Below are 224624 nucleotides of genomic sequence, written 5' to 3'. Positions count from 1 at the left end.
TGGCATCACGCCCGCCGCCGAGGTCGACCACCACGGTGGCGCCGGGCTCCGCGGTGCCGCGCACCGTGACCGTCGTCGTGGCGTCCTCGTCGGCGACCCGCACCTCGTCCCCGTCCGCGGGGGCGGTGATGACGACCGGCGCTGCCGCGACGACCTCGAAGGGACGCTCGACCGGCGTGGTCGAGGTCGAGCCGGCGACGGTCTGCGTCGCCGACACGACGTGCTCACCGACCGCGACGTCGTCGACGTCGACGCTCCACGTGCCGTCGTCGCCCACCGTCACGTCGACCGGGTCTCGGTCGTCGACGGTCACCGTCACGGTGGCGCCGGGCTCGGCGTCACCGGCGACCGTGACGGTCGTCGTGGCGGCGACGTCCGCGACGGTGACGGTGCCCTCCGGCTGCCGGACGACGAGCTCCGCCGCGGCGACGACCGAGACCGGTCGCGTGACGGGGGCGCTCGTGGTGCCGTTCACCGACTGCGTGACCGCCGCCGTCCAGGACCCCACCGGGACGTCCTCGACGGTGGTCGCCCAGGTGCCGTCGTCGCCGACGACCGTCTCGGCGGTGCCGCCGTCACCGAGGTCGACGGTGACCGTCGCCCCCGGCGCGCCGGTGCCGGCGAAGTCCACGTCGGTGGTGGCGTCGTCGTCCGCGACCGTGACGGCCGTGGCTCCGGCCGGCGTGGTGACGGTCAGCGGCGCCCCGGCCCGCACCGACACTCCGGCGCTGACGGGCGCCGAGGTGATCCCGCCGACGACCTGCGTCGCCCGGACGGTGTGGTCACCCGTCGGCACGTCGGTGAACGTGTGGGTCCACCGTCCGTCGTCGTCCGCCTCGACGATCGCCTGTTCCCCGGTGGAGAGCGTGACGGTCACCGGAGCGCCCGGCTCGGCCGTACCGGCCGCCACGACGTCGGCCGTACCGGTCGGGTCGGCGACCGTGATGACGTCACCGTCGTCGGGGCTGGTGAGCGCGAGCGGTCGGCCTGCGCGCACCGTGAGCGTCTGCTCCGCACTGGAGGCGGTGGTGCCGCCGACCGTCTGCGTCGCCGTGACCGTCTGCTCGCCCACGCCGACGCCGCCGACGGTGACCGTCCAGTCGCCGTCGTCGTCCGCGGTCGTGGAGGCCTCGGCGTCGCCGACACGGACCGTCACCGGTGCGTTCGGCTCTGCCGTGCCGGACACCGTCACGTCGCGTGTGGTGTCCTCGTCCGGGACGAGCAGGACCGCGCCGTCCTCGGGCGACGTGATGAGCACGTCGTCCGCGGCGACGAGCGTGACGTCGCGGGTCACGGGGTCGGACGTCGCCGGGCTGGAGACCCCGCCGGGCAGCGTCTGCGTGACCGACACCGGGTGCGTCCCGACGCCGACGTCCTCGAAGGTGACGGACCAGCTCCCGTCGGCGGCGACCGTGGTCGTCGCTCCGGGCTCCTCGCCGTCGATCGTCGCGACGATCGTCGCGCCGGGCTGCCCGGTGCCGGTGACCGTCACGTCACGGGTCACGTCGTCGCCGGCGACCGTCATCGTCGACGTGCCTGGAGCCGTGATGGTGAGGGGCGCCGCAGCGTCGACCAGGAAGCCCACGGGCAGGGCGTCCGTGCTCGCGCCGTTCAGCGACTGTGCCGCGTCGATCGTGTAGTCACCGGGGGCGAGCCCGGCTGCGTCGACCGACCAGGTGCCGTCGTCGTCGGCTGCGGTGGTCGAGAGCTCGAGGTCACCGACCGTCACCGTCACGGCTGCGCCGGGTTCGGCGACACCGCTGATCGTCACCGTGGCGGTGGCGTCCCCGTCGACCACGACGAAGCGCGAGCCGGCGGCCGGGCTGTCGATGGTGACGGCGGTGCCCGGGACGACGGTGAAGTCCCGCGTCTCGGTGGGACCGGTCGTGCCGTTCACGGTCTGCACGGCCTCGACGGTGTGCTGGCCGGTCCCGAGCTGCACCGGGTCGAGGACCCAGTTGCCCGCGGGGCCGGTCACGACGGCGACGGGTGCTGCCCCGTCGATGCTGACGGAGACGGTCGCACCCGGCTCCGCGGTCCCGCGGACCACGACCGACGCGTCGCCGGTGCTCGTGGCGGGGATCTCCTGCCCCTCGGTGGGAGCGGTGATCTCGAGGTCGTCGCCGACCTCGATCGAGATGTCCCGCTCGATCGCCGGCGAGGTCTGTCCACCGACGGTCTGGGTGACCGTCACGGTGTGACCGCCGGTCCCGACGTCCGGCAGGGCCACCGACCAGGTGCCGTCGTCGTCCACCGTGGTCGTGACGGGTGCTCGCTCGTCGAGCACGACGTCGATCTCGGCACCGGGCTGCGCCGTCCCGGTCACGTCGACGTCGACCGTGTCGTCGTCGTTCGCGACCACGGTCGTCGCGCCCTGCACCGGTGCGGTCACCTGCAGCGCTGCCGCGGGGACGACCGAGACGATCCGCTGCTGGGCCGGCGACGTCGTGCCGTTCACGGTCTGCGTCGCGGTCAGGGTGTACCGACCGACGGGCACGTCCTCGACCGTCGTCCTCCAGTCACCGTCTCCGTCGGCCGTCGTCGTGGCCGTGAGGCCGCCGCCGAGCGACACCGACACCCGGGCCCGGGGCTCGGCGGTCCCGGTGACGTCGAGGTCGGCGGTCGAGTCGGCGTCGAGGACGGGCACGGTGGCGCCGTCCGCAGGGGTCGCGATCGTCAGCGGGGCACCGACGGCGATCTCGAAGGCCGAGGTGACGGGCGCCGAGGTGGTGCCGGCGACCGTCTGCGTCGCGGTGATCGTGCGCTCACCGACCGGGACCCCCGGGAAGGTGGCGGTCCAGTCGCCGTCGTCGTCCGCCTCGGTGATCGCCGTGAAGGAGCCGCCGAGGTCGACCGCGACGGACGCGTTCGGCGCAGCGGTGCCGGTCACCGTGACCGGGGTGGTCGACGTGGCGTCGGCGACCGTCAGGACGGCTCCGTCGGTCGGCTCCTCGATGGTGATGCCGGGAACGGCGGTGACCGAGAAGTCACGGGTCACCGGAGCGCTCGTCGTGCCGTCGACGGTCTGGGTCGCCGTGGCCGTGTAGTCGCCCGCGGGGACGTCCTCGACCGTGGCGGTCCAGGTGCCGTTCGTGTTCGCCGTGGTGGTGGCGGTCAGACCGTCGCCGAGCGTCACGTCGACGCGGGCACCGCCCTCGGCAGCACCGGTGAGCACGACGGCGCGGGTGTCCCCGACGAGCGGCAGGACCGCATCGGGGGCCGGAGTGTCGATGGTCAGCGTCCGAGCGGCGACGACCTCGAAGTCCCGCGTCACCGCGGCCGAGGTGGTGTCGCCGACGGTCTGCGTCACGCTGGCCGTCTGCAGCCCGACCGGGACCGCGTCGACGGGGACGCTCCAGACGCCGTTGCCGTCCGCCGTGCCGCTCGCCGTGACGTCGTCGCCGATCGTCACGTCGATCCGCGCGTTCGCGGTGGACGTGCCGGTGAGGGTCACCGGGGTCGTGGTCCCGGTCGTGGTGAACTGCTGCCCGGCAGTGGGCGTGTCGATGACCAGCGGACGCTGCGCGACGACCGAGAAGGCCTGCGTCGCGGTGCCCGCGGCGGCGCCGCCGACCGTCTGCGTCGCGGTGACGGTCCGGTCCCCGACCGGGACGTCCGCGAGTGTGGCGGTCCAGGTGCCGTCGGGGGCGACCGTCGCGGGGGCGGTCAGGCCACCGCCCGCGGCGAGCGCGATGCCGGCACCGGGTTCACCGGTCCCGCGCACCGTCACCGAGCGGGTGGAGGTGTCGGTCGGGACGCTGAACTGCTGCCCTGCCGTGGGTGCGGTGATCGTCGGGGCCAGGAACGCCGTGGCGCGCACCGTGGAGGTGGCGAGGTCGACCGTCGCGGCGTTCAGTCCCGGCAGCACCGTGAGGCGCAGGGCGGTCACGCTCTGCGCCCCTGGGTCGTACCCGCGAGGGTCGCGGAAGCGGGGGTCGTCCTGCGCGTTCACCGTCAGGTCGACCACCTGACGGAGGAGGAGCACGACGGGCGAGAGCGCCGTCGCGACCGCGGTCGTGGTGGTGGTGAGCGTGGTGCTGAGCTGGGTGAGGGCGGCGGAGTTCGCCAGCGGCCGCACCGCGGTCTGGAGGGCCGGGACGACGGTGCCGCTGACGAGCGTCCCGAGCACGGGGGCGACGTTGATCCCGAGGATCGTTCCCGTCGACACGGAGACCTGCGGCGTGGCCGCGCCCGACACGGCGAGCGCACCGATGGTCGAGTCGACGGTCACGTTGATCGGCAGGTTGACCGCCCCGGCCGCGCTGAGCGTGGCACTGACCTGGACGCGCACCCGTGCGGCGTCGACCGCGTTCGTGACGGCGGTGCTCAGGGTGGCAGGGAGCCGTGTCCCGAGGATGTTCGTGATGCTGCTGTTGATCGCGGCGACCGCCGCATCGGTGAGCACGGGGGTGTTCGCCGGCTGGTCGTTGAGCCGCGTCAACGTGTCGAGGTCGACGGTGATCGAACCGGTCGACGGGGTGATGGTCACCGCACCGTCCGTGATCGGCTGCGCGAGGACCCCGTCGATGGTCGGCCCGAGATCGAGGTTCGCGGTCGTCTGGACGCTCGTGTTCCGAACGGACACCAGCGGCGAGAGCAGCGATCCCAACGCCCCCGTGACCGCGTCGGTCGTCACCGCTCCGCTCAGCGCGGTGTTCACCGAGGCGGACAGCGGCGCGACGTTCGCCCGCAGGGTCGTCGCGAGTCGGGACACCGCGGGGCTGGTGAGCTGCAGGTTCGCGCCGGCGATGCGGTAGTCGCTCGCGGTGCTCACCGTCGCACCACGTGTGGCGCTGATCGTCGAGGCGAGCGCGCCCACCTGCAGCTGCGCGTTCGACAGCACGGTCGAGTCCGCGCGGACCCGGGTCAGCAGCGGGTTCAGGTTCAGCGTCGACGCACCGGCCCCGGTGCCGCTCCCGACGCCGATCGCCCCGTCGTTGCCGACGAGGCCGGAGGAACCGCGGGCGCCCGTCTGCGAGGTCGTCGCGAACTGCCCGTCGACACCGAGCGTCAGGATGCCGTTCGCGCCGAGCAGGTCGACGTTGTTCGACAGTCGGACGCCCAAGCTGTTCAGCGCGGTGAGGTCGAGCGGCTGGTTCGTCGTCCCGCCGACCGTGCTCGCGCTGCTCGCGGAGTAGGCACCGCGGAGCTGGGCGAGCGCGTCGACGTCGACGATGCCGGAACCGCTGAGCAGGAAGCCCTCGGCCTCGGCGACGTCCGTCTGCGCCGCTGCAGCCGGTTGGATCGCCACGGTGGCGGCGAGCAATGCCGTCACCGTGGCGACGACACCGCCGCGCAGGAGGAGGCTCCGGTCACCGGGAGCTCGTCGTCGAGCCCGGTTCCCGTCGCCGGTGATCCATCGTGTCCAGTTGACCGCTCCTGCGGGCACAGGGGTACCCCGGAGCGACACGTGCCTGCGCATGCGTGTCCCGTTTCCTGGCAGGCTCGCCTGCCACCTGATCCTCGGACTCCCCCGCTGGTGAGACGGGAGAGGGTCGGAACCCTGGTTGGGGGTTCCTGGGGGTGATCTTTACACATGAACAGGAACCGCGCACGAGGTTGCACGAGATTTCGTCGGCGAGTCCGCTCGGCGTACCGGAACCATCGCGGTTCTGCCGGAGAACGGCGAAGACTTCCCGTGCACAGGACGACACAGCCCCGGAACGAAGAAGACTCCGCACGCACAGGACGACACAGCCCCGGTCGCTCCGGCTGCGTCCTCGCCCCGGAACGAAGAAGACTCCTCACGCACAGGACGACACAGCCCCGGTCGCTCCGGCTGCGTCCTCGCCCCGGAACGAAGAAGACTCCTCACGCACCCGCCAGAGCCCGGTTACCCTTGCTGCGTTTCCGCCCTGGGGGAGTTGGCCTGGATGGCGTCACGTGAGGAGCCTCCGGAAGTCTACCGGATGCTCCGGGCAGTATCGGACACATGAAGATCGCCATCGCCGGAGGACACGGCCAGATCGCACTGCTCCTCGCCCGCCTGATCACCGACGCGGGCCACGACGCCGTCGCGATCATCCGCAACCCTGCCCATGTGACCGACGTCGAGCAGCAGGGCGCGACGGCCCTGGTCGTCGACCTGGAGCAGGTGGACGACGACGAGCTGGCGCTGCGCCTCCGTGGCGTCGACGCCGTGGTCTTCGCCGCGGGTGCCGGGCCGAACAGCGGCGCCGACCGCAAGGAGTCCGTCGACCGCGACGCGGCGATCGCCCTGGCGGACGCGGCGGAGCGGATCGGGATCCAGCGGTACGTGATGGTGTCGGCGATGGGTGCCGACGCCTACGACCGCGAGCGTGCCGTGGTCCCTGCCCGGACGGAGGCGGACGTCTTCCAGGTGTACCTCCGGGCGAAGTCGGAGGCCGATGCGAACATCCGGATGCGGAACCTGGCCTGGACGATCATCCGGCCGGGAGCACTGCTCGACACCCCGCCGCAGGGCACGGTGCACGTCGGCCGGACGGTCCCCCGCGGGTCGATCCCCCGTGCGGACGTCGCCGCCCTCGTCCTGCACGCACTGCTCGACGACACCGCCGTCGGGGTGCAGTTCGAGGTGACGAGCGGCAACACCCCGATCCCGGCCGCCCTCCACGCCCTGAGCTGACGCGGGCGGGACGCTGGCGTCAGCTCGAGACGCCGGCGTCAGCGCGAGACGCCGTCCACCGAGCGAGACGCCGTCGGAAGTGGCGGCGTCTCGACGAAGTGGCGGCGTCTCGAGTGGCTGGCGGCGCCTCGACGACGGCGCAGCACCAGGCGCAGGCCCAGGCACCGCGGCACGCCGCACCAGGCGCCCCGCCGCGCCACCAGCCCGACGGCCCTACAGCGCGACCGCCGCCGACTGCCGGGCGATCTCGAGCTCCTCGTTCGTCGGCACGACGAGCACCGCGACCCGCGACGCATCGGTCGAGATCAGCCGGGCCTCCTTCGAGTGCAGCTCGTTCCGGTCGGCGTCGACCTCGATGCCCAGGTGCTCGAGCCCGGCGAGCACGCGCCGCCGCAGCAGCGCGTTGTTCTCCCCCACCCCGGCGGTGAACACGACGGCGTCCAGCCCGCCGAGCTGCGCCGTGTAGGCCCCGACGTAGCGGCGGATCCGGTGCCGGTACACGGCGAGCGCCGCCTCGGCCTCGTCGTCGCCACCGAGCGCCGCGTCCTGCACGTCGCGCATGTCGCCGTTGCCGGTGAGGCCGAGCAGACCGGACTGCTTGTTGAGCATCGTGTCGAGGTCGTCGAAGGACATGCCGGCCTCGCGGTGCAGGTGGATGAGCACCGCCGGGTCGAGGTCGCCGGAGCGCGTGCCCATCACGAGGCCCTCGAGCGGCGTGAGCCCCATCGACGTCTCGATCGACCGCCCGCCGTCGATCGCCGCGACCGACGCCCCGTTGCCGAGGTGCAGCACGATCGTCTTCAGCGCGGCCAGCGGGCGGCCGAGGAACTCCGCGGTCTGCTCGGACACGTACTTGTGGCTCGTCCCGTGCATGCCGTACCGGCGGATCCGGTACCGCTCGGCGAGGTCGGCCGGGATCGCGTACGTGTAGGCGTGCGGCGGCATGGTCTGGTGGAACGCGGTGTCGAAGACGGCGACGTGCGGCACGTCCGAGAACACCTGCTTCGCCGCGCGGATGCCCTCGAGGTTCGCGGGGTTGTGCAGCGGCGCGAGGCTGTTCAGGTCCTCGATCTGCTGCTCGACCTCGTCGGTGACGACGGTGGCCGCGTCGAAGGTGGTCCCCCCGTGCACGACGCGGTGTCCGACGACCGCCGGCGGGTGCTCGTCGAACGACGGCCCGACCTTGGCGAAGGCGTCGATCATCGCCTGGAAGCCGGCCGCGTGGTCGGGCACGGACGCCGCGTCGTTCGACGACGACTCCCCCGTCAGCGCGTTGGTGTGCTTCCACGCCCCCGACGACTCCCCGATGCGCTCGACGAGCCCGGAGGCGAGCGTGCGCTCGCCCTCGAGCTCGATGAGCTGGTACTTGAACGAACTCGATCCGGAGTTGACGACGAGGGCTGCGGTCACGGTGGGGTGCCTTTCTCGGGACGGTCTGGAGGCGCGGTGCGGGCGGGTGGGCTGGTCGCGGTCGGCGATGGTCGGTCAGGCCGCGTCGGTCGCGGTGCCGGCCTGGATGGCCGTGATGGCGACCGTGTTCACGATGTCGCTGACGAGCGCACCGCGGGACAGGTCGTTGATCGGCTTGCGCAGGCCCTGGAGGACGGGTCCGATCGCGACCGCACCCGCCGAGCGCTGCACGGCCTTGTACGTGTTGTTGCCGGTGTTGAGGTCGGGGAAGATGAACACCGTCGCCCGGCCCGCCACGGGCGAGTCCGGCATCTTCGTGCGGGCGACCGTCGGATCGGCGGCGGCGTCGTACTGGATGGGTCCCTCGACGAGCAGGTCCGGGCGGCGCTCCCGGACGAAGGCCGTCCCGGCACGCACCTTGTCGACGTCCGCACCGGTGCCGCTGTCGCCGGTCGAGTAGCTCAGCATCGCGACGCGCGGGTCGATGCCGAACTGCGTGGCCGTCTCCGCCGACGAGATCGCGATGTCGGCGAGCTGCTCGCTGCTCGGGTCGGGGATGACCGCGCAGTCACCGTAGACGAGCACGCGGTCGGCGAGCGCCATGAGGAACACGCTCGAGACGATCGAGGTGTCCGGCCGGGTCTTGATGATCTCGAAGGACGGTCGGATGGTGTGCGCGGTGGTGTGCTTCGCCCCGGACACCATGCCGTCGGCGAGTCCGAGCTGCACCATGAGCGTGCCGAAGTAGGACACGTCGGTGACGGTGTCGCGCGCGAGCTCCATCGACATGCCCTTGTGCGCTCGGAGCCGCGTGTACTCCTCGGCGAAGCGCTCGCGCAGCTCGGGGTCGAACGGGCTGACGAGCTGCGCACCGTCGAGGTCGAGGCCGAGCTCGGTGGCGCGTGCCCGGATCGACGTCGGCTCGCCGAGGATCGTGAGCTCGCACACCTGTCGCGCGAGCAGCGTCGACGCCGCGTGCAGGATGCGGTCGTCGTCGCCCTCGGGCAGCACGATCCGCTTGCCGTACCCACGCGCGCGGTCGAGCAGCCCGTGCTCGAACATGAGCGGCGTGACGACCCCGGACGGGGTGAGCTGCAGGCGGTCGCGCAGTGCGTCGGCGTCGACGTGCTGCTCGAAGAGCGCCAGTGCCAGGTCGGCCTTGCGGGGTGAGTCCGCGGCGAGGCGCCCCCGGGTGTGGGTGATGCGGAGCGCGGTGTCGTACGTGCCGAGGTCGTTCCGGGCGATCGGCAGCGAGCTCGACAGGCCCTCGAGCAGCCGGGTGATCTGCGGCGAGGTCTCGAACCCGCCGTTGAGGATCACGCCCGCCAGGCTCGGGAAGGTCTCGGACTGGTTCGCGAGCACCGTCGCGAGGAGCACGTCGCTGCGGTCCCCCGGCACGACGACGATCCCGCCCTCGATGAGCCGCGGCAGCACGTTCTCCATGCTCATGCCGGCGACCACCGTGCCGAGGGCCTCCCGGTCGAGCAGCGCCTCGTCACCGCGGACGAGCGTGGCGCCCGTCGCCTCGAGCAGGGCGCGCACCGTCGGCGCCACGAGCACCCGGTCCTCCGGGATGGCCCACACGGGGGTGTCCGGGTGGTCGTCGCGCACGGCGTGCTCCACGCTCTGGACGATCGCGGCCAGGGCGTCCGGGTCCGCACGGTTCACGACGACGCCGAGCAGCTGGGCGTGCGCCGCCCGGAGTTCGCTCGTGGTGACGTCCGCGACCTGCGCCATCGCCTCGGGCGTGCGGACGCCACGCTCCGAGGAGTCCCGACCGCCGAGCACGAGCAGCACGGGCGCGCCGAGGTTCGCCGCGACCTTGGCGTTGAACGACAGCTCGGTCGGGCTGCCGACGTCGGTGTAGTCGGACCCGAGCACCACGACGGCGTCGCACTGCCGCTCGACCTGGGCGAACCGGTTCAGGATCGTGCCGAGGGCGGCGTCCGGGTCGGCGTGCACGTCGTCGTACGTCACGCCGACGGCCTCGTCGTAGGAGAGCCCCACCGCGCTGTGCTGCAGCAGGAGCTCGAGCACGTAGTCCGGCTCGGCCACCGACCGTGCGACCGGTCGGAACACGCCGACGCGTCCGACGGAGCGTGCGAGGGTCTCGAGGACACCGAGCGCGACGGTGCTCTTGCCCGTGTGTCCTTCTGCTGACGTGATGTAGATGCGGGTCGACACCCCTCCAGGCTAGTCGCGGGCACACCGTGCGCTCTGGGAGCCGACGGGGCCGTGGACGGACGTGGTCGTGACCACCCCCGCGAACCTGTACCATGGGGTGTCGTCACCGCGAGGTGGCACGAGGAGAATTCGCCTAGTGGCCTATGGCGCACGCTTGGAAAGCGTGTTGGGTGCAAGCCCTCGGGGGTTCGAATCCCCCATTCTCCGCCAGCAGTACCGAAGGGCGCGTCCAGCAGGACGCGCCCTTCGTCGTTCCCGGGTGGCGCACGTCCCCGTCGGCACGGCTCCCGACCGGCGCGGCCCCGGCTGCGGCCCCGGCTGCGGCCCGTGGAGTCCCCCACTCGCGGGACACGCTCGCACCCCGCTCGGCCCGTCCTGGCCGGGAAACGCCCAACGGGGGTGGAACGGGCTGTCCTCCGCCCCCGCTTCGCCCTATCCTGTGCAGACGGACGACCCCGGGACGGGTCGGACACGGTGCAGCGGGCGGCAGGGGCGTCGCCCGCGGGGTGGCAGATCGGTCTGCCCGTGCGCCCGAGGGGTGAGGAGACCCAGGTGGGGGAAGCGACGGTGTCAGCTGCCGGGCGTCTGCGGACGCCGGTCCACGACGTGGTCCTCCGCCCGCGGCGCTCCCTCGTCCGGTCGACCGTCCTCAGCGTGGTCTGCTCCGCCGTCCCCCTCGCCGTCGCGCTCGTCTGGGCCTCGCTGCCGGAGCGCTGGTGGGTCCTCGTCGCCGGGCTCGTCGTCGCCGTTGCCGTGCTGGTCGGGGTCCTCTTCGTCCGACTCGGTCAGGCCTTCCTCGGCATCGACGCCGACGTCGTCGCCCTGAACGCGGTCCTCACCCCGAACCGTCGCATCGCCCGCGAGCGGATCGACCGGCTGGTCGTCACCCCGACGTACGGCGCGTCGCCCGACCGCACCACGCGTGAGCTCCTCGCGTTCGACGCCGACGGCACGCACCTCTTCCGGCTGCGCGGCGACGTCTGGGGCGACGACGCCCTCGACCGCGTGGTCGAGGTGCTGGGCGTGCCGGTCGAGCACGAGCGCCGACCGGTCCACGTCCGCGAGGCCACCCGCCGCTGGCCCACGAGCCGCACCTGGTACGAGCGCCGCGGGGGCGTGCTCGCGGTGGGCGCGGCGACCGCGTGCATCGTCGCCGGCCTGCTCGCCGTCGAGACCGTCGGCCTCCTGACCCGCTGAGACCGGCCGGGGCGACGCGCGGCACCGCGCCGGCAGCAGCTCAGCGGCGGCGGCGGAGCGTCGAGAAGATGCCCCGGACGACCTCCTTCGCGATGGTCTGCCCGAGGCCGTTCCCGAGCAGTCCGCCGAGCGGGTCGTCCGCAGTGCGCCCGGCCGAGCGCGACGTCCGTGTCGACGTCGATCGCGACCGGCGACCCGCCGCTGCCCGCTCCGCGCGTTCGAACTCGCGCTGCGTCCGCTCGTACTCCGCCTGTGCGGCCTTCCGCTCGCGCTCGTCCCGCGCAGCCTGCGCGGCCGCCTCCTTCGCCGCCGCCGTGGCGGCGCGCGCAGCCTCCTGCTCGGCGTCCGCCTGCGCCTGCGCTGCGGCGGCGTCCGCGGCGGCGGACTCCATGCGGGCGGCCAGGAGCTCACGCGCCGACTCGGGGTCGACGGTGGTGCCGTACCGGGCGAGGAGCGGGGACGAGGCGACCAGCGCCTCCAGGACGTCCGACGGCAGCGCGTCCATCGATCCCTGCGGCGCGCGCAGACGGGTCCACGCCACCGGCGTGGGTGCGCCGTCCTCGTTCATCACCGTCACGACCGCCTCGCCGGTCGCCAGCGAGGTCAGGACCTCCCCCAGGTCGTAGTCACTCGTCGGGTACGTCGACACGGTCGCCCGCAGTGCCTTCGCGTCGTCCGGCGTGTGGGCACGGAGCTGGTGCTGCACCCGCGAGCCGAGCTGTGCGAGCACGTCGTCGGGCAGGTCCTTCGGCGTCTGCGTGACGAACACGATGCCGACACCCTTCGAACGGATGAGCCGCACGGTGCGGACGACCTGCTCGCGGAAGTCCTTCGACGACCCCGAGAAGAGCAGGTGCGCCTCGTCGAAGAAGAACACGAGCGCCGGCCGGTCGGTGTCGCCGACCTCGGGGAGTTCGTTGAACAGGTCGGCGAGCAGCCACATCAGGAACGTCGAGAACACCTCGGGCCGGTCCTGCACGCCCGGCACCTCGAGCAGGCTCACGATCCCGCGGCCGTCCGGGGCGGTGCGCAGGAACGCACGGGTGTCGATCTCGGGTGCCCCGAAGAAGCGGTCCGCACCCTGGTCGGCGAAGGTCACCAGCTCGCGCAGGATCACACCGGCGGTCTGCTTCGACAACCCGCCGAGCTCCGCGAGCTCCGCCTTGCCCTGGTCGCTCACCAGGTGGGTCAGCACGGCGCGCAGGTCCGACAGGTCGACGAGCGGCAGTCCGGCGCGTTCGGCGTGGTGGAACACCAACCCCAGCGAGGACTCCTGCGTCGCGTTGAGGCCGAGCACCTTGGCCAGCAGGAGCGGGCCGAACCCGGAGACGGTCGCCCGGATCGGCACACCGGTGCCCTGCCCGCCGAGGGAGTAGAACTCCACCGCACTCGCGACGCCCCGCCAGTCCTGGCCGATCGCCTCGGTGCGAGCGAGGAGCTTCTCGTCCGGCTGCCCGGCCACGGCGAGCCCGGACAGGTCGCCCTTGACGTCGGCCGCGAACACGGGGACGCCGTTCGCGGCGACCTGCTCCGCGAGCAACTGGAGCGTGCGGGTCTTGCCCGTGCCGGTGGCACCGGCCACGAGGCCGTGCCGGTTGAGCATGCCGAGCGGGATCCGGACCTGGACGTCGGGCAGCGGGCGACCGTTGACGAGGGCACCGAGCTCCAGGGCGGTGCCCTCGACGGCGTACCCGGTGCGGATCGCGTCGACGGCCTCCGGCCCGAGGGGGCCGGACTGCGGTGCGCTCGGCGGTGTGGTCGGCGCGGTCGTCGCCTCCGGCGTGGTGGTCGCGTCGAGCGGCGCGCGGCCCGGAGGCTCGGTGGCTGTCCCCGGTGTCGTCCCGCCTGCGGCCGTGCTCGCGTCGGGCTCCCCGGTCGCCTCCGGTACCGCGCTCGCGTCGGCCGCGCGGCTGAGCGCCGCCGCGAGCTCCTCGGCCCGACGAGCCGCCTCGTCCGCCAGCCGCCGTGCCTCCTCGGCCGCCGCCTGCGCCGCTGCTGCCGCTGCCCGTGCCTGCTCCACCGCGTCGGTCATGTCCGCAGCCTACGGACGCGTCGACCCTCCGGTCCGCTCGTCGTGACGACGTCCGGCTGTGCGACGTGTCAGTGCGAGAGCGCCGGCACGGTCCGCGGCCGGACGACCACCCAGAGCACCACGACGGCGACCGCCGCCGTGCATGCCATGACGCTCGCCATGGGTGTCGCCGCGGTGATGCCGAGCCACCCGACGATCGGCGAGACGAGCCCGGCGACCCCGAAGTTCAGTGCGCCGAGGAGCGACGCGGCGGTGCCGGCCTCCTTCCCGTGCGCGGCGAGACCGATCACCTGGACGAGCGGGAACGTGAACCCGCAGGCCGCGATGAAGAACCACAGCGGTACGAGGACCCCGACCAGGCCCGCACCGAGCTGGTCGAGCACGACGATCGCGACGGCGGACACGAACAGCGTCGCCGTCGAGCAGGCGAGGATCCACTGCGGGCCGACCCGCTGCGCCAGGCGCGAGGACACCTGCACGCCGACGACGACGCCGATCGAGTTCACGGCGAAGAGCAGGCCGTACTGCTGCGCGTCGAGGCCGTAGACCGTCTGGAACAGGAACGGCGACGCCGACAGGTACGAGAAGAGCCCGCTGAAGACCATCGCCCCGATGAGCGCGACGCCGACGAAGATCCGGTCGGAGAGCAGGGCCTTGTAGCGCTGCCCGATCGTCGAGTGGCCGGCCTCCTTCCGCCGGGCCGGCGGCAGGGTCTCGACGATGAGCAGGGACGACGCGATGACGACTGCTGCGCCGTAGCACGCGAGGAACACGAAGACGCCGCGCCAGCTGACGAACTGCAGCATCTGCGAGCCGATCAGCGGCGCGAGGATCGGCGCGAGGCCGTTCACCATCGCCAGGCGCGAGAGCATCCGGACGAGGGGCTTGCCGCCGAACAGGTCGCGCACGGTGGCCATCGCGACGACACCGCCGGCCGCGGCCCCCATGCCCTGCAGGACGCGGAAGAGCGCGAGCACCTCGACGTTCGGTGCGAGCGCTGCGCCGACCGACGCCGCGACGTGCACCGAGGTGGCGATGATGAGCGGCAGACGCCGGCCGACCTTGTCGCTCCAGGGCCCGACGAGCAGCTGCCCGACCGCGAACCCGAGCGTGGTCGCGGTGAGCGTGAGCTGCACCGCACCCTCGCTGATCCCGAACTCGCGCTCGAGCGACGGGAACGCCGGCAGGTACAGGTCGATGGTGAACGGCCCGAGCGCGGTGAGCGCGCCGAGCACGAAGACGTAGACGAGGCGCTGCCGCCGGGTGAGCGAGTCACCGGGGTGCAGCACGACGCGGAGCGAGCCGGTGGTGGCGGGCGCGGTCACGAGCGGTCCTTCACAGGGGGTCGGGTGCAGGAGAGACGGGATCGGGGCCGGTCGCCGTCGACGTGGTGGACGTCAGGACCGACCGAGCAGGACCGGGGCGGATCGACTCGAATCGATTCGGCCCCGGAACCATCCTACGGGCTGCGTGAGCGCTCTCGCGACGCCCCGACCGCAACGCGTCCGTCACTCTGCGCTCCTCGTCCAGTCCGCGCGGTCGCCGTGCGGTAACGTCGGACTGCTCGACAGCCGCCTCGTGCGGACGGAACGAAGAGGGGGTGGTGTCGTGGTCGACGCCCGGATCGTGCACACCACGGCAGCACTGCGCGAGGCGGTCCTCCGGCTCGCAGCCGACCGCCCGGTCTCCGCCATCACGGTCGCCGACGTCACGCGCGCAGCCGGCATCAACCGCGCCACGTTCTACTCGCACGCCGTCTCGCCCGGATCGCTCCTGGCCGACGTGCTGACGCCCGAGCTCGACCGCATCCGCGAGGAGGACGTCGAGGCCCGCCGGACCGCCTCCGCCCGCGGGGCCGGCGAGGACGAGCTCGCCGCCATCACGCGCCGGGGCATCGACGCCGTCGTCGAGCACGTCGTGGCCCACCGCGACATCTACGCCCGCGGGTTGCCGGACACCGAGGACGCATCCCTCCACCGCCTGCTCGTCCAGCACTTCACGGTGTCGAGCGCGCAGCACATCCGCGAACTCGACCCCGCGTCACGCCCGCCCCTGCTCGACGACGTCGCAGCCGGGTTCGTGGCGCAGGGCTTCGTCGGTGCGATCGAGGCGTGGCTGGCCGGACCCCGACGCTCCCGGAGGTCCCTGGTCGAGACGATCACCCTGTCGTTCCCGGCCTGGTGGCACTGAGCCGAGCCGGCACACGGCCCCGATCCAGGCCCCGACCCCGACCCCGACGCCGAGCCGGGTCGCACTGATCGCGACGGTCCGGGTCCCGACGTCAGTCCCCGGCGCCGCTGCGCCCGCGGCGGTCCCCCGTGTCCGGCTGCTCGCCGCGCTGCAGCGACCGGACGACCTCGACCGCCGCCCGGGCGGTCGTCCCGGCATCCGCTGCCGCCGGCACGCGGTGGTCGGCGGAGACACCGTCACCGCCGGTCCCGCTCGCCGGGACCGACGCACCGACCGACACCACGACCACACCGGCGTCGTGCGCCGACTGCACCGCCTCCGCGAGCGCGTCGGCGTCGACGGCGTGCACGAGCAGCGCCTTCGCTCCCGCGCGGACGAGCGTGTCGACGGCACGGGCCTGCTCGGCCGCGGCGCCGGAGGACGGCACCACCCGGACGTCCGGGGAGAACCCGGCACGGTCGAGCCCGCGCTCGAGGTCCGCGGCGAGCGTGTCGTCCCCGGGCGCGAGCACCGCGCCGACCACGGCGTCGTCGGCGAACCCGCCGTCGGAGCTGGTGAGGTCGGTGCTGCGGACCGGGGTCGGCGCAGCGGTCGTCGGCCGCTGGCACCCGGTCAGGGCGAGGGACGCCGCCACGAGGACGGCGACGACGACGGTGCGCACCCGGTGACCTCCGCTCGATCCGGTGCCCCACGCTACCGCGGGGCGGGTCACTCGGCGCCGGGGGTCGGCGGTGCGGGCACGGGACCGAGGCGCCGGACCGCGACGATCCCGACGAGTGCGATCGCGGTCATCGCGACGAAGACGAGCGGGAACGACCAGTCGCCGTCGGCTCCCCCGCTGCCGACGAAGAGCAGGCCCGTGACGGCGAGGCCGACCACGCTGCCCGAGGCGTCGGCGATCGTCAGGGCCGAGCTCGCGAACCCGTCGTCGCCCTCGCCCGAGAAGCGGAGCGTCAGCATCGACAGCCGCGGGTACATCGCGCCCATGCCCGCGCCGCCGACGAACCACCCGGCCACGAGCAGCCACCACGGCAACCCCCACACCGCGACGGCGAGCGCGGCGAGCAGGCTGACGAGGACGAGCGTGAGTCCGGCGCCGAAGGTCCGCGCCGCGGTGAGCCGCTGCTCCCCGAGCCGACCGTGCAGCCAGCTCGCCCCGGCCCAGCTCAGGGCGGCCACGGTCAGCGCGAGCCCCGCCGCCGAGGCGCTGAGGCCGTGCCGTGCCTGCAGCAGGAAGGGTACGTAGGCCTCGCTGCCGAAGAACGCCGCCGCGACCAGGCCGCGCAACAGCACCACGGACGGCAGGCCCGCGGCCGCCCGGAAGGTCCCGGCCGGCAGGAGGGGCCGCAGCGCCGCCCAGGCGCCGACGACCCCGATGACGACGGCCACGACCCGTGCCCACGGACCGAGGTCCGGCGCGACGTTGAGCAGCAGGATCGCGAGCGCCGCCGCGACCGACCACGCGATGCGCCCCGCCTGCCACGGGGGTCGCCGCTCGACCGGCGGCGCGTGCAGGCGTGCCAGCGTCGGGACGAGGAGGGCGAACGCGACGACCGCGATGACGAGGGCGCCGGCGAAGACCCAGTGCCACCCCCACACCTCCGTCACGACCCCGGCGAGCGCCGGGCCGACGAGTGCCGGGACGACCCAGGCCGCGGCGAACCCGGCGAAGACCGGACCGTGCAGCTCGGCGGGGAAGATGCGGGCGACGAGCACGTAGAGCACGACGTCGATCGCACCGGCACCGAAGCCCTCGACCAGGCGACCGGCCAGGAAGACCTCCATCGTCGGCGCGGTCATCACGACGGCCGTCCCGACGGCGAAGAAGACCGCCGACACCCAGGCGACGACGCGGCCGCCCGAGCGGTCCGTCCAGGTCCCCGCGAGCACCATCCCGGGCACGCCGGCGGCGAGCGGGGCCGCGAACGCGAGCGCGTAGAGCGTCTGCCCGTCGAGGTCGCGGCTGATCTCCGGCATCACCGTCGTCATCGCGAGGTTCTGGAACGCTGCCACCCCGACGATGGCGACCATCCCCAGGGTCGCGAGCGCGTAGCGCCCGCTGAGGATCCCCGACCTCGTCGCCACACTGCTCACCGGGCCAGCCTAGGGGCGCGCACCGACGATCCGTCAGGTCCTGATGACGGACGGGAGGCTCCCCACCGGTCCGGTGGGGAGCCTCCCGTCCGTCACGTCTGCGTCAGCAGGCCGCGGTCACCGGGACAGTGCCTGCAGCACGTCCGCGACCAGGTCGCCCTGGTCCTCGATGCCGACCGACAGGCGGACGACGTTCTCCGGGACGGCGAGCTCGGTGCCCTTGACCGACGCGTGCGTCATCTCGCTCGGGTACCCGATGAGCGACTCGACGCCGCCCAGGGACTCCGCGAGCGTGAAGACCTCGGTGGACTCGACGAAGCGCTTCGCCGCCTCGGATCCGCCGGACAGGGCGACGGAGAGCATGCCGCCGAAGCCGCGCATCTGCTTCGCGGCGATCTCGTGTCCGGGGTGGTCGGCGAGACCGGGGTAGTACACCCGCTCGACGCCGGGCGCCGAGACGAGCGCCTCCGCCACGGCCTGCGCGTTCGACGAGTGCCGCTCCATCCGGACCGGCAGCGTCTTGATCCCCCGGGTCGTCAGGAAGGCGTCGAACGGCGACGCGATCGCGCCCGCGCCGAACTGCAGGAAACCGACCTGGTCCGCGAACCCGCGGTCCCGCAGGACGACCGCGCCGCCGACGACGTCGGAGTGCCCGCCGAGGTACTTCGTGGTCGAGTACGACACGGCGTCGGCGCCGAGCGACAGCGGCTGCTGCAGGTACGGCGACGCGAACGTGTTGTCGACGACGACCAGGGCGCCTGCGGCGTGACCGACCTCGGAGAGGAGCGCGATGTCCGCGATCTTCATGAGCGGGTTCGTCGGGGTCTCCACCCACAGCACCGTCTTCGCCGGGGCGCCCTCGAGCGCTGCACGGACCCGGTCGACGTCGCTCATGTCGACGACCACGAGGTCCACGCCCCACGGCACGTGCAGGCGGTTCACCAGACGGTGCGTCCCGCCGTACACGTCGTTGCCCATCACGACGCGGGCGCCGGGCTCGAGGTACGCGCGGAGCAGGGCGTCCTCGGCCGCCAGGCCCGATGCGAACGAGTACGCCGCGACGCCGCCGTCGAGGTCGGCGAGCAGGGTCTGCAGCGCGTCGCGCGTGGGGTTGCCGCCGCGGGAGTACTCGTAGCCGTTCCGCATGTTCCCGACGCCGTCCTGCACGTAGGTGCTCGTGACGTGGATGGGCGGGATGACGGCACCGGTCGTGGCGTCGGGGTCCTGGCCGGCGTGGACGGCGCGGGTGGCGAACTCGGTCATGCGCTGGGGTTCCTCGTGGGGTCGGGGTGGGGTCGGGGTGGGGTCGGTGCGGGCGGGCGCTCGGTGTCGGTGCGGGCGGGCGCTCGGTGTCGGTGCGGGCGGGCGCTCGGTGTGGGCGAGCGCTCGGTGTCACTCGGAGAGCGACGTGAGCAGGTCGTGCCGGGTCAGGACGGTGACGGGCTTGCCGTCGTCGACGACGAGCAGCGCGTCGACCGTCTCGAGCGCCCGGCGGGCTGCGGACAGCGATTCACCGATGCCGATGAGGGGCAGTGGGTCACCGACGAAGCCGCTCACCGCGTCGGTCATCGCGGCGGTGCCCGTGAAGACCTGCTCGAGCAGGTCCTTCTCGGCGACCGCACCGACGACCTCGCCGATCACGACGGGCGGTTCGGCGCTCAGCACGGGCATCTGCGAGACGCCGTACGTGGACATGATCTCCACCACGTCGCGCACGGTGTCGGACGGGTGTGCGTGCACGAGGTCGGGCAGTCGGCCGTCCTTGCCGGCGACGACGGAGCCGACCGTGCGGGCGTCGTCGGTCTCGGCGAAGCCGTAGGAGCGCATCCACCGGTCGTTGAAGATCTTGCCGAGGTAGCCACGGCCGCCGTCGGGCAGCAGCACCACGACCACGTCGTCCTCGGTCAGGTCGCGTGCGGCCCGCAGCGCCGCGACGACGGCCATGCCGCTCGACCCGCCGACGAGCAGCCCTTCCTCGCGCGCCAGCCGTCGGGTCATCGCGAAGGACTCGGCGTCGGTGACGGCGAGGATCTCGTCGGGGACGCCGGCGTCGTACGCGCCGGGCCAGAAGTCCTCGCCGACGCCCTCGACCAGGTACGGCCGACCGGTGCCGCCCGAGTAGACGGAGCCCTCGGGGTCGGCGCCGACGATCCGGACGCGTCCGTCGGAGGCCTCCTTCAGGAAGCGGCCGGTGCCCGAGATGGTGCCACCGGTGCCGACGCCGGCGACGAAGTGCGTGAGCCGACCGTCGGTGTCGCGCCAGATCTCCGGACCGGTCGTCTCGTAGTGGCTCCGGGGACCGTTCGGGTTCGCGTACTGGTTCGGCTTGTAGGCGCCGGGGATCTCCCGCACCAGGCGGTCGGACACCGAGTAGTAGGACTCGGGGTGCTCCGGCGGGACCGCCGTCGGCGTCACGACGATCTCGGCGCCGTAGGCCGTGAGCACGTTGCGCTTGTCCTCGCCGACCTTGTCCGGCAGCACGAAGACGCAGCGGTACCCGCGCTGCTGGGCGACGAGCGCGAGGCCGACACCGGTGTTGCCGGAGGTCGGCTCGACGATGGTGCCGCCGGGTCGCAGCTCGCCGGAGGCCTCGGCCGCGTCGATGATCCGCGTGGCGATGCGGTCCTTCGACGAGCCGCCCGGGTTGAGGTACTCCACCTTCACCAGGACGGTCGCCCGGATCCCCTCGGTGACACGGTTCAGTCGGACGAGCGGGGTGTCACCGACCAGGTCGACGACGGAGTTCGCGTAACGCACGCGGCCGAGTCTAGGTGGCCGGCTCGGCCGTCGGCTGGGTTGCGACGAACGATGTCGACGTCTGGTCCTGCTGGTGGAACAGCGAGGCGTAGACACCGCCGCGCGCGAGCAGTTCGTCGTGGTCGCCCCGCTCGACGATCCGCCCGTGGTCGAGCACGAAGATGACGTCGGCCTCGCGGATCGTGGACAACCGGTGCGCGATGGCGATGGTGGTGCGCCCGGCTGCCGCGGTGTCGAGCGCGGTCTGCACGACGTGCTCGGAGATCGAGTCGAGCGCGCTCGTGGCCTCGTCGAGCACCAGGACGGGTGGGTCCTTCAGCAGCACGCGGGCGATGGCGATGCGCTGCTTCTCGCCGCCGGACAGTCGGTAGCCCCGCTCCCCCACGACGGTGTCGTACCCGTCCGGGAACGAGGCGATGGTCTCGTGGATGTTCGCCGCGCGTGCGGCGCGCTCGAGCTCCTCGTCGGTCGCGTCCGGCTTCGCGTACCGCAGGTTGTCGCCGATGGAGGCGTGGAACAGGTACGTCTCCTGGCTCACGATGCCGACGTGGCGCATCAGGTCCTCGTGCTCCAGGTCGCGCACGTCGGCTCCGGCGAAGCGCACGGTGCCCGAGGACGCCTCGTACAGTCGTGGCACCAGGTACGAGATGGTCGTCTTCCCCGCACCCGACGGCCCGACGAACGCGGCGAACTGCCCGGGCTCGAGCTCGAACGAGACCCCGCGGAGCGTCGGCTTGTCCGGTTCGCCGTCCGGGTAGGTGAAGGAGACGTCCTCGAACGCGACGTGCCCCACGCGCGACGCGTCGACACGCTGCGCGTCGGGGGCGTCGGTGATCGCCGGGCGCAGGTCGAAGTACTCGAAGATCCGCGCGAACAGCGCGCCGGACGTCTGCAGGTCGAGCACGACGCGGAGCAGTCCGACGGTCGGGAAGAGCAGGCGCGACTGCACCGTGGTGAACGCGACGATCGTGCCGGCCGTGATCGGGACGTCGCCGACGATCAGGAGGGCCGCGACCACGTAGATGACCGCGGGGATGATCGACAGGAAGACCTGGACGATGGCGAAGAACCACTGCCCGGACATCTGCTGCCGGACCTGCAGCTGGATCTGGTTGCGGTTCTCGTCCCCGTAGCGCCGGGTCTCGCTGCGCTGCTGGGTGAAGCTCTTGGCGAGCAGGATGCCGGAGACGCTCAGGGCCTCCTGGGTGATCGCGGTCATGTCCGACAGCGACTCCTGCGTCTGCGCGGCGATCCGGGCGCGGACCTGGCCGACCCGGCGCTGGGCGATGACGAGCAGCGGCAGGAGCACGACCGCCACCAGGGTCATCTGCCAGCTGAGCAGCAGCATCGCCACGACCGCCGCGATGACCGTGACGGTGTTGCCGAGCACCGACGAGATCGTGTTGTTGAGGACGCTCGCGACGCCGCCGACGTCGTTCTGCAGGCGCGACTGGATCACGCCCGTCTTCGTCCTCGTGAAGAACGCGAGCTCCATCCGCTGCAGGTGCTCGAACAACCGCATGCGCATGGCGCCCATGACCTCGTTGCCCACCGTCGCCGTCAGGTACGTCTGCCAGATCCCGACGCCGGCGCTCGCGATCCAGAGCGCGATCATCGCGCCGACGAGCTCGAGGAGCACGGGCAGGTCCGGGCGACCCGAGGGCGGGAAGAGCCCCCGGTCGAACGCCTGCTGGGTGAGGAGCGGCGGGATCACCGAGAGTGCCGCACCGACGAGCACGAGCACGACGGTCACCACGATCGCGCGGCGGTGCGGCACGAACAGCCCCGCGATGCGCCGGAGCAGGTGCGGGATCCGTGGCGCCTCGGCGTTGGCGGCCCGCTGCGCGGCGGCGTCGCCGCTCGAGATCCGCCCGCCACCGCGGGGCCCACCCCCGCGCATCCCGTGGCCCATGCTCATGGCACCAACGTATCCCCGGCGGCGGACACGGGCGGCGGGCTCCGCCGTGGGCGTATTTGACCCCGTTCAGGGGCCGTGCGACCATCGTCCGTCCCCTTCCCCGCGCCGATCACGAGGTCCCATGACGTCCGCGCCCTCCCGCCCCACGTCCCTCCGTCACCAGCTCGCTCGCCGGAAGCCGATCGAGCAGCTGCAGGCCGAGGCCGCGGCGGGCGTCGACGGCGAGCCGCTCCGCCGCTCGCTCGGCGTCTGGCACCTGACGATGATCAGCGTCGGGGCGACGCTCGGCACCGGCATCCTCGTCGTGCTCGGGACGGCCGTGCCGCTCGCCGGTCCGGCCGTCTGGATCTCGTTCGTGCTCGCGGGCGTGGCCGCACTGCTCTCCGCGCTGTCGTACGCCGAGATGGCCGGCGCCGTGCCGACCTCGGGGTCGAGCTACTCGTACACCTACGCCACGATGGGCGAGGGCATCGCCTGGGTCTGCGGCTGGTGCCTCGTGCTCGAGTACGCGGTCTCGGTCGCCGCGGTCGCGGTCGGCGCCAGCGAGTACGTCGACGAGACCCTGCGCGTCTTCGGGCTGCACCTGCCGGCCGCGATCGCCGCTCCCCCCGGCGACGGTGGTGTGGTGAACCTGCCGGCGGCGGTGCTCGTCCTCCTCGCGATGGCCGTGCTGCTGCCCGGTGCCCGCGAGAGCGCCTGGGTGAACACGCTCATGGTCGTGGTGAAGATCGCCCTGCTCGTGTTCTTCGTGGTCGTCGCGTTCACGGCCTTCTCGTCCCAGAACTTCGCGCCCCTCGCGCCGATGGGGGCCGCCGGTGTGACCGCCGCCGCGTCGCGGTTGTTCTTCTCGTACATCGGCTTCGACGCCGCATCGACCGCCGGCGAGGAGGCGAAGGACCCCCGCCGCGACCTGCCCCGCGCGATCATCGGGTCCATCGTGATCGTCACGACGCTGTACATCCTGGTCGCGATCGCCGCGATCGGTGCCCGCCCGTGGACGTCGTTCTCGTCCGACGAGGCCTCGCTCGTCCGCATCGTGGTCGACGTCACCGGGCAGCCGGTCGTCGCGCTCGTCTTCTCGATCGGTGCGGTGATCGCCATCGCGAGCGTGGTGCTCACGGTGCTCTACGGCCAGACCCGCATCCTGCTGACCATGGCGCGCGACGGCATGGTGCCGCCGGTGTTCGGTCGGGTCTCGCCCCGGACGGGCACCCCCGTGCCGAACACGCTCATCGTGGGTGTCGTCGTCGCCGTCGGCGCAGCGCTCGTCCCCCTCGGCGAGCTGGCCGACGCGACGAGCATCGGCACCCTGGTGGCCTTCGCCCTCGTCAACGTCTCCGTGATCGTGCTCCGACGCACCCGCCCGGAGCTCGAGCGGTCGTACCGGGTTCCGCTGTTCCCGGTCGTCCCGGTCCTCGGCACGCTCTGCTGCGTGCTCCTCGCGGTCTTCCTCGGCGCCGGCACCTGGATCGCGTTCGGCCTGTGGATGCTCGCCGGCGCGGTGCTCTACCTGGCCTACGGCCGCCGCCGCAGCACCCTGCGCTGACGCGCCCGCGCCCGCGCCCGCCCCGCCCCGAGACTCGGCCCCGCGGACACTTTCGCACCCGATCACCCACGAACGTGTCCGCAGGAGCGAGTCTCACGCTCCATCCACACGTCCCCACGAACGCAGCAGGACCCACAGATCGCCTCCCGCGCCGCTTGTTCCGCAGTGGGAGCCCGACAGTGGAGGTGTGCGACACCACCGAGAACGACCCACCCTGCTGCGCGCCGACGGTGACGACTCACGCGCGCGGACCCTCCGCCGGCAGCACCGCGCTGGCCTCCTCGTCCGGCTCCGCGCCGGCACGTACCTGCCTCGCACGTCCTGGGTCGAGCTCGATGAAGCCGACCGGCACCTCGTCCGCATCTGGGCGGTCGCGCCGGCCGTAGCCACCGGAGCTGCGTTCTCGCACGTGTCCGCCGCACTCGTGCACGGCTGGCCCCTGGTCGGCCCGGCACCCGAGCGCGTCCACGTGACGGTACCGGGGGCCGAGCGCACCGTCCACCGGGCCGGCCTCGTCCTCCACGCGTCCGGTGGCACGCAGGTGCGCCTGGCCCCGGCTCGCCTCGACGGCGTCCCGGTCACGGACCTGGTGACCACGGCATCGACGGTCGCGACCTCGCTGCCCGTGCACGTGGCTGCCGTGGCGATCGACGGGGCGGTGCGCGCCGGTACGCTGAGGCCGTCCGAGCTCGCCACGGCGCTCCCGCCCGGCCCTGCGCGTGGATCTCGACGAGCGCAGACCGTGCTGCGGGCGCTCGACGCTCGGCACGAGACCGCCGGTGAGTCCTACACGGCCGTCCGGCTGGTCGAGAGCGGCATCGACCGGGTGGTACCGCAGCACGAGTTCCGCCACGACCACGTCGTCGACCGCGTCGACTTCTGGCTCCCGGACAGCGGGACGGTCATCGAGTTCGACGGGAAGGTCAAGTACACCGACCCGACGATGCTCGCGGGCCGAGACCCGGGTGAGGTCGCCTGGGCGGAGAAGCGCCGGGAGGACCGACTCCGGCAGCGGAGCGAGGTGCGGACCGTCATCCGCGTGACGTGGTGGCACCTGGAACGACTGGATCGTTTCCAGGGCCTCCTCCGGGCGCACGGGCTGGTGCTGTGAGACGAGACTCAGCCCCGCGGACAACTTCGCGGCAGGTGAACCACGAATGCGTCCGCGAGGCCGAGTCTCGCGAAGCGGACCGCCCGCCGGACCGCCCGCCCGACCGCCGGCAGCGCGCCCCGCGCACGACGAAGGCCGCCGCCCCGAGGGGCAGCGGCCTTCGCGAAGAGCAGTACGCAGTACTTACGCGAGCTCGATCGTGGCGCCGGCGGCCTCGAGGGCCTCCTTCGCCTTGTCGGCCGTCTCCTTGTTGACACCCTCGAGGATCTTGGCGTCGGCGGTCTCGACGAGCGCCTTGGCCTCGCCCAGGCCGAGCGACGTGAGGCCACGGACCTCCTTGATGACCTGGATCTTCTTGTCACCGGCCGACTTGAGCACGACGTCGAACTCGGTCTTCTCCTCGACCTCCTCGGCGGGGGCAGCAGCGCCACCGGCCGCGGCGACCGCGACGGGGGCAGCAGCGGTGACCTCGAAGACCTCCTCGAACTTCTTCACGAAGTCCGAGAGCTCGATGAGCGTGAGCTCCTTGAAGGCCTCGATGAGCTCGTCCTGCGAAAGCTTCGCCATGATTTTCTCCTACTACTAGCTAGTACGTGTGGTTGATGAACGCGTGCCTGGTCAGGCCGCGGACTCCTGCTTCTCGCGAAGGGCGTCCACGGTGCGGACGGCCTGCGAGAGGGGTGCCTGGAACAGGTACGCAGCACCGAACAGCGAGGCCTTGAAGGCGCCGGCGAGCTTGCCGAGCAGCACTTCGCGGGACTCGAGGTCAGCGAGCTTGTCCACCTCGGTCGCGGTGAGCGGGTTACCGTCGAAGTAACCGCCCTTGACCACGAGCTGAGGGTTCGCCTTGGCGAATGCACGCAGCGACTTCGCGACGGCGACGGTGTCACCGTGGACGAAGGCGAGAGCGGACGGACCGGCGAGCTCGTCGTCGAACGAGGTGATGCCGGAGTTGTTCGCCGCGATCTTGGTCAGCGTGTTCTTCACCACGGCGTACGTGGCGTGCTCACGGATCGAGTTGCGGAGCTCCTTGAGCTGCGCCACCGTGAGACCGCGGTACTCGGTGAGCAGAACGGCGTTCGAGCTCTGGAATGCTTCCGTGAGCTCGGCGACCGCAGCTTCCTTGTTCGCCATGGTTCTCCTTGGGGTTCTTGCCGGCTAGCCCCTGGTCACCACACGAAAAAAGCTCCGGCGCAGAGGCTCGGAGCTGCTCCCCCGCGAACGGGAGGAGTGGATCTGAACACCTGCGCTGGCTGCCCCACGAGTGAGGACCTTCGGTCTGTGCGCGAGCGCACAGACGACCGGCGGTCTTTGGCTTCGACGAAGGTACCACAGGATCCGACGGTGACCAAGCGCCGGACGGGAGGCGCGGGGCGGCGCCGCCACGTTCCTCCAGACCGTCAGGCGGTCGGCGTCACCGTGCCGGACGCGACCGCCGGCCGCGTGGCCGGCAGGTGCACCGTGAACACCGTGTCGCCGGGTCGGCTCGTGACCGCCACGCTGCCGCCGTGCGCCTGCACGACCGCGTCGACGATGGCCAGGCCGAGGCCCGTCGACCCGGCGCTCCGCGACCGTGAGCTGTCGGCCCGGGCGAACCGTTCGAAGAGCTTCGGCAGGAACTCCGGGTCGATGCCCTGCCCGTCGTCGCGCACGGTCAGGTCGACGCCGTCGGCGCCGGGTGCGATACCGACCGTGATGCGGGTGCCCTCCGGGGTGTGCGTCCGGGCGTTCGTGACGAGGTTCACGACCACCTGGTGGAGTCGGGCGGCGTCACCGGGCACGACCACGGGTTCGTCCGGCACGTCCACCGCGATGACGTGGTCCGGCGACGCGGCGTGGGCGTCGTTGACCGCGTCGAGCACCAGACCGGTCAGGTCGACGTCGGCGAACTGGACCTCGCGGCCCTCGTCGAGGCGGGCGAGCAGGAGCAGGTCCTCGACCATGCTCGTCATGCGCTCCGACTCCGACTCGATCCGGCTCATGGCGTACACGACGTCCGGCGGCAGGTCGGCGCCCATCCGTCGGGTCAGCTCGGCGTACCCGCGGACCGACGCGAGTGGGGTGCGGAGCTCGTGCGAGGCGTCGGCGACGAACTGCCGGACCTTCTGCTCCGAGCGCTCCCGGGCCTGCATGGCGCCCGCGATGTGTCCGAGCATGCGGTTGAAGGCGGTCCCGACCCGGCCGACCTCCGTCCGTGGGTCGGTGTCGGGGACGCGGACGCCGTCGAGTGCGTCGCTCCGTTCGAGCGGCATCCGGGCGACGGACGACGCGGTCTCGGCCACGCGCTCGAGCGGGCGGAGCGAGCGGCGCACCACGACCGCGGCGACCCCGGTCGCTGCGAGCAGGGCGAGGGCGGTGACCACGAGCACCACGCCGAAGAGCTTCCAGACGCTCTCGTACACGGGCGCCATCGGCAGGCCGACGACGAGGACCGCGGACCCGAGCGACACCGCGGTGACCCGGTAGCGGCCGAGGTCGGTGCCCAGGTCGACGGTCTGGGCCGAGCCGTCGACGGTGACGTCCCCGAGCGGCCGCACGGCGGAGGACGCCAGCCGGTCGACGTCGCCGGCGTTGTCGAGCACGCTGCCGACGACGGCGTTGCCGTTCAGGAAGTAGGCCGTCAACGTGCCGGCCGACTGCCCGCTCGGTCGACCGATCTCGAGCCCGGGGCCGCCCGGTCCCTGCTGCTCGACCGACCGCTGGGCGCGCGTCGTCGCGAACGAGAGCTGCTCGTCGATCGCCGCCCGCTGGATCGAGAACAGCGCGATGATGCTGCCCGCCCCGATCACCGTGCTGAGCGCGACGACGATCGCGACGATGCTCAGGACGAGTCGTCGTCGGAGCGTCACGAGGTCGGCTTGATGACGTACCCGACGCCGCGCACCGTGTGGATCATCGGGGTCTCGCCGGCGTCGATCTTCTTGCGCAGGTAGGAGATGTAGATCTCCACGACCGAGCTCTTGCCGCCGAAGTCGTACGACCACACCCGGTCCAGGATCTGCGCCTTGGAGAGCACCCGCCGAGGGTTGCGCATGAGGAAGCGGAGCAGCTCGAACTCGGTCGCCGTGAGCTCGATGGACCGACCGGCGCGGGACACCTCGTACGACTCCTCGTCGAGCACCAGGTCGCCGACGACGATGCGGGAGTCACCGGCCTCGGACACCGAGATCTGCGAGCGACGGATGAGCCCACGGAGGCGCGCCACGACCTCCTCGAGGGAGAACGGCTTGGTCACGTAGTCGTCGCCGCCGGCGGTCAACCCGGTGACCCGGTCCTCGACGGAGTCCTTCGCGGTGAGGAACAGCACCGGGGTGTCGTCGTTGTTCTGCCGGAGCCGACCGAGCACCTGCAACCCGTCGAGGTCGGGCATCATCACGTCGAGCACCATCGCGTCGGGCTGCCACTCACGGGCCGTGGCGAGGGCCTGCTGACCGCCGTTCGCGCTCCTGACGTCCCAGCCCTCGTAGCGCAGCGCCATCGACAGCAGGTCGGTGAGGCTGGCCTCGTCGTCCACGACGAGGATGCGCAACGGCGTGCCGTCGGCGCGGGTGAGGCGGGGGGCTGCTGCGGGCTGGGAGATCGTCACGTCAACGAGGATCGGTGTGGTTCCTATGAGCCGTCTGTGGGGCAGCCCTCCTCGTCCTGTGGATCGTCCGACCGGTCCCGGGGCTCGTCGACGCTTCCCGAGCAGCCGCCCGGGGAGTCGCCCGTAGCGTCGGCACCATGCTGCGATCCCCGGCCTGGCCTCCGTCCGTGACGGACGTCGACACCGCGGACGTCGAGGCGGCGGCCGGGAGGACCGGCTCGTCCCCGCAGGACCGGCTCGCCTTCGCACGGTGGCTGGCCGACACCGCTCCGCCCCTGTCCGCAGGATCCGCCGGCGGCGCGTTCGCGGCCCTCGCCGCGGTCGCCGCCGCCGACGTCGCGCTCGCCCGCACCGTCGAACCGCACCTCGACGCGCTCGGCATCCTCGCCCAGGCCGGTTCGGCCGCCCCGGAGGGCTCGACCTGGGGCGTCTTCGCGGCCGAGGCGCCGGGGACGACGCTCACCGCGACCCCTGACCCCGCCGACGGTCCCGACGCCGTCCGGCTCGACGGGACGAAGCCCTGGTGCTCGCTCGCGTCGACGCTCTCGCACGCGCTCGTCACCGCGCACGTCGGTGACGACCGGCAGCTGTTCGCGGTCGACCTGCGACAGGACGGTGTCACGGCGCACGACGATGCCTGGGTCGCGCGCGGGATGCCCGACGTCCCGAGCGGCCCGGTCGACTGCACCGGCGTCCGGGCGACCGCGGTCGGCGCACCCGGCTGGTACCTCACCCGCCCGGGCTTCGCGTGGGGCGGCATCGGCGTCGCGGCCTGCTGGTGGGGCGGAGCCGTCGGGCTCGCCCGGCTGCTGCGGTCCGCGGCGGCGGCCCGACCCGACGCCGAACTGCTCCGGGCAGCGCTCGGCGCGACGGTCCTCGACCTCGCCGACGCCGAGGACGCCCTGGCGACCGCCGCCGCCCGGACCGACGCGGCCGGGTCGGACGACGACACCGACTGGTCGCTCGTGGCGCAGGTCACGCGGTCGCGGGTCCGTCGCGCGGTCGACGCCGTGTCGCAGCGCGTCGTCGCGACGCTCGGCCCCGCCCCGCTGACGAGCGACCCCGCGGTCGCCGCACGGGTCGCCGACCTCGGGCTCTACGTGCTGCAGGACCACGGGGAGCGCGACCTCGCCCGGGTCGGACGCATCGTCACCGAACGCGGCGGTGTCGCGTGGTGAGCTTCGACCACCGCGAACCCGGGACCGATCCCGCGGCGTGGACGGCGTTCCTCCACTCGGTGCCCGCGGTGCCGGTCGACCTGCACGGTGTCGGCTCGGTGGTCGTCGTCGCGCCGCACCCCGACGACGAGACCCTCGGCGCCGGTGGCCTGATCGCGACGGCCGCGGACGCCGGCATCCCCGTCCACGTGCTGCTCGTCACCCGCGGCGAGCGCTCGCACCCGGACTCCCCCACGGTGACACCCGCCGAGCTCGCGCCCCGTCGCGCCGCCGAGTTCCGGGCCGCGCTGCGCGTGCTGCACCCGACGGCCGGCGCGACCGAGCTCGACGTGCCCGACGGCGCGGTGCGGGAACACGTCGACGTGCTGCGCGCCGCACTCGAGCACCGTCTCGCCGGGGCGCCGCGTCCGACGCTCGTCGTCGCGCCCTGGCGCGGGGACGGACACCGCGACCACCGGATCGCCGGCGAGGTCGCGGAGCAGGTGGTCGACGCGACGCCGGGCACCGACCTGCTCGCGTACCCGGTGTGGGCCTGGCACTGGGACGACCCGGCTGCTCCGACCGCACCGTGGGACCGGGCCCGCACGCTCACCCTCGACGCGGACGTCCGTGACCGGAAGGCCCGGGCGCTGGCCGCCTACCCGTCGCAGACGCTGCCGTTGTCGGCAGCACCCGGGGACGAGGCGATCGTCGACGACCGTCACGCGGCGCACCACCTGCGGGTCGAGGAGTGGCTGTTCGCGCCGGTGCGGTCGCGCTCCGGGGACTCCTTCGACGCGCACTACGCGCGGAAGCCCGAGGGGTGGGACTTCGACGGCTCCTGGTACGAGCAACGGAAGCGCGCCGTCACCCTGGCCGCACTCCCCCGCCCCCGCTTCCGGTCGGCGCTCGAGCTCGGCTGCGCGACCGGCGTGCTCACCGCGGCCCTCACCGAGCGCGCGGACGCGGTCCTCGGCACGGACGTCGCTGCCGCCGCGATCGAGCGGGCGGAGCGACGCGCACCGGGCGCCCGGTTCGAGACCGCCGCGTTCCCCGCCGAGTGGCCGGACGGCCGGTGGGACCTGGTGGTGCTCTCCGAGGTCGGCTACTACCTGTCACCGGACGACCTCGACCGCACCGTCGACCGGGTGCTCGAGACGCTCGACGACGACGGCGTGCTCGTCGCCTGCCACTGGCGCCACCCGGACGACGACGCGGTGACCGACGGCGACACGGTGGACGCGCGGCTGGCCGCCCGCTGGCCGCGGCCCGCACTCGTCCGGCACGTCGAGGAGGACTTCGTGCTCAGCGTGCTGCCGGGACCCGCCGTCACCTCGGTCGCCCGGGCCGAGGGGCTCGTCCGGTGAGCGCCACCCGCATCGACGTCGTCGTCCCGGTGCACGACGAGGAGACCTCCGTCCGCGCCGCCCTCGACGCACTGGCGACCGCCGTCACGTCACTCCGCGACGCGCACCCGTCGACCCGGGCCGCCGTGACGCTCGTCCTCGACGGCTGCACGGACGGTACGGCCGGCATCGTCGAGACGGCGCGGCAGGCGGACCCCGTGTGGCGGACGGGTCGCCTGCACGTCAGGACCTCGTCGCGCGTCGGCGTGGGTCGCGCGCGGGCACTCGGCACCGCGCACGCGAGGACCCTCGCCCGGGCGACCCCGCCCGGCCGGCACTGGTTCGCGCACACCGACGCCGACTCGCGCGTCCACCCGGACTGGCTCGTGCAGCAGGTGGACGCCCTGCTCGCCGGAGCGCACCTGCTCGTCGGCGCGGTCGTCCCCGACCCGGACGACCTCGACCCCGCGGTGCTCGACCGCTGGCGGGCGGCACACCCGCCCGGGGCGACCCTCGGGCACGTGCACGGCGCGAACCTCGGCGTGCGGGCGGACGCCGACACCGCGTTGGGCGGCTTCGACCCCGTGCCCGAGCACGAGGACGTCCGGCTGGTGGACCGGGCACGGGCACTCGGGCTCGACGTCCGGGCGACGACCGAGCTCCCGGTGGTCACGAGCGGACGCTTCGCCGGCCGGACCCCCGGTGGGTACGCGGAGCACCTCCGTCGCACCTACGGCGACGCCGGCTGACCCGCCCCTCCGGCCCCCGCCCGCCCCTTCCGCGGAACGCAACGTCGGCGGCTGCCCGCACGGCGACACCGCTGCGAGCAGTCGCCGACGTTGCGTCGTGCGGTGAGGGTCTGCGCGGACACTCCCGCGGAGCGGCCCGACGCGCTCAGGTGACGGGGTAGTCGCAGTACGCGAACCAGCGCGAGTCGGGCGACCACGGCGGGACGTTGACGGTCCCCTGGCCGCCGTCGAGCGCGACGAGGGTCTCGGGCACGACGGCGATCCGCGCGCCCCGAGCCAGGACCCCGGGCAGCAGCCGCAGCTCGACCCGGTGGTCGGCGGGGTGCCCCTGCACGCCGGGGCCGTACGACAGGTAGAGCAGGTGCGCGCCGTCCGGGGACAGGTGCGGGAACCAGTTCACGCGGTCGTCGGCGGTGATCTGCACGGGACCGCCCGCACCGCCGTCGCCCACACCGCCGTCGCCCGCAGCGCCGTCGCCCGCTGCGCCGTCGCGGGCCCCGAGCCGGAGCGACGCGAGCTGCGTGGTGCCCGGTGTGAAGCGCTCGGTGTTGAACAGGACGGTGGCGCCGTCCGGCGTGATCGCGCACCCGTCGTCCGGGTGGGGGTCCCGCGTGAGGAAGGTCGTGTCGCCGGACGCTGCGTCGACGAGGGCGACGTCGGTCGTCCAGACCCCCTCCGGCGTGCGCTCCCCCACGATCGCCGCGAGGGTCGAACCGTCGGGCGCGATGCCGTGCAGGTAGTACTTCCGGACCACCGGCAGCACCGCGGCGGTGTCGGTGATGCGGACCGCCGACCCGCCCTCGGGCAACGGGACCCGGTACAGCTCGCCGTCGCGGGCGCTCACCACCACGGAGTCGCCGCCGGGGTCGAGCACGTGGTCGTTGTTGATCTCGTCGACGCCCGGCATCGGCACGCGGACGAGAGCGGTCTCGTCGAGCACCGTGTCGCTGCCCGTCGCCGGCGGGGTCAGGAGCCAGAGGTCCCCGTCCCCGTTCAGCACGAGCGTGCCGTCGTCGCGCACGTTCGGCGCCTCGACGAGCACCCGGTCCGACGAGAACACGAGCCTCGACGTCCGGGTCTCGACGTCGTACACGTGCACCCGGCTGCTCTGCCCCGGCAGCAGCTGCCGTCCTCGCGTCCCCGTCATCTGTCCATCCTGTCGCATCGGACCACGCACCGACGAGACTCGGCCCGGCGGACAGTTCCACGGGCGAAGTCCCGCGAAACTGTCCGCCGAGCCGAGGCTCGGGTAGGCCGGCCGGGCCCGCCAGCCGAGCCCGGCCGGGCCGGCCGGGAGCGCCTACTTCACCGCACCCGCGGTCAGACCGGCCACGAACTGGCGCTGCACGATGAGGAACGCCACCACGACCGGGATCGAGACGACGAGCGACGCCGCCATGATCTGGTTCCAGTACACGTTCGTCTGCGTGGAGTACTGCTGCAGACCGTTCGCGAGCAGCTGCCCGTCGCCGTTCGTCATCACCGAGGCGAAGAGGACCTCGCCCCACGCGGTCATGAACGAGTAGATGCCGACGGCGACGAGACCGGGTCGCGCCGAGGGCAGGATGACCCGGAACAGCGCGCCCATCGGGCCGGAGCCGTCGACCATCGCGGCCTCGTCGAGCTCCCGCGGGATCGTCTCGAAGTACCCGGACAGCATCCAGATCGAGAACGGCAGCGTGAACGTCAGGTAGGTGATGATCAGGCCGAGCCACGACCCGACGAGCTGGATGCCGAGCGCGTTGCCGAGGTTCGTGAAGATGAGGAACAGCGGCAGCAGGAACAGCACGCCCGGGAACATCTGGGTGGAGAGCACCGCCGTGGTGAAGGTGCTCTTGCCCTTGAAGTTCCAGCGCGAGACACCGTACGCGGCGAACGTGGCGATGATCAGCGAGAACAGCGTCGCGATCGTGCAGACCACGAGCGAGTTCACGAAGTACTTCGCCAGCGGCACCGTCGACCACATGTCGATGAACGGCTGGAGGGTGATGTTGGTCGGGATCCACGTGAAGTTGTCCTGCACGTCGCCGAGCGGCTTCATCGCCGTGGTGATCATCACGTAGAGCGGGACGACCGTGAACAACGTCAACAGGACGATCGTGACGACCTTGAAGGACTTGGCGCCCATTGTTTCACGCACGGACGGACCTCCGGTTGGTCACGGCCAGGTAGATGCCCGTGACGATGAGCAGGAAGATGAGGAGCAGCACGCTCATCGCGGCGCCGGAACCGAAGTTCCAGGTGATGAACGACGCGTTGTAGATGTGGAAGCTGAGCAGGTCGGCGGCCGGCGGTTGCGCGGTCGAGCCGAACAGCACGTACGGCGTGTTGAAGTCGTTGAACGTCCAGAGGAACATCACGAGCACGAGCGTCACGTTGACCGGACGGACCATCGGCAGCGTGATGGAGCGCCACTGGCGGAAGGGCTTCGCACCGTCCACCGACGCGGCCTCGTACACGTCGTTCGGCACCGACTGCAGGCCCGCCATGAGCATGAGGAACGCGAACGGCCAGGTCTTCCAGATCGCGACGACGACGACCGAGACGAACGCGTTCGAGCCGATCAGCCAGAACGGTCCCTGCCCACCGAAGAGTCCGAGCTGGTCGACGAGGACGTGGTTCACGGCACCCGAGTCCCGCTGGAACATGAACTTCCAGGTGATGATGCCGGCGTACATCGGCAGCGCGTACGGCACGAGGAAGAGCGTGCGGAAGAGCCCGCGGCCCTTGAAGGGCTTCTGCAGCGCGACCGCCGCAGCCATGCCGAAGGTCCACGCCAGCGCGACGACGATGACCGTGTAGCCGCAGGTGATGAGGAACGAGTTGAGGACGCCCTTGCCGATGGCCTGGTCGAAGTCGATGGCGACCGAGTAGTTCCGCAGCCCGGCGAAGGGCGCGGCTCCCCAGTTCGCGATGAAGTACTTGGTGAGCTGCACGAACGAGATCCAGATGCCGGTGAGCATCGGCACGATGTGGATGAGCAGCTCGAAGAGGACCGCCGGCGCGACGAGCGCGTACGGCAGCCAGTGGCGCTTCGGCTTCCGACCCGGCTGCGGCCCCGACAGGGTCGGTGCCTTCGTGTGGGTCAGGTCGATGCGCTCGGAGTCGGGCAGGACCGAGGTGGTCATGGGTGGGGGCCTTCCGGCAGGAGGGGGATCGGTGCTTCGCGCGGGTCCGTGGCAGCGGACGGGAGGCGCGGCGTGCGTGAGCCGATGCGCTCACCCCCGGCACGGAGCCGGGTGTGGAGGGGCGAGGCCCGGGGCGCGTCCTGCGGACGCACCCCGGGCCTCCCGGCCGACTAGCCGACCGACTGCGAGACCTGGTCCTGCGCGGTCTGCAGGGCCGTCTTGATGTCGCTGTCGGACACCGTGCCGCCGGTCGCGATCTTGGCGAACATGTCGTTCATCGCCTTGCCGACCGTCGACTCGAACTGGTCCTCGGCGGGCACCAGCGGGAGCGGCTTCGCCTTGTTGTTGTAGATGTCGAGGAACGTCTTCGTCTGCTCGTCGGAGACCGAGTCGGCAGCCGAGGCGAGCACCGGCAGGGCCGAGTACGGCTTGTCGAGCGTCGTCTGGGTGTCCTCGCTCGTCATGTACTTGACGAACTTCAGCGCACCGTCCTTGTTCTTCGTGTTCTTGAAGATCGACAGGTTGATGCCGGCGGGGAAGGAGGCGATGTCCTTCGCGCCCTCGGGTGCCGGGAAGGGCACCACGCCGAAGTCGTCGGCGGACATGCCGTTCGACGTGATCGTGGCGTTGGCGTTGTTCTGCGTCAGCATCATCGCGGCCTTCTTGTTCGCGAAGTCCGACACCGCCTGCGTGCCGTTGTCGTACTGCGCGTTCGAGGTGTTGACCGCCTTGTCGGACTGCATCAGGTCGAGGTAGCGCTTGATGCCGTCGACGTTCGCCTTCTGGGTGAAGGTCGGGTTGCCGTCCTCGTCGAACCACTCGCCGCCGTTCTGCGCCGAGTTGATGAAGGCGAAGTGCGCGTTCTCGGTGTACGAGCCACCGGCGATGGTGAAGCCGTACTTGCCGTCGGTGGTGAGCTTCTTCGCGTCGGCGGTCAGCTCCTCCCACGTGGTGGGTGCCTCGAGGCCGGCGTCCTTGAACATCTGCTTGTTGTAGTACAGGCCGTAGGCGAGGCCGTAGAGCGGGACGCTCGTGACGGTCTTGCCCGGAGCACCACCGGTGGACAGCGCGACCTTGCCGAACTTGTCGGCACCGCCGATCGCTTCCATCTCCGAGTCACCGAACTCCTGGAAGGCGCCGGTGGCCTGGAGCGACGTCGCCCAGGTGTTGCCGATGTTGACCACGTCCGGGCCCTGGCCCGAGGTGACGGCGGTGGTGATCTTCGTCTGCAGGTCGTTCCAGCCGATGACCTGGAGGTCCACCTTGATCCCGGTCTCCTTGGTGAACTTCTCGAGGACGGGGGTGAGCACCTCCTTGTCGTTCTGCAGGGACGTGCCCTGGTTGGACGCCCAGTACGTGAGCGTCTTCGAGTCGCCGGAGGAACCGGACGACCCGGAGGAGCAGGCCGCCAGGCCGGTCACGGTGAGTGCCGCGGCCGCGGTGATGGCCAGTGCGCGGATGGCAGTGCGCATGACTCTCTACTTTCTCGTCGTTGAGATGGTGCGAAGGGGTGTACGTGTCGGGTGCTGCTGTGTGCGTGCCGGTCGACGTCGCCGTCACCGGCGTGCGGGGTCGTCCCGATGCCCTGCCCGGGTGTGCCGTCGTCCGCGGACGGACGCCGGCGCGTCCGGTCAGGACAGGGTCGACTCCGCCGGGTCCCAGCCCTCGGGGAGGGTCGGGGAGGGTGCGACGGTGCTCTCCACGAGCACCGTCTCACCACGTTCTGCCGCCTCGGCGATGGAGACCATCACGTCGAGGACGTGGAAGGCGAGGTCGCCGGGGACCCGGTTCTCCTCACCCGCACGGAGGGAGCGGGCCAGGTCGACCACGCCCGTCCCCCGCGAGTAGGTGGACCCGACGGCGGGGATCGTCTCGGGCTCGTCGGCGCCGAGCACGTACAGCTCGGTGTCGCCGTCGAAGTCGTTCGGGTCCGGGAACACGACGGTCCCCGTCTCCCCCGCGATCTCGACGAAGCCGGTGCGGCCACGGTCGGACTCGAACGAGAACACGCTCTGCGCGCTCCCGCCGTCCTCGAACTGGATCAGCGCCGAGTGGTTCGTCGGCACGTCGACGGGGAACTCCGTCCCGGCCTTCGGACCCGAGCCGATCGTGCGGGTGGCACGGGACTTCGAGGCGGTGGCGGTGACCTTCGCGACGGGTCCGAACGCCTGCACCAGGGTGGTGATGTAGTACGGGCCGATGTCGAACAGCGGGCCGGCGCCGTCCGCGAACAGGAACTCGGGGCTCGGGTGCCACGACTCCGGGCCGGGGCTCTGGAAGAGCGTCAGACCGTTCAGCGGCGTGCCGATCCGACCGTCGCGGATCGTCCGGAGGGCGGTCTGCAGTCCGGCGCCGAGGAACGTGTCCGGCGCGACGCTGACGGTCCTGCCGGCGGCGCGCGCCGCGTCCCGGAGCTCGGCCGCGCTGGAACGGTCGAGCGCGTAGGGCTTCTCGCCCCAGACGTGCTTGCCCGCGGCGAGGGCGCGGAGGGCGACCTCGACGTGCGCGGCCGGGATGGTCAGGTTCACGACGATCTCGACGTCGTCGTCGGCGAGGAGCTCCTCCACCGATCCCGATCCGGCGACGCCCCACTTCTCGGCCTGGGCGGCGGCACGTGCCTCGTCGATGTCGGCGATGAACCGGACCTCGACGTCGGGGAAGACCGTGAGGTTCGACAGGTACTGGTCGGAGATGACCCCGGCCCCGATGACGCCGACCCCGACCGGGCCGGTGCGGCGCGCGGCGTCGTCGGACTGCTGCGCGCCCGCCGCGGTCGTCGTGTCGGTCATGCGCGGACCCCCTGCAGGAACGTGTACGAGTCGGCGACGGCCTGGAACACGTCGCCCTCGTGGCCGTCGAGCTCGACGACGTGCTGGGCGTCCGGCGCCGCGGCGACGATGTCGCGGATCGGCATGACGCCGTTGCCCACCGCGACCTGCTTCTCGTCGTCGTGCGAGCCGTCGCCGTCCTTGACGTGCAGGAACTGCACCTTGTCGCCGTACTTGCCGAGGATCGCGACCGGGTCGTCGCCACCGACCGTCACCCAGTAGGTGTCGAGCTCGAGGACGACGTCGTCGGACAGCGCGTCGGCGAAGACCTCGTAGGCGCTCACGCCGTCGATGCGGTTCGAGAACTCGAACGCGTGGTTGTGGTAGCCGAGCACGAGTCCGTGGTCGGCGGCGCGGGGAGCCAGTGCGCTGAGTTCGCGGGCGACGGCCTCGACGTCCTCGCGGGTCGTCCAGCGGGCCTCGTCGATGTGCGGGTCGATGAGCGTCCCCAGCCCGACGGTGACGCTGGCGTGGAGGATGCGCTCGAGGTCCTGCTCCCCGGCGTCCAGCAGACGGGCGTGGCCGCTCGGTGCCTGCAGGCCAGCGGCCGCCAGGGCGTCGCGCAGTTCCTCGGCGCGGTCGACGAAGCCGAAGGCCTCGACGTTCGTGTAGCCGATGGACGCGATGCGCTGGAGCGTGCCCGGCAGGTCCGCCGAGAGGGCGTCCCGCACCGTGTAGAGCTGGACCGACAGGGGTTGTGTCACCAGGGGTTCTCCTCGTCGAGATGGTGGATCGTCAGTGATCGAGCGTCACACTATGGCCGCTTCTGTCGGCGGTCAAGCAGAAGTTGCGAAGTCCTCGACAGTCTTCGTTGCGTGGCGCGTTCGATGTGTGCTTCACTCCCGACATGATCGACTTCACCCGGACGGCAGCGTCGCCGCCGGTCGGAGCGAGCGAACTCTTCCAGATCCTCCGCGACGGTGTGCCGCGGACCCGGGCGGAGCTCGCCGCCCTGACGGGACTCGCGCGCTCGACGATCGCCGTGCGCCTGGACGCCCTCGTCGACGTGGGGCTCGTGGGCCCCGTGGAGACCGCCGCGTCGACCGGCGGCCGTCCCCCCGCCCAGGTCGCCCTCGTCCCGCGCGCACGCCTCGTCGTGGCCGCCGACCTCGGTGCCTCGCACGGGCGGGTCGCCGTGACCGACCTCGTCGGGGCCCCGCTGGCGACGCGGGAGGCCGCGATCGACATCGCCGCCGGCCCGGTCCCCACCCTCACGTGGCTGGTCGAGACCGTCGACGAACTGCTCGACGAGGTCGGTCGGCGGCGCGACGACGTCGTCGCTATCGGCATCGGCGTCCCCGGCCCGGTCGAGTTCTCCACCGGGCGCCCGGCGAACCCGCCGATCATGCCGGGCTGGGACGGCTTCGACGTCCCCGGCTGGTTGCGCGGCCACGTCGCCGCGCACGTGCTGGTCGACAACGACGTGAACATCGCCGCGCTCGGCGAACGGGCGTACGGCTGGCCGGACCTGGACCACCTGTTGTTCGTGAAGGTCGCGACCGGCATCGGCTCGGGCATCGTCTCCGACGGGCAGCTCCGCCGGGGCGCGCAGGGCACGGCGGGCGACATCGGTCACGTGCGCGTGTCCCGCGCGGGCGACGTGCCGTGCCACTGCGGCAACACCGGCTGCCTCGAGGCCGTCGCCTCCGGCCCGGCCATCGCCCGCGCCCTGCGGGCGAAGGGCCACGACGTGCACACCAGCGGCGACGTCATCGACCTGGTGAACCGGTCGGAACTCGACGCGATCGGGGCCGTCCGACAGGCCGGCCGGGACATCGGCGAGGTCCTCGCGACCTGTGTCTCGCTCGTCAACCCGTCCGTGATCACGCTCGGCGGCTCCATCACCCGTGCCGGGGAGCACCTGCTCGCCGGTGTCCGCGAGGTCGTCTACGCCCGCTCGATGCCCCTCGCCACCGAGCACCTCGTGATCGCGCAGTCCCGTGCGGGCTCCGTCGCCGCACTGCAGGGCGCAGCCGTGCTCGCCCTCGACTACGCGCTCTCCCCCGCCGGCGTCGACGAGCTCGTCGCCCCCGCCGAGGGCCGTCAGCTCGTCTCCTGAGGGCGGACGCCGCGCGCGTCGGTTCGCGCCGTGTCGGCCCGCGGGGTGACAATCGTCCGGTGACGATCGTGCAGCCCACCCTGTGGGGCGACCTGGACCCCGGTCTGGAGGCCCTCCCCGCCTCCGCCGCGCCGGCCACGTCCGCCGTGCGGTCGGCTGCACGCGACGCTGCTCCCGTCGGTCGTCCTGCCGCGGGCCCGCGATCCGCGCCCGGTGGCCACGACGCGTTCACCGCGCTCCGCGGGCACACCGAGCGGATCGTCGCGCACTCGTCCGACCGGGTGGCGTGGCTCCGCGCCCGCGCGATGGGCATCACCGCGACCGACGTCGCACGGCTCGCGTCGCTGCGCGCGGTCGAGACCGTCGTCGCCGAGAAGCGGTACGGCTCCCGGTTCTCGGGCAACGCCTGGACCGAGCACGGCAAGGACCGCGAGCCCGTGATCGCCGCCTGGGTCGCGGCCACGCACGGCATCGAGCCGTCGGCCCACCTCTTCCACGCGAGCACGAACCGTGCGCACCTGGCGACCCCCGACGGCGTCGGCCACGACGCGTCGGACCGACTCGTGCTCGCCGAGATCAAGACAACGGGCAAGGGCTGGCGGAGCATCCCCCGGCACTACCTGCGCCAGGTCTGGTGGCAGCAGTACGTCCTGGGAGCCGACCGCACCCTGTTCGTGTGGGAGCGCCACGACGACTTCGTGCCCGTCGCCGACGAACCCGAGTGCCGGTGGGTGGACCGCGACGACGACCAGATCCGCGGGCTCGTCCAGCTCGCGGACCTCGTGCTCGACAAGCTCCGGACCTTCCGGGTCTAGACCCGCAGCAGACGCAGCCGGCTCATCCCCACCACGAGGATCCCCATGAGCCCGATGAACACCGCGACGCCGAGGCAGTACAGCGCCACGACGCCGTAACCCTGCGCAGGGTCCAGGAACGGGTACGGGACCCACCCGTCGGTCGCGCCACGGACGAGCACCACGACGAGCCAGACCGCCGGGTAGACCAGGAACCACCAGACGTGCCGGAGGAGCAGCCGCGCCCGGTCGGAGAACACCAGCCAGTCGAGCACGGCGTACAGCGGGACCACCTTGTGCAGCACGTCGTTCGACCACGGCACCGTGTTCGACACCGAGGCCCCGACGAGCAGCGTGTTGTAGACGACGCCCGTCGTGGCGATGTACACCGTCGCCGCACCCCGGAACCCGGTGAGCAGCAGGTTGCTGCGCTGCCGTCGCGCTGCTGCCACGAGGGTCAGTGCGAAGGCCACCGCGACGATGAGGTTCGACTGGATCGTGAAGTAGCCGAAGAAGTTCCAGAACAGGTAGTCCGGCGTCCGGGAGGTCACGAGCCACTGCGCGAGGACCGCGGCGACGACCGCGATCACGGCGACGAGCCGGAGGGAGTTCACGAGGGTCCGCACGAGGCCACGGTATCCGGTCGGACCCCCGGGAACGCAGGAGGACCCGCACCGATCGGTGCGGGTCCTCCTGAGCTGATCAGTCGATCAGATGGCGTTGACGTCGAGCGGGATGCCCGGTCCGAACGTCGTCGAGACGGCGCCCTTCATGATGTAGCGGCCCTTCGACGCGGACGGCTTGAGGCGGACGATCTCCTCGAGCGCGGCCGAGATGTTCTCGTCGAGCTGCTCCGGCGTGAACGAGGCCTTGCCGACGACGAAGTGCACGTTGGCGTGCTTGTCGACGCGGAACTCGATCTTGCCGCCCTTGATGTCGTTGACGGCCTGCGCCACGTTCGGGGTCACGGTGCCGGTCTTCGGGTTGGGCATGAGGCCACGCGGGCCGAGCACCTTGCCGAGACGACCGACCTTGCCCATGAGCTCCGGCGTCGCGACGGCGGAGTCGAACGCGGTGTAGCCCTCGGCCACCTTCGCGATGAGCTCGTCGCCACCGACCTCGTCGGCACCGGCGGCGATGGCGGCCTCGGCCGCAGCGCCCACGGCGAAGACGATGACGCGGGCGGTCTTGCCCGTGCCGTGCGGCAGGATGACCGTGCCGCGGACCATCTGGTCGGCCTTGCGCGGGTCGACGCCGAGCTTCAGCGCGACCTCGACCGTGGAGTCGGTCTTCGCCGAGCCGGTCTCCTTCGCGAGGGCGACTGCCTCGGTCGGGGTGTAGAACTTGTCGGCCTCGATCTTCGCGGCCGCGGCCTGGTAGGCCTTGGACTTCTTCGCCATGGTGTTCTCCTCAGGAGCTACGTGGTTGACGAGCCGGCGAGGCTCTCCCACGGAAAGGGGTCGGGGTGTGTGGGGCGCTGAGGCTTACGCCTCGACCGTGATGCCCATCGAACGAGCGGTGCCGGCGATGATCTTCGCGGCCTGCTCGATGTCGTTGGCGTTCAGGTCGGCCTGCTTGGTCTCGGCGATCTGACGGACCTGGTCCATCGAGATCTTCGCGACCTTGACCGTGTGCGGGGTCGAGGACCCCTTCTGCACACCCGCGGCCTTCTTGATCAGCTCTGCGGCCGGCGGGGTCTTGAGGACGAACGTGAACGAACGGTCCTCGTAGACGGTGATCTCGACCGGCACGACGTTCCCGCGCTGCGACTCGGTCGCGGCGTTGTACGCCTTGCAGAACTCCATGATGTTCACGCCGTGCTGACCGAGCGCAGGACCGATCGGCGGGGCCGGGTTGGCGGCGCCCGCGTTGATCTGCAGCTTGATGAGGCCCGTGACCTTCTTCTTCGGTGCCATGTTGTGCTTCCTCCTGGAATCGAACGCACGGGGATCCGTGCACTCTCCCGCTGGCCCGGCGGATCCGGACCGCGGTGAAGCCCCGCATGCCACAGCACGCGGGGCCAAACCTCAGTAGCTTACTACAGCTTGGTGACCTGGTCGAAGCTGAGCTCGACCGGGGTCTCGCGCTCGAACAGCGAGACGAGGACGGTGAGCTTGCCGCTCTCCGGCTTGATCTCGGAGATCGAACCCGGCAGGCCCGCGAACGAGCCTTCCTTGATGGTGATCGTCTCGCCGATCTCGAAGTCGACCTCGGCCTGCGGCTGCGCCTGTGCGGCACCGCCGGACTTCGCGCCACCCTTGGTCGGTGCGGCCTCGGCGACCTGCACGAGCGACTTCAGCATGCCGAACGCCTCGTCGAAGCGGAGCGGCGTCGGGTTGTGGGCGTTGCCGACGAAGCCGGTGACACCGGGGGTGTGCCGGACGACCGACCACGAGTCCTCGTTGAGGTCCATGCGGACGAGCACGTACGAGGGGATCCGGACGCGGGTGACCAGCTTGCGCTGCCCGTTCTTGATCTCGACGACGTCCTCCATCGGGACCTCGACCTGGTAGATCGAGTCCTCCATCGACATCGAGATCATGCGGTTCTCGATGTTCGACTTCACGCGGCGCTCGAAGCCCGCGTAGGAGTGGATGACGTACCACTTGCCCGGCTTCATCCGGAGTTCGGCCTTGAAGGCGTCGTACGGGTCGACCTCGGCGGGCTCGTCGTCGACCTCGTCGGCGTCGAGGGCCTCGTCCGCGGCGAGCGTCTCGTTCGCCTCGGCTGCGGAGGCGTCCTCGAGCTCGGTCTCCTCCTCGTCCTCGACCGCCTCGACGGCGGCCTCGGCCTCGTCGGCGGAGTCGATGTCGAGCGCGTCGTCGACGACGGCGTCCGCCTCGGGGTCGCGGGACTCGGCCAGCGCCGTGAGCGCCTCGTCGATGGAGGTGTCCACCGTGCCGTCGTCCGGCTCGTCGCTCGTCCCGAGGGACTCGGCGTCCTCGTCCTCGACGGAGATCGCACGCTCCTCGGCGGACTCGACCGAACGGCCCTCGGCGGTCTCGACGTCGCCTTCCTGGTTCTCCTCGACCTCGGAGGACTGCTCGGCAGCCGTGGCGAGGTCGATGTCGTCGCGGGAGTAGTCAGACACTGCGGTTCTTTCCGTTCGGTGGTGCGGATCGGGTGAGTGGCCGGAGCGGTTCGCGTCCGTCGCCGTCTCGGGCGACCGTACTCCTGTCGGGGTCCGGCCAGGTGAACGGACGCAGCAGACCAGCCGTCAGGCCGGTCGGCGACGGGTCAGGCCGTGGGACCGTTGCCGAAGACGTAACCGACGCCGAGACCGAAGACGAAGTCGAGGATCGACACCAGGATCATCATCACGACGACGAAGACGAGCACGACGCCGGTGTAGCTGAAGAGCTCCTTGCGGGTCGGCGTGACGACCTTGCGGAGTTCGCCGATGACCTGGCGGATGAAGAGGACGACGGCAGCGATCGGTCCACCACGCTGAGCACGGTCGGCCTTGGCCTTCGCGACGACGTCGTCCGCCGTCGTCTCCATGTCCTTGCTCGCCACCTTCACACCTTCCAGACTTGCAGGGCGGACAGGACTCGAACCTGCAACCTGCGGTTTTGGAGACCGCTGCTCTACCAATTGAGCCACCGCCCTGTAGGGGTCGGAACCCCCTGGGGCACGTCCCGTCACCGTTCCGTGCGCCGGTGGTCGAGTGTACGGGAGTCCGTCACACGCTGTCCACTCGGCCGCTCCCCCCGGCGTGCCGCGCCGGTAGGCTGGCGGCCGTGAGCACCGCAGCCCCCGGCCCCGAGTCCACCGCCCCCGAGACCGCGACGGACTCCGTCGCCGCGACCTCCGACCGTCCGCGCATCGCGTCGCGCATCGCCGCGATCGCCGAGTCCGCGACGCTCAAGGTCGATGCGAAGGCCAAGGCGCTCAAGGCCGCCGGTCGTCCGGTGATCTCGTTCGCGGCGGGCGAGCCGGACTTCGCGACGCCGCAGCACGTGGTCGACGCCGCCGTCCTGGCCGTCCAGGACCCCGCGAACCACCGCTACACGCCCGCGACGGGCCTGCCCGAGCTCAAGCGGGCGATCGCCGAGAAGACCGCGCGCGAGTCCGGCGTCACCGTCGACCCGTCGCAGGTCATCGTCACCAACGGCGGGAAGCAGGCCGTCTACCAGGCCTTCCAGACCATCGTGGACGAGGGCGACGAGGTCCTGCTCCCCGCCCCCTACTGGACCACCTACCCCGAGGCGATCCGCCTGGCCGGGGGCACCCCGGTCGAGGTCTTCGCGGGCAGCGACCAGGACTACCTCGTCACGGTCGAGCAGCTCGAGGCAGCGCGCACGCCGAGGACCAAGGCGCTGCTGTTCTGCTCCCCCTCGAACCCCACCGGCTCGGTGTACTCGGCCGAGCAGACGGAGGCCATCGGCGAGTGGGCGCTCGAGCACGGCATCTGGGTGATCAGCGACGAGATCTACCAGGACCTGGTCTACGACGACGTCGCCTTCACGGGCATCCTCGGCGCGGTACCGGCCCTCGCCGACACCACCATCCTCGTCAACGGCGTCGCGAAGACGTACGCCATGACCGGGTGGCGCGTCGGGTGGTCCATCGGCCCGGCCGACGCCGTGAAGGCCGCGTCCAACCTGCAGTCGCACCTGTCGTCGAACGTGGCGAACGTGTCGCAGCGTGCCGCGATCGCAGCCCTCACCGGCCCGCAGGAGCCCGTCGCGGCGATGCGCGAGGCCTTCGACCGCCGCCGTCGCGCGATCGTCCAGGGGCTCAACGCGATCCCGGGCTTCGTCACCCCGACCCCGAAGGGCGCCTTCTACGTCTACCCCGACGTCACGGCGCTGCTCGGCCGCGAGTGGGCGGGTTCGACCCCCACGACCACGCTCGAGCTCGCGGACCTGATCCTCGAGCACGCCGAGGTCGCGGTCGTCCCGGGCGAGGCCTTCGGCCCCTCCGGCTACATCCGGATGTCCTACGCGCTCGGCGACGACGACATCGCCGAGGGCGTCCGGCGCCTGGCGGCGTTCTTCTCCGCGTAGCCCCCTCCGCAGCACGCAACGTGGGCGGTTCCCCGCAGCGCTGTACCGCTGCGCGGAGCCGCCCACGTTGCGTTCCGCGAGACTGCGACGGCCGGGAGGCGCGGCGACCGTCCGTCGGTCAGCTCGCGCCGAGCAGGTCCCCCACCACGACCGGCTCCGGGACCAGCGAGACGCCGAAGCGGTTCAGGACGGTCACCTGGACGTACCGCGCGAGCTCGGCGACCTGGGCTGCGGTGGCACCCCCGCGGTTGGTCAGCGCCAGGGTGTGCTTCGACGAGATCGCGGCGTGCGACCCGGGGACCGCGTACCCGCGGTGCACCCCCGCGTGCTCGATGAGCCACGCGGCGCTGAGCTTCACGTCCTCGCCGGCCGGCCAACGAGGGGCCTCCGGCGGCAGCGTCTCGGCGAACCCGGCCGACACGATGGGGTTCGTGAAGAACGAGCCGGCGCTCCACGTGTCCGGGTCGGCATCGTCGAGCACCATCCCCTTGGACGACCGCAGGCGAAGCACCGTCGTCCGGATGGTCATCGGGTCGACCGGGGTGCCGAGCTCGACGCCGAGCGAGCCGGCCAGCTGGGCGTAGCGGACGGGCACGCCCTCGTCCACGGTGGCGCCGAGGCGGAACTCGACCGTCAGCACCACGCCTCGTCGCCCGTGCTTGAGCGTCGAGGTGCGGTAGCCGAGCGCCAGCTCGGCCGCGTCCACCCACGCGCGTTCCCCCGTCGACGCGTCGAGGAACTCGATGCGGGAGAGCACGTCGGAGAGCTCGACCCCGTAGGCGCCGATGTTCTGCACGGGGGCGGCACCGACCGTGCCCGGGATGCCGCTGAGGGCCTCCAGGCCGGTCCAACCGTTCTCGACGGTCGTCGCGACGAACCGGTCCCACGGCTCACCGGCCGCGACGCGGACGGTGACGCCGTCCTCGTCGGGCTCGGCGTCGACACCGCGCGTCCGGACGAGCACGACGGTGCCGGCGAAGCCGTCGTCGGCGACGAGCAGGTTGCTGCCGCCACCGACGACGAGCCACTCGTCGTCCTGCCACGCGGTGTGCGCGTGCGCGACGAGCTCGTCGGTCGTGTCCGCGACCAGGAGCGTCGCCGCAGGACCTCCGACGCGGAACGTGGTGAGGTCGGCGAGTCGCGTCGACACGGTCAGCGGAACACCACCGTGACCTGCGCCTTGCCGAGCACGGTCTGCCCGGCGGCGGTCACGGTGAGGTCGATGCGCTGCGGACGCCCCTGGTCGTCGACGGTGCCGACCTTCGCGACGACGCCGACGGTCGCGCCCTGCTCGGGGTCGACGACGACGGGGCGGGTGAAACGGACGCCGTAGCGCTGGACCCAGCCGCGGTCGCCGAGCCACTCGGCAACGGGCTGGACGGCGAGCCCCATCGTCAGCATGCCGTGCGCGAGCACGCCGGGGAGCCCGACGGAGGCGGCGACGTCGTCGCGGTAGTGGATCGGGTTGAAGTCGCCCGAGGCGCCGGCGTAGCGGACGAGCGCGTCGCGGGTGAGGTGGACCTCGCGCTCGGCGACGACGGTGCCGACCTCGAGCGCGGTGGCGGGTGCGGTGGTCATGCGTCGTCTCCTCGGACCACGAGGGTGGAGGTCGCGGTGACGACGTGCTCCCCCGAGGCGTCCTGCATCGTGCTCTCGGCGGTCACCATGGCGTTGCCGCCGAGGGTCTTCACGCTGGTGACGGTGAGCGTGGCGGTCAGCTCGTCGCCCGCGACGATCGGCCGGTCGTAGGTGAAGGACTGCTCACCGTGCACGACACGGGAGAAGTCGATGCCGGCGTCCGGCTCGGCCAGGAGCTGGGCGAGCGTCGCCTCCTGCACGACGACGGCGAAGGTCGGCGGGGCGACCACGTCGGTGTAGCCGGCGGCACGGGCGGCGTCGGTCTCGTGGTGGATCGGGTTCGTCGCGAACACGGCACGCGAGAACTCGCGCACCTTCTCACGACCGACCAGGTAGGGCTGGGCCGGCGGGAACGTCCTGCCGACGAGCTCGGGGTTCACTGACACGCGTGGGAGTCTACCGAGCACGCTCGACACACGCCCTCTCCCTGAGCATGCATCGGCTATGCTCGCCGCACGGTGTCCGGGGGGACGCCGGGTACGACTCCGGGGACGGGGAGGGACTCATGGAGCACACGACGCAGTACGCGGTCCACACGGGCGACCGGTGCACCGCCATGGAGGTCGCCGGCGCGGCACTCCGACAGACCGGGCACCGGGTCGAGTCGACCGGGGGCACGATCACCGCGACGATCGGCAACCGGCTGCTGACGATCCTGCTCGGCGCCCTCGTGCACCCGGCGCGGGAGTTCCGGCGGTACGAGCTCTCGACGACCGTCACGGGGACGTCGACCACGATCACGCTCCGGCACGCCCCGCACGCCACGGCGGTGTCCGGGGGCGGCATCGGCGCGGGGCGTCGGCGGAGCGCCCGGCAGCAGGTGGAGGCGACGCTCGAACGGGCCCTCCGGGCGGCGGGCGTGCTGACCACTCCCCCGCGCTGAGGCGACCGCGGAACGTCACAGCGCGGCAGGGGCGGGCACACCCGCCGAGAACGGGCGCGCCTGATGAGGACAGTCGTACCTGGCGAGAACGGGCGTACCTGGCGAGAACGGGCGTACCTGGTCTGCCAGGAACCCTCGGCATGCTCGATCCCACTCGGTACAGCGCCCGCGATGGGAAGGATCGGGCGGAGCGACGGGCCTCGGATCAGACCGATGACGCCCCGAGCCGACGCGCCCCGAGCCGACGTGCCTCGAGACCGACGCAGCCCGGGAACGACGCGCCCCGGGAACGACGAAAGCCCGGCGATCTGGCCGCCGGGCCTGTGGTAGCGAGGACGGGACTTGAACCCGTGACCCCACGATTATGAGTCGTGTGCTCTAACCAACTGAGCTACCCCGCCGGAGATCCGGAGCGACAACAGCTCCGGGTCGGAGCCCCGAGTCAGGATTGAACTGACGACCCCTTCCTTACCATGGAAGTGCTCTACCACTGAGCTATCGGGGCGAGTGCCGCTCGGCGGCACCAGACGAGCGTAGCAGACGTGCGACGGTGGTCGGGAACCGGACGTGTCGCCCGGGCGTGCCGCCGCTCCTCCGCTAGTTCGCGTTGGCGCGGAGCCAGGTCAACGGGTCCACCGGGACGCCACCGACGTGGATCTCCAGGTGCAGGTGCGGACCGGTCGAGTTGCCGGTCGACCCGACCTCGCCGAGTTCGTCGCCGACGGCGACCTCCTGTCCGGTGACGACCTTGAACGTGCCGTCCTTCATGTGGCCGTACACGCTGACGAACTGCTTGCCGTCGACGTCGTGCTGCACCCACACGTCGTTGCCGAAGCCGCCGTCGTGCGCCTGCACCTTGATGACCGTGCCCGCGGCGACGGAGCGGATCGGGGTCCCCTCGCCCGGGGCGAAGTCGACGCCCATGTGGTTCGTCGAGCAGAACGAGCAGCCCTCGACCTGACGACCGCCGAAGCCCGACGTGATCGGCACCCCGGTCAGGAACGGCCACTGGATCGAGCCGTTCGGGTCGTTCGAGAAGGACGACGCGTCGACGTTCTTGTACTGCGTGGCGGACGTCACCGAGTACTGGTCGCGGGTGGTCTCGGCGTCCACGGCACCGTTGCCCACGCTGAGGGACTGTGCTCCGCCGGTGGCGGTGGCGCGAGCCGCGGTGGTGTCCGCCGGCGGCACCCAGAGCGCCTGCGCCGGCAGCGACGTCGACACGACCAGCCCGGCGGCGAACAGCAGTGCGCCGACGGCGGTGACCCGCGAGGCGTTCCGGCGGAAGGCGTCACCGCGCGTGCTGCCCGTGGACACCGACGACGCCGAGGCGCTGCTGATGTGACGGGTCGCACGGTCGACGCGGGCGGCCGTGGCGGTGCGCCGTGCACGGCCGCGGCCGCGGCCGGCCTCCGGAGCCCTGCCGCTGGACGTCGGGGCGGTCGCGGGACGTCGCGCTCCCGACGGACGGACCGCATCCACTGCCGGGGTCGGGGCGCGCGAGGCGTCCGCCGCCGGTGCGACGTCGGGCGAGACCGGCGCGGGCGGCGTGACCGCTCCGGCGGACGGTGCCGGCCGGACCGGTGAGGCCGGCGCGAGGTCGATCGGTGAGACCGGGGCTGCGGGCGTCGTCGGGGCGACGAGCTCGTCGAACGACGGCGCGTCGACCGGGGACTGCGGAGCCGCTGCGGAGCGCGGGGTGCTGGTCGCAGCCGCTCGACGCTCGGCCTCGATGCGTGCGCGTCGCGTCAGGTGCACGACCGGCTCGGTCTCGGTGCGGGTGGGCGTCTGCGCAGTCGTGGAGGCGTGGGGCATGTGTTCGAGGCTGATCCTGATCGGGGCACGGGGCGCTCGTGTGTAACGAGCAGATAACGGGACTGGAGCACGCTAGCAGGGGCCGTCGCGCACCGCCAGTCGTCTGCACGACCGTGCACCGTCCGCGAGCGGTGCCCCACCGGACCCTGCCGGCGCCCGGCGAGTGCGCCTCCGGGCCGTCAGTCGGCGAGCACCTCGGACTCGAGCCGACGGACCAGGGACTCCAGCTGGTCGGCGACGGCGGGGGCCGCGAACAGGAAGGAGCGCGTGCCGCCGGCCTCCCAGATCCGGACGCTCGCTCCGGCCTCGGCGGCGACGAGCGACCCCGCCGCCATGTCCCACGGGTTGATGCCGCGCTCGTAGTACGCGTCGACGGTGCCGGCCCCGACCGCGCAGCAGTCGAGCGACGCCGCTCCCGCGCGACGGACGTCCCGCACCTCGCCGATCAGGCCGGCCAGCACCGCGACCTGCTCACGCCGACGGTCGGCGGTGTAGCCGAAGCCCGTCGCGACGAGCGTCTCCGCGAGGGACGACGGGGTCGACACGCGGAGCGGGACGCCGTCGCGTGTCGCGCCCTCGCCGGACACCGCCCGGAACACGGTGCCGGTCGCCGGCGCCACGACGATCCCCGCGAGCGCCTCCCACTGCGTCGGGTCCGCGCTCCCCCGCACGACGCCGATGCTCACCCCGTACTGCTCACTGCCGTAGAGGTAGTTGACCGTGCCGTCGATCGGGTCGACCACCCAGGTGATCCCCGTGGACCCGGCACCGGAGCCGGACTCCTCGCCGTGGAAGGCGTCGTCGGGACGCGCCTCGGCGATCCGCGTGCGGACGAGGTCCTCGACCTCCCGGTCGGCAGCCGTGACGACGTCGACGATGCTCGACTTCCGGTCGGCGACCTCGACCCCCTCCGCTCGTCGGCGGGCCGCGAGCGCTGCTGCCTCACGGGCGATCGACTCGGCGAGGTCGGCGAACTGGGCGGGAGCGAGGCTGTCGGGCATGGCACCAGCCTGCCGGATCACGCCCCGGAAGGACGCCAGGCCGGGAACGGCAACAGCCCCGTCCGGATCGGACGGGGCTGTTCGCTGTGGCAAGTGAGGGATTCGAACCCCCGAAGGCTACGCCGGCTGATTTACAGTCAGATCCCTTTGGCCGCTTGGGTAACTTGCCGTGTGCGCACCCGACCGGTGTGGTCACCAACCGAAGGCGCGCTGAAGAGCATACCGGACGTCGGAGGGTGCTCGTGACCACCGAACCGGGATCCCGTCGCGCCGTTAGGCTGTCCCGCATGGCAGACAGTTCCTTCGACGTGGTCAGCAAGGTCGACAAGATGGAGGCGGAGAACGCCCTCAACCAGGCCGCCAAGGAGATCGAGCAGCGGTACGACTTCAAGGGCGCCGACGCCTCGATCGCGTTCAGCGGCGAGGACGTCCTCATCAAGGCGAACTCCGAGGAGCGCGCCAAGGCCGTCCTCGACGTGCTGCAGACCAAGGCGATCAAGCGGAACATCTCGTTGAAGAGCCTGGACGCCGGAGACCCCTACCCCTCGGGCAAGGAGTACCGCATCGAGGTGAAGTTCAAGAACGGCATCGAGCAGGACGTCGCCAAGAAGATCGGCGCGTTCCTCCGCGCGAACGCCCCGAAGAGCGTCAAGAGCCAGATCCAGGGCGACGAGCTCCGCGTCTCCTCCAAGAGCCGCGACGACCTGCAGAACACGATCCAGCTCCTCAAGGGTGAAGAGTTCGACGTGCCGCTGCAGTTCATCAACTTCCGCTAGCGCCGCGCCCGTGGAGCACTGGCTCGGCGTCGCGGTCACCGTCCTCCTGGTCCTGCTGGACCTGGCGATCCGCGTCTTCTCGATCATCTACGTCCCCTACAACCGGAAGCCGCAGACCGCGACGGCCTGGTTGCTCGCGATCTTCCTGATCCCCTACATCGGGTTCATCGTCTTCATGGTCATCGGGTCGACGAAGCTGCCGAAGGCACGGCGCGAGAAGCAGACCGAGATCAACGCGTACATCCTCGAGCAGACCGAGGGCATCGAGCGTGTGCGCCGCGACCACCCGTGGCCGCTGTGGCTCGAGTCCGTGACGAAGCTGAACCGCGAGCTGGGCGCCATGCCCCTGGTCGGCGGCAACTCCGCCGAGCTCTACCCCGACTCGTACGAGTCGGTGCAGGAGATGACGCGGGCGATCGACCAGTCCCGGCGCTTCGTGCACGTCGAGTTCTACATCGCGACGATCGACGACACCACCCGGCCGTACTTCGAGGCGCTGGCCCGTGCCCAGGCACGCGGTGTCACCGTGCGGTTCCTGCTCGACCACTGGGCGAGCCGCGGGTACCCGGGCTACAAGGACACGCTCGCGTTCCTCGACCGGGCGAACATCGAGTGGCACCTCATGCTGCCGCTGCAGCCGCTGCAGGGGAAGTTCCAGCGGCCCGACCTGCGCAACCACCGGAAGATCATGGTCATCGACGGCTCGGTGGCCTTCACGGGCTCGCAGAACCTCATCGACCCGTCGTACGACCTGCAGTCGCACATCGAGAAGGGCATGGTCTACAAGGACCTGTTCGCCCGGTTCGAGGGTCCCGTCGTCGCGGGACTCAACGCCCTGTTCGTGACGGACTGGTACAGCGAGACCGACGAGCTCCTGCTCCGCGAGAGCGACCCCGTCCAGCGCGCCGACCGCGGCGACGCGCTCGACTGCCAGGTCGTACCGTCCGGGCCCGGCTTCGACGGTGAGAACAACCTGCGCCTGTTCAACGCGCTGCTGTACTCCGCGCAGGAGAAGGTGTCCATCACCTCGCCCTACTTCGTCCCCGACGACTCGATGCTCTACGCGATCACCACGACCGCCCAGCGCGGGGTCGAGGTCGAGCTCTTCGTCGGCGAGATGGGTGACCACGCGATGACGTGGCACGCACAGCGCTCCTACTACGAGGAGCTCCTGCGCGCCGGTGTCCGGATCTGGCTCTACCGGGCGCCGACGATCCTGCACGCGAAGCACTTCACCATCGACGACGACGTCTCCGTCATCGGGTCGAGCAACATGGACATGCGGTCGTTCAGCCTCAACCTCGAGGTCTCGGTGATGGTGCGCGGCAGCCGGTTCGTCGATGCGCTCCGCGATGTGCAGGCCGCGTACAAGGACGCGTCGTTCGAGCTCACCCTGGACGCGTGGCTCGAGCGCCCGCGCCGGTCCCAGGTCCTCGACAACGTCGCGCGGCTCACCGCCGCCCTGCAGTAGGGACCCACGGCCGGGAGGATCGGCGACCGCCCGCCTCCCCGGTCAGGGCGCTGCCGGCACCAGACGGGTGAGGCGAGCGACCACGCGCTCGAGCGGTCCACTCCCGAGGAACGTGCGCCACAGCATCGCGAACAGCACCGAGCCGATCGCGAACCCCGCCCACACCGTGCCCGACTCCGGGTACTCCGGCAGCAGCGCGATCACGACGAGGTGCCCGGCGTAGACCGTCAGCGGCATCGACCCCACCGCGGCGAGCGGGAACGCGATCCGCGAGACCGTCCGGCCGCGGCCGTCGAACACCAGGGTGCACAGGGCGAGCACCGCCACCGCGACCCCGGCGGTCCCGACGACGTCGACGACCGACGACGAGTGGTCGCGCGGGGACAGCAGCAGCTGCGCGAGCGCCACGGCTCCCCCGCTGCCGTCCGGCGCCCACGGGACCCCGGGGAACGCCTCGACCCCGGCGTCGACCGGGACCGGCGCCAGGACGTTGCCGACCACGTAGGCCGCGACGGCGACCAGCAGCCCGGACGCGAGGAGCGCGACGTGCGCACGCCGCGCCTCCGGTCCGACCCTGGCGACCGCGAGACCGACCAGGACGTACGCCAGGAAGGTGACCACCGGGTAGACCAGCCCGAGTTGCACCTCCCACATGCCGGCGCCGGCGTAGAACGGTGCCGACGCGAGCGCGACCACGGGCGACAGCAGCGCGCACACCGCCGCGGCGACGAGCAACCAGCCCGGTCGCCACCGGAGCGCCGGCAGCACCAGCAGGAAGAGCGCGCCGTACGTGGGCAGGATGACGTAGACGGGTGTGCCGAGCGCCATCAGCAGGAGCCCGACCGCGACCACCGCCACGGCCCGGATCGCCAGCCGTGCCCGGATCCGCCCGATGGCCGGTGGTCCTGGCGGATCCGTCCGTCCGCTCGTCAGACCGATCGAGACGCCCGCGAGCACCGCGAACAGGGTGGAGGGCCGTCCGTGCGCCACGGCGGACCACGTGCCGGGGTCACCCCAGTCCACGGCCTCGGCGATGCCGCCGACGTGGGCCGCCATCATGCCGAGGAGCGCGAGCGCCCGCGCCACGTCGACGCCCTGCAGACGACCGGGCGCGACGAGCACGCCCCGCATCGCGGCGGGCGGTGCGGGGCGTGACGCGGTCATCGTGCTGCGGTCAGCTCGTGGGCGAGGGCGTGCGTCGGAGCGAGACGTCGACCATCTCGTCGCGCGGGACGACCTTGATGCGCTCGCGACCCTCCGCGGCGCCCAGGGCCTGCTCGTGCTCGTCGAGGGCGTGCCAGCCGTCGAGGTCGGTGTAGTCCACGCCGCGCTCGCGGAGCAGTGCCGGGACCGCCTCGGGCGACGGGTCGGCCGGCGTCCACCACGAGGCCTGGTCGTTGACGATGTGCTGGACGGTCTCCATCGCGTCGGACTTGGTGTGCCCGATCAGGCCGACCGGGCCTCGCTTGATCCACCCGGTCGCGTAGACGCCCGGGAGCGGCGAGCCGTCCTCGTCGAGCACCTGGCCCTCGCGGTTCGGGATGACGCCGGTCTTCTCGTCGAAGGGCACACCGGGCAGCGGGGAGCCGAAGTAGCCCACCGCTCGGTACACGGCCTGCACGGGGAGCTCGCGGACCTCGCCGGTGCCCTCGACGCCGCCCTCGCCGTTCGGCCGGGTGCGCTCGTACCGCAGTGCCGTGACGTGGCCGTCCTCGCCGACGATCTCGACGGGCTTCGCCCAGAAGTGCAGGTGGAGCCGGCGACTGGCCTGCCCGACCTCACGCGTGCGCCACTGCTCCAGGACACGGTTCATCACCATGACCTGCTTGTTGGTCTGGATCGCGGTGAGCGATGCCTCGTCGTGGTCGAAGTCCTCGTCGTACACGACCATGTCGACGTCGCGGAGCTCACCGAGCTCGCGGAGCTCCAGCGGCGTGAACTTCACCTGCGCCGGACCGCGTCGTCCGAACACGTGCACGTCGGTGACCGGGCTCGCCTGCAGCCCCTCGTACACGTTCGCCGGGATCTCGGTGGGCAGCAGGTCGTCGGCGTGCTTCGCGAGGATGCGGGACACGTCGAGCGCGACGTTGCCGTTGCCGATCACCGCGACGCTCGACGCCGTGAGCGGCCACGTGCGCGGCACGTCCGGGTGCCCGTCGAACCAGCTGACGAAGTCCGCGGCACCGTGGGAGCCGTCGAGGTCGACCCCGGGGACGTCGAGCTCGGCGTCCTTGATCGCGCCGGTCGAGAACAGCACGGCGTTGTAGTGCTGCTTGAGGTCGTCGAGGGTGATGTCCTCCCCGAAGCGCACGTTGCCGAAGAGTCGGACGACTCCGCGGTCGAGGACGTCCCGCAGGGCGTTGACGATGCCCTTGATGCGCGGGTGGTCCGGTGCGACGCCGTAGCGGACCAGGCCGTAGGGCGCGGGGAGCTGCTCGAAGAGGTCGATCGACACGTCGGTGCCGTGCGCCTCGCGCAGCAGGATGTCCGCGGCGTAGATGCCGGCGGGACCGGCGCCGACGATGGCGATTCGCAGGGTGGGCACTGATGTCTCCAGTTCGTTCGGGCGGGTGCTCCCGATGGGCCTCGGTGGGCCCTCGTGTCAGCGGCTGCGTTCGACGACGGACTCGGCGAAGCGGGTCAGCGCGCGCTTCACGGTGCCGTCGGGCAGCGGTTCCAGGGCCTCGACCGCCTCCTCCGCCCAACGGACGGCGACGGCGCGGGTGGCGGTGGTGGCTTCGTGCTCGCGCAGCGCGGCGACGGCCGACCGGTACGGCGCGGAGTCCACGGCGTCGTCGGGGGCGTCCTTCACGTCGTGCTCGATCCGGGCGAGCAGGTCGGCCGCGCCGTCGTCGGCGGCGGCCAGGCGACGCAGCTGCAGCAGCGGCAGGGTGTCCACGCCGGCGCGCAGGTCGTTGCCGGCGATCTTGCCGGTGCGGTCCTTCGCCGGGGCGAGGTCGATGACGTCGTCGACGAGCTGGAAGGCGACGCCGACCTTCTCGCCGAAGGTCCCGACGGCGTGCAGGTAGGCGCGGTCGGCTCCGGAGAACATCACGCCGGCGCGGGCCGCCGTGGCGATCAGCGAGCCCGTCTTGTCGCTGAGCACCTGGATGTAGTGCTCGACCGGGTCGTCCCCGGGCTGCGGGCCCGTCGTCTCGTGCAGCTGCCCCATGCAGAGGCGCTGGAAGGTCTCCGCCTGCATCCGGATGCCCTCGGTCCCGAGGTCGGCGGTGATCAGGCTGGCACGTGCGAAGAGCAGGTCGCCGGTCAGGATCGCGACGTTGTTGCCGTAGGTCACGTGCGCCGCCGGGACCCCCCGGCGGACCGGGGCCTCGTCCATGACGTCGTCGTGGTACAGCGACGCCAGGTGGGTGGTCTCGATGCTCACCGCGGCCTTGACCACCGCGTCGGTCACCCCGTTGCCCAGCTGCGCGATGAGCAGCGTCAGCGTCGGCCGGATGCGCTTGCCGCCCGCCGAGAGCAGGTAGCGGCTCGTGGTGTCCGCCAGGGTGTCGGTCGAGCGCATGGCCTCCTCGAGGCCCTGCTCGACGAGCTCGAGCCCGTCGTCGACCGCGCTGATGAAGCGGCGCTCGGACGGGGTCGCGAACAACCGCTCGCCGATGCCCAGCGAGGCGCGGAGGCTCGGTGCGCGGCGTGCGACCGGGACGCTCGGGTTCAAGTGCTGCTCCGTGTTCGGGGTCGGGTGACCGGTCAGGCGTCGCCGGGTTCGACGCTCGGCTGCTCGCCGGTGTGCTGGTGCTCGCGACGGGCCTTCGCCCGGCGGGCGACGGACTCGCGGACCGTGCCCGCGACGGGCTTGCGGCCGCGGTGCAGCGCCACGATGCCCGCGGTCAGGTTGCGGTGGGCGACCATCGTGAAGCCGACGCCGCGCAGCCACTGGCTGAGGACCTGCTGGTCGGGCCACGCCTCGATCGACTCGGCCAGGTAGCGGTAGGCCGCCGGGTTGCTGCTCGACAGCCGCGCGATGCCCGGGAGCACGCGCTTGAGGTACGCGCCGTAGCCGAAGCGCAGGAGCGCCACGGGCGGCGTGGAGAACTCGCAGATGACCAGTCGGCCCCCGGGCTTGAGCACCCGGAGCATCTCGGTGATCGCCTGCATCGGGTCGTTGACGTTGCGCAGGCCGAAGGAGATCGTCACCGCGTCGAACGAGTCGTCGTCGAACGGCAGGTGCTCTGCGTCACCCTCGACGAACGTGATCTCCGGGTGCCGCTCGCGCCCGACCGCGATCATGCCCGCCGACAGGTCGAGCGCCGTGACGTCGGCGCCCTTCTTCGCGAACGCCGCTGCGCTCGTGCCCGTCCCGGCCGCGATGTCGAGCACCCGCTCGCCCGGCTGGGGGTCGACCGCACGGACCGTCGCGACGCGCCACAGCGGGGCGTTGCCCGCCGAGAGGATGTCGTTCGTGAGGTCGTACTTCGCGGCGACGTCGTCGAACATGGCCGCCACCTCGTCCGGCCGCTTGCTCAGGTCCGCTCTGCTCACCGCACCATCCTAGAGGTCGCGGCCCCGGGCTGCCCGGACGCCCGGCCGGGGTCCGGCGGGTCGCCGCACGCGTACGATCGGTCCGTGACCCGAACCACCACGGCGGCCCCCTCGCTCACGGTCTCGACCCGGATCCTCGACGACCCGGGGGACGTCCTGCGCCACACCCTGCGGGACGCGCCGCTGGCGTTCGTCCGGAGCGGTGACGGCATCGTCGGGATCGGCGAAGCGCTCCGGTTCACGTTCTCCGGAGCCGACCGCATGCGGCAGGCGTCGGCGGTGTGGCGTGACCTGGTGCAGGGCGCCACGGTGGACGACCCCGTGCAGCTGCGCGGCACCGGGCTGGTCGCGTTCGGGTCCTTCGCGTTCGCCGACGACTCCGCCGAGCAGAGCGTGCTCGTCGTGCCGCGCGTGGTGATCGGCAAGCGCCGCGGCAAGGCCTGGCTCACCGCCGTCGACACGACACCGGACCCGCAGCCCCTCGCGTTCTCGCGGACCTCGGTGCCGGTGCCGGCCGTCGGCGGGCACGTCTCGGTCGCCTTCGGCCCCGGCCGGGTCGACGAGGACGCCTACGCCGCGTCCGTCGCGGACGCCGTCCGTCGGATCACCGCAGGCGAGGCCGAGAAGGTCGTCCTGGCGCGCGACCTGGTCGGCACGCTGCCCGCCGGTGCCGACCGACGGGCGGTCCTGCTCGACCTGGCGGCGGCCTACCCGCAGTGCGTCACCTTCGCCGTCGACGGACTCGTCGGAGCGACCCCGGAGACCCTCGCCCGGACCGACGGCACGGAGCTCTCGGCGCGGGTGCTCGCCGGGAGCGCCGCGCGCGGCGACGACCCGGTGTCCGACCGGGCCGCGGCCGAGGCCCTCGCGTCGAGCGCGAAGGACGTCGAGGAGCACGGCTTCGCGATCACCAGCCTGCTGCAGGCGCTCCGGACCGTCGCCACCGACGTCCGCGCGGACCCCGAGCCGTTCCGGCTCCAGCTGCCGAACCTGTGGCACCTGGCCACCGACGTCCGCGCGACCCTGCCGGTCGGCACCACCTCGCTCGACGTCGCCGACGCCCTGCACCCGACCGCGGCCGTGGCGGGCACCCCCACCGACGTCGCCGTCCGACTGGTCGCCGAGCTCGAGGGCGTCGACCGCGGTCGCTACGCGGGGCCGGTCGGCTGGCTCGGCGCGAACGGCGACGGCGAGTGGATGCTCGCGCTGCGCAGCGCCCGGATCGACGACGACGGGACCGTGCGCGCGTGGGCCGGCGCGGGGATCGTCGCGGGGTCGGACCCGGCGCGCGAGGTCGCCGAGACCGCCCTGAAGTTCCGTCCGATCCGCGACGCGCTCGCCTGACCCCCGACCCCTGACCCCTGGCCTTCGGTCCCTGGCCCCCGTGGTCAGTCGGTCAGCGGCACCTCGACCACCAGGCGCTGGGCCGGATCGGTGAGTGCACCCTCGAGGTCGCCCCACGTCCCGGCCCGTCGGTAGGACCAGCCGAGACCGGTCACGACACGCTCGACGTCGACGTGCTGCGGCGTCGTCATCATGCGGCGCATGTCCTGCTCCGGGGTGGTCGCGGCGACCTCCAGCCCGCGGAAGATCGCACCGCCACCGTCGTTGCCGACGACGACCTGGACGCGGTGCGTCGGCTCCTCGGTCCCGGTGACGAACGCCCCGAGGTCGTGCAGGAAGGTCAGGTCGCCGACGAGCACCCGCGTGGTGCCGACGGAGTCGGGCGTCCGTTCGAGCGCGGCCGCGATGCCGAGTGCGGTCGAGACCGTGCCGTCGATGCCGGCGAGACCGCGGTTGGCGTGCACCCGGACCTTCTTGCCCGGGACGTGCGCGTCGGCGACACGGATGAGCTGCGAGGCACCGAGGACGAGCCGGTCGTGCGGCCAGGTGGCGCCCCAGACGGCGTCGACCAGCATGGTGCGGTCGACGGGCCTGCGACGCAGGGCGACCTCGTTGCGCAGGTACCGGTTGCGCTCGGCGCGGTCCCCCGAGCGCTTCGCGTCGAGGTCCGGACCGGCGTCACCGTCCCCGAGGAGCGCGCGACTGGTCGTCACCCACCGCCCGACCCACGCGCGGTGGTCCGGGGTGGTGCGGCCCGTCACGCGCACGTCGGACACGAAGGTGGTCGCGGCGTCCGGCCGGGAGGCACGGGCCGGGTCGAACGGGTCGGCCCCGGGTCCGCGGACCACGATCGTCTCGACGTCGGCCCGCTGCAGCAGGGCCGGGACCTCGCGACTGAGCGTCGGGTGTCCGAGGACGACGGCTCGACGGACCGCTCCGCCGAGCTCGGGGTCGCGCAGCAGCTCGCGGTAGGCGACGACCAGGTTGCGCCCGAACCGCGCGCCGCTCGACACCTCGGCCAGCAGCGGCGCACCGAGCTCCCAGGCGATCCGTTCGGCGTCCTCGCCGGCGTCGTGTCCGGCGATGACGACCGTCGCGGGTGCGTCGTCCGGCGCGAGTTCGACGACCGGCAGTCCGGCGTGCACCCGACGACGGGCGTGGTCGGTGTCGACCTCGTCGCGGGGCACGGCGGCGACGTCCTCGGCACGCAGCCCGGCGGAGAGCGGTTCGCGGAACGCGACGTTCAGCTGGACGGGACCGGGCTGCCCGGTGTGCCCGGCGGCGACGGCGACGGCCTCCCGGGCGAGCGTCCGGACGGCGTCCGCGTCGACAGCGCCGTCCGCGGTGGGCGCCTGCACGTCGCGCACGAAGGACACGGCAGGGCCGAACATGCCCGGCTGGACCGTGGTCTGGTTGCTGCCGATGCCCCGCAGCTCGTCCGGCCGGTCGGCGGAGAGGACGACCATCGGCACGCCGGAGTGGTGCGCCTCGAGCACGGCCGGGTGCAGGTTGGCGACGGCGGTGCCCGAGGTCGTGACGACCGCGGCCGGACGGCCGGACTCGACGGCGAGCCCGAGGGCGAAGAACCCGGCGGTCCGCTCGTCGAGCCGGACGTGCACCGTCGTGCCGCCCGCGCGCTCGAGCGCGACCGCCGCGAGGGCGAGCGCCTGCGACCGGGAGCCCGGGCTGACGACGACGTCGGTCACCCCGGCACGGGCGAGTTCCCGCAGGAGTGCCAGGGCGAAGTCGGTGGCAGCGCTGCCGGACCCCGCGGACCCGTCAGCGATCGGCGGGGCGGTCGTCGTCTCGTTCGTCGCGGTCGCGTCGTTCATCGCGGAACTGGTCCTCGAGGTCTCGGAGGGTTTCGTCGTCCTGGTCCGTTCCGGTGCGGAGTGTCCCGGGGCCGCGCGGGCCGCCGAGGAAGTCGGGGTCGTCTTCGGGTCCACGGTACCGGGGCGCCGGCCCCGGGGTGGCGGGCGCCCGGCCGAGCACGAACCACAGCAGGCCACCGAGCACCGGGAGGACGAGCACGAGGAGGATCCACCACCCACGCCGCAGGGAGCGGATGCGCTGCCGCGGCATGGTCGCGCAGTCGATGACCGCGTAGACCGTGAAGGCCACGGCGGCGACGGCGATGATCAACCACAGACGGACCATGCGACGACTCTAGGCAGCGCGCCTGGGACCGGGCTGCCCGTCAGCCGGTGCACGAACGACGCCACGTAGGATCATCGGGTGAAAGCGTGGCTCGTCTACACCCTTGCCCGACTCGGCATCTTCGCCGCGGCGCTGGCGGTCCTGTTCGTCATCGGCCTGCGGTGGTACTGGGCGGCGATCGGCGCCGCGCTGATCGGCCTGCTCGTGTCGTACATCGCGCTGCCCGGGCTCCGCGGTCGGGTGACCTCGGACATCGCCGCTCGCCGGGGTCGACCGGAGCGGGACGCCGACTCGGACTTCGAGGACGACTTCGTCGACGCCGCCGACACCGACGCGGCCGACACCGGTGCGCCCGCCGCCGACCGAGCGGTCTCGGACGCCGACCGGCACCGCGCGCGTCGCGAGCACGACGAGGACTAGTCCCGGTCCTCGTCGTTCGGGCGGGCGTTCGAGCGACCGAGGTCGAGCGGCGGCTCGACCTCGGTCCCCGCGTCCGACGCTGCTACGGCAGGAGGACCAGGGTCAGGCCGAGCACCACGCCGTAGGCGAGCGACGCGAACGACGACAGCTGCAGCGCCGTGATGAGCTCGCGGGGCTTGCGGGACGAGACGCCGATCGCGAGCGCGGGGAGCGCGAGCAGGAGCGAGAAGTACGCGAAGCCGGTGCGGAAGTACAGCAGCACGAACCAGAGCAGCACCACGTACGGCAGCATCAGGAACAGGCCGAACAGGACCCGTGCGACGGGGCGGCCGACGACGACGGCGAGCGTGCGCTTGCCGGCCTGTCGGTCCTCGTCCACGTCGCGGATGTTGTTGACCATGAGCACGGCGCAGGCGAAGAACCCGGCGGCGACCGCAGCCGCCCAGCCGCTCGTGGTGACCGCCTGGATCTGCACGTACTGGGTGCCGAGCACGGCGACCAACCCGAAGAACACGAAGACGAAGACCTCGCCGAGGGCGTTGTAGCCGTAGGGCTTCTTCCCGCCCGTGTAGTACCAGGCCGCGACGATCGCCGCCGCCCCGACGAGGAGCAGCCACCACGTGCCGGTGAGCAGCACGATCACCAGTCCGGCGACCGCCGCCAGTCCGAAGAACGTGAGCGCGACCGTGAGCACGGTGCGCGGCTTCGCCAGCCCCGCACCCGTGAGCCGGGCCGGGCCGACGCGGAACTCGTCGGTGCCCCGGACGCCGTCCGAGTAGTCGTTGCTGTAGTTCACGCCGATCTGCAGGAACAGCGCGACCGCGAGCGCGAGCAGGGCGACCGTCAGGTGGTGGTCGCGGCCGAGGTACGAACCGAAGTCGCCCGGTTCACCGGAGTCGACGAACGCGACGCCGGTGCCGAGCACGACCGGCACGACACCGAGCGTGAGGGTCCGGAGCCGGGCGCCGCCGATCCAGTCGCTCGCGGTCGCCCGCTGCTTCGTGCGCTGCGGTGCCGCGGCCTTCGCCGGGTTGCCGCTGCGGCCCTTGACCGGGGTCCTGTTCTTCGTACGTGCCACGGCCGACCATCGTATCCGTGACCGCTAGGGGGTCGGTGCGCCCCCGCGGTCCGCGAGTGCCCGGACGGCCCGGCGGTCGGGCTTGCCGGACGCGAGCATCGGCACCGCGTCGACGACCAGGACCTCCGCGGGACGGGCCGCACGGCCCAGGGTCTCCGCGACGTGGGCACGGACCTCGTCGAGGTCGAGCGGACGTTCCGTGACGACGACGGGCACCTCGCCCCACTCCCCGGACGCGCGCCGCGTGACGACCGCGGCGTCCTGGCCCGCGAGCTCGCGCACGCGCCGTTCCACCGCCCCGAGCGGGACCTTCTCGCCACCGGACACGATGACGTCGTCGAGCCGCCCGAGCACCCGCAGCCGTCCGTCGTCGTCGGCGGTCGCAGCGTCGCCGGTCCGGTACCAGCGGTGGCCGTCGCGCTCGGCGAAGGTCCGGGCCGTGCGCTCGGGGTCGTCGAGGTACCCCTCGGCGAGCATCGGGCCGGCCAGTTCGAGGGCGCCGTCGACGAGTTCCGCGCGGACCGTCCCGAACGGCGTGCCGTCGTACACGCAGCCACCGCTCGTCTCGCTCGCGCCGTACGTCGTGACGACCCGGACACCGGCGTCGAGGGCACGCTGCCGGAGCGGTGCGGGCGTGGCCTGGCCCCCGACGAGCACGGCGGCGAAGCGGGTCGCGGCGGCGGTGGCGCGGGGGTCGTCGAGCACGCGGGCGAGCTGCACCGGGACGAGCGAGGTGTAGCGCCGCGGCGCCTCGGGACCGACGTCGAGCCGGTCCACCGCGTCGGCGAACGCCCGGCCGTCGAAGTGTCCCGGCGGGACGACGACGGGCGTCGTGCCCGCCGTGACCGATCGGGTCAGCACGTTGAGCCCGGCGATGTAGTGCGTCGGCAGCGCGAGCAGCCACCGGCCGGGCCCGCCGAGCGTCGCGTCGGCGGACGCGGCGCCCGCGAGCAGCGCCTCCGACGACAGTGCCACGCGCTTGCCGGTCCCGGTGGAACCGCTCGTCTCGACCACCAGGGCGACCCGGCGGGCGACGTGCGACGGCGGGCGCGTGGGCAGCGCCGGGCCGTCCTCGGCGACGGGGAGCAGCGCGGGTCCGCCGGCGAGGGCAGCCTCCAGGCCGCGCAGCACCGCCGACGGGTCGGACGCGCCGACGGCGACCAGCGCGCGGTTCACCGGTGGGCCCGCGGGGTCAGTAGTGCCACGGGAAGGACGTCCACTCCGGCGGGCGCTTCTCGAGGAAGGCATCGCGGCCCTCGACCGCCTCGTCGGAGGCGTAGGCGAGGCGCGTCGCCTCGCCCGCGAAGACCTGCTGGCCGACCATGCCGTCGTCCACGGCGTTGAACGCGTACTTGAGCATGCGGATGGCTGTCGGGGACTTGCCGAGGATCGTCTCGCCCCACCGGATCGCCTCGCGTTCGAGGTCCTCGTGCCGGACCACCCTGTTCACCGCGCCCATCTCGTACGCGCGCTGCGCCGAGTACTCCTCCGCGAGGAAGAAGACCTCGCGCGCGAGCTTCTGGCCGATCTGGCGGGCGTAGTAGGCGCTGCCGTACCCGCCGTCGAAGGACCCCACGTCGGCGTCGGTCTGCTTGAACCGGCCGTGCTCCGCGCTCGCGATCGTCAGGTCCGCGACGGCGTGCAGCGAGTGCCCGCCGCCGGCGGCCCACCCGGGCACGACGGCGATGACGACCTTCGGCATCATGCGGATGAGGCGCTGGACCTCGAGGATGTGGAGCCGCCCCATCGACGCCTGGGCGGCAGCGGGGTCGACGCCCTCCGGCGGGGCGCCCTCGTCGCCGACGTACTGGTAGCCGCTGCGGCCGCGGATGCGCTGGTCACCGCCGGAGCAGAAGGCCCAGCCCCCGTCCTTCGGGCTCGGGCCGTTGCCCGTGAGCAGGACGACACCGACGCGGGGGTCCTGTCGCGCGTCGTCGAGGGCGCGGTACAGCTCGTCGACGGTGCGGGGGCGGAAGGCGTTGCGGACCTCGGGCCGGTCGAACGCGACGCGGACGATGCCCTGCGAGACGTGCTTGTGGTACGTGATGTCGGTGAAGTGCTCAGCGACCGGAGCGGCGGTCCAGACGTCGGGGTCGAACAGGTCGGAGACGGGAGCAGCCATGTGCCCACCGTATCGCCGGCGGCCGGCGCCGGCCCGCGCCCGAGGCGGGCCGTGGAGCCGTCCCGTCCCGCGCTAGGTGCCCGAGAGGGCCTCGGGCACGAGGACGACGAGCAGCACGATGAGGATGACCGGGTTCGCGAAGAAGGCGAGCACGACCCCGATCGCGCCGTACCAACGGCCGAACGACCCGACCGCGGCGATGAAACCGAGCACCGCAGCGATGAGGGTGAGGAAGACCACCACGAAGCAGATGCCGAACGCGAAGGTGGTGTCGCCGCCCATGAAGACCGCGAACGCACTCGCGTCGACCGCGGCGGAGACGACGGCGAGCCCGAGGGCGATCTTGCCGACGATCGGGTTCCGACGCCGCCGGGCGGACCGTTCGAGGGCCCGGGCGTCGACGGTGTTCCGCTGCATCAGCCGCTCGAAGTCGCCGGTGTCACCGGACCGGCTCCCGGCGCTCGCTGTCGGCCGTGTCGTCCCGGGGGCGGCGGCACGCTGCGGCGCCGTCGGTCGCGCGGCACCGGAGCGCTGCACTGCCGAGCGCTGGGCTGCGGCACGTTGGGCCGCCGCGCGCTGGGCCGCGGTCGGCTGCGCGGCCGCACGCTGCGCTGCTGCGCGCTGCGCGGCTGCGCGCTGCTGCGGATCCGACGCCACCGGCCCTCCCTCTCCTCGGTCCCCTCACGGACGCGCCACGGTGGTCCGTGACGACGCCGGCGCTGGGCCGACCGGTGCATGCTAGTGCCCGGCCCTGGCGGTCGGCTCCGAGGAACCGGCGGGAGCGCTGGACGCGCGACCAGCCCCTGCCGCCCACCGCGTCCGGGCACCGCACCTGCCCGTGCGCGAGGATGGGGTGTGCTCCCCGACCTCGCCGACCTGACCGCCGACGCCCACGTCGTCGCACTCCCGATGCGCGTCCGCTTCCGCGGCATCACCGTCCGCGAGGCCCTGGTGCTCCGCGGACCCACCGGGTGGACCGAGTTCTCGCCCTTCGTCGAGTACGACGACCGGGAGGCGACCGCGTGGCTCCGGAGCACGGTCGACTTCGGGTGGACCGAGCACGACCCCGCCGCCGACGCCGTGCCCGTCAACGCCACGGTGCCCGCCGTCGGACCGGACGCGGTCGCCGACCTCCTGGCCCGCTACCCCGGCTGCACGACCGCGAAGGTCAAGGTCGCCGAGCCCGGCACGAGCACCGACGACGACGTCGCCCGCGTCGCCGAGGTCCGTCGGGTGATGGGGCCGGAAGCGGCCGTCCGGGTGGACGCCAACGGGCTCTGGTCCGTCGACCAGGCCGTCGAGGCCCTCGAACGACTCGCGCCGTACGGACTCCAGTACGCCGAACAGCCGTGCCGGTCGGTGCCGGAACTCGCCGAGCTCCGACGCCGGATCGCGGGACTCGACGTGCCCGTGGCCGCGGACGAGAGCGTGCGCCGGGCCTCGGACCCGCTCGCCGTCGCCCGTGCGGGGGCGGCGGACGTGCTCGTCGTGAAGGCCCAGCCCCTCGGCGGGGTCACCGCGGCACGGGCGATCGTGGCCGAGGCGGGGCTGCCGTGCGTCGTGTCGAGTGCGCTCGACACGTCCGTGGGGCTCGGGACCGGGGCGTTCCTCGCGGCGGCGGCGATGAGCCCCGGCTACGCCGCCGGGCTCGGGACGGCGGCCATGTTCGAGACGGACGTCACCGACACGCCACTGCTGCCGGTCGACGGTCGGGTGCCGGTCCGCCGTGCGGAGGTGTCGCGGGAGCTGCTGGAGCGGAACGCGGCATCGCCGGAGCGGACGGCGTGGTGGCTCGCGCGGCTGGAGCGCGTCCACGCCCTGCTCGCCGCCGCGTAGACCGGGCTGCCGCGGGCGACGACGAGGGAGCAACCGACCGAACGGTGTCCGGGCGGCGACGAGCGCGCAGGACGTGCCGCTCACGTCCGCCGGACGGGCGAGACTCGTCGGCCTCGACCCCGAGCGTGACAGATCGTGCGCATTCACGCGAGGCAGGAACGCCCGGACACGACGGACGGGAGGCGCGGTGCCCGATGGCACCGCGCCTCCCGTCCGTCCCGGGGCCGCCGCCGCAGCGACGCCCGGTCGGCCTCACAGGCCGGAGTAGCTGTGCAAGCCCTTGAAGAAGACGTTGACGACCGAGAAGTTGAACATCACCGCGGCGAACCCGATGAGCGCCAGCCACGACGACCGCGCACCGCGCCACCCGCGGGTCGCACGCGCGTGGATGTACCCGGCGTAGACCACCCAGATGATGAAGGTCCAGACCTCCTTGGTGTCCCACCCCCAGTACCGGCCCCAGGCGCGCTCGGCCCAGACCGCACCCGCGATGAGCGTGAAGGTCCACAGCACGAAGCCGACGAGCAGCACGCGGTAGGTCAGGACCTCGAGCCGTTCGGCGTCGGGGAGCGTCTCCATGAAGCGGAGCTGCTTCGACGCGGGACGACCCTGGCGGTACGTCTGCACGAGCTGCGCCACGGCGAGCCCGGCGCCGAGGGCGAAGAAGCCCGTCCCGGCGATCGCGACGAAGACGTGGATGACCAACCAGTACGACTGCAGCGCGGGCTGGAGCGGCACGACGGGCACCCAGTAGTTCACGGTCGCGATGCCGAGCAGGATGATCGTCAGACCGGTGATGAACACACCGAGGAACTTCAGGTTCTGCCAGAGCTGCACGAGCAGGAAGATCAGCGTGATGAGCGCCGTGCCCGTGAGCGAGAACTCGAACATGTTGCCCCACGGGACACGGTCGGCCGCGATGCCGCGCAGGACCGTGGCACCGACGTGCAGCACGAGCGCGAGGATCGTCATCGCCATGCCGACCCGCTCGAACTTCGTCCCGCCGCCGCCGGGGCGACCCCGGTCGGCCTCGACCTTCTCGAGCACGACCGTCCCGCCCTGCACCGTCGCGACGGTGCGCGCGGCGGGCGCTGCCGGCGCAGCAGCCGAGGCGGACGCCACCTGACCCGACCGCTTCGCCATGTCGAGCGCGAACGAGATGAACGCGATGACGTAGACCGCCATCGCGGAGTACGTCAGGACGACCGAGTAGGTCGCGAGGTTGGTCGTCATGTCCGGGTTCACGCAGGGATCCTAACTCCGAGGTCCGACAGGTGCCTCTTGGCGATGTCGTCGACGGCGCGCTCGAGGTTGGGGTCCTCGCCGCGCGCCAGACCGGCGTACTCGAGGTCGTACTCGCCGTGCTCGGCTCCCCGGCGCGGGACCGCCTTCACCCACACGCGGCGGCGGGGCACGAACAGCGAGGTGAGCAGGCCGAGCACCGCGAGCACCGCGAACCCGGCGACGAACGCCTGCGAGGGGTCGTGGTGCACGTCGAGCGAGACGTAGCGCTTCACGCCGTCGAAGGTGATCGAGCCGGTACCGTCCGGCAGGGTCTTCGTCTGACCGGGCTTCAGCTCGATGCTCGGGGTCGTCGACTGCCGCCCGGCGATCTGCTCGAGACCGCTGGTGTCGAGCGAGTACACGCTCTGCGGGACGCCGCTGTCGAGACCGAGGTCGCCGCGGTACACCTGCAGGGTCAGGAGCGGGTTCTGCGCGTCCGGGTAGGCACTGGCGAACGCGCCGGTCGACAGCTTCGACGCCGTCGGGTAGAAGAACCCGACGAGCCCGAGCTGCGACGGCGAGGCGTCGGGCACCTTGATGACGCCGGTGGACGTGTAGTTCGCGTCCTCGGGCAGGAACGGCACGACGTCCTGGAACGCCACGTTCCCCTTGCCGTCGCGGATCGTGACCTGCATCGCGTAGCCGTTGCCGAGCAGGTAGACGTTCGTGCCACCGACCGACAGCGGGTCGTTCACGCCGATGCGACCGGTCTTCGGCTCCTGGCCCTTCTCGCGGCTCGTCACCGTCGCCGAGTAGTCCAGTGCCTGGCCGAGGGCGTCGAGGTTCTTCTCCTCGTACGTCGTGGTGAACTTGTCGAGCGTCAGGTTGTAGCCCTGCAGGTCGGTCTGCCGGAACCAGCGGCCGGGGTTGAACGAGTCGTAGGAGCCGAGGACGTTCGAGAACGTCTGCCCCTCGACCAGGAGTCGCTGCCCGGTGTAGCTGAAGCCACCGCCGAGGCCGACCGCCACGAGCACGCCGACGAGCGCCGCGTGGAAGACGAGGTTGCCGGTCTCGCGCAGGTACCCGCGCTCCGCGCTCACGGAGTCGCCGAACCGCTCGACCCGGTAGCCGGACCGCTTGAGCAGTGCCGCCGCGCGCGTCACGGCATCGTCGACGGACGGGAGGCTCGTGGTCGCGTCCGCCTCGACCGGGACGGACCGGTAGCCGGCGAGTCGGCCGAGACGCACCGGCGTCCTCGGCGGTCGCGTCCGGAGCGCCTGCCAGTGGTGCTTCGTGCGCGGGACGATGCACCCGATGAGCGAGACGAACAGCAGCAGGTAGATCGCCGAGAACCACACCGAGGTGTAGGTGTCGAAGACCTGCAGTGCGTCGAGCACGGGGAAGAGCTGCGGGTGGTCCGCCTTGTACTGCACGACGCCGTTCGGGTCGGCGGTGCGCTGCGGCACGAGGGATCCCGGGATCGCCGCGAGCGCCAGGAGCATGAGCAGGAAGAGCGCCGTGCGCATGCTCGTCAGCTGCCGCCAGAAGAAGCGGACGTAGCCGACGAACCCGAGCTTCGGCTGCGTCGGGCCGTCGTCCGCTCCGGGGGCCGGTGCGGCACTGTCGACGTGGTCGGACGGCCGCATCGGGTCGGCGCCCGCGGACACGTCGTCCGCGGACCCCGGTCCGCTACCCGACCGCTCGGGGGTGGTGTCGCGCTCAGACCGCGGGGACAAAGCTCTGGATCACCGCCCCGAGGCTCGACATGACGGCCGACCAGATGCCGGTGACCATGAGCAGACCGATGACGATCAGGATCGCTCCTCCGATGATGTTGACGGTGCGCATGTGACGCTTCACGATGCGGATCGCGCCGGTCGCCCACCCGGCGCCGAGCGCGACGAGGACGAACGGGATGCCGAGCCCGAGGCAGTACGCGACGCCGAGCCACATGCCCTGCCACGCGCTGCCGGACTGCACGCTGAGCAGGTTGATCGCTGCGAGCGTCGGCCCGAGGCACGGGGTCCAGCCGAGGCCGAACACGATGCCGAGCAGCGGTGCCCCGACCAGGCCCGTCGCGGGGGTCCACGACGGCTTGATCGTGCGCTGCAGGAAGGTGAAGCGACCGATGAACACCAGGCCCATCGCGATCACGACGACACCGAGGACCTGCGTGATGAGGTCACGCCACCGGACGAGCCAGAACCCGAGCGCACCGAAGACCGTCGTGTAGGCGACGAACACCGCGGTGAACCCGAGCACGAAGAGCACGACGCCGAGCACGACCCGACCGCGGCGCTGCCCACCCTCGGCGATCCCGCCGACGTACCCGAGGTAGCCCGGTACGAGCGGGAGCACGCACGGGGAGAGGAACGACACGAGCCCGGCCAGTGCTGCCACGGGCAACGCGACCAGCATCTGGCCGCTCAGGATCGCGTCCGCGAAGGGGTTGCCGGGCACGGGTCAGGACGCCTTGCCGTCGAGCTCGTCGCTGACCAGGGTCTGCAGGATGCTCTTGCCGTCGATCGCGCCGAGGACGCGGGCGGCGACGCGGCCCTGCTTGTCGAGGACGATCGTGGCGGGCACGGCGTTCGGAGCGATCTGCCCGGACAGCGCGAGCTGCACGGTACCGTCGCGGGCGTCGAGGACGGTCGGGTAGTCGACGCCGAAGGTGCGCTCGAACGCCGCCGCCGTGCCCTCCTCGTCACGCACGTTGACGCCCACGAAGACCACGTCGTCGTCGGCGTACTGGTCGTGCACCTGGTTGAGGTACTTCGCCTCGGCCCGGCACGGCGGGCAGCCGGCGTACCAGAAGTTGAGCACGACGACCTTGCCGCGGAGCTCCTCCGCCGACACGGTGTCGCCGTCGGTGTCCTTCGTCGTGAAGTCGACCGGGGCGCTCCGCTCGTCCGTCGCGACCTCGGTCACCGCACCGGTGCCGGAGATGTAGTTCTGGGTGGTGCCGCTGCCGTACTGGCGGGACAGGTCGTCGTTCGACGACGAGCACCCGGCGAGCGCCAGGGCTGCGATCACCGCCGAGGCCGCGACGGCGGCGATCCGGCTGCGTGCGGACATCAGACTGCTCCTTCGTCGACCGCGGACGCACGCAGGGACTGCGCGGGGTCCGCGTACCCGACCTCGGTGAAGCGACCGGACGAGGTGGCGGGCACACGCTCGAGGGTCGTGATGCTGGACAGGTCGCACCGACGCTTGCGCGGGTCGTGCCAGAGCGGCTCCCCCGCGAGCTTGCGGTGCACGGTCCAGATGGGGAGCTGGTGGCTGACGAGGACGACGTCGCCGCCGTCGACGCTCTCCCAGGCGGAGGCGACCGCGGCGAGCATGCGGTTCGCGATGGACTCGTAGGCCTCGCCCCAGCTCGGCCGGAACGGGTTCGCGATCCAGGGCCACTCCGCAGGGCGTCCGATGGAGCGCTTCGTGAAGCCGGGGCGCTGGCCCTCGTAGCGGTTCGTGGGCTCGATCAGGCGCTCGTCGAGCGAGACCTCGAGCCCGTAGGCGGCGGCCCAGGGCGCCGCGGACTCCTGCGTGCGCTGCAAGGGCGACGCGACGATCCGTCGGACGTCGACCCCGGCGTCGTGCCAGGCGGTCGCCGACGCACCGGCCATCCGGGCGCCGAGTTCGCTGAGCCCGAAGCCGGGCAACCGGCCGTAGAGCACGCGCCCCGGGTTGTGGACCTCGCCGTGCCGGACGAGGTGGATCCGTGTCGCGGGCATGGGTTCCAGTCTAGGTCGCTCCACCGTCATCACCCGCCCCACAGCGGATTCACCGGATGTGCGACCGTTCAGCCCCTGCGACCGTTCGGCTCTGCCCGGTCGCTGCCGTCAGCCCAGCCGTCCGGTCAGTCGGCCGTGCAGTGCCACCGACCCGGTGTTCAGGTTCACGACCTCGACGGTCGAGCCGTGCCGCGCGTACCGCTGCTCCACGCCGTCGAGTGCCGCGACGGTGCTGGCGTCGAACACGTGCGCGCCCGACATGTCCACGATCACCCGCTCCGGGTCCTCGGCGTAGGAGAACCGCGTCACCAGGTCGTTGGACGACGCGAAGAACAGGGCACCGTGCACGCGGTACCGCACGGTGCGCTCGTCGACCGGCTCGCGCACCACGGACACGACGTGCGCCGCGCGACGGGCGAAGACGAGGGCCGCGACGACCACGCCCACCAGCACACCCGTCGCGAGGTTCTGGGTGACGACGACCACCACGACGGTCACGACCATGACCGCCGTCTCGCCGAGCGGCATCCGCCCGAGCGTGCGGGGCCGGACGCTGTGCCAGTCGAAGGTCGCGACGCAGACCATGAGCATCACGGCCGTCAGGGCCGCCATCGGGATCTGCGCGACGAGGTCGTGCAGCGCGATGGTCAGGACGAGCACCGCCGCGCCCGCCGTGAAGGTCGACACCCGGGTCCGGGCGCCGGCGGTCTTCACGTTGATCACGGTCTGGCCGATCATCGCGCAGCCACCCGTGCCGCCGAAGAACGCCGAGGCGATGTTGGCGATGCCCTGGCCCCACGACTCGCGCCAGCCGCTGGACCGGGTCTCGGTCAGGGAGTCGACGAGCTGCGCGGTCAGGAGCGTCTCGATGAGGCCGACGATCGCGACCCCGAACGCGTACGGCGCGATGATCTGCAGGGTCTCGAGCGACAGCGGGACCGTGATGCCGCCGAACCCGGGCAGCGCGGTCGGCAGGGAGCCCTCGTCGCCGACCGTCGGCACCGCGACCCCGAACACGATCGTGATCGCCGTGACCACGACGACCGCGATCAACGGCGCGGGGACGGCCTTGGTCAGGAAGGGGAACGCGACGATGATGCCGATGCCGAGCGCCGTCAGCGGCCAGACCACGAACGGGACGTCGTCGCCGAGGAGGTTGGGCAACTGCGCCGTGAAGATCAGGATCGCCAGCGCGTTGACGAAGGCCACGTTGACGCTGCGCGGGATGAAGCGCATCAGTCGGGCCACCCCGAGGAAGCCGAGCACCAGCTGGACCACACCGCCGAGCACCACCGCGGGGACGAGGTAGGCGACGCCGTGGTCGCGCACGAGCGGAGCGATCACGAGCGCGACCGATCCGGCGGCGGCCGAGATCATCGCGGGTCGCCCGCCGACGATCGAGATGACCACCGCGATGACGACGCTCGAGAAGAGGCCGACGGCCGGGTCGACCCCGGCGACGACCGAGAAGGAGATGGCTTCCGGGATGAGGGCGAGCGCCGTGACCACGCCGGCCAGGACCTCACGGGTGAGGAGCCGGGGGGACCGGAGCGCGGTGAGGACGGTGGGTGCCGCGGGGGCGAGCGGTGCGAGGGACATCGCCAGCGACCATACCCTGACGTGAGGGGAGGGTTGCGCCGGGCAGACGTGCACTCCGAGCGATCTCGCGCGGCGGTCTGCCACCATGGCTCCCGTGCACGCGATCGACTCCCCCGCCCCGACGCCGGGCGACACCATGCACATCGGTGAGCTCGCCGAGCGCGCCGGGATGTCCCTGCGGACGATCCGGCACTACGACGAGGTCGGGCTGCTCGTGCCGAGCGGACGGACCACCGGAGGGTTCCGGGTCTACACGGCGCAGGACCTCGAGCGACTGCTCGTCATCCGTCGGATGAAGCCGCTCGGGTTCTCGCTGGACGAGATGGCGGAGCTCCTGCACGTCGTCGACGCCCTCGCCGACGCCGGACCCGAGGACCAGCCGGCACTCGCCGCCCGCCTCGACGCGTCGCTCGAGGACGCCCGCGCCCGGCACGCGAAGCTCGTCGAACGGGCCGGCATGGCCGAGGAGTTCATCGGCACGCTCAGCACGCTGCGCGCCACACTCCCCTGAGCCCCGGACGACACCCGGCAAGCCGGAGACACCGCTCGGTCACCGGTCGACCTGCAGCTCACCGGACTCGATGAGCCGCGCCCGCTCCCGTTGTGCCGCCCGGAGTTCATCGCGCCACCGGAGCAGGTCGTCGTGGACCCGGATGATCCGTCGTGCCTCCCAGGGTCGGAAGCGGTACTGCCGTCGGATCAACTGCCGCCACTCGTCACGATCGCGTTCGATGAGCGCGACCACCGGGTCCTCCACTGCCAACTGCGTTCCCTTCCGTGATGAGGTCGAGCACGATCTTGCCGATCGCGGCGTCATCGGCGCGAAGGATCTGCATTCTGGACATCGCCCGAGCGCTGAACCGACCGACCTCGGCCCGGCCGACGTCGCCGTCGCACACCTGGTCGACCGTCCACACGAACCGCGCCCAGGCCCGGTCGCGTTCCTCGCGCCCGACGTCCCGCCGCCACCGCACCAGCGCCCAGACGCCTCCCACGGCCGCGCCGACCAACGTCAGCACCGACCCGACCGCAGCCGCGACCACCGCCGCCACCGCGACGGGCGGCCAGGCCGCGAGCCCCGCTCCCGTTGCCGTCATCCGGGATCCCCTCTCGACTCGCGACCCGACCACACGGACGACGCTACGGACGTGCCGGGGCCGAACCACGCCTCCCGGCCGACGCTGTGGAGAGAACGGACCGGGACCCCACCTGTGGAGGAGGCCGTAGACTCGACGACCGTGATCGAACGCACCCGCATCGCCGACCTCGCCGCCCTCCCCGACGGCCCCGTTGCCGTCGCCGGCTGGGTGGAGACCGTCCGCGACCAGAAGAAGGTCCAGTTCGTCGTCCTCCGCGACGAGACCGGCGCCGCGCAGCTGGTGAACCCCGCCACGCGCGAGGCCGAGGACGGCGACGACGACGCCCAGGCCCGGCTCACCGTCACGAACGAGGTCTCCGGGCTCGCGCACGGCACCTTCGTGCACGTCCGCGGCACCCTGAAGCACGACGAGCGCGTGAAGCTCGGCGGGCTCGAGGTCAAGGTCGGCTCGCTCGAGGTGGTCAGCGCCGCGAAGCCGGAGACGCCCATCGCGGACGACTCCTCGCTCGACAAGCGTCTCGACTGGCGCTTCCTCGACCTGCGCAACCGCAAGCAGAACCTGATCTTCCGCATCCAGACGACGCTGGAGCACGCGTTCCGCACCTACTGGGTCGAGCGCGACTACATCGAGATCCACACCCCGAAGCTGATGGCGTCGGCGTCCGAGTCGCGCGCCGAGCTCTTCCAGCTCGAGTACTTCGAGACCACCGCCTACCTGGCGCAGTCCCCGCAGAACTTCAAGCAGATGGCGCAGCCCGCCGGATTCGGCGCGGTGTTCGAGATCGCGGACGCGTTCCGTGCGGACCCGTCCTTCACGAGCCGTCACGCCACCGAGTTCACGAGCGTCGACGCGGAGATCTCGTGGGTCGAGTCGCACGCCGACGTCATGGCGATGCACGAGGAGCTCCTCGTCGCGGGCTTCACCGCCGTCAAGGACAAGTACGGCAAGGAGATCGAGGAGGTCTTCGGCTTCGAGTTCGTCGTCCCGACCGCTCCGTTCCCCCGCGTCACCCTGGCCGAGGCCCGGAAGATCGTCGCCGACAGCGGACACGACGTCGTGCGGGCGGACGGCGACCTGGACCCCGAGGGCGAGCGTCGCGTCAGCGCCTGGGCGAAGGAGACGCACGGCTCGGAGTTCGTGTTCGTCACGGACTACGACGCCTCGATCCGCCCGTACTACCACATGCGTCACGCCGACGACCCGACGCTCACGAACAGCTACGACCTGCTGTTCAACGGCGCCGAGATCTCCACGGGTGCCCAGCGTGAGCACCGCGTCGACGTGCTCGAGGCGCAGGCCGTCGAGAAGGGCCTCGACCCCGAGGAGCTCGGCTGGTACCTCGACTTCTTCCGCTACGGCGTCCCGCCGCACGGCGGCTTCGGCATGGGCCTCGCCCGCGTGCTCATGCTCGCCCTGCACGAGCCGTCCATCCGCGAGGTCACCTACCTGTTCCGCGGACCGACGCGCCTGACCCCGTAGTCACCACCGACGACGACGACGGCCACCCTCCGACAGGAGGGTGGCCGTCGTCACGTGCGGGCCGGGAGGCGCGGGTCAGCTCTCCCAGTCGATGGCCGCCCGCCCCGTGACGAGCTCGCGGATCTCCGCTGCCGCCGCCTGGTGGTCCGGGTGGAACTGGTACTCGTCGAGACCGGCGAGGTCGTCGAAGGTCGCCACGACGGCCAGGTCCTGGTTCTTCCCCGGGTAGGCCACGTTGTCGACGACCTCGAGCGACCGGATCGAGCCGATCGTGCCGACGAGCCCGGTCAGGAGCTCGCGGACGTGCTCGACCGTCGCGGTGCGGTCGAGGTCCTCGCGGACGGTCCAGGAGACGACGTGGTGGATCATGCGCTGGCCTCGGCCTTCTCTGCCTTCTCGAGGGCACCGTGCAGCCGGTCGGCGTCCACGTGCCAGTTGCTGTGGACCCGGCCGTCGACGAGGACGACCGGGATGTCCTCGGCGTACTCCTCGCGCAGCGCGTCGTCGTCGAGGATCGACCGCTCCTCGAGGGTGACACCGGGGTGGGCGGCCACGACCTGCTCCACGACCGGACGGGCGTCGTCGCAGAGGTGGCAGCCGGGCTTCGTCAGGAACGTCACGGCGGGCATGTCCCCACGATAACGCGCCCGGGAACACGAAAGCCCCGGCGGACCGGGGCTTCGGGTGCAAGTACTGGACTTACTTCTTGTTGCGACGCTGGTGACGCGTCTTGCGAAGGAGCTTGCGGTGCTTCTTCTTCGCCATGCGCTTGCGACGCTTCTTGATGACAGAACCCATAGTGGACCTCGCTCGGAACGATGCAGATGTGTGGACACCGGGCCCGAAGAGACCGCGGAAAATCAACCCGGCCGAGTCTAGCGGAGCGCAGCGGTCCTGTCGAACGGGCGCGCGCCGGGCCGATCTCAGCCGACGTCGGCGATGCCGCCGCGCAGGAGTTCGGCGACCGCCGACTCCGGGACGCGGAAGGACCGGCCGAACCGGATCGCGGGGAGCTCTCCCGCGTGCACCATGCGGTACACCGTCATCTTCGAGACGCGCATCATCTCGGCCACCTCAGCGACGGTGAGGAAGCGCACGTCGTCGAAACTGCCGGTCATGGTCCGCCTTCGGGTACCCGCGGATCGCGCGGGGTCGGTGTGACCAGTGTGGTCAAGGGCGAGTGTAGGGGCGCGTGGGACCACGTGTCCAGGAGACTCCGAGCGGACGCTCGACCGTGCTGCGCGAGGGGTCCCCCACCGGTCGGTCAGTCGTCCTCACCGCGGCGCGTGAAGCGCTTCCGGCTGCGGTCGACGACACGCTCCCAGCCCTGCTGCGCACCCGAGAACGCGGCGGTCGCTCGGTGCGAGGCCTCCGCCATGACGCGACCCAGCTCGGTGCCGACCTCGACGGTGGACCGCGCTGCGGTGCCGGTCCGGCGGAACGAGACCGGCTGCCCGTCGAGCGTCCACGAGGTCGTCGCCGGGGTACCGTCCGCGTCGACCGCTCCCGTGAAGGGGACGACCCACTCCTCGAGCCGGACGAGCGGCTCCGGGTCGAGCCGGTAGAAGCGGTGCTGGCCCTCCTCACGGCTGGAGACGAGACCGTGGTCGCGCAGGACGCGGAGGTGCTTCGACACGGTCGGCTGGCTGACGCCGATCTTCTCGACGAGCTGCCCGACGCTGAGTTCGCCGCCGGTGGCGTCCGAGCCGTACGCCGTCAGCAGCGCCCCGAGCAGCTCGCGCCGGGTCGGGTCCGCCACGACGGTGAAGATGTCGGCCATGCGGCAAGGCTAGCCGGACCCGTACGCATGTACCATGACCGCTGACCTGCCCACGGCTCCGGAGGCACAGGATGCTCGACCGCACCGAGCCGCTCAACCGGCACACGCCGACGAGCGGGGTGAGACGGCGTCTGGACGGTGCCCTCGGCGTCCTCCGGTCGTCGCCGTCGCGGCTCGCGATCCTGGTGTTCGTCGCGCTGATCCTCATCTTCACGACCCTGTTCATGACGCCCTGGGCGGCTGCGGACCGGACCCCGACGCACTTCGCGGACGCACTGTTCACGGCGGCGTCGGTCGTCTGCGTGACCGGGCTGGCGACGGTCGACATGGCCACGCACTGGTCGGTCTTCGGCAAGGTGCTCATCGTCGTCGGGACCCAGATCGGCGCCGTCGGCGTCCTCACCTTCGCCTCGATCCTCGGCCTGGTCGTGACACGGCGGCTGGGGCTCCGTGCCAAGCTCATCGCCGCCGGCGACTCGAACCCGCTCCGCACGCACTCCGGCGCCGTCCCCGAGGGGCAGGCCGTGCGGCTCGGGGAGGTCGGCACGCTCCTGCTCACCGTGGCGGTGAGCACCCTGACGATCGAGATCGCGATCGGCGTGCTCCTGCTGCCGTCCACGCTCGCCGCCGGCTACCCGTTCTGGACCGCCGTCGGGGACGCCTTCTACTACTCGGCGATGGCCTTCACGAACACGGGCTTCTCGCCGAACGCCGAGGGGCTCACCCCCTTCGCGAACGACTACTGGTTCCTGTCGCTCCTCATGGTCGCGGTCGTGGCGGGCTCGATCGGGTTCCCGGTGATCCGGGCCGTCACCAAGCAGTTCCGCACGCCGCGGCGGTGGCCCATCCACGTGAAGCTCACGCTGGCCACCAGCGCGGTGCTGCTCGTCCTCGGCGCGGTCGTCTACACGGCGCTCGAGGCCTCGAACCCCCGCACGCTGGGGGACGCCGGCGCCGGACACACCGCGTTCCAGGCGCTGTTCTTCTCGACGATGACGCGGTCCGGCGGCTTCGCCACGATCGACGTCGAGCAGATGCACGGCGCCAGCCTGCTCGTCACCGACATGCTCATGTTCATCGGTGGCGGTTCGGCGTCGACGGCCGGCGGCATCAAGGTGACGACGCTGGCGGTGCTCTTCCTGGCCGCGGTCGCCGAGGCCCGCGGGCGCCAGGGCATGGAGGCGTTCGGGCGCCGCATCCCCGGTGACGTCCTGCGCGTCGCCGTCGCGGTCGTGCTCTGGGGGGCGACGATCGTCGCCGTCATGACCGTGGTCCTGCTGCAGATCACCGGCGACTCGCTCGACCGCGTGCTCTTCGAGGTCATCTCCGCCTTCGCGACCTGCGGCCTGAGCTCCGGCATCTCCGCCGAGCTCCCGGAGGCGGGCAAGTACGTCCTCGCCGCCACGATGTTCCTGGGCCGGGTCGGTACAGTGACCATCGCCGCCGCGCTGGCCGCAAGCCAGAGCCGGCAGTTGTTCCGCCGCCCCGAGGAGAGGCCGATCGTTGGCTGACCGCCGTCCCCGCGCCGACCGTCGCGCACCCCACCCCGTCACCGGAGCCGTCAGCCACGACGCCCCCGTGCTCGTCCTCGGCCTCGGTCGCTTCGGCGCCGCCACCGCCGGACAGCTCGAGCGCCAGCACCGCGAGGTCCTGGTCGTCGACACCGACGCCGGCCTCGTCCAGAAGTGGTCGGACCGCGTCACCCACGCCGTGCAGGCGGACGCGACGGACATCGACGCCCTGCGGCAGATCGGCGCGCAGGACTTCGCGATCGCGGTCGTGGCCGTCGGTTCGCACCTCGAGTCGAGCGTGCTCATCACCTCGAACCTCGTCGACCTCGGCATCCCGCAGATCTGGGCGAAGGCCGTCAGCCGCTCGCACGGCACGATCCTGTCCCGCATCGGGGCGAACCACGTCGTGTACCCGGAGCGCGAGGCCGGCGAACGGACCGCGCACCTGGTGTCCGGTCGGATGCTCGACTTCATCGAGTTCGACGACGACTTCGCGGTCGTCAAGATGTTCCCGCCGCGCGCCGTGCGCGGCAAGGACCTCGCCACGACCGTCATCCGGACCCGGCACGGCCTCACGGTGCTCGGCATCAAGTCGCCGGGCAGGGCGTTCGTGCCGGCAACCCCGGACAGCGTCATCGGCGAGGACGACGTCATCATCGTCTCGGGGACCGAGACCGACCTGGAGCGCTTCGCCGCGCTCGAGTAGCGACCCGACGTCGGACGGGAGGCCCGTGGCGGACACGGCCACGGGCCTCCCGTCCGTCCCGTGGTCACGCCGGACGGACCGACCGGCGCCCGCGGTCAGGACGCGGCGATCTCCTCGGCCCGGGCGATCGCGGCGCGCGACGCGCGGGTGAAGGTGCCGGCGAGGTCGGCCTCCTGCAGCACGGCGACCGCGCGCTCGGTGGTGCCCTTCGGACTGGTGACGGCGCGGCGCAGGTCGGCGGGCTCCCGCCCGGACGCGGCGAGGAGTTCGACGGCTCCCCGCACGGTCCCCTGCACCATCGTCGCGGCCTGCTCCGGGGTGAACCCGAGCGACTCGGCGGCCTGCTGCCACTGCTCGACGAGCAGGAACACGTACGCGGGCCCCGATCCGGAGACGGCGGACAGGGCGTCGAGCTGCGACTCCGGCACCTCGATGACCTGTCCGGACGCGGCGAACACGCTCGAGGCGAGCCCGACCGCCTCGTCGTCGGCCGTGGACCCGGCGCTGATGCCGGTGACCCCGTGGCCGACGCCGATCGGGGTGTTCGGCAGCGCCCGGACCACACGGACGCCCGCCGGGACACGCGCCTCCATCGAGGCGAGCGTGGTGCCGACCGCGACGCTCACGACCACCGCACCGGGGTGGAGCGACGCGGCGACCTCGTCGAGGACCTCGCCGATCATGTAGGGCTTGACCCCGAGGACGACGAGCCCGGCCCCGCGGACGGCCTGCCGGTTCGCGTCCGGGTCGGTCTCCGTCGCCGACGCCTCGAGCCCACGCTCGCGCCATGCCGCCGCCGACGCTCCGGACCGGGTGGTGAGCGTCACGGTCGCGGGGTCGAGGCCGGCGGCGAGCAGTCCCTCGAGGACGCTGCCGGACATGGAGCCGACGCCGAGCATGGCGGTGCGGGGCAGTTCGATCGTCATGGTCCCGACCCTACCCAGCGCCCACGCCTAGGATCGGTCCGTCAGGGGGCCGCCTGCGGTGCGGGCCCGGTGCACGGCAGGGAGAAGGGACACCCGTGAGCGCTTCGGGAGGCACGAGGGCGATCGTCGCCGCACTCGCCGCGAACGTCGGCATCGCGATCGTGAAGTTCGTCGCGGCCGCGATCAGCGGGTCCGCCGCGATGCTCGCCGAGGGCGTGCACTCCCTCGCCGACTCCGCGAACCAGCTCCTGCTCCTGCTCGGCGGCCGCCGTGCCCGCCGCGCAGCCGACCAGGAGCACCCGTTCGGCCACGGCCGCGAACGGTACGTGTACGCGTTCGTCGTCTCGATCATCCTGTTCACCATCGGCGGCGTGTTCTCGTTGTACGAGGGCATCGAGAAGCTCGCCGACCCGCACCCGATCACGAACTGGTGGCTCCCCGTCGCCGTGCTCGTCGTCGCGATCGGCCTCGAGGGCTTCTCGCTCCGCACCGCCCTGCGCGAGGCCCGTCCGCACAAGGGCTCGCAGTCGTGGGTGCAGTTCGTGCGTCGGGCGAAGGCCCCGGAGCTCCCCGTGGTCATGCTGGAGGACACCGCGGCGCTGACCGGTCTCGTGTTCGCACTGCTCGGCGTCGGGCTCACCGTGCTCACCGGCAACGGGGTGTTCGACGCGATCGGCACGATCCTCATCGCCCTGCTCCTCATCGCGGTCGCCGTCGTGCTCGGCATCGAGACGAAGAGCCTGCTCGTCGGCGAGGGCGCGAGCGTCGCCGACGTGGAGCGCATCAGGGCCGCCGTGCTCGACGGTCCCGAGGTCGAGTCGATCGTGCACCTCAAGACGCTGTACCTCGGGCCGGACGAGCTCATGGTCGGCATGAAGGTCGCGGTCGACGGGGACCGTCGGCTCGGCGACGTGGCCGCGGGCATCGACACCGTCGAGCAACGCATCCGCGCCGCGGTGCCGGTCGCTCGCGTGATCTACATCGAGCCGGACGTCCTCCGGACCGGACCGCGGCCGCCCACCGAAGCGATCGTCATCCGCGCCGCCGACTGAGCGCAGGCCCGTCGAGCCAGGCCTGTCCGGACAGAGCCGTCCGGGCAGGGCAGTCAGGGCAGAGCCGTCAGCGGCGCTCGCGGAAGAACGCATCGAGCAGGTCGGCGCAGGCCTGCTCACGCACGCCCGCAACGACCTCGGCACGGTGCGGCAACCGCCGGTCCCGCGCGATGTCGTAGACGCTGCCGCTCGCCCCGGCCTTCGGGTCCCAGGCCCCGAACACGATCCGCGGCACCCGTGCGGCGAGTGCGGCTCCCGCGCACATCGGGCACGGCTCGAGCGTGACGACCAGGGTGTGCTCGGCGAGGTGCCAGTCCCCCGTCGCCTCGGCCGCCGCCCGCAGCGCGAGCACCTCGGCGTGGGCGGTCGGGTCCTGCCGGGCCTCGCGTTCGTTCCGGCCGACCGCGACGACCTCGCCCGCAGCGTCGAGGACGACGGCACCGACCGGCACGTCCCCGGTCGACAGGCAGGCACGCGCCTCGTCGAGCGCTCGGTCCATCGCCGCGGTGAACGGTCGTCCGGCTGGGTGCTCCACGCGTCGATCCTGCCCCATCGGCACGGTACGCTCGACACCATGCGAGTCCACGTCGCCGACCACCCGCTCATCACCCACAAGCTCTCGGTGCTCCGCGACCGGACCACACCCTCCCCGACCTTCCGTGCGTTGACGGAGGAGCTCGTGACGCTGCTCGCCTACGAGGCCACGCGCAGCGTCCGGGTCACCGCCACGCCGATCGACACCCCCGTCGCGCACACGATGGGTGTCGCGATCGCGAAGCCCCGTCCGCTCGTCGTGCCGATCCTGCGCGCCGGGCTCGGCATGCTCGAGGGCATGGTCAAGCTCGTCCCCACCGCCGAGGTCGGCTTCCTCGGCATGGCCCGCAACGAGGACACGCTCGAGCCGCAGACCTACGCGGAGCGCCTGCCCGACGACCTGTCCGGTCGGCAGTGCTTCGTGCTCGACCCGATGCTCGCGACCGGTGGCACACTGGCCGCGGCCATCGACTTCCTCTTCGACCGCGGCGCGGAGGAGGTCACGTGCGTCTGCATCCTCGGCGCACCCGAGGGCCTGGCCGCCGTCGAGCAGGCCGTCGGTGACCGCAACGTGAGCATCGTCCTCGGCGCCCTCGACGAGAAGCTCGACGAGAACGGCTACATCGTCCCGGGTCTCGGCGACGCCGGCGACCGCCTGTACGGCCTGGCCGAGTAGCACCCGCTCCCCTGACGCCCCCGTCGACCCGGCTCCGGCCGTGTCGACGGGGGCGTTCCACGTCTTCGGCGCTCGCGCGGGACGGTGTCGTCGTCGCGAGACGCCGCCGACTCGACGAGACACCGCCACTTCCGGGTGCGTCTCGCACGAAGGGCGGCGTCTCGCGCGAGAAGCGGCGTCTCGCGCGCAGACCGCGTCACGCGCACCGCGCCCCGCCCACGCGACGGCGGACGGGAGGCCCGTGGCGGGCCGGCAGCGCGCCCCCCGTCCGGCAGCGGGGTCCGCCCGACCACCGCCTGTCCGCTCTCGTCACCGTCCGTGCGGACGGTTGACAGCGCCTTGGTATACCGCGGATACTCGTCCCATGACTGCAACCGTGTCCTCCCGAGTCCTCTCCGAGGCCCTGGGGAACGCCGGCACCATGATGCCGGCGTCGGCGGTCATGCGTTGTCGAATGTGTGCCTGATCGGTACCCGTTCCAGCCGGATCCCCCGCGACACCACCCCGGTCGCGCGCGTGTGATCCCCGGGTGACAGCACCTCGACGACGCCCCCACACCGCGTCCCGTCGGAGCGCAGACCACCCGTACCTCCCGGGAGGCCCCGGTCCACCGCAGGACCGCTGGGCGACACGGCGATCAGCCGTACCCGGACCGACGCACTCGACACCGCACGGTGCACCGCACCGTAGCCCCGCCCGGAGAACCGCCATGTCGCTCACGATCCCCCAGCCCCGCACCGCCCTCCGTCCCGCCACCACGGTGCCGACCGACCTCGGCACGGTCACCCCGATCCGTCCGCGTCGCACGCCCGTCGCCCCGCCGGTACCGAGCGGGATCCCGACCAGCCCGGTCGTCGCTCCGCAGCGGAACCGGGCGCTCCCGGAGGGCACCGAGGCGCGTGGCTTCGCGCTCTACGTCGGCATCGACGAGGCCGCGGCCGCTGCCGCCGGGACGAGCCTCGCGGCCGTGGTCGAGCAGCTCAAGGCCCTCACCGCCCAGCTCGTCCCGTCGTCGGAGACCTACGCCGCCGTCGCCGTCGCCGCCGAGGGGTCCGGGGGCCGCGACGTGGACGTGGTCCGTCTCGCGCTGCAGGACCGCTCCGCCGTGGCCGCCCGCAAGCAGGCCGAGAAGCCCGAGCCCGAGGAGACCGGTGTCGTCATCGACATCTCCCGGAAGCGCGTGACGCTCGACGGCGAAGCCGCTCCCCTGACCTACAAGGAGTTCGAGCTCCTGCAGTTCCTCGTGCTGCGCGAGGGCCAGACCGTCGACCGTGCCGCGATCATCGAGGGCCTGTGGTCCGACGACGAGGACGAGACCCCGAACGAGCGCACCATCGACGTGCACGTGCGTCGGCTGCGCTCGAAGCTCGGTGCGTTCGAGGAGATCGTGCGGACCGTGCGCGGCGTCGGCTACCGCTTCGACCGGCACGCCGACGTCGCGGTGCGCTACGCCTCGACGCCGTCGCCCGACCTCTTCTGATCTGCTCCGACGACGTTCGGCGAACTCGCAGCGAACGGAGCCCGGACACGCTGGCGCGCCGTTACCTCGCCGTTATACAGTCGGAGTCGCAGGCAGTGTTTGCTGTGGCACCGCCTGCGGAATGTGATTGCAGGACACTCTTGGTGCAAGGGAGAGGGCCGGTCGCTCAGAAGGCGACCGGCCCTCGTCACGTCCCGGCCCTCGTCACATCCCGGCCCTCGTCACATCCCGGCCCGGTCCGCTGTCCCCCGCGACCCGACCGGTGTCACACGCCCCTCGGTAGTGTGGACCGACCGTACGACCGGAGGGACGACGACCGTGGACGACGTACGCCGCAGCGACAAGGCGACCGCTGTCGCGGCCTGGGAAGCCCTGTTCCGGGCACAGGTGACCGTGATGCGCGCACTCAACACCGACTTCCCGGGCGGTGAGATCTCCTTCAACGAGTACGACGTCTGCTTCAACCTGTCGACGCAGCCCGGACGACGCTGCCGGATGCGCGACCTGACCGGTCACCTGCTCCTGACACAGCCGAGCGTGAGCCGCCTGGTCGACCGCCTCGCCTCGCGCGGCATCGTCGAGAAGCAACCCGACCCGTCGGACGCGCGCGGCGTGATCGTCGCCCTCACGGCACACGGCTTCGACGTCTACCGCTCGGTGGCGGTGCAGCACGCGCAGACCATCGCCGACCAGGTCGGAGCCGGACTCGACGACGACGAACTCCGCACCCTCACGGAGCTGTGCACGAAGCTGCGCACCGCAGCCGGCGGTACCGGCCCACGTCCCCGTCCGGCCGAGGCGGTGTCCGCGTGAGCGGCGCGGTCGTCTGGCTGCGCGAGGACCTGCGGCTCGGCGACAACCCGGCGCTCCGTGCCGCGATCGACCACGGCGGCCCGGTCACCGTCGTGGTCGTGCTCGACGAGGAGTCCGCGGGCATCCGTCCCGTCGGCGCCGCGAGCCGCTGGTGGCTCCACCACTCCCTCGCCGCCCTCGACGCCGAACTGCGGTCCCGGCACTCGCGGCTCGTCCTGCGCCGTGGCAGTGCCGCGCGGGTGGTCCCCGAGGTGGTCGCGCAGGCCGGGGCGGACGCCGTCTACTGGAACCGTCGGTACGGCAGGGTCGAGCGCGATCTCGATGCGGGGATCAAGAGCGCCCTGACGGACGACGGCACGGAGGCCCACAGCTTCGCGGCGAACCTGCTCTGGGAGCCGTGGACGGTGCTCACCGGTCAGGGCGAGCCGTTCAAGGTGTTCACCCCGTTCTGGCGAGCGGCACAGGCCATGCCCGAACCGCGGCACCCGCTGCCGAAGCCGCGCGACCTGCCCGCTCCTGCGGACGTGGACTCCGACGACCTCGACGACTGGGCCCTGCTGCCGACGGAGCCGGACTGGGCCGGCGGCCTCCGCGACGCGTGGGAGCCCGGCGAGGCGGGGGCGCACCGCAAGCTCGAGCAGTTCGTGCACGACGCGCTCGAGGACTACGACCAGCGTGACGAGCCCGCGATGGCGGCGACCAGCGACCTGTCGCCGCACCTGCGCTGGGGCGAGGTCAGCCCGTACCAGGTGTGGCACCGCCTGCACGGCGAGCTCGAGCCCGAGCAGCGCCGCCAGGCCCCGGCGTTCCTCCGCCAGCTCGCGTGGCGGGAGTTCAACTGGAACGAGTACTTCCACTGCGACGACATCGCGACCGTGAACGTCCGCCGCGAGTTCGACGAGTTCCCGTGGCGTGACGTCGACGACGACGAGCTCGACCGCTGGCGGCACGGGCGGACGGGCTTCGACCTCGTCGACGCCGGCATGCGGGAGCTCTGGCACTCGGGGGCGATGCACAACCGCGTCCGGCTGGCCGCGGCGAGCTTCCTCGTGAAGAACCTGCTCGTCGACTGGCGCATCGGCGAGCAGTGGTTCTGGGACACCCTGGTCGACGCCGACCCGGCGAACAACGCGGGCAACTGGCAGTGGGTCGCGGGCTCGGGCTTCGACGCCGCGCCGTACTTCCGCGTGTTCAACCCCGACCGGCAGATGGAACGCTTCGACCCACACAAGGAGTACGTGCGGCGCTGGGTCCCCGCGGACGAGGAACGCCCCGAGCCGATGGTGGACCTCAAGGCCACCCGGCAACGTGCACTGGACGCCTACGACCAGATGCGTCGCGCATGACGGTCCCGCGCGACGTGCTCGCCGAGGTCGACGCCCTGTTCGCCGCGCGGGTCGCCGACCGGGTCGCGCCGAGCAGCGTCTGGGGCGTGTTCGACCGGGAGGGCCTGGTCGCGTCCGGAGGGCACGGTGACCGAGGCGACGGGAGCGCGCCCGACGCCGACACCGTCTACCGGATCGCGTCGTGCACCAAGAGCGTGACCGCGGCGACGCTGCTCACCCTGGTCGCCGAGGGGTCCGTCGCCCTCGACGACCCGATCACCACCGCCGTACCCGCGTTCGCCGAGGTCGCCCTCCCGTCGCCGGACGCCCCGGTGCCGACGCTCCGGATGCTCCTGACGATGTCCGGCGGGCTGCCGACCGACGACCCGTGGGCGGACCGGCAGGAGTCGATCGACGACGACGCCCTCGATGCCGTCCTCCGGGCAGGGTTGCTGTTCGACTCCGTCCCGGGCACCCGGTTCGCGTACTCGAACACCGGTTACGCCCTGCTCGGGCGCGCGATCGCCCGAGCAGCCGGCACGCCCTACGCCCGGGCGGTGACGGACCGCGTGCTCCGGCCGCTCGGACTGACCGACACCGTGTTCAGCGCCGCCGAGGCGCGCGGTTTCGTCGTCGTCGGCCAGCGCGACGACGACGGGTCGTGGACCCCGCAGCCGATGACCGGGCCGGGCGCGTTCTCGCCCATCGGCGGACTCTTCTCGACCGTCCGCGACCTGGCGCGGTGGGCCCGGTACCTCGCGTCGGCGTCCACCGCAGCGCCGGAGGACGGGCCGGTCTCCCCCGCGGACCGTCGCGCGATGCAGCAGGCGATGCGGATCGTGCCGTCCTCGGTGGTGCCCGCGGCGAAGCGACCGACGGCGTACGGGTTCGGACTGTTCGTGGAGCAGGACGACCGCGCGGGTGAGATCGTGTCGCACTCCGGCGGCTACCCCGGCTTCTCCGCGCACGTCCGGTGGTCGGTGGAGCACGGCCTCGGCGTGGTCGCGTTCGAGAACGCCACGCAGGCGAAGGTCTCAGCGCCGGCCGAGCGGGCACTCGACCTGCTGCTCGCCGCGGCGCTCGACGCCGATTCGGCGGCGCCGGCGGCCGCCACCACCACGAGCGGATCAGCAGCCGCGCCGGGCGTCCGTCAGACCACGGAGGCCACGCACACCGCGCGTCGGGCCGTCACCACGCTGCTGCAGGCCTGGGCGGACCCGGCCGTCGACGACGACAGCGCGGCAGACCTGGGCGCCGCCGTCTGCACGCCGAACGTCCCCCTCGACCGCCCGTGGACCGCTCGACGGCGCGCTCTGCTCGAGTCCGCGCACGCCGTCGGTGCAGACCTCGCCGCCGCACCGGTCGACGAGCAGTCCTCGGTGCCGTCGCACCTGCGCTGGTGGCTGCCCGGCAGCGCCGGCCGTCTGCGGATCGAGATCCGGCTCGCCCCCCTCGCGGCGGGTCGGGTGCAGAGCCTGACGGTGACGCCGGAGCGTGCCGAGCACTGAACCACGCGGACCGGCCGGTGATCGGCTAACATTTCAGGTGATCGTGTGCGCACGGTCGCCGACCGATCACTCGACCTCGCGGGAGACGCCATGCCCAGGAGACCCGACCCGACCCTGAAGCCCGCGATCGTCGCGAAGGTCGCACGGCACCTGCAGGACACCAAGCTCGAGGACGCCTCCGTCCGCAGCCTCGGCCGGGTGCTCGGCACGAGCGCGTACCCGATCGTGTACCACTTCGGTTCGCGGGAGTCCCTGATCGACGCCGTGGTCGACCACCTGTCCGTCGACCAGGACCGGGCGCTCGACCCCGCCGCGGAGCCGTGCGCGCTCACCGACCACCTGCTCGCCGTCTTCGGCGGGCTCGACACCCCGGAGCGGCGACTCGCAGCCCGTCTGACGTTCGAGCTCGGCTGCGTCGAGGGCCTCGACGGCCGTGACCGCCAGCAGCGGCTCCACCGACGACGGGTCGACGAGCTCGCGGCCTGGTGCCGTGCGCACGGCCGGTGCGGGACGGACGCCGAGCGGACCGCCCGGGCGGTGGTCGCTGCGGCACGCGGTGCCCAGTGGAGCGCACTCGTCGACCCCGACCGCTCGGACGTGGACGGCGCGCTGCGGGCGATCGCCGAGGAGCTCGCGTCGTCCGTCCGCCTGGCGGCCGCCTGACGGCCACACGGCACGACGGACGGACCGGCACCGTCGGATCGAGCGGCACCGTCGGACGGACCGGCACCGTCGGACGGACCGGCGCCGACGGACCGACCGGCACCGTCGGACGGATCGGCACCGACAGACGGACGGGAGGCGCGGTGCCAGCCGGCACCGCGCCTCCCGTCCGTCAGCCGGTCAGCACGTGACCGGCAGCCGCGTCAGAGGGTGACGAACGACTGCGACTTGGCGTTCGCGAAGCGAGCCGCGACGTTCTCCCAGTCGACGATGTTCCACACGGCCTTGACGTAGTCGGCCTTGACGTTGAGGTAGTCGAGGTAGAAGGCGTGCTCCCACATGTCGAGCATGAAGATCGGCACGACGCCCAGCGGCACGTTGGCCTGCTGGTCGAAGAGCTGGAAGGTCACGAGCTTCTGACCGACCTGGTCCCACGCGAGCACCGACCAGCCGGAGCCCTGGATGCCGTTGGCGACGGCGGCGAACTGCGCCTGGAACTGCTCGAACGAGCCGAAGAACTCGTCGATGGCGGCGGCGAGCTCGCCCTCCGGGACCTTCGTGTCCGGGCCGAGGTTGGTCCAGAAGATCGAGTGGTTGACGTGGCCGCCGAGGTGGAACGCGAGGTCCTTCTCGAGCTTGTTGACGCTTGCGAAGTTGCCGGACTCGCGCGCCTCGCCGAGCTGCTGCAGCGCGGTGTTCGCACCGGTCACGTAGGCCTGGTGGTGCTTGTCGTGGTGCAGCTGCATGATCTTGCCGCTGATGTGCGGCTCGAGGGCGGCGTAGTCGTACGGCAGCTCGGGCAGGGTGTACTCGGCCATTCGAGGTCCTTTCGATCTGGGGTTGGTGGAGCGGGCTCCGCGGCTCAGGAGAGCCGGGAACGTTCGGAGAGGGAGTGGAACTCCCGGTTGTGGTAGACGAGCGGCTCACCGTGCGCCTGACCCACCACGATGTCGAGCACCTCGGCGACGACGACGGTGGACGAGCCGATCTCGGTCGTCGATCGCGGTCGGCACCGCAGCGCCGTCGCGGCGGCGGGCAGGTACCGGTCCCCGGTCGGCAACGTGCCCCACATCGGGTCGTCCGCTGCGGGGCTACCGGTCGCGGCGAACCGCTTGGCGAGGCCCACGCTGAGCGAGTCCACGAGGTGCACGACGAAGACGTCCGCGCCGAGCACGACGCCGGCCGAGCCGGACTTGGTCGACAGCGAGAAGACGAGCACGGGTGGGTCGACCGCGACGCTCGCGACGCTGGAGGCGGTCAGGCCCGTGGGACCGTCCGGCCCCTCGGCGGTGATGACCGCGACACCGGCGGGGTGTCCGCGGAAGGCGGCCTTGTACGCGTCGGCGGTCGTGGCCGGGGCTTCGTCGGGCATGGCAGTCGTGGTGTTCCTCCGGGTGGGATCGGCCGCGGCTGCGCGGCCACCTCCCAACGTAGGACCTCGACCGGGGTTCCGGTCAACGATTCCCAGCTTCGTCCGATCCCGGGCGCGCCGGACGACCCGGCTCAGTCGCGCTTGAGCATGACCAAGGAGGCCGCCGCGGCGACGAGCATGAGCACCGCCGCCACGGCGCCGGTGATCGTCACACCGGAGTCGAACGCCGCACGAGCGCTCTCGAGCAGCGCCTGACCGGCCGAGCCTCCGAGGTCGGCGGCGGCCGACACGGCACCGCCGAGGGTCTCCTGCGCCGCCGTCCGCGCCGAGCCGGCGAGGGCGTCCGGCACCACCACGTGCGACCGGTACGCGGTCGCGAGGATCGTCCCGAGCACCGCCGTGCCGAGCACCGCGCCGATCTCGTACGCGGTCTCGGACACCGCCGACGCGGCACCGGCCTTGTCCGCGGGGGCCGTCGAGATGATGAGGTCGTTCGTGACCGTCTCGGACGCCCCGATGCCGATGCCGAGCAGCACGAAGGCGAACGCCAGCGCGACGATCGACGCGTGGTGTCCGAGGACCGACACCATCGCGTACGCGGCGGCCGAGAACGTCAGGGAGACGGCCACGACCCAGCGGGGGGCCACCCGCGCGACGATCGGCACGACGACGAGTCCGGCGACGATGGTGAGCACCGAACCGGGCACGAGCACCAGACCGGACGCGAAGGGGTCGAGCCCGGCGACGAGCTGCAGGTGCTGCGCGATGAAGAACAGGAAGCCGGTGAGCGAGAACATCGCGGCCATGTTCATGAGCACGCTGCCCGTGAACGCGGTGCTGCGGAACAACCGCAGGTCGAGCATGGGCGCGCGGGAGCGGAGCTGGCGGCGGACGAAGGCGATCCCGCAGAGCACGCCGACGGCGAGCAGCGCGATCGCGAACCCGCGCTCCTCGGGGTGCACGACCGACTTGATCGCCCAGGCGGTCGGGGCGAGGGCGCCGAGCGACAGGAGCATGCTCGGGACGTCGACGGGGCCGGGCTGCGGGTCGCGCGACTCCGGCACGGTGAACGGCACCGCGACGAGCATGACGACGAGGATCGGCACCGCGACGAGGAACACCGCACCCCAGTGGAAGTGCGCGAGCAGGACGCCGCCGACGAGCGGGCCGAGTGCGTTGCCGGCCGCGAACATCGTCGACCAGACGGCGAGCGCCATCCGCCGTTCCCCGGCGTCGACGAAGACGTTGCGGATGATGGAGAGCGTCGCCGGCATGAGCATCGCACCGAAGACCCCCATGACGGCGCGGGCTGCGACGAGCATCCAGGCCTCGGTCGCGAAGGCCGCCGCGACGGACAGCAGTGCGAACCCGGTCGCGCCGATCACGAGGATCCGGCGTCGCCCGATGCGGTCGCCGATGCTGCCCATCACGACGAGCAGGCCGGCGAGCACGAGGGGGTAGGCGTCGACGATCCAGAGCTGGGTCGTCGCGCTCGGGTCGAGGGCGCGCGCGATGGTCGGCAGCGCGAAGCTCAGCACGGTGTTGTCGACGGAGATGAGCAGCACCGGCAGCATCAGGACGGCGAGCGCCGCGAACCGTCGGGCGCGGCTGCCGGTGACGGCGGTGGCGACGGGGCTGGTGAGCAGAGTGGACACGGTGACTCCCTGGGGAACGAGCCGGACCAGGTCGACGGCGGACACTTTCGGCGGGGCAGACGAGACGGGACGCGGAAGTGGTCACGCGCCCCGTCAGGACTCCATGAGTGTACCGTCTGGACGGTTGTGGTTGCAAGTGCAACCAACGGGCGGACGGGAGGCCCGTGGCCGGACCGCCACGAGCCTCCCGTCCGCCTTCCGCTCCCGTCGGCGGCCGTGGGCACTCAGGCGGACTCGCGCACCAGCAACCGGTGGCGAACGGTGCGCTGCACCGCCGCGCCGGAGCGCGGCAGGTCACCGGCGAGCATGCCGATGGCGAGGTCGAGGGCCTCGCGCGCGACCGCGTCGAGGTCGACCGCGAGCGTCGTGAGGGTCGGCGCGACGAGCGTGCCGATCGCCAGGCCGTCGACCCCGACCACCCGCACGTCGCCCGGCACGTCCACCCCGGCCCGGCGGCAGGCACCCAGGACCCCGAGCGCCATGAGGTCGTTGAAGGCCAGCACCGCGTCGACGCGACGGAAGCGCTCGAGCGCCCTGGTCGTCATCGCCGCGCCCAGCTCCGAGGTCGGGGCGTCGGCGATCGCGATCTCGGGCAGGTACCCACGGCGCCGGAGGGCGTCCAGCATGAGCCGACCGCGACCGCTCGGACGGCCGGTGTCCGACGCATCGACGATCACCGGGTGCCGGACCCCCGTGTGCACGAGGTGGTCGGCGAGGTCCTCGACCGCCTCGGCGGGGTCGATGCGGACGGCACCGCGGAGGACCTCGCCGGCAGGGTCGAGCTCCACCACGGGGACGGTGCCCAGGCGCTCGATGAGCTCGGGCGCCCGGGCACCGAGGTAGCCGAGCACCACGTCCGTCTGGACCCCGAGCGCCTGGACCGCGCGGTCCGAGTCGCCCGCGAGCCCCGCGTCGGCCAGCATGACGTCCCACCCACGACCCGCCGCGAGCCGGAGCACCGCCGCCGCGAGCTCCGGCGAGTACGGGTTCCGCAGGTCGTCGACGACGAGACCGAGCTGCCGGTCGCCACCCGTGACGAGCCCACGGCCGAAGCGCGACGGGCGGTAGTCGAGCGCCGCCGCCGCCGCGAGCACGCGCTCCTTCGTCGCCGGGCTGATGCCGTACAGGCCGTTCACCGCGCGGGTGACCGTCTGGCGCGAGACCCCGGCCGCGGCCGCGACGTCGTGGATCGTGGCGCGCGCCGGGGTCCGGCCGACGGTGCGGCTCAGGCGCGCAGGTCCAGCCACGCGACCTGCTCCGCGCTGAGCTCGACCGACAGCCCCGTCATCGAGGAGCGGGCCTCGGCGATCGTGCGCGGCCCGAACAGCGGGAACGTCGGGAACGGCTGGTGCAGCACGTACGCCAGGGCGATCGCCGTCGCCGGCACGCCGTACTGCTCGCCGAGCTCACGGGCGCGACGCAGCCGCTCGAAGTTGTCGTCCGAGTAGTAGCAGCGCACCAGTTCGGCGTCGCTCGTGTCGTCCGGGGCGGCGCGGCCGGTGAAGAACCCGCGGGCCTGCGACGACCACGGCAGCAGCGGCACCTGGCGCTCCTCGAGCCAGCGCTTCGACGCCGGGTCCGTGGCGTGCTCGCAGCCGTCCCACGGCACGTCGTACGCCTCGGCCAGGCCGAAGTGGTTGCTGAGGACCTCGAAGCCGTGCTTCCCGTTCGCCGCCGCGTAGGCGTTCGCCTCGTCGAAGCGCGCCGGCGTCCAGTTCGATCCGCCGAAGACGCGGATCCGGCCGGCGCGACGGTGCTCGTCGAGGACGTCGACGAACTCCCCCACCGGCACGTCCGGGTTGTCGCGGTGCATCATGTAGATGTCCGCGTGGTCGGTGCCCTGACGCTCCAGGCTCTCCAGCAGCTGCCGGGTCAACGACTCCGGGTCGCAGTACGGCGTGTGCGCACCCTTCGTGATGACCACGACGTCGTCGCGGATGCCGCGGTTCTGGATCCACTGGCCGAGTCGTCCCTCGAGCACCCCGCCGCCGTAGACGTAGCCGGTGTCGAAGACGTTGCCGCCCTGCTCGACGAACATGTCGAAGATCGCGCTCGCGTGGGCGAGGTCGGGCTGGTTGTCGACACCCATCACCAGGCGGGACATGCGCTTGCCGACGCCGGGGACCTCGCCGTAGCGCATCGGGGCGTCGTCGCGGACGCGCAGCGGACGGCCGCTCACCGTCGGGACGTCGGCGGTCTCGGCCTCGAACGGGTAGCGCAGGCCGATCGCGGCGCGCCAGCGGTCGAGCGTGCGGGCGGTGGCGAGGCTCTCGTCCAGGGTCATCTGCGCCGCCTCGACCGCGCCTGACGCCAGCGCCGCCGTGGTCGCGTCGGCCTCGAGCGCGTAGGGCTGCGCACCGGCGAAGGAGAGCGTGCGGGGCTCCTCGTCGACCGTGTGGACGGTGATCGTCGGGTCGGCGGAGAGCGTCCACGGGTCGGTCAGCACGATGCGACCGCGCGAGCCGTGCACCGTGACGGCGTTCTCGTCCTGCACGCGGACGCCGGTGCGGACGCTGGCGGTGGTGCCGTCGCGGTAGGTCAGGTGCGCGACCGTCCACTCGTCGACGCCGGTCGGCCCGAGGGTGCCGGTGGCGGTCAGCTCGACGGGCTCGGCGACAGCGACGCCCGTGGCGGCCTGCACGACCGCGGCGGCCATGGTCACCGGGTACCCGCCGACGTCGAGGATCCCGCCGCCGGCCGTGGCGACGTCGAACAGCCGACCGGTGCGCTCCTCGCTGCGGAACGCGAAGGACGCGTCGACGTGCACGACGTCACCCACGACGCCCTCGCGCACGAGGTCGAGCAGTGCGGCGGTCTGCGGGTGGAAGCGGTACATGTACGCCTCGACCAGCGGCAGTCCGGCCTGGCGGGCGGCGTCGGCCAGGGCCATCGCCGTGCCGTGGTTCGGGGCGAGGGGCTTCTCGCAGAGCACGGCCTTGCCGGCGTCGAGGGCGCGGAGCACCAGGTCGGCGTGGCCGGTGTGCACGGTCGAGACGTACACCGCGTCCACGGCGGTGTCGGCGAGCACGGCGTCGTACTCCCCCGCTCGGACGTCGGTGAAGCCGTGGCCGGCCGCCTCGTCCGTGAACGCCTGCGCCCGGTCGGTCGAGGAGCTGCCGGCGGCCACGAGGGTACCGGTGCTCGCGGGCAGCTGGGAGAGGAAGCGGCGGGCGATGCCACCCGGACCGAGGACGGCCCAGCCCGCTCTGGTCGGGGCCGGGGTCGCCGAGCCGTCCGTCCCGGGGCCGTCGGCGGGCGTGCTGGAGGGGGTCGCGGTCTGCGCTGACATGCGGATCCTGTTCGTGTCGTGAACCTTCACGGTCACGGCGACGCTAGCCGCGCAGATGCTGCGGGACAACCCGTTCGTGAACGTTCACGGAACCCGGCGGTCGTCACGGTCCGGACGGTTCCCTAGACTCGTCCGCATGGCAAGTGCCCGAGACCGTGTCCTGGACAGCTTCGTCGCCATCGTGTGCGAGGAGGGCGAGCGTCCGGCGACCCTCGACGCCGTCGCCGCGCGGGCCGGTGTCTCGAAGGGCGGGCTGCTCTACCACTTCGGGTCGAAGGCAGCGCTGGTCGAGGGGCTGTGCGAGCGCCTGTCCGACCTGTCCGCCATCGACGTCGACCGCATGCGCGACGCCGAGGACGGCGCTGCGCGGTACTTCGTGCGCAACTGCCTCTTCGTGGGCAGCGAGCTCGACCTCGCCCTGCTCGCGGCCAGCCGGCTGCAGCAGGCCGGGTACGAGGAGGCCGGGCGCACCCTCGACGAGACCGAGAACGCATGGCTGGAGACCCTGGTCGACGCACTCGGGGACGTCCCCACGGCGCAGGCGGTCAAGTTGCTCGGCGACGGGCTCTACCACCAGGCGTCCCTCGGCGCCGCGATCGCGACCGACGTCCGCCCGAACCGCGGCACCGTCGACATGGACGCCCTGCTCGCGGTCGTCGACCGGCTCATCGCGACCCGGCCGGCAGCCTGACGTCGGCGTCTCCCGGACGTCCGTGAACCGGTCCGCTCCTTCCTGGGGATAGACTGGTCCCGATCCACCCGCTCGAACCGGAGGTACCACCGTGGGCCGCGTCATCGCCGCTTTCTTCTCGATCCTGCTGCTGCTGGTGTCGATGTACCTGTTCGGGTTCGCGTTCCAGGTGCAGTCGGGCCAGGCGTTCGTGTTCATGGGCGGCCTCGTCCTCATGAGCCTCTCGTTCTTCCTGCCGATCCACGTCTTCGGCAAGAAGTAACCACAGCCGTACCGCGACGGCCCCGCACCTCTCCGGAGGGTGCGGGGCCGTCGTCGTCGTCCGTGCGGGCGTCGTGGCGGTCGGGACGGCGGTCGGACGGACGGTCGGACGGGCACGAGCACGTCGTGGTTGCAACTGCTCCAGCACAACGGGAAGCACCTCGCGCCACGCAACTGCGTGGCGCGAGGTGCTTCCCGTTGCGCGGTGGGCGCGAGGAGGTGACCCTGACGCCCCGCAGGGCTCGTGCCCGCTCGGCCGCTCCTCGTCGCGGGTCAGGCCATCTGGCGCAGGCTCCGCAACGAGAGGGCCGTGGCGATCGCCGCGTGCGCGGCCTCGGCGCCCTTGTCCTCCTTCGACCCGGGCAGACCGGCGCGGTCGATGCCCTGCTGCTCGTCGTCCAGCGTCAGCACGCCGAAGCCGACGGGCTTGCCGGTCTGCAGCGCGACGCTCGTCAGACCGTCCGTCGCCGCACTCGACACGTACTCGAAGTGCGGGGTGCCCCCGCGGATGATCACCCCGAGGGCGACGACCGCGTCGAACCCGCTCTCGAGCGCCGCCTTCGCGACGACCGGCAGCTCGAAGCTCCCCGGCACCGGGACGACCTGTGCGGTCGCGCCGAGGCGCTGCACCTCCCGCTGGGCTCCGGCGAGGAGGCCCCCGGCGATCGTCTCGTGCCACTGCCCGGTCACGATCGCCACCCGGACGCCCGTCCCGTCGACGTGGTCGCGCTCCGCCGCTCCTGCTCCGCTCATCGTGTCGTTCCCTCCTGGGGTGCGGACTCCGCCGCCGCCCGGTCTGCCGCCTCGAGCCACTCGACGAGTGCGGCGATGGTGATGACGGGCACGCCCTCGCGCGCCCCGAGTTCGACGAGGCCCGGCAGACGCATCATCTCGCCGTCCTCGCCGACGATCTCGCAGATCGCCGCCGCGGGCCGGAGCCCGGCTGCGGTGACCAGTTCGATCGCGGCTTCGGTGTGCCCGGCGCGTTCACGGACGCCGCCGGGTCGGGCCCGCAGTGGGACGACGTGTCCCGGGCGGTGCAGGTCGTCCCGGACCGAGGTCGGGTCGGCGAGCACCCGCAGCGTCCGTGCCCGGTCGTGCGCGCTGATGCCGGTCGTCACACCGACCGCAGCGTCGACCGTCACCGTGTACGCGGTGCCGCGGACGTCCTCGTTGTGCGCGACCATCGGGGGCAGGTCGAGCGCATCGGCGATCTCGGCGCTGACCGGGGCGCAGATGAAGCCCGACGAGTGCGCGACCGTCCACGCGATCCACTCCGGCGAGGCCGTCTCGGCGGCGAGGATCACGTCGCCCTCGTTCTCACGGTGCTCGTCGTCGGCCACGATCACCGGACGCCCGGCGGCGATCGCCGCGACCGCGTCGGCGATGCTCGACAGGTGCGGCCCGACCGCCTGCTCGGCGTGCGGGGCGTCGACGGCGCTCACCGTGCCTCCGGGACGAGAGCCGTGGCGGCGTCGAGCCGGAGCATGCGGCGGACGTGTCGCGCGAGGACGTCGGTCTCGATGTTGACCCGGTCGCCGGGCACCCGGGTACCGAGCGTCGTGGCCTCGAGTGTCTCCGGGATGAGGCTGACCTCGAACCAGGCATCGGTCGGCGGGACGTCCTCGGCGGAGACGGCGCTGACCGTGAGCGAGACGCCGTCGATCGCGACCGACCCCTTGTCGACGACGAGCGGGCTGAGGTCGGGGGCGAGCGAGAACCGGACGCGCCGCCAGCCGTCACCGTCGGCGGTCTCGAGCACCGTGGCGGTGCCGTCGACGTGCCCCTGGACGATGTGGCCGCCCAGTCGGTCGCCGACCGAGGCCGCTCGCTCCAGGTTGAGTCGATCACCCACGTCGAGCGCGCCGTGCGCGCTCATGTCGAGCGTCTGCTTCATGACGAAGGCGGTGAAGGTCTCGTCCGTCTGCTCGACCACGGTCAGGCAGACGCCGCTCGTGGCGATGGAGTCGCCGTGCCGCGCGTCGGCGACGACCTTCGGGCCGCGGACGGTGAGCGCGACGGAGTCGCCGTGCTGCTCGACGGCGGTGACGGTGCCGAGTTCCTCGATGATGCCGGTGAACACTGGTGTCCTCTCAACGGGACTCCGGGGGTGCTCGACGATCGTCGGCATGGACGGACGGGTCGTGGCACCCCGGGTACGAGGGCACGTCCTGTCCGCCTGCGCTTCCTCCCGTCCGGACTCTCACCGTCGGTCCCGGAGTTCCGCCGGGTCAACATCGGCGGGGTTCGCACCCTGCGTCAGCTCGTGGACTGTCACCACCGGTTCGGAATTGCACCGACCCCGGAGCGCTTGCGTGACTGAAATGATACCCCACACACCGGGCGCCCGTCCGGGGCCGTTGCCCCGTGTGACGCGGAGATGCCTGCCGGGCACGGGACGGACGGGAGGCGCGGGGCGGCGCCGCCACGGGCCTCCCGTCCGTCCCGTGGTGCGTGCGGGACGCCGGCGTCGGTCCGACACGGCCGGACCGGTCTCAGCTCCGCCCGCGGACCAGCGCCACCGCCTGCCGCAGGGACAGGTCCGGCAGGTAGGCCCGCACGACGGCGACACCGATCGCCGGGAGCGCCACCGGGTCCGGGTAGGCGAGCACCAGCGGGTGCAACTCCGGCCCGAACTTCGCCTTGAAGCGCAGCAGCGAGCGGAACCCGTAGACCGGTTCGAGCACGCCGCCCACCAGGTCGAGCAGGTCCTGCACACCCTCGCCCGTGGGGGCACCCTCCGCGGACTGCGCGAGCGGTGCGGCGGACAAGCTGAGCCGCTCGACGCCGTCCTCGCGCATCCGCTGCGCCGCACTCGCAACGAGGAACTCCATCACCCCGTTCGGGGCCGCGCCCGTGCGCCGCATCACGTCGAGCGTCCACCCCACGACCCTGCCGGCCCGGTGGCTCGGCAGCCAGCTCGTGACGGCGAGGACGGTGCCCTCGGGGTCGAGCGCGACGAGCGTGCGCACCGCCGGGTCCCGCATCTCGTCGACGCCACCGAGCGTGAAGCCCATCTCGGGCAGCTCGCGCTCCGAGACCCACTCCTCGGAGATCGCCTCGATCTGCCGGACCGTCGCCGGGGGCAGGTCCTGCCACGAGGACCACAGGGCGGTGATGCCCTCGCGGTCCGCCTTGTTCACGGCGGTGCGGACGTCCTGCTTCTTCTTGCCGCTCGTGGTCCACGTGCGGGGGTCGAGGTCGGCGTCCTCCGCGACCGGCAGCGTCTCCCACCCCTGCGCGGTGAGGGTCCCGGCGGCCTCGGTCCCGATGCCGTAGAAGACGGCGGTCCAGCCGTTGTCGTCACACCACCGCGCGAACGCGACCATCGCCGCGTCGCGGGCGTCCGGCCACCCGAAGGGACCGCCGACCGTCACCGCGACCCGCCCATTGCGGCGGAACGCGACACCGGCGCGGCCGTCCTCGCTGAACCAGTACGCGTTGCCCTGCCAGGTGGTCATCCACCCGAAGGTGTCGCCGCCGGCGGCCTCGAGCAGCGTGCGGGCGCGGAGTCGGCTCTCGCGGAGTCCGTCGACGTCGGCGTCCGGCTCGACGGCGCCCGTGGGACGGACGGCGGCACCGGCCACGACCAGCCAGAGCACCGGGCCAGCGGCGCCGAGCACGAAGCGCAGCGCCGGGTCGAGGGACGCCAGCCGGTCCCAGAACACCACGGGCGACAGCGGGCCGAGCGCCGCGACGACGAGCCGCAGCGGGTCCGCGACCGTCTCGCGCGTGGACGCCGCGGTGACGAGCACGACGGTCGTCACCACGCCGAGTGCGACGAGGACGACCACGGCGAAGGTCACGACGCGTCGCCGTGCGGGCAGCACCGTGAACGAACGGCGGAGCAGCACGAGCACGAGCGCGGTGGCGAGCGGCACGACGACGGAGGCGGTCACCGAGACGGTGACCACGAACCGGTTCTCGGCCCCGTGCAGCTCCGCCGCCCCGGCGGGCAGGAGCCCGTAGGTCACGGCGGCCGCGACGGCGAGCACGACGTCGACGACCACGGCGAGCCAGACCGCGAAGCGACTCCCCCGGAACAGCCCGAGGCCGGCGACGAGGAGCACGAGGAGCGGTGCGACCGCGAGCACGAGCGTCCACGGGTCGGTGGCCCGGTACGCCAGCAGCCCCCGCAGGCACTCGCCCGACGCGCTGTCCGCGTGGCAGCCGTGGACGGGGGTGACCGGCCCGGTGCCGACGACGGCCGCGAGCGGGGCCAGGAGCCCGACGCGGGCACGGGAGAGGAGCGCGATGACCGGACCCACGGCCGACACGAGGACCACGGTGCCGAGCAGGACCCGGGTCTCGCGGTGCGAGCTCCTGGTCCAGCCGATCCGGGCGGGGCCCCGGCGGAGCAGGTCGCCGAGCAGCCACCCGGCCGCCGCCGCGAGCGATGCGTAGAGGTCCGAGGCGTGTCCGGCGTACAGCAGCAGCGCGGCGACGACGGCGACGACGTTGACCCGGATCCGTCGGCGCCACAGCGGGCCGGCGAACGCGCTCGCGGTGACGATCGTCCCGACGATGGCCGTCCACGGGTCGAAGCTCGTCGCGCGTCCGAGCAGCAGCGCGCCGGCCGCGCGGTCGTCCTGGTCGACGAGGGCCGTGAGGGCGCCGAGCCCCGTGCCGACGACGGTGGTCACGACGAACGCGAGGGCCGTCCGCCTGCTGCCCATCAGTCGCTCCGACGCCCCGACGAGCGCCACGACCCCGGCGAGGGTGAGGACGAGCGCCAGCGCCCCGGTGGTGACGGCGAAGACCCGGAAGGGTCCGAAGTGCACGGTGTCCAGGGAGCCGGTGTGCCCGACGACGCGGACGACGAGGCCCGCGATCGAGGTGAGGAGCACGAGGACGACGACGACCGCCGTGACCGGGTGCCGCCGGGTCGACCTGACGATCCGCGACCCGAAGGCGGCCGCTCCTGACGTGGTCCTGCTCACAGCGCACCGTCCTCCTGCGGGAGACCGAGGTGTGCCAGGACGACCGGCAGTCCGTGGGCCAGCACGTACCGCACGGTGTTCCAGTCGTGCGCCGAACCCGGCGACACGATGACCTGCGTCTGCATGCCCGCACGGACCGCTGCGGCGTGCAGGGTCTCGGTCGACGCCCGGTAGGGGCCGTCGTCCTGACCGTAGCCGAAGACGGTGAGGTGGTCGTGGTAGGGCCCGTGCGCCGCCATGATCGCGACGGGCGCCGCGGCACGGTAGGCGGCAGCCGAACCACCGAACGCCAACGCGGTGCTCCGCTGCGCGTCGCCGGTCACCGGGGCGAGCTCGCTCGAGATCGCCAGGGCCGCACCGAAGACGTCGGGGTGCTCGGTGGAGAACTGCATCGTGCACGTCGCGCCCTGCGAGAACCCGAGGATGCCCCAGGCTCCTGCTCCGCTGGCGACCGGCAGGTGCCGCTCGATCCAGTGCACCGTGTCGGTCATCACGTAGGTGGCGCTCCTGCCGAGGCGCCGGGAGTCCACGCACATCGGGTTCCGGTTCGGCGCCGCGAGCTGGTCCGGCGACACGACGATCGGGGCGAGACCGTGGTGCGCGGCGGCGTAGCGGTCGAGGAAGCTGCCGAGGTCGCCGGTCTGGAACATGTCGGCCGGTTGCCCGGGCTGCCCGGAGAGCGCGACGAGGACGGGCAGCCGCGGCGGGTGGGCCACCCGTGCGGCCGGCGGGAGCCAGACCACCGCCTTGCGCGCCCGGAAGTGCGACACCGTCCCCGGGATCGTCACGCTGATGGTCTCGCCCTTCGACGGCATGCCCGCCGGCGCGTGCCAGTCCGCCGCGTCGACCTCGAGGTGCGACCCCGGGTCCGACAGCGGCGGCAGGTCCCGGCTCCGGTAGGGGTTGGTCGCGACGGCCTGCTCGATGTTCTTGTAGAACCCGAAGTCCACGTTGACGCCGAGGCCCGCCGACAGCAGGAGCGCACCGGCCGCGGCGACGGCGAGGACCCGTGCGAGCCACCCGCCCTGCACCGCCACGACGAGCAGGAGCGCCACGCCCGCGAACGCGAACGCCACCCACATCCGGGTGACCGGGGTGAACTGCACGCCGAAGTCGTCCTGCACGTCGCCGGTCCACCACACGGCGACGAGGCCGATCGCCGCTCCGACCGCCGCTCCCCCGACCCGGACCGCGGCACGGCGCAGCCGGTGCCGCTCGTGCACCGGACCGACCAGGACCCACCCGGCGAGGAGGGCTGCGAGGACGTACACCGGGACGAGCAGGCGGCTGCCGGTGATCGGGACGCGGAGGAGTTCGTGGAGCACGGGTTCATCGTGGCCCCGCACCGCTGCCGCACAGCCTCGGAAGCGCTTCCACTGCGCACAGGTTGGGCACTGATCGCTCCCAGGGATGCTCCAGGCGCTCCACAGCGGCATCCGGTTCGCGGACACGGGTCGGAGGGGCGCCGCGGACGACGCCCCTCCGACTCCCTGGTGTCAGGCGGTGCGCCTGCGGAGCACGAGCACGCCGGCTCCGAGGAGCAGGAGCAGGAACGCGATGCCCGCCGGGACCGTCTGCGAGCCGGCTCCGGTGTACGCGAGCTCCGGCTGCGCCGCCGGCGCAGCAGCGGCGGTCGTCCCCGTCGAGGACGCCACGGTCGACCGGGAGGCGCTGGTCGCCGTGACCGCGCCGGCCGCGGTGACCTCCGTGCTCGCGACCGGGACGGTGGTCGCCTCCGGCACCGAGGTGCCGGGGGTCGTCCCGCCCGTCGTGTCACCGGGCGTCACGCCCGGGTCCGTACCGGGGTCGGTCCCCGGGTCCGTACCGGGGTCAGTGCCCGGGTCCGTACCGGAGTCAGTACCCGGGTCCGTACCGGGGTCCGTACCGGGGTCAGTACCGGGGTCGGTGCCCGGGTCCGTACCGGGGTCGGTGCCCGGGTCGGTACCCGGGGTCGTGCCCGGGGTCGTGGTGCTGGTGCCGTCACCGACGATGCCGATGCCGTTCCCGCCGACGGTGATCGGCACACTGATCACGGGGATCACCTGCGTCCCGCCGAGCAGACCGCCGTCACCGGAGGTCGTGCCACCCGCGACCGGGGTCGAACCCGAGCCGGTGCCGGTCGTGCCGGTGCCGGTGCTGGTGCCGTCTCCGACGACGCCGATGCCGTTCCCGCCGACGGTCACCGGGATCGAGACGACCGGGGCGACCTGCGTCCCGGAGCCCACGCCGCCGTCACCCGACGTCGTGCCATCCGCGACCGGGGTCGAACCCGAACCCGAGCCGGTGCCGGTCGTCCCGGTGCCGGTGCTGGTGTCGTCACCGACGACGCCGATGCCGTTCCCACCGATCGTGATCGGCAGGTCGACGATCGGTGACACCTGCGTGCCACCGAGCACAGCGTCGTCACCGGACGTCGTGCCACCCGCGGTCGGAGTCGAACCCGAACCCGAACCCGGGGCAGCGGTCGGCGCCGTCCCCGTCGCGGAGCCGTCACCGAGCACCCCGATGCCGTTGCCGCCGGGGGTCACGGGGACGGACACGACCGGGGCGACCTGCGTCCCGGAGCCGATGCCGTCCGAACCGGACGTCACCGGCTCGGCTGCCGGTTCGGGGACCTCCGGGCTGCTCGTCGCTGCGGCCGGAGCGGACGCCTGAGCGGCTTCCGCGTCACCCGCGACACCGACGGCGTTGCCGGTGACCGACGCCGGAGCTGTGACGTCACCGACGACCTGCGTCCCCGACGCGACAGCGTCCGAGCCGGTCGTCGTCGGAGCAGGAGCAGGAGCCGGGGCGGGCGCGGGAGCCGAAGCGGGCGCCGGAGCGGTCGCCACGGCGTCGCCCGCCACGGCGACCGCGTTGCCGGTCGCCTGCACCGGTGCCGTCACGACGGGCGCGACCTGGGTGCCGGACGCGATGCCGTCGTCACCCGAGGTGCCCGGCGCAGGGGCAGGGGCAGGAGCCGGAGCCGGAGCAGCCGGAGCGGGAGCCGGAGCCGAGCCGGTCGTGGACACGGCGTCGCCGAGCACCCCGAGGGCGTTCCCGGAGACGGACACCGGGGCACTGATCGACGGTGCCACCTGGGTGCCGGACAGGAGGCCGTCGTCACCGGAGGTCGTGGCGGCGTTCGCCACCGCGGTCCCCCCGAGCGTCAGGCCGCCGACGAAGAGGGTGAACCAGAGCCCTCTCGAGACGTACTTGTTCATGGTCGTTCGTTCCTCACTGATCGAGATCTGTCCTCCGACCGCGATCGCGGTCGGGTGGTGCATGCCTGCCGTGCTGGACAGGCGCACCGATCTCAGTCAGGAGCGACGTCGTGGTCGCCGACGACGGACGCGGGGACCACGTCGTCGGCGAGGCTGCCGCGTGACCCCACAACGAGGGAGAACCGGACACCGGAGGTGCCGTCGAGCCCGACGGGCGCGGCGCCCGCGGAGCCGGAGGTGGCACCGCCCGCGGCACCGGAGACGCCCGGGCCGGACGGGAGGCCGTCGTGGCCGTCGCCGTCCGCCGGGACGAGCAGCGCCGCCCCGCCGACGGTCGCCGCGGCCGGCACCGGAGCGGCCGGGGCGGCAGCACCGACGACGGTGGCGACCGCCACGTGCTCGATGGCCGGAGCGACGTCGCGTGCGACGTCACCCGGTACTGCCGGGACACCGGCCACCGTCAGTGGGCCGCTGGCGCCGTCCACGGCGACGGCGGAGGCCGGGGTGGGCGCGTCGTGCCGGACGCGCACCGGCTGCTCGTCCGTGCCGCCCACCGGGGTCGGCGCGGTCCCGGGGACGGGCGCCGTGCCTCCCGGCAGGAGGGGCGGCAGCGGGGCCGGCGAGACGGGGAGCGGCAGGACCGGCGTCACCGGGAGCGGCAGGACCGGGAGCGCGTCCTCGACGGGCGGGAGGACCTGCTCGACCGTGCCGGGCAGCGATCCGACGGTCGTCCCGACACCGTCGACCACGTCGTCGAGCGCTCCGGTGACCGGCGCGGTGACGGTGCCGACGGTGTCGTCACCGAGCAGGTCGCGGGTCACCGGGAGGGCGCCGACCACGCTGTCGACCGTGTCGACGACGCCCGTGACGGGCCGTGCTCCCGTGACCGTCTGCACCGTCTCGGTGACGGGGCGGAGGGCGCCGGTGAGGGTGTCGGTGAGCGGCCGGGAGGCACTGCTCGCCACGTCCTCACCACCGGCGGTCGTCGGCGTGGCCGGGATCGCGGCGGTGCCGGTCGGCGGAGTCGGCGACGCCTGCGGCGTGGACGGGGCCTGCTGGGCCGCCGGCGTCTGCTGTGCGGTCGTCGTCTGCTGGGCCGCCGGCGTCTGCGGGCTGGTCGCTGGGACGGCCGGTGCGGCGTGCTGCACGACCGGCGGTGCCGGCGGTGCGGGACGCGCCGGGGCGGGAGCCGCGGCGGCAGGAGCCGGAGCGGCAGCGACGGGAGCCGGAGCAGCGGGGGCGGGAGCCGGAGCCGCTGGCACCGGGGCAGCGGCGGGCGGTGCGACGGCCTGCCGCACGGGGGCGACCGCACTGTCGACGGCCTGCGTCGCTCCCTGCACGGTGTCGCCGACGTCCTGGACCAGCCCGCTGACCAGCCCGCGCTGCTGCGGAGCCCCCTCGGCTGCTGCGGCCGGACGGGCACCGAGGAGCAGCGAGAGCAGCACGAGCGCAGCGGCGACCCCGACGCCCACGAGGGCGGTCCGGAGCAGCGCGCGCCAGGGGTCGCGCAACGGCTGGTCCATGCGCTCACCTCCTGATCTCGGCTGCGCACGTAGAGTGGTTGACCGGCACTGTACGCCGATCGATCCCGGACCGGAACCGGTCACGGAAGAAATTCTCAGGAAAGGCCGCACGTGGTCTCGATCTTCTCCGCCCCGACGCGCAACCTCGACATCGTGACGCTGCACGAGATCCTGCGGCTCCGACAGGACGTGTTCGTCGTCGAGCAGGAGTGCGCCTACCCGGACATCGACGGCCGCGACCTCGAGCCGGGCACGGTGCAGTTCTGGGCAGGACAGGGCTCGGTGGACGCCACGCTCCGGCTGCTCCGCGAGGACGACGGCACCGAGCGCATCGGCCGCGTCGCCACCGCCCGGCACGCGCGGTCGCAGGGGCTCGGGGCGCAGCTCATGGAGGCGGCGATCGCCGAGTCCCGCTCGTCGTCGATCGCGATCAACGCGCAGGCGCACCTCGAGCAGTGGTACGGCCGGTTCGGTTTCGTGCGGTCCGGCGACGACTTCCTCGAGGACGCCATCCCGCACGTCCCGATGATGCGCACCCGCTGAGCGCACTGTCGTCCGCGTCCCGGGTCGGTGCGAGGTCGTCGGCCCGGGTCAGGCGCGCCAGCGGCGGAGCTCGTCGAACGACCGCCCCTGGTGCGCGCGGTCCGCGACGAGCCGCTCGAACACGATGTTCGTCTGCGTCGTCGCGACGGCGGGGTCCCCGCTCAGCTCGTCGGCGACGAAGTCCCGCAGCTGCTCCGTCGACGTGCAGGCGATGTGCACGAGGAAGTCCTTGTCGCCGGCGAGGAACGCCACGTCCTGCACGACGGGCACCCGGAGCAGGCGCTTCGCGAAGTCGCGCAGTTCGTGCCGGGCCGCGGCGTGCACCCGGACGGACACCATCGCCTCGATCGCGAACCCGAGCTTCGCGACGTCGACGTCGGCCCGGTAGCCGCGGATCACCCCGGCGTCCTCGAGCGCGCGCACCCGCGTCAGGCACGTGGACGGCGCGACCCCGACCGCGGCCGCCAGCCGGTTGTTCGGCATCCGGGCGTCGCCGGCGAGGGTCCAGAGGATGCGCTCGTCGACCTCGTCGAGGCGCGGTGCGGGATCGGGGCGACGGACGGTTCGGTCGGACACGCCCCGACGTTACCGCTGGTCGACCCCCGCGCTACATCGCCAGCGTCATCCCGACCACGGCGACCGTCATCGCGAAGACCTCACCGCTGCGGACGGCTCGACGGTCCTCGCGCGCCCACTCGTACCGGAGCAGCCACCCGCTGAACGCGCAGTAGCCGATCACACCGGCTCCGAGGACCGCGGAGAGCGCGATCCCGTGTCCGGCGTGCCCGTCGGACAGCCCGGTCGCGTGCCCCATCAGGAGCATGCCGGCCATCACGACCGACGACAGTGCCCGGTGCACGTCCATCGGCTCCGCCCGACGCCCGTCCGGCCGACGGCGCCGCAGCACGGGCAGCGGCGCGAGGAGCAGCAGCGTCGCCGCGGCCAGCAGCGTCCACGAGGCGCCCGCCTGCACGACGGGGAGCACCATCGCCACGAGCATCACCGCGGCGGGGAGGATCACACCCGGTCGGGGCCGGTAGCGGTCCCCCACGATGCAGCAGACCGATGCGAACTGCGGCACGACGAGCATCGCGTCGGCGACGGTCTCGTGCACGGCGGTCACGGCGAGCGGCGTCCGGGTCGGTCCGGTCGGTCAGTCCTGGGCGCGCGCAGCGGCCTTGTCGGCACGCTCCTGCTTCACGCGGGCGTTCTCGGCGTGCACCTCGGCCTGCGTCGCACGCTCACGCACGAGCCACTCGGGCATCTCCTGCAGGAGGGCCTTGACCTCGGCGGTGGTCAGGGGCTCCTCGACCCCGGCACGCACGAGGCCGGAGATCGACACGCCGAGCTTCTGCGCGACGACCGGACGCGGGTGCGGCCCTTCGCGACGGAGTTCCTCGAGCCACGCCGGCGGCTGCGTGCGGAGCTCGTCGAAGGCGGTCCGGGTGACCGGCTCCGCGCGGAACGACTCCGGGGCTGCCGCCAGCAGGATGCCGAGCTTCTTCGCAGCCGTCTCGGGCTTCATCGTCTGTTCCTGCGCCATGCGTACCAGGGTACGGCCCCTACACTCGGTTGCATGACCGCGGCCCTCACCATCGCCTTCGTCCCGGGGGTCTCCCCCGCGAAGTGGGTCCGGGTCTGGCGGGAACGCTTCCCGGACGCCGAGCTCGGCCTGCTGCCGATCGGACCGACCGAGGTCGACGACGCGCTCACCGGCGAGGCCGACATGGCCTTCGCCCGGATGCCCGTCGGCGCCCACCTCAACGCCATCCCGCTCTGGACCGAGACGGCCGTCGTCGCGATGCCGAAGGACGCGTCCCTCGCCTCCTCCGACGTGGTGACCGAGGCCGACCTGGCCGACGTGCACGTCGTCGACGCCGGGCCCGTGCCGGAGGACGTGTCCGCCGCCCTCGACCTGGTCGAGGCGAACGTCGGGGTCGTCGTGCTCCCCCAGTCCCTCTTCCGCGCGGCCAGCCGCAAGGACCTGGTGGCGAAGCCCCTCGACGGCGCAGCGGGCACCCGGATCGCCCTCGTCTGGCGCGACGCGGACGCCTCCGACACCACCGAGGAGTTCATCGGTGTCGTGCGCGGTCGCACCGCCAACAGCTCGCGGAACGCCGCCGACCGACCGGGAGGCACGACGAACGCCGACGACGCCGGCTCGCGCGGAACGCGGGACGGCTCCGGAGCCGGTCGCGGCAGCACCGCCCGCGCCGGTGGTGGCAAGGCCACCGCGAAGCAGGCCGCCGGCGGCAAGGCGGGCGGCAAGGGCGCGCGCAAGCCGCGCGGGACCGGACGACCGGGCACCCAGCGACTCGGCAACGGCAAGCCGAAACGCGGGTCCAAGGGCAACCGGTGACGGACACGCGGCTCGTCCCGATGCCGGCCACGCGCCTCCCGGCCTGGCTGGACCGCACGATGGCGGAGTACGTCGGATCGCGCATGCGGGCCGGTGAGACCCGCGAGCAGGCCGAGGCGAACAAGCAGCGGTCGCTCGACCAGTGGTTCCCGGACGAGGCACCCCTGCCCGACCACTTCGTCTGGGACCTGGTCGACGACGCGGACGCCGTCGTGGGGTACCTCTGGATCGGACCGTTCTCGTCGGGCAGCACCGAGTGGTGGGTGTTCGACGTCGAGGTCGACGAGCCGTTCCGTCGCCGCGGTCACGCCCGACGGGCGCTCGAGGCCGGGCAGCGGGTCGCCCGTGAGCACGGCGCCACGAGCATCGGGCTCAACTTGTTCGGGTACAACACGGGCGCGCAGGACCTGTACGCCGCGCTCGGCTACCGCGTCACCGCGACGCAGATGCAGCTCCCGCTCGACTGAGCAGGGTCGATCCGGGCCCGAGACGCCGTCCCGCTCGGCCGTTGTCGGGCTCGGTCTCCGTCAGGCCCAGACGCCGGACGTGCCGCGTCGGTGACTGCCGACCAGGTGCGTGTCGACGATGCCGAGTGCCTCCATCAGGGCGTGCATCGTCGTGGGCCCGACGAACGCGAACCCGCGCTTCCGCAGGGCCGTCGACAGCGCCACGGACGCCTCGCTCGTCGTCGGGACCTCGGCGATCGTCCGCGGCGCCGGTGTCGCGTCCGGCCGGAAGGACCACACGAGGTCGGCGAGCCCACCGTCGGCGCGCAGGGCGATCGTCGCGTTCGCGTTCGTGATCGTCGCGCGGATCTTCGCCCGGTTCCGGACGATGCCGGCGTCCGCCATCAGGCGCTCGACGTCGTCGTCCCCGAAGACCGCGACCACGTCCGGGTCGAAGTCCGCGAAGGCCGCGCGGAACGCGGGGCGCTTGGCCAGGATCGTGCGCCAGGACAGCCCGGACTGGAACGCCTCGAGCGACAACCGCTCGAACACCCCGCGCTCGTCGCGGACCGGCATGCCCCACTCGGTGTCGTAGTACTCGCGGAGCATCGGGTCGGTCGCGGCCCAGACCGGGCGCGCGAGGCCGTCCTCTCCGGTCACGAGGCCGTCGGGGATCATCGTCGGGTCGTCACTCACGCGTCCATCCTGGCCGACCGCACCGACGACCCCGGGGTCACCGGTCGGTGCCGTCGCCCGTCATCGCGGCCTGGTCCATCCAGACGTACTCCCACCGGTGGCCGTCCGGGTCGGTGAAGCTGCGCTGGTACATGAAGCCGAGGTCGGTCTCCGGGCGGTCCTCGTTCCCGCCGCTCATGACGGCGGCGTCGACGATGCGGTGCACCTCGTCCTTCGAGGCTGCGCTCAGCGAGTTGATCACCTCGACCGTCCCGGGGGCGGCGATCGTCCCGTCGGTGAACTCCTGGAACTTCGCATGCGTGAGGAGCATCACGTACACGGTGCTGCTCACGACGATGCACGCGGCGGTCTCGTCGGTGAACTCCGGGTTCACCGTGTAGCCGAGCGCCTCGTAGAAGCCGACTGCCCGGTCCAGGTCGGTGACCGGCAGGTTGATGAACACCATCTGCTCCACGGTGGTTCCCTTCGTCGAGCACCAACCTGGCGCAGCCGCCCGTCGAGCGCAACCGTCCCGTCCCGGGGCCGACCGCGTCCCGGCCGCCCGTTCCTTCCCAGAACGCCCGAGATGGAATGTGAGAACGGGCGTACCTGGTCGGATGATCCGACCCGGTACGCCCGTTCTCACCAGGTACGCCCGTTCTCGCCGAGCGGGCGCAGCGGCGCAGCGGGGTCAGACCCGCTCGCGCCCCTCGCCTGCGGCGCGCTGGTCGGCCTCGGCCTCGGCCTGCCCGACGATGTCCTCGGCGGGCACCGGGTTCAGCCGGTCCCACAGGAAGAAGAGCAGCCCGCCGACGAGCAGCGACAGCCCGACCCACAGGTTGATGTGGATGCCGCCGGTCTTCTCGGGGTCGGTGTCCCAGTGGACGATGCCGACGATGGTGGTGATCACGCCGTAGAGCACGAACAGGCCGCCGAGGATGCGGCGCAGGTCGAGTCGGCGGGTGGAGCGGACGAGCGCCGCCTGCTCCTCGGTGAGCTTCGTGGTGTCCTCACGCATGGGAGTACTCCTTCGGGTCCGGGCCTAGAGGAACGGCAGGTAGAGGGCGACGCACAGCACGAGCGCGACGGTGCCGAGCAGCGCGGGCGAGCGGTACCAGGCGGTGTCCGTCGCGACGGCTCCGGCGGTCATGTCGATCTTGCCGACGCCGTACACCAGGCCGCCGAGCTCCGACACGTCCTTCGGCTTCGTGGCGAGCGAGACGAGCACGCCGACGACGAGCACCGTGACGAACGAGATGATCGCGCCGTACATCGTCTCGGCGGTCGCCGTCGAGAACAGCGACGGGTTCACGAGGTACGCGATCCAGGTGATCGTCGGCGTCACGATGCCGAGCACGTAGCCCCAGAGCGCGCCCTGGGTGGTCATCCGCTTCCACAGGAGTCCGAGGATGAAGACGCCGAAGAGCGGTGCGTTGAAGAACGAGAACAGCGTCTGCATGTAGGTCATGATGTTGCCGGCCTGCGCGGCGAGGAACGCCGTGCCGATGCCGACGACCACGCCGACGACCGTGACCCAGCGACCGGTCTTCAGGTAGTGCAGGTCGGGCATGTTCGGCTTGATGTACCGCTGCCAGATGTCGTACGTGAAGACGGTGTTGAAGGACGAGACGTTCGCCGCCATGCCCGCCATGAACGAGGCGAGCAGACCCGTCACCGCGATGCCGAGCACGCCGGTCGGCAGGTACATCTGGATGAGCTTCGGGATCGCGTCGTTGTAGGTCAGCTCCCCCGAGGCGAACTGGTTGCCCACGACGGCCGCGGCGATGAGCCCCGGCACGACGACGATGAACGGGATGAAGAGCTTCGGGATCGCCGCGATGAGCGGGGTCCGGCGGGCTGCCGACATGTTCTTCGCCGAGAACGCGCGCTGCACCTCGGTGAAGTTCGTCGTCCAGTAGCCGAAGGAGAGCACGAAGCCGAGGCCGAGCACGATGGCGAGCCAGTTCGCCCCGATCGGGTTCGTGACGTCGCCGATGCCGGTGCCCGTCCAGGCCTGCAGGTGCTGCACGCCCTGGGTCTGCTTGATGGCCTCGGTGAGACCGCCCCACCCGCCGACACGGTGCAGGCCGACGATCGTCAGCGGCACGAGGCCCGCGATGATCACGAAGAACTGCATGACCTCGTTGTAGATCGCGCTGCTCAGGCCACCGAGGGTGATGTAGGCGAGCACGAACGCGGCGGACACCAGTATCGCGAGCCACTCCGGCCAGCCGAGCATCGCCTCGATGACGATCGCCATGGCGTAGAGGTTGATGCCGGCGATGAGCACGTTCGACACCGCGAACGCGATCGAGTTCACCAGGTGCGGCGCCTTGCCGAAGCGGCGGAGCATGAACTCCGGCACCGACCGGACCTTGGACCCGTAGTAGAAGGGCATCATCACGAGCCCGAGGAACACCATCGCGGGCACGGCACCGATGAGGTAGTAGTGCAGCGTCGCCATGCCGATCTGTGCGCCGTTCGCGGCCATGCCGAGGATCTCGGTCGCGCCGAGGTTCGCGGACACGAAGGCGAGGCCCGTGATCCAGGCCGGCATCGAGCGGCCGGACAGGAAGAAGTCCATGCTCGTCCGCACCTGCTTGCGGGCGGTGAACCCGATGCCGATGACCACCGCGAAGTACACGATGATCATCAAGTAGTCGACCCAGCCCAGTTCGAGCCGGATCCCGTTGGTCGCCGCAGCGAGAACCATGCGATCTCCACATCAGTGTGTTGCAGTCGGCAACTGCGCCGACCCGAGCGGGAACGTTACACCGCGATGTGACCGTTCACATAGCTCGCGCATCCGTCGCCGTCGCTGCAGCCCCGCCGCTCGGTAGGCTCTCCCCATGAGCGAGCCGGTCACCGACACCACGACACGCCCCCGGCGGATCCTCGTCCTGAACGGGCCGAACCTCGACATCCTCGGGCGTCGCGACCCGGCACAGTACGGCACCGTGACGCTCGCCGAGCTCGAGGCGATCGTGCACACCGAGGCGGCGGTCCACGAGCTCGAGGCGGACTTCCGGCAGACCAACCGCGAGGGCGAGCTCGTCGAGTGGCTGCACGAGGCGCTCGACGACTTCGTCGCGGTGGTCATCAACCCCGCCGCCTACGCGCACACCTCGGTCGCGCTGCACGACGCAGTCGAGGCACTGAGCGTCCCGGTCGTCGAGGTGCACCTCTCGAACACGTGGAAGCGCGAGCCGTTCCGGCACGTCGACCACGTCGCGACCGCGGCGACCGCGGTCATCGCCGGTGCGGGCGCCGACGGATACCGCCTGGCGGTCGCCCACGTCGCGTCACTGGTGGCCGACCCGACCGACTGACGGCCTGGAGGCGCGGCACCCGCCCGCCACGCGCCTCCCGTCCGCCCCGCGTCCAGACGTCCCGTCCCGGTGAGGTTCCGAACGGGCGATGTACGTCACGGTCGCGCTCGACCGTGACGTACATCGCCCCCTCGGCGGACGACGCGCGGCGTGTCGTGCCCGCTCGGCGGCGCGTCGTGCGAGGGCGAGCGGCGGGCGGGCGGCGGCTAGAAGTCGGCGGGACGGCGGACGTCGTCGGCGCCGACGGCGGCGAACCCTCCGCGGACGATCGGCAGCGCGCGCCGGACCGCCTGGTCGATGCGCAGCTCGAGGTCGACGCTGGCGATGTCGTACCCGCCCTCGCGCTTGGTGAAGTCGCGCTCGTTCCCGAACACGCCGAGCGGCAGGGTCGTCGACTGGAAGAAGCCGAACAGCGGCCGCATCTGGTGCTCGACGAGCAGTGCGTGCCGGTCACTGCCGCCCGTGGCGGTCAGGAGCACCGGGGTGTCGACGAGGTCGTACTGCCCCACCCAGTCGAAGAAGAGCTTGAAGGCACCGGAGTAGGCGGCCCGGAACGCCGGGCTGCCGACGACGAGCACGTCCGCTGCCTCGACGGTCTCGAGCGCTCGCCGGGTGCGGTCCGACATCGCCTCGCGGGAGGGCGCGGCACCGAGGTCCGCGAGCAGGGGTCCGATCTCGACCTGTGCGGTCCGGGCGTCCGGCAGGTCCTCCGCCATGCGCGCCACGGTCGCCCCGACCAGGGTCGAGGTGCGCGAGGGGTCCGATGGGCTGCCGCTGACGCCGACGACGAGTGCTCCGTCCATGCGGTCGATGCTCACACGTCGTCCGAGGGCCCGTCCGGGTGTGACGACTTGTGTCGCCCACCAGCACGCGCGGGTACCGTCCGGGTGATGCAGACGTTCCTGCCGTACGCCGACTTCCGCGCCTCGGCCGAGGTCCTCGACGACAAGCGACTCGGCAAGCAGCGCGTCGAGACCCTGCAGGTGATGCGGGCGTTGACCCTGCCGGACTACGGCTGGCAGCACCACCCCGTCGTCGCCATGTGGCGCGGGTACCGCCCGGCGCTGATGGCCTACCAGGACGCGACGTGCCGGGTGTGGCTCGAGCGCGGGCACGCCGACACCTGCCTGGAGAAGACCCTGGCCGACCTCGGGCTGGTCCCCGAGGACCTGGTCGCGTACGAGCGCGGCGACTTCGCGGTGCCCGCGTGGAACACCGACCCGGCGGTGCACGCCTCGCACCGGTCGAAGCTCGTGCAGAAGGCGCCGGAGCACTACCGACCGTTGTTCCCCGACGTACCCGACGACCTGGACTACGTCTGGCCGGGCGTCCCCGAGCCGCCGGCACGCTGACACGCTCACCCCCGGGCACGACGACCGGGCGGCCGCCGCTCGACGGCGGGACGGCAGCTGCGCGGCCGTTCGACGCCACCGCGACCCGTCGTGGACTGACAGGGGGTGCGGCGCCGGTCAGGGTCCGGCGCCGCGTCCACGACGGGCGCGGCGGCCGCTCGGGCACGACGACAGGGGATGTCGTGTCCGGCGCCGGACGCGGTCAGGGGTGCTGCGTCCGGTCATGAGCACCGCGGGCCCCGGGGGGGACGGGACCGCGCGGTGCTGGCCTCGGGTGGTGGGTTCCTCAGAGGTGTTCGGTGTCTCCTCGGTACCGGTCCGTCTCGCTGGGGGCGGGCATGGCCCGACGGAGTGCCGCGGTGCCGACCGTCGGGAGCAGGGCACTCACGACGGTGGCGAGTGCCCCCACGGTCGCGATGGCGCCGAGCGGGGCGGTGCCGAGGTCGTGCTGCGCGGCGAGTGCGATGGCGACCACGGTCGCGGGTGCCGGCAGGAGCTGGACCGCACGGAAGGGGACCTCCTGTCGGTCCCGGGTGGTGATCGCGTTCGCCATGGCTCCATGGTGACGGACGATCGCTGTCCGCAGAAGGGGGGACATCACCCCCAACTGTGGAGTAGAACGTCTAGTACACTCAGCTCAGGCGCCGAACCGCGGCGACCGACTCCGCGACCACCCGCACCACGACGGCCACGTCCTCGTCCGTGAGCCCGTCGTCGAACGTCAGTCGCAGGGCCGTGCGCGCGGTGTCCTCCGACAGCCCGAGGGCGGTGAGGACGTGTGAGGCCTCGGTGCTCCCCGCGGCACAGGCGCTCCCGGAGGAGGTCACGACGTCGCGCTCCTCGAGTTCGAGCAGCACGGTCTCGCCGTTGACCGCCGGCGGACCACCCGGCACCGCCGGGAAGCAGAACGACGCGTGCCCCGGGAGCCGACCCGCCCCGCCCAGCGCCGACCCGACCGGCGCCGCCCCGGTCAGCACGGCACCGGGCACCGACGCCAGCACGCCCTCGACCACGGCGTCCCGGGTCACGGTCGCACGGGCGGCAGCGGCGCCCCGGGCCCCCTCGACGAGCGACACCGCGGTGGCGAGGGCGACCGCTCCGGCGACGTCCTCGGTCCCCGACCGTCTCCCCCGCTCCTGTCCCCCGCCGTGCAGCAGCGGCTCGAGCGGTACCCCACCCCGGACCGCGAGTGCGCCGGTGCCCTTCGGTGCGCCGAGCTTGTGCCCGGAGAACGACAGCGCGTCGACGCCGAGCCGGTCGAGCCCGAGGGGCAGCCACGGAGCGCTCTGCACGGCGTCGGTGTGGAACCGGGCCCCGACGCGGTGCGCGACCGCCGCGAGGGCCGGGAGGTCCTGCACGGTGCCGACCTCGTTGTCGGCGTGTGCCACCGAGACGAGCGTGGTGTCCGGACGGACGACCCGCGCGAGCGCCTCGGGCGTCACGGTCCCGTCGCGTTCGACCGGCACGAGCGTGACGGTGAACCCGTGGTGGCGCTCCAGGTACCGGCAGCTCTCGAGCACCGCCTCGTGCTCGATCGCGCTCGTGACGACGTGCCGGCCGCGGGGTGCCGCGAGCGCGATGCCCTTGACCGCGGTGTTCGCACCCTCGGTGCCGCCGGTGGTGAGGACGACCTCGCCCGGACGGCACCCGAGGAACCGGGCGATCGTCGCCCGGGCGTCGGCGAGTCCCCGGGCGGCCGCCTCACCCACCCCGTGCGTGGACGACGGGTTGCCGAAGACGCCGGTGAGGTACGGCCACATCGCCTCGAGCACCTCGCGGCGGACCGGGGTGGTCGCGGCGCGGTCGAGGTAGAACACCGGGTCAGCCGCCGGTCACGTCGACGTCGAGCCCGAGGTCGAGCGCCCGCGCCGAGTGGGTGAGTGCGCCGACGGAGACGACGTCGACCCCGGTGCGCGCGATGGCGCCCACCGTGTCGAGCGAGACCCCGCCGGAGGCCTCGACGAGCGCACGGCCCGCGACCAGCCGCACGCCCTCGACGAGCTGCTCCGGCGTGAAGTTGTCGAGCATGATCGTGTCGACACCGGCCGCGACCACGGGTTCGACCTGGTCGAGCCGGTCGACCTCGACCTCCAAGTGGACCGTGTGCCCGAGCCGTCCACGGGCTCCGCGGACGGCGTCGCCGATCGCGGTGCCGCCGGCGAGCAGCACGGCCAGGTGGTTGTCCTTGGCGAGGACGGCGTCGGACAGCGAGTTCCGGTGGTTGTGGCCACCGCCGCAGCGCACGGCGTACCGCTCGACGGCCCGGAGGCCCGGAGTGGTCTTGCGGGTGTCGACGATGCGTGCGCCCGTCCCCGAGACGGCCGCGACGTACCGCGCGGTGACGGTCGCGATGCCGGACATCCGCTGCACCAGGTTGAGCCCGACCCGCTCGGCGCGCAGGACCGAGCGCGCAGGGCCGTGCACCGTGGCGAGGACCTGTCCGGCATCGAAGGGCTCGCCGTCGGCCAGGTGCAGCTCCGTGCGCACCGTGGGGTCGACGGCGTGCATCACGGCGGCGAACACCGCGCCGCCGGACAGCACGCCGGGTTCGCGGGCGGCCAGGGTCGCGGTCGCGCGGGCGTCGACGGGGATGAGCGTCTCGCTCGTGACGTCACCCCACGGAGCGTCCTCCTCGAGCGCCGTCTCGATCACGCGACGCAGGGCGTGCGGCGGGATCGTCCCGGGGTCGGCTGCGGTTGTGGTGGTCATGCGGGGACTCCCTGCTGGACGGGCGCGGTGCTGCTGCACTGCGCGGTGCTGCTGGACTGCGCTGTGCTGCTGGACTGGACGGAGGCCGGGGCGCTGCCGCGCCGGACGGCGCGGACCCACCCGCTCGACACCGGCACGGAGGGATCGGTCTCCGGGTGGTCGGTGCGCGCGTGCGCCCCGCGCGACTCGGTCCGGGAAGCCGCCGCGAGCGCGGTGACCCGCGCCAGGTCGAGCAGGGCGCGGTCCTCGTGGTCCCGCACGGTGCGCGCCACCGGCGACCGGAGCGCAGCGAGCGCGCGACGTGCGGCGGCGAGTCCGTCCGCGTCCCGGAGCAGGCCGACCCGCTCCGTCATCTCGGTCTGGACCGCCTGCCGGAGGTCGGTGGCACGGTCCGGGTGGGCGGCGCCTCCAGGCCGTCCGCTGCGGTCCGTCCCGTGCGGCGTCGATCCCGGCACCCCTCCGTCCGGCCGGGAGGCACGGTGCGGCTCCGCCTCCGTGCCCACCTGGTCGTCGGGGACGGTGCGCACGGGCAGGGCCGCGTCGCCGCGCAGGCGCAGCTGCGCGGGTCGTGGGGCACCGATCGCGTCGGCGGTCCGCACGCCGAAGACGAGCCCCTCGAGCAGGGAGTTCGACGCGAGTCGGTTCGCGCCGTGGACGCCGGTGCAGGCGGCCTCGCCGACGGCGAGGAGTCCGGGGAGGCTGGTGCGCCCCTCGCTGTCGGTGGCGATCCCGCCCATCGCGTAGTGCGCCGCCGGGGCGACCGGCACGCCCTCCCGCGTCCAGTCGAAGCCGGCCGCGCGGGTCGCGCGGGTGAGGCCGGGGAAGCGTGCGACGAGCCGGTCCGCGCCGAGCCCCGTGGCGTCGAGGAGCACGGGGGCGCCGCCCTGGTCGCGGACGGCGGCCGCGATGCCGCGGGCGACCACGTCGCGCGGCGCCAGCTCGGCGTCCGGGTGCACGGCGCTCATGAAGCGTCGTCCGGCGGCGTCGCGCAGGACGGCACCCTCGCCGCGGACCGCCTCGGAGACGAGCCCACCGTCGGGCACGGCCAGCCGGGTCGGGTGGAACTGGACGAACTCCAGGTCGGCGAGGACGGCCCCCGCCCGCCAGGCCGCTGCGACACCGTCGCCGGTCGCGACCAGCGGGTTGGTCGTCTCGCGGTACAGGTGGCCGGCGCCCCCGGAGGCGAGCACGACCGTGTCCGCCTCGATGCGTCGGGGCTCGCCGAGCAGGTCGAGCACGTCCACACCGACCACCGCTCCGTCCCGGACGACCAGGTCGGTGAGGCAGGTGCGCTCCAGGACCGTGACGTGCTGCCGGTGCAGGGCGGCGACGAGCGTGCGCTCGACCGCGGCGCCCGTGGCGTCGCCGTCGGCGTGCAGGACGCGCCAGCGACCGTGCGCGGCCTCGCGCCCGCGTGCCAGGTCGTCGCCGTGGCGGTCGAGGGACGCGGGGTCCGACGTCCGGTCGAACGGGACGCCCAGCGCGAGCAGGTCCCGCACCCGGGCGGGCCCGTCGGCGCAGAGCAGCGCGACGGCGCGCGCATCGGCCCCACCGACGGCCGCGACGTGGGTGTCGTGCTCGTGCAGCGCGACGGTGTCGTCGGCGCCGAGCGCGACGGCGATCCCGCCCTGGGCAGCGGCGGTGGCGCCGTCGGCGAGCCCGCCCTTCGTCACCAGGGTGACGTCGTGGCGGGCGCTGGCGCGGATCGCGGCGGTGAGCCCGGCGATGCCGGACCCGACGATGACGACGTGCACGGTGCGGTCCCCGGTGTCCTCGCGCGGGGCCGTCAGCCGCGGGGCTTCGCGGCGAGCATGCGCTCGAGCGCGACCCGGGCGTCGGCCTGCACGTCGGCGGGCACCGTGATCTCGTTGAGGACCTCGCCGCGGACGAGTGCCTCGAGCACCCAGGCGAGGTAGCCCGGGTGGATCCGGTACATCGTCGAGCAGGGGCAGACGACGGGGTCGAGGCAGGTGATCCGGTGCTGCGGGTACTCGGCCGCGAGCCGGTTCACCATGTTGATCTCGGTCCCGATCGCGAACGAGGTCGGTTCGGTGGCGGCGGCGACGGTCCGGCGGATGAGGTCGGTGCTGCCCGCAGCGTCCGCGGCGTCCACGACGGCCATCGGGCACTCGGGGTGCACGATGACCTGCACACCGGGGTCCTCCCGACGGGCCTGGTCGATCTGCTCGACCGTGAACCGGCGGTGCACCGAGCAGAACCCGTGCCAGAGGACCACCTGCGCGTCGAGCAGGGTCTGTGCGTCGTTGCCGCCGAGCGCCTTCCGCGGGTTCCACATGGGCATGCGGTCGGTGCTGATCCCCATGGCCTTCGCGGTGTTCCGACCGAGGTGCTGGTCGGGGAAGAACAGCACGCGCTGCCCCCGCTCGAACGCCCACTCGAGCACGGTCGCCGCGTTCGACGACGTGCAGACGATCCCACCGTTCCGGCCGCAGAACGCCTTGAGGTCGGCGGCGGAGTTCATGTACGTGACGGGGATCACCGGCACGCGGCCGTCGGCGTCGGGCTCGGTGCCGTACACGGCGGCGAGCTCGGCCCAGGCCGCCTCGACGCTGTCGATGTCGGCCATGTCCGCCATCGAGCACCCGGCGGCGAGGTTCGGCAGGACCACACGCTGGTCGTCACGGGCGAGGATGTCCGCCGTCTCCGCCATGAAGTGGACGCCGCAGAACACGATGGCCTCGGCGTCGGGCCGGGTCAGGGCGGCGTTCGCGAGCTGGAACGAGTCGCCGAGGAAGTCCGCGTGCCGGACGACCTCGTCGCGCTGGTAGAAGTGGCCGAGCACGACGACCCGGTCCCCCAGCGTCGCCTTCGCCCGCTCGATGCGCTCGTGGAGTTCCGCGTCGCTCGCGGTCCGGTACTCGTCGGGGAGCTGCCCCTGCCGCGGTGCGGAGGTCGGGATGACGTCGGACATCGACGAGCCGGGGCCGTAGCCCGGGCGGCTGTCGAAGTCCCAGGTCGGCGCGGCGAGGTCGGGGGTGCAGGTGCTGCCGTCGGCCTTGCCGTTGGAGATGAGCTCGATCGTGGTGGCGATGGACACTGTGGTTCCTATCGGTTCTGCGGGTGGTGCTGCCGGGGGTGGGCGGGCTGCAGCGGGCCGTTGTCCGCGTAGGCCAGGTCGGGGTTCGAGCGGTACAGCCGAGCCGGGCGGTGCCGGTCACCGCTCGTGGTCTCGTCCGTCGCGATGACGGCGTCGGACTGCGCGACCTGTCGACGGAAGTTCGCGGGGTCGAGCGTCCGCCCGAGCACGGCCTCGTACACCCCGCGCAGCTCGGCGAGGGTGAACCGGTCCCCGAGGAACGCCTGCGCGATCCGCGAGTACGACACCTTGTTGCGGAGCCGCCAGAGGGCGTAGGCGACGATGTGGTCGTGGTCGAACGCGAGTGCGGGGTGCTCGTCGGCCAGGAACCAGCGGACGTTCCAGTCGTCGGGGACGGACTCGGCCTCGTCGGGGTGGACGAGCGCCCAGTAGACGATCGACACCACGCGGCTCGGCGAACGGTCGACGTCGCCGAACGCGTACAGCTGCTCGAGGTACCGCGGCTGCACGTTCGTCGTCTCGCGCAGGCGCGCCGCGGCGGAGTCCTCGAGCCCCTCGTCCGGGCCGACCCAGCCACCGGGCAGCGCCCACGACCCCTCGAACGGATCGGCGACACGGCGCACGAGCGGCATCCACAGCGCCGGGGCACCGGTGTCGGGGTGCGGGCGCAGGGCGACGATCACGGTGGAGACCGCGACGCGGATGCTGGTGGGAGGTGATTGTGTCATTATGACTCGAAGTGTTCGGGTTGTGATGACACTATCAGTCGGTTCACGGAACCGGAACAGCGCCGTAACGTGCAGGGTCCCCGACGTGCCTACATTGGCGCCATGACGACGGTGACGAGGGTGCACGCCGTGGTGTCCGGCTCGGTGCAGGGGGTCGGCTTCCGGTACTGGACCGCACGCAAGGCAGACGGGCTCGAACTCGACGGGTACGCCAGGAACCTGTTCGACGGGACCGTCGAGGTCGAGGCCGAGGGGCCGTCCGAGGCGGTCGAGGCGCTCATGGCGTTCCTCCGCACCGGTCCGCCGACCGCCACGGTCACCGACGTCGCCCGACGCAGCGTGGTCCCGCACGGCGACGGCGACGGGTTCGCGATCCTGCGCTGACCGCGCTCGGGGTGGACCTGTTCACGAGGACGACACACGGAAGCGGAATACTCGGATCCGTTCAGGCGGTTGCCCTGTCTGCGCGGTCCGCGCGCCCTCGTCCTCTCCGCCGTACTCCCCCGTCACTCCCCAGGAGCCCCGCATGACCCAGGCAGTCGATTCCGCCCCGCGCACCGGGAGCGTCTCGCAGCCCTCCGCCGGCGAGACCAGACTCGTGATCGGGCTGTTGCTCGTCTCCGCGTTCGTCGTCATCCTCAACGAGACGATCATGGGTGTCGCGCTCCCCCGGCTCATGGAGGACCTCGACATCTCGGCGGCCACCGGGCAGTGGCTCACCACGGGCTTCCTGCTCACCATGGCGGTGGTGATCCCGATCACCGGGTTCCTGCTCCAGCGCTTCAGCACGCGCCAGGTCTTCATCGCGGCGATGGCGCTGTTCAGTCTCGGCACGCTCGTCGCCCTCGCGGCACCCGGCTTCCCCGTGCTGCTCGTCGGCCGCATCGTGCAGGCCAGCGGCACCGCGATCATGATGCCGCTGCTCATGACGACCGTCCTCAACCTGGTCGAGCCCGCGCACCGCGGCCGCATCATGGGCAACATCTCGATCGTCATCTCGGTGGCGCCCGCCGTCGGCCCGACCATCTCGGGCCTGATCCTCAACGCGTTCTCGTGGCGCTGGCTCTTCGGGTTCGTGCTGCCGATCGCCGTCGCCGCGCTCGTGCTCGGCGTGCTCAAGGTCCGCAACGTGACCACGCCCCGCCGCGCGCCGCTCGACGTCCTGTCGGTCGTGGTCTCCGCCGTGGCGTTCGGCGGGATCGTCTTCGGGCTGTCCAGCTTCGGCGAGGCCGGGTCGACCGGGCCGCTCGTCCCCGTCCTCGCCCTGGTCGTCGGCTTCGCGGCACTGGCGTTCTTCGTCGTCCGGCAGACCCGCCTGCAGCGCACCGACAGCGCCCTGCTCGATCTCCGGACCTTCCGCACGAAGGGCTTCACGGTCCCGATCGTCGCGATGGGCATCAGCTTCATGGCGATGTTCGGCACGCTGATCCTGCTGCCGATCTACCTCGAGCGCGTCCTCGGGCTCGAGGTGCTGACCGTCGGGCTCCTGCTCCTGCCCGGCGGCCTGATCATGGGGCTGCTCTCCCCCGTCGTCGGCCGCATCTACGACCGCCGCGGCCCCCGCGTGCTCCTCGTGCCCGGGTCGATCATCATCAGTGCCGTCCTCTGGGCGCTCTCCACGGTCGGGGTCGACACCAGCGTGTGGTTCGTCCTCGGCGCCCACGTCGTGCTGAGCATCGGCCTCGCGCTCACCTTCACCCCGCTCTTCACCGCCGCGCTCGGTGGCCTGCCGCCGAAGCTGTACTCGCACGGCAGCGCGGTGCTCGGGACGACGCAGCAGCTCGCAGGTGCCGCGGGCACAGCGCTCTTCGTCACGCTCCTGACGATCGGTACGGCCACGGCGGGAGCCGACGCGGACGCCGCCGGGGTCGCCGCCGCGACCGCCTCGGGCGTGCAGACCGCGTTCCTGGTGGGCGGCGTCATCTCCCTCGTCGGCATCCTCACCTCGGCGTTCGTCCGCCGCCCGGCGACGCCCGAGGGCGCACCCGCCGGCGCCCCCGCGATGCACTGACCCGCAACACCACCGGACCGCGCCGACGGTCCGCGATGCCACGTCGCCGACGGCGTGGCATCGTGGGCCGTATGCGGTCGACGGCGCGCGAGGTCAACTGGTCCGGTACGGTCACCTACTCGGCCGAACGGGTCGAACGGCCGCGCACCCTGGAGGAGGCCGCCGAGGTCGTCGCCCGGTCGCAGCGGGTGCACGGGCTCGGCACCCGCCACTCGTTCAACGACGTGGCAGACGCCCACGGGGTGCTGCTCGACCTGACGGGGCTCCCCACGGACCTCGTCGTCGACGCCGCCGCCGGCACGGCCTCGATGGGTGCCGGTACCCGGTACGGGGTGGTCGCGCCGGAACTCGACGCCGCGGGGGTCGCCCTGCACAACACCGGCTCGCTGCCGCACATCTCGATCGGCGGCGCGATCGCCACCGGGACGCACGGGTCGGGCACGACGCTCGGGTCGCTGAGCACCGCCGTCCGGTCGTTCGAGCTCCTCGGGGCGGACGGTGCCGTGCGGACGGTCCGTCGCGGTGACGACGACTTCGACGGGGCCGTGCTGCACCTCGGGCTGCTCGGCATCGTGACGCGCGTCGAGGTGGACGTCGAACCGTCCTACCGGATGCGCCAGGACGCGTACGGGCCCGTCCCGTGGGACCGGTTCGTCGCGCACGTGGCCGACGTGCACGCCGCGGCCTACTCGGTGTGCTCCTACACGGTGTTCGGGGACGAGGTCGGCGAGGTGCTGCTGAAGTCCCGCGTGCCGGACGGCGCCGACGACGTCGACGTCCCGGAGGCCCTGCTCGGCGCACCGCGGCTGCCGGGACGCCCGGCCGACGGTCACGTCACCGCTCGCGACGGCACCGTGGGCCCGTGGTGGGACCGGCTGCCGCACTTCCCGATCGACGCGGTGCCGAGCGTCGGGTCCGAGGTGCAGAGCGAGCACTTCGTCCCGCTGCGGCACGCTGCCGCCGCACTGGAGGCCCTCCGCGGGCTCGCCGACCGGATCCAGCCACACCTGCACGTCTGCGAGCTCCGCACGATGGCCGCCGACCCGTCCTGGCTCAGCCCGACGCAGGGCGAGGACGTCCTCTGCATCGCGTTCACCTGGCGGAAGCACCCCGAGGCGGTCGCGGCGCTGCTGCCGGACCTCGAAGCACGGCTCGCGCCGTTCGACGGCCGGCCGCACTGGGGCAAGACGAGCTCGCTCGACGCCGACGCGGTCGAGGCCCTCTGGCCGCGCCTGCCGGACTTCCGCAGGCTGGTGGCGGCGGCCGATCCGGAGCGGCGGTTCGCGTCCGTGTTCGGTGAGCGGGTGCTGCGGACCTGAGCCGCGCCTCCCGACCGGGGCCACCCCTCACGCGACGGGGGTGACCGTCTTCGTCTCGCCGTCCCAGTGGCGGACCCCGCCGACGGTCAGGGTCTCCGGCAGCGGGGTCGCCCGGAGCGTCGCGACCGCGGCGGGCAGGTCCTCGTCGCGCACCCGACGGGCGAAGGTGACGTGCGGCGACCAGCCGCCGGGCAGCGAGGTCTCCACGGCGTCGGGTGCCCTCCGGTGCACCGCCGCGTGGAAGGCCGCGAGGACCGGGTCCACGACGACGGCACGGACGAGCACGGACCGCCCGGCGCCGGCGGGGAACAGCAGGAGGCCACCGAGCCGGAGCGTCGTCGGCACCGCGGCGTCGAACCCCTCCGGGACCGGCAGCGCGTCGCCGGCCGCGAGGGTGACGTGCGGGTCGTTCGTCCCCGACCGGCCGAGGCTCGGCAGGTCGGCTGCCGTCAGGGCGTCCCACGCGGCGCGCACGGCGGCATCGGAGTCGGGGTCGAGGACGAGTTCGAGGCTGCGCACGCTCCGAGTCAACCAAGCCCCGCAGCGCCCGGTGCTCGCCGTGCGGCACCTGTGGAGAACGGCACGGATGTAACACGGCGGAACGGATCGTGCGTGTCGCGCCGCGGGCAGCCACACTCGGAACCTGGCCGCGGCATCCCGCGGCTCCCCACGCACCGCCCGTGCACGCCGCCGTCCGGGCTCGCCCCGCCCGGCCCCGCCCCACCCGTCCGGGCACGTCCCCCACGAGGAGCACCCATGTCCGCAGCACCCGTCCTGCCCCAGAAGCCGAAGGGCAGGCGCCCCGTCGGCTGGATCATCGCCGCCGCGGTCGTCGTGGTCGCGATCGTCGTCGCCGTCGTCGTGGCGGCCGTCCGCTCCGGCGGGTCCGAGGGCGCTGCCTCCGGTGACGGCGCCGGGAAGACCGTGACGATCGGCGTCGCCGACAAGTCGCTCGGCTACTGGAGCACGTACACGAAGCTCGCGAAGGACGAGCTCGGCGTGACGGTGGAGCTCACCAACTTCTCGGACTACTCGCTGCCGAACCCCGCACTCAAGGACGGCCAGCTGGACATCAACCAGTTCCAGCACATCCAGTACCTGGCGGACTACAACGTCACCTCGGACGACGACCTGCAGCCGATCGGCTCCACCGCCGTGTACCCGCTGCCGCTGTACGCCACGCAGTACTCGAAGCCGAGCGAGCTGCCCGAGGGTGCGAAGGTCGCGATCCCGAACGACTCGATCAACCAGGCGCGCGCGCTCCTCATCCTGCAGTCCGCGAAGCTCCTCGAGCTCGAGGACGGCGGCTCGGCCTTCTCGACCACGACCGACATCGAGTCGTCGAAGGTCGACGTCCAGCCCCTCGACGCCTCGCAGACCGCGAACGCGCTCCAGCAGGGCTCCGTCGCCGCCGCGGTCGTGAACAACAACTTCGCCACCGCCGCGAAGCTCCCGACCAGCGACATCGTCTTCCAGGACGACCCGGCCAGTGCGAGCGCCGCCCCCTACGTGAACGTCTTCGCGGTGCGCGACGCCGACAAGGACAACAAGACCTACCTCGACCTGGCGAAGCTGTTCCAGGACCCGGCGGTGCAGAAGGCCTTCGCCAAGGACCTGCCCGAGGCCGTCGCCCGCGACGAGAGCGCCACGAAGCTCCAGGCCGAGCTCGCGACGGTCGAGCAGGACGCGAAGGCGGCCAAGCAGTAGTGCCCGCCCTCGTCGAACTCCGCGGCGTCTCGAAGCACTACCGCCGCGCCGACACCGGCGAGACCGTGGTGGCCGTCGAGGACGTCTCCCTGGACGTGCACCAGGGAGAGGTCCTCGGCGTCATCGGGTACTCCGGTGCCGGCAAGTCCACCCTCGTCCGCCTCGTGAACGCCCTCGAGCTCCCCTCGTCCGGCACGGTCACCGTCGGCGGCAGGGAGCTCACCGCGATCCCGGAGAAGGAACGCCGCCTGGCCCGCCGGAAGATCGGCATGATCTTCCAGCAGTTCAACCTGTTCCGCTCGCGGACCATCGCCGGCAACGTCGCGTACCCGCTCAAGGTCGCGGGTGTCGCGAAGGCCGAGCGGGACCGCCGTGTGGCCGAGCTCCTCGACTTCGTCGGGCTGCTCGAGCGCGCGCACGCGTACCCCGAGCAGCTGTCCGGCGGGCAGAAGCAGCGCGTCGGCATCGCCCGCGCGCTCGCCTCGAACCCCGAGCTGCTCCTCGCCGACGAGGCCACGAGCGCCCTCGACCCGGACACCACCTCCGAGGTGCTCGCACTCCTCCGTCGGGTCAACCGCGAGCTCGGAGTCACCATCGTCGTCATCACGCACGAGATGGACGCGGTCCGCCGGATCGCCGACCGGGTCGCCGTGATGGAGAACGGCCGCGTGGTCGAGGTCGGCGACGTCTACGACGTGTTCGCCTCGCCGCAGACCGGTGCGGCGCAGCGCTTCGTGCGCACCGCCCTGCACGACCGCCCCTCGGCGGAGCAGCTCGCGCGGCTGCGGGAACACCACCGCGGCCGCCTGGTCACGGTGCAGATCACCGACGAGGTGGGCCTGCAGAACCGGATCGACGCGGCCTTCCGCACCGCCGGGGTGTCGGCCGAGCTCGTGTTCGGCGGCGTCGGCGAGATCCGCGAACGCCGCATCGGGTCGCTGACCTACGAGTTGACCGCGGACGACCCCGCCGCCGTCGACCGCGCGATCGGGGCACTGCGCGACGGACACGTCACCGTCGACGAGGAGGTCGCAGCATGAACGGCAACGGCTTCCAGAGCGTGATCGACACGTCCGACGTGTTCCTCGCCGCGATCCGCGACACCCTCGTGATGACGCTGGTCTCCCTGGTGTTCGCCGGTGTGATCGGCCTCGCGCTCGGACTGGTCCTGTACGCCACCCGTCCGGGCAACCTGCTCGGCAACCGGGCGGTGTACACGGTCGTCAACGTGCTCGTGAACATCGTGCGCCCGATCCCGTTCGTGATCTTCCTGGCCGCGATCGCACCGCTGTCGCGCGTCGCCGTGCAGACCACGATCGGCGTCCCCGCGGTGACGTTCGCGATCTCGCTCGCGGCGTCCTTCGCGGTGTCCCGGATCGTCGAGCAGAACCTGCTCGCCGTCGACCCGGGCGTGGTCGAGGCAGCGCGGGCGTCCGGGGCCCACCCCGTGTCGATCCTGCTGACGGTGCTCATCCCCGAGGGCGTCGGACCGCTCATCCTCGGCTACACGTTCATCTTCGTGGGCATCGTCGACATGACCGCGCAGGGAGCCCTGATCGGTGGCGGTGGCCTGGGCGAGTACGCGATCGTGTACGGCTCGCAGCGGTACGACTGGTGGATCGTCTACGTGTCCGTGGCGGCGATCGTGGTGATCGTCCAGCTCGGGCAGTTCATCGGCAACCGGCTCGCGCGGGCGACGCTGCGTCGCTGAGGCGCGGACCGGTCGCCCCGGCGATCGACGACGGACGGGAGGCACGGTGCCAGCTGGCACCGTGCCTCCCGTCCGTCGGCGGTGGCGTCCCGCCGCGGGGGTCGCGCCGAGCGAGCACGATCCGTCACGCCAGGCGGTGCTGGCAGCCGAACGTGCCCGCTCGACGGACGGACACGGCATGTCACGCCCGTTCGGCGGGACGGTGCCGGAACGCGGGCGAGGGACAGCGAGCACCCGGCCGTGGCGGCCTCAGGCGGCGGGGGTCTCCGGGACCTCGACGGCGGCGGTCGCGACGCCGGGGTGCTCGTAGTGCGCGCGGACCAGGATCGGCCGGTGGTCGGAGATGCCCGCGGGCAGGGTCTCGACGCCGGCGATGTGCAGCCCGACACTCGTCGCGAAGTCGAAGTGGCCGGTGAACTTGCGGTAGCGCAGGTAGGTCGGCTGGTCGGACAGCGACAGCGCGAAGCCGTGCTCCTCGATCTTCCGGCGCAGGTTCGTCTGGAACCACGGGTAGTTGAAGTCGCCGACCATGATCGCCGGAGCCTCGTCGGACAGCTCACGGACGAACTGGTGGGCAGCCTCGATCTGCTTGCGTCGCAGGGAGTTCGTGGCCGTCAGCGGCGAGGCGTGGAACGAGGCCACGATGACCTCCGTCTCGGCCTCGGTGTCGCGGAGCCGCATCGCGATGAGCCGTTCGTGCGCGGGGGCGAGCACCCGGTCGTGCAGCGACTTCTGCAGCGAGTGGATGCTGAAGTCCTGCACCTCGAAGCGGTCGTCGCGCTTGTAGATCGCGAGACCGAGACGGTTGGCCTTCGTGGAGGCGGCGAGCGACAGCCCGGCGACCTCCGGCGCGAGGTCGTTGCTGTCGCACTCCTGCACGCAGATGACGTCCGCCTGCGACGCTTCCGCCAGGGCGGCGAGCTCGCTGTTGGCGGTGTGCTCGCGGAGGTTGTAGCTGACGACGCGCAGCTCGGTCGGCTGCACGGCGGTGCCGTCGGCGATCGTCCCCTGCTGCTGTGGCCCGGCCATGCTGCCTTCCGTCCTGGGTGTCTCGGTCACCCTGCCGCGGCAACCGTACTCGGCTGTCGCGGACAGTTGCTGTGACCGTAGCGCACCCGGGGTCCCCCGCGGGTGACCGTGTCGCGAACGGACAGCGGACGGCCGACAGCCCGCCGGACAGCGGACGGCTGACAGCCCCGCCGGACAGCGGACGGCTGACAGCCCCGCCGGACAGCGGGACGGCGCCCGTCAGCGCGCCGCGGCCCGCACCCGTCGCGCCGGTCGCACCGTGTCCCCCGCGGTCCGGCTCATCAGGACACCCTCGACACAGGCCACCACGAGGAGCACGGCGATCACCCAGAAGGCCACGTCGTAGGGCCCGGTCCCGCCGAGCCCGGCCGCAGCCCGGATGGCCACGGCGGCGACGGCGACCCCGAAGCCCGCTGCGACCTGCTGCAGCGTCGACGAGAGTGTGTTCGCCGGCGTCATGTCCGCCTGCTCGACGTCGGCGGAGGCGATCGTGTTGTACGCCGTGAAGCCGACCGACCGCGCGGCGCCGCTCACCACGAGCAGCACGGCGAGCAGCCAGAACGGGGTGTCCTCGGTCAGGAACACCATCGCGACGACGCTCAGCGCTGCGATCGCGCTCGACACGACGATCACCGGCCGGTAGCCGAACCAGCGGAGGAACGGCGTGGTCATCGGCTTGATCCCGAGGTTGCCGACGAAGACCCACAGCACCGCGGACCCGGCGAGCACCGCGCTCCAGCCCCAGGCGTCCTGGAAGAGCAGCGGCAGCACGAACGGCACGGCCGACACGGCGAGCCGGAACAGGCTGCCCCCGGCGTGCGAGACGCGGAAGGTCTCGAGCCGGAACGACCCGAGGCCCATGATCGGGTGCGGGGCCCGACGGAAGTGCCGCACGGCGAGCCAGCAGCAGACGCCCCCGACCACGCCCGACACGACGACCGCGACCAGGGGGATCTCGTCGAGTGCGAGCAGGGACGCCATCACCACGAGCGAGCCGAGTCCGAGGCAGGCGAGCAGCGACCCACGCCAGTCGAACGGGACGCGTTCCGGAGCGCGCTCCTGCGGCACGAGGACCAGTGCGGCGACGAAGGCGATCACCCCGAGCGGGATGTTGACGAGGAAGATCCAGTGCCAGCTGAGGGTGTCGACGAGCACGCCGCCGACGAACGGGGCGATGATCGGTGCCGCGAGTGCGGGCCAGGTGAGGATCGCGATGGCGGTGACGAGCTGTTCGCGTCCGGCACTCCGCAGGACGACGAGCCGTCCGACGGGCACCATGAGTGCTCCGCCGAGCCCCTGCAGGATCCGCCAGAGCGTCAGCTCGACGAGCCCCTCCGACGCCGCGCACAGGGCGGAGGCCACCGTGAAGAGCGCGATCGCGCCGGTGAAGACCGTGCGGGAGCCGACCCGGTCGGTGAGCCAGCCGCTGACCGGGATGAACACCGCGAGCGTGACGAGGTAGGCGGTGATCGCGACACCGATCGCGGCGGAGTCGACGCCGAGGTCGCGGCCCATCGCCGGGGCTGCGGTCGCGAGGATCGTGCCGTCCAGGAGCTCCATGAAGAAGGTGCCCGCGACGAGCACGGCCACCGCCGTGCTCCCCCGTCGTCGTGTCGTCGTCATCGTCGTCATCACGTCGAATGCTATGCCCGCTCGGTTTCTGCCCGACGCAGCCGGCAGGCGCCGGGGCGTACCACCGTTCTGCACCGCAGAATGGGCGGGACGAGGACGTTGCCCGGTGGACCCGGCACCGGGAGCGTTGCCCCAGGAGCACACCGCACGACGCAGGAGGACCGATGACGACCACCCCCGCAGCAGCAGGGCACCCCGTCCGCCCGCCCGGCACCGTCACGACGAAGGGCGCAGCCGACCCCGCCGCCCCCGTCCTCGGCCGGCACGTCCTCGACCACGCGCACCTCCCGGTGATGACGCTCCGCGAGTCCGCCCTCGCCCACAACACCGCCGTCATGCAGTCGTACGTCGACCGCCACGGGCTGCTGCTCGCCCCGCACATGAAGACGCACATGGCCCCGGCCCTCGCCGACCGCCAGGTCCGTGCCGGCGCCTGGGGCGTCACGGTCGCCTCCGTCCAGCAGGCCATGGTCGCGTGGGCACACGGCGTGCACCGGATCCTCGTCGCCAACGAGGTCCTCGACCCCGCCGGCCTCGCCTGGCTCGCCTCCCGCCGGAGCGTCGACCCCGACGCCGACGTGCTCTGCAACGTCGACTCCGTCGCCGGTGTCACCGCGGCGGCGAGCGCCGCCCGCTCCGTCGACGGCACCGTCCACGTGCTGGTCGAGGTCGGGTTCCCCGGCGGCCGGACGGGCGTGCGCTCGGCCGAGCAGGCGCGCGAGGTCGCCGTCGCGGCGCACGACGCGGGTCTCGTCCTCCGCGGGGTGACCGGGTACGAGGGGGGCCTGCCCGACGTCGACACCGCACGCGCCTGGGTCGCCGAGGTCCTCGCGATCGCCAGCGACGTGCGTCGTCTCGTCGCCGGCCGCACCCTGCTCAGCATGGGCGGCAGCGCCTGGTTCGACGGGGTGGTCGACGCCGTGGAGGGCCGTCCGGACGACGTCGACGTGCTCCTGCGCTCGGGCGCCTACCTCACGCACGACGACGGCTTCTACGCCGAGCGCACGCCGTTCGGCCGCCGCCCGGAGGAGGGCTCGCTCCGCCCGGCGATCGAGGTGTGGGGCCGCGTCACGTCCTGCCCGGAGCCGGGCCGCGCGCTGGTCGCGGTCGGCAAGCGCGACGTCTCGTTCGACGAGGGCCTGCCGGTGGTGCGCGGCGTCCGGCCGGGAGGCACGGCACACGACCCGCAGGTCGTCCCACCACCCGGGGCGGTCACCGTCACCCGCCTCGACGACCAGCACTGCTACCTCGCCCTGGCCGACGGGGCGCCCGGGCTGACGCCCGGCGACGTCGTCGTGCTCGGGGTCTCCCACCCGTGCACGGTCTTCGACAAGTGGCGGCAGGTGCAGGTGCTCGCGGACGACGACACCGTCACCGAGACGATCGCGACGTGGTTCTGATGCCCGACGACGAGCAGTCGCCGACGTCGCCCGTGCCCGCGCGGAACGCCGCACTGTCGCTCCGCCGGGGCCTGACGGTCCTCGACCACGTGGCCGACCGCACCCGGAACGGCGCCGCCTCGGTGTCGCTCGGCGAGCTCGCGACGACCCTGGGCACCGCGAAGTCGACCGTGCTGCGCCTGACCGCGCCGATGGTCGAGACCGACCTGCTCCGCCGCACCCCGGACGCCGGCTTCACCCTCGGGCTCGGCGCACTGCTGCTCGGCCAGAGCTACCTCGAGGGCATCGACCTGCGCGCCGCAGCGGCGCCGTTCATGCGGCGCACCGCGGAGTCGACCGGCCTGACCTGTCACCTGGTGGTGCCGGACGGCACGGACATCGTCTACGTCGACAAGGTCGAGACCCGCGGAACGGTCCGGATGGGGTCACGGATCGGCCACCGCCTGCCGATGCGGAACACCGCCTCCGGCAAGGCGATCGTGGCGTTCGGCGACCCCGGGCTCCTCGGCGCGGTGCTCGCCGTGCCCGCGACCGCGATGACCGACCAGTCGATCACCGACGACGGACGCTGGCGGCAGGAGGTCGACCGCACCCGGGCGCGCGGGTACGGGATCGACGACCGCGAGAACGAGCCGGGCATCCGCTGCGTGGCCGCGCCCGTGCTCGACCACGCGAACCAGGTCGTCGGCGCGATGAGCATCTCGGGGCTGGCGTCCCGCTTCCCGGCGGCGGCGGTCCGCGAGCTCGGCGACGGTGTCGTGCGGACCGCGCTCGAGATCTCGGTCGCGCTCGGGTCCTCGTCGGCACAGCTCGCCCTGCGTCGCACGGCACCGGGTGGGGTGACCCGGTGAGCGCGGGCACGGGGGTCCTCACCCTCGGCGAGACGATGCTCCTGCTGGCCGGCCCCGGTGTCGGCGAGGTGTGCGACCTCGACCACATGCGCGTCGACACCGGCGGGGCGGAGAGCAACGTCGCGATCGGGCTGGTCCGCGCGGGTGTCCCGGCCACGTGGGTCGGACGCGTGGGGGCGGACCCCGCCGGTGACCGGGTCCTGCGGGACGTCGGGCAGGCCGGCGTCGAGGTCGCCGCGGTCGTCGACCCGGACCGTTCGACCGGGCTCATGATGAAGGAACGACTGCGGGACGGCCGGACCCGCGTGACCTACCACCGTCGACACTCCGCGGGCTCGGCGCTCGCACCGGAGGACGTCCCCGCCGGGCTCGTCGAGCGGTCGGCGCTCGTCCACGTCAGCGGCATCACGCTCGCGCTCTCGGAGTCCGCCCGGCGGACCGTCACCTCGGTGCTCGACCGCGCCGAGGCCGCCGGGGTCCCGGTGTCCTTCGACGTGAACCACCGGCAGAAGCTGCTCGACGCCGCGGTCGCCCGGGAGCACTACCGCGCCGTCGCCGCCCGTGCCGCGGTGGTCTTCGCCGGCGACGACGAGGCCCGCATCCTGCTCGGTGACCCGGACGGTGCCGGAGACGACGGGGCGAGCCCGCCGCAGTCCGACGAGGACCTCGCCCGTGGGCTCGCCGACCTGGCCCGTGGTCGTGCCGTGGTGAAGCTCGGCTCCCGCGGCGCCGTCTCGGTCGTGGACGGGCGGACGACCCGCCGCGCGGCGACACCGGTGCGCGTCGTCGACCCGGTCGGCGCCGGTGACGCGTTCGTGGCGGCCTGGCTCGCGGCGACGCTCACGGGGGCCGACGCGGACACCGCGCTCGACCGGGCCGCCGACGCCGGAGCGCTCGCCTGCACCGTCCCGGGCGACTGGCGGTTGCCGGTCCCCGGCGCGAGCACCGACCCGCTCACCGCCGACGCGTCGGACACGTCAGACCCGTCGGACCCGTCGGACCCGTCAGACCCGGCCGGCCCCCGAGCAACCGCTGTCGACACGGCGGTGCACGACCGCGTCGACCGCTGACCGCGACCACCACCCGTCCGGCACGAACCCGCCCGACCGATCCGAGGAGCCACACCGTGAGCACTCACCACACGTCCACCGGCGACAGCCCGTCGGTGCCGGACCACGGCACCCGGCACGGCGCGGGTCCGGCCGTCGCGATCCTCCGCGGCGGCACGGGCGAGCACGTCGAGGCGGTCGTCGACACCCTGGTGGGCGCCGGCGTCCGCGCGGTCGAGCTCACCACGAACACCCCGCGCTGGCGCGAGGGCACCGCCTGGACCGCGCGACGGTTCGGCGACGGCGTCTCCGTCGGGGTGGGCACGGTCCTCGACCCGGAACAGGTCGACGACGCTGCCGACCTGGGGGCGTCCTTCGTCGTCAGCCCGCACCTCGACCCCGCGATCGGCGAGCGTGCCCACGAGCGGGGCCTCGGCTGGTACCCGGGGGCAGCGACGCCGACCGAGATCGTGCGGGCGTGGCGGCTCGGCGCCCGGGCGGTGAAGGTGTTCCCGGCGGCACAGCTCGGCGGCCCCGCGTACCTGCGGCAGGTGCTCGCCCCGCTCGACTTCGTCGACGTGGTCCCGACCGGCGGCATCGGGATCGACGATGCTGCCGACTACCTGGCAGCCGGTGCGGTGGCGGTCGGACTCGGCTCCCCCCTGGTCGGTGACGCCCTGGGTACCGGGGACACGGTCGCGCTGCGGTCCCGCGCGGAGCGGCTCGTCGCGGGGCTCGCCCGGTGACCACCACCGCGGAGACCGGTGCGCCGCTCGTGCTCCGCGGCGGGTCCGTCGTCGACCGGAACGGCCCCACCCGCGCGGACGTGCTCGTGGAACGCGGTCGGATCACGGCGGTCGGTGCGACGGTTCCCGTGCCGGACGACGCCGGCACGATCGACTGCGGTGGCCGCACGGTCCTCCCCGGGGCCGTCGACGCGCACTCGCACGCCGGGTCCCGGGTCTTCGACGAGGACGTCCAGCTCGCGCTGCTCCGTCAGGGCGTCACGTCCATCGTCACCGGCCAGGACGGCGTCGGCCCGGCCCCCGGCGACGGCAGGTGGGCGGGCCGGTACTTCGCGGCGATCGACGGCCCGCACCCCCGGTACCGCGGCGGCAGCACCGCCGGCCTGCTGGCGACGTACGACGGCACCACGCCGCTGAACGTCGCGACCCTGGTGCCCGCCGGGACGATCCGGCACGAGGTGCTGGGCGACGAGGACCGACCCGCGACCGCCGAGGAGACCACGGCGATGCGCGCGCTCGTCCGCCGCGGGCTCGCCGAGGGAGCGCTCGGGCTCGCCACCGGGCTCGACTACGTGCCGGGGCTGTACGCCGACACCGCCGAGCTCGCGGCGCTCTGCGCGGAGGTCGCCGCCGTCGACGGCGTCTACGTGTCGCACGTCCGCGGCGGGTACGAGGCGAACCTCCGCGTCGGGCTCGAGGAGGTCGCCGAGATCGTCCGGTCGAGCGGGGTCCGTGCGCACGTGTCGCACCTGCACGCTCCGGTCGACACGGCCCTCGGCGTGCTCGAGGACCTGGCGGCCGCGGGGGTACGGCTGACCTTCGACGCGTACCCGTACTCCCGCGGGTGCACGATCCTGTCGATGCTGCTGCTCCCCGCCGCGCTCGCGCGCCCCGGCACCGACGACCTCGCCCGCGCGGTCGCCGACGACGCCGGACGCCGCCGGGTCCGCACCGCCGTGCTCGACCGGGTCACCGCACGCCCAGACCTCGGACCGGGCTGGGCGGACCAGGTCACGCTCTCCCACGTGCCCTCACCGGCGCACCACGACCTGCAGGGCCGCACCCTGACCGACGCCGCCGCGGTGCGACGCACCGAACCCGTGGACCTGGCGATCGACCTGCTCGTCGCCTCCGACCTGCAGGTGACCGCGATCATGCGGGTCCCGCACCCGCGCTCCCCCGCCGACCTCGCGCCGCTCGTCCGGCACCCCGGGCACGCCGCGGGGTCGGACGGCATCCACGTCGGCACGCACCCGCACCCGCGGGCCACCGGCACCGTGGCGCGGTACCTCGGCGACTTCGTGCGTGCCGGGCTGCTGTCGTGGCCGGAGGCCCAGCGGCACCTGTCGACCACCGCCGTCGAGCACCTGCGGCTGGGCGACCGCGGGGTCGTGCGTGCGGGGGCGGTCGCCGACCTCGCGGTGGTCGACCCCGAGCGGGTGGCGGCGCGGTCGACCTACGACGACCCGACGGCCACGGCTGTGGGAACGGACGACGTCCTGGTGGCGGGCGTGCCGGTGCTCGCTGCCGGACGTCTGACGGGCACCACCCCGGGCGCCGGGATCCGGCGTGCGGGCGCGACGGCACCGAGGGGCACCGGAGGTCGGTGAGGTTCCGCTCAGGGAGCGGGACGGCGGGTGACGATCAGGAGGCGCTGGGCAGCACCGCGACGACGTCGATCTCCACGAGGATCCCGGCCAGGTGCGACTGCACGGTCGTGCGGACCGGGTACGGCTCCGAGAAGTGCTTCGCGTACTCCTCGTTGAAGGCGGCGAAGTCCCGGTCCGAGTGCTCGAGGTGGACGGTCGACTTCACGACGTCGTCGAGGGTCGCGCCGTGCTCGGCGAGGACGGCGGCGACGTTGGCCAGCACCTGGGCGGTCTGTCCGGCGACGTCGTCGGCCATCGCCCCCGTCGCCGGGTCCTGCGGCCCGAAGCCCGCGGTGTAGAGGAACCCGCCGGCCACGATGCCCTGGCTGTACGGGCCGGCGGGTGCCGGGGCGTTCGCGGTGACGATGGCGGTCTTCGGCACGGGGACTCCTCTGGTCGTCGGACGCGGTCCGTCCGGGTGGGCCTCCAGGCTAGGGCCGGCCCCACTGCGCGGACCGACCACCCGCCGGAGCCGTTGCGGTGTGCAGAACGCGGGACGGGCCTCCCGGCCGACCACCGACGACCGACCCGTCCGCGACCGGCCACCGGCGTGCCGGAGGGTGCCAGGCGACGGTCGGTACGCTCGGTCCGTGCCCACCGAGAGCCCTGCGCCCGCCGGAGCGGGCCGGTGAGCCGCACCGACGGCGCCGTCACCGGGACGCTCGCGAACGGTCGACGTCGCATCGTCGACCTGGCGACGAGCCTGCCCGTCTGGGCCGCGGTGCTGCTGGTGTGGGGCGGCGGCCGTCTCGTCTCCACGGTCTGGCTGGCGCTCGCCTACCCGCTGATGGCCCGGCAGATGCCGGACAACGCCATCTGGGGCAACGAGCACGGGTTCGGGTCGTTCCTCACCGCGTGGGACGGCCAGTACTACGAGCAGATCTCGGTGCACGGCTACCCGACGACGTTGCCGCTCGACGCCGCCGGGCAAGTCGCCCAGAACGCGTGGGCGTTCCTGCCGGCGTTCCCCTTCGCCATCCGCATGCTGACGGCCTCGACCGGGGTGCCGTTCGCCGTGGGGGCGCCCCTCGTCGCGCTGGCCGCCGGGCTCGTGGCGACGTTCCTGCTGCACCGGCTGGTGAGCGACCGTGCTGGCAACGCCGCGGGCATGTGGGCGGTCTTCTTCTTCACGTGCGGTCCGCTGTCGTTCCTGCTGCAGGTCGGCTACGCGGAGAGCACGTTCCTGGCACTGACGTTCGGCGCCCTGCTGGCGCTCGAGCGACGGCGCTACGGCCTGCTGACGGTGCTCGGCGTGGTCGCGGCGTTCACCCGTCCCGGGGCGCTCGCGCTGCCGCTCCTGCTCGGGGTCGTCGCACTCGTCCGCTGGGTGCGTGCACGACGAGCCGCCGCGGGCACCGGTGTGCGGTCCCTCGAGGCGTTCCCGGTGGCGGAACGCGTCCGGGTCGTCGCCGCCGGCATGGTGATGGCCGCGGCGGGGCTGGCCTGGCCGGTCATCGCGGCGCACGTCACCGGGCGGTCGGACGCCTACCTGGAGACCGAGATGTCCTGGTGGGTGAACTTCATCGGGCGGGTCGACTTCACGCCGATGACGCCCTGGTTCCTGATCGCCGGGCGGTGGCTCGGGGTCGGTGGGATCCTGATCGTGGTCGTCCTGCTCGTGGCGTACCCCGTCTGGCTGCTGCGGCGCTCGACCCGGGCGCTCGGCTCGACGACCGTGCTGTACTCCGCCGCCTACGCGCTCTACATCTTCGCGGTGTCCCTGCCGATGGCGTCCACCCCGCGGCTCCTCATGCCGCTCGCGCCGTTGTTCGGCTCCCCCGAGCTCGTCGCCCGGCCCTGGATGCGCTGGACGTTCGTGAGCTGTGCGCTCCTCGGGCAGCCGGTGCTCGTCGCGGTGCTCTGGCTGCTCGGCCCGCCCTGACCCCAGCGGTACGCTCGACGGAAGGCTCGCGGCACGCTCGCGAAACGCAACGTCGGCGGTTCCTCGCAGGGCTGTACCGCTGCGAGGGACCGCCGACGTTGCGTGGCGCGGAAGGGGGACGGGCTAGAGCTCGACGGTGCCGTGGTGGCCGGTGTCGGGCTGGCTCTGCTTGCCGATCGCTGCCTTCAGGGTCTGCACGAGGCTGCCGACCGGGCCGGTGTCCTGCGTCCAGTACTCGACCGAGTCGCCCTCGACGGTGAGGAGTCGGATGGTCGGGTCCTGCCGGCCGTCCGGGAACCACGCCTCGGCGAACGGGGACCACAGCTCGTCGATCACGGACTCGTCGCGGGTGACCGTCGCCGTGCCGGCGATCGACAGGTACCCGCCCTGCGACTCGATGGCGACGTTGACGTGCGGGTTCCGCGCGATGTCCTCCACCTTCTCGCTGCCGTCCTGCACCAGGAAGCGGAGGGTCCCGTTGAACGCCTTGTCCTGCACGGCCAGCGGACGGGCGTGCAGCTGGCCGTCGTCGCTGACGGTGGTGAGCAGGGCGGTTCGAGCGCCGTGGACGATGTCCGAGATGGCTGCGCGGTGGTCTGCCTGCGTGTCGGTCATGATGCTCCTGTTCGTCGTGCGCCCCGTTGTGCTCGACGTCCGGCCGGGCACTGCCCGGGCGCGTTCCGTTCCCGCCAGTGTGCCCCTCGTCGCTGGGACCTGCCCGCCCGGGTTCCGGCCCCCGCACGAGTGGCTGCGGCGCGGACGCGTGCCGCGCGGGACCGGGCGTCCCCGGCGACGACGGGCGTGCAGGGCGGGAACGGGCGCACCTGGCGAGAACGGGCGCACTTGGCGACAACGGGCGTACCTGGCCGTCCGAGAACGGGAGGTACGCCCGGAACGATCAGGTATCGCGGTCGACGTGGGAAGGAACGGGTACGAACGGGCACCCACAGGCTCCGACCCAGCGACCCCGCACCGCACCGTCCGCGGGGCCGAGGGCGACGCGTCAGACGGCGGGCTCGCGGATCGTCGTCTCGACGTCGACGACCTGCGGGACGCGCGGCATCGAGGCGAAGCCGAACGCCACGGGCGGGTCGAGCGGGGCCAGGGACCCGAGCGGTTCCCCCGCCCAGGACCCCGAGACGCCGGTGACGTCGTGCGCCCCGGTCACGCCGTAGTACTCGCGGCGGCCACCTCCTGCGGTCCCGGCCGTGCCCGCGCCGGGAGCGACCAGTCGTGCGACCGGGTCGATCACGCTGAGCCACCGCGGATCACGCGCGATCGGCTTCGGCACGATGCGGAGCACCCGCCCGAGCGGTGAGATGGATCCGACGTCGATCGAGGCGCGGAGCGGGCCGGCGTCGAGCTCGAGACCACGAGCGGTGCGGCGGGCGTCGATGTCGACCACCGACACCGTGTCGAAGCGGTAGGTCCCGGAGACGTACGCGGCCACGATCTCGTCCGGAGCGAGCAGCACGCTCGATCCGTCCGGCTGCTCCACGAAGACGTCCGTGAAGGCTCCGAACGGCGACCGGTCCCACATGCCGACGACGAACCGCACACCGGACGTCGTGCCGACGCCCATGATGCGACCACGGAACCGACGCTCGACGATGTTGGGGCGGGGCGACATGCGGTGGACGGTACCCGGCGCTGCCGTGAGTCGGCGTGGCGGCGGTGGGGCGCCCCTCCCGGCCGACGGGACGCTGCCGGACCCGGCACAACGGGAAGCACCCCGCGCCACGGAATCCCGTGGTGCGGGGTGCTTCTCGTTGTGCACGAGCAGGCCGCACCGGCCCGCCCCGAGCAGCACCGGCCCGCCCCGAGCAGCACCGAGCCGCCCCGAGCCGCACCGGCCCGCCGGCCCACCCCGAGGAGGCGTCCGCCTACGGCACCGGCACCGGCTCGGCGAGCAGCTCGCGCACCCGCGGTGCGACCCGCGTGCCGTAGAGCTCGATCGACCGCATCATGTCCTCGTGCGGTAGGCGACCCGTCGCGTACCGCATGTCGAAGCGCGAGACGCCGAGGATCCGCATGTTCCGGGCGATCTTCCGCGCCACCGTCTCCGGCGACCCGACGTACAGCGACCCGCCGGCGGACAGTCCCGCCTGGTACTGCGCGGCGTCGAGGGGCGGCCAGCCGCGCTCGCGGCCCAGCCGGTCGGTGACGGCCTTGTGGTACGGCCAGTAGCGCTCGGCTGCCTCGGCGTCGGTCTCGGCGACGAAGCCCGGCGAGTGCATCGCGATGGGCTGCTGCGGGAGCTCGAGCTGCGTGAGCGCCTGGCGGTACAGCCGCGAGAACGGGGCGAACTGCGCCGGCTGCCCGCCGATGATCGCGAGGAACAGCGGCAGGCCGTAGGACGCCGCACGGATGACGGACTGCGGCGAGCCGCCGACGCCGATCCAGGTCGGGATCGGGCCGTGCTCGAGCTTGGGGAAGACGTCCTGGTCGACGAGCGCCGCGCGCTTCGTGCCGGACCACGTCACCGCGTCCCCACCGCGCAGGGCGTTCCAGAGCTGCAGCTTCTCCTCGAACAGGACCTCGTAGTCGGCCAGGTCGTAGCCGAACAGCGGGAAGGACTCCGTGAACGAGCCGCGGCCGAGGATCACCTCGGCGCGCCCGTCCGACAGGGCGTCCACGGTGGCGAAGCGCTCGTACACGCGCACCGGGTCGTCCGAGGACAGGACGGTGACGGCGGAGCCCATGCGGATCGACGAGGTGCGGGCGGCGATGGCGGCGAGGACGACCTCGGGGGCGCTGACCACGAAGTCCTCGCGGTGGTGCTCCCCGACGCCGATGAAGTCGATCCCGACCTGGTCCGCGAGGACGGCCTGGTCGACGACGTCGCGGATGCTCTGCGCGTCCGAGCGGAGCGACCCGTCGGCACGCTCGGTGACGTCTCCGAAGGTGTCGAGGCCGAGCTGGACCGGCCCGATGCGCTCGGGTGCGGGCGGCGGGACGTCCGACGGGCGGTCGGTGCCGAATGCGTTGCTCATGTGCGCCTCCTGATCGATGCGTTTGCATGAACTGTAGCACCGCGGGAGCCGGACGTACAGCCCCGACGGCGCGCGCCCGGCGGGTCACCAGACCGCCGGCGTACCGTGCCGCGCATGGCCAACATCCCCGACCAGACCGGCCGTCGCATCGTCGTGACCGGCGCGAACAGCGGCACGGGCAAGGAGACCGCGAAGCGGCTCGCCGGTGCCGGCGCGAGCGTCGTGCTCGCCGTCCGCACCACCGCGAAGGGCGAGGACGCCGCGACCGAGATCCGCCGGGAGCACCCGGGCGCCGACCTCGAGGTGCGCGAGCTCGACCTCGCCGACCTCGCCAGCGTCCGCCGGTTCGCCGCGGGCATCGCCGACGACGGCCGTCCCCTCCACGTCCTGGTGAACAACGCCGGCGTGATGGCCCCGCCCGAGCGCTTCGAGACCGCGGACGGCTTCGAGCTGCAGTTCGGCACGAACTTCCTGGGACACCTGGCGCTCACGAACCTGCTGCTGCCGACGTTGCTCGGCACGGCCGCGGGCAGCGACGACGCCCGGCCCCCGCGCGTCGCGACGATGTCGAGCCTCGCCGCCATCCCCGGCAGCATACGCTTCACCGACCCGCAGTGGGAGCGCGGCTACAACGGCTGGCGGGCCTACTCGCAGTCCAAGCTGGCCGACCTGCTCCTCGCGCTGCACCTGCACCGGCTGTCCGTCGAGCGGGACTGGCCACTCGTCAGCACGGCGGCCCACCCCGGCTACACGCGCACGAACCTGCAGTCCACCGGCCGCTCGCTCGGCCGGTCGCGTCCGGTCCGCGCGAGCGACCGCGCGCTCCCCTTCACGCAGGCGGTGGAGCAGGGCGCGGAGCCGCTCCTGTACGCCGCCGTCGGTCCGGCCGCGGTCGGCGGGGCCTACTACGGGCCGTCCGGGTTCGGGGGCCTGACCGGACCGACCACGACGGTCTCGGTGCCGCGCTCGGCGCGCAGTGCGGACCTCGCCCGGTCGCTCTGGGCGGTCGCCGAGGACCTCACCGACACGCACGCGCCCGCCTGACCGCTGGCTCGGCACCCGCACCGGCCGGGAGGCACGACCCGACCGCGCCCCGACGGCGTCAGAACCGCAGGTGGTCGCGCGCGAACGCGTCGATCACCCCCGCCTCGAGGGCACGCTGTCCACGGGCGGTCGGGTGCACGTCGTCGGACTGCATCCACTCCGGGTGACCGGACAGCGGCTGCCCGACGTCGACGTAGGTGCCGCCGTCGCGCCGGGTCGCCCGCTGCAGGGCGTGCGAGATCGTCGCCAGCTGCGCCGGCGGGGCCTGCTCGTTCCACACGGCGCTCAGCCCCACCACCCGGGCTCCGGGCAGGTCGCGGTGGACGAGGGCCACGAGCTGGTCGGTGGCGCTCGTCACCTGTGCGTCGTCCTCGCCCAGGTCGTTCGAGCTCGCCTGCACGAAGACGACCCGGGGGCGCAGGTCGACCGCACGCTTGACGAGCCCCGGGTAGGCACTGGCGCACGCGTCCGGGTCCCCCGTGGCGACGACGCCGGCCCCGTCGCAGGACAGGTTCGTCAGCTGCCACCGTTCGGTCCGGGCGAGGAGCGCGGGCCAGGCCTGCTCCGGCGTCAGGCCGTGGCCGCCGCTCACCGAGTCGCCGATGACGACGATCCGCTCCCCCGGGGCGTGGTCCCAGGCGCGGCCGGTCGGGCTCGGCGAGGAGGCCGCGGCCACCGAGGAGTCCTCGCTGCAGCCGACGAGGGCGAGCGCGGTGAGGGCGGCGAGCGTCGTCGCGAGGACGGCTCGACCGCGGGGACGGCGCCGCGGAGCGGGGTCACCGATGCCCGCGACGGTGCGCGGGGACGGCCGTGTGGTCGGGGTCACGACGGGGACCGTACGCCGCCGGACCACGGCGGGACCGGCCGGTGCGCTGCTGCTCCTCACAACATCGGGGACGTCCGGGCGGGACGATCACGCCCGGTGCAGCTCCACCGAGCCGTCGAGGCGTCCCGGGTGGGCGAGCCGCGCGTGCTGCAGCACCGTCCGACCGGGCCCGACCGCGGCGGCGACGACGGACAGCGTCGCGACGTGGCCGTCCGGCTCGACCGCGTCGCGCAGGATCGCGTCCGGGTGGTCCGGGGGCAGGGCCGCGGAGTCGGCGAGCACGCCGAACCAGCCGCTCCAGCCGTCGCCCGCGTCGTCGCCGAGGTCGGCGGTGCGGAGTTCGTCGAACGGGCCGAGCGCCGGCGGCCCGGCCGGCGCCGGGGCCGTGCGGAAGGCCTCGAGCCACCGGCCGACCCGCGGCGCGGCGGGGTCGTCCGGGGCTCCGTGGGTCACCATGTGCACGCCGGGCTCGAGCAGGGTCGTCCGCACCGCCCTGCCGTCCCAGGTGTCGACGGCGGCGCCCTCGGCCGTGGCCCGCACCAGGTTGAACGCACGCGTGCTCGGGAGCGAGCCGCCCGCGCCCGGCGCCGCGCCGGTCAGCGCGTCGAGCGGCAGCACGCCGCGGGTGGTCCAGGTGCCGTCGTCGCTCGGCACCGGTTCGGCACGGTTCAGCACGACGGCGAGCCCCGCGGCGTCGGACGCGGCGAGCCACGCTCCGCCGGCCGACCGGTCGCGCACACCCCGGACGGCGGGGTCGAGCTCGGGCCACCAGGCGGCGGGCGGGTCCCAGGGACGGTCGGGCGACTCGTCACGGAGCGCCAGCACGGTGACGGGCCACGCGGCGCCGGGGTCGACGCGGACGACGACGGTGCACATGGGCTCGATCCTCGCACGGCCGTCCGGGTAGCGTGACCGACGTGGATGCTGCAGCAGGTCGCCGTCTGTCCGTCGTCGTCGGGATCACCGGGGGCATCGCCGCCTACAAGGCCGTGGGGGTCGTCCGCGACCTCGTCAAGCGCGGCCACGACGTGCACGTCGTCCCGACCGAGGGTGCACTCCGCTTCGTCGGACTGCCGACGCTCGAGGCGCTGAGCCGGAACCCGGTCACGACGAGCGTCTGGGACGACGTGGCCGAGGTGCGGCACGTGGCGCTCGGACGCCGGGCGGACCTGGTCGTCGTCGCGCCCGCGACCGCCGACTCCCTGGCGCGGATGGCCCACGGACTCGCCGGGGACCTGCTCGGGACGACGCTGCTCGCGACCGAGGCGCCCGTGGTCGTCGCCCCCGCGATGCACCCGCAGATGTGGGAGCACCCCGCGACCCGGGCGAACGTCCGGACCCTGCGCGACCGCGGGGTGCACTTCGTCGGGCCGGTGGTCGGCGCGCTGACGGGTGACGACGCCGGGATCGGCCGGATGGCGGAACCCGAGGACATCGCGGCCGCGGCGCTGGCGGTGCTCGACCGACCGACCGAGGCGGGCCGACGGGACCCGGGCGGGGCGGGCCTCCCGGCCGGTGCCGCAGCGGGGTCGGGGACGGGGGCGCGGGGCGACCAGGGCGACCTCGCCGGGGTGCGTGTCGTCGTGAGCGCGGGAGGGACGCGCGAGCCGTTCGACCCGGTGCGCTTCGTCGGCAACCGGTCGAGCGGACGCCAGGGCGTGGCGATCGCCGCGGACGCCGTCCGACGCGGCGCGACCGTGACGCTCGTCGCCGCGAACGTGGACGCCGGGCTCACCGCGGAGCTCGGTGCGACCGTGGTGCCCGTCGGGTCCGCCCAGGAACTCGCCGACGCGGTGCACGCCGCGGCGGTCGACGCCGACGTGGTGGTGATGACCGCCGCGGTCGCGGACTACCGACCGGCCGAGGTCCGCCCCGACAAGCTGAAGAAGGACGACCAGGGCGACACCATGACCCTCGAGCTCGTCCGCAACCCCGACGTGCTGGCCGACCTCGTCCGAGCACGCCGCACGGGTCAGGTCATCGTCGGGTTCGCCGCGGAGACCGAGCCCGACAGAGAGGCCCGGATCGCCCTCGGACGCGCCAAGATCGCCCGGAAGCCGGCCGACCTGCTCGTCGTGAACCACGTCGGGTGGGACGCGGGCTTCGAACGCGAGGAGAACGCGATCGAGGTGCTCGTGCCCGGCGGCGACGTCGTCCGGGAGACCTCCGGCAGCAAGGCGGACGTCGCCACGGCGGTGCTCGACCTCGTCGCGACCGCCCTGACCTGAGCGACGCCCGACACCCGCTCGGGCGAGGGCGTGCACGATGGGCGCATGCGACGACGCGAGCGCGCCCGACGTGCCACCCGGACCGCCACCATGCTCGCCGTGCTCCTCGGCGGAGCCGGCGTCACCCACTTCCTGCGCCCGCGGGGCTACGACCGGATCGTGCCGGAGGGCCTCCCCCCGCGCCTGACCACGGTCGCCTCCGGCGTGGCCGAGCTCGGCATCGCCGCCGGACTCGCCGTGCCGGCCACCCGTCGCGCGTCCGGCTGGGCGGCAGCGGCACTGTTCCTGGCGGTCTTCCCCGCGAACGTCAAGATGGCCGCCGACCTCCTCGACAGCCCACGCGCAGGGCGCGCCGCACGGCTGGTCGGCGTCGCGCGGCTCCCCCTGCAGGCGCCGCTCGTGGCCTGGGCCGTGCGCGTCGGACGACACGCGCCACGACGGTGACCGACGCGGTCCGCCAGCGGGCGGCGGTCCCGCTCGTGCACCGGCCCGTCGCCGTGCACGCGTGGGAGGACATCGTGTTCGCGCACTGGCGGCGGGACCCGGCCTCGCTCGCCCGGCTCGTGCCACGCGGCACCCGGCCCGACGTGGTCGACGGCAGCGCGTGGGTGGGTCTGACCGCCTACGTGTTCCGCGATACGGCCCTCCCGCCGCTCCCGCCCTCACGACGACTCGGTTCGATGACCGAGGTCACGATCGAGATCGCGACCGTCGACACCAGGGGTCGCCACGGCATCGTCTACCGCACCGTCGACACCGGCCACGTCCCCGCCATCGTCGCCGCGAACACGCTGCTCGGCGTGCCGTACACGTTCTCCCACGTCCGGGCGACGCGTCGCGGGGACACCCTCGACCACCGGTCGGTCCGGCACCCGGCCCGGGCGACGCACCCGGTCCGCTGGGCGCGGGCGCTCGTGCACGCGGGGAACGCACGCCCGCCGCGACCCCGCCCGCGGCACGACGTCCTCGTCCGGGTCACCGCGGGCGACGTCGTGGACACGCCGCTCGCCGCCGCGCTCACCACGCGCGCCGGCATCCACGCGCGGCACCTGGCGCAGACGCTCTTCTGGCAGCGGCAGCACGCGCCGCTGACCGTCCGCAGCGCCCGGCTCGAGCGGCTCGAGGGCGACCTACCGGACGCCGTCGGGCTGCCCGGGCTCCTCGACCGCGACCCCGACTCACTGCTCGTCGTGGACGCGACGACCGTGCGCTACGCGTGGGGCGAGGTGGTCCGGTGAGCGACGACCCGTTCGACCTCGACCGGTTCGTGCGTGCGCAGGAGGGCGTCCACGAGCAGGCACTCGCGGAGCTGGCGGCCGGCCGGAAGCGGTCGCACTGGATGTGGTTCGTGTTCCCGCAGCTCGCCGGCCTCGGGCGCAGTGCGACGGCGCAGCGGTACGCGATCGAGGGGCTCGCCGAGGCGCGGGCGTTCCTGGCACACCCCGTGCTCGGTCCGCGCCTGCTCGAGGCTGCCCGCACCGTCGTCGACGCACCGGCCCGGAGCGCGGACGACCTGTTCGGTGGGATCGACGCGCTGAAGGCGCGGTCGTCGGCGACCCTGTTCGCCAGGGCCGCCGAGGACCCGGCTCCGTTCCGTGCCCTGCTGGACCGGTGGTTCGACGGGACCGAGGACCCGGTGACGGTCCGGCTGCTCGACGCCACCTGAGGCACGGCGGCCGACGGACGACCGTTCACATATCAGGTACGGTGATCAGGCGTCGACACCGACCGGTCCGGCGCTCCCGACCGTCCACCGAGAACGAGGACACCCGCATGCCGGTCCCCAGCAGCGCCCCCACCGAGCACCAGCTGCTCCGCGACACCGTCCGCCACAAGATCCACGCCGCGATCATGGACGGCACGCTCGAGCCCGGTGAACGCCTCAACGACGACGAGCTCATCGCCTGGCTCGGCGTCTCCCGCACCCCGATCCGCGAGGCCCTCAGCCAGCTCGCCCGCGCCGGTCTCATCGAGATGGCACCGAACCGGTACACCCGGGTCACCACCCCGAAGGCCGAGGAGGTCGTCGAGGCGATGCAGACCCTCGGCGTGCTGTTCGGCGGGGTCGTCCGGCTGGCCGTCCCCCGGCTCACGGCACCGACGCGGAAGAAGATCCTGGCGCAGCTCGACCGCACGATCACCGAGCTCGACGCGCACGACGTCCCCGCCGTCAACCACGACGCGCTCTCGGTCTTCGGGCTGTACGTCGACGCCTGCGGCAACGAGAACCTGCAGCGGGTGTGCCGCGACACGACCGACGGTCTCGCGTTCCGCCTGCGCCTGCCGAACCTCGACGAGCTCATCGACTGGGACCAGCTGACCGCGGACTTCCGCCGGCTGCGCGACGCGACCGAGAGCGGTGACAACATCGCCGCCGAGCTCGCGACCGAGGCGATCCACCTGCTCCCGGGCGAGAAGCGGCACCGCTCCAGCTGAGCGCACCTGTCACGTCGTACAGGAACGCCCGTCCCGGACCTCGTGACGGGCGTTCCTGCACCCGGCGTCAGCACCCCGCACGGCACTCGGTCACACGCCCGTGGGGACCGGTAGCATCGCTCCGACCCGCTCGAACAGCCTCGACCCGACGACCCGGGAGCACCGCATGAGCCACCGCCAGCCGGACCGCACCGAGATCGCCGCGCGCCTCGCCGCCGCCGTCGGACGCATCAACCGCCGTGCGCGCACCGACTCGGCCGCGCTGGGCTACGGGCTCGTCTCCGCACTCGCGACGATCCAGGCCGAGGGACCCCTGCGCCCCGGCGACCTGTCGCGGATCGAGGTCGTCACGAAGCCCACGATGACGCGCATCCTCACCGAGCTCGAGCAGCGCGGCTTCATCGAACGCGAGGCCGACCCGCGGGACGGCCGGGCGTTCATGGTGTCGGCCACCCCCGCTGGCATCGCTGCCGTCGAACGGGCCCGCTCCGACCGCACCGGCATCGTCGCCGGGCTCATCGCGGACCTGCCCGACGACGACGTCGACTCCATCGCCGCCGCCCTCTCCGCCCTCGAACGGATCGGCCAGGGCGAGCGCTCCCAGGAAGCACACACCTCCGGGCGCTGATCCGGCGGCGTCAGCACCGTTACCGAACCGTTACCAAGGGGTGGACGGACGGTTCTGCCAGGGCTTCCGGACGGGCTGTCCAGGCTGACACGTCATCGTGACGGCTTCGCCCGAGCAGGCGGCCACCCGGTCGCCCAGCGGCGGACGGACGGGCCCCACACCACCGTCCGGTCCTCCCCCGGCTCGCGGCTCCCCCACGACGGCCGTCCCGACGGTCGTGCACGCTCCCCCACACCCGCGTGCCCGATCCGGCGTGCCCGGGAGTCGCCCTCCAGCCGGCCGACCACCGGAACCGATGACGCGAACCACCCCCGAAGCCCCCATCACCGCGACCACCCGACGCCAGGCGCTCGACTCCCCGAGCCGCCGTGTCCGCCGTGCGCTCCGCAGTCGCTCCGCCCTCGTCGTCGGGGGCGTTGCCGCCGTCGCCCTCGTCGGCGGACTCGCCACCGTCGGCACACAGCCGGCCATCGGCGAGGCCATCGGCGTCCCCTCCGCGAGCGCCTCGGCCACCCCCGCGCTGCACGGCGCGGACCTCGACCGCGCCCAGGCCGCCGCGACCATCGCGACCGCCCGCACGGTGCTCGCCGACGCGAACGACAAGACCGACACGCGCGCCCTCGAACGCCAGGTCGCAGCCCTGTCGGACTACCGCGGCATGTCCGGCTCCGCGATCACCACCCGCATCGCCTCGACCGTCGACGCCACGACGCAGGTCGCCGACGAGAGCGCGTCCCAGGACAAGGCGGACGCCGACGCGGCGGCAGCAGCAGCAGCGCAGGCGAAGGCCGACGCCGAGGCGAAGGCCGCAGCCGAGCGTGCGGCAGCGGAGGCCGCGGCAGCAGCCGAGCGCCTCGCCGCTGCGAACACCGTCGCCGGCGCCAAGGCCACGGCGTCCTCGATGGCGTCGTCGCAGTACGGCTGGGGCTCCGCGCAGTTCCAGTGCCTCGACAACCTGTGGACCAAGGAGTCCGGCTGGAACTACCGGGCCGTCAACCCGAACGGTGGCGCGACGGGCATCCCGCAGGCGCTCCCCGGCTCGAAGATGGCCACGGTCGCGGCCGACTGGCAGACCAACGCCACCACCCAGATCACCTGGGGGCTGCGGTACATCAGCGCGGCCTACGGCACGCCCTGTGCCGCGTGGGCCCACTCGCAGGCGAACAACTTCTACTGAGCCGCGAGCGGGTGACGGGCGTCACCGGATGACGGACGGGAGGCACGGTGCCGGCGGGCGCCGTGCCTCCCGTCCGTCCCGTGGTCCGTCGTCGTCGCCCTGCCGCCGTGCGAGCGAGCCCGTCCGGTCAGCCGACGCGCGCGATGCGCACGTCCACGCGGCCGAGCGCGAGCCCGCGCTCGCCCGCGACGCGGAGCGCGGCGTCGTGCGCCGCACGCGCCGCAGCCCGCGCGGGGGTCGATCCGTCGGTGCCGATGACGACGCGGAGGACGTCGTCGTCGAGCACCACCCGGGACACCGGCGCACGCGAGGCGAGCCGCCGGGCGGACTCGACCGCGCTGCCGAGGGTCGGCCGCGCGCGGTACAGGTCGGCGACGCCGGGCGCCGCGAGGACCGCGGCCTCGATCGCCGCGGCCGTCTCGTCGTCGATGCTCATGCGCGGCCCTCCTCGTCGGTCGCTCCGGATGCAGCCTGGCCCCCGTCGTGCGCGGGCGGGAGCGGGGGCAGGAGGTCCCGGACGTGCACGTCGACCGCCTCGACACGGAGATCGGTCTGCTCGGCGAGGATCTCGGCGACGGCCTGGCGGACGTGCTCGGCGGTGGCGTGGATCGGTGCCCCCGACCGGATCGCCAGCTCGACCAGGACCCGGACGGGAGCATCGAGCAGCGTGACGTCGCCCTGCAGCGCGCAGCGGGCGATCACGACACCGGGGACGACGTCCCCGGCCGTCCGGACGAGGGACCGGATGGCTCCCTCGGTCATCACGGGACGCTCGGTCGGGACGGACGGGCGCAGCGGGACGTCGCGACCGGCGCGGGCCTCGAGCGAGATGTTCGCCAGGACACCGCCGATCCACGACTCGTCCGCGGGTGCCTCCTGCTCAGCGGCGGTGTCGAGCGAGCCGAGGGACGACTGTCGGAGCCGGACGAGTGCGGCGAGCGCGTTCTGGCACGCCGCGGAGTCGTCGATGCTCGGGTCGGCCGGTTGCATCCCGGCGTCCAGGTAGTCCGCGAGCTCGTCGATGGTGTGGCCGTCGAGGTCCTCGGGTTCGAGCGCGTCGAGCGGTACGTCGTCGGGGCGCGTGCGGTCGGGTCCGGTCATCGCCATGCCTCCATGAGACGGATCATGTTCTTCCTCGCACGCGAGAGCAGGCCACGCACGGTCGACACCGGCAGGTCGAGCTCCTCGGCGATGTCCTCGTAGCGGTACTCGAGCATCTCCTTCATCACCCAGCACCGTCGCTGCGCCTCGGGGAGCTCGGCGAGGGCGGTCTCGACCGCCTCCTCGCGGGACCGGGCCTCGGCGACCCGCTCGGGAGCGTCGTCCCGCGGTGCCGCGACCTCGAGCTCGGTGACGTCGAGGTGCTCGCGCCGCGCCCGGATGCGGTCGATGCACTTGCGACTGAGGATCCGCATGAGCCACGACTTGACCTTGGCGCCGTCGTCGAGCGCGTCGAGCCGGTTCCACGCGGTGATGAAGGTCTCCTGCACGACGTCGTCGAGCTCGTCGGTCGATCCGAGGGTCCGCCGGGCGTAGGCCCGGAGCAGGGGTGTGTACCGCCGGATCAGGACCTCGAACGCCCGGACGTCGCCGTCGGACGAGCGGCCCGCGAGGACGGCGTCGTCGAGGTCGGCGAGGGGCTGGTACGGCACACCACCCTTCTACCGGTCAGTGGTGGAGGAAGTCTGGGCGGGTGGCCGCGCACGACGGTGGGCTCGGCTCCGTGACCCCGGTGCGCCAGGATGTGGGCATGAGCCACGTCACCGCCGTCTGCCGCGTCGACCAGCTGCTCCGCGACGCAGGCACGATCGGCATCACCGCCATCGACAAGCGCCCGGTCGTGGGGCCCGTCCGTGTCCGCCCGCTCGGGCTCCACGCCGACGTGCAGGCGGACCGCAAGCACCACGGCGGCGAGGACCAGGCGGTGTACGCCTACGCCGACGAGGACGCCGCGTACTTCGCCGAGGCCCTGGAGCGCGACGTCCCACCCGGGCTGTTCGGCGAGAACCTGCGCACGAGCGGGGTCGACGTCACGGGTGCCGTCACGGGCGAGCGGTGGCGCATCGGCGAGACGCTCGAACTCGAGGTGACCATCCCACGGGTGCCGTGCGGGACCTTCGCCCGCCGGATGGGGATCCCCGGCTGGGTGAAGCGGTTCGCCGCGGAGAACCGGCCGGGTGCCTACCTCCGGGTCCTGCACAGCGGACCGGTGGCAGCCGGCGACCCGGTGGTCGTCACACACCGCCCGGAGCACGGCGTCACGATCGGCGAGATCTCGGCCGGCCCGTCACCCGAGCGGGCCCGCGCGGTGCTGGACTCCGGCGACCGACTCGCCCCGACGGTCGTCCGTGACCTCGCGAAGGTCCTCGCGCGCGGCCGGGTCTGACCCTTCCGCCCGACGGCCCGCTGCCGGGTCGAGGGGGCGCCGGTTCCGCGGGAGACCGGCGACGACCAGGTCGTACGAGTTCGCCACGAGGTCCTCGACCATGGTCTCGTCGAGACCGTCCCCCGGTGACAGCGTGATCCAGTGACGCTTGTCCATGTGCCACCCCGGGCTGATCTCGGCGTGGTCGCGGACGAGTGCCGCCCCGTGCGGCGGCGCGCACTTCAGGTTGACGATGGGCACCCCGCGCAACGTCGTGGCGAGCACGAACATCCGGCCGACCACCTTGTGGACGACGGACTGCTCGCCGAAGGGCTGCGTCTCCTCGACCGCGGGCAGGGCCAGTGCCGTCCGGAAGGTCACCTCGTGCAGTGCTGCGCCGTCCATCGCACCAGCATGCCGCACACGCCTCGTTCGGGGGGATCAGGGAATGAGTCCTGCTCGGGTACGCTCGGTCCGCCGTGCACCCGACGCGGCGGCCGCGCGAGCGGTCACGACCCGTCCCAGGGGAAGAACCCGTGCGCATCATCCACAGCCTCGGCGTCGCCGCCGTCACCACCGCTCTCGCCGCGTCCGTCGTGCTCGGCGGCGCGACCACCGCCTCCGCCGCGCCGAAGACCTACGCGAACTGCACCGCCGTCCACAAGGTGTACTCCGGTGGCATCGCGAAGAAGTCGGTGACGAAGAACCGGGTGACCTCCGGTGGGAAGACCACCTACCGCGCACTCAAGGGCACCGTCAAGAAGGACGACGCGCTCTACGGGGCCAACAAGAAGACGGACCGCGACGGCGACGGGATCGCCTGCGAGAAGAGCTGACGTCCGCCGGACCGAGCGTCCGGCCAGCCCGGCGACGGACCGCTCGGTCGACCGGGGCGCTCGATCGCCCGGCGCTCGCGGCCGCCCGCGGCCGCCCGCGGTCAGAGCGTCGGGACGCCCTCGTGCCCCGACCTCGGCCGGGCCGTACCGGCGACGCCGGCGACGACGGAGCCCGCGGGGACGTCCTTCGTCACGACCGTGTTCGCGCCGACCACGGAGTCCGCGCCGATCGTGATCGCGCCGATCAGCGACGACCCGGCACCGAGCACCACGCGGTCACCCACGGTCGGGTGCCGCCGCCGCCCCGGACCGTGCTCGCCCCCGCGCCCGCCGAGCGTGACGCCGTGGAACACCAGCACGTCGTCACCGATGACCGCCGTCTCCCCGATCACGACGCCGAGGCCGTGGTCGATGAAGAAGCGCCGGCCGATGCGGGCGCCGGGGTGGATCTCGATGCCCGTGATCGATCGAGCGACCTGCGCGACCACCCGGGCCGCGAACCGGGATCCAGGGAGACCACGCGCGAGCCACAGCCGGTGCGTGAACCGGTAGGTCCAGATCGCGTGCAGCCCCGAGTAGACCACCGCGTTCTCCAGGTCACCCCGGGCAGCGGGGTCACCGCGGCGTGCCGCAGCGAGGTCCTCGCGGACCCGCCACAGCACGCCGCGTCGGACGGCACGCGTCACGCAGTGAGCCCCTCGAACAGCGGCGTGGACAGGTAGCGTTCGCCGGTGTCGCACACGATCGCGACCACGCGCTTGCCGGCGTTCTCCGGACGGGCGGCGATCTCGACGGCGGCGTGGATGATCGCGCCCGACGAGATGCCGGCCAGGATGCCCTCCTCGGTCCCGAGCGCGCGGGCGAGCCGGAGTGCGTCGTCGAGCTCGACGTCGAACACCTCGTCGATGACCTCACGGTCGAGGACCTCGGGGACGAAGTTGGCGCCGATCCCCTGGATCTTGTGCGGCCCCGCCTTGCCCTCGGTCAGCAGCGGGGAGTCCTTCGGCTCGACGGCGACGATCTGCACGCCCGGCACGCGCTCCTTGAGCACCTGACCGACACCCGTGATCGTCCCGCCGGTCCCGACACCGGCGACGAAGACGTCGACGTGGCCCTCGGTGTCGCGGAGGATCTCCTCCGCCGTGGTCCTGCGGTGGATCGCGGCGTTCGCGGCCGTCTCGAACTGGTGGGCCAGGATCGCGCCGGGGGTCTCGTCGACGATCTGGCCCGCGCGCGCCACGGCGCCCTTCATGCCCTCGGAACCCGGGGTCAGGACGATCTCGGCGCCGAAGGCACGGATCAGGGCACGCCGCTCGACGCTCATCGTCTCGGGCATCGTGATGACGACGCGGTAGCCGCGGGCGGCGCCGACCAGCGCCAGGGCGATGCCGGTGTTGCCGGACGAGCCCTCGACGACGGTGCCGCCGGGGCGCAGCTCGCCGGACTCCTCGGCCGCGTCGATGATCGCGACACCGAGGCGGTCCTTGACGCTCGAGCCCGGGTTGTAGAACTCGAGCTTCGCGAGGACCTCGGCGCCGTCGGCCTTCGGCAGGCGGTTGAGCCGGACGAGCGGGGTGTTGCCGAACGCCTGCGAGATGTTGTCGTAGATGGTGCCGGTCATCCGTTGTCGTCCTCCGGGTCGAGTTCTCACGCCGTCGGTGGCGGCGCTGCGGTCCGCTCGCGATCCTAGCGACGGCGCCCGGTGTTCCCCTGTCGATGACGCCCCTTGACACGGCGGGCGCACACCGCGCCTCCCGGCCACCCCTGCCCCACCGCGCCCGCGCCCGCGCGGCTCAGCGCAGCGCGCTCCGCGCGAACCGCTCGTCCGTCGCTTCGAGGACCCGCAGCACGTTCCCCCCGGCGAGCGCCCGCAGGTCGTCGTCACCCCAGCCGCGTCGCCGCAGCTCCTCCGCGAGCACCGGGTACCGCGACACGTCCCGCAGGTCCGGCGGCAGCACGGGCGTGCCGTCGTAGTCGCCACCGAGGCCCAGGTGGGCCGCGCCCGCGACCTCACGGGCGTGGTCGACGTGGTCGGCGACGTCCGCCACCGTGACGAGCGGCGGTTCCCCCTCGGACCCCGCTTCCTCCCAGTCGGCCCACGCGCGGGACACGAACTTCGGCACGAAGGTGATCATCACGACGCCCCCGTTGTCGGCGAGCCGGGCGAGCACGTCGTCGGGCACGTTCCGCGGGTGGTCGTCGACGGCGACGGTGGACGAGTGGCTGAAGACGACCGGCTGCGTCGCGACGTCGAGGGTGTCCCGCATCGTCGCCGGCGCGGTGTGCGACAGGTCGACGAGCATGCCGATCCGCTCCATCTCGGCGACGACCTCGCGTCCGCGGTCGGTCAGGCCGCCGTGTGCCCGGGCGCCGGTGGCCGAGTCGGCCCAGGTCGTGTCGTCGTTGTGCGTCAGCGTCATGTAGCGGACGCCGAGCCGGGCGAAGGACCGGAGCACCGCGAGGTCGTCGCCGATGGAGTGCCCGCCCTCGGCGCCGAGCAGCGACGCGATCCGTCCGGCGTCGACGGCGGTGCGCAGTTCGGCAGCGGTGCGGACGAAGGTCAGGTCGTCGGGGTACCGCGCGATGATCCGGTGCGCGGTGTCGATCTGCTGCAGGGTGGTGCGCACCGGGTCCGGGTCGTCCGACGGCACGAACACCGACCAGAACTGGCCCACGACCCCGCCGGCCCGGAGCTTCGGCAGGTCGGTGTGCAGCGTGCCCTGTCCGCGGTCGATGCCCTCGACGCCGGAGTCGTGCGACTCGCGGCGCTCCCACGGGAGGTCGTTGTGTCCGTCGATGACCGGGAAGGCGAGGGTGTCGAACGTCATGTCGCCGACGCTACCGCGTGGTCGCGCCGTCGCTAGGCTCGCGGTGTGCTCCCCGTGACGCTCCGGACCGACCGGCTCGTGCTCTCCGCGCCGGGTCCCGCCGACGCGGAGGCCGTCATCGCGTACGCGAACGACCCGGACGTCATCGCGTTCACCCCGGTCCCCGTGCCGTACGGGCACGCCGAGGCCCGTCAGTGGCTCGACCTGGTCGAGGTCGGGTGGCGTGACGACACCCGGTACGACTTCGGGATCCGCCGTGCGGAGGACCCCCGGCTGCTCGGTACCGTCGGCGTCTTCGGCTTCGTGGACGGCGCCGGCGAGATCGGCTGGGCGCTGCACCCCGACGGCCGCGGGCAGGGCCTGATGGCCGAGGCCGCCGATCGTGTGCTGGCGTGGGCGTTCGCCGCACCGCCGGACGGGCTCGGCCTGGTGCGGGTGCAGTGGCGCGCACTCGGGACGAACGCCGCGTCGTCCGCGACGGCCCGGCGGATCGGCATGCGCTTCGAGGGTCGGTCCCGATCGGCCGTCGTGCACCGGGGCGCCCGCAACGACCAGCTGCTCGCCGCGGTGCTGCGCGACGACGACCGCACGGTGCCGCAGGTCTGGCCGGACGCGTGACCGTCGCCTTCCGGGTGGTCACCGAGATCGCCGCTCCGGTGGAGCGCGTCTTCGCGCTGTCGCTCGACATCGGCGCGCACGAACGCTCGATGGCCGACACCGACGAACGCGCCGTGGCCGGGACGACGTCCGGCACGATCGGGCTCGGCGAGAGCGTCACGTGGCGCGCGCGGCACTTCGGGATCGTCTGGTCGATGACGAGCAGGGTCACCGCCCTGGAGGCTCCGGGTCGCTTCGTCGACGAGCAGGTGCGTGGTCCGTTCGCCCGGTTCCGGCACGAGCACCGGTTCGAGCCGTCGGCCGACGGGACGCGGATGGTCGACGAGGTCGTCTTCCGGGCGCCCCTCGGCCCGCTCGGCTGGCTGGCCGAGCGGGTAGCGCTCGCCCGCTACCTGCCGCGGTTGATCGCCGCGCGCAACGCATCGCTGCGCGACGAGCTCGAGCGGGACGGGGACGGTCAGCGGGGGGCGAGCTCCCCGAGCGCGTCGTAGGCCGCCGCCACGGCGTCGACCCGGGCACGCCCTGCCGGCCCGGAGGCTTCGTACACGTCGTTCGCGATCGCCGCGACGACCGCGAAGAGCGCCGCCATCGAGTCGAACGCCGACGGCGAGTCCACCGGGCAGAGCACTGCGGTCGCCGCGGGCGCCGCGATCACGGCTGCGGTCGGGTCGCCGAGCACGACCACGTCGGCGCCGGTCGCGACGCAGTGCCGCACGAGCCGTTCGGCACCCGCCGCGTGCCGCCTGACCGTGACGAGCACGACGAGGTCGCGGCGGTCGAGGTCGGCGACCTCCTCGCCCAGGCGCTGCCCCGGTGCCGGACCGATCCGGACGTCCGGTCGCACCTGGGCCAGCTGCGACCGGAGCTGCATGGCGACGGGGTGCGCGCCGCGTTCCCCGAAGACGAGCACCCGCCGGGCACGGACGATCCGGCGGGCGAGCCGGACGCGGTCGGCCCGGGCGAGCGAGGCGAACGCGGCGTCGAGGTTGCGTGCCTCGACGGCCCGCTGGTCGACGTGCGCGGCGTCCTCGGCGGCCCACGGCAGGCCGCTCCCCCGCGCGGACATGAGCTCCTGGCGGACCTCGGCGGCGTCCTGGAACCCCAGGGACCGGACGAGCCGCGAGACGGTGGCCTTCGACGTGCCCGACTCGGCCGCGAGCTCGGCGGAGGTGCCGACGAGCAGCAGCTCCGGATCGTGCCGGACCATCGCGGCGACCCGGCGTTCCGCGGGCGACAGGCGGTCCCAGACGGCGTCCACCCGGGCACGGACGTCGGGCGCGGCGCTCACCGGGTCTCCGCACGGTCGTCGGCGATGCGCTCGACGGCGACGGCCAGCGCGTCGAGGCCGAGCGCGACGTCGTCCTCGGAGACGAACTCGTCCGGGTGGTGGCTGATGCCGTCGGGGTTGCGCAGGAACAGCATCGCGACGTCGGTGACCAGCCCGAGGGACATCGCGTCGTGCCCGGCGCGCGAGAAGAGCTCCGCTGGTGTGGCCTCCCCGGTCGCGGCGATCCCCGCACGGACGGCGTCCATCAACACCGGGGCACAGAACACCGCCGGGGCACGGTGCACCTCGGTCGGCGACACGGTCACGCCACGACGGGCTCCGATCTCGTCGAAGACCGCCGTGATCGACTCCCAGACGCGGTCACGTCCCTCGTCGAACTCCCCCCGCAGGTCGACGCTGAACCGGGCCAGGCCGGGGACGACGTTGACCGCCCCGGGCTCGACGGACATCGTGCCGACGGTGCCGACGTGCTGCTCGGCGCGACAGATCCGCTCGACGGCGAGCGCCGCCTCGGCCGCGGCGAGCAGCGCGTCGTGACGCCGCTCGTACGGGGTGCCGCCGGCGTGCCGTGCCTCGCCGACGGCCTCGACGGTGAACCGCCGGGCGCTCGCGATGCTCGTGACGACACCGAGCGCCTGCCCCGCCTGCTCGAGGTGGGGGCCCTGCTCGATGTGCGCCTCGAGGTAGCCGACGAGCCGCTCCGGGGGCAGTGCCGCCTCGCCGACGCGTTCCGGATCGAGCCCGAAGTCGGTGAAGGCCCGGCGGAGCGTGACACCGTCGCCGTCCTCGAGGTCCCACCACGCGTCGTCCCAGACCCCCGCCACGGCCGACGAGCCCAACAGTGCCTTGCCGAAGCGCGTCCCTTCCTCGTCGGAGAACGCGATCACCTGCAGCGCGAAGGGCAGCGGGCCGGAGGCCGTGAGCCGCGCCACCGTGCGGATCGCCATGAGCACGCCGACCACTCCGTCGTACCGGCCGGCGTCCACCACGGTGTCGAGGTGTGAGCCGAGCAGCAGCACGGGTGCGTCCGGCGTCGCACCGTCGACGATGCCGTGCAGGTTGCCCGCGGCGTCCTGCCAGGTGCGGAGTCCGGCGTCGCGCATCCACTCCGCGACCACGGCGTTCACCCGGGCGTGCTCTGGCGACAGGTAGACGCGGGTGGTGCGTCCGTCGTCCTGCGAGATCCCGGCGAGCGCGTCGCACCACCGGACGATCGTCGCGGCGTCGGCGATCGCCCGGGCGCTCGCGGTCGGCGCCGCGGGGACCTCGGCCGTCGCGGGTCCGGTCGTCGTCGTCACAGGGCTGCCCCGACCGGCGCGACGCGGCCGGCGTGGACGTCGAGCGCGGCGTCGACCCCGGCGCCATGCGGGACGGCGTGCCCGGCCCGGCGCAGGCAGTGTTCGAGGGCGGCCAGCGTGCGCACGACGGTGTCCTTGCGGGCGTTGTAGCCCATCGTGCCGATGCGCCAGACCCGTCCGTGCAGCGGCCCGAACGAGGTCCCGATCTCGATGCCGTGGTCCTCGAGCATCGCGCCCCGTACCTCGTCGCCGACGACGCCGTCCGGGATCTCCACGGCGACCACGTTGTGCATCTTGTGCGCGACGTCACCGAACACCTGCAGTCCGAGCGCCTCGACCCCGGCGAGCATCGCGCGACCGGCGATCGCGTGGCGCTCGACCACGGCGTCCCGCCCCTCCTCGAGCAGGATGCGGGCGCACTCGTTCGCGGCGTAGAGCATCGACGCGGCCTCGGTGTGGTGGTTGAGGCGCCGCGGGCCCCAGTAGTCGAGGATCATCGCGAGGTCGAGGTAGTTCGAGCGGATCGGGTCGTCGGACACGACGTCGTCGGCCTCGCGGATGCCGGCCTCGATGCTGCGGCGGCCGTCGAGCACCGCCACGGCACGCGGCGACAGGGTGATCGGTGCACTGCCGGAGGGGCCGCCCAGGCACTTCTGCAGGCCGGCGCTCACGACGTCGATGCCCCAAGCGTCGGTCTCGAGCGGGTTGCCGCCGATGCTCGCCGTCGCGTCGGTGTAGAGGAGGGCGCCGTGCCGGTCACAGATCGCCCCGAGCTCGTCGAGCGGCTGGTTCATCGTCGTCGAGGTGTCGCCCTGCACGATCGCCAGGACCTTCGGTCGGACCCGGCGCACCGCGTCCTCGATCACGGACGGCGGGAAGACCTGCCCCCACTCGGTCTCGATGGTGTGCACCTCGGCGCCGGCACGGGTCGCGATCTCGGCGAGCAGGTGCCCGAAGCGTCCGAAGACCGGCACGAGCACCCGGTCCCCCGGGGCGAGCAGTGACACCAGGGCCGCTTCGATGCCCGCGCGGGACGTGCCGTCGACGAGCACGGTGGCGTCGTTCCGTGTCCCGAAGACCTCGCGGTAGAGCTCCTGCGTCGCGGTCATCGTCGTCGTCATCCACGGGTCGTACTGCCCGACGAGCGGGGTCGACAGCGCGCGGAGCACGCGGGGGTCGGCGTCGATCGGCCCCGGTCCCATCAGGAGTCGGGCGGGTGGGTTGACTGGCTGCGTCATGATGCCTCCGTTCCGGGAACGAGCGTAGCGAAACGTCCGTTTCGTGCGTGTTGCGGCGCCGCGGGGCGGTCGAGCAGGACCCCCTCGACGGCGGTGACCCCGAGGCCGGCCGTCGCCACGAGCCGCCCGCGGAGCCAGGTCTCGGTGACGACCCCGAGCGTGTGCAGGCCGGCGTACGCGGACACCGGGTTGCGGTGGGCCAGGGCCGACACCTCGACGACGCCCTCGACCGCCGGGTCGAGGACGGCGAGGTGCGCGACCGCACCCGGCGCGATCCGACCGCGGTCGTGGAAGCCGACGATCGCCGCGGGGCCGGTCGTGAACCAGGGCAGGACGGCCTCGAGCGGGAGCCCCCGGCGCACGGCCTCGGTCCAGACCGCCCGGAAGCCCACCTGGAGTCCGGCGATGCCGCCCCACGCCGACCCCCAGTCGTCGGTCTTCAGGTCGGCTGTGGACGGCGAGTGGTCCGACACGACGCAGTCGATCGTGCCGTCGAGCAGCCCCGCCCAGAGCGCGTCGCGGTTCGCGTCGTCGCGGATCGGCGGGCAGCACTTGAACTCGGTCGCGCCGTCCGGGATCGACCCGGCCTCGAACGCCAGGTAGTGCGGACACGTCTCGACGGTCACCCGGACCCCGTCGGCCTTCGCGGCGCGGATCATCGGGAGGACCCCGGCGTCGGACAGGTGCAGCACGTGCACGCGGGCACCCGTCGACCGCGCGCCGTCGAGGACCCGCGCGACCGCGGACTGCTCGGCGCGGCCCGGACGGGTGGCGAGGAAGTCGGCGTACCGTCCGCCGAGCGTCTCGTGCGGCACGAGGTGGTCCGGGTCCTCGGCGTGCACGATGAGCAGGGCGTCGAGCTCGGCGACCTCCTCGATCGCCGCTCGGAGCTGTACCGGGTCGAGGTGCGGGAACTCGTCCACACCGCTCGGCGCGGTGAAGCACTTGAAGCCGAAGACCCCGGCGTCGTGCAGCGGACCGCGTGCTCCGGCGTTCGCGGGGACCGCGCCGCCCCAGAACCCGACGTCCACCGCGACCCGGCCCGCGGCGCTCGCCCGCTTCACCGCGAGGGCGTCGACGTCCACGGTTGCCGGGATCGAGTTGAGCGGCATGTCGATGATCGTGGTCACGCCGCCGAGGGCCGCCGCCCGCGTGGCCGAGGCGAAGCCCTCCCACTCGGTGCGACCGGGTTCGTTGACGTGCACGTGCGTGTCGACGAGCCCGGGCAGGAGCACGTGCTCGTCGGGCACGGTGCGGTCGAGCGAGGCCGCGACCGCGGCACCGAACGGCAGGACCGCGTCGACCACGCCGTCGCGGACCACCACCGCGGCCGGGCGGAGGACGCCGTCGACCCACGCCCGCCGAGCGCGGAGCACCAGGTCGGCGCCCACCGCGGCGCTCATGCCGAGGCCCCCGCGAGCACGATCGGCGCGGAGACGTCGGACCTCTGCAGCGTGAACCCGGACAGGAGCCCGGTCACCGGCTTCGGTGGCGGAGGCGCGTACTCGCCGGTCTTGCCCGTGCGCAGCCCGAGCCGGACGAGCGACTCCGCGAGCACCGTCGCCGCAGCCACCCCGTCGACCACCGGCGCACCGATCTCGTGCGAGACCTCGGCACAGAACGCCGCCATGCCCGCGCAGCCGAGCACCACCGCATCGGCGCCGCCGGCGAGCACGGCGCGGCACTCCTCGACGACGAGCTCCCGGGCGCCCGACGTCGGATCGTCGAGCTGCAGCACCGGCACCTCGCACGCACGGACCTCGGTCACCCGGGACGCGAACCCGTAGCGCTCCGCGAGCTCCCACGCCCGTCCGGTCGTGCGCGCCAGCGTCGTGACGACCCCGAACCGGCGCCCCAGCATCGCAGCGGCGTGGAAGCCGGCCTCGGCGATCCCGAGCACCGGCCCGGCGGCCAGCTCGCGCGCGGCGTCGAGACCCGGGTCGCCGAAGCACGCGACGACGTACGCGTCGACACCCTCCTGCTCGCCGAGCGCGATCTGCTCCAGGAGCCCGGGGACCGCCAGGGCCTCCTCGTAGTGACTCTCGATCGAGGCGGGTCCGGTGGTGGGCGTCACCGCCTCGACGACGGTGCCGGGTCCGGCGACCGCGGCCGCGGCGCGGCCGATCGAGGCCGTCATCGACGGGGTGGTGTTGGGGTTGACGACGCGGATGCGCAAGCGGAGCCTCTCAGGCGGGGGTGGGGACGAGGAGGAGGTGGTGGACCCGGGCGGCGACGGTCCGGCCGGGAGGCGTGTCGCGCCTCCCGGCCGGGGTCGGTGCAGGGGTGTGGCGGACGGTCAGTCGCGTCCTGCCGCCGCGCCGTCGTCGACCGTCGGGTCCTCCGATGCCAGCACCGGCATCCGCGGCGACCGACGCTCGAGCGCCCGGAAGACGACCAGCCCGAGCCCGCAGCCGATGAACCAGCTGTAGTTGCTCAACCACGGCAGGACACCCGTCGCGGGCGGCAGCACCGCGCTGGCGACCGACACCGCGCCGGCGAGCAGCAGGGTCCACATCGCGTTCGGGTTCCAGCCCGCGCGGTACCAGTACCGGGCGGTGGGCTCCTTCGTGTACATGTCGTCGACCGCCACCCGCTGCTTCGCGACCAGGTAGTAGCCGGCGATCAGGATCCCGAACAGCGGGCCGATCAGTGCGCCGAGGATGCCGAGCGTGTAGAGGATCGCCTGGTCGTTGCCGTACCAGTTCCACGGCGTCAGCAGCACGGAGCCGACCGCGGCGATCATGCCGCCCGTCCGCCAGCTGATCCTCCGCGGGGCGACGTTCGAGAAGTCGAACGCGGGGCTGATGAAGTTCGCGACGATGTTGATGCCGACCGTCGCGGTGACGAAGGTGAGGCCGCCGAGCAGGATCGCGAACGGTGCGTCGATCGCCTGGACGGTCTCGATCGGGTCGGTGATGAGCTTGCCGAACACCGGGACCGTCGCGCTCGCGCAGAGCACGGTGAGGACCGAGAAGAACAGGAAGTTGACCGGCAGGCCCCAGAGGTTGCCACGCTTGACGGCTCGGAACGAGCGACCGTAGCGCGAGAAGTCACCGAAGTTCAGCATCGGACCGGAGAAGTAGCTGACGACGATCGCCACGGCCGAGAGCATGACCGGGATCGAGGCACCGAACGACATCGGCGCGCCCGTGTGCAGCGTCAGCGAGATGTTGCCGATGCCGGCCCGGGCGACGAGGTAGACGGCGAGCGCGATCATCACGACGTAGACGGCCGGACCGGCGAAGTCGATGAAGCGGCGGATCGCCTCCATGCCCATCGAGAAGAGCGCGGCCTGCGCGACCCAGAGGATGCCGTACGAGATCCAGCCCAGCGCGGAGAGCCCGAGGAACGAGTGGTCGAGCAGCGCCGCTGAGCCCGGGAGGAACTTCAGGAACACGATGTTGAGCGACTGCGCGGCGAGGAAGGTCTGCACGCCGTACCAGGCCGTCGCGATCAGGCCGCGGATGACGGCGGGGACGTTCGCCCCGATGACGCCGAACACCGCGCGGTTGATGACCGGGTACGGCACCCCGGTGCGCTGGGACGGCTTCGCGACGAGGTTCGCGAACACCTGCACGATGAGGATGCCGACGACCAGGGCGACGAGCACCTGCCAGCTCGCGATGCCGAGCGCGAAGAGCGACCCGGCGGTGACGTACCCGCCGACCGAGTGCACGTCGGACATCCAGAAGGCGAAGATGTTGTAGCTCGTCCATCGCTGTTCGCGGAGCGGGGCGAGGTCCTCGTTGGTGAGCGCCGGGTCGTACCCGGGCTTGACGACGCCGGCGCCGGCGGCTGCCGACGACGTCGTCCGGGGGGCGTGGGGCGCGGCGACCGGGGTCGCGATCTCTGTGACCAAGGCGTCCTCCGTGGGAGTGGGCGGCGGGGGTCCCCGCTCGAGGACGACGCTACGAAGGCACTTCGCGTCGCCCGTTTCCCTCGTGTAACGGTCGTGTGACACGGACAGCCCGCTGGAACGCTCGTTCCGGGCGGCAGCTGCGGGATGCCGCAGGGAACGCCGCAGGTCCTGCCCCCGACCCGTCCCGGCCGCCCGACCGGCTCCATCATCGAGGGATGACCACGGGCATCCGGATCGACCACGTCGGCGTCACCGTGCCGGACGTGGAGGCCGCCACGGCGTTCTTCGCGAACGCCTTCGACGCCGTCGTGCTGTACGACGTGCGCCGGACCACCGACGAGCCGAACGGCACACCGGAGGCCCACCGCTACCTCGGCATCCCGTCGTCGATGGCGCAGGGCGCGATCCGCATGCTCGCGCTGCCCGAGGGACCCGGACTCGAGCTCTTCGAGTACCGCGGGCCCGACCAGCGCGCCGCCGCGCACCCGTCGGACCTCGGGTGGCAGCACCTGGCGCTGTACGTCGACGACCTCGACGCAGCCCTCGCCCGCGCGGAGTCCGCCGGTGCCGTCCGCAACTCGGATCCGCGGCCGCTGCGCGGCGAGGAGGCCGGGGAGGGCAACCGGTTCGTCTACACGCGCACCCCGTGGGGGTCGACGCTCGAGCTGGTCACCTACCCGACGCCGCAGCCGTACCTGCTGCACGCGCCGCGGGCGAAGTGGGCGCCGTGGCCGGACGTCGCCCAGCTCCGGCAGCTGGACCGGGCCTGACCGCATCCGGCTCGTGACCGGCCTGGAGGCACGGCTCGCGGCCGCCCCGCCGGTCACTGCGGGCGCCGGGTCGCGTCCACGTCGAGAGGCGGACGGGTCAGCAGGACGGCTCGACGAGCAGGTCGGCAGCGTCGCGCGGCGCGAAGCGCTGCGCGAAGTCCCGGTCGTTCGGGATCCAGACGTCGCGCCAGAGCGCGTCGTGACTGCGGCCGAGTGCCCGGTCACGGGCCGTACCGCGGCGAGCTGCGGTGTCGAGGTCGACGTCGCACCAGACGGTCGCGTCGAGCGCGGGCAACGCCTCGGGGTGGAAGAGTCCGATGAGGTCCAGGACGAGGATCCTCGCCTGCGGGAGCGATTCCTCGGGACCGAGGGCCCGCCGTGCCCAGTCGTACCGCTGGAAGTGCCCGGGCCGTCCTCCTCGGAACGGTTCCAGCACCGTCGAGACCAGGCGGTCGCGCTCCACCCCGTCCCAGTCCGAGGAACGGCGGTGTGATCGAGCGGGGTCCAGGAAGTCGTCGCCGCGGAGGCGCACGGCATCGGGCAGTGTTGCGACGAGGCTGCGTGCGAGCGTCGACTTGCCGGAGCCGCAGAAGCCGGAGATGCCGACGACCAGCGGGTGCCCCACGACCCGCGCTCGCTCGGCGATGTGCTCGAGGACGGTGTCCTGGTCCATCCGGCGAGTGTACGAGGAGCGGTCACTCCCGACGTCGATCCGGTGCGCCTCCGCTCACCGACCGGGACGGAACTGCACCTGGTCGGAGGTCGATGACGAGCAGCGCAGTGACGGTGGGCATGCCCGACCCTCTCACCGGGCGGTTCCGGGAGGGACCGGCTACCGGGAGTCCCCGGACGTCGTCGCGCGGAGGCGGTCGTCGACCTCGCGAGCTTCGGCGGAGGACCCGAACGCGAGGGTGACCTCACCGCCGGTGAGGGGTTCCATGACCTGGGGTGCCGAGAGCACCCTGCCGTCGAGGAGGATCGCCATGCGCTCGTCGATCGTCTCGCGGGTGGCCGAGGCCAGGACATCGCTGTCGGTCCTGTCGAACTGCAACACGATCGAGCCGCCCGCACCCTCACCGTCGGAGCGGTGCGCGGAGGTCGGCGTGATCGACCCGAGCGACTTCGCCAACCGGTAGGTGGTCGCGCCGTCCTGGTCACACGCCGACGCTGCGACCTCAGTGGTGACCGGCGGCGCAGTGCACGCCTCCTCGACCTCCGACACGACGGCTCGGAGCTGCAGCGACTTCATCGCCGGACCGTCAGCAGGCGGCGCCTGGGTCGCGCAACCGGTGAGGACCGCGACCAGGCCAGCGGCGGCCGCGAGGCGGGTGAACCGTGGACCCTTCATCGCACCAGGGTAGGACTCGACGGGAACGCGCGACAGTCCCCCGCCCGCCGGTTGACACGACGAACGGCTGCACGAGCGCGCGGTCGCGGACGCGGCGACGGGTAGCGTCAGGCCCATGGGTGACCGCCAGCGGCTGAGCAGACGTCTCCCGCTGTGGACGATGGTCCTCGGCGGTGTCGTCCTTCTCGGCGTCGCCGCGCTGCTGTTGTTCCTCGTCGACTCGATGCTGGTCTTCCTGGCCATCTCACCGCTCACCATGTTCGGGCTGTTCACGCTTGCCTACGCCGGCGGAGAGTGGCGACGACGGAGCGACGACACGTAGTGTCGTGCTGATGTCAGACAACCCGTACGGCGAAGTCCCCGCCCTGCCCGTTGCATCCGTCTTCGGCATCATCGTCTTCGTCGTGCACCTGGTGTTCCTGCTCCGGTCCGGACGGTTCACCTGGCAGCGCGCGACCGTCGCTGGGGTGATCGCTGTCTACGCCGCGGGCATCCTCGCGAACACCGTCTTCCCCGTGTTCCTCGATCCGCTCCCCGACGCTGAGCCGTGGACGCCAGCGCTGGCGCTGATCCCGTTCTCCGACTACGAAGCTGCGGACGCGGTGACCAACGTGGTCGTGTTCGCCCCGCTGGGCGTCCTGATCCCGCTCCTGGTGCGCCGCCCGTCCTGGTGGAAGGTCCTCCTCGCCGCCGCGGCGGTGAGCCTGGCGATAGAACTGCTGCAGCTTGCTGCGCAGCGGCTCTTCTCCGGTGGCCACGTCGCCGACGTCAACGACTTCATCTGGAACACCGTCGGTGGGGTCCTCGGCTACGCGGTCTTCGTCCTGGCGTCACGGACGCCGGGCCTGTCCCGTCTCCTCGACGTCTTCCGCTGGCACCCGGCACCGAGGGAAGAACACGTCGCCTGAGATCGTACGATGCGGCATGGTTGCTGCTGTGGAACCGTGGACCTGGGCGACGACCTACAAGCTCGTCCTGACGAGCTACATCTGGCTCGCTGGAGCTGTCGCTCCGACCGGTGCGGTCATCACCTGCATCGTCATCGCCGTCCGGGGCGGTGTCTCGCTCGACGGAGCCGCCAGCGCCCTCCTGTTCGTCGTCGTCTTCGTCGTCGTCTTCGCCGTGATCGCCGCCGTCGGCGCTGCCGTGGCGCTGCCGTTCACCCAGCTCCTCGGCCGCGCGCTCCGACGCACTCGGAGCCGTGCCGTCCGTGTGAGCGCACATGCCGTCCTCGGCGGAACACTCGCCGCGATCGGCATGCAGGTGCTCCTGCTGGCCTTCGAGGACGACCACCTCACTTGGCAGTACCCACTGGCCGTCTCGGTCCCCGCAGGGATCGCGGCTGCCATCGGCCGCTGGCGACTCGACGAAGCGGAACGCCGCCGGTCGTTGCTGTCCGAGTAGCCGATCGGGTACCGGGTCCCGCGTCAGCACTCATCGCTTGCTGGTGGTCGCTCCCGCCAGAGGACCTCGCCGTCGCAACGGGTGCTCGTCGGGTGCATCCCGATCCGCAGGGCGACACGTGCTGAGGCTCCGTGCTCCGGGTGGATCCGCGCCCTGAGCTCCCGCACGTCGACCGAGCGCAGCCACGTCGCTGCGCGCTCCGCGGATTCGGTCGCGAACCCGTGCCCTTGCGCGCTCGGCGTGACGAGCCAGGCGAGGTCCGCCGTCGTGACCTGGGCGGTCCGGTGCAGGGTCGCCTGCACGAACCCGATCGGCGCGCGGCCCTGGCGGGGGTGGATGATCCAGTTCAGCCACCCTGCGGTGCCGTCCTGGGACCGACCCCGGACCTGACGGGTGTAGCGCGCACGGAGTTCCTCCAGGCTCGGCGGTCCGCCGCCGGTGAAGTGGTACAGCTCCACCGGCGCGAGCACGTCCACCATCACGTCGGCGTGTTCGACCGTCAGGGGTTCGAGGCAGAGACGGTCTGCGCTGAGCGGGACGGCGCGCGGCCACGGCATGCTCGCATCCTTCCAGCTGTTCAGTCGGTCACCGGACGTCCGCCGAGACCAGCAGTCACGGGCCGGAGGCGTTTCCCAGCACCGAGCGTCACCTCCTGCTGCACGGAGGTGCGCACCGTGACGGCGGTGTCCGCGACGTGACGCGTGCTGGTCGGGAACCACGCGCGGCCGGGGGTGACCAGGATGAGGAGACCGTCGACGTCTCCGACGGCAGCGAACTCGCTGGTGGGCTCGTTCCCGTAGGGCTGGAGGTCTGCTGCTAGCAGGGTCGCGACCGCGGCGAGGACGTCCGGGACTGCCACGCCGATCTCGCTCACGCACACGAGATCGGCAGCGGCGAAGGACTCCACCTCTCGGGGAGGCAGGGCTCGACGTTCGATGAGTTCCAGCACCTGGTCATCAGGGCCGTCGAAGTACATCGACCGCGAGTCCCACGACGGGGGTCCTCCGAACTCCGTCCGATCGTCGACCGACAGGAGCAGCACGCGCTGTCCGAGCCACCGGCGGGCCAGGTCGAACGACCCGGTCGGGATGGTGAACGCGAGGTGGTGAGCGCCCTCGAAGTCGCTCTCCACGAAGCGCAGCCGGCTCAGGCCGATGGCCACGGTCACGCTCGGACCGTCCCGCTCGACCTCACACCCGAGTCGTCCGAAGAACCCTGCGACCACCGACGCGGACCGTGTGGGCAACAGGGCTTCTTCGATCTGCATGCGTCCACCTCACACCCGTGGCCCTGGACCATCGATCACCGGACGCACCATGAGCTCGGACGGGCCAGCCGACGGTGCGAAGCATCCGACTCCGCCGCGCGCACCGGCACGGTCCACATCGCGCTGACCGTCTCGGACCTCGACCGCGTGCTCGACCTCTGCGCAGCACACGGCTGGCGGCCCGTCGGGGAACCGCACGAGATGACCAGTGGCGTCCGGACCGGCACACGGATCATCTACCTCGAGGGGGCGCTCGGCGGCTTCCTCGAACTGATCGCCCCACCGCAGCTTCCCTGACGCCACGAGCGGGGACGGCCTCGGATCGCTCCCCGGAGCGCATCGCCCTGACGCGAGTGGTCGATGATCGCGATCGCAGACTCGACCGTGCCCGTCCGGTCAGAGCGCGTGCGTCCCGAGCAGCGCCCCGGCCACGTAGGTCGCCGCGAGCGCGAGTGCCCCGCCGACGACCACCCGCAGCGCCGCGCGACCCCGACGGGCACCGCCGAGCACCGCACCGGTCGTGCCGGTCAGGGCGAGCGCGACGAGCGAGGCGGTCACGGTGACCGGCACGCGGAGGGCTTCCGGCGCGAGCAGCATCGCGAGGAACGGCAGCAGTGCGCCGACCGTGAAGGTCGCCGCCGACACCCAGGCGGCACGCCAGGGGCTGACGATCTCGTCCTCGGCGTCGTGCAGGGCCGCTTCGGCGCGGCGACGACGGACCTCGGGCCGCGTCAGCTCCCGCGCGACGGCATCCGCGACGTCCCCCTCGACCCCGAGCGACCGGTAGTGCGCCGCGAGCGCCGGGGCGTCCTCGGCATCGGCCTCGAGCTTCGCCTGCTCGGCCGCCTGCCCGGTGCGCTGCGCGTCGCGGGCACCGCTCACCGAGATGTACTCGCCGAGGGCCATCGAGATCGCCCCGCCGACGAGCGCCGCGGTGCCGGCGGCGACGATCGGCCCCGTGCCCGCGCCTGCTCCGGCGACCCCGACGAGCACGGCCGCGACGGACACGATGCCGTCGTTCGCGCCGAGCAGCCCGGCCCGGAGCCAGTTGAGCCGCGCGGCGCTGGTGGCGTCGTCGTGCTCGGAGGTGGGGAGCGAGAGGTCCGAAGCGGTCGACATGACGGCCATCGAACCACTCCGGAGCGGTTCGCGCCAGCAAGGTGAGGCAAGCCTGATCAGGGCTTTCGTGGTGAGGTGAGCCTCACCTCACCGAACGGAGGCCGCCTGCCAGACCCGGGTCGGACGGCCGTTCAGCGCGTGCGGGAACGGGTCACCGACCGGTCGGAAGCCCGCGCTCGTGTAGAGCGCGAGGGCGGGTGCGTTGTCGTCCAGCGCGTGCAGCTCGCACCGGTCGTGCCCGGCGGCTGCGGCGGCGTCCACCGCGGCGGTGAGCAGTCGACGGCCGAGTCCGTGACCCTGTGCCGCCGGCGAGACCGCGAGGAGGCTGAGGTACGCGCCGTCGCTCGGCGCGCCGCCGGTGCCGGGTGCGGTGACGAGGGCGAACCCGAGCGGGGCGCCGCCGTCGTCGGCGACCACCAGGGCCACCCGCTCCGCGGCGAACTTCTCGTGCGCACGTGCGCGCACGGCGTCGGAGGCCGGCACCCCGTCCCGGTCCGCGACGGCGGCGACCCAGAGCGCGATGCACGCGACCGCGGTCGCTTCGTCGTCCGCGGTGCGCACGACGAAGGACGACCCGATCACCCGACCACCATACGTCGCACGCCCCGACGGGCGGTCAGGTCGGAGCCCGCCGCGCGATCGGTCAGACGGTCGCCCGCGAGCCGACCCGGTACCGGGCGCCGCGGTGCTCCTCCGGCAGCCGGTCGCCGCGGCCGTGCAGCTTGTGACGGAGCGACCCCTCGACGTACTCGTCCGGGTAGGCACCGCGCGCGCGGAGCTCGGGCACGACGAACTCGATGACGTCCTCCCACGTGCCGGGGGTCACCGCGTACGCCAGGTTGAACCCGTCCACGTCGGTCTGCTCCTGGATGTCGATCAGCTGCTGGGCGATCGTCGCCCCGGAGCCGACGGCGACCGGACCGAGGCCGCCGATCGCCGTGTGCTCCGCGATGTCCCGGACCGTCCAGTTCGACCCGTCCTCCCCCGTCGCCGCGGACAGGTTCGCCGCCGCCGACTGGATGGCGTTCGACTCGATGTTGCCGAGCGGCTCGTCCAGGTCGTACTGCGACAGGTCGACGCCCATCCAGCCGGAGTTGAGCACGAGCGCGCCCTCGGCCGACGCGTACGACCGGTAGTCGCGGTACTTGGCCTGCGCTGCCTCGTCGGTCTCGTCGGTGATGACGGTGAGCAGCGTGTAGACGCGGGCGGCGTAGCGGTCGCGACCAGCGGCCTCCAGGGCGTCACGGATCCTGCCGACGGTCGCGGCGAGCTGCGGGATGGTCGGCGCGCCGACGAAGACCGCCTCGGCGTTCTCAGCGGCGAAGCGGATGCCGCGGGGCGAGGCGCCCGCCTGGTAGACCACGGGGCTCCGCTGGACCGAGGGCTCGGTCAGGTGGATGCCGGGCACGTCGAAGTGCGTGCCGTGGTGCTCGATCGGGTGCACCTTCGACGGGTCGGTGAAGACACCGGTCTCGCGGTCCTCGACGACGGCGTCGTCCTCCCACGAGCCCTCCCACAGCTTGTAGAGCACCTCGAGGTACTCGTCGGCGACGTCGTAGCGGTCGTCGTGGGAGAGCTGGTCGGTCTGCCCCATGTTGCGCGCGGCGCTCGGCAGGTACCCGGTGACGACGTTCCAGCCGATGCGGCCCTTCGTCAGGTGGTCGAGCGTCGAGATGCGCCGTGCGAACGGGTACGGGTGCTCGTAGGCGGTGCCCGCGGTGATCCCGAAGCCCAGGTGCTCCGTCACGGCGGCCATCGCGGAGACGAGCAGGATCGGGTCGTTCACCGGCACCTGCGAACCGGTGCGGAGCGCGGCCTCGTTCGTCCCGCCGTACACGTCGTAGGTGCCGAGGACGTCGGCGATGAAGATGCCGTCGAAGCGCCCGCGCTCGAGCAGCTGCGCCAGGTCCGTCCAGTACGACAGGTCGTTGTAGTGCCGCGAACGGTCGCGGGGGTGGCGCCACAGCCCCGAGGACTGGTGCGCGACGCAGTTCATGTCGAACGCGTTGAAGCGGATCTGCCGGGTCTCGTTCGTCGAGGTCACGCGGCGAAGCTACGTCCAGCAGCCCGACGCGTCACGTGAGGTGACGCCGTGTGACGCCCGCCCGACGCACGGCGCCGCGGACCTGAGTTGATCTCGCGTGGCAGCATGGCGGCGTGCCCGTCGTCGAGTCCCGCTGCGTCGTCCCCGTCCCCGTCGAGGTCGCCTTCGCCGTGTCGCAGGTGCAGGGACCGGTCCGGAAGCGCTGGGACCCCTTCATCCGTCGACAGCACCTCATCGGCGCTGACGCGCCGGCGAAGGGCGTCCGGACCTTCACGGTGCAGCGCTCGGGCCTGCGGATGGAGAGCGAGTACGTCTCGTACAACCCGCCCTCGAACGTCGGCATGAAGATGACGAAGGGCTCGTGGTTCTTCGAGAAGATGGGCGGTGGGTGGCGCTTCACGCCGGTGGAGGGCGAGCCGGGCCGCACGCTGGCGGTGTGGCGCTACAACTTCACGTGCCGACCCGCCTGGCTCGCACCGCTGGCCGAGCGCATCGGCGCGTTCGTCCTGCAACGCGACATCGACCGACGGATCGCCGGGTTCGCCCGGGGGTGCAGCGACCCGGTCGTGCTCGCACACGTCGGTGCCGCTCCTGGGAGCTGACCGGACCGGTTCAGACCGCGGTGGCCTCGCGGACGGCAGCCTCGGCAGCCACCCAGGCGAGCATCCCGCACTTCACCCGCATGACGAACTTCGAGACGCCGTGGAAGGCGACGAGGTCCTCGAGGACGTCCTCGTCGGGCTCCCCGGCCCCGCGCGACCGCATCATCGTGCGGAAGGACTCGGTGAGCTCGAGCAGCTCCGGGACGGTCCGGCCGACGGCCATGTCGGTCAGCACCGACGCCGAGGCCATCGAGATCGAGCACCCGTCGCCCTGCCAGCCGATGGCCGCGATGCGGTCCGACCCGGGCTCGAGCCGCACGCTGACGGTGATCTCGTCGCCGCAGGTGGGGTTCCGTTCGAAGTGCGACGCGTCGGCGCCGTCGAGCACGCCGTCGCCGTGCCGCGCCTTCGCGTGGTCGAGGATGACCTGCTGGTAGAGGGAGTCGAGGCCGTTCACGAGGCCGCTCCGAAGTACCCGCGGACCTCGCCGACGGCGGTCAGGAAGCGATCGACGTCCTGCTCGGTCGTGTACACGTAGGTGCTCGCCCGGCTGGTCGCGACGAGTCCGAGCCGACGGTGCAGCGGCTGGGCACAGTGGTGCCCGGACCGGACCGCGATGCCCTGCGCGTCGAGGTACTGCGAGACGTCGTGGGCGTGCACCCCGTCGACGTCGAAGGACACGAGTCCGGAGCGCGGCACCCCGGCGGGCGGGCCGACGACGCGGATGCCCGGCACCGCCGCCAGACCGTCGAGCATCCGGCGGGCGAGGTGCTCCTCGTGGGCGCGGACGCGTTCCATGCCGATGCCCTGCAGGTAGCGGACCGCCTCGGCGAGTGCGACGGCCTGGGACACCGGCTGCGTCCCGGCCTCGAAGCGCTCGGGCGCCGGCATGTACTCCGACGACTCCATCGTCACGGTCGTGATCATCGACCCACCGGTGCGGAACGGCGGCAGGGCGTCGAGGAGTTCCCCGCGACCCCACAGGACGCCGATGCCGTTCGGCCCGAGCATCTTGTGCCCGGAGAACGCGGCGAAGTCGACGCCGAGCTCCTGCACGTCGAGGGGCCGGTGCGGCGCGGACTGGCACGCGTCGAGGACGACGAGGGCGCCGTGCGCGCGGGCCGCTGCCACCACCGCGGCGACGGGCGCGACCATGCCGGTGACGTTCGAGACGTGCGCGAACGCCACGATCCTCGTGTGCTCGGTGATCCGGGAGACCGCGTCCTCGGCGGTCCAGGTGCCGTCGTCGGCCACCGGGACCCAGCGCAGGGTCGCACCGGTGAGCGCGGCGAGCTCCTGCCACGGCACGAGGTTGGCGTGGTGCTCGGCCTCGGTGACCAGGACCTCGTCGCCGGGACCGATGCGGAAGCGCTCCGCCGCCGCTCCCCCGCGTCCGCGGCTGGCGTTGGCGATGCCGTACGCCACGAGGTTCAGCGCGTCGGTGGCGTTCGCCGTCCAGACGACCTCGGACGGCGACGACGCCCCGACGAAGCCGGCGACCGTGGCCCGTGCGTCCTCGTAGGCGTCGGTGCTCAGGGCCGCGAGCGTGTGCGCACCGCGGTGGACGGCCGCGTTGTCGTGCTCCAGGAACCGTCGCTCGGCGTCGAGCACCTGCCGCGGCCGCTCGGCCGTCGCGCCGGAGTCGAGGTACGCGAGCGGCTGCCCGTTCACCTCCTGCTGGAGGATCGGGAAGTCCCGCTTGATCGCGGCGACCTCGGACTCGGTCAGCGGCTGGTTCGGGGCGAGCACGGTCACGCGGTCAATCGTGGTCGGTCCCGCCCCGTGCGTCCAATCGCCTGCAGCGGACAAGGAGCCGGAACGGCGGCGGGACGCAGGCAGGCCGGCCGCTACTCGTTGCCGATGCGCTTGTCGGCCTGCTCGCGTGCGGCGTCGATCTTGTCGTCGTACTTGCCGCCCGTGGCCTTCTTCACCGCGTCGGCCACACCGCCCAGGACCTTGTCGCTGACGTCCTCGGCCTTCTCGCTCTTCAGGGCGTCCTGGACCTTGCCGTCCTTCAGGAGCTCCTGTGCCTTCTTCGTGATGTCGTCGAACCCCGCCATGGACGGCTCCTCACCTCGTGCGGGGCCCGTCGCCCCGACCTGCCGCCGATGGTAGGCGCGGCCCCGGCGCCTGTCCGGGTGTGCCGGCCCGGTGTCGCGGCTCCGGCGCCTGTCCGGGTCGCGGCCGGCCCGGTGTCGCGGCCGGCCCGACCCGGTCCCGACGGACGACTCAGACCATCTGCGCGCTGCGTCGCCGCGCGAGCAGGTAGGAGACCGCGACCGAGCCCGTGATCGCCAGGAGCGACGGGATGAGGATGTCCGTGCCCTCCTGCGTGAACTCGACGACGAGCACGAGCGCGGTGAACGGCGCCCGCATCGTGGTCGCCAGCAAGGCCGCCGCGCCGACGAACGCGAACGCCGCCAGGCTCGAGCCGTCAGCGGGCCAGAGCAGCACCCACAGGCCGCCGAGCGCGGCGCCCACCGCGGAGCCGACGGCGATCGAGGGCGTCAGCGTGCCACCGACCGCACCGGCTCCGATGGTCGCCGAGGTCGTGATCGTGCGGATGACGCCGAGGAGGAGCAGGAACACGATCGGCGACAGCCCGGCGAACGTCGGCGCCTCGGTCGTGGCGTTCATCGCGACGAGGCCGAGCGCGCGCCCGTTGCCGAGGATCTCCGGGAACGGCACGGCGATGAGCCCGACCATCGCGAAGACGACGGGCAGCACGACGAGCAGGTGCCACCCCTTCGGCGCCGTGGCCTGCAGCCGGTTCGTGAGCTTCACGAAGCCGACGCCCGCGAACCCGAGCAGCGGCCCGACGACGACCGCCCAGACCAGCAGCGACGGCGACAGGTGCATCGCGGGCACGTCGTAGAGCACCTCGTCCGGGATCACGAGCCGTGCGGTGAACGCGGCGATCGCGCTCGTCGCGAAGGCCGGCAGTGCGGTCGCGAACGTGAGTTCACCGAGCAGCACCTCGACCGCGAAGAGCGCGCCACCGAGCGGCACGTCGTACACCGCCGCGAGGCCGGCAGCAGCACCGCAGGCGACGAGGATGCGCGTCTCGCGCCCCGTCAGGCCGGCACGAGCGGTGACGAGCTGGGACAGCCAGGCACCGATCTCGCGGGGCGCGACCTCCTTGCCGATGGAGGCGCCGAGCCCGACGGCCAGGATCTGCACCGCGGCGTTCGCGACCGTGGCGAGCGCCGGCATCCGCTTGCCGTCGACCGCGCCGGTCACCGACACCACGGGCTTCGCCCACCGCCGGAGCGCCCACCACGCGACGCCCGTGAGCACGCCGGCCGCGGCGAGCGCGAGGAAGCGGTTGAGCCCGGAGGGCGCATCGGCCGCTTCGCGGTGCCCGCCGAACGGGTACCCGAAGGCGACGAACTGGATGGCCTGCAGGGCGAGCCACACCGAGATGCCCGCGACGCCGCCGGCGATGCCGACGAGCCCGGTGATCACGGCGAGCTTGAGGGCCCAGACCGGCGTGGTCGTGCGTGTCGCGTTCCCGGTCTGCGGCATGACCGGAAGCCTAGCGGCGATCGGGACCGGCCCACGGACGGCCGACGGCACCCGTGGACGGACGGGAGGCCCGTGGCGGGGCCGCCACGGGCCTCCCGTCCGGCTGCTGGTCGCGTCGCGGTCAGACGGCCGTCACGCGGAAGGGGACCACCCGGTCGGCCGGCAGGAGCGGGGGCTGGAGGCCGACCTGCTCGAGCACGCGGCCGCTGAAGACGCGGTCGCCGGCCCACCAGTCGGGCGCCCGGACCTCGTGGTCCTCGCCGACCAGGACCGGGTCGACGCGGTACCGCGTGTCCGGGTCGAGGTCACGGAGGACCACGCGCCCGATGCCCGACACGTCGGACCGGCCCGTGCTCGCGACGAAGAACACGGCCTGGCGGCGGTCCTCGGCGACCACGCCGTAGACCAGGCGCGTGGGGTCGACCTCGTCGACGCGGACGAGCAGGCCGCCGTGCAGGAGTGCGCGCCACTCCTTGTGCAGCGCGATCCACGACGCGAGGGTGCGCTCCTCGTCCGCGGTGGCCTGCGCGAGGTCCCACTCGATGCCGAAGTGCCCGATCAGCGCGGTGCCCGCACGGAAGGACACGTCGTGGAAGCGGCCCGTCGTGTGGTTCACCCCGCTGGCGACGTGCGCGCCGAGGAGCTCCGGCGGCAGCAGCTGCTGCGTCCAGCGGTGCATCTGCTGACGCTCGAAGGGGTCGATGTCGTCGGACACCCACACGCGGTCGGTGTGCTCGATCACCGCGAGGTCGACACGCGCACCGCCGGACGAGCACGACTCGATCTCGAGCCCCGGGAAGCGTTCCTTGAGCGTCGCCATCAGGCGGTAGGTGGCGAGGGTCTGCTCGTGCACGGCTGCCCCGCCGCCCGGGTGCCCGGCCTCGACCAGGTCGCGGTTGTGGTCCCACTTGACGTAGTCGACGCCGTACTCGCCGATGATCGCGGTCATCCGCTCGAGCACGTACGCGTACGCCTCCGGGATCGCGAGGTTGAGCACCTGCTGGTCGCGCGAGCGGACGGGCAACCGGCCGTCCGCCTGCATGATCCACTCCGGGTGCGCCCGGGCGAGGTCGCTGTCCTCGTTCACCATCTCGGGCTCGAACCACAGCCCGAACTCCATGCCGAGGGCACGGACACGGTCGACGATCGGACCGAGGCCGTCCGGCCACACGTCCTCGTCGACGTACCAGTCACCGAGACCGGCGTGGTCGTCACGGCGACCGCGGAACCAGCCGTCGTCGAGCACGTACCGCTCGACGCCGAGCCGGGCGGCCCGCTCGGCGAGGTCGGTGAGGCGGGCGAGGTCGTGGTCGAAGTAGACCGCCTCCCAGACGTTGATCGTCACCGGCCGCGGGGTCGACGGGTGCTGCGGGCGGCTGCGGAGCCAGTGGTGGAACCGGCGGGCCTGGTCGTCGAGGCCGTCACCCCACGCGCCGTACACCCAGGGGCCCTCGTAGGTCTCGCCGGTGTCCAACCGGACCTCGCCGGGGAGCAGGAGCTCGCCACCACCGGCCACCTGGCGCCCGGTCGCGAGCCGCTCGGCGAAGTGACGGTGGTTCCCGCTCCACGCGGTGTGCACGCCCCAGACCTCGCCGCGGGCGAACCCGAACCCGGGCTCCCCCACGCTGAGCACGGTCGCGGCGTCCGCTCCGGTGCGACCCTTGCGGCTGTCGCGCTCGTGCGTGCCGACGACGAGCTCGCGACGCTGCGGGGTGCGCTCCTTGCCCCAGCGGCCGGCGAAGTCGAGGACCTCGCGGGCGCGGGAGGGCACGGGCAGCGCCACGGTCAGGTCGTCCACCGTGTAGGTGCCGACGGCGGTGTTCGTGACGGCGGCGCGGGCGCGCACCAGGCCGGACACGAGCAGCTCGAGCGTCACGCGGACGGCGAGGCCCGCGGTGGTGTCCTCGGCCTCGGCGGTCACGTGGGTGTCGTCGACGTCGATCGCCGTGACGGTGAAGGCCGGTGACCAGTCGCGACCACCACGGTGGCCGGAGAGCCCGGGGCGACCGGTCCACCCGCGGTGCGGCTCCGGCAGCAGTGCGAGGCGGACGGGCACGTCGGCCTCGTTGTTCGCGACCGGGGCCACGTCGGCGTCCGCGAGGGCGACGAGCTCGTCGTGGGCGAGCGGCCCGAGGGCAGCGCCCCAGTGCACGACGGCGGGCAGCGCGCCGTCGCGGCAGTCGAGCACGACGGACACCCCACCGGCGGTCAGGTGGACGAGGTCGTTCGTGGTGGTGGGCATCGTTGCTCCGGTCGGCGTCGTCGACGCCTGTGCGTCGTGGGCACGACGAGCCTGGCTGGCGCGGCGCGTGCTGCGCAACACGACGCGCGAGGGTCCGCGGAACCGGCAGGCCGGGCCGTCCGGGACGGTGGGTCGTCAGAACCAGCGCTTCACCTTGAAGACGACGAACAGGATCGCGGCGAAGGCGACCATCGCGACGATCGACAGCGGGTACCCCCACGTCCACGACAGTTCGGGCATGTGCGTGAAGTTCATCCCGTAGATCGCCGCGATGAGCGTCGGCGCGAACAGGATCGCCGCCCAGCCCGAGATGCGCTTCGTGTCGTCGTTCTGCTTCTGCGCGGCGAGGGTCGAGTCGACCGTCAGCGCGTTCTGCAGCAGCTGTCGGAAGGTGTCGAGTCGCTCGACCGTGCGGATGACGTGGTCCAGGACGTCGCGGAAGCGGCGCTGCAGCTCCACCGGCAGGTGGTACTTCTCCGCGCCGCGGTGCAGGTTCTCGATGATGCCGATGAGCGGACGGGCCGCGCGTTGGAAGTCGACGACCTCGCCGAACAGCTCGTAGATGCGCCTCGACACCCCCGCCACCCCGGAGAACAGCTGGTCCTCGATCTGGTTGATGTCCTCCTCCAGGCCGTCGATCACCGGTGCGTAGCCGTCGACGATCGAGTCCATGAGCGCCCAGAGCTGCGCCTGCGGTCCCGCCGTCACGAGGGCCGGCTTGCCGCTGAGCCGTCGGAGCGCGTGCGGGACGGCCTGCGCGCCACGGGGGTCCGCCGGGACGACCGCCAGGAAGAAGTCCTGCCCGACGAAGGCGTGCACCTCGCCGAACTCCACCTCCTCCGGGCCGTCGTGGTAGACCGCCGGCTTCAGCACCGTGAAGAGCGTCGAGCCGTAGCGTTCGAGCTTCGGGCGCTGGTGCCCCTCCGCGGCGTCCTCGACCGCGAGCTCGTGCAGCCCGAGGGCGACAGCGACGTCCCCGAGCTCCTCGGCGTCGGGGCGGTGCAGCACGATGCACGCGCTGGCGCCCTGCTCGCCGATCATCCGGAAGGTGTCGTCGAGCGACGGGCAGGCGATCGGGGCGATGCGGTCGACGTAGACGGTGTTGAGCTCGACGGTCACGATGCCACCGTACGCACCGCCCGTCGGCCCGTCCCCCGGCCACCTGGACGTCGGCTGCGTCCGGCGCCGCAGGGCGGGTTTACCGTACGGGTCATCAGCATGCTGACGAACGGAGCGGACGTGAAGAAGATCTGGAAGCGCATCGCGGTCGCCGTGAGCGCTGTGGTGGCAGTGGTCGGCGCCTTCGTCGGCTCGGGCGCAGCGGGCGGGACCCCCATCGCCGAAGCAGCCGGCGGTGCACTCTCGGCGTCGTCGACCGCGATCGCACCGGCCGGCCCCGCGTTCTCGATCTGGAGCGTCGTCTACGTCGGGTTGATCGCCTACACGGTGCGGCAGTTCTTCCGCACCGCCGACGACGAGCGCCACGAGCGCCTGTTCGTCCCCGCGGTGCTGTCGCTGCTGCTCAACGCGGCGTGGATCCTGTCCGTGCAGTTCGGGTTCCTGTGGGCGAGCGAGCCGATCATCGTCGCGCTGCTCGGCGTCCTGGTCTGGGCGTTCGCGGTGCTGCGGCGGACGCGTCCCTCGGGTGCCGTCGAGGCGATCGTGACCGACGGGACGTTCGGGCTCTACCTCGGGTGGGTCTGCGTCGCGACCGCGGCCAACACCGCTGCGGTGCTGACGGCCGCGGGCTTCCGGGGCTTCGGACTCGGGCAGGACGCCTGGGGCGTGCTCGTCGCCGCGGTCGCCGGGCTCGTCGGGGTGCTCCTGGCGATCTGGGGCGGCGGACGACTCGCACCGACCGCGGCGCTGTCCTGGGGTCTCGCGTGGGTCGCGGTCGGGCGGCTCGACGGGCCGCTCGTGTCCGTGCCGACGGCGGTCACGGCCGTCGTGGCGATCGCCGTTGCGGTCGTGGTCACCCTCGTGGTGCGCGCCCGGGTCGGCTGGGCCGCGCGCTCGCGCGGGGCGCGCGGCGCGGCCGGCGCCGCGGCCGGCGCGGCAGCCCGCGCGGCGTAGCCGCGAGACTCGGCTGGGCGGACACTTTCGTAGCGTTCCAGCAGCGAAAGTGTCCGCCAGGCCGAGTCTCGCTGCCTCGCTCGGCGCGGCGGCGACGCGACGCGCGGCGCGCGTCAGCGCGCGGCGGCCGCCAGGCCGTGCGCGGCCGCGACGGCCTCGTTCACGACCTGGCCGGCGTGCACGTTCACGCCCTTCGCGAGGGCCGGGTCGACCTCGGTGGCCCGCTCCCACCCCTGGTCGGCGATCGCGAGGGCGTAGGGCAGCGTCGCGTTCGTCAACGAGATCGTGCTGGTGCGCGGGACGGCACCCGGCATGTTCGCGACGCAGTAGTACACGGCGTCGTGCACGCGGAAGGTCGGGTCGTCGTGCGTGGTCGGCCGCGAGCCCTCGAAGCAGCCGCCCTGGTCGATCGCGATGTCGACGAGCACCGACCCCTGCCGCATGTCCGCGACCATGGCGTCGGTCACGAGCTTGGGCGCCGAGGCACCGGGGATGAGCACCGACCCCACGACGAGGTCCGCCTCGCGCAGCGCATCGGCGATCGCGTGCGACGACGACCGCAGCGTCGTGATCCGACCGTCGAACCGGGCGTCGAGCGCACGCAGCCGCGGCAGGCTGATGTCGAACACCGTGACCTCGGCGCCGAGCCCGAGGGCCATGGTCGCGGCGTGCTCCCCCGCGACCCCGCCGCCGATGACGACGACCCGGCCGCGCGGCGTCCCGGGGACCCCGCCGAGGAGCAGCCCGCGGCCGCCCTTCGTGCGCATGAGCTGGTCGGCGCCGACCTGCACGGAGAGTCGCCCGGCGATCTCGGACATCGGCGAGAGCAGCGGCAGCGACCGGTCCGGCAGCTGCACGGTCTCGTAGGCGATCGCGGTCGCACCAGAGGCGACGAGCGCGTCGGTGAGCGGCCGGTCGGCAGCCAGGTGCAGGTAGGTGAAGAGCACCTGTCCCGGACGGATCGACGGGTACTCGGAGGCGACGGGCTCCTTCACCTTGAGGACGAGCTCCGCCTGCTCCCAGACCTCGGCGGCCGTGCCGACGACGGTGGCTCCCGCAGCCCGGTACTCGTCGTCCGAGAAGGACGATCCGGCTCCGGCACCGGCCTGCACGAGCACGCGGTGACCGTGCAGCGCGAGCTCACCCACACCCGCCGGCGTGGCCGCGACGCGGTACTCGTTGTTCTTGACTTCGGTGGGGACGCCGATCAGCATCACGGACTCCTTCGTGGGCGGTGCAGGACACTTCCACGATGCGCCGGAGTTCGTTTCGGATGGGTTTCCGCCGAACATCTGCACGGTCTCCACCGATACGGTCGCACGAGATTCGGCTCGGCCCGCGCACGCCCCGGGTGGTCAGTGCGCGCGGAGCGACTCGCTCGGCAGCTCGCCGAAGCGGGCGCGGTAGGTCGCCGAGAACCGGCCGAGGTGCCCGAACCCCCAGGCGCGAGCGATGTCCGCCACGCTGGTGTCGTCGCGGTCACCGCGGAGCAGGTCCCCCCGGGCGCCGTCGAGCCGCACGCTGCGCAGCAGGTCACCCGGCGTCTGGTCGAGGTGCCGCCGGAGCGACTGCTGGAGCCCACGCGGACTGAGCCCGGCCGCCGCAGCGATCTCGGCGGTCCCGATGGCGTCCCGCGCGTGGGCGTGCACGTACTCGAGCGCCAGCCGCAGTCGGGCGTGCTCCGGACCGTTGCCGGTGACCGTCGACTGCCAGCGCTCGCGGTGCGGGAAGGCGTCGACCGCCGCGGTCACGAAGGCGTCGACGATGCTGCGCCGTGCCGCCGGGCTGAGGTCGTTGTCGCTGTGCAACCAGGTCGACGAGTGCGCGCGCACGACCGACTGCCAGGTGCGCACGCCGTCGGCGGTCGGACGGTGCATCGCGTCGAACGTGAAGTCGGCATCGCCCAGGAGCGACCTGACGTGCGCCTTGTCGAGCTGCACCAGGTTCAGCCCGATGTCGCGGTGGTGCAGTTCGTACGCATCGGGCAGGACCACGGGCACGCCGGGCTCGAGGTCGATGCTCCGGCCGCCGAAGGTGAGGGTACTGGACCCGGACCGCAACCACGCGACGAGGACCTGGTCGTCCACGACGCTCTCGGTCCGGAGGTCGACGAGGAACCGGGCCGTCCGCAGGGACAGCAGCCCGTCGCTCACCCCCGCGAAGTCCCACTGTGGGCGCTGTCGGGTCCGTCGGACCCGGGGCGCCCGGAAGTCGTAGTCGCCGGTGAAGAACGACAGGGCTTCATCCACGTCGGTGCCGGCGATGCGGCGGAAGGAGCGGCCGTCCGTCGCGGTCGCAGGTGCCGCCGGGACGGCGCCGTCGGACTCCACCCGATCGGGGTTCTCGTGAGAAGGCACCATGGACCAGAACCTACGGGGCACCACCGACAAAGTAGGTCGGCACCTGACCCAAGCGGAGCGGTCAGGGCTGCAGGATCGCCTGCCCGACGCTCTCGTCCAGGATGAGGTCGGTGACCAGCCCGGCCGCGAGCGCACCCTTGAGCGACGCCGCCTTCGAGCGCCCGGCCACCACGCAGACCCGACGCGGCGCCCGCTTGATCGTGTCGAGGTCCGGCGCACCGGCCCGGGTGTTCACGCCGATGTCCTTCCACGAGCCGTCGGCGCGGTAGAACACGGTCGAGACGTCCCCGACGACGCCGGCCTCGGTGAGCTCGTCGCGGTCGGACGGGTCGAGGTACCCGCCCGAGTACACGTGCGACGGCACCGGTGCCTGCGGGGCACCGACGCCGAACACGACGAGGTCCATCCGCTCGTGCAGGTCGAGGACGCGGCGGATCGAGCGCTCGCGGAACAGCGCCTCCTTCGTCGCCGGGTCGTCGAAGAACGCCGGCACCGGGAACTGCTGCACGAACGCGCCGTACGCCTCGCCGAACCGGCGCAGGATCTCCGACGCGTAGACGATGCCCGTGGTGCGGGTGTTCGCGGCGCCGTTGATCTGCACCACGGTGGACCCGTGCGTCGTCTTCGGCACCAGGTAGCGGCTCACCGCGCTGACGGTCGATCCCCACGAGATGCCGATCACCATGTTCGACTCGACGTACTGCGTCAGGATGCGCGCCGCGGACAGCGCCACCCGCTCCAGCCGGTCCACGTCGCTCGTGTGGTCCGGCACCGGCACGACGTGCGCGTGGACGCCGAACCGCGCGCGGATGTTGCGACTGAGCGCGGCGGCCTGGTCGAGGGGCGAGCGGATCTGGATGTCCACCAGCCCGGTGTCCCTGGCGTACTTCAGGAGGCGCGACACCGACGAGCGCGAGGTCCCCAGCTCGTCGGCGATGGCGTCCATCGTCAGGTCCTGCAGGTAGTACAGGTGCGCGGCGCGCAGCGCCTGCTGCGTTCGCATCGGCTGCGCTGCGTCACTCACGGAACCGAGCATGCACGGACGTGCAGGGCCTCTGCAACCCCTGTCGCGCCTCCCGGCCGTCGCCCCCGCACCCGCAGCGGCGTCGCGAGCCGCCCCGCCGACCCGATCGACACGTGTGCTGCACGTTCGTGCACGCGAGTTGCCCGCCCTCCCACACAGGCGCACCATCGGAGGAGTCCCACGGAACCGACCAAGGAAGCGACGCACCATGTCGAAGAAGACGCAGCCCCGGAAGACGGTCAGCGCGCTCACCGAGCGCCCGAACGCACAGGTCCTCATCGTCGGTGGCGGCATCAACGGCATCGCCACCTTCCGCGACCTCGCCCTGCAGGGGGTCGACGTCGTGCTCGTCGAGCGCGGCGACTACGCCGGCGGGGCCTCGGCCGCGTCGAGCCACATGATCCACGGTGGCATCCGGTACCTCGAGAACGGCGAGTTCCGTCTCGTGCGCGAGAGCGTGCAGGAGCGCAACGGCCTGATCCGCATCGCGCCGCACTACGTGAAGCCGCTGCAGACCACGATGCCGATCTTCTCGACGTTCTCCGGCATCATGAACGCTCCGCTGCGCATGCTCACCCACAAGCAGCGCTCGACCAAGGAGCGCGGTGCCGCGCTCATCAAGATCGGCATGACGATCTACGACTCCTTCTCGCGTGACGGCGGCTCGGTGCCGAAGCACCGCTTCCTCACCAAGAAGGCCGCGCTCGCCGACATGCCGGCGCTCAACAAGGACCTCAAGTACACGGGTACCTACTACGACGCCTCGGTGCACGAGCCGGAGCGCCTGGCGCTCGACGTGCTCAAGGACGGCCTCGCCGCCGCGCAGGGCACCGGCAGCGCCGCGACCGCTCGCGCCGTCAACTACGTCGCGGCAGCCGGCACCCGTGACGGCGGCGTCGTCCTGCGCGACCGCGAGACCGGCGAGGACTTCGTGTTCACCGCCGACGTCGTCGTGAACGCGTCCGGCCCCTGGACCGACCTGACGAACCAGGCCTTCGGCGGCGAGACGAAGTTCATGGGCGGGACGAAGGGCTCCCACATCGTCGTCAAGAACGACGAGCTGCTCGAGGCGACCAAGGGCCGCGAGCTGTTCTTCGAGAACAACGACGGCCGCATCGTCCTCATCTACCCGCTCAAGGGCCGGGTGCTCATCGGGACGACGGACATCGACGCGGACCCGTCGAAGCCGGTGACCACGACGGAGGAGGAGATCGACTACTTCTTCGGCCTGGTGAAGCACGTCTTCCCGCAGATCGAGGTCACCCGCGACCACATCGTCTACAGCTACTCGGGCATCCGCCCGCTCCCCCGCCACGAGGACACCGCCCCCGGCTTCGTGTCCCGCGACTACCGGATCGTCGACACCCCGATCGCCGGCCTCCCCGACACCACGGTGCTGAGCCTGGTCGGTGGCAAGTGGACCACGTTCCGCGCCCTGGCCGCGCACCTGTCGAGCGACGTCACCACGAAGCTCGGCACCGCCCGGAAGGTCGACACGACCGGCATGGCGATCGGCGGCGGCAAGGACTTCCCGACGACCGACGCGCAGCGGGCGCTGTGGATCAAGTCGCACCGTGACGGCCTCGACGAGTCCGTCGTCGAGGGGCTGCTCGAGCGCTACGGCACCCGTGCGGCCGAGGTCGTGGACGTCCTCACCGACGGCCCGGTCGTGCCCCTCGAGTCCGACCCGTCGCTCACGCGGGCCGAGGTCGCGTACTTCGCGCAGCACGAGCAGGCGGTCCACCTGGTCGACGTGGTGCTCCGACGCACGAACCTCGCCTTCGTCGGCGGCGTCACCATCGACCTGCTCGACGAGCTGGCGGACGTGCTCGCCGACACCCTGGGCTGGGACACCGAGGAGCGCGCGGACGAGGTCCAGCGCACGCTCGACGTCCTGCGCGAGTCGCACGGCGTGATCGTGCCGCTGCACACGACGGCGCAGCCCGCGTAGTCCACGCGAGCGCAGACGGACGGGAGGCGCGGTGCCGGCTGGCACCGCGCCTCCCGTCCGTCGCGTGGTCACGCACTCGCGCACCGCTCGGATCACCAGACGCCGCCGTCCCGCCGAGACGCCGCCGGATCGGGCGGCGTCTCGCTCGACTGCGGGCGTCTTGAGTCGACGCCGGCGTCTCGGGCGCGGCTCGGCCGTCAGAACGCGTCGCCGGTGGGGTCCTGCGCCGTCCGGTCGATGAGGTCCTCGCCACCGACTGGCTCGCCCTCCCAGTCGACCAGGCGCCAGCCGTCCTCGAAGGACCCCTCGACCTCGACGATCCCGGTGTTCTCGAGGTGCCGCTTCGTGCCGAACTCGTCCGGGGTGTTCTGCGCGACCGCGCTGGCCCAGGTGCGGATCGCCGCGCCGTGGCTGAACGCAGCCGCGACCTCGACCCCGGTCGCGAGGATCTGCCGCACGGCGTCGTCGTAGCGCGCGAAGAAGTCATCGCCGCTCTCGGCACCGGGCATCCGGCCCGCGCGGTCCCCCGCCGACCAGCCGTGCACGGTCGAGATGTAGAGCTGCACCGAGGTCCGGTCGTGCTTGCCCTGCAGGTCGCCCGCCTCGATCTCACGGAGCCCCGGCAGCACGACGGGTTCGAGCCCGAGCGCGGCAGCGAGGGGCGCGGCGGTGTGCTGCGTCCGGACCATGGACGAGACGAAGAGCCGCTCGATCCCGCGGTCGGCCAGGGCCGCGGGCAGCGCGTCCGCCTGCTGCTGCCCGAGCTCGGTGAGCCCGGGCCCGGGCACCTCGGCGTCGAGGACACCGTTCACGTTCGCGGGGGTCTGGCCGTGCCGGATGAGCAGGAGTCGCATGACCCCACCCTACGGACGGCCGGTGACCTACCCCTGGCGGGCCTTCCAGCGCGGGTCGCGCTTGTTGATGACGTACACGCGACCGCGGCGACGCACGATCTGCGAGCCGGGGATCTTCTTGAGCGCCTTGAGCGAGTTGCGGACCTTCACGGGGTCTCCTTCCTGCACCGGCTCCTTGTTGAGAACGGTTGTCATGTAGGGTACTCGACATGCGCCCCGCAGCAACCACCCTCGTCACCGCCCTGCACGATGCCGACGCCGTCCGTGTCGCCGGCAGGATCAGCAGCGGCCACCGCATGCACGTCGCCGGCAACGCCCTCGCCGCGGCTCGGGGCATCGCCGCGCGGCGCGACCAGCTCGACCGCGTGTGCGGACCCGACGCCGACCACGACCTCGTCGTGACGCTGGCGCCCGAGGTCGACGTCCGCGCGGTCGGCATGATGCTCGCGAACGCCGCGCGCTCGGAGACCGGGGACGACCGGATCCTGCGCCACGTGGTCGCCGTGCTCCGCGCGGACGACGTGGCCCACCTGCTCTGGTCCGACGTGGACGACGCCTTCGTCGCGGCCGAGCGGGTGGTCTCCGTCGTCGAGTACGCCACGGTGATCGCGCTCGACCGGGTCGAGCCGCTGTCCGGGCGACGACGTCGCGCCCTCGTGTCCCTCCTCCACCGCATGGCACCGCACGCGGTGATCGTCGCCGCGCCCGCCGTGCGCAGCGCCCTCGACCTGCCGGCGTCCAACGGCGGCGCAGCACGGCTGCTGGCCTCGGGGGCCGGGTGGATGCGCGCCCTGTCGTCCGACTCCGGCCGGACCGACACCGGGCGCGGTCCGCGGGACGACCTGGTGACCGTGCGGTACCGGGAGCCCCTGCCGTTCCACCCGGGGCGGCTCGCCGACGTCATCGCCGACGACCTCGCGGCGGGGGCGAACGGCCGGGTGCTGCGCTCGAAGGGCTTCTTCCGACTGGCGTCCCGGCCGGACCACGTCGGCTCGTGGTCGAGCTTCGGCGCGATGCTGGCGCTCGACCCGACCGCGAACCGGTCGTGGGACGAGGACGCACCGGTCGGTCAGGCGATCTGGTTCGTCGGCGAGCGCCTCGACGTGCACGCCGTCGAACGCGCGCTGGACGGTGCGCTCCTCACCCCGGCGGAACTGCTCGCCGGGCCCGACGTGTGGCGTCGGTGGCCGGACCCGTTCCCGGTGTGGCCGGCGCTCGACCCGTCGCACGAGCACCGGCACGACTGAGCACCGCGGACGGCCGCCGGCGCGGGCGCCGGCGGCGGCACCGACGGCGGGGCACTGCTCGCCAGGGACGTGGGAACGCCCGGAGACGCGGGTGACGCGCGAACCGCGACGTTGCACGCGTCGATCGACACGTGCAACGTCGCGAACCTGGCACCTGGAACCGCGCGTCGGGCGCCGCGCGCCGCCCCGGGCCCCGGTCACCCGGCGCCGGTCAGCCGCACACCGTCAGCGCTCGGCGGCTGCTTCCGCCCGGTCCTGCGCCGCGAACGGCAGGTCCCCCAGGTCGAGGTTCGGGTTCGTGTCCTGCGTGAGCACGAGCTCGCGGGCCTCGTCCTCGGACTCCACCGCGGGCATCGACCCCGGCAACGGGCGCTGCGACGACTCCCGCATGCAGAACACACCGACCGCTCCGACGACGCTCATCGCGACGAGGAAGTACGCGGGCGCCAGCTGGTCCCCCGTGGCCGTCAGGAGCGCCTGCACGATGAGCGGCGTCGTCCCGCCGAACACCGCGATGGCGATGTTGTAGGCGAAGCCCATGCCGCCGTACCGCGTCGACGTCGGGAAGAGCGCCGGCAGCGACGCTGCCTGGTTCGACACCCACAGCGCGGTCATCAGCGCCAGCAGCCCGAGCCCGGCGAGGGTCGACCACTGCGCGCCGTGCCCGATGAGCAGGAAGGCGGGGACGGCGAGCACGACGGTCGTCCCGGCGCCGATCCACATCACGGTGCGGCGACCGATCCGGTCGGACAGCCGTCCGGCGACCGGCAGCATCACGGCGAGCAGCACGAGCACGGGGATGGTGAGCAGCGTGCCGTCGATCGCGGAGTAGCCGAGCGAGTCGGTGAGGTACGTCGGCATGTACGAGGTCAGCGCGTAGCCGACCGTGTTCGATGCGCCGACGAGCATGATCGCGATGACGATGGGGCGCCAGTGGTCGCGCACCATGACGAGCACGTTCGCCGGTCGGCCGCCCGCTGCGGCCTCGCGGTCCGACGCGGCGGCCTCCTGCGCGGCCTGGGTCGCCTGGAACACCGGCGACTCCTCGATGCGCAGGCGGAACCAGATCGCGACGACGCCGATCACGCCGGCGAGCAGGAACGGCAGGCGCCAGCCCCAGGCGGTCATCGTCTCCTCGCCCAGCGTCACCTGCAGCACGGTCACCACGGTCGCACCGAGCGCGAAGCCCATGTAGCTGCCGAAGTCGAGGATGCTCGCGAAGAAGCCGCGCCGACGGTCCGGGGCGTACTCGGTCACGAACGTGGTGGCCCCGGCGTACTCACCACCGGTCGAGAACCCCTGCGCGAGCTTCAGCACGACGAGCACCACCGGAGCGACCGCACCGATGGTCGACCACGCCGGCAGGACCCCGATGAGGAAGGTCGACGACGCCATCAGGATCAGCGTCGTGGCGAGCACCTTCTGACGTCCGAGCCGGTCCCCCAGCCGCCCGAACACGATCCCGCCGAGGGGCCGCGCGACGTAGGTCGCCGCGAACACCCCGAGACTGAACAGGATCTGCACCGACGGTTCGGCCGTGGGCAGGAACACCCGGCCCATCGTGACCGCCAGGTAGCCGTAGACCCCGACGTCGTACCACTCCATCGTGTTGCCGACGACCATGCCGCTGACGGCCCGGCGCATCATGCTCCGGTCGACCACCGTGACGTCGCTGACGCGCAGACGTCGGGGTGGTCGGGTGCTGGTACTGCTGGGGTCGGAACCCATTCGCGATCTCCTCGTGGTGGGGCGGGCCGGTCGGTACCGGCCCGGGACAGCCAGCAACGCTAGGGAGCACGAGGCCGGGCACTGCCACGGGATTCACAGGGAACGGCGTGTCACCCGGACGGGGGTCCCGCCCGATCCGCATGCCCGTGCCGATGGGGCGCGAGGTCACGAGCCGGTAACGTCTGCCCCATGGCGATCCGACCGGACACGAAGAACTGGACCTGGGTGATCGGCGCGGCGTGCCCCGAGTGCGGCTTCGACGGCGCAGCCCTCGCCTTCCGCGACGTCCCTGCCGTGATCACGGAGAACACGGCGGCCTGGCCGGAGCAGCTCGCCCGTCCGGACGTCCGGCAGCGCCCGGACGACCACACGTGGTCGCCGCTCGAGTACGGCGCACACGTCCGCGACGTCCACCGGAAGATGACCGAACGCCTCCGCCTCGTGCTCTCCGAGGACGGCCCGGCCTTCGCGAACTGGGACCAGGACGCCACCGCCGTCGAGGAGCGGTACGGCGAGCAGGACCCGGCGGTCGTCTCCCGCGACCTGACCGAGGCGGCTCGCGACGCCGCGGCCGCGTTCGCCGCGGTACCGGACGACGCCCTCGGGCGGACGGGCCGGCGGTCGGACGGCAGCGTCTTCACGGTCGCGACCCTCGCGACCTACTACGCGCACGACCCGGTGCACCACCTGTGGGACGTCCGCAGGACCGCCCGCACGACCGACTGACGGTCGGGACACGGGACGGACGGGAGGCGCGGCACCGGCCCGCACCGCGCCTCCCGTCCGTCGACGGTGCCGTCCCGACGGCGGGCGGCACGCGCACGGGCGACGCGGCCGAGGGTGCCGCTGTGCGCGGCCGGGTCAGGCGAGCGCGTCGAGCAGGGCGCGCGCGGTCGCGGCGTCGCTCACCAGCTCGTTGACCATGCCGGCGCGGACCGCGCCGACGATGCTCGGCACCTTCGCCGCCCCCACGGCCACACCGACCGCGTGCGGGACGCCGGCCAGGACGTCGCGCGAGGTCCGGACCATGCGCTCGCTGCCGGGGAACTCGATCGGCGAGCCGTCCGCGGCGAAGAAGTTGAGGCAGACGTCACCGGCGGCCTGGTCGAACACGGCGTCCTCGACCGGGATCCCCCGTGCCAGCGCGTCGCGGGTCGGGGTCGGTGCGCCGACGCCGAGGATCGCACCCTTGGCCCGCCCCCACAGCCCGACCACGTGCTGGAAGGCGGGGTCCTCGTCGAGGGTGGCGCGCATCGCGGCGGACGGCAGGGCCTGCGCGAAGAGGAACGCCGGGATCGCACCGGAGTGCTCGGCAGCGGTCCGCGTGATCTCGTTCGTCTGGAACCAGGGCATCGGGTCCGCCTGGCCGCCCACCGTCGGGACGATCTGGACCCCGGCCAGCGGCGGCATCCCGGCGTGTGCGACGTCGTACACGGTGCGACCGGAGGACATCAGCACGGCGTCGCCGGGCGTGAGCCCCATGCCCTCGACCGCGGTCGCGATGGGGGCGGCCAGGTCGGCGCCGAGCGTCGCCTGGTGCGTCACGGCGGCCAGGTGCACGGCTCGGAGTCCGAGCACGACCTGCAGGCGCTCGGCCAGTGCGACGGTCTCGTCCTGGAAGGGGTCCACGACGTCGATCCGGACGAGTCCGGCGCGGCGGGCCTCGGCGACGAGACGGCTGACCGTGGGACGGGAGACCCCCAGGCGCGACGCGATCTCGACCTGGGTGGCGTCCTCGAGGTAGTACATCCGCGCCGCCTGGTACACGGTGTCGAGCGGGAAGCGGGCCCGGGCCCCCTCGGCGCCGGTGGTGCTCTCGGAGGACATGCTGCGGACCCTTCGGATCGGTCGGACACTCGGATCGTAGTCCGACCGGGGGTCACCGGATCGTGAACCCGCCGTCCACGCGCAGGTCGGCGCCGTTCACCATCGCGGCACCGTCGCTCGCCAGGAACAGCACCGCGGCGGCGATCTCGGCGGGGGTGGCGAAGCGACCGGTCGGGATCTCGTCCTGGTGGCGGAGCCCCGCCTCGTTCGCCCAGGCCGCCCGGCCGAGGTCGGTGAGCACGACGGTCGGCGAGACGGTGTTGACCGTGACCCCGCGTCCGCCCCACTCGAGTGCGAGCACCCGGGTCAGCCCGAGGACGCCGGCCTTCGACGCGCAGTACGCCGCGTGCCGGTCGAGGCCGACGTGTGCCGCCTGCGATGCGATGTTCACGATCCGACCGCTGCCCGCCGCGAGCATGTGCCGCCCGACCGCCTGCGCCAGCCGGAAGGTCCCGGTCAGGTTGACGTCGAGCGTGCGCGCCCACGCGCCGCCGTCCAGGTCCTCCGCTGCGTCGAGCGCGACGATGCCGGCGCAGTTCACCAGCACCTCGATCGACCCGGCGGCGTCGACGACCTGCTGGACCGCCGCCGAGACGGAGGCGTCGTCCGTGACGTCGCAGGCGAGCCCGAGGTGCGCACCGGTGGGGACGTCGGGCAGCCCGGCGGCTGCAGCGGCCGAGGCGTCCGTCCGGACGTCGACGATCGCGACCCGGGCCCCGCGCGACGCGAAGGCGTGGGCGATCGCGTTGCCGATGCCGGACGCCCCACCCGTGACGACCGCCGTGCGGCCCGTCAGGTCGTTCGTCAGGTCGACGGCGTCGGGGCCCGGTCGGAGTGCGGCGGCGAGGTCGGTCTCGGTGGCGGTGGTCATGGTCGCTCCCTTGCGATGCGCGGTCGTGGTGTCGGAACGATAGCAGAAATTGTGTTCTGGACATCTGTTCCCGACCGTGTACAGTCGTCGCCGAACCATCGGAACGGGCACACCGCCCGGCTGACCAACGGAGGACCAGCTCATGTCGACGACGACGACCGAGACCCCGGCGCAGGGCGACGCGCACCGCGAGATCCCGACCACGATGCGTGCCGTGGTGGTCCACGGTCCGGGCGACTACCGACTCGAGGAGCGTCCGGTCCCGCAGCCCGGACCCGGTGAGCTCCTGCTCCGCACCGACGCCGTCGGCATCTGCGCGAGCGACCTGAAGTGCTACCACGGCGCGGCGAAGTTCTGGGGCGACGAGAACCGCCCGGCATGGGCGGAAGCCGACCGGATCCCCGGCCACGAGTTCGTCGGGACGATCGTCGCCGGCGCCGACGATGCGCTCGCGAAGCGCGGTGTGGCACTCGGCGACCGCATCGCCTGCGAGCAGATCGTGCCGTGCTGGGAGTGCCGCTACTGCCTCGAGGGCGCCTACTGGATGTGCAACGTCCACGACATGTTCGGCTTCAAGGGCTTCGACGGCGCGATGGCCGAGTACGTGCTCGTGCCGAGCGGGGCTCTGACGCACCCGGTGGACCGCGCGCTGCCGGGCCAGGTCGCTGCCTTCGCGGAGCCCCTCTCCTGCGCCTTCCACGCCGTCGAGCGCGGCGACATCCGGTTCGGCGACACGGTCGTCATCGCCGGCGCCGGTCCGATCGGTCTCTCCGCGATCGCCGGCGCCCGCCAGAAGAACCCGCTGCGGATCATCGCGCTCGACGTCGTCGACGAGAAGCTCGCGCTCGCCCGCAAGGTCGGTGCCGACCTGACGATCAACATCGCGCACGAGGACGCCGTCGCCCGGGTGAAGGAGCTCACCGACGGCTACGGTGCCGACGTCTACATCGAGGCCACCGGCCACCCGTCCGCGGTACCGCAGGGCCTGAACCTGCTCCGCAAGCTCGGCACGTTCGTCGAGTACTCGGTCTTCAAGGACGCCGTCTCCGTCGACTGGTCGATCATCTCCGACGACAAGGAGCTCGACGTCCGCGGGGCACACCTCGGTCCGCACACCTGGCCGGCGGCGATCAAGCTGCTCGAGTCCGGCACGCTGCCGATGGACGAGATCTGCACGCACCAGTTCCCGCTCGAGGACTTCCAGCAGGCACTGGACCTGGTCGGCGACTCCGCCGGTGCGTCCGTCAAGGTGTCCATCATCCCGTCGCTGTCCGCACCGACCACGTCCGCGCCGACCACGTCCGCCGCGCGGGCCTGACACCCGAGGAGTCCCCGCGATGTCGACGACGACCGCGCGCACCACCGCCTCCACGCCCCCCGCCGGCCGGTCCGAGGGCCGGCTGGACCGGATGGGGATCCCCCGTCCGCTCGCCCTCGGCTTCGTCGCCGTGCTGGTCTTCATGACCGGCAACGGCGTCGAGTCGAACTTCATCACCCCGCACATGGTCGCGGTGCTCGGCAGCCCCGAGGCCACCGTGGCGACGATCGTGACGTTCTACAGCCTCGCCGCCCTGATCGGCAGCTACGTCTCCGGCGCCCTGTCCGACCTGGTCGGTCCGCGCCGGGTGATGATCCTCGGCTTCGCCGTCTGGGTCGTCTTCGAGGTGCTGTTCCTGCTGGCCCTGGAGGTGCAGAGCGTGCCGTTCGCCGCCGTCGCGTACGCCCTGCGCGGCTTCGGCTACCCGCTGTTCGCGTTCGCCTTCCTGGTGTGGGTGAACATCACGACGCCGGTGGAGCGCAACGGCTCGGCCGTCGGCTGGTTCTACGTCGCCTTCACCGGTGGGCTGCCGACCCTCGGCTCGCTGTTCGCCATCGGGGCGATCCCGGTGTTCGGCGGCGGCACGGTCGGCGAGGCGGGCGCGATGGTCGCATCGATCGGCCTCGTGGTCGTGGGCTTCCTGATCATGCTGTTCGGCGTCCGCCTGCCCAACGGCTTCACGCGGATCGCACCCGCCGGTGAGAGCGCCTGGCGCGTGATGACGAGCGGGATCCGCCTCACCGCCACCCGGCCGAAGATCCTGATGGGCTTCCTCGTCCGCCTCATCAACACCGCGCCCGAGTTCGGCATGTTCGTCGTGCTGCCCGCGATCATCGCGAACGACCGCGGGTGGGGCCAGAGCCGCTGGCTGCTCATGACCGTCTGCGTCTACGCGACGAACATCCTGGTCAACGCCCTGTTCGGATGGGTCGGCGACCGGATCGGTTGGCAGCGCACGGTGAAGTGGTTCGGCATCGTGGGCTCGGCGACCGGGCTCGTCGCCTGGTGGTACGTGCCGCAGCTCGTGCCCGCGGGCTCCGACTGGGGCTACGTGCTCTCGGTCGTCGCCGGCTGCGTGTTCGGCTGCCTGCTCGCCGGCTTCGTCCCGATGGGCGCGATCATGCCCGCGCTCGCCCCGGAGCACAAGGGTGCCGCGATGGCGATGTACACCACCGCTGCCGGTGGCGCGGCGTTCCTCGGCACCGGCGTCGTCGCCGCGGTCTTCGCGCTCGGCGGCGGCGGCCAGGCGGTGACCTGGACCTTCGTCGGCCTCTACGCCTGCGCCTTCGTGATGATCCACTTCCTCGACGTGCCCCAGGGACGCCCGCACCGCGGCACCCGCTGAGGCCCGCCGAGCCGATCCCGGGCGGCGGTGGCCGTCCCGCCGCCGCCCGGTCCCCGACCCGTCCCCTCCGACCCGACCGACGCACCCGGTCGTCCGACCCGATCCTGACCCCATCCACCGGACCCCGGTCCACCGCACGACAGGAACGCACGCCATGACCACGATCCACGACGACCCCGAGGACTTCGCCGACGACCAGCTGGCCGGCTGGCTCGCCCTGTACGCCGACCGGGTACGCGGCGTGCACGGCGGGGTGGTCGCCCTCCCGACCGAGGGCGCCGACCGGCAGGTCGCCGTCGTGGTCGGCGGCGGATCCGGGCACTACCCCGCGTTCTGCGGCGTCGTCGGCCCCGGCTTCGCCACCGGCGCCGTCGTCGGCAACGTCTTCACCTCGCCGTCCGCGGCCCAGGTGTACTCGGTGGCCAAGGCCGCCGACCAGGGCCGCGGCGTCGTGCTGTCGTTCGGCAACTACGCCGGTGACACGATGAACTTCGGCCTCGCCGCCGAGCGCCTGCGCGCCGAGGGCATCGACACGCGCATCGTCGTGGTCACCGACGACGTCGCGAGCGCCGACGAGGTCGCGCAGCGGCGGGGCATCGCCGGCGACTTCTCGGTGTTCAAGGCGATGGGTGCCGCCGCGGCGGCGGGACTCGACCTGGACGAGGTGGAGCGCGTCGGCACCGCGGCGAACGCCGCCACCAGGACGATCGGAGTCGCGTTCTCGGGCTGCACCATGCCCGGCGCCACCGAACCGCTCTTCTCCGTCCCGGACGGACACCTCGGCCTCGGCCTCGGCATCCACGGTGAGCCGGGCATCCGGGACGTCCCGGTGCTGCCCGCGCGGGAGCTCGCCGCACTGCTCGTCGAGCGGCTGGTCGCAGAACGCCCCGAGGGCGCCGGGCCGCGGGTCGCACCGATCCTCAACGGCCTGGGCGACACCAAGTACGAGGAGCTCTTCCTGCTCTGGGGCCGCGTGCTGCCGCTCCTCGAGGACGCCGGGCTCGAGGTCGTCGAGCCCGAGGTCGGCGAGCTCGTCACCAGCCTCGACATGGGCGGCTGCTCGCTCACGCTGCAGTTCCTCGACGACGAGCTCGAACAGTACTGGCGCGCGGACGCCTACACGCCGGCGTACCGCAAGGTCGCCGCTCCGGTCGCGGCGCTCGTGCCGGCCGACGCGGTGGCCGAGGCCGAGGCGGAGGCGACCGTCGTGCCGGACGCGACCGAGGCCTCCCGGCGGGCAGCCGAGACCGCCCGCACAGCCGTGGTGGCGATGGACGCGCTGCTCCGCGAGCACGAGGAGACCCTCGGGCGCATCGACGCGGTCGCCGGCGACGGCGACCACGGGCGCGGCATGGTCAAGGGTGTCTCGGCGGCTCGCCGGTCCGTCGAGCAGACCGACCCGGCCGCGGGTGTCGCCTTCGTGCTCGGTCGGGCGGGTGACGCCTGGGCGGCGTCCGCCGGCGGGACGTCCGGTGTGCTCTGGGGCGCGGCCCTCGAGGCCTTCGGTCGTGCCCTCGGCGACGACCGGGAGACGTACGGTCCGGCCGACGTCGTGGCTGCCGCGCAGGCGTTCGCGGACTCGATCGTCCACCTGGGCGGCGCGGCCCGCGGCGACAAGACGCTGCTCGATGCACTGCTGCCCTTCGTCGACCAGCTGCGGTCCTCGGTCGACGACGGCGCCGACCTGCCGGCGGCCTGGCGGACGGCAGCGCGGGTCGCCGTCGAGCAGGCGGAGGCCACGGCGGACCTGCGGCCGAAGGTCGGGCGGGCCCGACCCCTGGCCGAGAAGAGCGTGGGGACGCCCGATGCGGGCGCCACCTCGATGGGGATGGTCCTCACACGGATCGGCGAGGTGCTCGCCGACCGCGCACGACGCGAAGGAGTGGACGCATGACGCTACGACTGTTGGTGGGCTCGGACGACGCGGGCTTCGACTACAAGGAGGTCATCAAGCGGGACCTCGAGGCCGACGACCGCGTGGCCAGCGTGGTCGACGTGGGCGTGGACGCGGACGGCCACACGGCGTACCCGCACGTCGCCGTCGACGCCGCCCGGATGATCGCGGACGGCGAGGCCGACCGGGCGATCCTGGTCTGCGGCACCGGGCTCGGCGTCGCGATCAGCGCGAACAAGGTCCCCGGCATCCGGGCCGTCACGGCGCACGACTCGTTCAGCGTCGAGCGGTCGGTGCTGTCGAACGACGCCCAGGTGCTCTGCATGGGCCAGCGGGTCGTCGGCATCGAGGTCGCCCGGCGGATGGCGAAGGAGTGGCTCGGGTACACGTTCGACCCGTCGAGCGCGAGCGCGGAGAAGGTCGCCGCGATCTGCGGCTACGACGGCTCCGCGCCCGTCGGCACCGACGCCGGAGGCGCAGCCGGCACCGACGCCGGAGGCGCAGCCGGCACCGACGCCGGGGTCACCGCCACCGCGTGACCTGACGCCGGTCGCCCCCTCGGGACCGCCAGCGCACCCGCCGGACCGGCTGGTGCGGTGGCGGTCCCGTCGTCGCGCTGGCGGCGCGCCAACCGGTGCACGACCGGCACGGTCGCCTCGTAGAGCTCCCGGTAGTCCCGGTACCCGAGGTCGTACCGCTCGGAGGCCACCGGATCCGGTTCGATGACGACCGCCGGCGGGTTCCAGGCGCGGATGTCGACGCGGTCCGCGCCGTCGACGAGCAGCGCGGCCAGGTACGCCGTGCCGAAGCACGCCCCCGTGGTGACGGACGGGATGGTCTGCGGGAGCCCCGTGACGTCCGACACGATCTCCGGCCACAGTCGTCCGAGCACCCCGCCGCCGGCGCCGACGAGTTCGTGCACGTCGATGCCGGCCCCGCCCAGCACCTCGAGGTTGTGGCGGACCGCGTAGGCCGTCCCCTCGAGCGTCGCGCGGTAGAGGTCACCACGCGTGTGCCGGACCGTCAGCCCGGCGACCACTCCGCGGGCGTCCGGGTCCGCGATCGGGGTCCGCTCCCCGGCGAAGTAGGGCAGGACGAGCAGTCCCCCGGCGCCCGGACCGGCGGCCCGCGCCTCGGCGAGGAGTGCTGCGCGGTCGCCGTCGACGAGCCGCCGGAGCCAGTCGGTGACGGCGCCGGAGGTCGCGGTGCCCCCCGCGACGCAGGGCTGCCCAGGGCGGGTCCCGACCGTGGTCCACAGACCCGGGACCGACGTCGGTCGGTCGGTGGGCGCGATGAGGAACATCGTCGAGCCGTACTGCAGGAACACCCGCCCCGGCGCGGGGACGCCGGAGCTGACCCCCTCGGCCCACGCGTCGATGGTCCCCGCGATCACCGGGATCCCGGCCGGGAGGCCCGTGGCTGCGGCCGCGGCGGCCGTCACGTCACCGGCCCGCTCGCCGGGCCAGAGCAGCCGCGGCATCCGCAGACCGGGCGCGAGCCGCGCGCACCAGTCGTCGATCCAGCGCTCGGCGTGGACGTCGTACAGCGGGGTCGTCTGGCTGGCCGAGTGGTGGTCGAGGACGTACTCGCCGGTGAGCTGCTCGACGATCCGCGACGAGGGCATCGTGAACCGTCCGGCACGACGCCACGTGTCGGGTTCGTTCCGGGCGAGCCACGCGAGCTTCACCCCGGCGGCCTGTGTGCTGAGCCCGCTGCCGCACCGGGCACGGACGGCGTCGTCACCGCCGAGCTCCGCCGCGACCTCGTCGAGCATGTCCGCCGTGCGGGTGTCGACCCCGTAGAGGATCGCGGGCCGCAGCGGCCGTCCGTCCTGGTCCGACAGCAGGACGCACGGACCGATGCCGCTGACCCCGACCGCCTCGACCCGCGCGTGCGGGACCCGCGCGAGCAGCTCGGTCGTCAGGTCCACGAACTCGGCCCACCAGGCGTCGCCGTCCATCTCGACCCGCCCCTCGACGGGGCGGTCGACGCTGTGCTCCCGGCAGCCCTCGGCGAGCACCCTGCCGTCGAACCCGGCCAGCAGCGCCTTCGTGCTCGAGGTACCGATGTCCAGTCCGAGGACCGCGCGCATGCCGTCTCCTTCGCCGCCGTGTCGTCCCGTCGCCGGGCGGACCGATCCTACGAGTGCCGGGCACCGGGACGACAGCCGCGGACGCCCAGCCGACTGTCGGCAGCCCGACGTACGGTGCTCGCGACCCACCGCTCCACCGAAGGGGACACGATGCAGAAGTCAGCCTGGCTGCCCGCCGCGATCGCGCCGGTCGTCGTCGCCGGCGTCATCGCCGCGCCGGTGATCGCGAACGCCGCTGCCGAACCGGTGGCGGGCTCGGACCCCACCGCGGCCGAGGTCCTCGCGAGCATCGCGGGGTCCCGGGACGCCCAGTACTCCGGCACGCTCGCGCAGACGAGCGACCTCGGGCTGCCGGAGCTCCCCTCGGGCAGCGGCGGCTCCTCGCTCGAGGGCGACGCGTCCGACGTGCTCGGACTGCTCACCGCCGCGCACACCGCGCGGGTGTACGTCGGTGGCGAGGACGAACAGCGCTTCCAGCTGACCCAGCAGCTCGCGGAACAGGACGTGGTCCGGAACGGGTCCGACGTGTGGACCTGGGACTCGAAGGAGCGCACTGCGGTGCACCTGACGCTCCCCGCGGACGCCGACGCCCCCACCGCCGGCGCGACCACGCCGGCGCAGGCGGCCGAGCGTGCGGTCGACGCGATCACCCCGAGCACCCGGGTGTCCGACCCGACGACGGTCCGCGTCGCCGGACACGACGCATGGCAGGTCACCCTGACGCCGAGGTCCGACGACACCCTGGTCGGTTCGGTCCGGCTCGCCGTCGACCAGCAGACCGGGCTGCCCCTGCGCGTCACCGTGACCGCAGCCGGGCAGCAGGACCCGGCGTTCCAGGTCGGGTTCACGAGCCTCGACTACGGCGCGCCCGACGCTCGACTGTTCGACTTCACCCCGCCGTCCGGCGCCGAGGTCACGACGAAGGACCTCTCGGACGCCCACCGGCACGGGCAGGGCGGTCGGGCGCACGGCGACGACCGGAGCGGCGTCGGACCGACGGTGACCGGCTCCGGGTGGGACAGCGTCGTGGAGCTGCCCGCCGGCGACACCGCCGGACCGGGTCGGGACTCCGACGCCTCGGCGCTCCTCGACCAGGTGACGAAGCCCGTCGACGGCGGCCGCGCACTGCAGACGTCGCTCGTGTCGGTCTACCTGGCGGACGACGGCCGGGTGTTCGCCGGCGCCGTCCCGGTGTCCGCGCTGGTCACCGCCGCCAAGTGACGACAGCCCCGCAGCCGGACCGGGCAGCGACGGAGCCCGGCCGGTCCGTTCCCGACCTCGCGATCCGGACGCAGTCGCTCGTCAAGGTGTTCCGCCGGCAGCGCGCCGTGGACGGCATCGACCTGGCCGTCCCGCGCGGATCGGTCTTCGGGTTCCTCGGACCCAACGGCTCCGGCAAGACCACCACCATCCGGATGCTCCTCGGCCTGTCGGCGGCGACGAGCGGCACGATCGAGGTGCTCGGTCGTGCGGTACCGGGCGCGTTGCAGGAGGTCCTCCCCCGCGTCGGCGCGCTGGTCGAGGGTCCGGCCGCCTACCCGTACCTGTCCGGTCGGGCGAACCTGCAGCGGTTCGACGCGGCGGACCCGACCTCCGACCCGCGCACCCGCCACGACCGTGTCGCGACGGCGCTCGACCGCGTCGGGCTCGGCCACGCCGCCGACAAGAAGGCACACGCCTACTCGCTCGGCATGAAGCAACGCCTCGGCCTGGCGGGCGCACTGCTCGCGCCGCGTGACCTCCTCGTGCTCGACGAGCCGACGAACGGCCTCGACCCGCAGGGGACCCGCGAGGTCCGCAACCTCATCCGCTCGCTGGCCGACGACGGCACCACGGTCTTCGTGTCGAGCCACCTGCTCGCCGAGATCGAGCAGGTCTGCACGCACGCCGCGGTGATGCGGAGCGGGCGCCTCGTGGCGCAGGGGTCCCTCGACGAGCTCCGGGCGACGGGCGGACGGACCCTGACCGTCCGGACCCCCGACGTGGGCGAGGCCTCGGCGGTGCTCGTGCGGTTGGGGCTCTCCCCGCGTCGGGACACCGGTGCGGACGTCCTGGTCGCCGACCTGCCCGACGACGTCCTGCCCGAGACCGTCACGGCCGACCTCGTCCGTGCCGACGTCCGGGTCCGGGGCGTCGCGGTGGGCGGCGGCACCCTCGAGGACCTGTTCGTCGCGCTCACCGGAGAGGGGTTCGATGTCGCAGCCTGAGCCCGTCCGCCGTCCCGTCCGCCCCTTCGCCCTGCTCGGGTCGGAGCTCGCGCTGCTGTTCCGGCGCCGCCGGACCTGGGCGATGCTCGGTGCCCTCGCCCTGGTCCCGGTGCTCATCGCGATCGCGGTGCGCCTGACCACCGACGGTGACTCCGGTGGTCCCGCGTTCCTCGGGGACATCACGAACAACGGCCTCTTCGTCGCGTTCACCGCGCTCACCGTGTCGATCCCGCTGTTCCTGCCCCTGACCGTGGGGGTCGTGTCGGGGGACACGGTCGCGGGCGAGGCGTCGCACGGCACGATCCGCTACCTGCTGGTGGCCCCGACCGGCCGCCTGCGGTTCATCCTGGTCAAGTACGCCGCCACGGTCGCGTTCTGCCTGGCCGCGACGCTCCTCGTCGTGCTCGTCGGCGCGGCGATCGGCGCACTGCTCTTCCCGATCGGCCCGGTGACCCTGCTGTCGGGGACGCAGGTCGGCGGCTGGTCGTACGCCGGCCGCGCACTGCTCCTCGCGCTGTACGTGGCCCTCTCGATGCTGGGGCTGGCCGCGATCGGGCTCTTCGCCTCGACGCTGACGACGGTGCCGGTCGGGGCGATGGCCGCGACGGTCGTGCTCGCCGGGGTGTCGCAGGTGCTCGACCAGCTCCCGCAGCTCGACCGGCTGCACCCGTTCCTGTTCTCGCACCTGTGGCTCGGCTTCGGCGACCTGCTCCGCGACCCGATCGCGTTCGACTCCTTCGGGGCGAACGCGCTGCTGCAGCTCGGCTGGGTGGCCGTGTTCGGTGCGCTGGCGTACGGACGGTTCGCGACGAAGGACGTCCTCAGCTAGCCGACGCACGCTCTCCCGCGCACGCATCGGGCCCGGCCTCCTGCCGGAGACCGGGCCCGATCCTCGCGCGTGTGGTTCAGGCCTCCGGGCTCGCCGACCCGCCGGCCATCGTCTCGGTGTCCGCGCCTCGTGCATCGGCGTAGCGGTCGCGCAGGTCACGCGCCTTCTCCGAGCGGTACCAGTCGAGTCGCGCACCGGTCTCCACCGTCTGCATGCCGATCACGACCTTGCCGCGGGAGCGCATCTCGGCCAGGTCCTCGTAGGCGTCGACGATGTACTCGAACGGGTAGAAGCCCGAGATGAGCACCTGCACGCGGCGGTCCTGCACGGCCTTGCCGAGCAGGGTGAGCAGGTCACGGGCCTCCTCGTCGTCGGCCGGTGCCCGCAGGAACCGGATCTCGACGTCGCGGCGGTGCTCGGAGGTCACCAGCCGCTCCGACGGCACGCCGAGCCGCGATGCGAGGTCCGCTGCACCGCCACCGCCGTGGTTGTCGATGAACGCGGTGATCGGCCGGCCGGCCGCCATCTGCCGGATGCGGTCCTCCTCGCCTTCGCCGTACGCGACCGGCAGCGTACCGATCTGCCGCAGGTAGTCGTGGTTCCGCGGGCTGCCGAGGGCGATGACGGTCGCGCCGGCATCGTGCGCCAGCTGGCACTCGATGTGCCCGACACCGCCGGCAGCGGCGGAGATCACGACGGTGTCGTCGGGCCCGAGACGGAGTCCGCGGACGATCGTCGCGGCGGTGGCGCCGGCCAGGTAGAGGCCGCCGGCGACCTCCCACCCGACGTGCTCGGGCTTCTTCACGACCGCACCGCGGGGCACGCGGATCCACGTGGCGTGGGCACCGCCCTCGGGCGCGTGGCCCATCACCTCGTCGCCGACCTTGAGGTCACGGACCTCGGCGCCGCGGGCCCGGACGATGCCGGCGAAGTCGACGCCCTGGTGGGCAGGGAACTCGAGGTCGATGTGGTCGCGCAGCTTCCCCTCGCGGAGGAACCGCTCGACGTGGTTCAGGCCGGCGGCGACGACCTCGACGACGACGTCGCCGGGTCCGGGCTCGGGACGTTCCTGCGGGACGAGGTCGACGACGTCGAACCCGCCGTACCGGTCGTACTGCACTGCACTACCGATGCGCATGGGGGACTCCTTCCGTGGGCATGGCTCCGGTGTACTCGCGACGCCGGAACGGTGTCCGTGAGCGAGGGGTACCGGGCGCCGTCAGCGCGCGGCGGGCCCCGCCTGCTCCGCGATCCGTGCCACCGTCTCGGCGTCGAGCGCGAAGGCGAGCACGTCGCGGTCCGGGTCGGGGACGCGGACCGGTGTCGACCAGACGGAGCCGTCGGTGGCGACGTCGACGACCAGTGCGCCGTGGGCGACGTGGGCGGACTCCTCGGCGTACGGTCCGACGACGTCCGTGTCGTTCGCGACCCCGGGCGCGACGAGCACCGGGACGCCGGCGAGCGACCCGGCGCTGTGGTGGTGCTGGTGCCCGCCGAGCACCACCCGGACGTCCGAGCCGTCGAGGAGCTCGGCGAGGTCCTCGGGGTCCTGCAGGCGGAGGGCCTCGTGCAGCAAGGTCGGCGAGGGCACCGGCGGGTGGTGGAGCACGACGACCGTGCCGTGCGGGACGGGCTCGCCGGTGAGCGCCGTGCGGAGTCGCTCGAGCGCGGCGTCGCTGAGCGCGCCGTAGCCGGCACCGGGGACGCTCGTGTCGACCGTCACCACGCGGAAGCCGGCGACGACCGACTGCCCGGAGACCGGCACGGACGGCGGGACGTACTCCATCGTGTGCGCGAGCGGCGTGCCGCCCTCGCCGAGGACGTGGCCGTTCGCGAGGACCTGGCGGAAGCCCTCGCGGAGGTCGTGGTTGCCGGGGACCAGGACGAGTGCGGCGCCGTGCCGCTGCGCCCATGCGCCGATCCGCTCGCGAGCCGTGCGGTAGGACGCAGGACTCCCGTCCTCGGACACGTCCCCCGAGACCACGACCAGGCCGACGCCCGGGACCCCGTCGACGTGCGCGAGCACCGCGTCCAACGCCGCCGTCGTGTCGACCGATCCCTGGTGCAGGGCACCGTCACCGGTCAGGTGCGTGTCGGACAGGTGGAGGATGCGGAGGGTCCCGGCTGCTGGCGGCTGCATGGGCCTCACGCTAGCGACGCCGGTGATCGACGGACTGGACGGCGGGTCGGTGTTGCCTGGTGATCGACGGACCGGACGGCGGGTTAGCGTTGCCCGGTGACCGACGCTCCGATCGACCTGCGCTCCGACACCGTGACCCGCCCGACGCCCGCGATGCGCCGGGCGATGGCCGACGCCGAGGTCGGTGACGACGTCTTCGGCGAGGACCCGGAGACGAACGCCCTCGAGCGCGAGGTCGCCGACCTGCTCGGCCACGAAGCCGGGCTCTTCACCCCGACCGGCTCGATGGCGAACCAGCTCGGGCTGCGGCTGCACGTCGCGCCGGGCGAGGAACTCCTGGCGGACGTCCGTGCCCACGTCGTCCGCGCCGAACTCGGTGCCGCGGCGGTGTTCTCCGGCATCACGACGCGCACGTGGCCCTCGGAACGCGGACGCCTCGTCGCGGCGGCGGTCGCGGAGGTGGCTGAGCCGAACGCCGGCGCCTACAGCGTGTCCACGACGGCGATCGCGATCGAGAACACGCACAACTTCGGTGGCGGGACGGTGCAGCCCGTCGACGAGGTCCACGCCGTGCAGGCGTTCGCGCGGGAGCACGGCATCGCGGTGCACCTCGACGGTGCCCGGTTGTGGAACGCCCACGTCGCGTCGGGGATCGCGCTGCGCGACCTCGCCGCGGGGTTCGACACCGTGTCGGTCTGCCTGTCGAAGGGGCTCGGCGCGCCGGTCGGCTCGGTGCTCGTCGGCTCCCGGGAGCACGTCGCCGCGGCCCGCACCTGGCGGAAGCGCTACGGCGGGGGCATGCGGCAGACGGGCTTCCTGGCCGCGGCGGGCCGGTACGCGCTCCGGCACCACGTCGACCGGCTCGCCGAGGACCACACCAACGCCCGGGTGCTCGCGTCCGCGCTCGACCTCGACCCCGCGACCGTCGACACGAACATCGTCTTCGCCGAGGTGACCGATCCGGCAGCCTTCGTGGCCGCGGCCGCCGAGCGGGACGTGCGGGTGATGCAGCTCGGCCCGAGGCACGTCCGGCTCGTGACGCACCTCGACGTCAGCGCCGAGCAGGCCGCCCGTGCCGCCGAGGTCCTGGCGGCGCTCCCCCGCTGAGGGGCCGCGAGCGGCCGCCGGGCGCTCGCGGCCCGCGCCCGGTCAGTCGCACATCCAGCGCGAGCCGAAGGCGTCGTGGACCCGACGCAACGCGTCCGGGGTCCCCCACTCCTGGACATCGACGCAACCAGGACCGGCCTGCGCCGCGACGACGCCGAACCGCCCGACACCGCTGTACGCGTACCGGACGCCCGACGCGGCAGCCTGCGAACCGGTGCCGAGCGATCCCCCCGGCAACTGCAGCTGGCCTCCGTCGGGGAAGACGAGCACCTGACCGGTCGGCTCGCACGCTGGCGGGTCGTCGGACGCCAGGGCGGAGACCGAGACGGGTGCTGCGCCGTTGCACACCGGGAGCGGGGCCGCGTCGCTGCCCGTCAGGGTGAGGACACCCTCCTCCGGACCGACGGCGACGCACCCGGTGCACAACACCGCGAGCAAACCGAGGACCGTGGGAACGAGGACGGGTCGGATCGTCACGGGCTCAGTCTGCCGCGGACCGAGCCGCGGTGTCACTGATCGGCCCAGGGGGGTCGGCGGTCGGTCGGTCGGTCGGTCGGGTTCAGCGGTACACGTCACGGCGGTGGCCGATGACCAGCACGAGGACCACCAGACGATCGTCGACGATCTCGTAGACGATCCGGTGGTCGCCCACACGGACCCGGAACTCGCCCGGCCGGCCGACCAGCGCGGTCGACCCTGGCGGACGCGGCGTCGTGCGGAGCAGGACCAGGGCGGCGAGCAACCGCCGCTGCACGACCCGGTCGAGCTTCGTCAGCGCCTTCGCGGCACGCTTGGTCAGCTCGACCCGGTACTCGACGGGCGAGGCTTCACCCAAGCGTGATGCCCAGCTCGCGGGCGACCTGCTCGAGGGGCAGCGTCTCCGGGTCCTCCGCGAGTTCCCGCCGAGCGCGATCGACAGCGGCCCGGTCCATCGCGTCCTCGAGCGCCTGCAGTGCCCGGCGAGCCAGTTCCGCCTCGAGCACGACGACCTGCTCGCGGCCGCGGACCGTGATGGCGACCGGTTCGCGGTGCGCATGGTCGATGAGGTCGGACCATCGCTGGCGTGCTTCACTCGCGGGCAGGTTGTACATGTACCGATCGTACGACTCGTACGTCCGGTCGGGAAGGGCTCGGTGGCAGCGGATCGGCGGTCAGGTCGCGACGGCGGGGGTCTCGGCGGGCAGCGGGAAGGCCAGCGGGTCGGCGTGCACGAGGTCGAGCGCACGCGCGACGGCGCCGAGGACCACGACGTCGCCGCCGAGCCGCGACGGCACGACCTCGGGCGTCGGGTCGTACTCCCAGGCAGCCAGGTGCTCGCGCGCCCGCTCGATCACGGGAGCGGCGGCGTCGGCGATCGCTCCGGCGACGACCACGCGGTCGATGTCGAGCAGGCTCGCGAGCAGGACGCAGACCCGGGCGAGGCGGTCCCCCAGGCGGTCGACGACCTCGAGCGCCACCGGGTCGAGCAGGGCGGCGGCGGCGAACACCGCCTCGGCGCCCGGCTCCTCGACGCCGCCGAGCAGGGAGGCCGGACCGATGCGCCCGTCGGCCCGCGCCGCGCGGACGAGCTCGCGGGCGGTGCGTCCGATGCCGTTCGACGAGGCCACCCCGTCGACCAGGTCGAGCACCCGGAGCTCACCGGCACCGCCCCGGGCACCGCGGAGCAGCACGCCGTCGACGACCAGGCCGGCGCCGAACCGCTCGCCCGAGAGCAGCGCCGCGAACGAGGCGTCCCCCGAGGAGGGCCGTTCGGCCAGCGCGGCGGCGTTCGCGTCGTTCTCGACCACGACGACACCGTGGGGCACGACGTCCGAGAAGCCCGGGTTCATGCTGTCCCAGAAGCCGCCGTCGCGGGGTGACGCACCGAGCGCGTCGACCGGAGCCGGGATGCCGACGACCGTCACGAGCACGCGGGCGGCGTCCACGCCGGCCGCGGTGAGTGCCGCCGCGACGGTGTCGGTCGTCACACTGAGCCGGACGGGCACCTCGAGCCCGGACTCGCCGAGCGCCCCCTCGGTGCGGGCGAGGACGGTGCCCCGCAGGTCGGCGACGAGCGCGGTGACGCGGTGCTGCCCCGCGTCGACGCCGACGACGACCCCGGCGTCCGCGACGAGTTCCCAGCGCCGGGCGGGCCGGCCCTTCCGGTACTCGCCTGCCGTGCGGGCGTCGTCGAGGTCGCGGAGCCAGCCGAGCCGGACGAGCTCCGCGCACGCGGCGAGGACGGTCGAGCGGGTCAGCCCCGTGGCGTCGATCGCCTCGGTCGCCGTGAAGGCACCGGACGACGGCTCGAGGGCGTACGCCAGGACCGTCTCGGCGCTGGTCGCGCGGGGGGTCACACGGCGTTGTGGCATGCGCCGACCCTACCGCGACGCGACTTGCTTGCGCGATTAGATTTTCTGAGTACATTTAGTCGCGCGAGCCGACACCGACGCCGGCACGCGAGTCGGAACGGCAGGGACGCCGGGTCCGGACGGACGGAGACGACGTGCAAGCACACGCCACCACCAGGAGCACGGCCGGGGTCACCCGCCGCGGGTTCCTGCTCGGTGCGGGCGGCATCGGCGCGGGCCTGGCACTCGCCGGGTGCGCCCCGCTCGGAGGATCGAGCAGCCGACCCGAGACGATCACCTTCTACGTGTCGAAGCCCGAGGTCATCGGGTACTTCGACGACGTCATCGCGAAGTTCCACGACAGCCAGTCGACGATCCGCGTGGTCCGCGACTCGACGTCGAACATGTCCGCGAACTTCGTCCGGAACCGACCGCCGGACCTCGGGTGCCTGAACTACAACTACGCGATGGTGTCGTTCGTCGAGCACGGGGCCCTGACCGACCTGTCCGACCTGCCCGAGAAGGACACGATCAACCCCGACCTCTGGCCCCTGATGCGCCAGACCGCCGACTACCCGGGCCGGACGAGCGTCCTGCCCTACTCGGTGACCGCCGCGTCGGTGATCTACGACAAGCAGCTGTTCGCGCAGCAGGGTCTCGAGGTGCCGACGACCTGGAGCGCGTTCACCGACGTGTGCGAGCGTCTCGTGAAGGCCGGGATCACCCCGATGTACGGCACGTACAAGGACAACTGGACGATCGCCCAGGGCATGTTCGACTACTCGGTGGGCGGCATGCTCGACGTGCCGTCGACCTTCGCGGCGCTCGACCGCGAGGGCACCTCGGTCGGCAGGGGGTCGGCGGTGTCGTTCGAGAAGGACTTCGCCGCTCCCGTCGGTCGCATGGTGGACCTGCTGCAGTGGCACCAGCAGGGCGCCGCCAGCCGGGGCTACGGCGACGGCAACCTCGCGTTCGCGCAGGGGAAGGCGGCGATGTACCTGCAGGGCCCCTGGGCGCTCGGCGAGATCGCGAAGACGAACCCCGACATGGACCTCGGCACCTTCCCGTTCCCGGCGACCGACGACCCCGCCGACAACAAGGTGCGCGTCAACGTCGACCTCGGGCTCTGGATCCCCGAGGCCTCACGGAAGCAGGAGGCCGCCCGCGAGTTCCTGTCCTTCCTGATGAGCCCGGAGATCAGCGACCGGTACAACGCCGACAACAACGGCTTCGGCGTGCGGAAGGACTCTCCTCCGGTCTCGAACCCCGCGCTCCGCGGCATGCAGGACTCGTACGACCAGGCCGCGTTCTACCTCGGCGCCTCGCAGCTCATCCCCGCCGAGATCCCGGTGGCGAACTACCTGCAGTCCATCGCCTTCGGCGGTGCGCCCGACCCGCAACTCCGCACCCTCGACGGCGACTGGGCGCGGCTCGCGCTCCGGTCGGCCGCGTAAGGAGACGACCTTGGCCACCACGACCACCGAATCGATCACGACGGCGGACCGCCGCCGCCGGGGCGGAGCCGCACCGCGCCTCCAGGCCGGCGTCCGCGGACGCGCCAAGCGCGTCGATCCGCTCTTCCTCCTGTTCCTCGTCCCCACGCTCGTGCTCTTCACCCTCGCCATCACGCTCCCCGCAGCGATGGGCATCGTGCTGAGCTTCACGAACTCCGTCGGCTTCGGCGAGTTCCGGTTCACCGGCCTGACGAACTACGTCGCGGTGTTCTCCGACCCCGCGATCCTGCAGGCGTACCTGTTCACCATCGGGTTCTCGCTCGTCACCGTGCTCCTGGTGAACGCCGTGGCGTTCCTGCTCGCGATCGCGCTGACGTCGAAGATCCGCGGCAAGATCGCGCTCCGCGGCGTCTTCGTCCTGCCGATGGTGATCTCCGGCATCGTCATCGCCTACGTGTTCTCGTTCCTCTTCGCGAACAGCCTGCCGGCGCTCGCGACCACGCTCGGCATCGCCCCGCTCGAGCAGAGCATCCTGGCGAACCCCGACCTGGCGTGGGTCGCGATCGTCGTCGTGACCGCCTGGCAGGCGATCCCGTCGACGCTCCTCATCTACATCGCCGGCGTCCTGTCGATCCCCGGCGAGGTGTACGAGGCCGCGGCGCTCGACGGTGCCAGCGCCTGGCGGCAGCTGGTCTCGATCACCGCACCCCTGACGGCGGGCTACATCCTCATCAACCTCGTGATCGGGTTCAAGAACTTCCTGAACTCGTACGACATCGTCGTCGGCCTGACCGACGGCGGCCCGGGCACCTCGACCACGACGGTCGCGATGTCGATCTTCAAGGGCTTCAGCGGCGGCGACTACGCGTACCAGATGGCGAACGCGACGATCTTCTTCGTGATCGCCGTCGTCATCGCCGTCATCCAGCTGCGGGCGACCCGCGGGAAGGCAGCGCTCTGATGACCATGCAAGCACCCCTCCGCCCGGGCACGACGGCGACCGGCAGCATCCGGTCGGTCGATGCCGACCGCACCGCCGGACGCCGCGGTGAACGGTTCAACTGGCCGGTCACGATCGTCCTCGCGCTGTGCACCCTGTCCGTCCTCGTCCCGCTCTACGTCACCGTGACGATGGCGTTCAAGACCACGACGCAGGCCGTGGACGGCAACGCGTTCTCGCTGCCGGCGCCGTTCAGCGTCGACGGCTTCGTGCAGGCCTGGGAGCTCACGGACTTCCCGCGGGCGTTCGGCGTCTCGGTGCTCATCGCGGCGATCACCGTCGTCGGGACGATCCTGCTCGCGTCGTTCACGGCGTACGCCATCGCCCGGAACTGGGAGCGCCGCTTCTTCCGCTGGTCGTTCTTCTACCTGCTCGCCGCGATGTTCCTGCCGTTCCCGGTGCTCGCGCTGTCGCAGGTGAAGCTCACGGGCCTCGCCGGGCTGGACAACCCGTTCGGCGTCGCGATCCTGCACGTCATGTTCCAGCTGTCGTTCAGCGTGCTGCTCTTCACCGCGTTCCTGCGCTCGATCCCGGCCGAGCTGGAGGAGAGTGCCCGCATCGACGGTGCGAGCACGGGGCAGGTGTTCTGGCGACTGGTGTTCCCGCTCCTCGCGCCGATGAGCGCCACCGTCGGCATCTTCGCGTTCCTGGCGTCCTGGAACGACTTCGTGATGCCGTCGCTGATCACCTCGGACCCGGCGCTGCAGACCCTGCCGGTGCTGCAGCAGATGTTCCAGACGCAGTTCAGCAACAACTACAACGTGTCGTTCGCCTCGTACCTGATGGCGATGGCCCCGGCGATCATCGTCTACCTCGTCACCCAGCGATGGGTGATGGCCGGCGTGACCCAGGGCGCGATCAAGTGACGCCGACGTCGCCGTCCGCGACCGCGACCGCGGACACGAACGCAGCCGCAACGACCACGACCACCACCCGCACGAACAACGAAAGGCCCGACGTGACCGACACGCTCGTCCAGCCCGCAGCCGCCACCGACGCCGAGACCTGGTGGCGCCAGGCGAGCGTCTACCAGGTGTACCCCCGCTCGTTCGCCGACGCGGACGGCGACGGCATCGGCGACCTCCGCGGGGTGACCTCGCGGGTGCCGTACCTGTCCTCCCTCGGCATCGAGGCCGTCTGGCTCAGCCCGTTCTACCCGTCGGCGCTGGCCGACGGCGGCTACGACGTCGACGACTACCGCGACGTCGACCCGCGTCTGGGCACCCTCGCCGACTTCGACGACATGGTCGAGGCTATGCACGGCGCCGGCATCCGCGTGATCGTCGACATCGTGCCGAACCACACGAGCGACCGGCACGCGTGGTTCCGCGAGGCACTGGCGTCGCCGAAGGGCAGCCCGGCCCGGGACCGCTACGTCTTCCGTGACGGCACCGGCCCCGACGGGTCCGAGGCGCCGGCCGACTGGGTGTCGATCTTCGGCGGCCCGGCCTGGACCGCCGTGGGCGACGGCCAGTGGTACCTGCACAACTTCGCGACGGAGCAGCCCGACCTGAACTGGGCGAACCGCGAGGTGCGCGACGACTTCCTGCACACGCTGCGCTTCTGGTCGGACCGCGGGGTCGACGGCTTCCGCATCGACGTCGCGCACGGCCTGGCGAAGGACCTGCCCGCGGGCGAGCTGCCCAGGTGGGCCGAGGTGCTCGCCGCCCCGAAGGACGGCTCGCACATCCTGTGGGACCGCGACGACGTGCACGAGATCTACGCCGAGTGGCGCACGGTGTTCGACGAGTACACCCCGGCCCGCACCGCGGTCGCCGAGGCGTGGGTCGCAGCCGACCGCCGTGCCCGGTACGCCAGCGCCGAGGGACTCGGGCAGGCGTTCAACTTCGACCTGCTCGAGGCGGACTTCGACGCACAGCAGTTCCGCACGATCATCGAGTTCAACCTCGGGCTCGCCGAGCAGTCCGGCTCGTCGACGACGTGGGTGTTCTCGAACCACGACGTCGTCCGGCACGCCACCCGCTACGCACTGCCCGCCCGCAACGGCGACGAGCAGAAGCAGGGGTCCGCGTGGTTGCTCGCGGGCGGTGACCAGGCGGCGCTCGACCGTTCGCTCGGACTCCGTCGGGCGCAGGCGGCGACGCTCCTCGAGCTCGCGCTGCCCGGCTCGGCCTACCTGTACCAGGGCGAGGAGCTCGGCCTGCACGAGGTCGGCGACATCCCCGACGCCGAGCGCCAGGACCCGGCGTTCTTCCGGAACCCGGGCGTGGACGTGGGCCGTGACGGCTGCCGCGTGCCGATCCCGTGGACGCGGCAGGGTTCGTCGTTCGGGTTCGGCGACGGCGGCTCGCACCTGCCGCAGCCGGCGTGGTTCGCGCAGGTCTCGGTCGAGGCGGAAGACGCCGACCCCGACTCGACGCTGAACCTGTACCGGAAGGCCCTGGGCCTGCGCGGCCAGCTGCAGTCCGAGGAGCACCTCGAGTGGCTCGAGACCGGTCGCGACGACGTGCTCGCGTTCCGCCGGCCGAACGGCTGGACGAGCGTGACGGTGTTCGGCGACGAGCCGTACGCACTCCCCGCCGGCGAGCTACTGCTCGCCTCCGCGCCGGTGGCAGACGGCGCACTGTCGGGTGTGGGGACCGCCTGGTTGCGTTCCTGACGGAACCCGGTGGCGGACGGGAGGCGCGGTGCAGGCAGGCACCGCGCCTCCCGTCCGTCGTGTGGTCACCTCGGTCGTCGCCCACCGGGCAGGACCGGGCGTACCAGGTGGGAACGGGCGTACCGGGTCGAACCGTTCGACCAGGTACGCCCGTTCTCGCTTCCCACCGCACGTGCGATGGGAAGGAACGGGCGGCGGAACTCGCGGCGGCCGCCGGTAGGGTCGGCAGCATGAGCGGCGCGAGCATCAGCGTGCGGGACCTCGTCATGCGCTTCGGGGACCGGGACGTCGTCGACGGGCTGTCGTTCGACGTGGCCCCCGGCGAGACCTTCGGGCTGCTCGGCAGCAACGGATCGGGCAAGACCACCACGATCCGGGCGCTGCTCGGCATCACGACGCCGACCTCCGGCACCCTGCTCGTCGACGGCGCACCGTACCGACCCGCGACCGGCGGCATCGGGTACCTGCCCGAGGAGCGCGGGCTGTACCGCAAGGAGTCCGTGCTCGACGTCATGACCTACTTCGGCACGCTGCGGGGCCTCCGCCGCACCGAGGCCGCGGCGTGGAGCACCGAGTACCTCGAGCGCGTCGGGCTCGCCGACCGCGCGAAGCTCCGTGTCGACAAGCTGTCCGGCGGGCAGCAGCAGAAGGTGCAGCTCGGCATCACGATCATGGACCGACCGCGCCTGCTCATCCTCGACGAACCGACGAAGGGGCTCGACCCGGTCAACCGTCGGCTGCTCCTCGACCTGGTCGACGAGCGGAAGGCGGACGGCGCGACCGTGGTCCTCGTCACGCACCACATGGACGAGGTCGAGCGCCTCTGCGACCGCATCCTGCTGCTCAAGGACGGCCGGGCAGCCGCGTACGGCAGCATCCCCGACGTGCAGGACGCCTTCGGCGGCGCCGTCGCCCGGGTGCAGCTCACCGGCACGATCCCCCGTTCTCCCCTGTACCGCCTCGCCCGGCACGAGGGTCACGTCGCCCACCTGGTGCCCACCGAGGCAGCCGCGGTGGACGGGTCGGACATCCTCGCCGCGCTCGTCGGCGCAGGTGTGCACGTGACCGCGTTCGAGATGCGCCGCATCCCGCTCGACGAGATCTTCGTCCAGGTCTACGGCCACGACGCCGGGGCCGACCAGGCCCCGGCCGGCCGGGCGTCGACGCAGCACACCACCGCGAGCGGGGCGGCGGCGTGAGCCGGCTCGGGACGGTCGTGCGCTTCGAGTTCGTCCGCGCCGTCAAGAAGCCCGCGTTCTGGATCGGCACCCTCGCGCTCCCGATCGTCGTCGTCCTGGTCTCGGTGCTCGTCGGCGTCGGACAGGCGGCCGGCTCCGACTCGATCTCGTCGAGCGCCTCGGCGGCGAAGACGTCGTTCCGGTACGTCGACCACTCGGGCCTGGTGTCGGCGCGGGTCGCGGCCGAGTGGGGCGGGTCGCCGTCCGACGACCCGGCCGCCGACCGCGCGGCCGTCCGGGCGGGCACGCTCGAGCTCTTCGTCGAGTACCCGGAGAAGCCGTCGGCGCAGGCGATCCGGCTGGATGCCGCCGACCGCGGACTGTTCGAGAACGGTGGCTACTCCTCGCTCGCCGAGCGGGTGCTGGAACGCAGCGTCGCGGCCTCGGTCGGTGACGACGAGGCCGTCGCGCTCCTCCGCGCCCCGCCGTCGACCGACCTGACCACGTACGCCGACGGCCGCGTCGCCCCGGGCTGGCTGTCGATCGTCCCACCGCTGCTCTACGCCCTCGCGTTCTTCGGCATCGTGATCCTGCTCGCGACCCGCATGGTGACGGTGGTCGTCGAGGAGAAGGAGAACCGCATCTCCGAGATGATCCTGACCGCGGTGACGGCCGGTGACCTGATCCGGGGCAAGGTCCTCGCCATGTTGCTCGTCGGGCTCGTGCAGGTCGGGGTCGTCGTGCTGCCGGGGCTCGCGGTCGCCCTGGTCGCACTGCCCCTCGTCGCGTCGCGGCTCGGCGGCCTGACGGTGGACCCGTGGCGGATGGTCGTCGGTGCGCTGCTGCTCGTCGGCGGGGTGCTGCTCGCCTGCGGGCTCTTCGTCGCCGTCGGCGCTGCGGTGCCCTCGATCAAGGACGCCTCGACGCTGCAGTCCGCCGCGATCTTCGCCCTGATCATCCCGCTCTACGCGGCGTTCTTCGTGATGACGACGCCGTCGTCGCCGGTGGCGGCGTTCTTCACGTACTTCCCCACCTTCACGCCGATCACCGCCATGGTCCGGAACGCCGTCGGATCGCTGTCCGTCGTCGAGTCCGTCGTCTGCATCGTCGAGGTGTTCGCCGTGGCCGCGGTGCTGCTCTGGTTCGCCGAGTACCTGTTCCGCCACTCGGTGGCGCAGTACGGGTCGAAGGTCACGGTGCGGCAGATCGCCGGCTGGCGCCGGGGCCGAGCCCGGGCACGCTGACGCGGTCCGACGAACGCGGGTCGTCGACGGGCCGACGGGTGTCGACGGCGGCACCGCTCGTGGGTCAGCCGCGGACGAGCGCCTCGTCCACGTCCCAGGCCACGGCTTCGGGCTCACGCCAGCCGTGCCGGAGCGTGTGCACGGCACGGTCGTACTCGACCAGGACGTCGAGGTACGGCCGGACGAGCATCTGCAGCTGGAGTCCCTCGTAGACCGCGAGCAACTGGGTCGCGGCCTGGTGGGCGGGGATGCCGATGGTCTCCAGACCGGCGTCGACGTCGCGCTGCAGCCCGACGGTGAGCTCCTCGACGTACTCCTCGAAGCGCTTGCGGAAGAAGCCGGCGAAGTCCCGTTCGGACGCGGCGAGGGTCACGACGCCCGCGAGCACCCGGACGAGACCGGGGTCGGCGACGTCCTCGGCCAGGGTCATCCGCACGTGCTCGAGCGTGCACCGCGGCACCGACGACCGGCGGGATCCGCGGAGCTGCAGCCAGCGGTCGTAGACCACCAGGAGCAGTCCGTCCCAGGTCGGGAAGAGCCGGTCGACGACCGTGCGGTCCACGCCGCAGGTCTCGGCGACCGTACCGGCGTCGACCTCGTGGAACGGGTGCAGCCGGTAGGCCCGGATCGCCCCGCGCACGATCCGCTCGGCCAGCGACGCGTCGTCCTCGACGGACCCGCCGTGCATGTCTGCCATCCCGACAGTCCACCGCACCCGGCCCCGGCGTGTCTCCACCCAGTGCGGGGGTCAGGCAACACCTGTCGAGCGCGTCAGCCCACCGTCAACGGCGCCGCCGACGGCTTGCGCCCCTGCTGTACCCAGACGAAGAACCCGGTCAGGGTGAAGGCGCCGTAGAAGACGTACATGAGCCCGGACGCGTAGTAGCCGGCCGAGAAGAGCAGCGGCACCCCGACCAGGTCGACCGCGACCCAGATCAGCCAGAACTCGACCCAGCCCTTCGCCATGCCGTACGTCGCCAGCACGGACCCGACGAAGATCCAGGCGTCGCTCCAGACCGGCTCGTACGAGCCGAGGGCCCGGAACACGGGCGTCAGGACGGCGGTGCCGCCCACCAGCGCCAGCACCAGCAGCCCCCGGGTCGACCAGGAGGCCCACCGCGGCTCGACGACGGTCGTCGCCTCGTCCGCGCGGTGCGTCCACCGGTACCACCCGTAGACGCTGACGACGATGAACATGACCTGTCGGCCGGCCTGGCCGAGCAGGTTCACCGGGTTCGGGGTGTCGAAGAGCGCACCCATGAACACCGTGAAGAGCAGGGCGTTCCCGAGGATCCCCACCGGCCACGCCCAGACCCTGCGACGCATCCCGCCGAGCGCACTGAGCAGCCCGAACACGTTGCCGATCACCTCGCGCCAGAGCACGGTCTGGTCGCCGATGACGAGCTGCGCGTCGAACAACCACCGCACGATGCCCATGGGCCCTCCTCGTTCCGAGACCGTGCAACCGTACGGGCAGCGGGCGCATTCCTCCGGCCGCGCGACCCCGTGTGACGTGCCGGTCTAGGCTCGGGCAGCGTGACGGACGGGCTCGTGGAGGACGCGGTGCGGCGAGCGCGGACCCTGCTCGACCACGCGGCCGCGCGCCTGCGGGCAGCCGGCGTCCGCGACGAGGCCCTCGGCGAGTACGTCGAGCCCCGCGCGGTCCTCGGGATCCGTCGGGAGCCGACGATCCGCTCGCTCGGCCGGGTCTGGCGCGTCGGAGCCCTGCTGCTCGGATCGTCCTCCGAGACCGCCGGCGGGGTCTGGGCGACCGGGCAGATCACCCGCGTGACCGACCCCGGACGCCAGCAGTTCGTCTCGGTCTCCGCCGAGGTGCGCCGCGCCTACCGGGCGGCCGCGGCGAAGGGGCACTTCGCCGCGGGCGACACGGTCAACCACGGCGCGGTGCCGATCCCGCTCGACGACTCGCTCGTCGGGGCCGACGGTGTGCTCGCCGTGGTCGACGGCGAACCGGTCGTCCGCTGGTCCCCCACCTCCGGGACCGCCGTGCCGCTCGAGGACTACCTGCGGGACCGGGTCGCGCTGCTCGTGGACCCGCCGAGGGGCGCGACCGACTGAGCTGCGTCCGACGCAGGTCGGACGGTCAGGCTCCTCCGGAGTCGGACTCCCGACGCCCCGCCGCCACGCGGTCGAGCCACTCCGCCAGGACAGCGCGCTCGGCTGCCGTCAGTCGGTCGAGTTCCTCGACGCCGGCGCGCAGGGTCGACGCCGCGGTGCGGAGCGCCCGGTCGGGACCGGCGACGACGTCGCGCTCGGGGACGACGACCTGCGCCTCGACCGCGGCCCAGACCGTCTCGGCCAGGGCAGGGTCGCGTCGGCCCTCCGGTTCGCCCAGGATCGCGAGCACGGCACCGGTACCGGCCGCGTGCACCAGCCGGACCGCCTCCGACGCCCCGACGAGGAGACGTCCGGCCACCGCGACCCGTCGCAACCGTTCCTCGAGCACACGCAGCCCGGCCGCCACGGCGGGTGACCCTCGCCCGCGACGCGGGTCGCTCATGATGACGAACAGGTCGGGGTTGGCGAGCCCGAAGGCGATGGTCGCGTCCCATCCCGCGCGGAGCGCCTCGACCGGGTCCGTCCCGTCCGCTCCGGCGGCGTCGACCATCGCGGCCTTCTCGGCGCTGAACACCGTCATGACGTGCTCGGCGACCGCGTCGAGCAGTCCGTCCTTGTCCCCGAAGAGCCGGTAGATCGTGGGCGCCTGCACTCCTGCTCTTGCGGCGACCGCTCGCGTCGTCACCGCGTCGACACCGCCGTCGTGGAGGAGCTCCGCAGCGCCGACCACGATGCGCTCGCGGACGTCGCGACGGGAGTCGATCGCCGGTGCGGTACTGGTCACGGATCAACGCTAACAGGTGCTTGCTTCCACCGAAAACCAGCGCTACGGTTCTCGTGTTTCCACCGCTAACACGAACGAGGCCACCATGATCACGATCACCGGAGCGACCGGCGCACTCAACGGCGCCACCGCCGACCACCTCCTCGACCACCTCCCGGCATCCCGGCTCACGGTGGTGACACGGGACCCCGCACGCGCCGCGCGGTTCGCCGAGCGCGGCGTGACGGTGCGTCACGGCGACTACGACGACCCGGCGGGCCTGGTCGAGGCCTTCGCCGGCTCGGACCGCCTGCTGCTCGTCTCGTCGAACGACCCGGGAGGGGACACCGTCCGGCAGCACCGGAACGCCGTGCAGGCCGCGGCGAGCGCCGGCGTCGGACACGTCTTCTACACGAGCCACCAGGGCGCGGGAGCGGCGTCCCCGTTCGTGCCGGCACAGCACCACGCCACCACCGAGGACCTGCTCGCCGAGTCGGGCCTCCGGTGGACCTCGCTCCGGAACGGCTTCTACGCCCACAGCCTGCAGTGGCTGCTGGGGCCGTGGCCGGAGACGGGGACGGTCGCCCTGCCGGCAGACGGACCGGTGTCCTGGACCGCCCGTGAGGACGCAGCCGAGGCGGCCGCCGCCCTGCTGCTGCAGGAGACGCCGGCCGAGGGACCGGTGACCATCACCGCGACCGCGGCACCGACCTTCGGGGAGCTCACGGACCGGCTGGCCGAGCGCGTCGGTCGCGACGTCGGCTTCCGGCTCGTCGACGCGGAACAGTGGGTCGGCGGCGCCGTCGCGGCGGGGCAGGACGAACGCATGGTCCGGTTCCTGCTCGGCATGTACGAGGCAGCGGCCGGAGGGTGGTTCGCGGGGACGGACCCGACGCTCCGGACGCTGCTCGGCCGCGAGCCGAGGTCTGCGGACGACGCACTCGACGCCGTCGTCGCCGGCACGCGCTGAGCGGACGCCGTCGTGCCGGTCGGCCTGCCGCGAGCGCGACGCCCCGGCCGACCGGCCGACAGGCATCAGTGGCGCGACCGCGCGGTGAGCCACTCGTCGAAGGACGGTCCGACCACCTCCGTACCCACGTCCGGCAGGAGCGCACCGTCGCGGAACGCGCGCCCCAGCCGACCGGGGATGCGGAGCGGCAGCGCACGGATGCCGGGAGTGGGCAGCGACTCCGTCATCGCCAGCAGTGTCGTCCGCCGCGGCCCGGCGACCTCGACGCGTCGCTCCCTGCGCTCACCCGAGACGACCTCCGCCACGACGGCGGCCACCGCGGTCAGCGCCACGGGAGCGATCGTCATCGCCGGGACCAGCGCGACGCGACCGACACCGAAACGCTCGGCGTTCTGCTCCGCGAACTCGTGCCACTGCGTCGAGCGCACCACCGACAGTTCGGCACCGGTCGTCGCGGCGGCCCGTTCCTGCGCTGCCTTGCCGGCGAAGTAGCCGTACCCCTGCACCTCCGGACGCTCGCACCCGAGGACCGAGAGCAGGACGTGCCGCGCCCCGACCGCTGCGGCAGCCGAACCGACCGCGGTGGTCGACCGGACGAAGAAGTCGGTGGCTCGTCGGCGGCTCGTCGTGAAGCGACCGGTGGCCTCGACCACCACGTCGGCACCCCGGAGCACAGCCGCGACGTCGTCGCGCAGGACGTCGAACCCCGTCCGCCGCGACGACACCTGCACCGCCCAGCCCCGCGCGGCGATCGCCGCTCCGATCGCTCGACCCGATGTTCCCCCGCCGACGACGACTGCGCGCACGACACCCTCCCGATCGATCCTCTACAGATGTAGAGAACAGTACGATGTCCTGGCCGAGAGGGGAAGCCATGGGACGACGCGACGACCTCGCCGACGCGGCGGTCCGTCTCGTGGCGCGCGGCGGCGCGCGGTCACTCACCCACCGCGGCGTCGACACCGAGGCAGGGGTCCCGCCCGGGTCGACGACGTACTACGCGTCGACCCGGCACGCACTGCTCGCGCTGGTGGCGGCGCGGATCACCGAGCAGCTGGCGTCCGACGTCGACGGACTCCAGCTGCCGGAGGACCCGGACGACGCCTCGGTCGTCGCGGTCGCCACCGGGTTCCTCGACGCACTCGCTGCTCGCGGCGATGCACAGGCCGCCCGGCTCGCGCTCCTCGTCGAACTGCGCGACGACCCCGGACTGCGTGCTCCCCTGACCGGCGCCGACCCGGTGCGTGACGACCTCGTCCGAGCGGCACGGACCCTGCTCGACGGCATCGGCGTCGTGGACCCGGACGGCTCAGCACGGGACCTCGTCGGGATCGTCGACGCCCTGCTGCTCTACCGGGTCGGCGCGGTCGCCGCCGTCGATCCGCACGCGGTGCTCACGGCCTACGTCGCCGGGCTCCCGCGGAGGTGAACCCCGCGGTGGTCAGGCGCCGAGCCCGTCGACCACCGCAGCACGGGCCATCGCGTCGACACCGTCGCCGAGCGCTCCCCTGCTCACCGACCAGAGGGCGGACTCGACCAGCCGCGCCGTGCACCAGGCGGCGATGCGGTCCGGGGACTGGCCGGTCGTGTCCGACAGCACGGCGACCCGGTGCCGGACGGCGCGCAGGGGGTCGCCCGTGCGGAAGGGGTCGCCGACCTGCACGAGCACCGGGCTCAGGTCGTAGGCCGGATCGCCGACCATCGGCTTCGGGTCGATGACGAGCCACGGCTCCCGGACCGCCGCGAGCACGTTGCCGGGGTTCGCGTCCCCGTGCACGACCACCGACCGTGGGGCGTCGCGGGGCAGGGTGCGGAGCAGGTCGGTGCCGCGGCGCACGAGTCCGGGGTCGAAGGGTGGCGCGAGCTCGAGCATCCGGGCTTCGGCGAGCGCCGCCCACTCCGCGGCGACGTCGGCGAGGGACTCGAACGGGTGGTCGTCCGGGATCCCGGTCGCCCAGAGCCGCGTGAGCAGACCACCCGCGGTGCGCAGGCGCTCCTCGGCCGGCACGTCGTCACGCTGCACGAGGCGGGTGCCGGGGTCGCAGCGCTCGAGCAGCAGCACGAAGGGGTCGTCCGGGTCCACGGCGAGCAGGCGGACCGCCCCGGCGCCGTCCCACCACCCGAGCGCTGCTGCCTCGTGCTCGGCCTCGCGGTGCGGCAGGGACAGCTTGAGGACGGCATCGCCGCCGTCGGGCAGCCGCACTCGGACGACGTGCGAGACGCTGCCGCCCGCGTACGGCTCGCCGGGGCGCAGGTCCCAGCGCTCGACCGCGCGGGCGAGCAGACGCGGGACGGACGCACGCCAGTCCTGCTCGGTCGGCCACATGCTCGGAGCGTACCGAGCGCCGGGACGGGGGTGGCGGGGCGGGGGCGATCCGGGCCTCCAGTCCGACCCCCGAACGGGGTACGCACTTGTCCGCCGCAGCACCGACTGCCGCGGCGTCCGGGCGGGTCTACCGTCTGTTGCGGGCGGCAACGGGGCCGTCCGACGACGAATCGAGCATCATGCAACGACGGATGAGCACGCTCCTCGCGACGATCACGGCGGTCGGACTGGTCGGCGCCCTGGCGCCGGCCGTGCAGGCACAGGCAGCCGTGCCGACCAGCGACACCCCGGACCTCGGCAGCAACGTCAAGGTCTACAGCCCGTCGACACCGACCTCGACCATCCAGGCCGACGTGGACGCGGCGTTCGACTCGCAGCTCCGCAGCAGCGGGGCGCAGTTCGGCTCGCAGCGGTACGCCTTCCTCTTCAAGCCGGGCAGCTACGGTCGGCTCTGGGCGAACCTCGGCTTCTACACGTCCGTGGCCGGCCTCGGCAAGAACCCGGACGACGTCACGATCACCGGTGCGATCAACGTCGACTCCGGGTGGAACGCCGGTGACGAGAAGAACGCGACGCAGAACTTCTGGCGGTCGGCGGAGAACCTGTCGGTCGTCCCCGAGGGCGGCACCGACCGCTGGGCGGTGTCGCAGGCCGCACCGATGCGGCGGGTCCACGTCGAGGGGAACCTGACGATGGGACCGTCGAACCAGGACGGCGGTCAGGGCTACTCGTCCGGTGGGTACATCGCCGACTCGAAGGTCGACGGCACCGTCACCAGCGGGTCCCAGCAGCAGTGGTACACCCGGAACTCCTCGCTCGGCAGCTGGCAGGGCGGGAACTGGAACATGGTGTTCTCGGGGGTGCAGGGCGCTCCCGCGAACGACTTCTCGAAGAGCTGGACCACGCTGTCGACCACGCCGGTGACGCGTGAGAAGCCGTACCTGTACATCGACTCGTCGAACAGGTACCACGTGTTCGTGCCGTCGCTGCGGACGAACTCCACCGGGGTGACGTGGCCGAACACGCCGGGGACCGACATCCCGATGCGGAACTTCTACGTCGCACACCCCGGTGACAGCGCGACGACGATCAACGGCGCGCTGGCGCAGGGGCTGAACCTGTTCTTCACCCCGGGCACGTACCAGCTGGACGCCGCGCTGAACGTCACGCGTCCGGACACCGTCGTCACGGGCGTCGGCTTCCCGACGCTCGTGCCGACGAAGGGCAACGCGGTCCTCACCAGCTCGGACGTCTCGGGTGTGAACGTCTCGAACCTCGTGGTCGATGCGGGCACGACGAACAGCGCGCAGCTCGTCCGACTCGGCACCGGCGGCTCGCACGCCGACCACGCGGCCGATCCGCAGAGCATCCAGGACGTGTTCTTCCGCGTCGGGTCGAGCATCCAGGGCAAGGCGTCGACGACGCTGCAGGTCAACGCGGACGACACGCTGGTCGACCACATCTGGGCGTGGCGAGCCGACCACGGCGGAGCGGCCACGGGGTGGAACGTCAACACCGGCGCCACGGGTGTCGAGGTGAACGGTGACGACGTCCTGGCGACCGGGTTGTTCGTCGAGCACTACCAGCGGTACGAGGTGCTGTGGAACGGCAACCGGGGTCGGACGATCTTCTTCCAGAACGAGATGCCGTACGACGTGCCGGACAACGCCTCGTGGCAGAGCCCGACCGGAGCCGGGTACGCGGCGTACAAGGTCGCGTCGGGGGTGTCGAACCACGAGATCTGGGGCGGTGGTGTCTACTGCTTCTTCAACACGAACCCCTCCGTGCACGCAGACCGGGCGTTCGAGACGCCAACGGGCGCGGGGATCCGGGCGCACGGGCTCGTGACGGTGTCGCTCGGTGACACGGGCACGATCTCGAGCGTCATCAACGGGGTCGGTGGGGCGGTACCGACGCCGGCGGGCAACACGGCGCCGAACCGGCTCGCGTCGTACAACTGACCGGGCCGGCCGGCCGCGACGGGGCCGTCGACGACACCGGTCGCACGACGGGCCGTCGGCGGCCGTTCCGGTCGCACGACGTGCCGCGCCCGCCGAACACGAGCGGCACGTCGTGCGACCGGAACGCGGCCGCCGGGCCAGCCCTGGCCGCCGACGCCGACGTCGGGGCACACCGGCCGTCAGCCCGGCGTCAGCCGGGCGTCACACGCCGCCGGTAGCGTCCGGGCATGGCACCCGACCACGGCAGCACCGACGCCGGCAGCACCGACCGCACCCGGCTCGTCCTCCCGGGGCAGTACGGACCGCTGTTCGACGACGGCGGCCCCGCGCTGGTGGTCGAGGCGCGCGAGTTCTTCACCGCCCGACCGATGCACCGGGCGAAGGCACACCTCTGGTTGAGCGCCCTCCGCCACCGGGTGCGGGAGCTCGGCGACCGGGCCGAGCACGTGCAGGTCGAGGGTCTCAAGGACGCCCTGGTCGGCCGGGACGACCTCGACGTGGTCGACCCGCCCTCCCGCACCCTGCGCGCGCAGGTCCGACACTGGGGCCGTGGCACCGAGATCCGGCCGAGCCGCGGCTTCATCACCGACGAGGCCGAGTTCGCCGAGTGGGCCGCCGAGCGCACCGGACGCTTCCGGATGGAGACCCACTACGAGCGGGTCCGCCGCCGCGAGGGCTGGCTCATGCACGCGGACGAGCCGATCGGCGGGAAGTTCAGCCTGGACGACCAGAACCGGGAACCACCGCCCAGGGGAGCGACCACGCTCGGGCTGCCCGATCCGTGGTGGCCGACCGAGGACGAGATCGACGACGAGGTCCGCCACGACCTCGACCGCTGGGAACACGACGGCCTCGTCCGCTTCGTCGGCAGGGACGACACCCGCCGCTTCGCCGTGACCGCCGACGAGGCCCGGCAGGCCCTCGACGACTTCGTGCAGGTCCGGCTCGGGGACTTCGGGCCGTTCGAGGACGCCCCGCTGACGAACGACTGGACCATGGCGCACTCGCTGCTCAGCGTGCCGATGAACCTCGGCGTGCTCGACCCGTTCGAGGTCGTCGAGGCAGCTCTCACCGCGCACCGCGACCACGACGCCCCGCTCGCGAGCGTCGAGGGCTTCGTCCGCCAGGTCGCGGGCTGGCGCGACTACGTCTGGCACCTCTACTGGTGGTTCGGCGACGACTACGGCGCCGAGGAGAACGCCCTCGGCGCACACGAGCGGCTCCCCCGCTGGTGGCAGGAGCTCGACGCGTCCGAGATCGACGCGGTCTGCCTGTCCACCGCGATGGAGGGTCTGCACGACCACGGCTGGCTGCACCACGTCCAACGGCTCATGGTGCTCGGCAACTGGGCCCTGCAGCGGGGCTACGACCCGGTCCACCTCACGGAGTGGTTCACCGACGTGTTCGTCGACGGCACCGACTGGGTGATGCCCGCGAACATCATCGGGATGTCGCAGCACGCAGACGGCGGGATGGTCGCGACGAAGCCGTACGCCTCCGGTGGCCGCTACATCGACCGGATGTCGGACCACTGCGGCGGGTGCCGCTACGACCCGACCAAGCGGCTCGGCGAGGACGCGTGTCCCTTCACCGCCGGCTACTGGGCGTTCCTGTCGCGCACCGAGCCCGCGCTGCGGGAGAACAACCGGATGGCGCGGCCGCTGCAGCAGATGCGGAAGCTGGCGGACCTCGACGAGGTGGTGGACCAGGAGGCGCGGCGCGGCACGCCCTGACCGGCCCCGCGTCCCGTCGTGACCAGGCGTGGGGCGGGGGGGCCCGGGGGGGGGCCCCCCCGGCCCCCCCGCCCCCCCCCCGGCCCCCCCCCCCCCCCCCCCCCGGGGCCCGGGGGGCGGCCGCCGCGGGGGGCCCCCCCCCCC

The 224624-nt window shown here is 72.8% G+C and carries 222 protein-coding genes, 5 tRNA genes, 1 other RNA gene, 1 pseudogene and 1 riboswitch (1 of these 230 running past the window's edge); of the genes and pseudogenes, 88 read left to right on the top strand and 141 right to left on the bottom strand.

Annotated features, from left to right (window positions below; all coding sequences use genetic code 11):
• Together JOD95_RS11835 and ffs are read right to left on the bottom strand one after the other, a co-directional pair.
• On the bottom strand, positions 1-5266 hold the 5' portion of the coding sequence (locus JOD95_RS11835; protein ID WP_209685084.1) for a choice-of-anchor G family protein. The gene continues 2648 nt to the left of window position 1, outside the view; 5266 of the gene's 7914 nt are visible here — the first part of the coding sequence; it begins with the start codon at positions 5264-5266; its stop codon lies beyond the left edge, outside the window.
• Positions 5267-5799: 533 nt separating this feature from the next.
• Positions 5800-5896, bottom strand: an RNA gene (gene ffs, locus JOD95_RS11830) — signal recognition particle sRNA small type.
• 36 nt (positions 5897-5932) lie between these two features.
• Between ffs and JOD95_RS11825 the strand changes: the two genes are divergently transcribed.
• The gene (locus JOD95_RS11825; RefSeq protein ID WP_209685083.1) at positions 5933-6607 is read left to right on the top strand and encodes an NAD(P)H-binding protein; all 675 of its coding nucleotides are present in this window, start codon (positions 5933-5935) and stop codon (positions 6605-6607) included.
• Positions 6608-6820: 213 nt separating this feature from the next.
• Here JOD95_RS11825 and JOD95_RS11820 read toward each other — a convergent pair whose 3' ends face one another.
• On the bottom strand, positions 6821-8017 hold the full coding sequence (locus JOD95_RS11820) for an acetate/propionate family kinase (protein ID WP_209685081.1): 1197 nt from the start codon (positions 8015-8017) through the stop codon (positions 6821-6823).
• 75 nt (positions 8018-8092) lie between these two features.
• Positions 8093-10201 (bottom strand): phosphate acetyltransferase, encoded by a 2109-nt coding sequence (gene pta / locus JOD95_RS11815; RefSeq protein WP_209685079.1) that lies wholly within the window; start codon positions 10199-10201, stop codon positions 8093-8095.
• 122 nt (positions 10202-10323) lie between these two features.
• Here pta and JOD95_RS11810 point away from each other — a divergent pair.
• A tRNA-Ser gene (locus JOD95_RS11810) sits at positions 10324-10411 on the top strand.
• 444 nt (positions 10412-10855) lie between these two features.
• A complete protein-coding gene (locus tag JOD95_RS11805) occupies positions 10856-11398 on the top strand; it encodes a hypothetical protein (protein ID WP_209685078.1) in 543 nt (180 codons plus the stop codon).
• A gap of 40 nt (positions 11399-11438) precedes the next feature.
• Here JOD95_RS11805 and JOD95_RS11800 read toward each other — a convergent pair whose 3' ends face one another.
• Both JOD95_RS11800 and JOD95_RS11795 read right to left on the bottom strand, forming a co-directional pair.
• Positions 11439-13430: a helicase HerA-like domain-containing protein gene (locus tag JOD95_RS11800; protein ID WP_209685077.1), complete on the bottom strand. Its 1992-nt coding sequence runs from the start codon at positions 13428-13430 to the stop codon at positions 11439-11441.
• A 68-nt stretch (positions 13431-13498) separates the two neighbouring features.
• Entirely contained in the window at positions 13499-14755 is a 1257-nt protein-coding gene (locus tag JOD95_RS11795) for a multidrug effflux MFS transporter (RefSeq protein WP_200884101.1), read from the bottom strand.
• A gap of 283 nt (positions 14756-15038) precedes the next feature.
• On the opposite strand from JOD95_RS11795, the gene JOD95_RS11790 reads away from it, so the two are divergent.
• Positions 15039-15620 carry a TetR/AcrR family transcriptional regulator gene (locus JOD95_RS11790; protein ID WP_066655190.1) on the top strand — a complete coding sequence of 194 codons (582 nt, stop codon included), beginning with the start codon at positions 15039-15041 and terminating at the stop codon, positions 15618-15620.
• Between the two features lie 91 nt (positions 15621-15711).
• Here the strand turns inward: JOD95_RS11790 and JOD95_RS11785 are convergent, their stop codons facing one another.
• From JOD95_RS11785 to JOD95_RS11765, 5 genes are all read right to left on the bottom strand, one after another.
• The gene (locus JOD95_RS11785) at positions 15712-16281 is read right to left on the bottom strand and encodes a substrate-binding domain-containing protein (protein WP_209685075.1); all 570 of its coding nucleotides are present in this window, start codon (positions 16279-16281) and stop codon (positions 15712-15714) included.
• A gap of 47 nt (positions 16282-16328) precedes the next feature.
• Entirely contained in the window at positions 16329-17714 is a 1386-nt protein-coding gene (locus tag JOD95_RS11780) for an MFS transporter (protein ID WP_209685074.1), read from the bottom strand.
• Between the two features lie 117 nt (positions 17715-17831).
• Positions 17832-18977, bottom strand: a complete 1146-nt coding sequence (locus JOD95_RS11775) for a cystathionine gamma-synthase (protein ID WP_209685072.1) — start codon at positions 18975-18977, stop codon at positions 17832-17834.
• A 129-nt stretch (positions 18978-19106) separates the two neighbouring features.
• The gene (locus JOD95_RS11770) at positions 19107-20471 is read right to left on the bottom strand and encodes a cystathionine beta-synthase (RefSeq protein ID WP_209685071.1); all 1365 of its coding nucleotides are present in this window, start codon (positions 20469-20471) and stop codon (positions 19107-19109) included.
• A 10-nt stretch (positions 20472-20481) separates the two neighbouring features.
• The gene (locus tag JOD95_RS11765) at positions 20482-22383 is read right to left on the bottom strand and encodes an ABC transporter ATP-binding protein (protein ID WP_209685273.1); all 1902 of its coding nucleotides are present in this window, start codon (positions 22381-22383) and stop codon (positions 20482-20484) included.
• Positions 22384-22510: 127 nt separating this feature from the next.
• Between JOD95_RS11765 and JOD95_RS11760 the strand changes: the two genes are divergently transcribed.
• Together JOD95_RS11760 and JOD95_RS11755 are read left to right on the top strand one after the other, a co-directional pair.
• Entirely contained in the window at positions 22511-23935 is a 1425-nt protein-coding gene (locus JOD95_RS11760; protein ID WP_209685069.1) for an APC family permease, read from the top strand.
• A gap of 187 nt (positions 23936-24122) precedes the next feature.
• A complete protein-coding gene (locus tag JOD95_RS11755; RefSeq protein WP_209685068.1) occupies positions 24123-25046 on the top strand; it encodes a hypothetical protein in 924 nt (307 codons plus the stop codon).
• A gap of 183 nt (positions 25047-25229) precedes the next feature.
• Here JOD95_RS11755 and rplL read toward each other — a convergent pair whose 3' ends face one another.
• From rplL to JOD95_RS11735, 4 genes are all read right to left on the bottom strand, one after another.
• Complete coding sequence (gene rplL, locus JOD95_RS11750) at positions 25230-25613, bottom strand: 50S ribosomal protein L7/L12 (protein WP_066655204.1); 384 nt, start codon at positions 25611-25613, stop codon at positions 25230-25232.
• A 51-nt stretch (positions 25614-25664) separates the two neighbouring features.
• Entirely contained in the window at positions 25665-26180 is a 516-nt protein-coding gene (rplJ, locus tag JOD95_RS11745) for a 50S ribosomal protein L10 (RefSeq protein WP_058727460.1), read from the bottom strand.
• Positions 26181-26446: 266 nt separating this feature from the next.
• Positions 26447-27895, bottom strand: a complete 1449-nt coding sequence (locus JOD95_RS11740; protein ID WP_209685066.1) for a cell wall metabolism sensor histidine kinase WalK — start codon at positions 27893-27895, stop codon at positions 26447-26449.
• Entirely contained in the window at positions 27892-28632 is a 741-nt protein-coding gene (locus JOD95_RS11735) for a response regulator transcription factor (RefSeq protein WP_144411339.1), read from the bottom strand. Before JOD95_RS11735 ends, JOD95_RS11740 begins: the two co-directional genes overlap by 4 nt.
• Positions 28633-28799: 167 nt before the next feature.
• On the opposite strand from JOD95_RS11735, the gene JOD95_RS11730 reads away from it, so the two are divergent.
• The 3 genes from JOD95_RS11730 to JOD95_RS11720 are packed head-to-tail and all read left to right on the top strand — an operon-like array spanning position 28800 to position 31884.
• The gene (locus tag JOD95_RS11730; RefSeq protein WP_209685065.1) at positions 28800-29810 is read left to right on the top strand and encodes an acyl-CoA dehydrogenase; all 1011 of its coding nucleotides are present in this window, start codon (positions 28800-28802) and stop codon (positions 29808-29810) included.
• Positions 29807-31156 carry a bifunctional PIG-L family deacetylase/class I SAM-dependent methyltransferase gene (locus JOD95_RS11725; protein ID WP_307810432.1) on the top strand — a complete coding sequence of 450 codons (1350 nt, stop codon included), beginning with the start codon at positions 29807-29809 and terminating at the stop codon, positions 31154-31156. The genes JOD95_RS11730 and JOD95_RS11725 overlap by 4 nt, the downstream gene beginning before the upstream one ends.
• Positions 31153-31884 (top strand): glycosyltransferase family 2 protein, encoded by a 732-nt coding sequence (locus JOD95_RS11720; RefSeq protein WP_307810431.1) that lies wholly within the window; start codon positions 31153-31155, stop codon positions 31882-31884. The genes JOD95_RS11725 and JOD95_RS11720 overlap by 4 nt, the downstream gene beginning before the upstream one ends.
• Before the next feature lie 145 nt (positions 31885-32029).
• Here the strand turns inward: JOD95_RS11720 and JOD95_RS11715 are convergent, their stop codons facing one another.
• From JOD95_RS11715 to JOD95_RS11690, 6 genes are all read right to left on the bottom strand, one after another.
• Positions 32030-33031 (bottom strand): biopolymer transporter Tol, encoded by a 1002-nt coding sequence (locus JOD95_RS11715; protein WP_209685061.1) that lies wholly within the window; start codon positions 33029-33031, stop codon positions 32030-32032.
• A 153-nt stretch (positions 33032-33184) separates the two neighbouring features.
• Positions 33185-34024, bottom strand: a complete 840-nt coding sequence (locus JOD95_RS11710; protein ID WP_066655221.1) for a carbohydrate ABC transporter permease — start codon at positions 34022-34024, stop codon at positions 33185-33187.
• Positions 34017-35012, bottom strand: a complete 996-nt coding sequence (locus JOD95_RS11705) for a carbohydrate ABC transporter permease (RefSeq protein ID WP_200884102.1) — start codon at positions 35010-35012, stop codon at positions 34017-34019. The genes JOD95_RS11710 and JOD95_RS11705 overlap by 8 nt, the downstream gene beginning before the upstream one ends.
• A 170-nt stretch (positions 35013-35182) precedes the next feature.
• Positions 35183-36484 carry a sugar ABC transporter substrate-binding protein gene (locus tag JOD95_RS11700; RefSeq protein WP_209685059.1) on the bottom strand — a complete coding sequence of 434 codons (1302 nt, stop codon included), beginning with the start codon at positions 36482-36484 and terminating at the stop codon, positions 35183-35185.
• Positions 36485-36643: 159 nt separating this feature from the next.
• Positions 36644-37801: a Gfo/Idh/MocA family protein gene (locus JOD95_RS11695; protein ID WP_066655228.1), complete on the bottom strand. Its 1158-nt coding sequence runs from the start codon at positions 37799-37801 to the stop codon at positions 36644-36646.
• Positions 37798-38544 carry a sugar phosphate isomerase/epimerase gene (locus tag JOD95_RS11690; protein ID WP_066655229.1) on the bottom strand — a complete coding sequence of 249 codons (747 nt, stop codon included), beginning with the start codon at positions 38542-38544 and terminating at the stop codon, positions 37798-37800. Before JOD95_RS11690 ends, JOD95_RS11695 begins: the two co-directional genes overlap by 4 nt.
• Positions 38545-38687: 143 nt before the next feature.
• On the opposite strand from JOD95_RS11690, the gene JOD95_RS11685 reads away from it, so the two are divergent.
• Positions 38688-39899, top strand: coding sequence for an ROK family transcriptional regulator (locus JOD95_RS11685; protein WP_066655230.1), 1212 nt, complete (start codon positions 38688-38690; stop codon positions 39897-39899).
• Positions 39900-39958: 59 nt separating this feature from the next.
• Positions 39959-40714, top strand: coding sequence for a YqaJ viral recombinase family protein (locus JOD95_RS11680; RefSeq protein WP_066655232.1), 756 nt, complete (start codon positions 39959-39961; stop codon positions 40712-40714).
• On the opposite strand, the gene JOD95_RS11675 is transcribed toward JOD95_RS11680, so the two are convergent.
• From JOD95_RS11675 to JOD95_RS11650, 6 genes are all read right to left on the bottom strand, one after another.
• Entirely contained in the window at positions 40711-41319 is a 609-nt protein-coding gene (locus JOD95_RS11675) for a Pr6Pr family membrane protein (RefSeq protein ID WP_209685057.1), read from the bottom strand. The two genes, JOD95_RS11680 and JOD95_RS11675, sit on opposite strands and share 4 nt — an antisense overlap.
• A gap of 84 nt (positions 41320-41403) precedes the next feature.
• The gene (gene rplA / locus JOD95_RS11670) at positions 41404-42093 is read right to left on the bottom strand and encodes a 50S ribosomal protein L1 (protein ID WP_066655236.1); all 690 of its coding nucleotides are present in this window, start codon (positions 42091-42093) and stop codon (positions 41404-41406) included.
• An 84-nt stretch (positions 42094-42177) separates the two neighbouring features.
• A complete protein-coding gene (gene rplK / locus JOD95_RS11665; protein WP_017888638.1) occupies positions 42178-42609 on the bottom strand; it encodes a 50S ribosomal protein L11 in 432 nt (143 codons plus the stop codon).
• Positions 42610-42731: 122 nt separating this feature from the next.
• Positions 42732-43784: a transcription termination/antitermination protein NusG gene (gene nusG / locus JOD95_RS11660; RefSeq protein ID WP_209685055.1), complete on the bottom strand. Its 1053-nt coding sequence runs from the start codon at positions 43782-43784 to the stop codon at positions 42732-42734.
• Between the two features lie 146 nt (positions 43785-43930).
• The gene (secE, locus tag JOD95_RS11655; RefSeq protein ID WP_066658449.1) at positions 43931-44209 is read right to left on the bottom strand and encodes a preprotein translocase subunit SecE; all 279 of its coding nucleotides are present in this window, start codon (positions 44207-44209) and stop codon (positions 43931-43933) included.
• A 20-nt stretch (positions 44210-44229) separates the two neighbouring features.
• Positions 44230-44302 (bottom strand) — tRNA-Trp (locus tag JOD95_RS11650).
• 215 nt (positions 44303-44517) lie between these two features.
• Here JOD95_RS11650 and JOD95_RS11645 point away from each other — a divergent pair.
• Positions 44518-45702: a pyridoxal phosphate-dependent aminotransferase gene (locus tag JOD95_RS11645; RefSeq protein WP_209685270.1), complete on the top strand. Its 1185-nt coding sequence runs from the start codon at positions 44518-44520 to the stop codon at positions 45700-45702.
• A gap of 118 nt (positions 45703-45820) precedes the next feature.
• Here the strand turns inward: JOD95_RS11645 and JOD95_RS11640 are convergent, their stop codons facing one another.
• Genes JOD95_RS11640 through JOD95_RS11630 form a run of 3 tightly spaced genes read right to left on the bottom strand, consistent with a single transcriptional unit; the run spans position 45821 to position 47726 of the window.
• On the bottom strand, positions 45821-46858 hold the full coding sequence (locus JOD95_RS11640; RefSeq protein WP_209685269.1) for a UDP-N-acetylmuramate dehydrogenase: 1038 nt from the start codon (positions 46856-46858) through the stop codon (positions 45821-45823).
• On the bottom strand, positions 46855-47280 hold the full coding sequence (locus JOD95_RS11635) for a MaoC/PaaZ C-terminal domain-containing protein (RefSeq protein ID WP_066655238.1): 426 nt from the start codon (positions 47278-47280) through the stop codon (positions 46855-46857). Before JOD95_RS11635 ends, JOD95_RS11640 begins: the two co-directional genes overlap by 4 nt.
• Complete coding sequence (locus JOD95_RS11630; protein WP_209685051.1) at positions 47277-47726, bottom strand: MaoC family dehydratase N-terminal domain-containing protein; 450 nt, start codon at positions 47724-47726, stop codon at positions 47277-47279. The genes JOD95_RS11635 and JOD95_RS11630 overlap by 4 nt, the downstream gene beginning before the upstream one ends.
• A gap of 119 nt (positions 47727-47845) precedes the next feature.
• Here JOD95_RS11630 and JOD95_RS11625 point away from each other — a divergent pair, with 119 nt between their 5' ends.
• Positions 47846-48223, top strand: a complete 378-nt coding sequence (locus JOD95_RS11625) for a hypothetical protein (RefSeq protein WP_209685050.1) — start codon at positions 47846-47848, stop codon at positions 48221-48223.
• 324 nt (positions 48224-48547) lie between these two features.
• Here JOD95_RS11625 and JOD95_RS11620 read toward each other — a convergent pair.
• The 5 genes from JOD95_RS11620 to JOD95_RS11600 all read right to left on the bottom strand — a co-directional run bounded on the left by JOD95_RS11620 (position 48548) and on the right by JOD95_RS11600 (position 51208).
• Positions 48548-48624: transfer RNA gene (locus tag JOD95_RS11620), tRNA-Met, on the bottom strand.
• Positions 48625-48656: 32 nt separating this feature from the next.
• Positions 48657-48728 (bottom strand) — tRNA-Thr (locus JOD95_RS11615).
• A gap of 92 nt (positions 48729-48820) precedes the next feature.
• Positions 48821-50038 carry a M23 family metallopeptidase gene (locus JOD95_RS11610; protein ID WP_209685049.1) on the bottom strand — a complete coding sequence of 406 codons (1218 nt, stop codon included), beginning with the start codon at positions 50036-50038 and terminating at the stop codon, positions 48821-48823.
• Between the two features lie 179 nt (positions 50039-50217).
• Entirely contained in the window at positions 50218-51039 is an 822-nt protein-coding gene (locus JOD95_RS11605) for an inositol monophosphatase family protein (protein WP_066655248.1), read from the bottom strand.
• An 87-nt stretch (positions 51040-51126) separates the two neighbouring features.
• Positions 51127-51208 (bottom strand) — tRNA-Tyr (locus tag JOD95_RS11600).
• Between the two features lie 118 nt (positions 51209-51326).
• Here JOD95_RS11600 and JOD95_RS11595 point away from each other — a divergent pair.
• Entirely contained in the window at positions 51327-51815 is a 489-nt protein-coding gene (locus JOD95_RS11595) for a YajQ family cyclic di-GMP-binding protein (protein ID WP_066655250.1), read from the top strand.
• A 10-nt stretch (positions 51816-51825) separates the two neighbouring features.
• The gene (gene cls, locus JOD95_RS11590; protein WP_209685048.1) at positions 51826-53286 is read left to right on the top strand and encodes a cardiolipin synthase; all 1461 of its coding nucleotides are present in this window, start codon (positions 51826-51828) and stop codon (positions 53284-53286) included.
• Between the two features lie 42 nt (positions 53287-53328).
• On the opposite strand, the gene JOD95_RS11585 is transcribed toward cls, so the two are convergent.
• Genes JOD95_RS11585 through JOD95_RS11570 form a run of 4 tightly spaced genes read right to left on the bottom strand, consistent with a single transcriptional unit; the run spans position 53329 to position 57789 of the window.
• The gene (locus tag JOD95_RS11585) at positions 53329-54450 is read right to left on the bottom strand and encodes a heparan-alpha-glucosaminide N-acetyltransferase domain-containing protein (RefSeq protein ID WP_209685047.1); all 1122 of its coding nucleotides are present in this window, start codon (positions 54448-54450) and stop codon (positions 53329-53331) included.
• A gap of 10 nt (positions 54451-54460) precedes the next feature.
• Positions 54461-55831, bottom strand: a complete 1371-nt coding sequence (locus JOD95_RS11580; protein ID WP_066655254.1) for an FAD-dependent oxidoreductase — start codon at positions 55829-55831, stop codon at positions 54461-54463.
• Positions 55832-55888: 57 nt separating this feature from the next.
• A complete protein-coding gene (locus JOD95_RS11575; RefSeq protein WP_066655261.1) occupies positions 55889-56965 on the bottom strand; it encodes a polyprenyl synthetase family protein in 1077 nt (358 codons plus the stop codon).
• Between the two features lie 32 nt (positions 56966-56997).
• Complete coding sequence (locus JOD95_RS11570; RefSeq protein WP_066655267.1) at positions 56998-57789, bottom strand: demethylmenaquinone methyltransferase; 792 nt, start codon at positions 57787-57789, stop codon at positions 56998-57000.
• 84 nt (positions 57790-57873) lie between these two features.
• On the opposite strand from JOD95_RS11570, the gene JOD95_RS11565 reads away from it, so the two are divergent.
• Complete coding sequence (locus JOD95_RS11565) at positions 57874-59133, top strand: isochorismate synthase MenF (RefSeq protein ID WP_066655269.1); 1260 nt, start codon at positions 57874-57876, stop codon at positions 59131-59133.
• 44 nt (positions 59134-59177) lie between these two features.
• On the opposite strand, the gene menD is transcribed toward JOD95_RS11565, so the two are convergent.
• On the bottom strand, positions 59178-60965 hold the full coding sequence (gene menD / locus JOD95_RS11560; protein ID WP_209685046.1) for a 2-succinyl-5-enolpyruvyl-6-hydroxy-3-cyclohexene-1-carboxylic-acid synthase: 1788 nt from the start codon (positions 60963-60965) through the stop codon (positions 59178-59180).
• Positions 60913-61290 carry a PLDc N-terminal domain-containing protein gene (locus JOD95_RS11555; protein ID WP_066655273.1) on the bottom strand — a complete coding sequence of 126 codons (378 nt, stop codon included), beginning with the start codon at positions 61288-61290 and terminating at the stop codon, positions 60913-60915. Before JOD95_RS11555 ends, menD begins: the two co-directional genes overlap by 53 nt.
• Before the next feature lie 78 nt (positions 61291-61368).
• Here JOD95_RS11555 and JOD95_RS11550 point away from each other — a divergent pair, with 78 nt between their 5' ends.
• Positions 61369-61710 (top strand): DUF4229 domain-containing protein, encoded by a 342-nt coding sequence (locus tag JOD95_RS11550; protein WP_066655275.1) that lies wholly within the window; start codon positions 61369-61371, stop codon positions 61708-61710.
• An 82-nt stretch (positions 61711-61792) separates the two neighbouring features.
• On the opposite strand, the gene JOD95_RS11545 is transcribed toward JOD95_RS11550, so the two are convergent.
• The 4 genes from JOD95_RS11545 to JOD95_RS11530 all read right to left on the bottom strand — a co-directional run bounded on the left by JOD95_RS11545 (position 61793) and on the right by JOD95_RS11530 (position 65567).
• Positions 61793-62788 carry a 1,4-dihydroxy-2-naphthoate polyprenyltransferase gene (locus JOD95_RS11545; protein WP_251154610.1) on the bottom strand — a complete coding sequence of 332 codons (996 nt, stop codon included), beginning with the start codon at positions 62786-62788 and terminating at the stop codon, positions 61793-61795.
• 24 nt (positions 62789-62812) lie between these two features.
• Positions 62813-63964: an AMP-binding protein gene (locus JOD95_RS11540; RefSeq protein ID WP_307810428.1), complete on the bottom strand. Its 1152-nt coding sequence runs from the start codon at positions 63962-63964 to the stop codon at positions 62813-62815.
• Between the two features lie 16 nt (positions 63965-63980).
• Entirely contained in the window at positions 63981-64910 is a 930-nt protein-coding gene (locus tag JOD95_RS11535; protein ID WP_066655279.1) for a 1,4-dihydroxy-2-naphthoyl-CoA synthase, read from the bottom strand.
• Positions 64911-64982: 72 nt separating this feature from the next.
• On the bottom strand, positions 64983-65567 hold the full coding sequence (locus tag JOD95_RS11530; RefSeq protein WP_209685044.1) for a hypothetical protein: 585 nt from the start codon (positions 65565-65567) through the stop codon (positions 64983-64985).
• Positions 65568-65765: 198 nt separating this feature from the next.
• Here JOD95_RS11530 and JOD95_RS11525 point away from each other — a divergent pair, with 198 nt between their 5' ends.
• Positions 65766-66746 carry an o-succinylbenzoate synthase gene (locus JOD95_RS11525; protein ID WP_307810427.1) on the top strand — a complete coding sequence of 327 codons (981 nt, stop codon included), beginning with the start codon at positions 65766-65768 and terminating at the stop codon, positions 66744-66746.
• 252 nt (positions 66747-66998) lie between these two features.
• Here JOD95_RS11525 and ccsB read toward each other — a convergent pair whose 3' ends face one another.
• From ccsB to JOD95_RS11495, 6 genes are all read right to left on the bottom strand, one after another.
• Positions 66999-67979, bottom strand: a complete 981-nt coding sequence (ccsB, locus tag JOD95_RS11520) for a c-type cytochrome biogenesis protein CcsB (RefSeq protein ID WP_209685265.1) — start codon at positions 67977-67979, stop codon at positions 66999-67001.
• An 8-nt stretch (positions 67980-67987) separates the two neighbouring features.
• The gene (locus JOD95_RS11515) at positions 67988-69616 is read right to left on the bottom strand and encodes a cytochrome c biogenesis protein ResB (protein WP_209685264.1); all 1629 of its coding nucleotides are present in this window, start codon (positions 69614-69616) and stop codon (positions 67988-67990) included.
• Between the two features lie 73 nt (positions 69617-69689).
• Complete coding sequence (locus JOD95_RS11510; protein WP_209685262.1) at positions 69690-70388, bottom strand: cytochrome c biogenesis CcdA family protein; 699 nt, start codon at positions 70386-70388, stop codon at positions 69690-69692.
• A 45-nt stretch (positions 70389-70433) separates the two neighbouring features.
• On the bottom strand, positions 70434-71045 hold the full coding sequence (locus JOD95_RS11505; RefSeq protein ID WP_066655286.1) for a TlpA disulfide reductase family protein: 612 nt from the start codon (positions 71043-71045) through the stop codon (positions 70434-70436).
• Positions 71045-71701, bottom strand: a complete 657-nt coding sequence (locus JOD95_RS11500; protein ID WP_066655287.1) for a histidine phosphatase family protein — start codon at positions 71699-71701, stop codon at positions 71045-71047. The genes JOD95_RS11505 and JOD95_RS11500 overlap by 1 nt, the downstream gene beginning before the upstream one ends.
• 108 nt (positions 71702-71809) lie before the next feature.
• Positions 71810-73300 (bottom strand): SulP family inorganic anion transporter, encoded by a 1491-nt coding sequence (locus tag JOD95_RS11495; protein WP_209685042.1) that lies wholly within the window; start codon positions 73298-73300, stop codon positions 71810-71812.
• 136 nt (positions 73301-73436) lie between these two features.
• On the opposite strand from JOD95_RS11495, the gene JOD95_RS11490 reads away from it, so the two are divergent.
• Positions 73437-73811: a MerR family transcriptional regulator gene (locus JOD95_RS11490; protein WP_245172245.1), complete on the top strand. Its 375-nt coding sequence runs from the start codon at positions 73437-73439 to the stop codon at positions 73809-73811.
• A gap of 39 nt (positions 73812-73850) precedes the next feature.
• Here JOD95_RS11490 and JOD95_RS11485 read toward each other — a convergent pair whose 3' ends face one another.
• Together JOD95_RS11485 and JOD95_RS11480 are read right to left on the bottom strand one after the other, a co-directional pair.
• The gene (locus JOD95_RS11485; protein ID WP_209685040.1) at positions 73851-74045 is read right to left on the bottom strand and encodes a hypothetical protein; all 195 of its coding nucleotides are present in this window, start codon (positions 74043-74045) and stop codon (positions 73851-73853) included.
• Positions 74017-74397: a hypothetical protein gene (locus JOD95_RS11480; RefSeq protein WP_209685039.1), complete on the bottom strand. Its 381-nt coding sequence runs from the start codon at positions 74395-74397 to the stop codon at positions 74017-74019. The genes JOD95_RS11485 and JOD95_RS11480 overlap by 29 nt, the downstream gene beginning before the upstream one ends.
• A 141-nt stretch (positions 74398-74538) precedes the next feature.
• Between JOD95_RS11480 and aspS the strand changes: the two genes are divergently transcribed.
• Positions 74539-75879, top strand: coding sequence for an aspartate--tRNA(Asn) ligase (aspS, locus tag JOD95_RS11475; protein ID WP_209685038.1), 1341 nt, complete (start codon positions 74539-74541; stop codon positions 75877-75879).
• Positions 75880-75954: 75 nt separating this feature from the next.
• Here aspS and JOD95_RS11470 read toward each other — a convergent pair whose 3' ends face one another.
• The 5 genes from JOD95_RS11470 to JOD95_RS11450 all read right to left on the bottom strand — a co-directional run bounded on the left by JOD95_RS11470 (position 75955) and on the right by JOD95_RS11450 (position 77659).
• On the bottom strand, positions 75955-76248 hold the full coding sequence (locus tag JOD95_RS11470; protein WP_209685037.1) for a Dabb family protein: 294 nt from the start codon (positions 76246-76248) through the stop codon (positions 75955-75957).
• Positions 76245-76508: a glutaredoxin family protein gene (locus tag JOD95_RS11465; protein WP_066655297.1), complete on the bottom strand. Its 264-nt coding sequence runs from the start codon at positions 76506-76508 to the stop codon at positions 76245-76247. Before JOD95_RS11465 ends, JOD95_RS11470 begins: the two co-directional genes overlap by 4 nt.
• Positions 76509-76578: 70 nt before the next feature.
• Positions 76579-76677, bottom strand: a complete 99-nt coding sequence (locus JOD95_RS11460) for a 30S ribosomal protein bS22 (RefSeq protein ID WP_003792170.1) — start codon at positions 76675-76677, stop codon at positions 76579-76581.
• Between the two features lie 125 nt (positions 76678-76802).
• The gene (locus JOD95_RS11455) at positions 76803-76997 is read right to left on the bottom strand and encodes a helix-turn-helix domain-containing protein (protein WP_058729786.1); all 195 of its coding nucleotides are present in this window, start codon (positions 76995-76997) and stop codon (positions 76803-76805) included.
• 146 nt (positions 76998-77143) lie between these two features.
• Entirely contained in the window at positions 77144-77659 is a 516-nt protein-coding gene (locus tag JOD95_RS11450; protein WP_066655298.1) for a helix-turn-helix transcriptional regulator, read from the bottom strand.
• Between the two features lie 71 nt (positions 77660-77730).
• Here JOD95_RS11450 and JOD95_RS11445 point away from each other — a divergent pair, with 71 nt between their 5' ends.
• Positions 77731-79170, top strand: a complete 1440-nt coding sequence (locus JOD95_RS11445; RefSeq protein WP_066655299.1) for a TrkH family potassium uptake protein — start codon at positions 77731-77733, stop codon at positions 79168-79170.
• A gap of 67 nt (positions 79171-79237) precedes the next feature.
• Complete coding sequence (locus JOD95_RS11440) at positions 79238-79876, top strand: TrkA family potassium uptake protein (RefSeq protein WP_066655303.1); 639 nt, start codon at positions 79238-79240, stop codon at positions 79874-79876.
• A 95-nt stretch (positions 79877-79971) separates the two neighbouring features.
• On the opposite strand, the gene proC is transcribed toward JOD95_RS11440, so the two are convergent.
• The gene (proC, locus tag JOD95_RS11435) at positions 79972-80802 is read right to left on the bottom strand and encodes a pyrroline-5-carboxylate reductase (RefSeq protein ID WP_066655305.1); all 831 of its coding nucleotides are present in this window, start codon (positions 80800-80802) and stop codon (positions 79972-79974) included.
• Between the two features lie 95 nt (positions 80803-80897).
• Between proC and JOD95_RS11430 the strand changes: the two genes are divergently transcribed.
• Positions 80898-81854 (top strand): cation diffusion facilitator family transporter, encoded by a 957-nt coding sequence (locus tag JOD95_RS11430; protein ID WP_209685036.1) that lies wholly within the window; start codon positions 80898-80900, stop codon positions 81852-81854.
• A 67-nt stretch (positions 81855-81921) separates the two neighbouring features.
• On the opposite strand, the gene JOD95_RS11425 is transcribed toward JOD95_RS11430, so the two are convergent.
• Positions 81922-82353: a nucleoside deaminase gene (locus JOD95_RS11425; protein ID WP_209685260.1), complete on the bottom strand. Its 432-nt coding sequence runs from the start codon at positions 82351-82353 to the stop codon at positions 81922-81924.
• A 75-nt stretch (positions 82354-82428) separates the two neighbouring features.
• Here JOD95_RS11425 and upp point away from each other — a divergent pair, with 75 nt between their 5' ends.
• The 6 genes from upp to JOD95_RS11395 all read left to right on the top strand — a co-directional run bounded on the left by upp (position 82429) and on the right by JOD95_RS11395 (position 88853).
• A complete protein-coding gene (gene upp, locus JOD95_RS11420) occupies positions 82429-83064 on the top strand; it encodes a uracil phosphoribosyltransferase (protein ID WP_066655308.1) in 636 nt (211 codons plus the stop codon).
• Between the two features lie 709 nt (positions 83065-83773).
• Positions 83774-84544, top strand: coding sequence for a winged helix-turn-helix domain-containing protein (locus JOD95_RS11415; RefSeq protein WP_144411342.1), 771 nt, complete (start codon positions 83774-83776; stop codon positions 84542-84544).
• 318 nt (positions 84545-84862) lie between these two features.
• Positions 84863-85357 carry a MarR family winged helix-turn-helix transcriptional regulator gene (locus JOD95_RS11410; RefSeq protein ID WP_251154602.1) on the top strand — a complete coding sequence of 165 codons (495 nt, stop codon included), beginning with the start codon at positions 84863-84865 and terminating at the stop codon, positions 85355-85357.
• The gene (locus tag JOD95_RS11405) at positions 85354-86703 is read left to right on the top strand and encodes a deoxyribodipyrimidine photo-lyase (RefSeq protein WP_209685035.1); all 1350 of its coding nucleotides are present in this window, start codon (positions 85354-85356) and stop codon (positions 86701-86703) included. The genes JOD95_RS11410 and JOD95_RS11405 overlap by 4 nt, the downstream gene beginning before the upstream one ends.
• On the top strand, positions 86700-88190 hold the full coding sequence (locus tag JOD95_RS11400) for a serine hydrolase (RefSeq protein WP_209685034.1): 1491 nt from the start codon (positions 86700-86702) through the stop codon (positions 88188-88190). The genes JOD95_RS11405 and JOD95_RS11400 overlap by 4 nt, the downstream gene beginning before the upstream one ends.
• Positions 88191-88280: 90 nt before the next feature.
• Positions 88281-88853, top strand: a complete 573-nt coding sequence (locus JOD95_RS11395; protein WP_144411343.1) for a TetR/AcrR family transcriptional regulator — start codon at positions 88281-88283, stop codon at positions 88851-88853.
• Between the two features lie 203 nt (positions 88854-89056).
• On the opposite strand, the gene JOD95_RS11390 is transcribed toward JOD95_RS11395, so the two are convergent.
• From JOD95_RS11390 to JOD95_RS11370, 5 genes are all read right to left on the bottom strand, one after another.
• Positions 89057-89671: a superoxide dismutase gene (locus tag JOD95_RS11390; protein ID WP_209685033.1), complete on the bottom strand. Its 615-nt coding sequence runs from the start codon at positions 89669-89671 to the stop codon at positions 89057-89059.
• Positions 89672-89715: 44 nt separating this feature from the next.
• Positions 89716-90225 carry a flavin reductase family protein gene (locus tag JOD95_RS11385; RefSeq protein WP_066655321.1) on the bottom strand — a complete coding sequence of 170 codons (510 nt, stop codon included), beginning with the start codon at positions 90223-90225 and terminating at the stop codon, positions 89716-89718.
• Positions 90226-90356: 131 nt separating this feature from the next.
• Positions 90357-91880: an MFS transporter gene (locus JOD95_RS11380; RefSeq protein ID WP_209685032.1), complete on the bottom strand. Its 1524-nt coding sequence runs from the start codon at positions 91878-91880 to the stop codon at positions 90357-90359.
• Between the two features lie 224 nt (positions 91881-92104).
• Positions 92105-93127, bottom strand: coding sequence for a LacI family DNA-binding transcriptional regulator (locus tag JOD95_RS11375; RefSeq protein WP_251159594.1), 1023 nt, complete (start codon positions 93125-93127; stop codon positions 92105-92107).
• Complete coding sequence (locus tag JOD95_RS11370; RefSeq protein ID WP_209685031.1) at positions 93106-95169, bottom strand: aldo/keto reductase; 2064 nt, start codon at positions 95167-95169, stop codon at positions 93106-93108. Before JOD95_RS11370 ends, JOD95_RS11375 begins: the two co-directional genes overlap by 22 nt.
• Positions 95170-95305: 136 nt before the next feature.
• Between JOD95_RS11370 and JOD95_RS11365 the strand changes: the two genes are divergently transcribed.
• The gene (locus tag JOD95_RS11365; protein ID WP_066655324.1) at positions 95306-95860 is read left to right on the top strand and encodes a TetR/AcrR family transcriptional regulator; all 555 of its coding nucleotides are present in this window, start codon (positions 95306-95308) and stop codon (positions 95858-95860) included.
• A gap of 91 nt (positions 95861-95951) precedes the next feature.
• The gene (locus JOD95_RS11360) at positions 95952-96122 is read left to right on the top strand and encodes a hypothetical protein (RefSeq protein WP_153257430.1); all 171 of its coding nucleotides are present in this window, start codon (positions 95952-95954) and stop codon (positions 96120-96122) included.
• 272 nt (positions 96123-96394) lie between these two features.
• Here JOD95_RS11360 and ribH read toward each other — a convergent pair whose 3' ends face one another.
• From ribH to JOD95_RS11325, 7 genes and pseudogenes are all read right to left on the bottom strand, one after another.
• Positions 96395-96874 carry a 6,7-dimethyl-8-ribityllumazine synthase gene (gene ribH / locus JOD95_RS11355; protein WP_066655326.1) on the bottom strand — a complete coding sequence of 160 codons (480 nt, stop codon included), beginning with the start codon at positions 96872-96874 and terminating at the stop codon, positions 96395-96397.
• A gap of 20 nt (positions 96875-96894) precedes the next feature.
• Positions 96895-97518 (bottom strand): annotated as a pseudogene (ribB, locus tag JOD95_RS11350) (3,4-dihydroxy-2-butanone-4-phosphate synthase); the annotation flags it as partial.
• Positions 97519-97562: 44 nt separating this feature from the next.
• Positions 97563-98204: a riboflavin synthase gene (locus JOD95_RS11345; RefSeq protein ID WP_209685029.1), complete on the bottom strand. Its 642-nt coding sequence runs from the start codon at positions 98202-98204 to the stop codon at positions 97563-97565.
• 96 nt (positions 98205-98300) lie between these two features.
• Positions 98301-98434: riboswitch (FMN riboswitch) on the bottom strand.
• Positions 98435-98616: 182 nt separating this feature from the next.
• Positions 98617-101061: a bifunctional lysylphosphatidylglycerol flippase/synthetase MprF gene (locus JOD95_RS16715; RefSeq protein WP_209685028.1), complete on the bottom strand. Its 2445-nt coding sequence runs from the start codon at positions 101059-101061 to the stop codon at positions 98617-98619.
• Positions 101058-102386: an alpha/beta hydrolase-fold protein gene (locus JOD95_RS11335; protein ID WP_307810426.1), complete on the bottom strand. Its 1329-nt coding sequence runs from the start codon at positions 102384-102386 to the stop codon at positions 101058-101060. The genes JOD95_RS16715 and JOD95_RS11335 overlap by 4 nt, the downstream gene beginning before the upstream one ends.
• Positions 102387-102557: 171 nt before the next feature.
• Positions 102558-104327 carry a hypothetical protein gene (locus JOD95_RS16710; RefSeq protein ID WP_209685027.1) on the bottom strand — a complete coding sequence of 590 codons (1770 nt, stop codon included), beginning with the start codon at positions 104325-104327 and terminating at the stop codon, positions 102558-102560.
• A 29-nt stretch (positions 104328-104356) separates the two neighbouring features.
• Positions 104357-105787 carry a hypothetical protein gene (locus JOD95_RS11325; protein WP_209685026.1) on the bottom strand — a complete coding sequence of 477 codons (1431 nt, stop codon included), beginning with the start codon at positions 105785-105787 and terminating at the stop codon, positions 104357-104359.
• Between the two features lie 111 nt (positions 105788-105898).
• Between JOD95_RS11325 and JOD95_RS11320 the strand changes: the two genes are divergently transcribed.
• Positions 105899-106330: a GNAT family N-acetyltransferase gene (locus tag JOD95_RS11320; protein WP_209685025.1), complete on the top strand. Its 432-nt coding sequence runs from the start codon at positions 105899-105901 to the stop codon at positions 106328-106330.
• 48 nt (positions 106331-106378) lie between these two features.
• Here JOD95_RS11320 and JOD95_RS16960 read toward each other — a convergent pair whose 3' ends face one another.
• Genes JOD95_RS16960 through JOD95_RS11305 form a run of 3 tightly spaced genes read right to left on the bottom strand, consistent with a single transcriptional unit; the run spans position 106379 to position 107873 of the window.
• Positions 106379-106906, bottom strand: a complete 528-nt coding sequence (locus JOD95_RS16960) for an Lrp/AsnC family transcriptional regulator (RefSeq protein WP_066655337.1) — start codon at positions 106904-106906, stop codon at positions 106379-106381.
• A 31-nt stretch (positions 106907-106937) separates the two neighbouring features.
• On the bottom strand, positions 106938-107453 hold the full coding sequence (locus JOD95_RS11310; RefSeq protein WP_209685024.1) for a hypothetical protein: 516 nt from the start codon (positions 107451-107453) through the stop codon (positions 106938-106940).
• Positions 107454-107483: 30 nt separating this feature from the next.
• Positions 107484-107873, bottom strand: coding sequence for a DUF5997 family protein (locus JOD95_RS11305; RefSeq protein WP_066655342.1), 390 nt, complete (start codon positions 107871-107873; stop codon positions 107484-107486).
• Positions 107874-107906: 33 nt separating this feature from the next.
• On the opposite strand from JOD95_RS11305, the gene JOD95_RS11300 reads away from it, so the two are divergent.
• A complete protein-coding gene (locus JOD95_RS11300; protein WP_209685023.1) occupies positions 107907-108689 on the top strand; it encodes a LysR family transcriptional regulator substrate-binding protein in 783 nt (260 codons plus the stop codon).
• Positions 108686-109156 carry an N-acetyltransferase gene (locus JOD95_RS11295; protein WP_209685022.1) on the top strand — a complete coding sequence of 157 codons (471 nt, stop codon included), beginning with the start codon at positions 108686-108688 and terminating at the stop codon, positions 109154-109156. The genes JOD95_RS11300 and JOD95_RS11295 overlap by 4 nt, the downstream gene beginning before the upstream one ends.
• Before the next feature lie 60 nt (positions 109157-109216).
• Here JOD95_RS11295 and JOD95_RS11290 read toward each other — a convergent pair whose 3' ends face one another.
• The 4 genes from JOD95_RS11290 to JOD95_RS11275 form a co-directional block, all read right to left on the bottom strand.
• Positions 109217-109813, bottom strand: coding sequence for a DNA-3-methyladenine glycosylase I (locus tag JOD95_RS11290; protein ID WP_066658490.1), 597 nt, complete (start codon positions 109811-109813; stop codon positions 109217-109219).
• 55 nt (positions 109814-109868) lie between these two features.
• Positions 109869-110276 (bottom strand): VOC family protein, encoded by a 408-nt coding sequence (locus JOD95_RS11285; protein ID WP_245172227.1) that lies wholly within the window; start codon positions 110274-110276, stop codon positions 109869-109871.
• 225 nt (positions 110277-110501) lie between these two features.
• Positions 110502-110828, bottom strand: coding sequence for a hypothetical protein (locus JOD95_RS11280; protein WP_194074877.1), 327 nt, complete (start codon positions 110826-110828; stop codon positions 110502-110504).
• Between the two features lie 24 nt (positions 110829-110852).
• Positions 110853-112523: a sodium:solute symporter family protein gene (locus JOD95_RS11275; protein ID WP_066655354.1), complete on the bottom strand. Its 1671-nt coding sequence runs from the start codon at positions 112521-112523 to the stop codon at positions 110853-110855.
• 136 nt (positions 112524-112659) lie between these two features.
• Here JOD95_RS11275 and aroQ point away from each other — a divergent pair, with 136 nt between their 5' ends.
• Entirely contained in the window at positions 112660-113139 is a 480-nt protein-coding gene (gene aroQ, locus JOD95_RS11270; RefSeq protein ID WP_209685021.1) for a type II 3-dehydroquinate dehydratase, read from the top strand.
• A gap of 206 nt (positions 113140-113345) precedes the next feature.
• Here the strand turns inward: aroQ and JOD95_RS11265 are convergent, their stop codons facing one another.
• Positions 113346-113942 (bottom strand): NAD(P)H-dependent oxidoreductase, encoded by a 597-nt coding sequence (locus JOD95_RS11265; RefSeq protein WP_209685020.1) that lies wholly within the window; start codon positions 113940-113942, stop codon positions 113346-113348.
• An 87-nt stretch (positions 113943-114029) separates the two neighbouring features.
• Between JOD95_RS11265 and JOD95_RS11260 the strand changes: the two genes are divergently transcribed.
• The gene (locus JOD95_RS11260; RefSeq protein WP_209685019.1) at positions 114030-114491 is read left to right on the top strand and encodes an MSMEG_6728 family protein; all 462 of its coding nucleotides are present in this window, start codon (positions 114030-114032) and stop codon (positions 114489-114491) included.
• A gap of 286 nt (positions 114492-114777) precedes the next feature.
• Here JOD95_RS11260 and JOD95_RS11255 read toward each other — a convergent pair whose 3' ends face one another.
• The 6 genes from JOD95_RS11255 to JOD95_RS11230 all read right to left on the bottom strand — a co-directional run bounded on the left by JOD95_RS11255 (position 114778) and on the right by JOD95_RS11230 (position 120986).
• Positions 114778-115044: a hypothetical protein gene (locus JOD95_RS11255; protein ID WP_066655361.1), complete on the bottom strand. Its 267-nt coding sequence runs from the start codon at positions 115042-115044 to the stop codon at positions 114778-114780.
• A gap of 79 nt (positions 115045-115123) precedes the next feature.
• Entirely contained in the window at positions 115124-116308 is a 1185-nt protein-coding gene (locus JOD95_RS11250) for a cysteine desulfurase family protein (RefSeq protein WP_209685018.1), read from the bottom strand.
• 4 nt (positions 116309-116312) lie between these two features.
• Positions 116313-117200 carry a carboxylating nicotinate-nucleotide diphosphorylase gene (nadC, locus tag JOD95_RS11245; RefSeq protein WP_209685017.1) on the bottom strand — a complete coding sequence of 296 codons (888 nt, stop codon included), beginning with the start codon at positions 117198-117200 and terminating at the stop codon, positions 116313-116315.
• Positions 117197-118954, bottom strand: a complete 1758-nt coding sequence (locus JOD95_RS11240) for an L-aspartate oxidase (protein WP_209685016.1) — start codon at positions 118952-118954, stop codon at positions 117197-117199. Before JOD95_RS11240 ends, nadC begins: the two co-directional genes overlap by 4 nt.
• A 32-nt stretch (positions 118955-118986) precedes the next feature.
• The gene (gene nadA / locus JOD95_RS11235) at positions 118987-120258 is read right to left on the bottom strand and encodes a quinolinate synthase NadA (protein WP_066655365.1); all 1272 of its coding nucleotides are present in this window, start codon (positions 120256-120258) and stop codon (positions 118987-118989) included.
• Between the two features lie 8 nt (positions 120259-120266).
• On the bottom strand, positions 120267-120986 hold the full coding sequence (locus JOD95_RS11230) for an NUDIX domain-containing protein (protein WP_209685015.1): 720 nt from the start codon (positions 120984-120986) through the stop codon (positions 120267-120269).
• A gap of 102 nt (positions 120987-121088) precedes the next feature.
• Here JOD95_RS11230 and JOD95_RS11225 point away from each other — a divergent pair, with 102 nt between their 5' ends.
• The 3 genes from JOD95_RS11225 to JOD95_RS11215 all read left to right on the top strand — a co-directional run bounded on the left by JOD95_RS11225 (position 121089) and on the right by JOD95_RS11215 (position 124316).
• Positions 121089-121370, top strand: coding sequence for an acylphosphatase (locus tag JOD95_RS11225; protein ID WP_066655367.1), 282 nt, complete (start codon positions 121089-121091; stop codon positions 121368-121370).
• Positions 121371-121512: 142 nt separating this feature from the next.
• Complete coding sequence (locus JOD95_RS11220) at positions 121513-122997, top strand: MDR family MFS transporter (RefSeq protein ID WP_209685014.1); 1485 nt, start codon at positions 121513-121515, stop codon at positions 122995-122997.
• 71 nt (positions 122998-123068) lie between these two features.
• Entirely contained in the window at positions 123069-124316 is a 1248-nt protein-coding gene (locus JOD95_RS11215; RefSeq protein WP_209685013.1) for a D-arabinono-1,4-lactone oxidase, read from the top strand.
• 27 nt (positions 124317-124343) lie between these two features.
• Here JOD95_RS11215 and JOD95_RS11210 read toward each other — a convergent pair whose 3' ends face one another.
• Positions 124344-124835 (bottom strand): 2'-5' RNA ligase family protein, encoded by a 492-nt coding sequence (locus JOD95_RS11210; protein ID WP_209685012.1) that lies wholly within the window; start codon positions 124833-124835, stop codon positions 124344-124346.
• A 237-nt stretch (positions 124836-125072) separates the two neighbouring features.
• Between JOD95_RS11210 and JOD95_RS11205 the strand changes: the two genes are divergently transcribed.
• Genes JOD95_RS11205 through JOD95_RS11195 form a run of 3 tightly spaced genes read left to right on the top strand, consistent with a single transcriptional unit; the run spans position 125073 to position 127734 of the window.
• Positions 125073-126023: a MetQ/NlpA family ABC transporter substrate-binding protein gene (locus JOD95_RS11205; protein WP_209685011.1), complete on the top strand. Its 951-nt coding sequence runs from the start codon at positions 125073-125075 to the stop codon at positions 126021-126023.
• Entirely contained in the window at positions 126023-127063 is a 1041-nt protein-coding gene (locus JOD95_RS11200; protein ID WP_209685010.1) for a methionine ABC transporter ATP-binding protein, read from the top strand. Before JOD95_RS11205 ends, JOD95_RS11200 begins: the two co-directional genes overlap by 1 nt.
• Positions 127060-127734 carry a methionine ABC transporter permease gene (locus tag JOD95_RS11195; RefSeq protein ID WP_066655373.1) on the top strand — a complete coding sequence of 225 codons (675 nt, stop codon included), beginning with the start codon at positions 127060-127062 and terminating at the stop codon, positions 127732-127734. Before JOD95_RS11200 ends, JOD95_RS11195 begins: the two co-directional genes overlap by 4 nt.
• Positions 127735-127983: 249 nt before the next feature.
• Here the strand turns inward: JOD95_RS11195 and JOD95_RS11190 are convergent, their stop codons facing one another.
• Both JOD95_RS11190 and JOD95_RS11185 read right to left on the bottom strand, forming a co-directional pair.
• Positions 127984-128763 carry an endonuclease/exonuclease/phosphatase family protein gene (locus tag JOD95_RS11190; protein WP_209685009.1) on the bottom strand — a complete coding sequence of 260 codons (780 nt, stop codon included), beginning with the start codon at positions 128761-128763 and terminating at the stop codon, positions 127984-127986.
• 219 nt (positions 128764-128982) lie between these two features.
• Positions 128983-130395: an MFS transporter gene (locus JOD95_RS11185; protein ID WP_209685008.1), complete on the bottom strand. Its 1413-nt coding sequence runs from the start codon at positions 130393-130395 to the stop codon at positions 128983-128985.
• A 164-nt stretch (positions 130396-130559) separates the two neighbouring features.
• On the opposite strand from JOD95_RS11185, the gene JOD95_RS11180 reads away from it, so the two are divergent.
• Genes JOD95_RS11180 through JOD95_RS11160 form a run of 5 tightly spaced genes read left to right on the top strand, consistent with a single transcriptional unit; the run spans position 130560 to position 136051 of the window.
• The gene (locus tag JOD95_RS11180; protein WP_209685007.1) at positions 130560-131795 is read left to right on the top strand and encodes an alanine racemase; all 1236 of its coding nucleotides are present in this window, start codon (positions 130560-130562) and stop codon (positions 131793-131795) included.
• Entirely contained in the window at positions 131795-132646 is an 852-nt protein-coding gene (locus JOD95_RS11175) for an IclR family transcriptional regulator (protein WP_245172221.1), read from the top strand. Before JOD95_RS11180 ends, JOD95_RS11175 begins: the two co-directional genes overlap by 1 nt.
• Entirely contained in the window at positions 132643-133716 is a 1074-nt protein-coding gene (locus tag JOD95_RS11170; protein WP_209685005.1) for a sugar kinase, read from the top strand. Before JOD95_RS11175 ends, JOD95_RS11170 begins: the two co-directional genes overlap by 4 nt.
• A gap of 56 nt (positions 133717-133772) precedes the next feature.
• The gene (locus tag JOD95_RS11165; protein ID WP_209685004.1) at positions 133773-134441 is read left to right on the top strand and encodes a bifunctional 4-hydroxy-2-oxoglutarate aldolase/2-dehydro-3-deoxy-phosphogluconate aldolase; all 669 of its coding nucleotides are present in this window, start codon (positions 133773-133775) and stop codon (positions 134439-134441) included.
• The gene (locus JOD95_RS11160; RefSeq protein WP_307810425.1) at positions 134438-136051 is read left to right on the top strand and encodes an amidohydrolase family protein; all 1614 of its coding nucleotides are present in this window, start codon (positions 134438-134440) and stop codon (positions 136049-136051) included. Before JOD95_RS11165 ends, JOD95_RS11160 begins: the two co-directional genes overlap by 4 nt.
• A 34-nt stretch (positions 136052-136085) precedes the next feature.
• Here the strand turns inward: JOD95_RS11160 and JOD95_RS16955 are convergent, their stop codons facing one another.
• Entirely contained in the window at positions 136086-136472 is a 387-nt protein-coding gene (locus JOD95_RS16955) for a RidA family protein (protein WP_066655379.1), read from the bottom strand.
• Between the two features lie 246 nt (positions 136473-136718).
• Here JOD95_RS16955 and JOD95_RS11150 point away from each other — a divergent pair, with 246 nt between their 5' ends.
• A complete protein-coding gene (locus JOD95_RS11150; RefSeq protein ID WP_209685003.1) occupies positions 136719-137972 on the top strand; it encodes a hypothetical protein in 1254 nt (417 codons plus the stop codon).
• A 123-nt stretch (positions 137973-138095) separates the two neighbouring features.
• Here the strand turns inward: JOD95_RS11150 and JOD95_RS11145 are convergent, their stop codons facing one another.
• The 3 genes from JOD95_RS11145 to JOD95_RS11135 all read right to left on the bottom strand — a co-directional run bounded on the left by JOD95_RS11145 (position 138096) and on the right by JOD95_RS11135 (position 140965).
• Complete coding sequence (locus JOD95_RS11145) at positions 138096-138587, bottom strand: pyridoxamine 5'-phosphate oxidase family protein (protein ID WP_209685002.1); 492 nt, start codon at positions 138585-138587, stop codon at positions 138096-138098.
• Between the two features lie 388 nt (positions 138588-138975).
• On the bottom strand, positions 138976-139602 hold the full coding sequence (locus JOD95_RS11140) for a hypothetical protein (protein ID WP_209685001.1): 627 nt from the start codon (positions 139600-139602) through the stop codon (positions 138976-138978).
• 253 nt (positions 139603-139855) lie between these two features.
• On the bottom strand, positions 139856-140965 hold the full coding sequence (locus JOD95_RS11135; protein ID WP_235426353.1) for an LLM class flavin-dependent oxidoreductase: 1110 nt from the start codon (positions 140963-140965) through the stop codon (positions 139856-139858).
• A gap of 114 nt (positions 140966-141079) precedes the next feature.
• Between JOD95_RS11135 and JOD95_RS11130 the strand changes: the two genes are divergently transcribed.
• Positions 141080-142009, top strand: a complete 930-nt coding sequence (locus JOD95_RS11130; protein ID WP_066655390.1) for an SDR family oxidoreductase — start codon at positions 141080-141082, stop codon at positions 142007-142009.
• A gap of 58 nt (positions 142010-142067) precedes the next feature.
• Here JOD95_RS11130 and JOD95_RS11125 read toward each other — a convergent pair whose 3' ends face one another.
• Entirely contained in the window at positions 142068-142835 is a 768-nt protein-coding gene (locus tag JOD95_RS11125; RefSeq protein ID WP_209685000.1) for an SGNH/GDSL hydrolase family protein, read from the bottom strand.
• Positions 142836-142922: 87 nt separating this feature from the next.
• Positions 142923-143711: an NRDE family protein gene (locus JOD95_RS11120; RefSeq protein ID WP_209684999.1), complete on the bottom strand. Its 789-nt coding sequence runs from the start codon at positions 143709-143711 to the stop codon at positions 142923-142925.
• 65 nt (positions 143712-143776) lie between these two features.
• Here JOD95_RS11120 and JOD95_RS11115 point away from each other — a divergent pair, with 65 nt between their 5' ends.
• The 7 genes from JOD95_RS11115 (at position 143777) to JOD95_RS11085 (ending at position 149304) form a co-directional block, all read left to right on the top strand.
• On the top strand, positions 143777-145063 hold the full coding sequence (locus JOD95_RS11115) for a phosphopantothenate--cysteine ligase family flavoprotein (RefSeq protein WP_066658508.1): 1287 nt from the start codon (positions 143777-143779) through the stop codon (positions 145061-145063).
• Positions 145064-145108: 45 nt separating this feature from the next.
• On the top strand, positions 145109-145507 hold the full coding sequence (locus tag JOD95_RS11110; RefSeq protein ID WP_066655395.1) for a hypothetical protein: 399 nt from the start codon (positions 145109-145111) through the stop codon (positions 145505-145507).
• Positions 145504-146301 carry a DUF2071 domain-containing protein gene (locus JOD95_RS11105; RefSeq protein ID WP_209684998.1) on the top strand — a complete coding sequence of 266 codons (798 nt, stop codon included), beginning with the start codon at positions 145504-145506 and terminating at the stop codon, positions 146299-146301. Before JOD95_RS11110 ends, JOD95_RS11105 begins: the two co-directional genes overlap by 4 nt.
• On the top strand, positions 146298-146729 hold the full coding sequence (locus JOD95_RS11100; protein WP_066655400.1) for a DUF1810 domain-containing protein: 432 nt from the start codon (positions 146298-146300) through the stop codon (positions 146727-146729). The genes JOD95_RS11105 and JOD95_RS11100 overlap by 4 nt, the downstream gene beginning before the upstream one ends.
• 107 nt (positions 146730-146836) lie before the next feature.
• Positions 146837-147499 carry a GntR family transcriptional regulator gene (locus JOD95_RS11095; RefSeq protein WP_081985319.1) on the top strand — a complete coding sequence of 221 codons (663 nt, stop codon included), beginning with the start codon at positions 146837-146839 and terminating at the stop codon, positions 147497-147499.
• Between the two features lie 166 nt (positions 147500-147665).
• On the top strand, positions 147666-148127 hold the full coding sequence (locus tag JOD95_RS11090; protein ID WP_209684997.1) for a MarR family winged helix-turn-helix transcriptional regulator: 462 nt from the start codon (positions 147666-147668) through the stop codon (positions 148125-148127).
• 295 nt (positions 148128-148422) lie between these two features.
• Positions 148423-149304, top strand: coding sequence for a phospholipase (locus JOD95_RS11085; protein ID WP_209684996.1), 882 nt, complete (start codon positions 148423-148425; stop codon positions 149302-149304).
• A gap of 127 nt (positions 149305-149431) precedes the next feature.
• Here the strand turns inward: JOD95_RS11085 and JOD95_RS11080 are convergent, their stop codons facing one another.
• Genes JOD95_RS11080 through JOD95_RS11070 form a run of 3 tightly spaced genes read right to left on the bottom strand, consistent with a single transcriptional unit; the run spans position 149432 to position 150956 of the window.
• The gene (locus JOD95_RS11080) at positions 149432-149740 is read right to left on the bottom strand and encodes a hypothetical protein (RefSeq protein WP_209684995.1); all 309 of its coding nucleotides are present in this window, start codon (positions 149738-149740) and stop codon (positions 149432-149434) included.
• A complete protein-coding gene (locus tag JOD95_RS11075) occupies positions 149737-150411 on the bottom strand; it encodes an Asp23/Gls24 family envelope stress response protein (RefSeq protein WP_209684994.1) in 675 nt (224 codons plus the stop codon). The genes JOD95_RS11080 and JOD95_RS11075 overlap by 4 nt, the downstream gene beginning before the upstream one ends.
• Positions 150402-150956, bottom strand: a complete 555-nt coding sequence (locus JOD95_RS11070; protein ID WP_066655417.1) for an RNA polymerase sigma factor — start codon at positions 150954-150956, stop codon at positions 150402-150404. The genes JOD95_RS11075 and JOD95_RS11070 overlap by 10 nt, the downstream gene beginning before the upstream one ends.
• Before the next feature lie 98 nt (positions 150957-151054).
• Between JOD95_RS11070 and JOD95_RS11065 the strand changes: the two genes are divergently transcribed.
• Entirely contained in the window at positions 151055-151690 is a 636-nt protein-coding gene (locus JOD95_RS11065; RefSeq protein ID WP_209684993.1) for an MOSC domain-containing protein, read from the top strand.
• On the opposite strand, the gene JOD95_RS11060 is transcribed toward JOD95_RS11065, so the two are convergent.
• The gene (locus tag JOD95_RS11060) at positions 151592-152074 is read right to left on the bottom strand and encodes an MmcQ/YjbR family DNA-binding protein (protein WP_209684992.1); all 483 of its coding nucleotides are present in this window, start codon (positions 152072-152074) and stop codon (positions 151592-151594) included. The two genes, JOD95_RS11065 and JOD95_RS11060, sit on opposite strands and share 99 nt — an antisense overlap.
• A 131-nt stretch (positions 152075-152205) precedes the next feature.
• On the opposite strand from JOD95_RS11060, the gene JOD95_RS11055 reads away from it, so the two are divergent.
• Complete coding sequence (locus JOD95_RS11055; RefSeq protein WP_209684991.1) at positions 152206-152505, top strand: excalibur calcium-binding domain-containing protein; 300 nt, start codon at positions 152206-152208, stop codon at positions 152503-152505.
• Positions 152506-152606: 101 nt separating this feature from the next.
• Here JOD95_RS11055 and epsC read toward each other — a convergent pair whose 3' ends face one another.
• The 3 genes from epsC to JOD95_RS11040 form a co-directional block, all read right to left on the bottom strand.
• Entirely contained in the window at positions 152607-153191 is a 585-nt protein-coding gene (epsC, locus tag JOD95_RS11050) for a serine O-acetyltransferase EpsC (protein ID WP_307810424.1), read from the bottom strand.
• Complete coding sequence (cysK, locus tag JOD95_RS11045) at positions 153188-154126, bottom strand: cysteine synthase A (protein ID WP_209684990.1); 939 nt, start codon at positions 154124-154126, stop codon at positions 153188-153190. Before cysK ends, epsC begins: the two co-directional genes overlap by 4 nt.
• A 172-nt stretch (positions 154127-154298) precedes the next feature.
• A complete protein-coding gene (locus JOD95_RS11040; protein WP_209684989.1) occupies positions 154299-155333 on the bottom strand; it encodes a dipeptidase in 1035 nt (344 codons plus the stop codon).
• 45 nt (positions 155334-155378) lie between these two features.
• Between JOD95_RS11040 and JOD95_RS11035 the strand changes: the two genes are divergently transcribed.
• Entirely contained in the window at positions 155379-155951 is a 573-nt protein-coding gene (locus JOD95_RS11035; protein WP_209684988.1) for a GNAT family N-acetyltransferase, read from the top strand.
• Positions 155948-156442 (top strand): SRPBCC family protein, encoded by a 495-nt coding sequence (locus tag JOD95_RS11030; RefSeq protein WP_066655433.1) that lies wholly within the window; start codon positions 155948-155950, stop codon positions 156440-156442. The genes JOD95_RS11035 and JOD95_RS11030 overlap by 4 nt, the downstream gene beginning before the upstream one ends.
• Here JOD95_RS11030 and JOD95_RS11025 read toward each other — a convergent pair.
• The 6 genes from JOD95_RS11025 to JOD95_RS11000 form a co-directional block, all read right to left on the bottom strand.
• Positions 156409-157239 carry a MurR/RpiR family transcriptional regulator gene (locus JOD95_RS11025; protein ID WP_066655435.1) on the bottom strand — a complete coding sequence of 277 codons (831 nt, stop codon included), beginning with the start codon at positions 157237-157239 and terminating at the stop codon, positions 156409-156411. The two genes, JOD95_RS11030 and JOD95_RS11025, sit on opposite strands and share 34 nt — an antisense overlap.
• Positions 157236-158537 carry an allantoate amidohydrolase gene (locus tag JOD95_RS11020; RefSeq protein ID WP_209684987.1) on the bottom strand — a complete coding sequence of 434 codons (1302 nt, stop codon included), beginning with the start codon at positions 158535-158537 and terminating at the stop codon, positions 157236-157238. The genes JOD95_RS11025 and JOD95_RS11020 overlap by 4 nt, the downstream gene beginning before the upstream one ends.
• A complete protein-coding gene (locus JOD95_RS11015) occupies positions 158534-159775 on the bottom strand; it encodes an alanine--glyoxylate aminotransferase family protein (RefSeq protein ID WP_245172185.1) in 1242 nt (413 codons plus the stop codon). Before JOD95_RS11015 ends, JOD95_RS11020 begins: the two co-directional genes overlap by 4 nt.
• Positions 159772-161178: an allantoinase AllB gene (gene allB / locus JOD95_RS11010; protein WP_209684986.1), complete on the bottom strand. Its 1407-nt coding sequence runs from the start codon at positions 161176-161178 to the stop codon at positions 159772-159774. Before allB ends, JOD95_RS11015 begins: the two co-directional genes overlap by 4 nt.
• On the bottom strand, positions 161175-161951 hold the full coding sequence (locus JOD95_RS11005; protein WP_209684985.1) for an aspartate/glutamate racemase family protein: 777 nt from the start codon (positions 161949-161951) through the stop codon (positions 161175-161177). The genes allB and JOD95_RS11005 overlap by 4 nt, the downstream gene beginning before the upstream one ends.
• 120 nt (positions 161952-162071) lie before the next feature.
• Positions 162072-163634: an NCS1 family nucleobase:cation symporter-1 gene (locus tag JOD95_RS11000; protein WP_209684984.1), complete on the bottom strand. Its 1563-nt coding sequence runs from the start codon at positions 163632-163634 to the stop codon at positions 162072-162074.
• A gap of 215 nt (positions 163635-163849) precedes the next feature.
• Here JOD95_RS11000 and JOD95_RS10995 point away from each other — a divergent pair, with 215 nt between their 5' ends.
• Complete coding sequence (locus JOD95_RS10995; RefSeq protein WP_209684983.1) at positions 163850-164404, top strand: VOC family protein; 555 nt, start codon at positions 163850-163852, stop codon at positions 164402-164404.
• A gap of 97 nt (positions 164405-164501) precedes the next feature.
• Here JOD95_RS10995 and JOD95_RS10990 read toward each other — a convergent pair whose 3' ends face one another.
• Together JOD95_RS10990 and JOD95_RS10985 are read right to left on the bottom strand one after the other, a co-directional pair.
• Positions 164502-165077 (bottom strand): uridine kinase, encoded by a 576-nt coding sequence (locus JOD95_RS10990; protein WP_209684982.1) that lies wholly within the window; start codon positions 165075-165077, stop codon positions 164502-164504.
• 159 nt (positions 165078-165236) lie between these two features.
• Complete coding sequence (locus JOD95_RS10985) at positions 165237-165752, bottom strand: hypothetical protein (RefSeq protein WP_209684981.1); 516 nt, start codon at positions 165750-165752, stop codon at positions 165237-165239.
• Between the two features lie 115 nt (positions 165753-165867).
• On the opposite strand from JOD95_RS10985, the gene JOD95_RS10980 reads away from it, so the two are divergent.
• Genes JOD95_RS10980 through JOD95_RS10970 form a run of 3 tightly spaced genes read left to right on the top strand, consistent with a single transcriptional unit; the run spans position 165868 to position 167156 of the window.
• A complete protein-coding gene (locus JOD95_RS10980) occupies positions 165868-166074 on the top strand; it encodes a hypothetical protein (protein WP_209684980.1) in 207 nt (68 codons plus the stop codon).
• A 10-nt stretch (positions 166075-166084) separates the two neighbouring features.
• Positions 166085-166660, top strand: a complete 576-nt coding sequence (locus tag JOD95_RS10975) for a VanZ family protein (protein WP_209684979.1) — start codon at positions 166085-166087, stop codon at positions 166658-166660.
• Between the two features lie 16 nt (positions 166661-166676).
• Complete coding sequence (locus tag JOD95_RS10970; RefSeq protein ID WP_209684978.1) at positions 166677-167156, top strand: hypothetical protein; 480 nt, start codon at positions 166677-166679, stop codon at positions 167154-167156.
• A gap of 23 nt (positions 167157-167179) precedes the next feature.
• Here the strand turns inward: JOD95_RS10970 and JOD95_RS10965 are convergent, their stop codons facing one another.
• The 5 genes from JOD95_RS10965 to JOD95_RS10945 form a co-directional block, all read right to left on the bottom strand.
• Positions 167180-167713, bottom strand: a complete 534-nt coding sequence (locus JOD95_RS10965; protein ID WP_209684977.1) for a GNAT family N-acetyltransferase — start codon at positions 167711-167713, stop codon at positions 167180-167182.
• Positions 167714-167733: 20 nt separating this feature from the next.
• Positions 167734-168324, bottom strand: coding sequence for a hypothetical protein (locus JOD95_RS10960; protein WP_209684976.1), 591 nt, complete (start codon positions 168322-168324; stop codon positions 167734-167736).
• Between the two features lie 495 nt (positions 168325-168819).
• The gene (locus tag JOD95_RS10955) at positions 168820-169542 is read right to left on the bottom strand and encodes a VIT1/CCC1 transporter family protein (RefSeq protein WP_209684975.1); all 723 of its coding nucleotides are present in this window, start codon (positions 169540-169542) and stop codon (positions 168820-168822) included.
• Between the two features lie 87 nt (positions 169543-169629).
• Positions 169630-170124 (bottom strand): GNAT family N-acetyltransferase, encoded by a 495-nt coding sequence (locus JOD95_RS10950; RefSeq protein WP_209684974.1) that lies wholly within the window; start codon positions 170122-170124, stop codon positions 169630-169632.
• A gap of 61 nt (positions 170125-170185) precedes the next feature.
• Positions 170186-171586, bottom strand: coding sequence for an LLM class flavin-dependent oxidoreductase (locus JOD95_RS10945; protein ID WP_268746752.1), 1401 nt, complete (start codon positions 171584-171586; stop codon positions 170186-170188).
• A gap of 113 nt (positions 171587-171699) precedes the next feature.
• Here JOD95_RS10945 and JOD95_RS10940 point away from each other — a divergent pair, with 113 nt between their 5' ends.
• Positions 171700-172188, top strand: a complete 489-nt coding sequence (locus JOD95_RS10940; RefSeq protein WP_209684973.1) for an SRPBCC family protein — start codon at positions 171700-171702, stop codon at positions 172186-172188.
• 10 nt (positions 172189-172198) lie between these two features.
• On the opposite strand, the gene sufU is transcribed toward JOD95_RS10940, so the two are convergent.
• From sufU to JOD95_RS10910, 6 genes are all read right to left on the bottom strand, one after another.
• Positions 172199-172645, bottom strand: coding sequence for a Fe-S cluster assembly sulfur transfer protein SufU (gene sufU / locus JOD95_RS10935; protein ID WP_066655467.1), 447 nt, complete (start codon positions 172643-172645; stop codon positions 172199-172201).
• Positions 172642-173937, bottom strand: coding sequence for an aminotransferase class V-fold PLP-dependent enzyme (locus JOD95_RS10930; protein ID WP_209685248.1), 1296 nt, complete (start codon positions 173935-173937; stop codon positions 172642-172644). Before JOD95_RS10930 ends, sufU begins: the two co-directional genes overlap by 4 nt.
• 98 nt (positions 173938-174035) lie before the next feature.
• The gene (locus tag JOD95_RS10925; protein WP_066655469.1) at positions 174036-174248 is read right to left on the bottom strand and encodes an antitoxin; all 213 of its coding nucleotides are present in this window, start codon (positions 174246-174248) and stop codon (positions 174036-174038) included.
• A gap of 169 nt (positions 174249-174417) precedes the next feature.
• A complete protein-coding gene (locus tag JOD95_RS10920; protein WP_209684972.1) occupies positions 174418-175713 on the bottom strand; it encodes a chloride channel protein in 1296 nt (431 codons plus the stop codon).
• 121 nt (positions 175714-175834) lie between these two features.
• Positions 175835-177955: an alpha-galactosidase gene (locus JOD95_RS10915; protein ID WP_209684971.1), complete on the bottom strand. Its 2121-nt coding sequence runs from the start codon at positions 177953-177955 to the stop codon at positions 175835-175837.
• Positions 177956-178090: 135 nt separating this feature from the next.
• The gene (locus tag JOD95_RS10910) at positions 178091-179074 is read right to left on the bottom strand and encodes a magnesium and cobalt transport protein CorA (RefSeq protein WP_251154555.1); all 984 of its coding nucleotides are present in this window, start codon (positions 179072-179074) and stop codon (positions 178091-178093) included.
• A 99-nt stretch (positions 179075-179173) separates the two neighbouring features.
• Here JOD95_RS10910 and JOD95_RS10905 point away from each other — a divergent pair, with 99 nt between their 5' ends.
• Complete coding sequence (locus JOD95_RS10905) at positions 179174-180028, top strand: tryptophan-rich sensory protein (protein WP_209684970.1); 855 nt, start codon at positions 179174-179176, stop codon at positions 180026-180028.
• Between the two features lie 113 nt (positions 180029-180141).
• On the opposite strand, the gene ald is transcribed toward JOD95_RS10905, so the two are convergent.
• The 3 genes from ald to JOD95_RS10890 all read right to left on the bottom strand — a co-directional run bounded on the left by ald (position 180142) and on the right by JOD95_RS10890 (position 183391).
• Positions 180142-181242 carry an alanine dehydrogenase gene (gene ald / locus JOD95_RS10900; RefSeq protein ID WP_066655475.1) on the bottom strand — a complete coding sequence of 367 codons (1101 nt, stop codon included), beginning with the start codon at positions 181240-181242 and terminating at the stop codon, positions 180142-180144.
• Positions 181243-181383: 141 nt separating this feature from the next.
• Positions 181384-182388, bottom strand: a complete 1005-nt coding sequence (locus JOD95_RS10895; RefSeq protein WP_209684969.1) for an AraC family transcriptional regulator — start codon at positions 182386-182388, stop codon at positions 181384-181386.
• A gap of 61 nt (positions 182389-182449) precedes the next feature.
• Positions 182450-183391, bottom strand: coding sequence for a sugar-binding transcriptional regulator (locus JOD95_RS10890; protein WP_066658541.1), 942 nt, complete (start codon positions 183389-183391; stop codon positions 182450-182452).
• A gap of 229 nt (positions 183392-183620) precedes the next feature.
• Here JOD95_RS10890 and JOD95_RS10885 point away from each other — a divergent pair, with 229 nt between their 5' ends.
• The gene (locus JOD95_RS10885) at positions 183621-185363 is read left to right on the top strand and encodes a glycerol-3-phosphate dehydrogenase/oxidase (protein WP_209684968.1); all 1743 of its coding nucleotides are present in this window, start codon (positions 183621-183623) and stop codon (positions 185361-185363) included.
• Positions 185364-185560: 197 nt separating this feature from the next.
• On the opposite strand, the gene JOD95_RS10880 is transcribed toward JOD95_RS10885, so the two are convergent.
• Complete coding sequence (locus JOD95_RS10880) at positions 185561-186217, bottom strand: histidine phosphatase family protein (RefSeq protein ID WP_066655482.1); 657 nt, start codon at positions 186215-186217, stop codon at positions 185561-185563.
• Positions 186218-186244: 27 nt separating this feature from the next.
• Entirely contained in the window at positions 186245-186367 is a 123-nt protein-coding gene (gene ykgO / locus JOD95_RS10875; protein ID WP_058743312.1) for a type B 50S ribosomal protein L36, read from the bottom strand.
• Between the two features lie 59 nt (positions 186368-186426).
• On the opposite strand from ykgO, the gene JOD95_RS10870 reads away from it, so the two are divergent.
• The gene (locus tag JOD95_RS10870; protein WP_209684967.1) at positions 186427-187464 is read left to right on the top strand and encodes a GTP-binding protein; all 1038 of its coding nucleotides are present in this window, start codon (positions 186427-186429) and stop codon (positions 187462-187464) included.
• 225 nt (positions 187465-187689) lie between these two features.
• Here the strand turns inward: JOD95_RS10870 and JOD95_RS10865 are convergent, their stop codons facing one another.
• The gene (locus JOD95_RS10865) at positions 187690-189192 is read right to left on the bottom strand and encodes an MFS transporter (RefSeq protein WP_209684966.1); all 1503 of its coding nucleotides are present in this window, start codon (positions 189190-189192) and stop codon (positions 187690-187692) included.
• Between the two features lie 189 nt (positions 189193-189381).
• Between JOD95_RS10865 and JOD95_RS10860 the strand changes: the two genes are divergently transcribed.
• Positions 189382-189918 (top strand): DinB family protein, encoded by a 537-nt coding sequence (locus tag JOD95_RS10860; RefSeq protein ID WP_066655496.1) that lies wholly within the window; start codon positions 189382-189384, stop codon positions 189916-189918.
• A gap of 135 nt (positions 189919-190053) precedes the next feature.
• On the opposite strand, the gene JOD95_RS10855 is transcribed toward JOD95_RS10860, so the two are convergent.
• The gene (locus tag JOD95_RS10855; protein ID WP_209684965.1) at positions 190054-191019 is read right to left on the bottom strand and encodes a sugar-binding transcriptional regulator; all 966 of its coding nucleotides are present in this window, start codon (positions 191017-191019) and stop codon (positions 190054-190056) included.
• A 52-nt stretch (positions 191020-191071) separates the two neighbouring features.
• Positions 191072-191890 (bottom strand): GolD/DthD family dehydrogenase, encoded by an 819-nt coding sequence (locus JOD95_RS10850; RefSeq protein WP_209684964.1) that lies wholly within the window; start codon positions 191888-191890, stop codon positions 191072-191074.
• Between the two features lie 142 nt (positions 191891-192032).
• On the opposite strand from JOD95_RS10850, the gene JOD95_RS10845 reads away from it, so the two are divergent.
• The 4 genes from JOD95_RS10845 to JOD95_RS10830 all read left to right on the top strand — a co-directional run bounded on the left by JOD95_RS10845 (position 192033) and on the right by JOD95_RS10830 (position 196986).
• Entirely contained in the window at positions 192033-193208 is a 1176-nt protein-coding gene (locus tag JOD95_RS10845; protein WP_209684963.1) for a zinc-binding dehydrogenase, read from the top strand.
• Between the two features lie 19 nt (positions 193209-193227).
• Entirely contained in the window at positions 193228-194553 is a 1326-nt protein-coding gene (locus JOD95_RS10840; RefSeq protein WP_209684962.1) for an MFS transporter, read from the top strand.
• A gap of 154 nt (positions 194554-194707) precedes the next feature.
• Positions 194708-196447, top strand: coding sequence for a dihydroxyacetone kinase family protein (locus JOD95_RS10835; protein WP_209684961.1), 1740 nt, complete (start codon positions 194708-194710; stop codon positions 196445-196447).
• Positions 196444-196986, top strand: a complete 543-nt coding sequence (locus tag JOD95_RS10830) for a ribose-5-phosphate isomerase (protein WP_209684960.1) — start codon at positions 196444-196446, stop codon at positions 196984-196986. Before JOD95_RS10835 ends, JOD95_RS10830 begins: the two co-directional genes overlap by 4 nt.
• On the opposite strand, the gene JOD95_RS10825 is transcribed toward JOD95_RS10830, so the two are convergent.
• Entirely contained in the window at positions 196884-198539 is a 1656-nt protein-coding gene (locus JOD95_RS10825) for an FGGY-family carbohydrate kinase (RefSeq protein ID WP_209684959.1), read from the bottom strand. The two genes, JOD95_RS10830 and JOD95_RS10825, sit on opposite strands and share 103 nt — an antisense overlap.
• Before the next feature lie 150 nt (positions 198540-198689).
• Between JOD95_RS10825 and JOD95_RS10820 the strand changes: the two genes are divergently transcribed.
• From JOD95_RS10820 to JOD95_RS10810, 3 genes are read left to right on the top strand one after another with little or no spacing between them, the layout of a single operon-like run.
• On the top strand, positions 198690-199760 hold the full coding sequence (locus JOD95_RS10820; RefSeq protein WP_081985322.1) for a sigma-E factor regulatory protein RseB domain-containing protein: 1071 nt from the start codon (positions 198690-198692) through the stop codon (positions 199758-199760).
• Complete coding sequence (locus JOD95_RS10815) at positions 199757-200746, top strand: ABC transporter ATP-binding protein (protein WP_066655518.1); 990 nt, start codon at positions 199757-199759, stop codon at positions 200744-200746. Before JOD95_RS10820 ends, JOD95_RS10815 begins: the two co-directional genes overlap by 4 nt.
• Positions 200733-201575, top strand: coding sequence for an ABC transporter permease (locus tag JOD95_RS10810; protein ID WP_209684958.1), 843 nt, complete (start codon positions 200733-200735; stop codon positions 201573-201575). The genes JOD95_RS10815 and JOD95_RS10810 overlap by 14 nt, the downstream gene beginning before the upstream one ends.
• Positions 201576-201651: 76 nt before the next feature.
• Here JOD95_RS10810 and JOD95_RS10805 read toward each other — a convergent pair whose 3' ends face one another.
• A complete protein-coding gene (locus tag JOD95_RS10805) occupies positions 201652-202713 on the bottom strand; it encodes an NADP-dependent oxidoreductase (RefSeq protein WP_081984992.1) in 1062 nt (353 codons plus the stop codon).
• Between the two features lie 81 nt (positions 202714-202794).
• On the bottom strand, positions 202795-203715 hold the full coding sequence (locus tag JOD95_RS10800; RefSeq protein WP_209684957.1) for a metallophosphoesterase: 921 nt from the start codon (positions 203713-203715) through the stop codon (positions 202795-202797).
• A gap of 96 nt (positions 203716-203811) precedes the next feature.
• Between JOD95_RS10800 and JOD95_RS10795 the strand changes: the two genes are divergently transcribed.
• Positions 203812-204822 carry a GntG family PLP-dependent aldolase gene (locus tag JOD95_RS10795; RefSeq protein ID WP_307810422.1) on the top strand — a complete coding sequence of 337 codons (1011 nt, stop codon included), beginning with the start codon at positions 203812-203814 and terminating at the stop codon, positions 204820-204822.
• Between the two features lie 42 nt (positions 204823-204864).
• Here the strand turns inward: JOD95_RS10795 and JOD95_RS10790 are convergent, their stop codons facing one another.
• The 4 genes from JOD95_RS10790 to JOD95_RS10775 form a co-directional block, all read right to left on the bottom strand.
• Positions 204865-205299, bottom strand: a complete 435-nt coding sequence (locus tag JOD95_RS10790; protein WP_209684956.1) for a hypothetical protein — start codon at positions 205297-205299, stop codon at positions 204865-204867.
• Positions 205300-205381: 82 nt separating this feature from the next.
• A complete protein-coding gene (locus JOD95_RS10785; RefSeq protein ID WP_066655542.1) occupies positions 205382-205657 on the bottom strand; it encodes a type II toxin-antitoxin system RelE/ParE family toxin in 276 nt (91 codons plus the stop codon).
• Positions 205650-205913 (bottom strand): type II toxin-antitoxin system prevent-host-death family antitoxin, encoded by a 264-nt coding sequence (locus JOD95_RS10780; protein ID WP_066655545.1) that lies wholly within the window; start codon positions 205911-205913, stop codon positions 205650-205652. Before JOD95_RS10780 ends, JOD95_RS10785 begins: the two co-directional genes overlap by 8 nt.
• 60 nt (positions 205914-205973) lie before the next feature.
• A complete protein-coding gene (locus JOD95_RS10775) occupies positions 205974-207173 on the bottom strand; it encodes an ROK family protein (RefSeq protein ID WP_209684955.1) in 1200 nt (399 codons plus the stop codon).
• Between the two features lie 134 nt (positions 207174-207307).
• Between JOD95_RS10775 and JOD95_RS10770 the strand changes: the two genes are divergently transcribed.
• The 6 genes from JOD95_RS10770 (at position 207308) to JOD95_RS10745 (ending at position 214648) form a co-directional block, all read left to right on the top strand.
• The gene (locus tag JOD95_RS10770) at positions 207308-208606 is read left to right on the top strand and encodes an ABC transporter substrate-binding protein (RefSeq protein WP_066655551.1); all 1299 of its coding nucleotides are present in this window, start codon (positions 207308-207310) and stop codon (positions 208604-208606) included.
• A 10-nt stretch (positions 208607-208616) separates the two neighbouring features.
• On the top strand, positions 208617-209567 hold the full coding sequence (locus tag JOD95_RS10765) for a carbohydrate ABC transporter permease (protein WP_066655553.1): 951 nt from the start codon (positions 208617-208619) through the stop codon (positions 209565-209567).
• Positions 209567-210472: a carbohydrate ABC transporter permease gene (locus JOD95_RS10760; protein WP_066655554.1), complete on the top strand. Its 906-nt coding sequence runs from the start codon at positions 209567-209569 to the stop codon at positions 210470-210472. Before JOD95_RS10765 ends, JOD95_RS10760 begins: the two co-directional genes overlap by 1 nt.
• 92 nt (positions 210473-210564) lie before the next feature.
• A complete protein-coding gene (locus JOD95_RS10755) occupies positions 210565-212226 on the top strand; it encodes a glycoside hydrolase family 13 protein (protein ID WP_307810420.1) in 1662 nt (553 codons plus the stop codon).
• A gap of 230 nt (positions 212227-212456) precedes the next feature.
• Positions 212457-213425 carry an ABC transporter ATP-binding protein gene (locus JOD95_RS10750; protein WP_245172184.1) on the top strand — a complete coding sequence of 323 codons (969 nt, stop codon included), beginning with the start codon at positions 212457-212459 and terminating at the stop codon, positions 213423-213425.
• A complete protein-coding gene (locus tag JOD95_RS10745; protein ID WP_066655562.1) occupies positions 213422-214648 on the top strand; it encodes an ABC transporter permease in 1227 nt (408 codons plus the stop codon). The genes JOD95_RS10750 and JOD95_RS10745 overlap by 4 nt, the downstream gene beginning before the upstream one ends.
• A gap of 64 nt (positions 214649-214712) precedes the next feature.
• Here the strand turns inward: JOD95_RS10745 and JOD95_RS10740 are convergent, their stop codons facing one another.
• Both JOD95_RS10740 and pnuC read right to left on the bottom strand, forming a co-directional pair.
• Positions 214713-215345 (bottom strand): TetR/AcrR family transcriptional regulator, encoded by a 633-nt coding sequence (locus tag JOD95_RS10740; RefSeq protein WP_209684953.1) that lies wholly within the window; start codon positions 215343-215345, stop codon positions 214713-214715.
• A gap of 74 nt (positions 215346-215419) precedes the next feature.
• Positions 215420-216085: a nicotinamide riboside transporter PnuC gene (pnuC, locus tag JOD95_RS10735; protein WP_209684952.1), complete on the bottom strand. Its 666-nt coding sequence runs from the start codon at positions 216083-216085 to the stop codon at positions 215420-215422.
• 99 nt (positions 216086-216184) lie between these two features.
• Here pnuC and JOD95_RS10730 point away from each other — a divergent pair, with 99 nt between their 5' ends.
• Entirely contained in the window at positions 216185-216727 is a 543-nt protein-coding gene (locus JOD95_RS10730; RefSeq protein ID WP_209684951.1) for a hypothetical protein, read from the top strand.
• Between the two features lie 25 nt (positions 216728-216752).
• Here JOD95_RS10730 and JOD95_RS10725 read toward each other — a convergent pair whose 3' ends face one another.
• Positions 216753-217511 carry a TetR/AcrR family transcriptional regulator gene (locus JOD95_RS10725; protein ID WP_066655576.1) on the bottom strand — a complete coding sequence of 253 codons (759 nt, stop codon included), beginning with the start codon at positions 217509-217511 and terminating at the stop codon, positions 216753-216755.
• An 85-nt stretch (positions 217512-217596) separates the two neighbouring features.
• Between JOD95_RS10725 and JOD95_RS10720 the strand changes: the two genes are divergently transcribed.
• On the top strand, positions 217597-218460 hold the full coding sequence (locus JOD95_RS10720) for an NAD(P)H-binding protein (RefSeq protein WP_209684950.1): 864 nt from the start codon (positions 217597-217599) through the stop codon (positions 218458-218460).
• A 65-nt stretch (positions 218461-218525) separates the two neighbouring features.
• Here the strand turns inward: JOD95_RS10720 and JOD95_RS10715 are convergent, their stop codons facing one another.
• Positions 218526-219266, bottom strand: coding sequence for a hypothetical protein (locus JOD95_RS10715; RefSeq protein WP_209684949.1), 741 nt, complete (start codon positions 219264-219266; stop codon positions 218526-218528).
• Positions 219267-219334: 68 nt separating this feature from the next.
• On the opposite strand from JOD95_RS10715, the gene JOD95_RS10710 reads away from it, so the two are divergent.
• Positions 219335-219889, top strand: a complete 555-nt coding sequence (locus tag JOD95_RS10710; RefSeq protein WP_209684948.1) for a TetR/AcrR family transcriptional regulator — start codon at positions 219335-219337, stop codon at positions 219887-219889.
• Between the two features lie 12 nt (positions 219890-219901).
• Here JOD95_RS10710 and JOD95_RS10705 read toward each other — a convergent pair whose 3' ends face one another.
• Entirely contained in the window at positions 219902-220786 is an 885-nt protein-coding gene (locus tag JOD95_RS10705; RefSeq protein ID WP_209684947.1) for an aminoglycoside phosphotransferase family protein, read from the bottom strand.
• 191 nt (positions 220787-220977) lie between these two features.
• Here JOD95_RS10705 and JOD95_RS10700 point away from each other — a divergent pair, with 191 nt between their 5' ends.
• A complete protein-coding gene (locus JOD95_RS10700) occupies positions 220978-222747 on the top strand; it encodes a hypothetical protein (RefSeq protein WP_209684946.1) in 1770 nt (589 codons plus the stop codon).
• 227 nt (positions 222748-222974) lie between these two features.
• Entirely contained in the window at positions 222975-224480 is a 1506-nt protein-coding gene (locus JOD95_RS10695; RefSeq protein ID WP_209684945.1) for a cryptochrome/photolyase family protein, read from the top strand.
• Positions 224481-224624 lie beyond the last annotated feature (144 nt).

This window comes from Curtobacterium sp. 1310, from assembly GCF_017834105.1.
Classification (GTDB): Bacteria; Actinomycetota; Actinomycetes; order Actinomycetales; family Microbacteriaceae; genus Curtobacterium.
The sequence above is the reverse complement of the archived record's forward strand: the minus strand, read 5'-3'. Positions and strand labels throughout refer to the sequence as shown.

What these genes read in the sequence shown, in the direction of transcription:
- JOD95_RS11825 (WP_209685083.1), top strand. Translation starts at nt 5,933, where the DNA reads ATGAAGATCGCCATCGCCGGAGGACACGGCCAGATCGCACTGCTCCTC.
- JOD95_RS11800 (WP_209685077.1), bottom strand. Translation starts at nt 13,430, where the DNA reads ATGACCGACGCGGTGGAGCAGGCACGGGCAGCGGCAGCAGCGGCGCAG.
- JOD95_RS11775 (WP_209685072.1), bottom strand. Translation starts at nt 18,977, where the DNA reads ATGACCGAGTTCGCCACCCGCGCCGTCCACGCCGGCCAGGACCCCGAC.
- JOD95_RS11765 (WP_209685273.1), bottom strand. Translation starts at nt 22,383, where the DNA reads ATGGGCCACGGGATGCGCGGGGGTGGGCCCCGCGGTGGCGGGCGGATC.
- JOD95_RS11760 (WP_209685069.1), top strand. Translation starts at nt 22,511, where the DNA reads ATGACGTCCGCGCCCTCCCGCCCCACGTCCCTCCGTCACCAGCTCGCT.
- rplL (WP_066655204.1), bottom strand. Translation starts at nt 25,613, where the DNA reads ATGGCGAAGCTTTCGCAGGACGAGCTCATCGAGGCCTTCAAGGAGCTC.
- rplJ (WP_058727460.1), bottom strand. Translation starts at nt 26,180, where the DNA reads ATGGCGAACAAGGAAGCTGCGGTCGCCGAGCTCACGGAAGCATTCCAG.
- JOD95_RS11715 (WP_209685061.1), bottom strand. Translation starts at nt 33,031, where the DNA reads ATGACGGGGACGCGAGGACGGCAGCTGCTGCCGGGGCAGAGCAGCCGG.
- JOD95_RS11705 (WP_200884102.1), bottom strand. Translation starts at nt 35,012, where the DNA reads ATGACCACCTCGGTCCTGCCCGACTCCGAGCGCATCGACCTGACCCAC.
- JOD95_RS11700 (WP_209685059.1), bottom strand. Translation starts at nt 36,484, where the DNA reads ATGCGCACTGCCATCCGCGCACTGGCCATCACCGCGGCCGCGGCACTC.
- JOD95_RS11695 (WP_066655228.1), bottom strand. Translation starts at nt 37,801, where the DNA reads ATGACCGACACGACGACCGCGGCGGGCGCGCAGCAGTCCGACGACGCC.
- JOD95_RS11685 (WP_066655230.1), top strand. Translation starts at nt 38,688, where the DNA reads ATGATCGACTTCACCCGGACGGCAGCGTCGCCGCCGGTCGGAGCGAGC.
- rplA (WP_066655236.1), bottom strand. Translation starts at nt 42,093, where the DNA reads ATGGCGAAGAAGTCCAAGGCCTACCAGGCCGCGGCCGCGAAGATCGAG.
- rplK (WP_017888638.1), bottom strand. Translation starts at nt 42,609, where the DNA reads ATGGCACCGAAGAAGAAGGTCACGGGCCTCATCAAGCTGCAGATCAAC.
- JOD95_RS11635 (WP_066655238.1), bottom strand. Translation starts at nt 47,280, where the DNA reads ATGACCACCGCACCCGCCACCGCGCTCGAGGTCGGCACCGTCGTCGCC.
- JOD95_RS11625 (WP_209685050.1), top strand. Translation starts at nt 47,846, where the DNA reads ATGGAGCACACGACGCAGTACGCGGTCCACACGGGCGACCGGTGCACC.
- JOD95_RS11610 (WP_209685049.1), bottom strand. Translation starts at nt 50,038, where the DNA reads ATGCCCCACGCCTCCACGACTGCGCAGACGCCCACCCGCACCGAGACC.
- JOD95_RS11605 (WP_066655248.1), bottom strand. Translation starts at nt 51,039, where the DNA reads ATGCCCGACAGCCTCGCTCCCGCCCAGTTCGCCGACCTCGCCGAGTCG.
- JOD95_RS11595 (WP_066655250.1), top strand. Translation starts at nt 51,327, where the DNA reads ATGGCAGACAGTTCCTTCGACGTGGTCAGCAAGGTCGACAAGATGGAG.
- JOD95_RS11585 (WP_209685047.1), bottom strand. Translation starts at nt 54,450, where the DNA reads ATGACCGCGTCACGCCCCGCACCGCCCGCCGCGATGCGGGGCGTGCTC.
- menD (WP_209685046.1), bottom strand. Translation starts at nt 60,965, where the DNA reads ATGAACGACGCGACCGCGACGAACGAGACGACGACCGCCCCGCCGATC.
- JOD95_RS11555 (WP_066655273.1), bottom strand. Translation starts at nt 61,290, where the DNA reads ATGGTCCGTCTGTGGTTGATCATCGCCGTCGCCGCCGTGGCCTTCACG.
- JOD95_RS11535 (WP_066655279.1), bottom strand. Translation starts at nt 64,910, where the DNA reads ATGGCTGCTCCCGTCTCCGACCTGTTCGACCCCGACGTCTGGACCGCC.
- ccsB (WP_209685265.1), bottom strand. Translation starts at nt 67,979, where the DNA reads ATGACGACCAACCTCGCGACCTACTCGGTCGTCCTGACGTACTCCGCG.
- JOD95_RS11515 (WP_209685264.1), bottom strand. Translation starts at nt 69,616, where the DNA reads ATGCGGCCGTCCGACCACGTCGACAGTGCCGCACCGGCCCCCGGAGCG.
- JOD95_RS11510 (WP_209685262.1), bottom strand. Translation starts at nt 70,388, where the DNA reads ATGCTGGTCGCGTTGCCCGTGGCAGCACTGGCCGGGCTCGTGTCGTTC.
- JOD95_RS11505 (WP_066655286.1), bottom strand. Translation starts at nt 71,045, where the DNA reads ATGTCCGCACGCAGCCGGATCGCCGCCGTCGCGGCCTCGGCGGTGATC.
- JOD95_RS11500 (WP_066655287.1), bottom strand. Translation starts at nt 71,701, where the DNA reads ATGCCCGCGACACGGATCCACCTCGTCCGGCACGGCGAGGTCCACAAC.
- JOD95_RS11495 (WP_209685042.1), bottom strand. Translation starts at nt 73,300, where the DNA reads ATGTCCCTCGCACCGCTCGCCCCCGCGGCACCCACCGTCCTCACCGCG.
- JOD95_RS11490 (WP_245172245.1), top strand. Translation starts at nt 73,437, where the DNA reads ATGCACATCGGTGAGCTCGCCGAGCGCGCCGGGATGTCCCTGCGGACG.
- JOD95_RS11480 (WP_209685039.1), bottom strand. Translation starts at nt 74,397, where the DNA reads ATGACGGCAACGGGAGCGGGGCTCGCGGCCTGGCCGCCCGTCGCGGTG.
- JOD95_RS11470 (WP_209685037.1), bottom strand. Translation starts at nt 76,248, where the DNA reads ATGATCCACCACGTCGTCTCCTGGACCGTCCGCGAGGACCTCGACCGC.
- JOD95_RS11465 (WP_066655297.1), bottom strand. Translation starts at nt 76,508, where the DNA reads ATGCCCGCCGTGACGTTCCTGACGAAGCCCGGCTGCCACCTCTGCGAC.
- JOD95_RS11460 (WP_003792170.1), bottom strand. Translation starts at nt 76,677, where the DNA reads ATGGGTTCTGTCATCAAGAAGCGTCGCAAGCGCATGGCGAAGAAGAAG.
- JOD95_RS11455 (WP_058729786.1), bottom strand. Translation starts at nt 76,997, where the DNA reads ATGACCGGCAGTTTCGACGACGTGCGCTTCCTCACCGTCGCTGAGGTG.
- JOD95_RS11450 (WP_066655298.1), bottom strand. Translation starts at nt 77,659, where the DNA reads ATGGCCGACATCTTCACCGTCGTGGCGGACCCGACCCGGCGCGAGCTG.
- JOD95_RS11445 (WP_066655299.1), top strand. Translation starts at nt 77,731, where the DNA reads ATGCTCGACCGCACCGAGCCGCTCAACCGGCACACGCCGACGAGCGGG.
- proC (WP_066655305.1), bottom strand. Translation starts at nt 80,802, where the DNA reads ATGACGATCGAACTGCCCCGCACCGCCATGCTCGGCGTCGGCTCCATG.
- JOD95_RS11425 (WP_209685260.1), bottom strand. Translation starts at nt 82,353, where the DNA reads ATGGACCGAGCGCTCGACGAGGCGCGTGCCTGCCTGTCGACCGGGGAC.
- upp (WP_066655308.1), top strand. Translation starts at nt 82,429, where the DNA reads ATGCGAGTCCACGTCGCCGACCACCCGCTCATCACCCACAAGCTCTCG.
- JOD95_RS11415 (WP_144411342.1), top strand. Translation starts at nt 83,774, where the DNA reads ATGTCGCTCACGATCCCCCAGCCCCGCACCGCCCTCCGTCCCGCCACC.
- JOD95_RS11400 (WP_209685034.1), top strand. Translation starts at nt 86,700, where the DNA reads ATGACGGTCCCGCGCGACGTGCTCGCCGAGGTCGACGCCCTGTTCGCC.
- JOD95_RS11395 (WP_144411343.1), top strand. Translation starts at nt 88,281, where the DNA reads ATGCCCAGGAGACCCGACCCGACCCTGAAGCCCGCGATCGTCGCGAAG.
- JOD95_RS11390 (WP_209685033.1), bottom strand. Translation starts at nt 89,671, where the DNA reads ATGGCCGAGTACACCCTGCCCGAGCTGCCGTACGACTACGCCGCCCTC.
- JOD95_RS11385 (WP_066655321.1), bottom strand. Translation starts at nt 90,225, where the DNA reads ATGCCCGACGAAGCCCCGGCCACGACCGCCGACGCGTACAAGGCCGCC.
- JOD95_RS11370 (WP_209685031.1), bottom strand. Translation starts at nt 95,169, where the DNA reads ATGTCAGCGCAGACCGCGACCCCCTCCAGCACGCCCGCCGACGGCCCC.
- JOD95_RS11365 (WP_066655324.1), top strand. Translation starts at nt 95,306, where the DNA reads ATGGCAAGTGCCCGAGACCGTGTCCTGGACAGCTTCGTCGCCATCGTG.
- ribH (WP_066655326.1), bottom strand. Translation starts at nt 96,874, where the DNA reads ATGAGCGGAGCAGGAGCGGCGGAGCGCGACCACGTCGACGGGACGGGC.
- JOD95_RS16710 (WP_209685027.1), bottom strand. Translation starts at nt 104,327, where the DNA reads ATGCACCACCCGACCGCGATCGCGGTCGGAGGACAGATCTCGATCAGT.
- JOD95_RS11325 (WP_209685026.1), bottom strand. Translation starts at nt 105,787, where the DNA reads ATGGACCAGCCGTTGCGCGACCCCTGGCGCGCGCTGCTCCGGACCGCC.
- JOD95_RS11305 (WP_066655342.1), bottom strand. Translation starts at nt 107,873, where the DNA reads ATGGCGCAGGAACAGACGATGAAGCCCGAGACGGCTGCGAAGAAGCTC.
- JOD95_RS11300 (WP_209685023.1), top strand. Translation starts at nt 107,907, where the DNA reads ATGACCGCGGCCCTCACCATCGCCTTCGTCCCGGGGGTCTCCCCCGCG.
- JOD95_RS11290 (WP_066658490.1), bottom strand. Translation starts at nt 109,813, where the DNA reads ATGATCCCCGACGGCCTCGTGACCGGAGAGGACGGCCTCGCGCGCCCG.
- JOD95_RS11285 (WP_245172227.1), bottom strand. Translation starts at nt 110,276, where the DNA reads ATGGTGTTCATCAACCTGCCGGTCACCGACCTGGACCGGGCAGTCGGC.
- JOD95_RS11280 (WP_194074877.1), bottom strand. Translation starts at nt 110,828, where the DNA reads ATGCGTGAGGACACCACGAAGCTCACCGAGGAGCAGGCGGCGCTCGTC.
- JOD95_RS11275 (WP_066655354.1), bottom strand. Translation starts at nt 112,523, where the DNA reads ATGGTTCTCGCTGCGGCGACCAACGGGATCCGGCTCGAACTGGGCTGG.
- aroQ (WP_209685021.1), top strand. Translation starts at nt 112,660, where the DNA reads ATGAGCGAGCCGGTCACCGACACCACGACACGCCCCCGGCGGATCCTC.
- JOD95_RS11265 (WP_209685020.1), bottom strand. Translation starts at nt 113,942, where the DNA reads ATGGACGGAGCACTCGTCGTCGGCGTCAGCGGCAGCCCATCGGACCCC.
- JOD95_RS11260 (WP_209685019.1), top strand. Translation starts at nt 114,030, where the DNA reads ATGCAGACGTTCCTGCCGTACGCCGACTTCCGCGCCTCGGCCGAGGTC.
- JOD95_RS11255 (WP_066655361.1), bottom strand. Translation starts at nt 115,044, where the DNA reads ATGGCGAACGCGATCACCACCCGGGACCGACAGGAGGTCCCCTTCCGT.
- nadC (WP_209685017.1), bottom strand. Translation starts at nt 117,200, where the DNA reads ATGACCACCACAACCGCAGCCGACCCCGGGACGATCCCGCCGCACGCC.
- JOD95_RS11230 (WP_209685015.1), bottom strand. Translation starts at nt 120,986, where the DNA reads ATGACACAATCACCTCCCACCAGCATCCGCGTCGCGGTCTCCACCGTG.
- JOD95_RS11225 (WP_066655367.1), top strand. Translation starts at nt 121,089, where the DNA reads ATGACGACGGTGACGAGGGTGCACGCCGTGGTGTCCGGCTCGGTGCAG.
- JOD95_RS11220 (WP_209685014.1), top strand. Translation starts at nt 121,513, where the DNA reads ATGACCCAGGCAGTCGATTCCGCCCCGCGCACCGGGAGCGTCTCGCAG.
- JOD95_RS11215 (WP_209685013.1), top strand. Translation starts at nt 123,069, where the DNA reads ATGCGGTCGACGGCGCGCGAGGTCAACTGGTCCGGTACGGTCACCTAC.
- JOD95_RS11205 (WP_209685011.1), top strand. Translation starts at nt 125,073, where the DNA reads ATGTCCGCAGCACCCGTCCTGCCCCAGAAGCCGAAGGGCAGGCGCCCC.
- JOD95_RS11195 (WP_066655373.1), top strand. Translation starts at nt 127,060, where the DNA reads ATGAACGGCAACGGCTTCCAGAGCGTGATCGACACGTCCGACGTGTTC.
- JOD95_RS11190 (WP_209685009.1), bottom strand. Translation starts at nt 128,763, where the DNA reads ATGGCCGGGCCACAGCAGCAGGGGACGATCGCCGACGGCACCGCCGTG.
- JOD95_RS11185 (WP_209685008.1), bottom strand. Translation starts at nt 130,395, where the DNA reads ATGACGACGATGACGACGACACGACGACGGGGGAGCACGGCGGTGGCC.
- JOD95_RS11180 (WP_209685007.1), top strand. Translation starts at nt 130,560, where the DNA reads ATGACGACCACCCCCGCAGCAGCAGGGCACCCCGTCCGCCCGCCCGGC.
- JOD95_RS11175 (WP_245172221.1), top strand. Translation starts at nt 131,795, where the DNA reads ATGCCCGACGACGAGCAGTCGCCGACGTCGCCCGTGCCCGCGCGGAAC.
- JOD95_RS11145 (WP_209685002.1), bottom strand. Translation starts at nt 138,587, where the DNA reads ATGACCGACACGCAGGCAGACCACCGCGCAGCCATCTCGGACATCGTC.
- JOD95_RS11140 (WP_209685001.1), bottom strand. Translation starts at nt 139,602, where the DNA reads ATGTCGCCCCGCCCCAACATCGTCGAGCGTCGGTTCCGTGGTCGCATC.
- JOD95_RS11135 (WP_235426353.1), bottom strand. Translation starts at nt 140,965, where the DNA reads ATGAGCAACGCATTCGGCACCGACCGCCCGTCGGACGTCCCGCCGCCC.
- JOD95_RS11130 (WP_066655390.1), top strand. Translation starts at nt 141,080, where the DNA reads ATGGCCAACATCCCCGACCAGACCGGCCGTCGCATCGTCGTGACCGGC.
- JOD95_RS11120 (WP_209684999.1), bottom strand. Translation starts at nt 143,711, where the DNA reads ATGTGCACCGTCGTCGTCCGCGTCGACCCCGGCGCCGCGTGGCCCGTC.
- JOD95_RS11110 (WP_066655395.1), top strand. Translation starts at nt 145,109, where the DNA reads ATGCGACGACGCGAGCGCGCCCGACGTGCCACCCGGACCGCCACCATG.
- JOD95_RS11095 (WP_081985319.1), top strand. Translation starts at nt 146,837, where the DNA reads ATGCCGGTCCCCAGCAGCGCCCCCACCGAGCACCAGCTGCTCCGCGAC.
- JOD95_RS11090 (WP_209684997.1), top strand. Translation starts at nt 147,666, where the DNA reads ATGAGCCACCGCCAGCCGGACCGCACCGAGATCGCCGCGCGCCTCGCC.
- JOD95_RS11085 (WP_209684996.1), top strand. Translation starts at nt 148,423, where the DNA reads ATGACGCGAACCACCCCCGAAGCCCCCATCACCGCGACCACCCGACGC.
- JOD95_RS11080 (WP_209684995.1), bottom strand. Translation starts at nt 149,740, where the DNA reads ATGAGCATCGACGACGAGACGGCCGCGGCGATCGAGGCCGCGGTCCTC.
- JOD95_RS11075 (WP_209684994.1), bottom strand. Translation starts at nt 150,411, where the DNA reads ATGGCGATGACCGGACCCGACCGCACGCGCCCCGACGACGTACCGCTC.
- JOD95_RS11065 (WP_209684993.1), top strand. Translation starts at nt 151,055, where the DNA reads ATGAGCCACGTCACCGCCGTCTGCCGCGTCGACCAGCTGCTCCGCGAC.
- JOD95_RS11060 (WP_209684992.1), bottom strand. Translation starts at nt 152,074, where the DNA reads ATGGACGGCGCAGCACTGCACGAGGTGACCTTCCGGACGGCACTGGCC.
- cysK (WP_209684990.1), bottom strand. Translation starts at nt 154,126, where the DNA reads ATGACCGGCACCATCTACGACAACATCTCGCAGGCGTTCGGCAACACC.
- JOD95_RS11040 (WP_209684989.1), bottom strand. Translation starts at nt 155,333, where the DNA reads ATGACGTTCGACACCCTCGCCTTCCCGGTCATCGACGGACACAACGAC.
- JOD95_RS11015 (WP_245172185.1), bottom strand. Translation starts at nt 159,775, where the DNA reads ATGACGCAGCCAGTCAACCCACCCGCCCGACTCCTGATGGGACCGGGG.
- allB (WP_209684986.1), bottom strand. Translation starts at nt 161,178, where the DNA reads ATGAGCGCCGCGGTGGGCGCCGACCTGGTGCTCCGCGCTCGGCGGGCG.
- JOD95_RS10995 (WP_209684983.1), top strand. Translation starts at nt 163,850, where the DNA reads ATGACCACGGGCATCCGGATCGACCACGTCGGCGTCACCGTGCCGGAC.
- JOD95_RS10990 (WP_209684982.1), bottom strand. Translation starts at nt 165,077, where the DNA reads ATGGACCAGGACACCGTCCTCGAGCACATCGCCGAGCGAGCGCGGGTC.
- JOD95_RS10985 (WP_209684981.1), bottom strand. Translation starts at nt 165,752, where the DNA reads ATGAAGGGTCCACGGTTCACCCGCCTCGCGGCCGCCGCTGGCCTGGTC.
- JOD95_RS10980 (WP_209684980.1), top strand. Translation starts at nt 165,868, where the DNA reads ATGGGTGACCGCCAGCGGCTGAGCAGACGTCTCCCGCTGTGGACGATG.
- JOD95_RS10975 (WP_209684979.1), top strand. Translation starts at nt 166,085, where the DNA reads ATGTCAGACAACCCGTACGGCGAAGTCCCCGCCCTGCCCGTTGCATCC.
- JOD95_RS10970 (WP_209684978.1), top strand. Translation starts at nt 166,677, where the DNA reads ATGGTTGCTGCTGTGGAACCGTGGACCTGGGCGACGACCTACAAGCTC.
- JOD95_RS10965 (WP_209684977.1), bottom strand. Translation starts at nt 167,713, where the DNA reads ATGCCGTGGCCGCGCGCCGTCCCGCTCAGCGCAGACCGTCTCTGCCTC.
- JOD95_RS10955 (WP_209684975.1), bottom strand. Translation starts at nt 169,542, where the DNA reads ATGTCGACCGCTTCGGACCTCTCGCTCCCCACCTCCGAGCACGACGAC.
- JOD95_RS10925 (WP_066655469.1), bottom strand. Translation starts at nt 174,248, where the DNA reads ATGGCGGGGTTCGACGACATCACGAAGAAGGCACAGGAGCTCCTGAAG.
- JOD95_RS10920 (WP_209684972.1), bottom strand. Translation starts at nt 175,713, where the DNA reads ATGCCGCAGACCGGGAACGCGACACGCACGACCACGCCGGTCTGGGCC.
- JOD95_RS10915 (WP_209684971.1), bottom strand. Translation starts at nt 177,955, where the DNA reads ATGCCCACCACCACGAACGACCTCGTCCACCTGACCGCCGGTGGGGTG.
- JOD95_RS10905 (WP_209684970.1), top strand. Translation starts at nt 179,174, where the DNA reads ATGCTGACGAACGGAGCGGACGTGAAGAAGATCTGGAAGCGCATCGCG.
- ald (WP_066655475.1), bottom strand. Translation starts at nt 181,242, where the DNA reads ATGCTGATCGGCGTCCCCACCGAAGTCAAGAACAACGAGTACCGCGTC.
- JOD95_RS10895 (WP_209684969.1), bottom strand. Translation starts at nt 182,388, where the DNA reads ATGGTGCCTTCTCACGAGAACCCCGATCGGGTGGAGTCCGACGGCGCC.
- JOD95_RS10890 (WP_066658541.1), bottom strand. Translation starts at nt 183,391, where the DNA reads ATGCGAACGCAGCAGGCGCTGCGCGCCGCGCACCTGTACTACCTGCAG.
- JOD95_RS10885 (WP_209684968.1), top strand. Translation starts at nt 183,621, where the DNA reads ATGTCGAAGAAGACGCAGCCCCGGAAGACGGTCAGCGCGCTCACCGAG.
- JOD95_RS10880 (WP_066655482.1), bottom strand. Translation starts at nt 186,217, where the DNA reads ATGCGACTCCTGCTCATCCGGCACGGCCAGACCCCCGCGAACGTGAAC.
- JOD95_RS10870 (WP_209684967.1), top strand. Translation starts at nt 186,427, where the DNA reads ATGCGCCCCGCAGCAACCACCCTCGTCACCGCCCTGCACGATGCCGAC.
- JOD95_RS10865 (WP_209684966.1), bottom strand. Translation starts at nt 189,192, where the DNA reads ATGGGTTCCGACCCCAGCAGTACCAGCACCCGACCACCCCGACGTCTG.
- JOD95_RS10860 (WP_066655496.1), top strand. Translation starts at nt 189,382, where the DNA reads ATGGCGATCCGACCGGACACGAAGAACTGGACCTGGGTGATCGGCGCG.
- JOD95_RS10855 (WP_209684965.1), bottom strand. Translation starts at nt 191,019, where the DNA reads ATGTCCTCCGAGAGCACCACCGGCGCCGAGGGGGCCCGGGCCCGCTTC.
- JOD95_RS10850 (WP_209684964.1), bottom strand. Translation starts at nt 191,890, where the DNA reads ATGACCACCGCCACCGAGACCGACCTCGCCGCCGCACTCCGACCGGGC.
- JOD95_RS10845 (WP_209684963.1), top strand. Translation starts at nt 192,033, where the DNA reads ATGTCGACGACGACGACCGAGACCCCGGCGCAGGGCGACGCGCACCGC.
- JOD95_RS10840 (WP_209684962.1), top strand. Translation starts at nt 193,228, where the DNA reads ATGTCGACGACGACCGCGCGCACCACCGCCTCCACGCCCCCCGCCGGC.
- JOD95_RS10835 (WP_209684961.1), top strand. Translation starts at nt 194,708, where the DNA reads ATGACCACGATCCACGACGACCCCGAGGACTTCGCCGACGACCAGCTG.
- JOD95_RS10830 (WP_209684960.1), top strand. Translation starts at nt 196,444, where the DNA reads ATGACGCTACGACTGTTGGTGGGCTCGGACGACGCGGGCTTCGACTAC.
- JOD95_RS10825 (WP_209684959.1), bottom strand. Translation starts at nt 198,539, where the DNA reads ATGCGCGCGGTCCTCGGACTGGACATCGGTACCTCGAGCACGAAGGCG.
- JOD95_RS10820 (WP_081985322.1), top strand. Translation starts at nt 198,690, where the DNA reads ATGCAGAAGTCAGCCTGGCTGCCCGCCGCGATCGCGCCGGTCGTCGTC.
- JOD95_RS10810 (WP_209684958.1), top strand. Translation starts at nt 200,733, where the DNA reads ATGTCGCAGCCTGAGCCCGTCCGCCGTCCCGTCCGCCCCTTCGCCCTG.
- JOD95_RS10805 (WP_081984992.1), bottom strand. Translation starts at nt 202,713, where the DNA reads ATGCGCATCGGTAGTGCAGTGCAGTACGACCGGTACGGCGGGTTCGAC.
- JOD95_RS10800 (WP_209684957.1), bottom strand. Translation starts at nt 203,715, where the DNA reads ATGCAGCCGCCAGCAGCCGGGACCCTCCGCATCCTCCACCTGTCCGAC.
- JOD95_RS10780 (WP_066655545.1), bottom strand. Translation starts at nt 205,913, where the DNA reads ATGTACAACCTGCCCGCGAGTGAAGCACGCCAGCGATGGTCCGACCTC.
- JOD95_RS10775 (WP_209684955.1), bottom strand. Translation starts at nt 207,173, where the DNA reads ATGCCACAACGCCGTGTGACCCCCCGCGCGACCAGCGCCGAGACGGTC.
- JOD95_RS10760 (WP_066655554.1), top strand. Translation starts at nt 209,567, where the DNA reads ATGACCATGCAAGCACCCCTCCGCCCGGGCACGACGGCGACCGGCAGC.
- JOD95_RS10750 (WP_245172184.1), top strand. Translation starts at nt 212,457, where the DNA reads ATGAGCGGCGCGAGCATCAGCGTGCGGGACCTCGTCATGCGCTTCGGG.
- JOD95_RS10740 (WP_209684953.1), bottom strand. Translation starts at nt 215,345, where the DNA reads ATGGCAGACATGCACGGCGGGTCCGTCGAGGACGACGCGTCGCTGGCC.
- pnuC (WP_209684952.1), bottom strand. Translation starts at nt 216,085, where the DNA reads ATGGGCATCGTGCGGTGGTTGTTCGACGCGCAGCTCGTCATCGGCGAC.
- JOD95_RS10720 (WP_209684950.1), top strand. Translation starts at nt 217,597, where the DNA reads ATGATCACGATCACCGGAGCGACCGGCGCACTCAACGGCGCCACCGCC.
- JOD95_RS10710 (WP_209684948.1), top strand. Translation starts at nt 219,335, where the DNA reads ATGGGACGACGCGACGACCTCGCCGACGCGGCGGTCCGTCTCGTGGCG.
- JOD95_RS10705 (WP_209684947.1), bottom strand. Translation starts at nt 220,786, where the DNA reads ATGTGGCCGACCGAGCAGGACTGGCGTGCGTCCGTCCCGCGTCTGCTC.
- JOD95_RS10700 (WP_209684946.1), top strand. Translation starts at nt 220,978, where the DNA reads ATGAGCACGCTCCTCGCGACGATCACGGCGGTCGGACTGGTCGGCGCC.
- JOD95_RS10695 (WP_209684945.1), top strand. Translation starts at nt 222,975, where the DNA reads ATGGCACCCGACCACGGCAGCACCGACGCCGGCAGCACCGACCGCACC.